General features: G+C 70.0%; 206 protein-coding genes and 1 tRNA gene (2 of these 207 running past the window's edge). 109 read left to right on the top strand and 98 right to left on the bottom strand.

What is annotated here, in order from left to right; translation table 11 throughout:
• Positions 1-1,115, bottom strand: partial view of an A/G-specific adenine glycosylase gene (gene mutY / locus IPK71_21325; GenBank protein MBK8216281.1) — the 5' portion only. Its footprint begins 40 nt before the window's first position; the window shows 1,115 of its 1,155 coding nt (coding positions 1-1,115); it begins with the start codon at positions 1,113-1,115; its stop codon lies beyond the left edge, outside the window.
• Here mutY and IPK71_21320 point away from each other — a divergent pair.
• Positions 1,114-1,332, top strand: coding sequence for a hypothetical protein (locus tag IPK71_21320; protein MBK8216280.1), 219 nt, complete (start codon positions 1,114-1,116; stop codon positions 1,330-1,332). The genes mutY and IPK71_21320 overlap by 2 nt on opposite strands.
• 37 nt (positions 1,333-1,369) lie before the next feature.
• Here IPK71_21320 and IPK71_21315 read toward each other — a convergent pair whose 3' ends face one another.
• From IPK71_21315 to IPK71_21275, 9 genes are all read right to left on the bottom strand, one after another.
• Positions 1,370-3,427 carry a hypothetical protein gene (locus IPK71_21315; protein MBK8216279.1) on the bottom strand — a complete coding sequence of 686 codons (2,058 nt, stop codon included), beginning with the start codon at positions 3,425-3,427 and terminating at the stop codon, positions 1,370-1,372.
• Positions 3,428-4,966, bottom strand: coding sequence for a serine/threonine protein kinase (locus IPK71_21310; GenBank protein MBK8216278.1), 1,539 nt, complete (start codon positions 4,964-4,966; stop codon positions 3,428-3,430).
• Between the two features lie 183 nt (positions 4,967-5,149).
• On the bottom strand, positions 5,150-6,148 hold the full coding sequence (locus IPK71_21305; protein ID MBK8216277.1) for a hypothetical protein: 999 nt from the start codon (positions 6,146-6,148) through the stop codon (positions 5,150-5,152).
• 47 nt (positions 6,149-6,195) lie between these two features.
• Complete coding sequence (locus tag IPK71_21300) at positions 6,196-7,548, bottom strand: 2-oxo acid dehydrogenase subunit E2 (protein MBK8216276.1); 1,353 nt, start codon at positions 7,546-7,548, stop codon at positions 6,196-6,198.
• Positions 7,549-7,561: 13 nt separating this feature from the next.
• Positions 7,562-8,545 (bottom strand): alpha-ketoacid dehydrogenase subunit beta, encoded by a 984-nt coding sequence (locus IPK71_21295; GenBank protein ID MBK8216275.1) that lies wholly within the window; start codon positions 8,543-8,545, stop codon positions 7,562-7,564.
• Between the two features lie 30 nt (positions 8,546-8,575).
• Complete coding sequence (locus IPK71_21290; protein MBK8216274.1) at positions 8,576-9,622, bottom strand: thiamine pyrophosphate-dependent dehydrogenase E1 component subunit alpha; 1,047 nt, start codon at positions 9,620-9,622, stop codon at positions 8,576-8,578.
• Positions 9,623-9,769: 147 nt separating this feature from the next.
• The gene (locus IPK71_21285; GenBank protein MBK8216273.1) at positions 9,770-10,672 is read right to left on the bottom strand and encodes a ferritin-like domain-containing protein; all 903 of its coding nucleotides are present in this window, start codon (positions 10,670-10,672) and stop codon (positions 9,770-9,772) included.
• Positions 10,673-10,718: 46 nt separating this feature from the next.
• A complete protein-coding gene (locus IPK71_21280; protein MBK8216272.1) occupies positions 10,719-11,483 on the bottom strand; it encodes a class I SAM-dependent methyltransferase in 765 nt (254 codons plus the stop codon).
• A complete protein-coding gene (locus IPK71_21275; protein MBK8216271.1) occupies positions 11,480-12,670 on the bottom strand; it encodes a glycosyltransferase in 1,191 nt (396 codons plus the stop codon). The genes IPK71_21280 and IPK71_21275 overlap by 4 nt, the downstream gene beginning before the upstream one ends.
• Positions 12,671-12,780: 110 nt before the next feature.
• Here IPK71_21275 and IPK71_21270 point away from each other — a divergent pair, with 110 nt between their 5' ends.
• From IPK71_21270 to IPK71_21255, 4 genes are all read left to right on the top strand, one after another.
• Entirely contained in the window at positions 12,781-13,353 is a 573-nt protein-coding gene (locus tag IPK71_21270; GenBank protein ID MBK8216270.1) for a hypothetical protein, read from the top strand.
• Complete coding sequence (locus tag IPK71_21265) at positions 13,353-13,808, top strand: hypothetical protein (GenBank protein MBK8216269.1); 456 nt, start codon at positions 13,353-13,355, stop codon at positions 13,806-13,808. Before IPK71_21270 ends, IPK71_21265 begins: the two co-directional genes overlap by 1 nt.
• 58 nt (positions 13,809-13,866) lie before the next feature.
• Positions 13,867-14,292 carry a hypothetical protein gene (locus IPK71_21260; GenBank protein MBK8216268.1) on the top strand — a complete coding sequence of 142 codons (426 nt, stop codon included), beginning with the start codon at positions 13,867-13,869 and terminating at the stop codon, positions 14,290-14,292.
• A gap of 77 nt (positions 14,293-14,369) precedes the next feature.
• Positions 14,370-14,984 (top strand): tetratricopeptide repeat protein, encoded by a 615-nt coding sequence (locus IPK71_21255; GenBank protein MBK8216267.1) that lies wholly within the window; start codon positions 14,370-14,372, stop codon positions 14,982-14,984.
• A gap of 65 nt (positions 14,985-15,049) precedes the next feature.
• Here the strand turns inward: IPK71_21255 and IPK71_21250 are convergent, their stop codons facing one another.
• Together IPK71_21250 and IPK71_21245 are read right to left on the bottom strand one after the other, a co-directional pair.
• Positions 15,050-15,517, bottom strand: a complete 468-nt coding sequence (locus tag IPK71_21250) for a hypothetical protein (protein MBK8216266.1) — start codon at positions 15,515-15,517, stop codon at positions 15,050-15,052.
• Complete coding sequence (locus IPK71_21245; protein MBK8216265.1) at positions 15,514-15,882, bottom strand: polymer-forming cytoskeletal protein; 369 nt, start codon at positions 15,880-15,882, stop codon at positions 15,514-15,516. The genes IPK71_21250 and IPK71_21245 overlap by 4 nt, the downstream gene beginning before the upstream one ends.
• A gap of 166 nt (positions 15,883-16,048) precedes the next feature.
• Here IPK71_21245 and thiS point away from each other — a divergent pair, with 166 nt between their 5' ends.
• Entirely contained in the window at positions 16,049-16,246 is a 198-nt protein-coding gene (gene thiS / locus IPK71_21240; GenBank protein ID MBK8216264.1) for a sulfur carrier protein ThiS, read from the top strand.
• Positions 16,247-16,676: 430 nt separating this feature from the next.
• Here the strand turns inward: thiS and IPK71_21235 are convergent, their stop codons facing one another.
• Positions 16,677-16,976 carry a hypothetical protein gene (locus tag IPK71_21235; protein MBK8216263.1) on the bottom strand — a complete coding sequence of 100 codons (300 nt, stop codon included), beginning with the start codon at positions 16,974-16,976 and terminating at the stop codon, positions 16,677-16,679.
• Here IPK71_21235 and IPK71_21230 point away from each other — a divergent pair.
• The 4 genes from IPK71_21230 (at position 16,975) to IPK71_21215 (ending at position 22,875) form a co-directional block, all read left to right on the top strand.
• On the top strand, positions 16,975-17,619 hold the full coding sequence (locus IPK71_21230; GenBank protein MBK8216262.1) for a hypothetical protein: 645 nt from the start codon (positions 16,975-16,977) through the stop codon (positions 17,617-17,619). The two genes, IPK71_21235 and IPK71_21230, sit on opposite strands and share 2 nt — an antisense overlap.
• Positions 17,620-17,872: 253 nt before the next feature.
• Positions 17,873-20,620 carry a 2-oxoglutarate dehydrogenase E1 component gene (locus IPK71_21225; GenBank protein MBK8216261.1) on the top strand — a complete coding sequence of 916 codons (2,748 nt, stop codon included), beginning with the start codon at positions 17,873-17,875 and terminating at the stop codon, positions 20,618-20,620.
• 16 nt (positions 20,621-20,636) lie between these two features.
• Positions 20,637-22,148, top strand: a complete 1,512-nt coding sequence (locus IPK71_21220) for a mechanosensitive ion channel family protein (protein MBK8216260.1) — start codon at positions 20,637-20,639, stop codon at positions 22,146-22,148.
• Positions 22,149-22,155: 7 nt separating this feature from the next.
• Positions 22,156-22,875 carry a hypothetical protein gene (locus IPK71_21215; GenBank protein ID MBK8216259.1) on the top strand — a complete coding sequence of 240 codons (720 nt, stop codon included), beginning with the start codon at positions 22,156-22,158 and terminating at the stop codon, positions 22,873-22,875.
• A gap of 26 nt (positions 22,876-22,901) precedes the next feature.
• On the opposite strand, the gene IPK71_21210 is transcribed toward IPK71_21215, so the two are convergent.
• The 3 genes from IPK71_21210 to IPK71_21200 form a co-directional block, all read right to left on the bottom strand.
• Positions 22,902-23,387 (bottom strand): GNAT family N-acetyltransferase, encoded by a 486-nt coding sequence (locus tag IPK71_21210; protein MBK8216258.1) that lies wholly within the window; start codon positions 23,385-23,387, stop codon positions 22,902-22,904.
• A 1-nt stretch (position 23,388) separates the two neighbouring features.
• Entirely contained in the window at positions 23,389-23,847 is a 459-nt protein-coding gene (locus IPK71_21205) for a hypothetical protein (protein ID MBK8216257.1), read from the bottom strand.
• 61 nt (positions 23,848-23,908) lie between these two features.
• Positions 23,909-25,648 (bottom strand): protein kinase, encoded by a 1,740-nt coding sequence (locus IPK71_21200; GenBank protein ID MBK8216256.1) that lies wholly within the window; start codon positions 25,646-25,648, stop codon positions 23,909-23,911.
• A 40-nt stretch (positions 25,649-25,688) separates the two neighbouring features.
• Here IPK71_21200 and IPK71_21195 point away from each other — a divergent pair, with 40 nt between their 5' ends.
• The 6 genes from IPK71_21195 to IPK71_21170 all read left to right on the top strand — a co-directional run bounded on the left by IPK71_21195 (position 25,689) and on the right by IPK71_21170 (position 34,086).
• Complete coding sequence (locus IPK71_21195; GenBank protein ID MBK8216255.1) at positions 25,689-27,596, top strand: PrsW family intramembrane metalloprotease; 1,908 nt, start codon at positions 25,689-25,691, stop codon at positions 27,594-27,596.
• Between the two features lie 94 nt (positions 27,597-27,690).
• On the top strand, positions 27,691-29,004 hold the full coding sequence (locus IPK71_21190) for an aspartate aminotransferase family protein (GenBank protein MBK8216254.1): 1,314 nt from the start codon (positions 27,691-27,693) through the stop codon (positions 29,002-29,004).
• 138 nt (positions 29,005-29,142) lie between these two features.
• Positions 29,143-30,420, top strand: coding sequence for an FAD-dependent oxidoreductase (locus tag IPK71_21185; GenBank protein ID MBK8216253.1), 1,278 nt, complete (start codon positions 29,143-29,145; stop codon positions 30,418-30,420).
• Between the two features lie 2 nt (positions 30,421-30,422).
• Positions 30,423-31,778: an NAD-dependent dihydropyrimidine dehydrogenase subunit PreA gene (gene preA, locus IPK71_21180; protein ID MBK8216252.1), complete on the top strand. Its 1,356-nt coding sequence runs from the start codon at positions 30,423-30,425 to the stop codon at positions 31,776-31,778.
• Between the two features lie 101 nt (positions 31,779-31,879).
• A complete protein-coding gene (locus tag IPK71_21175; protein ID MBK8216251.1) occupies positions 31,880-33,514 on the top strand; it encodes an ATP-dependent DNA ligase in 1,635 nt (544 codons plus the stop codon).
• Positions 33,511-34,086, top strand: coding sequence for a GNAT family N-acetyltransferase (locus IPK71_21170; GenBank protein MBK8216250.1), 576 nt, complete (start codon positions 33,511-33,513; stop codon positions 34,084-34,086). Before IPK71_21175 ends, IPK71_21170 begins: the two co-directional genes overlap by 4 nt.
• A 32-nt stretch (positions 34,087-34,118) precedes the next feature.
• Here IPK71_21170 and panB read toward each other — a convergent pair whose 3' ends face one another.
• Positions 34,119-35,036, bottom strand: a complete 918-nt coding sequence (gene panB, locus IPK71_21165) for a 3-methyl-2-oxobutanoate hydroxymethyltransferase (GenBank protein ID MBK8216249.1) — start codon at positions 35,034-35,036, stop codon at positions 34,119-34,121.
• A 172-nt stretch (positions 35,037-35,208) separates the two neighbouring features.
• On the opposite strand from panB, the gene IPK71_21160 reads away from it, so the two are divergent.
• Genes IPK71_21160 through IPK71_21150 form a run of 3 tightly spaced genes read left to right on the top strand, consistent with a single transcriptional unit; the run spans position 35,209 to position 37,501 of the window.
• Complete coding sequence (locus IPK71_21160) at positions 35,209-35,676, top strand: cytochrome c (protein MBK8216248.1); 468 nt, start codon at positions 35,209-35,211, stop codon at positions 35,674-35,676.
• Positions 35,666-36,094 (top strand): hypothetical protein, encoded by a 429-nt coding sequence (locus tag IPK71_21155; GenBank protein MBK8216247.1) that lies wholly within the window; start codon positions 35,666-35,668, stop codon positions 36,092-36,094. Before IPK71_21160 ends, IPK71_21155 begins: the two co-directional genes overlap by 11 nt.
• 24 nt (positions 36,095-36,118) lie before the next feature.
• The gene (locus IPK71_21150) at positions 36,119-37,501 is read left to right on the top strand and encodes a sigma 54-interacting transcriptional regulator (GenBank protein MBK8216246.1); all 1,383 of its coding nucleotides are present in this window, start codon (positions 36,119-36,121) and stop codon (positions 37,499-37,501) included.
• 64 nt (positions 37,502-37,565) lie between these two features.
• Here IPK71_21150 and IPK71_21145 read toward each other — a convergent pair whose 3' ends face one another.
• Positions 37,566-37,991 (bottom strand): VOC family protein, encoded by a 426-nt coding sequence (locus IPK71_21145; GenBank protein ID MBK8216245.1) that lies wholly within the window; start codon positions 37,989-37,991, stop codon positions 37,566-37,568.
• A gap of 78 nt (positions 37,992-38,069) precedes the next feature.
• On the opposite strand from IPK71_21145, the gene IPK71_21140 reads away from it, so the two are divergent.
• The gene (locus tag IPK71_21140; protein MBK8216244.1) at positions 38,070-38,645 is read left to right on the top strand and encodes a 2OG-Fe(II) oxygenase; all 576 of its coding nucleotides are present in this window, start codon (positions 38,070-38,072) and stop codon (positions 38,643-38,645) included.
• A gap of 4 nt (positions 38,646-38,649) precedes the next feature.
• On the opposite strand, the gene IPK71_21135 is transcribed toward IPK71_21140, so the two are convergent.
• From IPK71_21135 to IPK71_21120, 4 genes are read right to left on the bottom strand one after another with little or no spacing between them, the layout of a single operon-like run.
• Positions 38,650-39,897: a DUF3570 domain-containing protein gene (locus IPK71_21135; protein MBK8216243.1), complete on the bottom strand. Its 1,248-nt coding sequence runs from the start codon at positions 39,895-39,897 to the stop codon at positions 38,650-38,652.
• 2 nt (positions 39,898-39,899) lie between these two features.
• A complete protein-coding gene (locus tag IPK71_21130; GenBank protein MBK8216242.1) occupies positions 39,900-40,094 on the bottom strand; it encodes a DUF4266 domain-containing protein in 195 nt (64 codons plus the stop codon).
• A gap of 11 nt (positions 40,095-40,105) precedes the next feature.
• Positions 40,106-40,903, bottom strand: coding sequence for an SH3 domain-containing protein (locus tag IPK71_21125; GenBank protein ID MBK8216241.1), 798 nt, complete (start codon positions 40,901-40,903; stop codon positions 40,106-40,108).
• Positions 40,900-41,283, bottom strand: a complete 384-nt coding sequence (locus IPK71_21120) for a hypothetical protein (GenBank protein MBK8216240.1) — start codon at positions 41,281-41,283, stop codon at positions 40,900-40,902. Before IPK71_21120 ends, IPK71_21125 begins: the two co-directional genes overlap by 4 nt.
• 670 nt (positions 41,284-41,953) lie before the next feature.
• Here IPK71_21120 and IPK71_21115 point away from each other — a divergent pair.
• On the top strand, positions 41,954-42,145 hold the full coding sequence (locus IPK71_21115; GenBank protein ID MBK8216239.1) for a hypothetical protein: 192 nt from the start codon (positions 41,954-41,956) through the stop codon (positions 42,143-42,145).
• Between the two features lie 185 nt (positions 42,146-42,330).
• Entirely contained in the window at positions 42,331-43,395 is a 1,065-nt protein-coding gene (locus IPK71_21110) for a TIGR04552 family protein (protein MBK8216238.1), read from the top strand.
• A gap of 13 nt (positions 43,396-43,408) precedes the next feature.
• Here the strand turns inward: IPK71_21110 and IPK71_21105 are convergent, their stop codons facing one another.
• Positions 43,409-43,927: a hypothetical protein gene (locus IPK71_21105; protein ID MBK8216237.1), complete on the bottom strand. Its 519-nt coding sequence runs from the start codon at positions 43,925-43,927 to the stop codon at positions 43,409-43,411.
• A gap of 104 nt (positions 43,928-44,031) precedes the next feature.
• On the opposite strand from IPK71_21105, the gene IPK71_21100 reads away from it, so the two are divergent.
• From IPK71_21100 to IPK71_21075, 6 genes are all read left to right on the top strand, one after another.
• Entirely contained in the window at positions 44,032-44,541 is a 510-nt protein-coding gene (locus IPK71_21100; GenBank protein MBK8216236.1) for a DUF507 family protein, read from the top strand.
• A 2-nt stretch (positions 44,542-44,543) separates the two neighbouring features.
• Complete coding sequence (gmk, locus tag IPK71_21095; GenBank protein ID MBK8216235.1) at positions 44,544-45,245, top strand: guanylate kinase; 702 nt, start codon at positions 44,544-44,546, stop codon at positions 45,243-45,245.
• Positions 45,246-45,403: 158 nt separating this feature from the next.
• The gene (locus IPK71_21090) at positions 45,404-46,282 is read left to right on the top strand and encodes a sugar kinase (GenBank protein MBK8216234.1); all 879 of its coding nucleotides are present in this window, start codon (positions 45,404-45,406) and stop codon (positions 46,280-46,282) included.
• Positions 46,283-46,285: 3 nt separating this feature from the next.
• Positions 46,286-47,464: a hypothetical protein gene (locus IPK71_21085; protein MBK8216233.1), complete on the top strand. Its 1,179-nt coding sequence runs from the start codon at positions 46,286-46,288 to the stop codon at positions 47,462-47,464.
• Between the two features lie 13 nt (positions 47,465-47,477).
• A complete protein-coding gene (locus IPK71_21080) occupies positions 47,478-47,858 on the top strand; it encodes a hypothetical protein (GenBank protein MBK8216232.1) in 381 nt (126 codons plus the stop codon).
• Positions 47,859-48,062: 204 nt separating this feature from the next.
• Entirely contained in the window at positions 48,063-52,238 is a 4,176-nt protein-coding gene (locus tag IPK71_21075) for a hypothetical protein (protein ID MBK8216231.1), read from the top strand.
• A gap of 79 nt (positions 52,239-52,317) precedes the next feature.
• Here the strand turns inward: IPK71_21075 and IPK71_21070 are convergent, their stop codons facing one another.
• The gene (locus IPK71_21070) at positions 52,318-52,596 is read right to left on the bottom strand and encodes a hypothetical protein (protein ID MBK8216230.1); all 279 of its coding nucleotides are present in this window, start codon (positions 52,594-52,596) and stop codon (positions 52,318-52,320) included.
• Positions 52,597-52,726: 130 nt separating this feature from the next.
• Between IPK71_21070 and IPK71_21065 the strand changes: the two genes are divergently transcribed.
• A complete protein-coding gene (locus IPK71_21065) occupies positions 52,727-53,932 on the top strand; it encodes a hypothetical protein (GenBank protein MBK8216229.1) in 1,206 nt (401 codons plus the stop codon).
• A 37-nt stretch (positions 53,933-53,969) separates the two neighbouring features.
• Here IPK71_21065 and IPK71_21060 read toward each other — a convergent pair whose 3' ends face one another.
• From IPK71_21060 to IPK71_21045, 4 genes are read right to left on the bottom strand one after another with little or no spacing between them, the layout of a single operon-like run.
• On the bottom strand, positions 53,970-55,628 hold the full coding sequence (locus tag IPK71_21060) for a hypothetical protein (protein MBK8216228.1): 1,659 nt from the start codon (positions 55,626-55,628) through the stop codon (positions 53,970-53,972).
• Positions 55,625-56,896: a hypothetical protein gene (locus IPK71_21055; protein ID MBK8216227.1), complete on the bottom strand. Its 1,272-nt coding sequence runs from the start codon at positions 56,894-56,896 to the stop codon at positions 55,625-55,627. Before IPK71_21055 ends, IPK71_21060 begins: the two co-directional genes overlap by 4 nt.
• Positions 56,897-56,938: 42 nt before the next feature.
• A complete protein-coding gene (locus IPK71_21050) occupies positions 56,939-57,289 on the bottom strand; it encodes a hypothetical protein (protein MBK8216226.1) in 351 nt (116 codons plus the stop codon).
• A complete protein-coding gene (locus IPK71_21045) occupies positions 57,286-58,008 on the bottom strand; it encodes a HesA/MoeB/ThiF family protein (GenBank protein ID MBK8216225.1) in 723 nt (240 codons plus the stop codon). The genes IPK71_21050 and IPK71_21045 overlap by 4 nt, the downstream gene beginning before the upstream one ends.
• A gap of 93 nt (positions 58,009-58,101) precedes the next feature.
• On the opposite strand from IPK71_21045, the gene IPK71_21040 reads away from it, so the two are divergent.
• From IPK71_21040 to IPK71_21030, 3 genes are all read left to right on the top strand, one after another.
• Positions 58,102-59,103, top strand: a complete 1,002-nt coding sequence (locus IPK71_21040) for a dipeptidase (protein MBK8216224.1) — start codon at positions 58,102-58,104, stop codon at positions 59,101-59,103.
• A gap of 83 nt (positions 59,104-59,186) precedes the next feature.
• A complete protein-coding gene (locus IPK71_21035) occupies positions 59,187-60,446 on the top strand; it encodes an HlyC/CorC family transporter (GenBank protein MBK8216223.1) in 1,260 nt (419 codons plus the stop codon).
• Positions 60,443-60,829, top strand: a complete 387-nt coding sequence (locus IPK71_21030; protein ID MBK8216222.1) for a hypothetical protein — start codon at positions 60,443-60,445, stop codon at positions 60,827-60,829. Before IPK71_21035 ends, IPK71_21030 begins: the two co-directional genes overlap by 4 nt.
• Before the next feature lie 40 nt (positions 60,830-60,869).
• Here the strand turns inward: IPK71_21030 and IPK71_21025 are convergent, their stop codons facing one another.
• Both IPK71_21025 and IPK71_21020 read right to left on the bottom strand, forming a co-directional pair.
• Entirely contained in the window at positions 60,870-61,646 is a 777-nt protein-coding gene (locus tag IPK71_21025; protein MBK8216221.1) for an SDR family NAD(P)-dependent oxidoreductase, read from the bottom strand.
• Positions 61,647-61,729: 83 nt separating this feature from the next.
• Complete coding sequence (locus tag IPK71_21020) at positions 61,730-62,929, bottom strand: hypothetical protein (GenBank protein MBK8216220.1); 1,200 nt, start codon at positions 62,927-62,929, stop codon at positions 61,730-61,732.
• Positions 62,930-63,147: 218 nt separating this feature from the next.
• Between IPK71_21020 and IPK71_21015 the strand changes: the two genes are divergently transcribed.
• The 5 genes from IPK71_21015 (at position 63,148) to xerD (ending at position 66,980) form a co-directional block, all read left to right on the top strand.
• Entirely contained in the window at positions 63,148-63,576 is a 429-nt protein-coding gene (locus IPK71_21015) for a hypothetical protein (GenBank protein MBK8216219.1), read from the top strand.
• Between the two features lie 13 nt (positions 63,577-63,589).
• Positions 63,590-64,186, top strand: a complete 597-nt coding sequence (locus IPK71_21010) for an aminodeoxychorismate/anthranilate synthase component II (GenBank protein ID MBK8216218.1) — start codon at positions 63,590-63,592, stop codon at positions 64,184-64,186.
• Positions 64,183-65,214, top strand: coding sequence for an anthranilate phosphoribosyltransferase (gene trpD / locus IPK71_21005; protein MBK8216217.1), 1,032 nt, complete (start codon positions 64,183-64,185; stop codon positions 65,212-65,214). The genes IPK71_21010 and trpD overlap by 4 nt, the downstream gene beginning before the upstream one ends.
• Positions 65,211-66,002 (top strand): indole-3-glycerol-phosphate synthase, encoded by a 792-nt coding sequence (locus IPK71_21000; protein ID MBK8216216.1) that lies wholly within the window; start codon positions 65,211-65,213, stop codon positions 66,000-66,002. The genes trpD and IPK71_21000 overlap by 4 nt, the downstream gene beginning before the upstream one ends.
• Positions 66,003-66,065: 63 nt before the next feature.
• Positions 66,066-66,980, top strand: a complete 915-nt coding sequence (gene xerD, locus IPK71_20995) for a site-specific tyrosine recombinase XerD (protein ID MBK8216215.1) — start codon at positions 66,066-66,068, stop codon at positions 66,978-66,980.
• Between the two features lie 13 nt (positions 66,981-66,993).
• Here the strand turns inward: xerD and IPK71_20990 are convergent, their stop codons facing one another.
• Together IPK71_20990 and rpmB are read right to left on the bottom strand one after the other, a co-directional pair.
• Entirely contained in the window at positions 66,994-67,830 is an 837-nt protein-coding gene (locus IPK71_20990) for an N-formylglutamate amidohydrolase (protein ID MBK8216214.1), read from the bottom strand.
• Positions 67,831-67,927: 97 nt separating this feature from the next.
• Positions 67,928-68,152 carry a 50S ribosomal protein L28 gene (gene rpmB / locus IPK71_20985; GenBank protein MBK8216213.1) on the bottom strand — a complete coding sequence of 75 codons (225 nt, stop codon included), beginning with the start codon at positions 68,150-68,152 and terminating at the stop codon, positions 67,928-67,930.
• A 251-nt stretch (positions 68,153-68,403) separates the two neighbouring features.
• On the opposite strand from rpmB, the gene IPK71_20980 reads away from it, so the two are divergent.
• The gene (locus IPK71_20980; protein ID MBK8216212.1) at positions 68,404-69,294 is read left to right on the top strand and encodes a matrixin family metalloprotease; all 891 of its coding nucleotides are present in this window, start codon (positions 68,404-68,406) and stop codon (positions 69,292-69,294) included.
• Positions 69,295-69,432: 138 nt separating this feature from the next.
• On the opposite strand, the gene IPK71_20975 is transcribed toward IPK71_20980, so the two are convergent.
• The 6 genes from IPK71_20975 to IPK71_20950 form a co-directional block, all read right to left on the bottom strand.
• Entirely contained in the window at positions 69,433-70,434 is a 1,002-nt protein-coding gene (locus tag IPK71_20975) for a hypothetical protein (protein MBK8216211.1), read from the bottom strand.
• A 56-nt stretch (positions 70,435-70,490) separates the two neighbouring features.
• Positions 70,491-71,234 carry a DUF72 domain-containing protein gene (locus IPK71_20970; protein MBK8216210.1) on the bottom strand — a complete coding sequence of 248 codons (744 nt, stop codon included), beginning with the start codon at positions 71,232-71,234 and terminating at the stop codon, positions 70,491-70,493.
• A gap of 81 nt (positions 71,235-71,315) precedes the next feature.
• Positions 71,316-75,008: an FAD-dependent oxidoreductase gene (locus IPK71_20965; protein MBK8216209.1), complete on the bottom strand. Its 3,693-nt coding sequence runs from the start codon at positions 75,006-75,008 to the stop codon at positions 71,316-71,318.
• 45 nt (positions 75,009-75,053) lie between these two features.
• Positions 75,054-75,350, bottom strand: a complete 297-nt coding sequence (locus tag IPK71_20960) for an oxidative damage protection protein (GenBank protein ID MBK8216208.1) — start codon at positions 75,348-75,350, stop codon at positions 75,054-75,056.
• 106 nt (positions 75,351-75,456) lie between these two features.
• Complete coding sequence (locus IPK71_20955; protein ID MBK8216207.1) at positions 75,457-76,251, bottom strand: MBL fold metallo-hydrolase; 795 nt, start codon at positions 76,249-76,251, stop codon at positions 75,457-75,459.
• Entirely contained in the window at positions 76,248-76,712 is a 465-nt protein-coding gene (locus IPK71_20950; protein ID MBK8216206.1) for a hemerythrin domain-containing protein, read from the bottom strand. Before IPK71_20950 ends, IPK71_20955 begins: the two co-directional genes overlap by 4 nt.
• A 198-nt stretch (positions 76,713-76,910) precedes the next feature.
• Here IPK71_20950 and IPK71_20945 point away from each other — a divergent pair, with 198 nt between their 5' ends.
• Complete coding sequence (locus tag IPK71_20945; protein MBK8216205.1) at positions 76,911-78,446, top strand: alpha/beta fold hydrolase; 1,536 nt, start codon at positions 76,911-76,913, stop codon at positions 78,444-78,446.
• Between the two features lie 182 nt (positions 78,447-78,628).
• Positions 78,629-79,603, top strand: a complete 975-nt coding sequence (gene nadE, locus IPK71_20940) for an NAD(+) synthase (GenBank protein MBK8216204.1) — start codon at positions 78,629-78,631, stop codon at positions 79,601-79,603.
• 85 nt (positions 79,604-79,688) lie between these two features.
• Here the strand turns inward: nadE and IPK71_20935 are convergent, their stop codons facing one another.
• Genes IPK71_20935 through wecB form a run of 3 tightly spaced genes read right to left on the bottom strand, consistent with a single transcriptional unit; the run spans position 79,689 to position 82,902 of the window.
• Positions 79,689-80,681 (bottom strand): DUF2804 domain-containing protein, encoded by a 993-nt coding sequence (locus tag IPK71_20935; protein ID MBK8216203.1) that lies wholly within the window; start codon positions 80,679-80,681, stop codon positions 79,689-79,691.
• Entirely contained in the window at positions 80,681-81,718 is a 1,038-nt protein-coding gene (locus IPK71_20930) for a hypothetical protein (GenBank protein MBK8216202.1), read from the bottom strand. Before IPK71_20930 ends, IPK71_20935 begins: the two co-directional genes overlap by 1 nt.
• A 53-nt stretch (positions 81,719-81,771) precedes the next feature.
• Positions 81,772-82,902, bottom strand: a complete 1,131-nt coding sequence (gene wecB / locus IPK71_20925) for a UDP-N-acetylglucosamine 2-epimerase (non-hydrolyzing) (protein MBK8216201.1) — start codon at positions 82,900-82,902, stop codon at positions 81,772-81,774.
• Between the two features lie 101 nt (positions 82,903-83,003).
• Here wecB and IPK71_20920 point away from each other — a divergent pair, with 101 nt between their 5' ends.
• The 12 genes from IPK71_20920 (at position 83,004) to IPK71_20865 (ending at position 96,985) form a co-directional block, all read left to right on the top strand.
• Positions 83,004-84,890 (top strand): hypothetical protein, encoded by a 1,887-nt coding sequence (locus IPK71_20920; protein MBK8216200.1) that lies wholly within the window; start codon positions 83,004-83,006, stop codon positions 84,888-84,890.
• Positions 84,891-84,946: 56 nt separating this feature from the next.
• Positions 84,947-85,873, top strand: coding sequence for a hypothetical protein (locus tag IPK71_20915; GenBank protein ID MBK8216199.1), 927 nt, complete (start codon positions 84,947-84,949; stop codon positions 85,871-85,873).
• Positions 85,870-87,216 (top strand): hypothetical protein, encoded by a 1,347-nt coding sequence (locus IPK71_20910; protein MBK8216198.1) that lies wholly within the window; start codon positions 85,870-85,872, stop codon positions 87,214-87,216. The genes IPK71_20915 and IPK71_20910 overlap by 4 nt, the downstream gene beginning before the upstream one ends.
• A complete protein-coding gene (locus IPK71_20905; GenBank protein MBK8216197.1) occupies positions 87,213-88,307 on the top strand; it encodes a glycosyltransferase family 4 protein in 1,095 nt (364 codons plus the stop codon). The genes IPK71_20910 and IPK71_20905 overlap by 4 nt, the downstream gene beginning before the upstream one ends.
• A gap of 35 nt (positions 88,308-88,342) precedes the next feature.
• Entirely contained in the window at positions 88,343-89,716 is a 1,374-nt protein-coding gene (locus IPK71_20900) for an efflux RND transporter periplasmic adaptor subunit (protein ID MBK8216196.1), read from the top strand.
• On the top strand, positions 89,713-90,432 hold the full coding sequence (locus IPK71_20895; GenBank protein MBK8216195.1) for an ABC transporter ATP-binding protein: 720 nt from the start codon (positions 89,713-89,715) through the stop codon (positions 90,430-90,432). The genes IPK71_20900 and IPK71_20895 overlap by 4 nt, the downstream gene beginning before the upstream one ends.
• Positions 90,429-91,607: an FtsX-like permease family protein gene (locus IPK71_20890; protein ID MBK8216194.1), complete on the top strand. Its 1,179-nt coding sequence runs from the start codon at positions 90,429-90,431 to the stop codon at positions 91,605-91,607. Before IPK71_20895 ends, IPK71_20890 begins: the two co-directional genes overlap by 4 nt.
• Before the next feature lie 11 nt (positions 91,608-91,618).
• Positions 91,619-92,785: an ABC transporter permease gene (locus IPK71_20885; protein MBK8216193.1), complete on the top strand. Its 1,167-nt coding sequence runs from the start codon at positions 91,619-91,621 to the stop codon at positions 92,783-92,785.
• An 87-nt stretch (positions 92,786-92,872) separates the two neighbouring features.
• Positions 92,873-94,012, top strand: a complete 1,140-nt coding sequence (locus IPK71_20880; protein ID MBK8216192.1) for a hypothetical protein — start codon at positions 92,873-92,875, stop codon at positions 94,010-94,012.
• 348 nt (positions 94,013-94,360) lie between these two features.
• On the top strand, positions 94,361-95,254 hold the full coding sequence (locus IPK71_20875; protein ID MBK8216191.1) for an SUMF1/EgtB/PvdO family nonheme iron enzyme: 894 nt from the start codon (positions 94,361-94,363) through the stop codon (positions 95,252-95,254).
• Positions 95,255-95,378: 124 nt separating this feature from the next.
• Entirely contained in the window at positions 95,379-96,206 is an 828-nt protein-coding gene (locus IPK71_20870; protein MBK8216190.1) for an SGNH/GDSL hydrolase family protein, read from the top strand.
• A 38-nt stretch (positions 96,207-96,244) separates the two neighbouring features.
• The gene (locus IPK71_20865) at positions 96,245-96,985 is read left to right on the top strand and encodes an SGNH/GDSL hydrolase family protein (protein MBK8216189.1); all 741 of its coding nucleotides are present in this window, start codon (positions 96,245-96,247) and stop codon (positions 96,983-96,985) included.
• 25 nt (positions 96,986-97,010) lie between these two features.
• Here IPK71_20865 and IPK71_20860 read toward each other — a convergent pair whose 3' ends face one another.
• The 3 genes from IPK71_20860 to IPK71_20850 form a co-directional block, all read right to left on the bottom strand.
• Positions 97,011-99,551: a protein kinase gene (locus IPK71_20860; GenBank protein MBK8216188.1), complete on the bottom strand. Its 2,541-nt coding sequence runs from the start codon at positions 99,549-99,551 to the stop codon at positions 97,011-97,013.
• Between the two features lie 161 nt (positions 99,552-99,712).
• Complete coding sequence (locus IPK71_20855; GenBank protein MBK8216187.1) at positions 99,713-103,126, bottom strand: SNF2 helicase associated domain-containing protein; 3,414 nt, start codon at positions 103,124-103,126, stop codon at positions 99,713-99,715.
• 128 nt (positions 103,127-103,254) lie between these two features.
• Positions 103,255-104,289, bottom strand: coding sequence for a metallophosphoesterase (locus tag IPK71_20850; GenBank protein ID MBK8216186.1), 1,035 nt, complete (start codon positions 104,287-104,289; stop codon positions 103,255-103,257).
• Positions 104,290-104,392: 103 nt separating this feature from the next.
• Between IPK71_20850 and IPK71_20845 the strand changes: the two genes are divergently transcribed.
• Complete coding sequence (locus IPK71_20845; protein ID MBK8216185.1) at positions 104,393-105,919, top strand: protein kinase; 1,527 nt, start codon at positions 104,393-104,395, stop codon at positions 105,917-105,919.
• 14 nt (positions 105,920-105,933) lie between these two features.
• On the opposite strand, the gene IPK71_20840 is transcribed toward IPK71_20845, so the two are convergent.
• The 3 genes from IPK71_20840 to IPK71_20830 all read right to left on the bottom strand — a co-directional run bounded on the left by IPK71_20840 (position 105,934) and on the right by IPK71_20830 (position 109,052).
• The gene (locus IPK71_20840; GenBank protein MBK8216184.1) at positions 105,934-106,947 is read right to left on the bottom strand and encodes a hypothetical protein; all 1,014 of its coding nucleotides are present in this window, start codon (positions 106,945-106,947) and stop codon (positions 105,934-105,936) included.
• 10 nt (positions 106,948-106,957) lie between these two features.
• Positions 106,958-108,322, bottom strand: a complete 1,365-nt coding sequence (locus tag IPK71_20835; protein MBK8216183.1) for a hypothetical protein — start codon at positions 108,320-108,322, stop codon at positions 106,958-106,960.
• Between the two features lie 85 nt (positions 108,323-108,407).
• A complete protein-coding gene (locus IPK71_20830; protein ID MBK8216182.1) occupies positions 108,408-109,052 on the bottom strand; it encodes a hypothetical protein in 645 nt (214 codons plus the stop codon).
• A gap of 10 nt (positions 109,053-109,062) precedes the next feature.
• On the opposite strand from IPK71_20830, the gene IPK71_20825 reads away from it, so the two are divergent.
• A complete protein-coding gene (locus tag IPK71_20825) occupies positions 109,063-109,491 on the top strand; it encodes a hypothetical protein (GenBank protein ID MBK8216181.1) in 429 nt (142 codons plus the stop codon).
• Positions 109,492-109,684: 193 nt separating this feature from the next.
• Positions 109,685-110,869 (top strand): class I SAM-dependent rRNA methyltransferase, encoded by a 1,185-nt coding sequence (locus IPK71_20820; protein MBK8216180.1) that lies wholly within the window; start codon positions 109,685-109,687, stop codon positions 110,867-110,869.
• Here IPK71_20820 and IPK71_20815 read toward each other — a convergent pair.
• Both IPK71_20815 and IPK71_20810 read right to left on the bottom strand, forming a co-directional pair.
• Positions 110,859-111,851 (bottom strand): alpha/beta fold hydrolase, encoded by a 993-nt coding sequence (locus IPK71_20815; protein MBK8216179.1) that lies wholly within the window; start codon positions 111,849-111,851, stop codon positions 110,859-110,861. The two genes, IPK71_20820 and IPK71_20815, sit on opposite strands and share 11 nt — an antisense overlap.
• Positions 111,848-112,453, bottom strand: a complete 606-nt coding sequence (locus tag IPK71_20810; protein MBK8216178.1) for a class I SAM-dependent methyltransferase — start codon at positions 112,451-112,453, stop codon at positions 111,848-111,850. Before IPK71_20810 ends, IPK71_20815 begins: the two co-directional genes overlap by 4 nt.
• Positions 112,454-112,630: 177 nt before the next feature.
• On the opposite strand from IPK71_20810, the gene IPK71_20805 reads away from it, so the two are divergent.
• Together IPK71_20805 and IPK71_20800 are read left to right on the top strand one after the other, a co-directional pair.
• Positions 112,631-114,049: a VWA domain-containing protein gene (locus IPK71_20805; GenBank protein MBK8216177.1), complete on the top strand. Its 1,419-nt coding sequence runs from the start codon at positions 112,631-112,633 to the stop codon at positions 114,047-114,049.
• Positions 114,050-114,390: 341 nt separating this feature from the next.
• Entirely contained in the window at positions 114,391-115,245 is an 855-nt protein-coding gene (locus tag IPK71_20800; protein ID MBK8216176.1) for a serine/threonine protein kinase, read from the top strand.
• A 39-nt stretch (positions 115,246-115,284) separates the two neighbouring features.
• Here IPK71_20800 and IPK71_20795 read toward each other — a convergent pair whose 3' ends face one another.
• Positions 115,285-116,040 carry a hypothetical protein gene (locus IPK71_20795; protein MBK8216175.1) on the bottom strand — a complete coding sequence of 252 codons (756 nt, stop codon included), beginning with the start codon at positions 116,038-116,040 and terminating at the stop codon, positions 115,285-115,287.
• Positions 116,041-116,180: 140 nt separating this feature from the next.
• Between IPK71_20795 and IPK71_20790 the strand changes: the two genes are divergently transcribed.
• Positions 116,181-117,434, top strand: a complete 1,254-nt coding sequence (locus IPK71_20790; protein ID MBK8216174.1) for a serine/threonine protein kinase — start codon at positions 116,181-116,183, stop codon at positions 117,432-117,434.
• A 1-nt stretch (position 117,435) separates the two neighbouring features.
• Here IPK71_20790 and IPK71_20785 read toward each other — a convergent pair whose 3' ends face one another.
• Together IPK71_20785 and IPK71_20780 are read right to left on the bottom strand one after the other, a co-directional pair.
• Positions 117,436-117,747, bottom strand: a complete 312-nt coding sequence (locus IPK71_20785) for a copper-binding protein (GenBank protein MBK8216173.1) — start codon at positions 117,745-117,747, stop codon at positions 117,436-117,438.
• A 37-nt stretch (positions 117,748-117,784) separates the two neighbouring features.
• A complete protein-coding gene (locus IPK71_20780; GenBank protein ID MBK8216172.1) occupies positions 117,785-118,273 on the bottom strand; it encodes a hypothetical protein in 489 nt (162 codons plus the stop codon).
• Positions 118,274-118,362: 89 nt separating this feature from the next.
• On the opposite strand from IPK71_20780, the gene IPK71_20775 reads away from it, so the two are divergent.
• Both IPK71_20775 and IPK71_20770 read left to right on the top strand, forming a co-directional pair.
• Complete coding sequence (locus IPK71_20775; GenBank protein ID MBK8216171.1) at positions 118,363-119,838, top strand: hypothetical protein; 1,476 nt, start codon at positions 118,363-118,365, stop codon at positions 119,836-119,838.
• The gene (locus IPK71_20770) at positions 119,835-121,046 is read left to right on the top strand and encodes a hypothetical protein (GenBank protein ID MBK8216170.1); all 1,212 of its coding nucleotides are present in this window, start codon (positions 119,835-119,837) and stop codon (positions 121,044-121,046) included. The genes IPK71_20775 and IPK71_20770 overlap by 4 nt, the downstream gene beginning before the upstream one ends.
• 61 nt (positions 121,047-121,107) lie before the next feature.
• Here the strand turns inward: IPK71_20770 and IPK71_20765 are convergent.
• Positions 121,108-121,179, bottom strand: a tRNA-Val gene (locus tag IPK71_20765).
• Positions 121,180-121,438: 259 nt separating this feature from the next.
• On the opposite strand from IPK71_20765, the gene IPK71_20760 reads away from it, so the two are divergent.
• A complete protein-coding gene (locus IPK71_20760) occupies positions 121,439-122,653 on the top strand; it encodes an RtcB family protein (protein MBK8216169.1) in 1,215 nt (404 codons plus the stop codon).
• Positions 122,654-122,699: 46 nt separating this feature from the next.
• Positions 122,700-123,734 (top strand): RNA 3'-terminal phosphate cyclase, encoded by a 1,035-nt coding sequence (locus tag IPK71_20755; protein MBK8216168.1) that lies wholly within the window; start codon positions 122,700-122,702, stop codon positions 123,732-123,734.
• Between the two features lie 7 nt (positions 123,735-123,741).
• Here the strand turns inward: IPK71_20755 and IPK71_20750 are convergent, their stop codons facing one another.
• The 4 genes from IPK71_20750 to IPK71_20735 all read right to left on the bottom strand — a co-directional run bounded on the left by IPK71_20750 (position 123,742) and on the right by IPK71_20735 (position 125,915).
• A complete protein-coding gene (locus IPK71_20750; protein MBK8216167.1) occupies positions 123,742-123,999 on the bottom strand; it encodes a hypothetical protein in 258 nt (85 codons plus the stop codon).
• Positions 124,000-124,064: 65 nt separating this feature from the next.
• A complete protein-coding gene (gene mazG / locus IPK71_20745) occupies positions 124,065-124,910 on the bottom strand; it encodes a nucleoside triphosphate pyrophosphohydrolase (GenBank protein ID MBK8216166.1) in 846 nt (281 codons plus the stop codon).
• Positions 124,911-124,926: 16 nt separating this feature from the next.
• Positions 124,927-125,754, bottom strand: a complete 828-nt coding sequence (locus IPK71_20740; protein MBK8216165.1) for a hypothetical protein — start codon at positions 125,752-125,754, stop codon at positions 124,927-124,929.
• The gene (locus tag IPK71_20735; GenBank protein MBK8216164.1) at positions 125,748-125,915 is read right to left on the bottom strand and encodes a hypothetical protein; all 168 of its coding nucleotides are present in this window, start codon (positions 125,913-125,915) and stop codon (positions 125,748-125,750) included. The genes IPK71_20740 and IPK71_20735 overlap by 7 nt, the downstream gene beginning before the upstream one ends.
• 95 nt (positions 125,916-126,010) lie before the next feature.
• On the opposite strand from IPK71_20735, the gene IPK71_20730 reads away from it, so the two are divergent.
• A complete protein-coding gene (locus IPK71_20730; protein ID MBK8216163.1) occupies positions 126,011-126,391 on the top strand; it encodes a VOC family protein in 381 nt (126 codons plus the stop codon).
• Positions 126,392-126,407: 16 nt separating this feature from the next.
• Here IPK71_20730 and hutU read toward each other — a convergent pair whose 3' ends face one another.
• Positions 126,408-128,072, bottom strand: a complete 1,665-nt coding sequence (hutU, locus tag IPK71_20725; protein MBK8216162.1) for a urocanate hydratase — start codon at positions 128,070-128,072, stop codon at positions 126,408-126,410.
• A 112-nt stretch (positions 128,073-128,184) separates the two neighbouring features.
• Positions 128,185-128,862: a TetR/AcrR family transcriptional regulator gene (locus IPK71_20720; protein ID MBK8216161.1), complete on the bottom strand. Its 678-nt coding sequence runs from the start codon at positions 128,860-128,862 to the stop codon at positions 128,185-128,187.
• Between the two features lie 125 nt (positions 128,863-128,987).
• Here IPK71_20720 and IPK71_20715 point away from each other — a divergent pair, with 125 nt between their 5' ends.
• Positions 128,988-130,391, top strand: a complete 1,404-nt coding sequence (locus tag IPK71_20715; GenBank protein ID MBK8216160.1) for a cytochrome P450 — start codon at positions 128,988-128,990, stop codon at positions 130,389-130,391.
• A 3-nt stretch (positions 130,392-130,394) separates the two neighbouring features.
• On the opposite strand, the gene IPK71_20710 is transcribed toward IPK71_20715, so the two are convergent.
• The 3 genes from IPK71_20710 to efp all read right to left on the bottom strand — a co-directional run bounded on the left by IPK71_20710 (position 130,395) and on the right by efp (position 134,254).
• Entirely contained in the window at positions 130,395-131,486 is a 1,092-nt protein-coding gene (locus IPK71_20710) for a hypothetical protein (GenBank protein MBK8216159.1), read from the bottom strand.
• A 350-nt stretch (positions 131,487-131,836) separates the two neighbouring features.
• Complete coding sequence (gene hflX, locus IPK71_20705) at positions 131,837-133,678, bottom strand: GTPase HflX (GenBank protein MBK8216158.1); 1,842 nt, start codon at positions 133,676-133,678, stop codon at positions 131,837-131,839.
• A 12-nt stretch (positions 133,679-133,690) separates the two neighbouring features.
• Positions 133,691-134,254 carry an elongation factor P gene (efp, locus tag IPK71_20700; protein ID MBK8216157.1) on the bottom strand — a complete coding sequence of 188 codons (564 nt, stop codon included), beginning with the start codon at positions 134,252-134,254 and terminating at the stop codon, positions 133,691-133,693.
• Positions 134,255-134,356: 102 nt separating this feature from the next.
• Between efp and IPK71_20695 the strand changes: the two genes are divergently transcribed.
• Both IPK71_20695 and IPK71_20690 read left to right on the top strand, forming a co-directional pair.
• Entirely contained in the window at positions 134,357-135,217 is an 861-nt protein-coding gene (locus IPK71_20695) for a tetratricopeptide repeat protein (protein ID MBK8216156.1), read from the top strand.
• 51 nt (positions 135,218-135,268) lie between these two features.
• Positions 135,269-135,982, top strand: coding sequence for a DnaJ domain-containing protein (locus IPK71_20690; protein ID MBK8216155.1), 714 nt, complete (start codon positions 135,269-135,271; stop codon positions 135,980-135,982).
• A 24-nt stretch (positions 135,983-136,006) separates the two neighbouring features.
• On the opposite strand, the gene IPK71_20685 is transcribed toward IPK71_20690, so the two are convergent.
• The 3 genes from IPK71_20685 to IPK71_20675 all read right to left on the bottom strand — a co-directional run bounded on the left by IPK71_20685 (position 136,007) and on the right by IPK71_20675 (position 140,510).
• Entirely contained in the window at positions 136,007-136,831 is an 825-nt protein-coding gene (locus tag IPK71_20685) for a hypothetical protein (GenBank protein ID MBK8216154.1), read from the bottom strand.
• Between the two features lie 94 nt (positions 136,832-136,925).
• Complete coding sequence (locus tag IPK71_20680) at positions 136,926-139,865, bottom strand: DEAD/DEAH box helicase (protein ID MBK8216153.1); 2,940 nt, start codon at positions 139,863-139,865, stop codon at positions 136,926-136,928.
• 3 nt (positions 139,866-139,868) lie between these two features.
• On the bottom strand, positions 139,869-140,510 hold the full coding sequence (locus IPK71_20675) for a hypothetical protein (protein MBK8216152.1): 642 nt from the start codon (positions 140,508-140,510) through the stop codon (positions 139,869-139,871).
• Here IPK71_20675 and IPK71_20670 point away from each other — a divergent pair.
• Positions 140,509-140,970 carry a hypothetical protein gene (locus IPK71_20670; protein ID MBK8216151.1) on the top strand — a complete coding sequence of 154 codons (462 nt, stop codon included), beginning with the start codon at positions 140,509-140,511 and terminating at the stop codon, positions 140,968-140,970. The genes IPK71_20675 and IPK71_20670 overlap by 2 nt on opposite strands.
• A gap of 34 nt (positions 140,971-141,004) precedes the next feature.
• Here the strand turns inward: IPK71_20670 and IPK71_20665 are convergent, their stop codons facing one another.
• Positions 141,005-142,816 (bottom strand): hypothetical protein, encoded by a 1,812-nt coding sequence (locus tag IPK71_20665; GenBank protein ID MBK8216150.1) that lies wholly within the window; start codon positions 142,814-142,816, stop codon positions 141,005-141,007.
• Between the two features lie 49 nt (positions 142,817-142,865).
• Positions 142,866-144,596 (bottom strand): protein kinase, encoded by a 1,731-nt coding sequence (locus tag IPK71_20660; protein ID MBK8216149.1) that lies wholly within the window; start codon positions 144,594-144,596, stop codon positions 142,866-142,868.
• Between the two features lie 137 nt (positions 144,597-144,733).
• Between IPK71_20660 and IPK71_20655 the strand changes: the two genes are divergently transcribed.
• A complete protein-coding gene (locus tag IPK71_20655; GenBank protein MBK8216148.1) occupies positions 144,734-146,026 on the top strand; it encodes a hypothetical protein in 1,293 nt (430 codons plus the stop codon).
• A 9-nt stretch (positions 146,027-146,035) separates the two neighbouring features.
• Here IPK71_20655 and IPK71_20650 read toward each other — a convergent pair whose 3' ends face one another.
• Positions 146,036-147,106 carry a UDP-N-acetylmuramate dehydrogenase gene (locus IPK71_20650; GenBank protein ID MBK8216147.1) on the bottom strand — a complete coding sequence of 357 codons (1,071 nt, stop codon included), beginning with the start codon at positions 147,104-147,106 and terminating at the stop codon, positions 146,036-146,038.
• On the opposite strand from IPK71_20650, the gene hrpB reads away from it, so the two are divergent.
• Positions 147,105-149,648, top strand: a complete 2,544-nt coding sequence (hrpB, locus tag IPK71_20645) for an ATP-dependent helicase HrpB (GenBank protein MBK8216146.1) — start codon at positions 147,105-147,107, stop codon at positions 149,646-149,648. The genes IPK71_20650 and hrpB overlap by 2 nt on opposite strands.
• 72 nt (positions 149,649-149,720) lie before the next feature.
• On the opposite strand, the gene IPK71_20640 is transcribed toward hrpB, so the two are convergent.
• The 3 genes from IPK71_20640 to asnB (IPK71_20630) all read right to left on the bottom strand — a co-directional run bounded on the left by IPK71_20640 (position 149,721) and on the right by asnB (IPK71_20630) (position 153,115).
• A complete protein-coding gene (locus IPK71_20640; protein MBK8216145.1) occupies positions 149,721-150,350 on the bottom strand; it encodes a hypothetical protein in 630 nt (209 codons plus the stop codon).
• Between the two features lie 65 nt (positions 150,351-150,415).
• Complete coding sequence (locus IPK71_20635; GenBank protein MBK8216144.1) at positions 150,416-151,150, bottom strand: hypothetical protein; 735 nt, start codon at positions 151,148-151,150, stop codon at positions 150,416-150,418.
• Between the two features lie 93 nt (positions 151,151-151,243).
• Positions 151,244-153,115 carry an asparagine synthase (glutamine-hydrolyzing) gene (asnB, locus tag IPK71_20630; GenBank protein ID MBK8216143.1) on the bottom strand — a complete coding sequence of 624 codons (1,872 nt, stop codon included), beginning with the start codon at positions 153,113-153,115 and terminating at the stop codon, positions 151,244-151,246.
• 236 nt (positions 153,116-153,351) lie between these two features.
• Here asnB (IPK71_20630) and IPK71_20625 point away from each other — a divergent pair, with 236 nt between their 5' ends.
• The gene (locus tag IPK71_20625) at positions 153,352-153,882 is read left to right on the top strand and encodes a hypothetical protein (GenBank protein ID MBK8216142.1); all 531 of its coding nucleotides are present in this window, start codon (positions 153,352-153,354) and stop codon (positions 153,880-153,882) included.
• Here the strand turns inward: IPK71_20625 and cysK are convergent.
• From cysK to IPK71_20575, 10 genes are all read right to left on the bottom strand, one after another.
• The gene (cysK, locus tag IPK71_20620) at positions 153,879-154,856 is read right to left on the bottom strand and encodes a cysteine synthase A (protein MBK8216141.1); all 978 of its coding nucleotides are present in this window, start codon (positions 154,854-154,856) and stop codon (positions 153,879-153,881) included. The genes IPK71_20625 and cysK overlap by 4 nt on opposite strands.
• Positions 154,857-154,977: 121 nt before the next feature.
• Positions 154,978-155,850, bottom strand: coding sequence for a bifunctional methylenetetrahydrofolate dehydrogenase/methenyltetrahydrofolate cyclohydrolase FolD (folD, locus tag IPK71_20615; protein MBK8216140.1), 873 nt, complete (start codon positions 155,848-155,850; stop codon positions 154,978-154,980).
• Positions 155,851-155,917: 67 nt separating this feature from the next.
• Positions 155,918-156,850 (bottom strand): prolipoprotein diacylglyceryl transferase, encoded by a 933-nt coding sequence (locus IPK71_20610; GenBank protein MBK8216139.1) that lies wholly within the window; start codon positions 156,848-156,850, stop codon positions 155,918-155,920.
• Positions 156,847-157,734, bottom strand: a complete 888-nt coding sequence (gene lspA / locus IPK71_20605) for a signal peptidase II (protein ID MBK8216138.1) — start codon at positions 157,732-157,734, stop codon at positions 156,847-156,849. The genes IPK71_20610 and lspA overlap by 4 nt, the downstream gene beginning before the upstream one ends.
• A 161-nt stretch (positions 157,735-157,895) precedes the next feature.
• A complete protein-coding gene (locus IPK71_20600; GenBank protein MBK8216137.1) occupies positions 157,896-159,002 on the bottom strand; it encodes a hypothetical protein in 1,107 nt (368 codons plus the stop codon).
• On the bottom strand, positions 158,999-160,147 hold the full coding sequence (locus tag IPK71_20595) for a hypothetical protein (protein MBK8216136.1): 1,149 nt from the start codon (positions 160,145-160,147) through the stop codon (positions 158,999-159,001). Before IPK71_20595 ends, IPK71_20600 begins: the two co-directional genes overlap by 4 nt.
• On the bottom strand, positions 160,134-161,528 hold the full coding sequence (locus IPK71_20590; GenBank protein MBK8216135.1) for a serine/threonine protein kinase: 1,395 nt from the start codon (positions 161,526-161,528) through the stop codon (positions 160,134-160,136). Before IPK71_20590 ends, IPK71_20595 begins: the two co-directional genes overlap by 14 nt.
• 121 nt (positions 161,529-161,649) lie before the next feature.
• Positions 161,650-162,831, bottom strand: coding sequence for a hypothetical protein (locus tag IPK71_20585; protein MBK8216134.1), 1,182 nt, complete (start codon positions 162,829-162,831; stop codon positions 161,650-161,652).
• Positions 162,828-163,961, bottom strand: a complete 1,134-nt coding sequence (locus tag IPK71_20580; GenBank protein ID MBK8216133.1) for a hypothetical protein — start codon at positions 163,959-163,961, stop codon at positions 162,828-162,830. Before IPK71_20580 ends, IPK71_20585 begins: the two co-directional genes overlap by 4 nt.
• On the bottom strand, positions 163,958-165,430 hold the full coding sequence (locus IPK71_20575; GenBank protein MBK8216132.1) for a serine/threonine protein kinase: 1,473 nt from the start codon (positions 165,428-165,430) through the stop codon (positions 163,958-163,960). The genes IPK71_20580 and IPK71_20575 overlap by 4 nt, the downstream gene beginning before the upstream one ends.
• 435 nt (positions 165,431-165,865) lie before the next feature.
• Here IPK71_20575 and IPK71_20570 point away from each other — a divergent pair, with 435 nt between their 5' ends.
• Both IPK71_20570 and IPK71_20565 read left to right on the top strand, forming a co-directional pair.
• Positions 165,866-166,654, top strand: coding sequence for a hypothetical protein (locus IPK71_20570; GenBank protein MBK8216131.1), 789 nt, complete (start codon positions 165,866-165,868; stop codon positions 166,652-166,654).
• 5 nt (positions 166,655-166,659) lie between these two features.
• The gene (locus IPK71_20565) at positions 166,660-167,403 is read left to right on the top strand and encodes an ATP-binding cassette domain-containing protein (GenBank protein ID MBK8216130.1); all 744 of its coding nucleotides are present in this window, start codon (positions 166,660-166,662) and stop codon (positions 167,401-167,403) included.
• Between the two features lie 6 nt (positions 167,404-167,409).
• On the opposite strand, the gene IPK71_20560 is transcribed toward IPK71_20565, so the two are convergent.
• Positions 167,410-168,444, bottom strand: a complete 1,035-nt coding sequence (locus IPK71_20560; GenBank protein ID MBK8216129.1) for a hypothetical protein — start codon at positions 168,442-168,444, stop codon at positions 167,410-167,412.
• Between the two features lie 73 nt (positions 168,445-168,517).
• On the opposite strand from IPK71_20560, the gene IPK71_20555 reads away from it, so the two are divergent.
• The 6 genes from IPK71_20555 (at position 168,518) to IPK71_20530 (ending at position 173,342) form a co-directional block, all read left to right on the top strand.
• A complete protein-coding gene (locus tag IPK71_20555; protein ID MBK8216128.1) occupies positions 168,518-168,823 on the top strand; it encodes a hypothetical protein in 306 nt (101 codons plus the stop codon).
• Between the two features lie 78 nt (positions 168,824-168,901).
• Positions 168,902-169,705, top strand: a complete 804-nt coding sequence (locus tag IPK71_20550) for an ABC transporter permease (GenBank protein ID MBK8216127.1) — start codon at positions 168,902-168,904, stop codon at positions 169,703-169,705.
• Between the two features lie 8 nt (positions 169,706-169,713).
• On the top strand, positions 169,714-170,556 hold the full coding sequence (locus tag IPK71_20545; protein MBK8216126.1) for an ABC transporter permease: 843 nt from the start codon (positions 169,714-169,716) through the stop codon (positions 170,554-170,556).
• Positions 170,557-170,618: 62 nt separating this feature from the next.
• Positions 170,619-171,350, top strand: coding sequence for an ATP-binding cassette domain-containing protein (locus IPK71_20540; protein ID MBK8216125.1), 732 nt, complete (start codon positions 170,619-170,621; stop codon positions 171,348-171,350).
• A gap of 137 nt (positions 171,351-171,487) precedes the next feature.
• A complete protein-coding gene (locus IPK71_20535) occupies positions 171,488-172,231 on the top strand; it encodes a hypothetical protein (GenBank protein ID MBK8216124.1) in 744 nt (247 codons plus the stop codon).
• Between the two features lie 88 nt (positions 172,232-172,319).
• Positions 172,320-173,342 (top strand): MCE family protein, encoded by a 1,023-nt coding sequence (locus tag IPK71_20530; GenBank protein ID MBK8216123.1) that lies wholly within the window; start codon positions 172,320-172,322, stop codon positions 173,340-173,342.
• 376 nt (positions 173,343-173,718) lie between these two features.
• On the opposite strand, the gene IPK71_20525 is transcribed toward IPK71_20530, so the two are convergent.
• From IPK71_20525 to nadB, 4 genes are all read right to left on the bottom strand, one after another.
• Entirely contained in the window at positions 173,719-173,958 is a 240-nt protein-coding gene (locus tag IPK71_20525) for a hypothetical protein (protein MBK8216122.1), read from the bottom strand.
• Between the two features lie 285 nt (positions 173,959-174,243).
• The gene (locus IPK71_20520) at positions 174,244-175,341 is read right to left on the bottom strand and encodes a hypothetical protein (protein MBK8216121.1); all 1,098 of its coding nucleotides are present in this window, start codon (positions 175,339-175,341) and stop codon (positions 174,244-174,246) included.
• A 287-nt stretch (positions 175,342-175,628) separates the two neighbouring features.
• Positions 175,629-176,423, bottom strand: a complete 795-nt coding sequence (locus IPK71_20515) for a CPBP family intramembrane metalloprotease (protein MBK8216120.1) — start codon at positions 176,421-176,423, stop codon at positions 175,629-175,631.
• 1 nt (position 176,424) lies between these two features.
• Positions 176,425-178,077 (bottom strand): L-aspartate oxidase, encoded by a 1,653-nt coding sequence (gene nadB / locus IPK71_20510; GenBank protein MBK8216119.1) that lies wholly within the window; start codon positions 178,075-178,077, stop codon positions 176,425-176,427.
• Between the two features lie 205 nt (positions 178,078-178,282).
• Here nadB and IPK71_20505 point away from each other — a divergent pair, with 205 nt between their 5' ends.
• The 6 genes from IPK71_20505 to IPK71_20480 all read left to right on the top strand — a co-directional run bounded on the left by IPK71_20505 (position 178,283) and on the right by IPK71_20480 (position 184,793).
• Positions 178,283-179,107 (top strand): electron transfer flavoprotein subunit beta/FixA family protein, encoded by an 825-nt coding sequence (locus IPK71_20505; protein ID MBK8216118.1) that lies wholly within the window; start codon positions 178,283-178,285, stop codon positions 179,105-179,107.
• 65 nt (positions 179,108-179,172) lie between these two features.
• Complete coding sequence (locus tag IPK71_20500; protein MBK8216117.1) at positions 179,173-180,141, top strand: electron transfer flavoprotein subunit alpha/FixB family protein; 969 nt, start codon at positions 179,173-179,175, stop codon at positions 180,139-180,141.
• A gap of 130 nt (positions 180,142-180,271) precedes the next feature.
• On the top strand, positions 180,272-182,338 hold the full coding sequence (gene dnaX / locus IPK71_20495; GenBank protein ID MBK8216116.1) for a DNA polymerase III subunit gamma/tau: 2,067 nt from the start codon (positions 180,272-180,274) through the stop codon (positions 182,336-182,338).
• Between the two features lie 22 nt (positions 182,339-182,360).
• Positions 182,361-182,681 (top strand): YbaB/EbfC family nucleoid-associated protein, encoded by a 321-nt coding sequence (locus tag IPK71_20490; GenBank protein ID MBK8216115.1) that lies wholly within the window; start codon positions 182,361-182,363, stop codon positions 182,679-182,681.
• A 65-nt stretch (positions 182,682-182,746) separates the two neighbouring features.
• Positions 182,747-183,367, top strand: a complete 621-nt coding sequence (gene recR, locus IPK71_20485) for a recombination protein RecR (GenBank protein MBK8216114.1) — start codon at positions 182,747-182,749, stop codon at positions 183,365-183,367.
• 145 nt (positions 183,368-183,512) lie between these two features.
• The gene (locus IPK71_20480) at positions 183,513-184,793 is read left to right on the top strand and encodes a hypothetical protein (protein ID MBK8216113.1); all 1,281 of its coding nucleotides are present in this window, start codon (positions 183,513-183,515) and stop codon (positions 184,791-184,793) included.
• Between the two features lie 153 nt (positions 184,794-184,946).
• Here the strand turns inward: IPK71_20480 and tsf are convergent, their stop codons facing one another.
• Positions 184,947-185,855 (bottom strand): translation elongation factor Ts, encoded by a 909-nt coding sequence (tsf, locus tag IPK71_20475; protein MBK8216112.1) that lies wholly within the window; start codon positions 185,853-185,855, stop codon positions 184,947-184,949.
• A gap of 139 nt (positions 185,856-185,994) precedes the next feature.
• Positions 185,995-186,828 carry a 30S ribosomal protein S2 gene (rpsB, locus tag IPK71_20470; GenBank protein MBK8216111.1) on the bottom strand — a complete coding sequence of 278 codons (834 nt, stop codon included), beginning with the start codon at positions 186,826-186,828 and terminating at the stop codon, positions 185,995-185,997.
• A gap of 228 nt (positions 186,829-187,056) precedes the next feature.
• Between rpsB and asnB (IPK71_20465) the strand changes: the two genes are divergently transcribed.
• From asnB (IPK71_20465) to IPK71_20420, 10 genes are all read left to right on the top strand, one after another.
• Positions 187,057-188,934: an asparagine synthase (glutamine-hydrolyzing) gene (asnB, locus tag IPK71_20465; GenBank protein MBK8216110.1), complete on the top strand. Its 1,878-nt coding sequence runs from the start codon at positions 187,057-187,059 to the stop codon at positions 188,932-188,934.
• Entirely contained in the window at positions 188,931-190,082 is a 1,152-nt protein-coding gene (locus tag IPK71_20460) for a glycosyltransferase family 4 protein (protein MBK8216109.1), read from the top strand. Before asnB (IPK71_20465) ends, IPK71_20460 begins: the two co-directional genes overlap by 4 nt.
• Before the next feature lie 140 nt (positions 190,083-190,222).
• A complete protein-coding gene (locus tag IPK71_20455; GenBank protein ID MBK8216108.1) occupies positions 190,223-190,876 on the top strand; it encodes an NUDIX hydrolase in 654 nt (217 codons plus the stop codon).
• On the top strand, positions 190,873-191,775 hold the full coding sequence (locus IPK71_20450; protein ID MBK8216107.1) for an NAD(+)/NADH kinase: 903 nt from the start codon (positions 190,873-190,875) through the stop codon (positions 191,773-191,775). Before IPK71_20455 ends, IPK71_20450 begins: the two co-directional genes overlap by 4 nt.
• An 82-nt stretch (positions 191,776-191,857) precedes the next feature.
• Complete coding sequence (locus IPK71_20445) at positions 191,858-192,910, top strand: ketoacyl-ACP synthase III (GenBank protein ID MBK8216106.1); 1,053 nt, start codon at positions 191,858-191,860, stop codon at positions 192,908-192,910.
• Positions 192,911-192,977: 67 nt separating this feature from the next.
• Complete coding sequence (locus IPK71_20440; protein MBK8216105.1) at positions 192,978-193,619, top strand: hypothetical protein; 642 nt, start codon at positions 192,978-192,980, stop codon at positions 193,617-193,619.
• Entirely contained in the window at positions 193,616-194,581 is a 966-nt protein-coding gene (locus IPK71_20435; GenBank protein MBK8216104.1) for a matrixin family metalloprotease, read from the top strand. The genes IPK71_20440 and IPK71_20435 overlap by 4 nt, the downstream gene beginning before the upstream one ends.
• Before the next feature lie 94 nt (positions 194,582-194,675).
• Positions 194,676-195,779, top strand: coding sequence for an HRDC domain-containing protein (locus tag IPK71_20430; protein ID MBK8216103.1), 1,104 nt, complete (start codon positions 194,676-194,678; stop codon positions 195,777-195,779).
• Complete coding sequence (gene lpxB / locus IPK71_20425; protein ID MBK8216102.1) at positions 195,776-196,915, top strand: lipid-A-disaccharide synthase; 1,140 nt, start codon at positions 195,776-195,778, stop codon at positions 196,913-196,915. Before IPK71_20430 ends, lpxB begins: the two co-directional genes overlap by 4 nt.
• Positions 196,915-198,465, top strand: a complete 1,551-nt coding sequence (locus tag IPK71_20420; protein MBK8216101.1) for a glycosyltransferase family 39 protein — start codon at positions 196,915-196,917, stop codon at positions 198,463-198,465. Before lpxB ends, IPK71_20420 begins: the two co-directional genes overlap by 1 nt.
• 136 nt (positions 198,466-198,601) lie before the next feature.
• Here IPK71_20420 and bioB read toward each other — a convergent pair whose 3' ends face one another.
• From bioB to IPK71_20395, 5 genes are all read right to left on the bottom strand, one after another.
• The gene (gene bioB / locus IPK71_20415; protein ID MBK8216100.1) at positions 198,602-199,555 is read right to left on the bottom strand and encodes a biotin synthase BioB; all 954 of its coding nucleotides are present in this window, start codon (positions 199,553-199,555) and stop codon (positions 198,602-198,604) included.
• A gap of 89 nt (positions 199,556-199,644) precedes the next feature.
• On the bottom strand, positions 199,645-201,423 hold the full coding sequence (locus IPK71_20410; protein MBK8216099.1) for a hypothetical protein: 1,779 nt from the start codon (positions 201,421-201,423) through the stop codon (positions 199,645-199,647).
• A 287-nt stretch (positions 201,424-201,710) separates the two neighbouring features.
• Positions 201,711-202,763 (bottom strand): hypothetical protein, encoded by a 1,053-nt coding sequence (locus tag IPK71_20405; protein MBK8216098.1) that lies wholly within the window; start codon positions 202,761-202,763, stop codon positions 201,711-201,713.
• A 159-nt stretch (positions 202,764-202,922) separates the two neighbouring features.
• A complete protein-coding gene (locus IPK71_20400) occupies positions 202,923-206,561 on the bottom strand; it encodes an isoleucine--tRNA ligase (protein ID MBK8216097.1) in 3,639 nt (1,212 codons plus the stop codon).
• Between the two features lie 58 nt (positions 206,562-206,619).
• Positions 206,620-207,660, bottom strand: a complete 1,041-nt coding sequence (locus IPK71_20395; protein MBK8216096.1) for an SMP-30/gluconolactonase/LRE family protein — start codon at positions 207,658-207,660, stop codon at positions 206,620-206,622.
• Between the two features lie 89 nt (positions 207,661-207,749).
• Between IPK71_20395 and IPK71_20390 the strand changes: the two genes are divergently transcribed.
• Positions 207,750-208,262, top strand: a complete 513-nt coding sequence (locus tag IPK71_20390; GenBank protein ID MBK8216095.1) for a DUF1993 domain-containing protein — start codon at positions 207,750-207,752, stop codon at positions 208,260-208,262.
• A gap of 23 nt (positions 208,263-208,285) precedes the next feature.
• Here IPK71_20390 and IPK71_20385 read toward each other — a convergent pair whose 3' ends face one another.
• Genes IPK71_20385 through IPK71_20370 form a run of 4 tightly spaced genes read right to left on the bottom strand, consistent with a single transcriptional unit; the run spans position 208,286 to position 211,029 of the window.
• Complete coding sequence (locus tag IPK71_20385; GenBank protein MBK8216094.1) at positions 208,286-208,732, bottom strand: acyl-CoA thioesterase; 447 nt, start codon at positions 208,730-208,732, stop codon at positions 208,286-208,288.
• The gene (locus IPK71_20380) at positions 208,729-208,986 is read right to left on the bottom strand and encodes an acyl carrier protein (protein MBK8216093.1); all 258 of its coding nucleotides are present in this window, start codon (positions 208,984-208,986) and stop codon (positions 208,729-208,731) included. Before IPK71_20380 ends, IPK71_20385 begins: the two co-directional genes overlap by 4 nt.
• A 26-nt stretch (positions 208,987-209,012) precedes the next feature.
• On the bottom strand, positions 209,013-209,261 hold the full coding sequence (locus tag IPK71_20375) for an acyl carrier protein (protein ID MBK8216092.1): 249 nt from the start codon (positions 209,259-209,261) through the stop codon (positions 209,013-209,015).
• A gap of 55 nt (positions 209,262-209,316) precedes the next feature.
• A complete protein-coding gene (locus tag IPK71_20370) occupies positions 209,317-211,029 on the bottom strand; it encodes a fatty acyl-AMP ligase (GenBank protein MBK8216091.1) in 1,713 nt (570 codons plus the stop codon).
• A gap of 181 nt (positions 211,030-211,210) precedes the next feature.
• On the opposite strand from IPK71_20370, the gene IPK71_20365 reads away from it, so the two are divergent.
• From IPK71_20365 to IPK71_20320, 10 genes are all read left to right on the top strand, one after another.
• Positions 211,211-212,056, top strand: a complete 846-nt coding sequence (locus tag IPK71_20365) for a hypothetical protein (GenBank protein MBK8216090.1) — start codon at positions 211,211-211,213, stop codon at positions 212,054-212,056.
• A 48-nt stretch (positions 212,057-212,104) separates the two neighbouring features.
• The gene (locus tag IPK71_20360) at positions 212,105-213,352 is read left to right on the top strand and encodes a beta-ketoacyl-[acyl-carrier-protein] synthase family protein (protein MBK8216089.1); all 1,248 of its coding nucleotides are present in this window, start codon (positions 212,105-212,107) and stop codon (positions 213,350-213,352) included.
• Positions 213,352-214,539 (top strand): hypothetical protein, encoded by a 1,188-nt coding sequence (locus IPK71_20355; protein MBK8216088.1) that lies wholly within the window; start codon positions 213,352-213,354, stop codon positions 214,537-214,539. Before IPK71_20360 ends, IPK71_20355 begins: the two co-directional genes overlap by 1 nt.
• Before the next feature lie 2 nt (positions 214,540-214,541).
• Positions 214,542-215,435: a DNA-3-methyladenine glycosylase 2 family protein gene (locus IPK71_20350; protein ID MBK8216087.1), complete on the top strand. Its 894-nt coding sequence runs from the start codon at positions 214,542-214,544 to the stop codon at positions 215,433-215,435.
• 85 nt (positions 215,436-215,520) lie between these two features.
• Entirely contained in the window at positions 215,521-217,248 is a 1,728-nt protein-coding gene (locus IPK71_20345; GenBank protein ID MBK8216086.1) for a PAS domain S-box protein, read from the top strand.
• 98 nt (positions 217,249-217,346) lie between these two features.
• The gene (locus IPK71_20340; protein MBK8216085.1) at positions 217,347-218,462 is read left to right on the top strand and encodes a phosphatase PAP2 family protein; all 1,116 of its coding nucleotides are present in this window, start codon (positions 217,347-217,349) and stop codon (positions 218,460-218,462) included.
• Complete coding sequence (locus IPK71_20335; GenBank protein ID MBK8216084.1) at positions 218,459-219,166, top strand: hypothetical protein; 708 nt, start codon at positions 218,459-218,461, stop codon at positions 219,164-219,166. Before IPK71_20340 ends, IPK71_20335 begins: the two co-directional genes overlap by 4 nt.
• A complete protein-coding gene (locus tag IPK71_20330; protein ID MBK8216083.1) occupies positions 219,156-220,481 on the top strand; it encodes a hypothetical protein in 1,326 nt (441 codons plus the stop codon). The genes IPK71_20335 and IPK71_20330 overlap by 11 nt, the downstream gene beginning before the upstream one ends.
• A complete protein-coding gene (locus IPK71_20325) occupies positions 220,478-221,125 on the top strand; it encodes a hypothetical protein (GenBank protein MBK8216082.1) in 648 nt (215 codons plus the stop codon). The genes IPK71_20330 and IPK71_20325 overlap by 4 nt, the downstream gene beginning before the upstream one ends.
• Positions 221,122-221,967, top strand: coding sequence for a metallophosphoesterase (locus IPK71_20320; protein MBK8216081.1), 846 nt, complete (start codon positions 221,122-221,124; stop codon positions 221,965-221,967). The genes IPK71_20325 and IPK71_20320 overlap by 4 nt, the downstream gene beginning before the upstream one ends.
• 8 nt (positions 221,968-221,975) lie before the next feature.
• Here the strand turns inward: IPK71_20320 and IPK71_20315 are convergent, their stop codons facing one another.
• Positions 221,976-223,433, bottom strand: coding sequence for a hypothetical protein (locus IPK71_20315; GenBank protein MBK8216080.1), 1,458 nt, complete (start codon positions 223,431-223,433; stop codon positions 221,976-221,978).
• 122 nt (positions 223,434-223,555) lie between these two features.
• Here IPK71_20315 and IPK71_20310 point away from each other — a divergent pair, with 122 nt between their 5' ends.
• The 4 genes in view from IPK71_20310 to IPK71_20295 are tightly spaced (at most 16 nt apart) and all read left to right on the top strand, a layout consistent with a single transcriptional unit that may run on beyond the window.
• Positions 223,556-226,324, top strand: coding sequence for a virulence factor SrfB (locus IPK71_20310; protein MBK8216079.1), 2,769 nt, complete (start codon positions 223,556-223,558; stop codon positions 226,322-226,324).
• On the top strand, positions 226,321-226,977 hold the full coding sequence (locus tag IPK71_20305; GenBank protein MBK8216078.1) for a hypothetical protein: 657 nt from the start codon (positions 226,321-226,323) through the stop codon (positions 226,975-226,977). Before IPK71_20310 ends, IPK71_20305 begins: the two co-directional genes overlap by 4 nt.
• Positions 226,974-228,218, top strand: coding sequence for a hypothetical protein (locus IPK71_20300; GenBank protein MBK8216077.1), 1,245 nt, complete (start codon positions 226,974-226,976; stop codon positions 228,216-228,218). The genes IPK71_20305 and IPK71_20300 overlap by 4 nt, the downstream gene beginning before the upstream one ends.
• A gap of 16 nt (positions 228,219-228,234) precedes the next feature.
• Positions 228,235-229,187, top strand: partial view of a hypothetical protein gene (locus IPK71_20295; protein MBK8216076.1) — the 5' end (the start) only. The gene runs 1,567 nt beyond the window's last position; the window shows 953 of its 2,520 coding nt (coding positions 1-953); it begins with the start codon at positions 228,235-228,237; its stop codon lies off the right edge, out of view.

The raw sequence follows: 229,187 nt of genomic DNA, 5'->3' as shown, positions 1-229,187 counted from the left end.
CGGCTCATCCCTCGGGAGAACGAGCGCTCGTCGTGCGGGCGCACCCCGAAGCGCGTGTAGTCTCCCGCCGGCGTCGATCCGGCGACGAGCGCCGCGCGAGTACGTGCAAAATACACTTTGACGTCCATCTTCCTGTGCGAGAGCACGTGCACCACGTTGGCCCGATACGATAGCGAAAGGTCCGGCGCCCGCGGGCCGAGGTAGGCACGAAACGCCACGCTGGCCTCGCCCGGCTCGAGGTGGCCCATGACCCGTGGGGGCTCCCACAGGCCGCCGAAGCGCCCCTCGCTTCGCCGCTCCCCGAGGAGCACGCCCCCAGGGCCGACGAGCACGAGCGCGGTGGATGGCTCGTCCTTGGGCGGGGCCTTTTTCCCGACGACCGGCAGCTCGCCGACACGCTCTTCGGCGAACGCTCGGCACGACGGACGAACCGGGCACGCCTCGCACGCGGGGCTCTTCGGGGTGCACACCGTCGCGCCGAGCTCCATGAGCGCCTGGTTCCAGGCCCCGGGATCCTCGCGGCGAAGCTCGCGTTCGGCGACCGCCCACACCGCCTTCATGCCCCGCGTGCTCTTCACGTCGTCCTCGAGGCCGAAAATCCGCGCGAGCACACGCGCCACGTTCCCGTCGACGAGGGGTGCTGCCTCGCCGAAGGCGATGCTCGCGATCGCGCCGGCGGTGTACGGACCGACGCCGGGCACCGTCAGCCACTCGTCGCGCCCGCGTGGGAGCGCGGAGAGGCGCGACACGTGCCGCGCGCCTGCGTGAAGGAACCGCGCACGACGGTAGTAGCCGAGCCCGCTCCACGCCGAGAGCACGGCGCCCTCGTCGGCCTCGGCGAGCGCGTGCACCGTAGGAAAACGCTCGAGGAACCGCGCGTAGTACGGCATGACCGTGTCGACGCGGGTCTGCTGGAGCATGACCTCACTGACCCAAATAGCGTAAGGATCTCGGGTACTTCTCCACGGCAGTTCGCGCCTCTCCCGCGCGTACCATGCGAGCAGGCGAGGGCCGAGATCCGATTCGCCTTGCGCGCGGCCGGGCGCGTGCGCAGCTTCGGTGCGTCGTCGCGCGGAGCCCCCGCGCGGGGCATCTTTTCGAGGAGGTTTGGCCATGGCGTCGCGTAGCTCCCGCTCGAATCCCGGTGTTGCGGCCGTCCTCTCGTTCGTCATTCCGGGCGTTGGGCAGTTCTACAACGGCGCGTTCCTCCGGGGCATCTTTTGGCTGCTCGTCACCCCCGGGCTCTGGATCGGCTCCGGCGGCACGCTCGGCTGGATTTGCCATATCGTCGCGGCCTTCACGGCCTACCGGTACGCCTCGAAGCGAGCCTGAGCGGTCGCGCTCGTCGACGGCGGTCGGCGCGGGCCCGTCAGCGCGCGGCCGTGGCGGTGTACGTGAGCGTGAACGGCCCTTGGTTTCCCGTTTGGTGCCCGTCCACGTGCACGAAGTACGTGCCTGCTTCGAGGGTCGTCTCGAGCTTCGCGTGGTGCTCGTCGTTCGCGTCGTTGTTGCAGCCGACCTCGCTGCCCCGCGGGCCCGTCACGGCATCGAGGCACGTGCGGCGGATGGCGAGCACCCCGTCCCACGTCGGCGTGGCGAGCTCGAGCTTCACGCGGGAGCGCGTGGCGAGCACGATCTTGTACATGCGGTCCGGGCTCCCTTGCCCTTGCACGGGACCGGCGCACGAGATGGTGAACCTGTCGCCGGCGCCGACCGTCGTGCCCGTGGTGGTGACGTTCGGGCGGAGCTCGGGCGGGTTTTTGCAGGCGGCCTCTTGCGGCCCTACCTCTCCGCTCCGCACCTCGAGCTTGAACCGGCCGAAGGAGGACGCGGTCTTGGCGTCCACGAGGAGGTAGTAGGTCCCGGGCACGATCACCTCGTCCACCGTCGTGCCGCAGGCGAGCTGCGCCGTAGCCTCGCCGCAGCCCCGCGCCAGGGCCAGGACGTGGCTCCCCTCGTCTCCCACGAGTCGCGCCCGGAACCGCGAGCGCTTCGCGACCTCGACCCGATAGACCACGTCCGGGCCACCCGGGGCACCGCACTTGGCCACCACGTCGTCGCGCGCAGGGAACGTGTCTCCCTCGACCACGGCGCTCTGGATACTGGAGATCGGCACGGCGTCCGAGCACGACTCGCCCGACGTACCGAGCCCCTGCTCCGGCGCCGTCTCGGCCTTGAGGGTGAACCTGCCCGCGTGCTCGCTCGAGGTCGAGTCGGCGAAGACGGCGTACGAGCCCGCTTCGAGCAGGCCCGTGTAGGCGGCCTCCTCGTCGGCCACGGCGTCCGAGGAGCAGCCGACCTCCGTGGCCTCTTCGGCGCAGCGCTGCCTCACGTGCACGACCGGCGCGAAGTCCCCGTGCTCCACCACACGCACCCTGGATTTTGATGGAATATCGAGACGATAGACCATGTCGGCGCCCTTGGCGTCGTCGCCGCATTTGGCGTGGGCGTGATCGAAGGAGGCGGTCGTCGAGCCCGTCACTTGCGCGCCGGGGACGAGCGGCAGGGCGCGTCGGCACGCCTCGGCGAGCGTCGGCACCTCACGTGCGGAGACCGTGATCTTGAAGGCCCCCTCGGCGTCCTCGTAGCCGTCGACGAACACGTAGTAGGTGCCGGGATCGAGCACCTCGTCGACCTTCGACGGGCGCGTCGGCGACGAGCGAGGAGAGGCGCGACCCTGGACGTCGTCGTTGCATGCGACCTCCGAGCCGGGATCGGTGCAGTCTTTCCGCAGGTAGAGCACGGCGTCGAAGCGCGGCTCGACCTCGATCGCGACACGCTGGCGAACGGGGACGTCGAGCCGGTAAACGACCTCTTTGGCCGAGGACGTCCCGCAGGAGCCTTCGTAGAGCGCCTCGCCGTGTGCCGTCGAGCCCTGCGTGACCCCCGGGCCGAGCGGCGATGGGGCATCACAAGAGCCTCCCTGAGTGCTCGCGGCGACGTTCGACGACGACGCGGACGAGGCCTTCGGTCGAAGGTCGCCGCCCGACCAGGTCGCGGCCAGGAAGGCCCCGGATCCCTTCGCCATCTTCACGGAAACATTGTATTTTCCGGCCTCGTCGACGCACACGCGCACCGCGGCCTCCGCGTCCCGGGTCGTGTCTTTCGCGAGGAGCTTCCCTCCACCATCCTTGAGCTCGAGATCGATGTCGTCGACCCCCGTGCCGCCCATCGTGACCAGGGTCGTGCACCCGATCGGGAGGTCGACCTCGAGCTTCGCGGCGCGCCCCTCTGCGAGGGAGCCTCGCTGGATCGGTCCGGTCTGGACCATGCCCATCGCGGCGAGCGTGTTGTGGACGGCGGCGTACCGCGCCAAGGGATCCGTGGTCGTCGACGCGACGCAAGCGACGAGCGTCGTGAGGACACCGAGCGCGGCCACGCCGAGCGGAGAACGGCGAGCGCGAGGCTCCGGGGGCGACGTCGTCATTCAGCGGTACGGGTTATTGGAGATGTCGTCGGGGACCTGGCCGGGCGTGGGGTGCGCCTGAGGCTTGGTCTTGTCCTGGGGGGGGCGTTTGGTCGACTGCCACTTCGCCCACGGAGGCGCAGACGCGCTCGGCGCGGGAACGGACGACGCCGACCCACTCGGGACGGCGCTCGGCGCGGCGCTCGGGGCGACGACGGGAGCGCTCACGGCGGACGGGGCGGCGGACGGGGCCGCGTTCGTGTTCGACTCGAGCGACTTCCCTGCCGGCGATGCGCCTCCGCCGAAGCGTAGGACGAGCGCGACGACCGCGCCTCCGACGAGGCCTGCGACGAGCATGGAGGGCCACACCGGCCGCCGGCGGCGAGGTGCGTCGGGCTCGGTGATGCCCGAGAGGCTCGCCGCCGACACCGAGGTCGGGGCAGCGATGACTCCCGCTTGCGCAGCGGTGATGAGAGGGAGCGAGGTCGAGCTCGCCGCGGCGTGAGGGACCGAGATCGCGGGACCTACGGCCGAGGGGGACGAGCCCGACTCGTCGGCGCGACGGCCCTCGATGCGGGTGACGACGGAGTCGCTCGGCTTGCGGGTGACGCTCGACTTGCTCGGCTCGCTCTGCGCGAGCCAGGTGCGCACCGCGGCGCGTTGCTCGGTGAGCTCGCCGCCCATCAGGGCATCGAGGCATGCCGCGACGTCCTTCGGGGTGCCGACGGCACGGACCGGGCGGGCCGCCTTCTCGAGGTCGTTCGCGAATTCGGCGGCGGTGGCGTAGCGCTTCTCCGGATCGCGATCGAGCGCCTTCGCGACCACGGCCTCGATGCCGGCGGGGAGCGTCGGTACGAGCGTGCGGAGCTTCGGGATGGGCTCGGACAGCACGCGCGAGAGGGTGTCGGCCTCCCCCTCTCCCTTGAAGAGCCGCTTCATCGCGAGCGCTTCCCAGAGCACGATCCCGAGCGCGAAGAGGTCCGCTCGCCGATCGACGGCCTGACCACGCGCCTGCTCCGGGGCCATGTACGCGAGCTTTCCCTTGAGTTGCCCCGTGCGGGTCGTCGTCAGCCGGGCGGCGGCGCGCGCGACGCCGAAGTCGGTGATCCGGGTGGTTCCGTCGATCCCGACGAGGATGTTCTGTGGGGACACGTCGCGGTGCACGACGCCGAGCGGCTGGTCGTGATCGTCTTTGAGGTCGTGGGCGGCGTCGAGGCCGGCGAGCGTGTCGAGGGCGATGCGCACGGTCACGTCGACCGGGAGCTTCGCCTGCGCCTGCGCCGAGCGCGCCAGGAGACGCGCGAGCGTATCGCCCTCGATGTACTCCATGACGAGGTAGTAGCCCCGCTTGCTCTCGCCGACCTCTAGGATCGAGACCACGTTCGGGTGGTGGATTCGCGCGGCGAGGCGCGCCTCGTCGAGGAACATGTCGACGAACTCGGGCTCGCGCTGGAGGTGCGGGTGGAGCCGCTTGATCGCATAGAGACGCTGGAACCCGGCGACCGACGAGAGGCGCGCGAGGTACACGGTGGCCATGCCTCCGCTCGCGAGCTCGGCCACGAGCTCGAAGCGATCGAGACGCTCACCTTCTCCGTCGCTGGCAAGAAGCTTGGTCAGAGGCCCTCCGGGGGTCGGCGGCCGACCCTCACCTCGCAAGTAAACCACAAAATCGGCCCTCTCGCCGACCCCGGCGGCGGCACGCGCCCGAGAGACGCAAACGTTATGACTTAAAATATGTCACAACTAGAACGTCGCCCGCAAGCGCGGTCCGTCGATGCGGAGGCGAAGGCCCCCGGTTTTCGCCGGCGGGGCGCTCGATCCGCCCCAATCGGTGAGGAAGAGCCCCACGACCGTCGTCACGACCACGAGGCCTCCGGTGAGGCCGAGGCCGATGTTGGTACGGAGCTCACCCGCGAGGCCGCTCTTGTAGAGCTCGCAGGCCTCGCCCTGACCGACACATCCCTCCCGAACGGCGTCTTTTCCTGGCGAAGCGAGGGTATCGGCCCCCGAGATCGCCGTGGCCGCCCCCGCCGCGAGCGTGAGGCCGACCCCCACGAAGAAGACCGCCGGCGGCAGCCCGGTCGAGGCGCGCGGAGGAGCCTCCCGTGGCGGGACGGGCGACGGCGCGGGACCGGCCTGAGGAGGAGGAGGCGACGTCTCGCGCGGGGCGTCGACCGCGAGATCGTCCTCGGCGCCGGCGCGGGCGTCGAAGGCGCGAAGGACCGATTTTCCCCGCGAGAAACCGAACGAGAGCTCGTGTTTCCCCGGGTCGAGGTAGAGGACCGCCGTCGTGCCCTCCTCGAGCGTCCCGATGCGCCCGTCGACCCCGACGCTGCACGGCAACGAGCACGTGATCCGCACCTCGTGGAGCTTCGGACCGGCCTCGCGGAGCACGTCGTCGGCGAGGTCGCGGGTCTGGGCATCGGCCGCGTAGCGGCGCTTCGCGACGGCGGCGAGCGTGGCCGCTCGAGCGAGCTGCTTCGCCTGCTGGCGCGAACGAATGGCGTTGCGAAGCACCTGCGCGCGCGGGGCGTCACGAAACGCGTTCTCGAAGTGGAGCGCGGCGCTCTCGAACTGCTCGGCGAGGTACGCCCTCCGGCCGGCGTCGTACTCCTCCTCGGCCGCCTTCAAGCGATCGGGAGAGAGGGCCGGCTCATCGGCGCGAGCGAGGCCCCCGAAGGCGCCCGACGAGAGGGCGAGCCCACAGACGAAGAGGCCACGGACGACGGCTCTCGCGCGCATGCCACGAGAGTAGCCGGAAGCCGGGGCCTTTCGTCAATTCGCTCGTCTCAGGCCATCTCGAGGAAGAGGCGGTCCGGGTTCTCGAGGTACCCGATGATGTCGTACGCGAAGGCGGCCCCGACGTGACCGTCGACGATGCGATGGTCGAACGAGAGCGAGAGCAACATGACGCTCCCGACGACGATCTGACCGTCGCGCACCACCGGCTTCTCTTTCATCTGGTGGATGCCGAGGATGCCCACCTCGGGGAAGTTGATGATCGGGGTCGCAAAGAGGCCCCCCTGCGCGCCGAGCGAGGTGATCGTGAACGTCGAGCCTTGGAGGTCCTCGGGCTTGGACTTCCCGGCCTTCGCGTCCTTCCCTAGCCTGTCGATTTCTTTGGCAATTTCGAGTATGCTCTTGCGGTCGGCGTTCTTCACGACCGGCACCATGAGCCCCGCGTCCGTCGAGGCGGCGATGCCGATGTTGTAGACCTTGCGGTAGACGAGCTCGTTCGTGGACTCGTCGAGCGCCGAGTTCAAGACGGGGTGCTTCTTGAGGGCGGCCACGACGGCCTTCACGAAGAACGGCAGGAACGTGAGCTTGACCGAGGCCTTCTCGGCATCTCCGCGCAGGCGCTCACGGAGCTTCTTGAGCTCGCCCGCGTCGCACTCCTCGACGAACGTGAAGTGCGCCGCGGTGTGCTTCGACTGCGCCATCTTCGTCGCGATTTTGCGTCGCATACCGGCGAACGGCACGCGCTCTTCGGTCGCCGAGCCAGCGTCACCGAGGGGCGCGATCTTCACCGCGTCGCGGGCCATCGAAGGCGCGGCCGCTGACACGGGGCGAGCTTCTTCGCGCACGGCCTTCTCGGTCGGCGGAGGGGCGCCGCGCTTCGCGAAGGCCTCGACGTCGGCCTTGGTCACGCGGCCCTGAGGCCCCGTGGGGGGAACGTGGCTGAGCTCGATCGACAGCTCGCGCGCGGCTCTGCGGGTGGCGGGTGTCGCGAGCGGCTTCGCGTTGAAGTACGCCCCCGCCGGCGCGAGGGTCTTCGCGACAGGGCCGCCCATGCCCGGGAGAGACTCGCGAATGTCGCCCACGGCGGTCGCGGCCGGGCCTTCGTCTTTCGCGTGGGCGACCCCGTTCGTCGGGGCCTCCGCGGTCGCGCCTCCGTTGGCACCGTCGAGGTCGAACACGACGAGCACCGAGTGCACTTGCACCACCGTGCCGATCGAGCCGTGGGTCTCGAGGATCTTTCCCGCCTTCGGCGACGTGATGGTGACCGTCGCCTTGTCGGTCATGACCTCGACCATCGGGGCGTCTTCTTTGAGGACGTCACCCGGCTTGCAGAGCCAGGCCACGATCTCGCCCTCGGTCACACCCTCGCCGATATCCGGAAGCTTGAATTCCCAGCGCGCCATTGTCAGAGCCTCTTCAGTAGTTCGCCGTCGCCACGACCGCCGGAAGGATGCGGTGCGCGAGCGGGAGGTAGTCCATTTCGAGCGTGTACGGAAAGGGCGTGTCGAAGCCCGTCACACGGCACGGCGGCGCTTCGAGGTGGAGGAAGGCCTTCTCGTTCACGAGCGCGACGAGCTCGGCGCCGAAGCCGCACGTCTTCGGGGCCTCGTGGACGACGACCACCCGGCCCGTCTTCTTGACGCTCTCGACGACGGTGTCGATGTCGACCGGCCAGAGGGTTCGGAGGTCGATGATTTCGCACGAAACGCCTTGTTTTTCGGCCTCTTCGGCCGCGGCGATGGCCTCGTAGAGCATGGCCCCCCAGGCGACGATCGTCACGGCCTTCGGGCCTCGGGCCTCGCGGACCACCGCGGCCTTCGACAGCGGGACGGTGTAATCCCCCTCCGGCACCTCGCCCTTGGCCGCGCGGTAGACGCGCTTCGGCTCGAAGAAGAGCACGGGATCGGGATCGCGGAGCGAGGCGAGCAAAAGGCCCTTCGCGTCGTACGGGTTCGAGGGGCACACGACCTTGAGACCCGCGACGTGGATGAAGAGGGCCTCGGGCGACTGCGAGTGGTAGAGGCCACCGCGAATGCCACCGCCGACCGGCGTTCGGATGACCATCTTGGCGGGATACTCGCCGCCGGAGCGGTACCGCAACTTCGCGAGCTCACTCACGATTTGGTCGTACCCGGGGAAGATGAAGTCGGCGAACTGGATCTCGGGGACGGGCAAGAGGCCGTAGAGGGCCATGCCGATCGCCGTCCCGAGGATGCCGCCCTCGGAGAGCGGAGTGTCGATCACCCGTCCCTCGCCGAACTCTTCGTGGAGGCCTTGGGTGACACGAAAGACTCCGCCGACCTTGCCGACGTCTTCCCCCATCACGACCACGCGGTCGTCGGCGCGCATGGCGAGCCGGAGGGCGTCGTTGATGGCGGACACGAGGTTCATCTGAGGCATCGAGCGTTCCGTTCAGCGAAGGGCTTCGAGCTAAGCCCGAAGGTGAGAGGGGACGTGGGCGAAGACGTCTTCGACGAGAGACGCGAGCGGAGGCGGCCCGGCGCGCTTGGCGTCGTCCACGGCAGCGCGCACCTCGGCGTCGATCGCGCGCTCGGCGGAGGCCCGCAGCTCGGCTACGTTCGCGCCGAGATGCGCGAGGTGCCGCTCGAGGAGCGCCACGGGGCACGAGGTCTCGGAGAGCGTGATGATCCCATCCTCCGTGGCCTCGGGGGACGCGGTCACCACCTCGACGAGGGTCGCCCCCTCGCCGCGCCGCGCACGGGCGATCGCGGCGGAGACTTCGCGGACGACGCAGAGCACGTCGTTTCCGTCCACGCGGACGGACGGGAGGCCGTAGGCCTCGGCCTTCTCGGCGACGGTCGCGGTGGCCGAGAGCCCGCGGAGCCCCTCGACGACGACGACGAAGACCACGTTGGCCTTGGAGACCCCGGCGAAGTTGAGCGCGTTGTGGAAGTCGCCCGTGACGAAGGCCCCGCCGGAGACCATCCCGAGCGCGACCTTCGTGTCGCCTCGCATGCGCGCGGCCCACCCGAAGCCCGTCGCGTGAGGGAGCTGCGCGCCCGCGATCCCGCTCACGGACACGACCCCGTGCGCCCGCCCCGACACTTGGGTCGGCGGAGATTTGCCCTTCGTGACCGACGCGGACGTCCCCATCGCTTGATGCACGAGCGACGCCACGGGCACCCCTCGCGTCGCGGACGCCATGAGCTCGCGCGGGGACGGAAAGAGCGCGTCGCCTTCCTCCATCGCGAAGGCCGCGCCCACGATGCCCCCCTCACGGCCGATGGCGCTCGCGTGGAACGGAATGTCCCCTTTTCGCTGGAGGTCGACGAAGCGGAGATCCAGCGCGCGAGCACGGACGAGGGCGGTGTAGAGCGCCTGCGTGCCCGCGAGGTCGAGCGGGGAGGTGCACGAGGGGGCCAGGGTGCCGTCGTCGGCGAGGACACGTGCGGCGGGCCCGCCACCGAGGGCCGAGCCCCCTTCCCCGCCAACGTCGCCGGAGGTAGCCGGTTGCATGGCGGCGCACCTTACCCTATGGCCTCGCGCCTTCACCTCAAAATCCGAGGGGATCGCGAGACCTCCCGCACGACGCGCCGTGCCGTGCGTCAGCCGCGTGCTCCGGGGGCGCGAGGTGCCGCTGAATTTCGATTTTTGGACGGCCCTTCAGAGCGCCGTCACGGCGACACGCTCACGGTCGACGGCGGCCTCGGCGGCCTCGATGCTGACCACCGATGGGCTCGGGTCGCGGAGGAGCCCGCCCTTCGTGAGACCGAGGGACCAGAGGAGCGGCGACGGCGGAGAGAACCGGAGGTCGGCCTCGTGGAGGAAGAGGCGGCCGAGGTGCTCGCCGTACGCGCGCGCGAGCACCGGGAACGGGATGTTGTCGAACGCGAACGCGCGGCGACGGCTCGCGTAGGCCGAGGCGAGGAGCGCCCCGAAGAGGACGTCGTAGAGCGCCTGCTGGCGCAAAGGGTGGCTACCGAGCCCGAGCTTCTGGCACTCGCGGAGGAAATGAACGTTGAGCGGGACGTGGAACGATTCGTCACGCGTCAGAATCGTGAGCGCGTGCCGGAGCGTCGCGAACGACGCGTCGGTCCTCACGTGACGGAGCGCGAGGCGGTAGGTCGTCGACCCGATCGTCTCGAACATGAGGTTCGTGAGCACGATCGTGTCGACCCGCTTGGCGCGCGCGTAGAGCTTGTAGAACGTGCGCGTCGTGGGACCCATGGGGCGGATCTCCCCTCCGATGCGCTCGATGAGCTCCGTGAGCAGCTCGCGGTGCCAGCCCTCTTCGTCGCCGTAGAGGCGCAGGCACTCGCCCAGGTCGGGGTCGAGCTTGCCGATCTCGTCGGCGAGGGTATGGGCCTGCGTGAGGCCCGACTCTTCGGCCCGGAAGGCCGCGTTGAAGAACGCGATGCACGCGGCCCGCTCGGCTTCGTCGCGGAACTCGATCTTCTGCGAATAGTCGAGCTTTTCCTCGTACATACGCTCACGACGCTTGCGAAGCATCGAGAGCCACCAGGCCGTATCGCGGCGCCCTGCTCGGTTTTCCACGTTCCCCTTCATAACAAACGGCCTCACGGGCGCAAAGCGAGCCCGCACGGACGTGACGTCAAGGCGCGCGGCGGGTCGCCACGAGCAACACGTTGGAGAACGGGGTGCTCCCCCAGCACGGGACGACGCTCGCGTCGAACCCGAGCCGCTCGAGGCGGGGCACGAGCTCGCGCTCGACGTCCCGAAAGAGCACGCGCTCCCCGACGTTCACCCGTGCCCACGTCCCGACGCCCTCTTGGATCCGTGTCGTGAGCGACCGGAGGCCTCGACCACGATCCGCCTCGCGCACGACGATGCGCCCCCCGGGGTTGACGAGCCCGGCCGCGCGATCGAGGAGCGCATCTTGGACCTCGCGGGAGAAGTAGTGCAGGACGTCGACGAGCAGGACGGTGTCGAACGGCCCACCCGCGGCTTCGCGGACGTCCCCCGTCTCGAACGTCGCGCGGAGACCTTCGGCCGCCCGTGACGCGAACGCGACCTTGGCTCCGTCCCAATCGACCCCGTGCACACGCTCGGCCACCTCGGCCTCGAGCAAGAGCAGCGCGAGCTGCCCCCGTCCGCACCCGAGATCCAGGACGCTCCCGAGCGCGCCCAAGCCGGCGATGGCGGCGGTCGCGGGATCGCCTTGGAGCTTGCCCCGCGCGAAGTAGTAGTCGCCCTTCTTCTCCGCGGCGCGCTCGAACCTCCGGGCCGTCCTGTCGATCGCGTGCTCGAGCGGGGAAGACGGGGCCCTCCCGAAGGACCGGGCGATCGTGACGAGCCACACGACACCGAAGAGCGCGAAGACGCCCGTGACGAGGGCCCAAGGACCGAGCGACGTCACTTCCGCATCTTCTGCTCTCGGACGCGGAGGACGTGATCACCGAGCTCGGCGACCTTCACCTCCCAGGTCTCCTTCTTCATCTCGTCCGACCGAGCGCGTCGCGCCTCCGGTGAGTCTTCGCGGAGGGCCCTCTCGCAATGGGCGAAGAGCTCCTCGTGGGTGCGCCCGACGAGCACGGCCCCCTTCATTTCACCATGGGCGGCGTCGGCGTAGAGCGTGACCTCGGGGATGTCGGTCGAGACGACCGCGAGGCCTGCCGAGAGGTACTCGCGAAGCTTGATCGGGTTCACGTTCCGCGTGAGCTCGTTCTGGACGAACGGGATGAGCGACACGTCGAAGCCCTTGCAGAACGACGGGAGAGACTCGTAAGGCTTTCGCCCCAATAGATGGATATTCTTATACTTTTCGAGCCTCGAGAGGTCGACCAGGCTCTTCCCGACGACGACGATGGAGGCGTCTTTACGGCGCTCGGCGAGGTACGCGAAGAACTCGACGTCGACCCAGTCTTGGACGAGCCCGATGAAGCCGAAGATCGGCTTCGGCAGGTTGCGGATCTCCTCCGCGATCTCGGTGCGGGGGTCGAGGGCCTTCGCGAAGTGGGCGTGATCGACGCCGTGCGAGGCGAGGAACGTGTTGGGGTTGTACGCGCCCTTCCGCTCGAGGAGCGTTCGGGCCGTGCAGAACACGAGATCGACGCGCTCGCAGAGGGCGCGCTCCATGGCCACGATCTTGTCCTTGTCGACGTAGGAGAAGTGCGACCACTCGTCGGTGCAGTAGTAGACCGAGAGGCTCTCCCCGAGCTTGCCGACGTACTTCTCGGCGGTCGGCAAGAAGCTCCAGAGCTGGAAATCCCGCATGCCACGCCTCGAGCGCAAGAAGCGGAGGCTCTCGCGCAGGACGTGCTCGTTCACCTTCTGGGCGAGCTGGCTATGGGGAAAAGGCAGCACGATCGGCGTGTAGACGTCGAGCCCACCTTCGATGTGCTTCGGGCCCTTCGCGAAGCTCTTCAGCTTGGTGACGATCTTGCCCATGTCGCGGCCGCTCGTGAGCTTCGGCGTCCGCGTCGCGATCGAGTTCAGCCACAAGACCTTGTTGTCGCGGCCGAGGAGCTTCATCACATGGTTGTTGCTCGTCGGGTCCTCGCTCCAGTCCTTCGCGAAACAGACGATATTTTCCCCGCGCATCATGGCCCGACTATCGCCCAAAGGCGCGGCGGGCGCGACGGAAATGACGCGGGCCCCTCTCCCGCGACGTGTCCCGCTTGCTCGGCCGTCGCGGGATCCGATATCGGTGAGCGGTGAGCCATCGAACCCGCCAAGGTCTCGCGACGTCCACCCTCGCGCTCGCCATCGCGCTCGCCGCGTGCGAGCCGCAAGGCACGAGGGGGCCCGCAGGCACCACCGTCGACGCCAAGCGCCCGGCGCAAATTACGGCGTTTTCGCTGTCCCCGGAGTCTCTCCACGTCGACAAGGTCGGCATGCGCGGCGGCGCGCTCCGCCCCGATGGCTCCCTCGATCTCGTGTTCACGGCCACCGTGGTCGGGCCCGCGAAGGCGCTCTATCTCTCGGTCGCGAACGAAAAGTGCGACCCGGTCGGCGGTTTTCGGGCGACCACCTCGGTCGGTAACGAGCCTGCCCCCGCCGAGCTCGGAGGCGCTCTCGAGCTCGGGAGGATGAGCGGGGGCATCGGCGTCGAGGAGCAGGGGAAATTCGTCAACGCGGACAACGGAGCGGTCTTCCTGTCCCCGGGCCCCCACGCGGTGAAGCTCTACGCGCCGAACCTCGGCACCCTGCGCGAGGGCTCGGTGGTGTGTGCCTACGCGATCGGCACCGACGGCTCGGTCGCCCGCAGCGCGCCCTTCCGGTACTGATGCGGACCCTGTTTTTGCGGCCCGGGGCCCACGCCGAAGCGCCCTCTCTCGGCCTCTCCGGCCCCGGCAGGACGGCCGTTCGCGGGACGACGTACCGAGCGAAGCGCGAGCTCTCGCCGTTCGAGCTCGCGGCGGTCGTCTGCGCGAACGATCCTCCGTCGATTCAAGCGGCCGAGCTCGCCGCGGGGGTGCTCGATTTCCTCGGCCCGGTGGTGGTGCTCGCCGAGATCGGTCCGACGACGCCACCCGAGGTCCTGCTCGGCAAGGTCCTCCCGTTGGGCGAGGTCGTGCTCGTCGTAGCGGACGAGCCTGGGCTCTCGCGCATCGCCGCGGCCCTCGCAGGGCGGCCCTCGTTCCCGACGCTCACGCCGGGCGAGCTGGCCGTGCTCGACGAGAGGCGCCCCTCGTGCACGTTCCGAGAGGGAGCGTCGATGGCGCCGCTCCTCCTCGCCTGAGCCCGCCGAGAAGTTCACGGTTTCTTTCCGCGGGCCTCTTCCATAGACTCGCTCCACGATGACCGTACGCGGATGGAACGACAACTGGCAGCCCATCTTCGACGCGCTCGGGCGCTTGCGGCGCTCTTGGCCCACCCGAGGGTGGACCTGGGACTCGCGGCTCGTGTGCTTGACCTCTTCCTTCACGGTCGAGCAGGAGGTGCAAGCCAAGGCCGCCGTCGCCGAGGCGATGCCTGCACAATACACGCATGCGAGCATCACTCGGGCACCCCAGCCCCTTCAGGACGTCGTCGAGCGGTCCGGAGGCATTCGTGCGAACCAAATCGCGCTGTCGATCGGGCCCTCGGCGGGGCTCCTCGTGTTCGGGCTCTGGTGGCCCTGGGGAGACGGTGAGACCATCTCGTTCCGCCTCGGTCTCGCCGACGTCGACGCGGCAAAGGAGCCGAACCAGCGCTTCCGCGACCTCTTCGGCGTCTCGTTCTAGGACGTAGGACACCAAGCTCGTCCGGGGTGGCGCGATTTCGGGTTTCCGCGCCCCGAGCGCCGTGGCACATTTCCGCCATGCGGAGAGCGTCGATCGTCGCCGCCTGCGTCTTGTCGCTGGGCCTCCCGAGGGTGGCGCGTGCGTCCTCCTCCGACGAGCTCGTCGCGAGCGCGCGCCGGGCCGAGGCCGCCCACGAGGACGAGGTGGCGGTCCGCCGCTACACGGAGGCGCTCGCCCTCGACGGGACCCACGAGGAGGCCTGGCTCGCGCTCGGGTCGCTCCGCACACGGCTCGGCGACGTGGCCGAGGCCGAGCACGTGTATTCCGCATGCATCGCGCGGCTGCCCGGTTCGACGAGAGCGCACCTCGCCAGGGCCGACGCGCTTCATGCGCTCGGGCGCTTGCCCGAGGCCGTCGCCGAGGTCGAGCTCGTGGCTCGCGCCGACCCGAGCGTGCGCCGCAAAGTCGCGGGATACTACATGTCGGATGGTCTCTACCCGGCAGCGCTCGCGGCCTGGCGCTCGCTCCTCGTGAGCGGGACGGCCGACGGAGACGAAGGGCTCGTCAAAGAAGCGCGCGCCATGATCCGAGCGCTCGTACTGTTCGCCAAGCCCCTCGACCCCGCCGCCTACCCGACGTCCACGTCTCGTTCGCGGGTGTGGCTCGGCGTGATCGCGCGGCGCGGGGGCTAAGTCGGCGGTCACGGTTCTCGAGCCGGAGCTGCGGCCATTTTTTTCGCCGGGCCCCCAAGGTCGTCTCAGCGTGGGCGCGGCACGAACACCTTCGCTTCGAGCGGCGTCGTCCCGCGTAGGCGCTCGAGCTCGATGGCCTCGCCAGCGCTCCCGCAGAGCGGCCCCGCCCCGAGCACCTCGCCAGGAACCAGGGTGAGCCGCGCGCGCTCGGTGCCACCGACGAGCACTCGAACCTCCGCATCGTCCCGGCCGCGAACCCCGATCCTCACACACGTCACGGCCGAGAGCGGCAGTCCGAGCAGGGTCCGAGCCTCGGCGCCGGCGAGCGTGAACGTCCCGACCTCGACGAACCCCAGAGTGGCGACGCGGGCCACCTCGGCGCTCCACGGAACAGGCGATCCGGCGTCGACGCCTTCTTGCGGTCCCGCGTCGGCTTTCGTCGGCGAGGGCGCGCGTTGGGGCTCGTTCTTGCCGGCGTTCGCGCACGCGACCCCGAGCGCTACGAAGGCCCCGAGGACGAGCCGCGACCTCACGGGACCTCGATGTCCTCGTCCGGCTCCACCGCGTCCATGCGGCAGGTGCCCTCGAACGCGACGCCACGGTCGATGAAGAGCGACGGCGAGTGGATGTTCCCGACGACCTTCGCCGGAGCGTGCACCTCCACGGCGACCTTGGCGCGAATGTCGCCGATGACGGTGCCCCCGCGCACGATGACGGTCGCGACGGTGACGTTCGCCCGAATCTCCGCCCCTTCTCCCACGATGAGCGTGTCCTCGCTGCGGATTTCGCCGGTGAAGCTGCCATCGATGCGGACGACCCCGTCGAAACGAAGCTTGCCGTCGAAGTGCGTTCCGCGCCCGAGGAGCGCCGTGATCTCGCTGGGTTGTACACCGACCATGGGAGCTCCGCGACATAGCCCAAAACGCCCTTCCGCGGCAGCCGATTCCTGCGACGGTGGCTCTTCGGCCCGACTCGCGACCGGGGCGCGACCTCGGAGCGCTCGTCCACGCCATTGTCGTGGGATCCGCGAACGCGGGTTTGCTAGGACGGTGACCGAGGTCGTCATGCGAATCACCGTCAACGGAGCCCCCCACGACGTGCCCGAGGGCACGACCGTCCGTAGCCTGCTCGACACGCTCGGGCTCGGCGCCCTCGTGGCCGTCGAGCAGAACCGAGACGTCGTGCCCCGGAGCGAGCACACCACACGCCGGGTCGCCGAAGGGGACACCTTCGAGATCGTGCACTTCGTCGGGGGGGGCTGAAGAGCGGTCCGGCTCGCGGCCTGCCCGACTCTTCCGGCGGCCTCGGTCGCCAGGGACCTTCACCGGGGCGTAGCTCGGAGCGGCGTCGGGAACGCCGCGAATTTCTTTCGGGATATCGCGGATAGCGCTTGTCAATTTCGCGCCCACGGTCGACGATAAGGCGTAGCGCGAAGGGCGATTCCGTGGCCGAAAACGACACCGACGAGCCGATTCCTCCTCCGATCGCGACCGATCCGGAGGATGTGTCTTGGGCGCTCTCGACGGCCGAAGCGATGTGGTCACGAGGTGACGTGGCCGAAGCGGTGAAATGGCTTCGGCGAGGCGCCGAGGCCGCCTCCGAGGCGGAGGCCGACGAGCGGGCGCTCACGTTGGCCAAAGCGGCCGCGAACCTCTCGACACGTGTGGGAAGGCGCACGACATCGTCCGCGTCTCACCCCTCGGCCTCGGCGGCCGCGCTGCTCGAGGCTACCCCGCAGGCCGCCGCCGCGGCGCCCTCGAACCCTCCATCCCCTGCCTCCGCGCGACCACCGGGCTCGGCGCGGCCCCCTCTCCCGGCGGTGACGCCCTCCCGCGGGGTGACCTCGAGCTCGGGGCTGATTCCGCGCGTCTCCCCTCCGCTCGCGCCACGCTCCGAGCCACCCCCCTCCGCGCGCCCGGCGAGCGTTCCTTCGCGTGCGCCGTCCGTACCCGCGCCGGTACAGGCCCTCGCTCCGGCGGAAGAGGTGCTCATGCCGAGCTCCGAGGCGAGCCCCGGCGAAGGCGACGCCCACGACGACGCCCGCCGGTCGCAAGGAAGGGTGCGCCTCGCCACGCAACCGGACGCCGAGCCGACCGCCGGCGCCTCTCACGACGAGGACACGGGCACGCTCGCGGGAATCGGTCCAGGAGCCGAAGGCGAGCGCGAGGAGGAGTGGTCGCCCCCGCCCCCGTCGAGCCAGCCGCCGCCGCGCATGCCCATGGACGCCACGGCCCAAATGCCCGCGCTCACGGAGCTGAACGCGATCGAGGTCCTCCGTGGCCGCCGCCCGTTGAAGGCGCTCGGATCGGCGTCCGACTGGGACGCCCAACCGACCAAGACGCTCAGCGGCAAGGACCTCGCCGACCTCGGGCCTCCGAGAGCCCCGGTCTCGATCGAGCACGCCCCTCCGAGCGAGCGGCCGGCGCCGTCGTCGTCGCGCCCCGAGGAGCGGAAGCCCATCGCCACCACCCAGGCGGTGCGCTGCGTGCTCTGGAAGGACGCCAACGGCGTTCATGTCGCGCCCCAAGGCACACGTGTGAGCGCCATCTCGGTGGACGTCATGGTGGTCGCACTCGATCCCTCGGCGGACATCCGCGCCTGGCTCGACCCGACGCACCGCAAGTCGAGCACCTGAGCCGTTCGGCGAGCCCGAGACGCTGCTCGAATTCGCGCAAGAAGTGCGAGACCCTCTCACCTTCGAGCGTAACCACTCGAATGTACGTGTCTTTTCGCCTTTCGTGAGCGCCTCGCAGCTCGGCGCGCCGTCGTGTCGCACTGCAAAAGGACCGCTCGAAATCGATAGGGTTTTTGTCTATCGTGGTCGGCCCGCGCTGTTGCCTGCGGCGACGCTTTTGCCGCGGCAGCGCCATCACCCAAGGGTCGACGAGATGTTCGAGGAGTTCGGTATCAACGCCGGCGTCGTAGAAGAGCTTCACGCCCGCTATCTTCAGAGCCCGCAGTCGGTCGACGAGAAGTGGCGAACGTTCTTCGCCGAGCTCGATCGCCCCTATGCCCGCGCGAACGGCTCGGGCAACGGGACCGTGGTGGTCGAACGCCCCTCGTCCGCGCCCGCGGCCATGCCGCGCCAAGATCTCCTCGACGCCGCCGCGCTTCAAGGCCGGGTCTTCCAACTCGTGAACGCGTACCGCACGAGCGGGCACATGCACGCGCACCTCGATCCGCTCGGCGCGCCCCCCGAGCCGAGCGACGAGTTCGATCTGCACAGGTTCGACTTGTCGGCCGCGCAGCTCGACGAGACGTTCCCCACCGTGGGCATCGCAGGCATGCCGCCCCACGCCCCGCTGCGGGCGATCATCGCCCACCTGCGCGAGACGTACGGGAGCTCCATCGGCGTCGAGTTTCGTCACATCGAGAACGTCGAAGCGCGCGAGTGGCTCCAGAACAAGATGGAGGCGAGCCGCAACCGCCCGACGCTCGCGCACGACGAGGTGCTCCGCATCCTCACGAAGCTGACGGACGCCGAGAACCTCGAGCAGTTCATCCACAAGAACTTCCTCGGCGCGAAGCGCTTCTCGCTCGAAGGCGCCGAGAGCATGATCGCGATGCTCGATCTCCTGGTCGAAGAGGCGGGCAAACACGACGTCGACGAGATCGTGTTCGGCATGGCCCACCGCGGGCGCCTGAACGTGCTCGTCAACATCATGGACAAGCCCGCCCAAGAGCTCTTCGCCGCGTTCCGTGACAAGAACCCGGAGCGCTTCGTGGGCGGCGGCGACGTGAAGTACCACCTCGGGCACTCCACCGATCGCGTCACCGGGGCCGGAAAGAGCATCCACCTCACGCTCGCCTTCAACCCGAGCCACCTCGAGTTCGTGAACCCGGTGGTCGAGGGGCGTGTGCGCGCGAAGCAGGACCGGCGCAAGCGCAAGAGCGTCATGCCGCTCCTCATCCACGGCGACGCGGCCTTCATCGGCCAGGGAGTCGTCCCGGAGACGCTCAACATGGCGGGCCTCGAGGGCTACGCCACGGGCGGCACCGTGCACCTCGTCGTCAACAACCAGATCGGCTTCACGACGATCCCGGAGGACTCGCGGTCGACCCGCTATTGCACCGACATCGCGCGCATGATGCGTGTCCCGGTGTTCCACGTGAACGGCGAGGATCCGGAGGCCGTCATCCACGTCGCGCGCCTCGCGATCGAGTACCGGCAGAAGTTCGCGCAGGACGTCGTCATCGACATGTACTGCTACCGCCGCTACGGCCACAACGAGACCGACGAGCCGCGCTTCACGCAGCCGACGATGTACGCTGCGATCGACAAAAAGCCAACGATCCGGGATGTTTACGTAAGGCGCCTCCTCCAGTCCGGGCACATCGACGAGGCCCGCGCGAACGCCATCCGCGACGACCGCAAGCTCGTGCTCGACCGCGCGCTCGAGGATGCCACGAAGGGCGACTACAACAAGCTCCCGGCCGCGGGTGGTGGCCTCTGGGCCGGCTACAAAGGTGGCCCCGACGCCGAGACGCCCGAGGTCCCCACCGCGGTGTCCAAGGAGCGCCTCGTCGAGCTCTCGCACAAGCTCACGGCCCTCCCGCCAGGCTTCACCCCGAACGCCAAGGTGCACGCCCTCATCGAGGGGCGCGCGAAGAAGGTGGGCTCCGGCGCGACCTTCGACTGGGGCACGGCCGAGCACCTCGCGTTCGCGACCCTCGTGACCGAGGGGCACCGCATCCGCCTCTCGGGGCAAGACGCGCGGCGCGGCACCTTCACGCACCGGCACGCCACGCTCTACGACATGAGCACGGGCGTCCGACACACGCCGCTCCAGCATCTCGGCGCGTCGTTCGACGTGTTCGACAGCCCGCTCTCCGAGGCCGGCGTGCTCGGGTTCGAGTACGGCTACTCGCTCGACTGCCCGGAAGGCCTCGTCCTCTGGGAGGCCCAGTTCGGCGACTTCGCGAACGGCGCGCAGGTCATCATCGACCAGTTCATCGTCTCGGGCGAGGACAAGTGGAACCGCATGTCGGGCCTCGTGCTCCTGCTCCCGCACGGCTACGAGGGCCAGGGCCCCGAGCACTCGAGCGCGCGCATCGAGCGCTTTTTGCAGCTCGCCGCGCAAGACAACATTCAGATCATGAACCTCACGACGCCCGCGCAGATCTTCCATGCGCTGCGCCGGCAGGTGAAGCGCAAGTGGAGAAAGCCCCTCGTCGTCTTCACGCCAAAGAGCCTCCTCCGCCACCCGAAGGCCGTCTCGACGGTGGACGATCTCGCGAACGGCGCCTTCCAGAAGGTGATCGGCGACCCGGTCGTGGAGCCGAAGGCGACGAAGCGTGTCCTCGTGTGCTCGGGGAAGGTCTATTACGACCTCGTCGACGCGCGCGAGAAGAAGGGCCGCGCCGACGTCGCCATCCTGAGGCTCGAGCAGCTCTATCCTCTCGGAAATGCTCTAGAAACAGCGCTCGCCCCCTACCCGACCGACGTCCCCGTGGTGTGGGTGCAAGAGGAGCCTCGCAACGCGGGAGCTTGTTACTTCCTCTCGGCATGTTTCTTCCCGAACCTGAAGCGCCCGTACCAGATCGTGTCCCGCCCCGCCGCGGCGAGCCCGGCCACCGGGAGCAAGGCGAGCCACGATCTCGAGCAGCAGCGCTTGCTCGACGAGGCCTTCGGTTGAAGGGCTGAGGGGGGGCTTGGGCTTCGGCACGGAGCTCGCCGCCGCGGGGGTGCTGCTCGTCGGCATCGTCGTTGTCGCGTCGCTCGTCAACGCGTTCGCCAAGGACCACCGTTGGGTGGTCCGGCGGCTCGTCATTCTCTATGCGCTCTATGCGTTGACCCTCGGCGTGAGCTTCGTGCTCGACCGTACGGGGCTCGGGTGGGCGCGTACGGCGCGGGTCGTCGCGCACGCCTTCGCGACGTTCACGGCCATCAACGTGGTCGCGGCGGTGGTCTTCGATCTCGGGCTCCCGCGGCTCGGGCTCCACCCGGCGAAGATCGTGAGCGACCTCGTGCTCGGCCTCGCGTACGCGCTCGGCACGGGCGCGGTGCTCGCGGCTTCGGGGTTCTCCCTCTCGTCGGTCCTGACGACGGGCGCCGTGTTCTCGGCCGTGCTCGCGCTCTCCCTCCAATCGACGCTCGGGAACGTGCTCGGCGGCGTGACGCTGCAGCTCGACGGCTCGTTCAAGGTCGGCGATTGGGTCCAGCTCGAGAACGGGCGCCAAGGTGTCGTGCGCGAGATCCGCTGGCGCTGCACCATCCTCGAGACGCGCGACTTCGACACCATCGTGTTGCCGAACTCGCAGCTCATGACCAGCACGTTCACAGTGCTCGGCCGGCGGGGCGGAAAATCCGTCCCTCGGCGCATGAAGCACCTCTTCAACGTCGACTTTCGCACCGCGCCGACCCGCGTCGTGTCGGTCGTCACAGACGCGCTCCTCGCCTCCCCTCTCCCAAACGTCGCCGACGACCCTCCGCCGTCGGTCTGGTGCGTCGATCTCGGCCGGGACATGCGCCAGAGCTTCGCCGTCTACGAAGTGCGCTACTTCATCTTGGACCTCGGCCCCGACTCGCGCACGAGCTCGGCCGTCTTGTCGCGTGTCCACGCGTCGCTTCGGCGCGCGGGCATTCCGCTCGCCATGCCCGTCGAGACCCACATTCGGCTCGAGGGAGACGAGGCCGACGCACGACGCGAGGAGCGCCACAAGCTCCGCCGCAGGGACGCGCTGTCGACGGTGACCATTTTTCGCGCCCTCGAGCCCGAAGAGCGCGCGGTGCTCGAGGCCCAGCTCGACTACGTGCCCTTCACCGCGGGCGAGAAGATGACCCGGCAGGGCGCGATGGCGCACTGGCTCTACGTGATGACGTCGGGCGAGGCCGAGGTCCGACGCACCCACGAGGACGGCGAGACCACGAAGCTCGGGACCATCCAAGCACCTGATTTCTTTGGTGAAATGGGGCTCATGACTGGCGAACCGAGGATCGCCGACGTGGTCGCCAAGACCGACGTCGAGTGTTTCCGTCTCCGCAAAGAGGGCTTCGAGAAGGTCCTCCTGAACCGCCCCGAGATCGCGAAAGAGCTGTCGTCGTTGCTCGCGGAGCGGCGGATGTCACTACTCTCGGCGGCTGGCGAGCGCACGAAGTCACGCGGAGAGGAAGAGGAGCGGATCTTCGAGGCCATCGGGCGCTTCTTCGGGCTAAAGACGTGAGGCATCGATGACCCGACTCGTCGCTCTGGACCTCCCTCCCCTGTCCCCCGAAGCTGCCGTCCGTGTCGTGCGGGCGCTCGGCGGAAACCGCTACGTGAAGGAGAGGCACCACCTCGTCCACGCGTTCGTGCTCGCGGCCTGCGATCCGGTCGAGCCGCTCGTCGAGGCGTGTGCGTGGGCCCGCGCGGTGCTGGGCGATCCGACGATCGAGCGCGACTCGAAGGATCCGCGGCTCGTGCGGGAAGTCACCGACAAGGAGCTCTGCGCGGCGCTCGCCGCGTTCTGGGACGAGGACGCGCTCGCAGGGCGAACGAAGGCGCCGGGGAAGCTCGCGGCGCTCTTGGGCAGCATCGGCATCGAGCCGACCGGAGCCCCCCTCTTCGACGAGTCCGCGGAGGACGACATGTACCCCGTGCTGGTCGACGCCGGGTGGTCGCTGCTCCAGATCCGCGAGCTCGACCCCGAGCGCCACAAGGGCCTCGTCGAGTCCTACGAGCGCATCGAGCTCGAGTCGGAGATCTTCGAAGAGAACGCGGCCATCCCGCCGCGTGAGTACGTGATCGAGCTGCCGCTCCTCGGCGCCGAGGAGCTGCTCCGCCCGGTCGACGCGTGGGGAGACTTCCGTGATCCCTGGGTCGTCTGGTCGTCCCTCCCGGGCGCCTACGACGACTATCTCTTCCGCGGCGTGCTCAAGGCGGCCAAGGTCACGGCCGACGGGCTACCGTAGCGGCACGCCAGAAAGCCTAGCCATTTCTATACTTTACCTACTCCGTCCGGCGCGAGCGAAAGGACGTGGATCCCGCGCGTGGTATCGAAAGGGGCGAAGCCCGCCTTGCGGTAGAGCCTCACGGCCGGATTGTCCGCTTCGACGCTGAGCGAGAGTCGCTCGAGACCGCGCCGGCGACCTTCCTCGATCACACGATGGAGCAGCGCTGCGCCGAGCCCTCGCGATCTATGGGCTCGCTCGACGTGGATACCGAGCTCGGGCACGCCGTCCTCCACGAAGCCGTATCCAGGCGCACGCTCGTCGAGGAAGAGGACCCACACGACGCCCACGTCGCCCTCGGCGACGAAGCCGAAGTCGCCCCGCGTGGGGTCGAAGGCGGCATATCGGAGGAGCTCGGGGGACGCCTCGAACGCGGCCCGCGAGACACGCGCCTCGCCCGTCCAGTTGACGTTACCGAACGTCGCCTCTCGAAGGAGCGCCGCGTCACTCGGAGCAAGCGGACGGAACGTCACGTCATGCCTCCTCGGACTCGTCGGCCTTGGCCTCGTCGGCCTTGGCTTCGTCGGCCTTGGCCTCGTCGGCTTTGGCCTCGTCGGCCTTGGCTTCGTCGGCCTTGGCCTCGTCGGCTTTGGCTTCGTCGGCCTTGGCTTCGTCGGCTTTGGCTTCGTCGGCCTTGGCTTCGTCGGCTTTGGCTTCGTCGGCCTTGGCTTCGTCGGCTTTGGCTTCGTCGGCCTTGGCTTCGTCGGCCTTGGCTTCGTCGGCCTTGGCTTCGTCGGCCTTGGCTTCGTCGGCCTTGGCCTTGGCGGGCTTCTTCTTCGTGCCGACCTCGGCGGGCTTTGCCGCGTGTTTTGCGCGCTCCTCGGGGCTCGCGTCCCAGCTCGCTTGCACGTTCTTCCACACGAGACCGACCCACGTGAAGAGGCCCACGATCGAGAGAGCGGCGACGAGGTAGAGGACCGTAGGGCTCGGCATGGGCCCTATATACTCGAAGGACGGCGCGCCGTCGTGCACCGGAGATGTACGAGGGTGTCGTTCAGTGGGGTCGCCCGGCGTCGGACGCGTCGGAGGGCTCGACGGGCGGGGGCGGCGGCGGGCTCAACACGACCAGCACGGGGGGCGAGTGCGGAGGCAACGTCGACGGGTCACTGGTCGACGGCGTTGGACCAGCTCGTGCGGTCGCCGCGGGAGGCGGCGGCGGCGGCGGGCTCGTGCTCCCGCATTGCGCCGCGAGCAAGACCCCGCCGAGGAGGAGCGAGACCGTGATGGCCGTGCCGACGACCCACGTGCCGAAAGGTGGGGCCTCGACGGGCCGCGCGACCGCCGGATCCGTGGGCTCTCCGGGCGCCTCGGACGACACCGGCGCCGCCGGAGACCACGTGGACGGAGACCACCCCCGCATCGGCTCCGCGGGGGCGCGGGGAGCGTCGAGGGCCTTCGGGAACGGGGACGGTCGCCCCTCGGACGAGAGCGACGCCTGCTGCGCTCGCACGACCTCGGGTGTCGGGAAAAGGCGGGGCACGGTCGCCTTCATGTCGTCCGCCACGACACGCGCGCGCGGGGCCGGGGGCGCTCCCCGCGGTGTCTCCGGAGCGGGAGCGACGGCCTCGCCGAGCACCTCGATCTCCGAGGTCGCGTAGGGGGTCTCGGCGTCGGGCTGGGTCTTCCCGTGGGGGGACTCCTCGATGACCAGATCCGCGTCGCCGAGGCTCAGAGCGAGGCTCTCGCCGTGCGCATCACGCGCGCGCGTGAGCGAGAGAGACGAGGACATCGCGCCCGACAAGGAGCGCGTCGTGGCGCCGTCGTCGACGTGGCTCCGCGAGCCGCGCCGTTCGTCGAGATCGACCGACGAGATGCGGGCCCGCGAGCTCCGAGGGTTACCATCCGAGAGGCCGACGACGGAGCGTGCCCCGTCCCCGGAGAGGCGCAGCAGGTCGTCGCGAAGCTCGAGCGCGCTCGGGTAACGGCGCGCCTTGTCCTTCTCGAGGCAGCGCTTCACGACGTCGACGAACCGGGGATCGATCTCGGGAGGGAACGGCGGAGACGTCGACTTGATCTTGACCAAGATCGACGGGAGCGTGGGCGCCTCGAACGGCTGGCTGCCCACGACGAGGCGGTAGAGGATGACGCCGAGCGACCAGATGTCGGCGCGACCGTCGACGCTGCGCGACGCGTAGATTTGCTCCGGCGCCATGTAGAACGGCGAGCCCACCATCGTGTTCACGCCGGTCGTCTCGCTGACCTCGCCCTCGCGTTTGGAGATGCCGAAGTCTATGATTTTAACGGATTTTTCACCGTTCGGCCGATCCGAGAGGAAGATGTTCGCGGGCTTCAGATCCCGATGAACGACCCCTTGCTCGTGGGCCTCGGCGAGCCCCTCGCACACCTGGGCCACGATGCGCGCGGTCACGTCGACCGGGAGCCGCCCGCGCGTCACGAGGACCGACTCGAGGTCCTCGCCCTCGAGCAGCTCCATCACGATGTACACGGTACCGTCGGGCAAGAGCCCGGCGTCGAGGATGCTCGCGATGGTGGGAGCTCGGAGCTGGGCCAGGATCCGAGCCTCTCGGAGGAACCGCTCGCGGAGGGTCCCCTCGCGCATTTCGGCGTCGAGCATCACCTTGATGGCCACGGGCTGACCGAGGACGAGGTGCGTGCCACGCAGCACGGCGCCCATTCCGCCGCGCGCGATCACGGAGTCGACGCGATAGCGGCCGTCGATCTCCTGCCCGATGAGGGCGGTGACGCGCGGCGACTCTCCGTGGCTCCTACTCATTCGAAATGACCTCCCGTATTCTCACCCGTCTCCCCTCCCCGTGTCGACCACAACGCCCCACATCTCGGACGAATTCTCGCGCGGAACATCGTGGGCCCGCGCCCTCGTGGCCCTCGCGCTCGTGCTGCTCGCCGTTCTTTCCGCGGGCTGCGCGCTCCCGGGCCTCTCCGACGTGACCACGACCTACACGCTGCCGGCGAACGCCCCCGCCGACGTCGTCATGAGGGTGCGTCAACGCCTCGCCGTGGTGCACCTCTCGGCCGACGTGAAGCGCGAAGGCACGAGGCTCGTCGTGCGGTCGACGGCGGACCTCGGCCCCGACGTGGAGCGAGAGCTCGGCCGTCCCTCGGGCCTCGAGCTCCACACGTTCGCCTTCCGCTGTGCCCCTGCGTGCGAGGGGCCCGAGACCGCGCCCCCCGAGAAGGCCGAAGGGGACGTCGCGCTCGTTCGGCGGCTCGGGAACGGGTCTCTGTCGCGCGTCGTCGTGGGCCCGCGCGTCGCCGTCCTCGACGCGAGAGATCTGGACATCGTCCGCGACGGCGCCGCGCTGCGGGTCCACGCGCGGGAAGGCACGCCCGCAGCGGAGGCTTTGGGGCGAGTGTCCGGCACGACCGCGGTGCTCGCTTCGAGAGGTTTTGCCGTGTTCGTGGGGCGCCCCGAGGGCACGCTCGGCCTCACCTTCGGCGACGACCTCGTGGCCTACGAGCGCGCCCGCGCCACGGCGGCGTTCCTCTCCCTCCCCGCGCTCCCCGACCTCGGGGCGCCATCGCGGAGCGTCGCTCCTCCGGCTCCGATGCTCGCGGGGTTCGCCGTGATCCTGCCCGTCGTGCTCTCGCTCGTGTACGCCGCGTTCGTTCGGCGGTTCGATCGCGCCCACCCGGAGCCGCTCGGGCTCGTCGGAGTGACGTTCGTCATGGGGGCACTCGCGGCCCCCGCCGCCGGGCTCGTCGAGTGGGGCCTCTCTCGGCTCTCGCCCTACACGACCCCGGAGCTTCTCACGTTCGGTGGCCTCCCCAAGGCCCTCCCGCTCGCGTCGATCGGGTTCGCGCTTTTCGTGGGCTTGCCGGAGGAGGGCGCGAAGCTCCTCGCGACACGCTACGCGACCAAACGCAGGGAGTTCGACGAGCCCGTCGACGGGATCGTCTACGCGGCCATCGCGGCCCTCGGCTTCGCGGCGGCGGAGAACCTCGTCTACTTCGCCAGCGGGCGCGTATCCGCGACGTTGGTCGTCGGGCGGGCGTTCACCGCCCTTCCCGTGCACGTGTTTCTCTCGGGCCTCTGGGGCCACGCGCTCGGAGAGCGCCTCGTCCGGCCGGGAGCCCGCGTCGTGCCTTGGCTCCTCGCGTCGGCCGCGCTTCATGGCCTCTACGACGCGGCGATGAGCACGAGCTCCATGTTCGGAATGGGCCTCCTCGTGGTGATCGCGCTCGCCATCGCGTTCGTCGCCGTGCTGCGAAAGTCCCTCCGCCACGGTCCGGTCTCCGACGCCACGGTGCGGGCCGCCGCAGAAATCCGGCGCGTGCACGCCTTCGGCCGTGGCCTCGTTTTTCCACTCCTCGCCCTCCTGTTGCCCGTCCTCGCCGCGGTGCTGCTCGCGCTCGCGTCGGCGTGGGAGGCCACGGGCTCGTCCGCGACCTCGCCGTACGCCGCCCCTCTCGCGCTCGTCACCACGGTCATCGCCGCCGTCCTTTGGGGCATCACGTCCACCCTCCCGCTCGACGCCGTCGTCGACGGTCACGGTGTCACCTTCGCGGGGGCCGTACGGGCCTTCGACGAGATCGACAGCACCGCCATCGCGGGCGAGTACCTGGAGATCCACTCGCCGCGGGGAGACATCGAGATCGGCCCGGGGCCTCGGCGCGATCTCGAGATGCTCCGCGACGAGATCCGTGACTTCTCGGACCGGCGGGGAGCCCCCTCCCCGACCCCGACTAGTCAAGAAGGTTGACCTTATAGCACTGCGTCATTCAAAAAGAATTTACGGGGCGCCGTTCGGCGTGATTCGGTGGTCACTTCGAGAAAATCGGAGGCGCGAGGGGCACGTGACGAAGAAGACATCGGCCGAGGTCAGGCAGAAGCACAAAGAGTTCCTCTTCCCGAGCGTGGGAAACTACTACGACGAGCCCGTCGTGCTCGACGAGGGCAAGGGCCTTCGTGTGAAGGACCTCGACGGCACCGAGTACCTCGACTTCTTCGGCGGCATTCTGACGGTCAGCCTCGGTCAGGCTCACCCGCGCGTGAACGCGGCCGTGAAGGCACAGATCGACAGGCTCGGGCACGTTTCCACGCTCTACCCGACGGTCGGGATCGTGGAGCTCGCCGAGAAGCTCGTGAAGCTCGCGCCCGGCAAGATCGCGAAGGCGTTCTTCTCGGCGAGCGGCACCGAGGCTGACGAGACCGCCGTGGCGCTCGCGCAGATGGCCACGGGAAATCAAGAGCTCATCGCGCTCCGGCACGGCTACTCCGGGCGCTCGCTGCTCGCCCAGTCGCTCACCGCCAACGGCAAGTACCGGCAGCTCCCGTCGCAGATCGCCGCGATCAAACACGCGCACTCGCCGTACTGCTACCGGTGCCCCTACGGCGCGACGCCGGAGCACTGCGGGCTCCGCTGCGCGACGGACATCGAAGAGCTCATCCAGACCACCACCACGGGCCACATCGCGGGCTTCCTCGCCGAGCCGATCCAGGGCGTCGGCGGGTTCATCGTCCCCCCGGACGGCTACTTCGAGACGGCGGTCGCCATCGTGCGCAAGTACGGCGGCCTCTTCATCGCCGACGAGGTGCAGACCGGCTTCGGGCGCACGGGCAAGCACATGTGGGGCATCCAGCACTCGAACGTCGAGCCCGACATCATGACGATGGCGAAGGGCATCGCGAACGGGCTCCCCCTCGGCGCGACGCTCGCGACCGTCCCCGTGGCCGACTCCTGGCACGTCGGCAACATCTCCACCTACGGCGGCAACCCGCTCTCGACGGCGGCGGCCAACGCCGTGGTCGACACGATCGCCGAAGAAGGGCTCGTCGCCCACGCCGAGGCGATGGGCAAGGTCCTCCACGAGGGCCTACTCGCGCTGAAGGCCCGCTTCCCGAAGGTCATCGGCGACGTACGCGGGCGCGGGCTCATGCAGGCCCTCGAATTCGTGAACGACGAGACCACGAAGGATCGCACGCCGAACGCGGCCTTCGTGACGAAGCTCTTCGAGGAGACGAAGAAGCGTCACCTGCTCATCGGTCGCGGCGGCCTCTACGGGAACGTCACGCGCATCGCCCCCGCCCTCAACGTCACACGCGCCGAGATCGACGAGGCGCTCCGCATCTTGGGCGACTCGCTCGCCCACATCGTCGAAGTCCCCTGATCGCCGAGCGGTCACCGCTCCCCTCGCCCCAGTCGCGCGCGGCTCTCCTCCCGTGCGGGCCCGAGCTTCGAAAGGATCGTAGATGACGTCCCTCCTGAAGAAGGATCGCCTCGAGACGGCGCTCCACGACAAAAGCCCCTGTATTCGTCTGCCGAGGCCAAGGCCGAAGCGGACCGTTGCCTCTATTGCGTCGATGCGCCGTGCATCAAGGCATGCCCGACCGAGATCGACATCCCGACCTTCATCAAGAAGATCGCGTCGGGGAACGTGCGCGGCGCCGCGGCCACCATCTTCGAGCAAAATCTCCTCGGCCACTCGTGCGCGCGCGTCTGCCCGGTCGAGGTGCTCTGCGCCGGCGACTGCGTGTACAACGCATGGGAACGCGAGCCGATCCACATCGGGCGTCTCCAGCGCTACGCCACCGAGACGGCGACGAAGGCCGAAGAGGCGGGCGCGCCCAAGCTCTTCACGCCGAAGCCGAAGAACGGGAAGAGGGTCGCGTGTGTCGGCGCCGGCCCCGCGTCGCTCGCGTTCGCGGGCACCCTCGCGCTCGAGGGCTTCGAGGCCACGGTCTTCGAAAAACGCGCCGTGCCCGGCGGGCTCAACACGACCGGCATCGCCCCCTACAAGCTCCAAGCGGACGACGCCCTCCACGAGGTCGCGTGGGTCGAGTCGTTCGGCGTCACGATCAAAACGGGCGTCGAAATCGGCAAAGATATCAAAGCCGAAGACCTCATCCGAGACTACGACGCGGTGTTCATCGGCGTGGGGCTCGGCGAGGACACGAAGCTCGGTGTCCCCGGCGAGGACGGCCCCGGCGTGATCGGCGCGACGGCGTGGATCGAAGAGATGAAGCTCACGCTCCCGCGCGAGCACGCCAAGTCCCTCGGGCGCGTGCTCGTCGTGGGCGGCGGCAACACGGCCATCGACGTGGCCCGCGAGGCGAAGGGGCTCGGCGCCGACGACGTCGCGATGGTGTACCGCCGCAGCCAAAAGGAGATGAGCGGGTACGCCCATGAGCTCGAGGGCGCGCGCATCGAAGGCGTACGTTTCGTCGAGAACGTGGTCCCGCACTCGTTCGTCCGTGACGCCTCGGGCAAGCTCGTCGCGCTGCGCGTGTCGCGCGCCGAAGGTGGAAAGGCCGTACCGGGGACCGAGCACGACCTCCCGTGCGACCTCGTGGCGCTCGCCATCGGCCAGTCGAAGCTGCGCGCCATCGCCACGCAGTTCCCGGGTGTCACGCTCGACGCGAAGGGGTGCGTCGTGGTGAACGACGCGGCCACGTGCCGGACGGGAAACGAAAAGGTCTACGCCGGGGGCGACTGCATCAACGGCGGAAAAGAAGTGGTCAACGCCGTCGCCGACGGCCGAAACGCGGCCCGCGACGTCCTCGCACGTCTTTCGAAGGGATCCTGAAGATGGCCGATTTGTCGATTGATTTCGCGGGGATAAAGTCTCCCAATCCGTTCTGGCTCGCGTCGGCCCCGCCGGCCAACACGGGCGAGCAGGTGATGCGCGCGTTCGACGCTGGCTGGGGCGGCGCGGTCTGGAAGACGCTCGGAGATCCGATCGTGAACGTGTCGAGCCGCTTCGCCGCCGTCGACTACGACGGGCGCAAGATGATGGGGCTCAACAACATCGAGCTCATCACCGATCGCCCGCTCGAGGTGAACCTCCGGGAGATCCGTGAGGTCAAGAAGCGCTACCCGAAACACGTCGTCATCGCGTCGCTCATGACCGAGACGAAAGAAGACTGGCGCGTGCTCATCCAGAAGTGCGAGGACGCGGGCGTCGACGGCCTCGAGCTCAACTTCGGGTGCCCGCACGGGATGTGCGAGCGCGGCATGGGCTCGTCGGTCGGCCAGGAGCCGAAGCTCCTCCAAGAGATCACGAGCTGGACCAAGGAGTTCGCGAGGACGCCCGTCCTCGTGAAGCTCACGCCCAACACGGGGGACATCCTCGAGCCAGGCCTCGCGGGCGTCGCCGGAGGAGCCGACGGGCTCTCGCTCATCAACACGATCAAGAGCATCATCGGCGTCGACCTCGACCTCATGGTCCCCTACCCGCGCGTCGGCAAGGGCTCTTCGAACGGCGGCTACTGCGGCCCGGCCGTGAAGCCCATCGCGCTCCACATGGTGGCGGCCCTCGCGCGCGATCCCGGGATCCGCGTGCCCATCTCGGGCATCGGCGGGATCTCGACGTGGCGCGACGCGGCCGAGTTCATCGCGCTCGGCTCCACGTCGGTGCAGGTGTGCACGGCCGTGATGCACTACGGCTACCGCATCGTCGAGGACCTCATCGAGGGGCTCTCGAACTACCTCGACTCCCACGGCATGAAGAGCGTCAACGAGCTCCGCGGCCGCGCGGTGCCCGGGTACCGCGAGTGGGGCGATCTCGATCTCAACTACAAGCTCGTCGCCAAGATCGACGCGCAGAAGTGCATCGGCTGCCAGCTCTGCATGACGGCGTGCCACGACGGCGCGCACCAGTGCATCTTCCCCGGCACGGACGCCGAGCGCGAGCGCCCCCCGCACGCCCACGCGCACGGCAAGGCCATTCGCCCCCAGAGCTACGTGAAGGGCGCTCAGGCGGGCGACCGCGTGCCGTGGATCGACGAGCCCGAGTGCGTCGGTTGCAACCTCTGCCAGCTCGTGTGCCCGGTCCCCGATTGCATCGAGATGGTCGAGGTGCCGAACGGAAATGGCGCCGAAGAGACCTGGAACGACCGCATCGCCCAGGGTCGCTCGAAGCAGCCGGGCGGCATCCACGACTGACACGCTCGCGTCGCGCTCCTCCGTGAGCCAAGCGCGCCGCTCGGACCTCCGGGCGGCGCGTTTCGTCTTTCGGGCGTGGGCGGCGTAGTCTCGCCTGGCGCATGACGCCCTTCGAATCGCTCGCGAAGACCTCGCTCCAGCTCCGCGCGACGCGCGCTCGTTCGGAAAAGGCGGAGCTCCTCTCCACGTTCTTGCGCACGCTCGAGCCGGGCGAGATCGGTGCCGCGGTGGGGCTCCTCTCGGGGAGCACGCGCTTCGGCAAGGTGGGGATCGGATACACGACCCTCGGGCGCGTCGAAGCGGGCCCGGCGGAGATCGGCGCACTTCCTCCCTCGATCCAGGACGTCGAGCGCGAGCTCGAGGGGCTCGCGGAGCGCACCCCGAAGGACCGCGACAGCGCCCTCGCGAGTCTCTTCGGGAGGCTCTCGCTCGAAGGTCGCGGCGTGCTCTCCGAGATCGTGACGGACGGGCCGAGGCAAGGCGGCCTCGAGGGGCTCATGATCGCGGCGCTCGCGCGGGCGTTCGGCGCGAGCGAAGGGGACATCCGCCGCGGCGTCATGATGTCGGGCTCGGTGTGGGCCGTCGCCGCGGCCCTCGTGTCGGGCGAGGGCGTGCCCCCGGAGCTCCGCACGCTCGTCCCCGGCCGACCCGTTCGTCCGATGCTCGCCGAGGCGGCGAAGAGCCCCGAAGAGGCCCTCACGAACGTGGGCGGGGAGGCCCTCGCCGACGTCAAGATTGACGGCATAAGAGTCCAGATTCATTGCATAAATGGGCAAATCCGGGTCTTCTCTCGGGCGCTCGCCGATCTGGGCGAGCGGCTCGCGTCCACGGTCCGCGTGTGCCTCTCGGGGCTCGACCGGGACTGCGTGCTCGACGCGGAGATCGCCCTCGTCGACGCGGCGGACCGGCCCTTCGCCTTCCAAGACACCATGTCCGCGCTCGGCGAGGGGTGGGTGCCCGGCCCCGACCAGCGCCTCCGGCTCTTCGTCTTCGACGTGCTGGCCCTCGGGGACGAGGTGCTCGTCGATCGGCCCCTCCGCGTTCGGCGGAGCGCTCTCGTCTCGGTGGTCGGCCAAGGCGCCCGGGTCGCGAGCCGCACGGTCGCCTCGCCCGAAGAGGCCCGCCGCGTCTACGACGATGCCCTCGCCGAGGGACACGAGGGCATCGTGCTCAAGCGCCTCGACTCCCCGTACGTGGCCGGCGCGAGGGACGCGGCGTGGTTCAAGGTGAAAAAAGCGGAGACGGCCGACCTCGTCGTGCTCGCGGCCGAGTGGGGGAGCGGGAGGCGTCGCGGCTACCTGTCGAACCTCCACCTCGGGGCGCGCGCGCGCGAGAGAGGCGAGGACGGCCACGGCTTCGTGATGGTCGGAAAGACGTTCAAGGGCATGACCGACGCGATGCTCGCCCAGCAGACCGAGCGTCTCTTGGACCTCGAGACGGCACGCGAAGGCGGCCCGGATTTCGGCGTCGTCCACGTGCGCCCGGGCCTCGTCGCGGAGGTCGCGTACTCCGACGTGCAGAGGAGCGCGAGGTACCCCGGAGGCGTGGCGCTCCGGCTCGCGAGGGTCGTGCGCTACCGCGACGACAAGGCCCCGGCGGAGGCGACCTCGATCGACGAGCTCCGGCGGGCTCTGCCCCGGGCACCGGAGGCCGTCTCCCGGGAAAAAAAGCGCGGTACCCCTCCGTCCGCGCAGCTCTCGCTCTTCGGCCCACGCGGCGACGAGGCGCCCGAATGACCATCGTTCTCTTCACGGAGAGGCTCCGCCTCGCGCCCTTCACCGACGCCGAGCGAGCGCCGTTCGCGGAGCTGAACGCGGATCCGGAGGTGCGGAGGTACTTCCCGAGCGTCATGACACGCGACGAGAGCGACGCCTTCGTCGATCGCATCGTGGTCGACACGCAGGCCCATGGGTTCGGCCTCTACGCCGTACACCTCCGCGAAGGCCCGTTCGTGGGCATGTGTGGGCTTGGACGTGTCACGTTCGACCCGTCCGTCTTGCCCCCTTCACGCGGGCCCTACGTGGAGCTCGCGTGGCGCTTCTCGCGTGGCGCGTGGGGCCACGGCTACGCGACAGAGGCCGCGACCGCCTGCAAGAGGCACGGCCTCGATGTCCTCGGGCTCGACGAGCTCTTCGCCTTCACCGTGCTCGAGAACACCCGCTCGCGAAGGGTCATGGAGCGCATCGGCATGGTCCACGAGCCCGAGCACGACTTCGATCACCCGAGGCTCCCCGAAGGGCATCCGCTCCGGCGGCACGTGCTCTACAGGTGCCGACGTGACGAACGAAGAAGGGCCGCTCGCGCGTAGGCGAACAGCCCTTCGGCGATGTGCGTGTCCGGTCAGTGCCAGAGATCGAGCGCGAGCGGGGCGTCGAGCGACGCGGCCTCGTCCTCGTGGTGAGCACGAGGCGCGGCGGCGCTCGGGCCGTTCGGCTTGTACGTGTGCGCCGCGGCCGGGAACGTGCCGTCGCGGACCTCGGCCACGTAGGCACCGAAGGCATCGACCGCAGCATCACCCAACTCTGCGAAACGTTTCGCAAATTTCGGCATGTGACCGCGCACCATGCCGAGGAGATCCGTGCACACGAGCACTTGCCCGTCGCATGCCGCCCCGGCGCCGATGCCGATCGTGGGGATGGAGATCTCGTTCGTCACGAGCTCGGCGAGATCCGGCGGGATGGCCTCGAGCACCAGCGCGAACGCGCCGGCCTCTTCGAGCGCGCGTGCGTCGTCGAGGAGCTTCTCGGCGGCGCCCTTGCCTCGCCCCTGGACCTTGAAGCCGCCGAGGGCATGCACGCTTTGCGGCGTGAGGCCGACGTGACCGACGACAGGAATGCCCGCGCGCACGATGCGGCGCACGTGCTCGGCGACCTCGTCGCCTCCTTCGAGCTTCACGCTCTCGGCGAGGCCGTCTTTCATGAGCTTCCCGGCGCTCTCCACGGCCTGCGCGGGGGAGACCTGGTAGCTCATGAAGGGCAAGTCGCCGACGAGGTGAGCGCGCCCGAGCCCTCGCGCGACGGCGCGGCAGTGGTAGGCCATCTCGTCGAGGCTGACGGGGATCGTGTTCGAGAGCCCCTGCACGACCATGCCGAGCGAGTCTCCCACGAGGACCATGTCGACGCCGGCCTCGTCGGCGAGGCGCGCCATGGTGAAGTCGTAGGCGGTCACCATCGCGATCTTCGGGCCGGCGGCCTTGCGCGCGCGGAGCTCGGGTACCGTCACCTTGGCCACGCGGCCAGACGCATCTTTTCCGTACATGTTTACCTCCGGTCGCGGCTCGCAAAAGTCCGCGCCTGTCTCCCAGGCTATAACCTCGGCCGGAAGGCCGAACAAGGCGAAATCCCGGGCGTTCGCGCGAAACTCGTGCGCGCTCGCGGCGCCCGCTCCCGAAGCACCGGAAAGCGGGGTATAGCTCTCCGCGGCACCGACGATGAAGAGCGCCCTCCCCCGCCCGTCCACCCTCGCGTTTCTCTTCGCCCTCGCCGTCGCTTCCGGTGTCACGGGCTGCGACCGCGCCCCCTCGGCCTCCGGCCTCCCCGAGTGGACCCCGAAGGACCACGAGCGCGGCGAAGAGAGCGCCCGCGCCGCGCAAGGCCAGTCCCCCGCGACCGGAAAACCCAAGAAGGCATCACCCGAGGAAGAGGCCGCCGAGGTCGCCGAGCTCACGTGGAGCACCCAATGCTCGACGTGCCACGGGCGCGACGGCAAGGGCGACGGCCCTCAAGGGGCGATGGTAAAGGCACCTGACCTTACGCGCCCGGACTGGCAAGACAAGGTGAAGGACGCCGAAATCGCAGCGACCATCCGCGCCGGCAAGGGACAGATGCCCAAGTTCGACGTGAGCGAGCCCGTGCTCGCGGCGCTCACGAAGCGCATTCGGAAGCGCCGTGCCCCCTGAGCCCACGGACGCCGCGGACGGCCCGGTCGCGCCCCCCAAGGCCGCCGCGACCACGGACGGGCCACGGCTCGGGAAGAGATCGTTCCTCCTCTTCGTCGGGCTCGGGGTCGCGGCGCTCCTCGCGCTCGGCCCGAAGCTCCCGCGAGACCAGCGGCTCCGCGTGAAGCTCCCGGGTCACGCGGCGGTGCGCGAGGCGCGGATCGCGTGGTTTTCGACGGACGGCGAGCCGCTACGTGAGGCGACCTTCACGTACGCGCCCGGAGGGGCTCCGGAAGCACTTATCCATGAGCTTCGATTGCCCGACGGGGACTACGACGTCGAGGTCGAAATCGTCACGCTGGAAGGTCGCACCGTGTCGCGAAAACGGGTAACTGTCAGTGGCGCAACGACGACGCTCGACGTGAGCGTTCGTCCGTAGGCTCGCGCCTTCGAGTCCGCCGCCATGACATCCCCCTCCGACGAACCTCCTCCTTCTTCCGACCCCTCCGACGCCCCCATCGAGACCCGCGCGGCGATGCGCACGCGCGCGCCCGCGCCGGGCCTCGTGGCCTTCGTGCTGAGCGGCACCCACAAGGGCACGCAAAAGTCCTTGGGTGGCCGGCTCACGATCGGCAAGGCCCCCGACAACGACCTCGTGCTCTCGGACGACACGGTCTCGCGTCACCACTGCGAGATCCTGCGCGCCCCCGACGGCATCCACGTTCGCGATCTCGGATCGACGAACGGCACCAAGATCGATGGCACGCGCATCCGCGAGGCCATGATCCAGCCCGGCAGCGTGCTCAAGATCGGCGAGGTCGAGGTGAGCTTCCGGCCCGCCACGCAGCGGGTCGACGTGCTCCCGAGCGAGCGCACCGAGTTCGGCAAGGCGCTCGGAGAGAGCCTCGCCATGCGCACCATCTTCGGGGTGCTCGAGCGCATCGCCCCGACCGACGCCACCGTGCTGCTCGAGGGCGAGACCGGCACCGGCAAGGACGTGCTCGCGCGCGCCGTGTGGCAAGCCTCACCTCGCGCGTCGAAGCCCTTCATCGTGGTCGACTGCGGCGCCGTGAGCTACTCGCTCATCGAGAGCGAGCTCTTCGGCCACGAGCGTGGCGCGTTCACCGGCGCCGTGTCGAGCCGCCAAGGCGCCTTCGAGCTCGCCGACGGCGGCACGGTGTTCCTCGACGAGATCGGAGAGCTCCCCCTCGACGTGCAGCCGAAGCTCCTTCGGGTGCTCGAGACGCGCGAGTTTCGTCGCGTCGGCGGCAACAAAACGCTGCCCACGAACGTCCGCGTGATCGCCGCCACGAAGCGCGATCTCCAACGTGAAGTATCGCTCGGAAAGTTCCGAGAAGACTTGTATTTCCGGCTCGCCGTGGTGCCTGTCACGGTGCCCCCGCTGAGGTCGCGCCGCGAGGACATCCCCGCGCTCGTCACGCACATGCTCAAGGCCGCCACCGGGGGCGACGGGCTCAAGGTCACGGCCGAGACGCTCGCCGCGCTCGAGGCCCACGACTGGCCCGGCAACATCCGCGAGCTCCGCAACGTGCTCGATCGCGCCGTGTACATGGCGCAGGCCACGGGCGCGAACGAGGTCAGCTTCGTGAGCCTGCCCTCGGGCGAGCACCGCGGCAGCGCGGCCTTCCACTTCGAGGCCGAGAAGAGCTACCGCGACACACGCGCGAAGTACGACGCCGAGTTCGAGCGCGCGTACGTGCGCTGGCTTTTGGGCCGCCACCACGGCAACGTGAGCGCCGCGGCCCGCGAGGCCAAGATGGACAGAAAGCACCTCCACGACCTCGCGAAGAAACACGGCCTGCGCGGCAGCGATCCCGACGACTGAGCGCGGCGCGCGAGTGGGGCGAGGGGCGCGAGAGCCTCACCGCGGAGGCTCTCGCGGGCACATGTCACCAGGACCCGGTGTTGGACATCGAGGCCCAGGGCTCGGCGGGCGCGAGCGCGGGGCCACGTTGGAGCAGCTCGATCGAGTGGCCGTCCGGCGACTTGACGAAGGCCATCTTGCCGTCGCGCGGGGGCCTGTGGATGGTGACGCCCTTCGCCTGGAGGTCGGCGCACGTCGCGTAGATGTCGTCGACGGCGTACGCGAGGTGCCCGAAGAAGCGCCCCGTCGGATAGGGCTCGGGCTCGTCCCAGTTGTACGTGAGCTCGACCTGGGCCGTGTCGCCCTCGGCGCCCGACGAGAGGAACACGAGGGTGAACTTGCCGGCCGCGCTCTCGCTGCGCCCGACCTCCACGAGGCCGAGCTTCTTCACGAAGAAATCCAGAGCGACGTCGAGGTCTTTCACGCGGAGCATCGTGTGGAGAAATCGCATGCCGGCACGGTACGCCGATGCGCTCGGGCGCGCGACATGCCGCTTGCACCCAATAAAAAGCACACTACACTCTTTCTTATGTGGTCATACCTCAAGGTGCTGCTCGAGCTCGTCGAGACCCGCGGGCGTTGTTATTGGTCGGTCGGCGGGGTGTTCGACCGGGAGGAGTGCCGCGCGATCCGCGACCACATCGACGCCCTCGGGCCGGCCCTCGCCCCCGTCTCGCTCCCGGGCGGCCCCACGGTGCGCGAGGACATCCGCACGAACGAGCGGGTGATGTTCGAGGACGCGGCGCTCGCGGGGGAGCTCGTGTCGCGGGTCGCCTCGACGCTGCCACCCTCGCTCGTGGGACGGCCGCTCTCCGGGGCCAACCCGCGCCTCCGTGGCTACCGGTACCGCGAAGGCCAGGTGTTTCGTCCACACTACGACGGCTCGTACCGGCCCTCCCCCACCCTCGGCTCCGAGCTCACCCTGCTCCTCTACTTGAACGACGGCTTCGAGGGCGGCGCCACACGCTTCGTCGACGACGGCGTCGACGTGGTGCCCGAGACGGGCAAGGTGCTCGTGTTCGCGCACCACCTCCTCCACGAAGGGGTCGCGGTCACGGCGGGCACCAAGTACGTGCTCCGCACCGATGTGATGTACGGCGCGTGAGCCGTCAGAACGTCGCGCCGCCGCTCAGCCCGAAGAGGAGCGCGCGCGCGTTGCCCACGGGCTGCCCGCCGAGCGTGTACTCGTCGTACGAGAAGAACTGGACGCTCGCGGAGAGCCCGACGCGGAGCCCCTGGATGAAGCCGAGGTACTTCTTCTTGTCGGCGGTCACGCCGTACCCGAGGCGGAGGCCCGTGAGCACGCTGAAGAAGGGAGAGAGCTCACGATCGCCCGTAAAGTACTGGCCTTTGGGCCCGAGAGGCGCGTCGCCTCCGGTGTAGTCGTCGCTGAAGAAGAGCGCGCCCGACTGTTTGTAGAAGCGGCCCACCGCGGTGAGCCTGAGGCTCTCGAAGGCGATCTTCTCGAGCTCGAGCTCGCCCGTGCCGCTCTTCACGCCCCAGCTGTCGGCGTAGAGGCGCGCGCCGAAGCGGACCGCGAGCCGCAGCGACCGCAAGAACACGTTGCCGCGGAAGGCGAGCGCGTGCCTCGCGCGATCGTCGGGGTGGTACTCCTGCGCGCGCTGCCCCTGCCCGATGATGACGCTCCGGTACGGGTTCGACAGAAAGCCGTTCTGGAGCTGCGCCGTGTAGACGAGCTGCGTGACGAAGATCGGCGTCCACGCCTGGCTCCAGCTCCCTTGGTACCCGTCGACCCCGATCGCGCGCGTCGTGCGGAGCGGGTCGTCGGTGAAACACCCGTCGGAGCTCTCGAGGGCGCGGAAGCGCGTCGAGGTGTCGTTCGCGCCCTGGATGCGGTCGCAGACGCTGTCGAAGTTCCGGGCGTAGCCGAGCTCGAGCTGCGTGTTGTGCTCGAAGATCTCGGTCTTGGCGCCGATGTTGAACGCGTGCGATTTGTAGTCGTTCTCGGTCGAATAGTTGTAGTTCGCAAGGAACGTGACGTCGCCCTTTTTGAGCGAGAACCCGCCGCGCGGGGCGTGGCGAAAGTCTTGGACGCTCGCCGCCGTGATCACGTCCGCGCCGGGGTTATTGGCCGCGTAGGCCGAGCCCGCCTTCACCGAGACGCTCGCGCCGCTCACGACGTCGGCCTCGTAGCCGCCGCGCACGGTGAGCCACGAGGTCGGCCGCACGGTGAGATCGACGCCCGGCGTGAGCACCGTCATGTTCGTGCGGGTCGGAGCCTCGTGGTAGACCGTGTACGAGCCCGCGACCTCGGCCACCTGAGCGTGCGCGACCCGCTCCCCGGCCACGAGGGTCAGGGCGAGCACGGACAGTCGCAGTCGAGCGGAGGGCCTCATGATCAGTTGCAGCCGCAGCCCCCTCCGGTGACGCCCGCGCCGCCGTACGAGCCCTCGCGGTTCTCGATCGCGTGGCGGACCTGCGCGGCCTGCGGATCACTCTCGAACTGCATCGACGGATCGGCGAGCACGGCACGCTCCTGAGGCTTGACGGTGACGCACCCCGAGGCGAGGGTCGCGACAAAAACCAGAGCGATTTCGAGATGTTTCAAAAGTACGCTCCTAACCCGAAGGAGAACGTCTGGGCGTTCTTGAGGCCCTCGGTGGTGAAGAGAGAGGCGTTCGTGACCTCGAAGCGCGTGAGGATGCGCCCCCGCAGCGCGAGCATGAAGCCGCCCCCGGCGCGGGCGAGGTAGAAGCGCTCCTTCGCGAGCACGAACGAGTCGGCGTTCGGGAGCACGCGGAGCTCGCCCACGCCGAGCCCGACGAAGGGCGAAATCGGCCACGAGGGCGCGAGGTTCACCTGCGCGCCGCCTCCGTAGAAAATCTGAGCGCCGTCGGCCGTGAGCGCCGCCCCGACGAAGCCGTTCAAGGTGATGGTCTCGTGGAGGACGAGCTGCGGCACGAGCTCCATGTACCCGAAGCCCCGGAACGAGCCGTCCGCGATCGGGATGCGCAGCACGCCGCCGACGATGTTGAAGCCGGCGACGGTGTCTTTGAGAGGAGGGGGCGCGAGCAGACCGGGACGTGACGGGGCGTCGGCCTCGCCGGGCTTCACCGCGAAGGGCTCGACCTGCGCCCCGAGCACGTACGCCGTGCGCCCGTCGGCCGTGACGATGCGGAGCCAGAACCCCTCTCCTTGACGACCGTCGAGGGCGAGCGTCTCCCCGCGTCGGGCCGTGCCGATGACGCGGAAGGTGGCGCCTGGGCCCGACCGGAGCTCGAGCTCGTCGACCACGACCCTCGCGAAGGCCTCGGGGCGGTCCTCGGCGGAGGCCGACGCCGGCGCTCCCACGACGAGCACGAGGCCCAAGAGGACCGCGCAAACCGCCGAAATCCTCTTCATTTTTGCGCCCATGCGCGGAGGACGTCGGCCGCCGGGTCGTTCTTCGGGAAGATGGCGCGCGGGTGGTTCGCGCCGGTGGGGCGCACGAAGATGGGCGCCGCGTTGATGTCCCGGCTCATGACGATGGACGCGGCCTCGAGGTTCGCTTGCGCGGGGCTCCCGGCGCCGACTTGAGAGCGGTTCACGGGGCGCTCCCCGCCGCCGCAGTCGACCGGGGGGTGCTCGACGAGCGCCATGCCGCTCACGGCGGACGGGTTGAAGTGGCAGCCGCCTGCTCGGTCGCCTTGGCCGGGATCTCCCGACCCGCACTTCTTGGCGAAGAGCACCTCGGGCTCGACCTTGCAGAAGAAGAAGTCCGGATCGAAGCGCTCGTCGGCCACGACGAAGCTCGGGCCCGGGTCGATCGTCTCGCACGCCGATGCCGAAACGGTAACTCCGACGAGCAGAACGGCCGCACCGAAGCCGCGAGGCCCGGAGGCTCGTCTCGTCAGGTCGAGGACAGCGTGGCGCAAGGCATGCGCCGCTCGGGAGAAGGTCATCCGCACCGGTTCCACGCGGCCGCGCCGCACACGACGACGATAGGGCCCTCCAGGCCCGGAAGGCTACGGAAAACCGGGCCCCCTCGCGTTTCGCTGACCATGGTCATCCACCACGCGACGCCGAGCTCGTCTCACGGTCCCCGCGTGGCGAGGCCGGGGCGCGCCGCGTGGGGTCTTTCGGCACGGAAGCGGGGTTGTGTGCGGCGCGTCCCCCCGAGGACAGCGCCGTGTCCGCCATGCCTCACCTTTGGATTTCCCGGAAGTCAAGAAAACGACCAACTTCGCGAAACCATGGAAAGAAGTGAAATGTCCGCCACTTGGCCTGGATCATGGAACCTGATGGTCGAGCCGCCCTCGACGTTTTCCGTTGCACCCCTGACAGCGAAGTCAGTACAAGTTTGGCCGCGGCGCCGAAGTGTCGTATCTTATCCTACATGTCGGGTAGCCGCATGGCTCCCGGCGCGACCTAGGCCCCCCCTCCGGAGCCCCCGCTCCGACGGAAGCGAGAAGCATGAAACTGACCCACTGGTACCTCGCCGCCATCGCCCCCATCGCCATCGCCGGCTGCTCCGGCGCGCTGCTCGGGCACATGGCCGTCCTCGCGCTCACCATCGGGATTTTCGTCGGCACGCTCTCTCTCGGCCGCGCTTCGGCGCAAGGCCAGCTCCCCCAAGCTCAAACCCAGCAGGTCGAGAAGGCCTGACCGACTCTACCTCCTGCCTGCGCGTAGCTCCCGAGACGCGTACGCGGGAAAAGCACGGTTCCTTCCCTCGTGGCTCGACGCCCCCCACCCCATGACGCGACGACGCGCGGGGCCAGGGGCGATGCCGGTGGGAAGGGCCGCGGTTCGTCCCCTCGGCCGAGCCTCCGCCTGATACGGTCCTACCGATGAGCGGCCTGAAGCGCCTCGAAGACTTCACCCTCGCCGACCTCGAAGCCGTGCGCCTCGTCCTACGGGGCGACTCGGTCATCGACTGGCACCGGCTAAACTTCCGAGATCGCGCCGAAATCGACGAGTTTCTGCTCTCGCAGGAGCTCCGCCCCGAGGTCGCGTCCGACCGAGCCCGCATTCGCGCCCTGAGGGCCGAGGCGATAGGCTACCTGCGTCGCCACTTCGAGTACCCGATCCCGAAGCCGGTCGAAGAGGCGTCGGTCGAGGAGCTCTTCCACCTGGCGGGTGGCAAGGGACACAGGCAGATGTGCGCCTGCTCGATCCTGAAGTGCATGCACATCATCCATCACCTCGAGGGGCGCGAGCTGCTCTTCCTCCTGCCGATGTCGGACCAGGAGCTCTTCCACCTCGTCGAAGAGAAGGTCTACCGGGTGATAGGCGGCATGCTCGCCGAGGGCTTCCCCATCACCGAGCTGGTCGGCGGCCGCAAAAACAAGGACTCGCTCTACACGAAGCTCCTCTCCAAACAGGAGACGGTCGCCGCCCAAATCTACGACAAGCTCCGCTTCCGTATCGTGGTCCGCGACCAGGAGGACATCTTCCCGGTGCTCCAGTACCTGACGAAGAAGCTCTTCCCGTTCAACTACGTGGTGCCCGGCCAGAGCATCAACTCGATCTTCCACTTCAAGAAGTACTGCGCGCAGAACGCCCACCTCGGCCCGATGCTGCCGGAGATGCAGGCCGGGCGCGACGAGGACTACACCCCGAGCGACAACGTGTTCTCGGCGGCGAGCTACCGCGTCATCCACACCGTGGTCGACATGCCCGTGCGCCTCCCCCCGAGGGTCCTCGAGCTCGCCCCACCCGGCGCGGCCGCCCTCGGCCCGATCGTGTTCGTCATCTGCGAGTTCCAGGTCATCGATCGCCAGACCGAGGCCACCAACGAGCTCGGCGACGCGTCGCACGCCAAGTACAAGGAACGCCAGAAGAAAGCCGTCATGCGGCGCCTCCAGCTCGGCATGCGCGAGATGAAGGTGCCGGGTCGAAAACGGAAGGCGTGAGGCCCGAAGGCCCTCAGTGCACGATCGCTAGGAGGAGCGGCGCGACGAGCCCGAGGAGAAGGAGCACGACGACCGAGCCTGCTACGGCGAGCCCCGTCGCGTAGCCCCGCTCGTCGTAAGCGACGAGGGCCGCATCGTAGAGGGCGACCTCGTGAGGGCGAGAGACGCGCGCCGCCTCGCGCTCGACGCGTAGCTCCCCGAGGCGACGGTAGACCCGTGCGGCGTAGGGCACGGCCTCGAGCGGGTTGCGCGGCGCACGGCCGTAGGCGCCGAGGAGGCTCGCTTCGTCGGCCCCGACGAGCGAGACGGGCGCCGGGGTGGTCTCGCGGAAGACTCCGGCGGCACCGGCCGAAACCTTTGATTTTCCTACATTTTCGGCCAAAGTGGAGGCTCGCGGACCGAGGTCGAGCTCCGGCAGGGGGCGCGCGGACGGCGCCGCGGGGCGGTCGGGGGGCGCGAGGGGCGAGCAGCGGGCGCACGGGGCCCCCTCTTCGGAGGTGACCGAGCCACAAACGGGACACGCCGGAGCCATCGCTCGTGGAGACTACCAGCGGCCCGCGCGACGCGACCAGTCGGGCGACTTTTTTTCCGACGAAGTCCGTGTTTTCGGGCCCCCTCCGGGCTAGGCTCCCGCCCATGCGACTCTTCGCCAGCAAGGCGCTCCCGATTGCTCAAGACGCCGTCCGCGCGTTGCTCAAGTCGGAGAGCATCGAAGCCGAGTCCCCGAACGAGGTCATCGCCGACGTCGAGGCCGTGTTGAAGTCGTACGTCGAGACCGAGCGCGAGGTCTCCGAGAAGACCCGCGATCTCCTCGAGCGGACCGGCCGCGGAAACGCCGAGTTCGGTCGCGTGAAGGCCCAGATCGCGGAGTCGAAGGGCATCAAGGTCGGCGACGACATGCTCGACTACCTGCTCGACCAGGTGGTCGAGGCCTTCCACCACTCGGCCCACGTCGACGAGATTTTTGCGCAAGATCATGAACTTAGGCGCGCCATGGTGCCCCACTTCAAGCGGCACCTCGCGGTCGACGAGGGGCTCGACGCCGAGGTACGCCTCCAACTCCGTCACCTCCAAGAGGGCACACGCACCTGGGACGTCGAATACGCCCGCGTGATGGAAGCCGTCCGAAGGAAGCGCGGGGTGTGAGCATGGATCCGGTCTCGTCTCCCGCCCCTTCGTCCGCGTCGGCGTCACCATCCCGTCGTCTCGTCGGCGCCGACGATTTCCTGCTCTTGATTCTCTGCTCGCCGAGCGGCGCGGGGAAGACCACGCTCACACGCCTGCTCGAGGAGCGCTTCCCGGATCTGCAGTTCTCCGTGTCCCACACGACGCGGGCGCCGCGCGCGAACGAGGTCAATGGGCGCGACTACCACTTCGTCGATCGCGCGCGCTTCGAGGCCCTCGTGGCCGAGGACGCGTTCGTCGAGTGGGCCGAGGTCCACGGGAACCTCTACGGGACCTCCCGGAGCGAGATCACCCGCGCGAAGGCGCTGACGACGCCGGTCCCTTGCCGCGGCATGATCTTCGACATCGACTACCAGGGCGCGCGCCAGATCCGAGCCACCCTCCCCGACGTGACCTCGGTCTTCATCCTCCCGCCCTCGATGGACGAGCTGCTTCGCCGCCTCCGAGGCCGCGCGAGCGAGCCCGAAGAGGTGGTCCAGCGCCGCTTCCGCGTGGCCGAGGGCGAGATCGAGCACTACGGCCTCTTCGACTACCTCGTCGTCAACGACGAGCTCTCGCACGCGTTCGACGAGCTCTCGAGCGTGATCGTCGCCGAGAGGGCCCGGAGGAGCCGCCGCGCGAAGCTCGCCGAGGCGCTCCTCCGCCGAGGCGCCCTCCCCCGCTGAGCCCCACGAGCCCTCCGTCGCGGGTGCGCGAGCGCGCGCCTCGTCCGACTCCGGTCTCCTCTTTCGTATCGCCCGTGTCCGACTCTTTTTTCCGAAGGTAGCCTCACGTGAAAAGCCCTCTCCTCATCGTCGGTTCGCTCGCTTTCGACGATCTCGAAATGCCCACCGGCTCGTTCAAGAACGTGGTCGGCGGAGCCGCCACGTACTGCTCGCTCGCGGCGTCCTTCTATGCGCCCGTCCGCATCGTCGGCGTCGTCGGAGAGGACTTCGGCGACGAGACGCTCGCCGACCTCAGGTCCCGTGGCGTCGACACCGAGGGGGTCGAGCTCGCGAAGGGCAAGACGTTCCGCTGGCACGGCCGCTACGCGCCCGACCTCATGAGCCGCACGACGCTCGACACGCAGCTCAACGTGTTCGCCGACTTCCGCCCCAAGATCCCGGCCGCGTACAAGAGCACCCCGTTCGTGCTCCTCGGCAACATCCACCCCGCCCTCCAGTCGAGCGTGCTCGACCAGGTGGAGAAGCCCAAGCTCGTCGCCGCCGACACCATGAACTTCTGGATCTCGGGAGAGCCGAAGGCCCTCGCCGACCTCCTGCGGCGCATCGATCTCCTCATCATCAACGACGAGGAAGCCCGCGATTTGTCTGGCATTTCCAACATTTTGAAGGCTGCGGCCGACATCCGCAAGCGCGGCCCCGGCAGGCTCATCATCAAGCGCGGCGAGTACGGCGCGCTCCTCTTCGACGACGACGGCGTGTTCTTCGCGCCCGCCTACCCCCTCGAGCAAGTGCTCGATCCGACGGGCGCCGGCGACTCCTTCGCCGGTGGCCTCATGGGCTCGATCGCCGCGCTCGGTGAGGTGACGCCCCTCGGCCTCCGGCGAGCGATGCTCTTCGCGTCGGCGATGGGCTCGTTCTGCGTCGAGGACATCGGGCCGACGCGCCTCCAGAAAATCACGCGGGACGAGCTCGGCGCCCGCCTCGAAGGCTTCCGCCGCATGGTCGACTTCGGCGGCGAGCTCTCTCTGCCAGCCTGACCCATGGTACGCCCCTCCCCTCGCACGAGCGTCCTTCGGCGCGTCCTCGTCGTCGCCGGGCTCGGCGCGTCCCTCGCGGCGGTCCTCGCCGTCGGGTCGCAGCTCGCCTCGTGCGTCGACGACCCGCATCTTCGGAGCGACGGTGCGTCCCTCGGAGGTGGGGCGTGCAAGGCGGGGCCGGGCGAGCTGCCCGCCCCCGACTGCGAGAGCTCCTCGAACGACTGCGTGCCCGAGCCCGGGTGCGCGGTCGACGAGGGCGCGTGCGGGAGCATGGGCACGTGCATGCCGCTCCGCGACCAGAAGGCGTCCAAGCAGAAGGACCTGCGCATCCGCCGGCTCAACATCACCGCGCCGGACGCCCTCTCACAGGAGTTCATCCAGCGCACCGTCGTCACCCTCAACATCGACCTCGACGCCAAGAAATGCGGAGAGGTCGGCAAGGGGCTCTTCTCGTGGCTCTTGCGGGTCGACCGCGAGAAGAACGAGCTCGTCACGGGCGGCGCGCCTCCGCCGAAGGACCCGCTCGGCCAAGGGTTCTGCTTCGCCCGGTACGACGCGAACGGCATCGGCATCGAGCCGGCGACCTTCCCGATCGCCTTCGAAGGGAACACCTTCAAGACGACCGAGAAGAAGAAGCTCAACGTCCCGGTCTTTTTGTCCGACGACCTCGCGAGCAGCATCGTGCTCCCGTTGACCGACGTGGTCGTCTCCGGGGTCACCCTCTCGGATGAGGGTAACTGTGTAGGATCGTTTCAGAAAGCGGGCCTTCGTGCCGACTGCACGGAGGACCCGAGCTCGTGCCCCAAGTGGCGCACGGCCGGCGCGCTCGGCGGCTACATGACGCTCGAAGAGGCCGACGCGGTCATCATCCGCGACCTCGGGCGCTCGCTCTGCGTGGTGCTCTCGAAGGGCTCGCCTGGCCCAGGTGGGAAGTGCAATCGCGGCGCGGACGGGAAGATCGCGTTCAAGGGCGATTACTGCTCGACGACCAAGTCGGCGCAGGGCTGCCAGGACTCGGTGTGGCTCGCGGCCACGTTCGCGGCGAGCGGCGCGAGCATCTTCGACGGCGCGGGCGTCCCGGGTTGCTCGGGAGCCTCCACGCGCGACGGCGGGGCCGACGCCACGGCGGACGCCACGCCCGACTCGGGGGCCGACGGCGCGACCGACGCGGGCACCGACTGACCGACCGGGGCGCATGAGCCACGGCACGACGCTCCTTCTCCACGAGACGTTCGGCGACGGCGATCGCCCCCTCGTCGTCACCCTCACCCGTGAGCCCGAGGGCCTCGTGCTGAGCTACCCCGGCGGGGCCACGGAGCTCGACGCCGAGGTCGTGGTGGCCGTGATGGGCCGCTACGGGAGAGAGCTCGAGCCTTCGATCGACGTTCGCGGACCCTCTCTCGCCCTGGACGACGCGCACACGCTCGTGCGCATCCGACACCTCGCGCGCTACGACGTCATCGCCCGGGACTACGTCGTGCTCGTGCGTCCCCACGGCGTGCCTTTGGTCGAGCTCGCCACGTCCGTCGCCGGTGCGCTCGTGCACCTCGCCGAAGCCGCAGCACGCCAGGCGTGACGCACCGCAGCACGACGGGCCACGAGCTCACGTGATGCCGTGGAGACGAAACCCGCTGTTTCGCTAGCGCAGAACCCTTGTAGTGTCATGATCTCGAAACGTTCGAGAAACAGGCGAGGAACGCCCCGTTCGCTCTTCGTCGCGGAGGCCCTGATGGTTCGTGCATGGTGGCGTAAGGCGTTGGCGGCGACGAGCGTGCTTCTCGTGGCTTCGTGCAGCGGCGGAGGGTGCTCGAGCGGGTGCCAAAGCTGCGGGGTCACGCCGCTCGCAGGCGGCTTCCCGAAAGAGAAGACCATCGAGAACGCGGCGTCGGTGCGCATGACGAAGCCCGCGCTCGACTTCCTCGCGACGAATGGCCCCGACCTCGCGACCACGCTCCTCGGCGCCAAAGACGGGCAAATGTCGATCGGGATCCCCGAGTCGAAGGTGGGGCCTTCCGACCTTGCCCTCGGCTACGACCTCGAGGCGACCATCTGCGTCGGTGGGGCCGATCCGTCGACCGGGCGCTGCACCGCCACCGTCGACATCAAGCAGGCCACCTTCAAGATCGACGCGGTCACGCCCAACGCGGTCCACGTGCAGGGGCAGCTCCCGCTCGTGCTGAAGAACACGCCGACGAACGCGAAGCTCACGCACTCCGTCCTCCCCGATCTGAGCATCACGCTCTACATCGGGTACGGGCGAGGCGGGTGCAGCGGCGGGCGCCCCGCGGTGGGCGACTACCCGCTCCCGGTCGACATCACCCTCCCCATCACGACCGAGACCACCGCCCCTCGCGACGGCTACTCGAAGATCGACGTCGACAACGCGCGCATCAACCTCGACGGGCTCCGCTCGAACGAGGTGCAAATTTGCTCGGACTGCGGCTTCGCGAGCGGCCTGTGCTCGGCGATCACGAACTCGACGCTCATCAAGAACGCCATCGTGGGCCAGCTCAAGAGCGGCCTCGAATCGCAGGTGAAGGGCATCCTCTCGAGCCAGCTCTGCACGGCCCCGAACCCCACGGCGACCCCGGCGTGTCCCACGGGCTCGAAGCCCGACGCGACCAACGCCAAGTGCGTCTACGACTCGAACCCGGCGAAGTGCGTGCCGACGCTCCTCGGCATGGACGGGCGAATGGACCTCTCGAAGGCGCTCTCGAGCCTCTCTCCCGGGGCGACGGGCGGGCTCGATATCGTGCTCGCGGCGGGCGGGGACATGAAGCCGCTCCCCGGCTTGCCTGCCGACAACACGCCATACACGGGCCACACGAAGAACGGCGTGACCTTGGGCATGCTCGGCGGCGCCGAGCCCCAGCCCGTCTCGCAGTGTGTGCCGCGCGCGAACCTCACCCCGCCGACGGGCATCCCCATCCCGGACGAGCTCACCAAAGACGAGGTGGGTGGGTTCCCGCAGGGGACGCCGGCGCACCACATGGGCATCGCGCTCGCGGGCCGCTATCTGAACTACGCCTTCGGCAGCGCCTACAACAGCGGGCTCCTCTGCCTCGGCGTCAGCACCGAGCAGCTCGAGCAGCTGAACAGCGGCCTCCTCAGCTTGCTCATTCCGTCGATCAAGAAGCTCACGGCCGCTCAGAAGGCCGCGTCGCTCGCCATCGCCACGCGTCCCCAGACCCCGCCCGAGGTGAAGATCGGTGGCGGAACGGACGTGAAGACCGATCCGCTGCTCTCGATCGGCCTGAAGAAGTTCGCGGTCGATTTCTACGTGTTCTCGTACGACAGGTACGTCCGCGCGTTCACCTTCGAGGGCGACGTGACCGTGCCCGTGAACCTCCAGACCGGCAAGAGCCCGAAGAACCCGAACGGCGGACTTTTGCCCACGCTCGGTGACCTCAAGATCCAGAACGCCAAGGTCACGAACGCCGACCTCCTCACCGACGACCCGGCCGCCGTGGCGAGCGGGCTCCAGTCGATCCTCACGGGGCTCGTGGGGCAAGCGGTCGGTGGAGGCCTCTCGCCCATCGATCTCTCGACGGCGCTCGCGAGCTTCGGGCTCGGCCTCACCATCCCCGAAGGCGGCATCCGCAAGCTCACGAAGGGCCAAGACGACTTCGTCGGCATCTTCGCGACCCTCTCGAAGGCCGGCTCGACCGCGACGCTCGAGAGCGACACACGCGCGAAGCTCGTGTCGAAGGTGGTGCACCCCGAGGCGATGGGCTTCGCCGGATACGACCGAAAGAAGCTCCCCGAGCTGACCGTGGAGCTCGGCTCTTCGGCCGACGACGGAAAGACGAAGATCGAGTACTCGTACCGCTTCGACCAGGGCCTCCCGAGCCCGTGGACGACCGAAAAAACCCTTAAGATTCAAGAGGATTACCTCTTCCTCCAGGGCAACCACAAACTCTACGTGAGCTCGCGTGTCGTCGGCGCCCCCGAGACCGAGGACACGACGCCCGCCGAGATCCCGTTCCGGATCGACGTGCTCGCCCCCGAGGTCTCGCTCGACGAGGACGCTCGCGGGTACGTGGTCCGGGCCCATGACTTCGTCACGGCGGACGAAAAGCTCGAGGTGCGCACGCGCGTCGTTGGCGCCGGTGCGGGCGAAAAAGAGCCCAGCGCGTGGGCGCCCTTCACGAAGGATCTCGTCGTCCCGTTCGCGAACGGCGACGTCGAGGTCGAGGTGCGCGACGAAGAGGGCAACATCGGCCGCACGAGCTCCGGGCTCATCCGCGGCCGCAACGACGGCTCGATCGGCACTCCGGCCGGATGTGGCGGGTGCGCGACCCCGGGCAGCCGCTCGGCGAACGAGGGAGGCCTCGCGGCCGCCGCGTTGGTGTTGGCGGGCGTGGGCCTCATGATCGCTCGCCGGCGCCGCGCCGAGACGACGACCGAACGCATGTCCGGAAAGGTGCGCACGGCCCTCGGGCTCGGCTCGATCCTCGCGGTCGCGTCGACGAGCCAAGGGTGCTCGTGCGGGGGCGAGGAGCCGCCAGCCGTCTCCGGGTGCGGTTCCGACTGCAACCAAACGTGCGAGCCCGCGCTCGGCCAAGGGCTCGTCGGGGCGTACACCTCGGTCGCCAAAGCACCCGACGGGAGCATCTTCGTGGCCGGCTACAACGACGCCGTGCTCTCGAACGAGGGCGACACGCTGTACGGCGATCTCGTCGTCGGGCGCTACGACCTCGGCAAACAGAGCGTCGCCTGGGAGACGGTCGACGGGATTCCGGCGCGCGAAGAAGGCACGTGCCCCGACCACGACCCCACGGGCTGGCGCCGAGGCGAGACCGAGTCGGGCGACGACGTCGGTCTTTGGACGAGCCTTCAGGTCGGCGCCGACGGGGTCCCGAAGGTCGTCTACTACGACGCCACTCACAAGGCCCTCAAGTACGCGACCAAGGTCGGCGCGACGTGGGCGAGCTACACGCTCAAGGCGCCTCCCACCCCCGTCGGCGACTATGGCCGCTACGCGAAGATGATCCTCGTCGACGACAAACCCGTCGTGGCGTTCCTGGCGATGGAGCCCGGCGAGGGCGGCAAGCTCCTCTCGCGGGTGATCGTCGCGCGCGCGTCGTCCGCGAGCCCTGCGGATCCCGGGGCGTGGGCCTTCGAGGACGCGGCGGTCGACAAGGCCGGCCCGTGCCGCGCGGGGTCGTGCTCCGGCAAGAACGTCTGCGTGAAGGACACGGGCGCGTGCACCGCCCCCGTGACGGGCTGCACTCCCGCGGACTGCGGGTCCGGCAAGGCGTGCGTGACGGTCGACGGGAAGGCGACGTGTGTCTCGACGATCAACGCGAGCACGGTCGAGTCCTACCCAAACGCGTTCGGGGCCTACGTGAGCCTCGCGAAGACGAAGGACGGCCTCGGGATGGTCTTCTACGACCGCATCCACGGCAACGTCGTCGGAGCTTCGCACGCGGGCGGAAAGTGGACGACCTTCCTCATCGACGGAGAGACCGGCTCGCGCGAGCAGAAGACGGCGGTCGACACCGGCGACGTCGGCATCGGCGCGCACCTGACCGTCGGTGACGACGGCACGTGGCACGTCACGTACGTGAACGGCCTCGACGAGTCTCTCCGGTACGTCCCCGTGACGGCCGGCAAACCCGGCAAGGTCGAGGTCGTCGACGACGGCACCCAGGTCGACGGCAAGCCCTTCGCCGACGGAAAACACGTCGTCGGAGACGACTCGACCGCCGTGCCGCAGGGCGCCTCGGTCGTGATCTACTACCAGGACGCGACGAACGGCACGCTCCGCCAGGCCACGGCGCAAGGGGCCGCGGGGCAACGCACCTGGACCCGCAAGACGATCGTTCAACCCGAGAAATTTGCTGGATTTTTCCCGTTCGTGGTGCCCGGCGAGGGCCGCGTGGCGAACTTCTGGCGGAAGACCGACAAGGCCACGCGCGAGATCACGGGGGACGTGACCATCGTGCAGCCCTGACACCCGAGCGCGACGACGGCGCGCGGCTCGAACGGTGCCCCATCGGACCTCGTCCGGTGGGGCCGAGCCTTTTCTGTCGTCAGGCCCGCGGGTGGCCGACGGCGCGCGTGGCGAACGTCGGACCGACGTCTTCGAGCGCGACTTGCCCGGTCGCCGGGCCTTCGGCGCGCGCGCGCTCCTCGGTGACCATGGCGAGCATCTCGGTCTTGTCGAGCACGCCGAGGTCGAGCACGGCCCTCATGTACCCGTCGACGTAGCCGTGAGCGCGGGCGAGGGTCGCGTAGGGTTTTCCGGCGGCCTTGGTGACGAACACGTCGTGGAGAAGCTGCTTGAGATCGGCTTTGACTCGGTCGCGCATCGGGACCTCCTCCCCGGCTCGTACCGGAGCGCGCCGAGACCGGCCAAGTTTCGGCCCGCTCGGGTGGGCGCGGGCGCCGAGAATAGTGGTGCACGGGCGAGCGTTCGGCTAAGGGACCTCGGGAGATCGCATGGCGCGCGCGGACGATTCGGGCTCGAAACAGGTGGGGGGTGCCGAGGCGGCGTTCGAGGCGCTGGCCGCGTCGCCCAAGCTCTCCGAGCTCTCGAGGCTCACGCTCGCCACGGTCGTCGAGGCCGAGAAGGCCCCGTTCGCCGACAAAGCGGCCTACACCGACAAGGTGAGCGAGCTCGGGCTCTCCCACGACGACGGCGAGACGCCCTTCGGAAACGCGCTCTTCGTGCTCGAGCACGGTCCGGAGGACGCCTCGCAGGCGATGCTCGCCGGAGCCCTCGTGGCGCACGCGATGGCCGAGGCGCCCCCCCGCGGGGACGACGAGACGCGGGCGCGCGCGGCCGTCTTGCTCCGCCTCGCGACGAGGCACGGAATCGACGCCCTCCCGTTGCTCGAACGCGCCCTGGGCGACGACGCCGTCCCGACGTTCTACGCCATCGCGGACGCCGTGCGCCGTGCGGACGCCCACGAGGCCGGCGCCATCTCGCGCGCGGAGGCCATCGTCGGGGCAGCCGCGCTCGCCGGGGGTGCCCACGCCGACGTCCTCAAGCTCTCGTCCAAGCTTGCGGGATCCTTGAAGGATCCGCTGCTGGTGCGGGTGCTCTCGAACGCGAGCGACGAGGGCTCCCAGCCCCATGGGGACCGCTCCCGTCGCATCGAGGGAGAGCTCACGACGCCTCCGAGGTCGGTCCTGCGAACGGTCGTGCTCGCGTCGACGGGGGCCCTCTTCGCCCTCACGGCGCTGCGCGCTCTCGGAGCCCTCGCCCTGGTCCTCCGCCGGCCCGCCGAGGTGGTGGTGACGCCGAAGGGCATCCGGCTCCGCGCGAAGACCATCGTGCTCGGTCGCACCATCCGCGAGATCGACACGCAGATCGAACGGAGCGCCCTCGTCCGCGCCACGAGAGAGGTGCGGTACCCGCGGGCCGGGCTCTACGCCGGGCTCTTCGCGCTCGCGCTCGGGAGCTACGTGGGGGTGTCCGCGTTCGTCGACGGGGCCCGCGCCGCGTCCCCCTCGATGTTGCTCACGGGTCTCGTCGTCGTGGCCCTCGGGATCGCGCTCGACTTCGCCCTCGGCGCGATCCGCTCCGGAGCGCGTGGGAAGTGCCTCGTAGCCTTCCAGCCGTCGCGAGGCTCGAAGGTGTGTCTCTCGGGCGTCGACCCGAAGGCGGCCGACAGCGCGCTCGGGCTCTTGCGCGGCGCCTGAGCCGAGCGGCGTAGGGCCGACGACTGGCGTCGGACCGTCAGAGCTTGCGAAGCCCGAGGACGGCTTTGGCGGTCCCCGACGAGGTGCGTGCCTCGAAGCGCACCCGAGCCCCTTTGGGACCGGCACACGCCCTCACGCCGGCCGAGCTCTCTCCGTGAGCACGGTCGAGCTCGTCTTGAGATTTCTCGTCGACCGCGCGGAGGGTGACTCCCGACGCTGCCCCCTCCATCCCAAGGTACGCACCGAGACACGCCCCCGGGGGCACGTCCTCGGTGGACGAGGCGAGCGCGGTGTCGGAGAGCGAGAGCGCGCGCACGGCGACCGCCGTCCCGTCGAAGAGCTCGTTCGGGCCACTGGAGGCCCGTGAGAGCATGCGCGACGCGGCGAGCGGGGCACCCACGAGCTCCGGCGCGCTCCACGGGAGGGGTCGCACCGTGAGGGCGAAGGGACCACCGGCGCCTCGCGCCTCGAGGTCGATGCGCGCTTTGCCGGACGCACACACGTAGGCGACGCCACCGAGCAGCCCGTCTCCTTCGCCGAGGAGCTTGCCCGCGTCGGACCACGCCGTGACGGCGCCCCGGCGAAGCGGCGAGCCCCCGACGAGATCGATGCGGGAGCAGGCGGCCTTCAACACCTCGGTTTTACTGACGATTTTTGCACCGACCAGGGCTCCGCGCGAGGTCGTGGTCGGAGCCGCGAACCCCGCGCGACCGAGGGCGTCGTTGCGAGCCTTCTCGGCGTCGGCGAGGGGAAGAGGTACACCGTGAAGCGCGACCTCGGGGCGGACGGCGGCCTCTTTCGCGTAGCTCGCCGGGGCGCGCGAGAGCACGTACCCACACACACCCTGGCCGAGGTGAGAGCGGAGCCGGAGCGTCCCCGCGAAGGGGTCCTCGGTGCAGACGACGACCCCGCGAGTCTCCCCCGGGCCGCGAGCCCGCGCGACGAGCCTGCCTTCGTCGTCGAGCAGCTCGACCTCGACGAGCCCGACGTCGTCGTTCGGGAGGACGAGGACGTCGAAACAGTCTCCGGCGCCAGCGGTGATCGCGACGAAGGACGGAGCGTGGGTGTCGACGGCGACGCTGCCTCGTTTCGACTCTTCCCAGGTTCCACCGAGCGCGGCGCGGCGCGCCCGGATCGCGTCCTCGAGGCCCGGGAACGCCTCGGCGCGCGCCATGACGCCGAGCGCTCCCCTCGCCCCGAGCGCCACCGCTACGGCGCGCGCGCGCGCCTTGGGCACGCGGTGAGCGACCAAGACCGCCATGCCCTCCCCGGTGGCGGCTTGGAGGGCGAGATAGAACCTGCGAGGCCTGGGCGGACACACCAGGATCGCGGGGCGTGGATCCGGGCTCTCGTCGAGCGCGAGGGGCGAGCCGTCGTCCGTGAGGGCAAAGAGATCGAGGTCCTCGACCGCCGACGCGCCGCGCGCGTACGCGAGGAGGCACGAGTCGTCGGACGCCTCGACGAACGCGCCGAGCCGCTGCCCCTCCCCGACGAGACCGACCGCCACGATCGCGTGCGGGCCGGCGCCGTTCGCCACGGCGCGTTTCGGCGCGTCCCCCACGAGCGAGAGCACGTCGATCGAGCCCGGCTCGACCTTGGGTGGGGCGATCGCGGGAGGTGGCTTCGGCGCAGGTGCGCTGCCGCACCCGAGGAACGCCGCGAGCGCGAGCGCCATCACGACACGAGCCCGCGTCACCTTCGCCCCCCGCCGTCGCGCTCGGACGCCCGGTACACGACGAGGCCGAAGCGCCCACCCGAGCTCCGCGCTTCGACGTCGATCGAGACGCGCTTCGTGCCCCTCGCGCAGAACGCGACGACCCCGGAGTCGTCCGACGCGCGCTCATCCTCGCCGTCGATCGCGGGCCCGCGTACCCGAATGCCGAGGCCTCGAGGAGCGCCCTCGGCCATGGCGGCCACGACGAGGTAACACGCGCGGCTCTCGGTCTCGAACGGCACACGGGCTACGCCGGCGCCGCCCTGGGCGAGCGCGACGGGCTCTCCGGAGGGCACGACGTGACGACGCCGGAGGGCGCGGTCCATCCGGAGGCGTGCGTCGTCTCCGAAGACCGTGGGGAGCCCCGAAGCGACCGGAAATCTCCCGGAGGTCACGACCACCGTGGCGCCCTCGGGCACGCCCGCGTACGCGACGACGACGGTCTTCCGTTCCGTCGTGCAGGGCTCGAGGACCGCGTCCGGTGCGTCGGTTTTGTCGCGAGCGAGGAGGCTCCCGCCCTCGTCCCGAGCTTCGGCGTCGACGTCGACGCGCGCGGGGTCGGCGGCTCCCAAGTCTTTGGCCACGACGACGAGGCGATGGCACCCCGGCTCGAGCTCGAGGGAGACCTGTCCTCCGGCGCGAGGCGCGATGGCCGAGCGCGACGTGACGTCGACCGCGCCCTCCCGGGTGAGGGCCTCGTTCGCGAGGACGATGCGACGCTCGGGTGCGGCGAGGCTCATCGGGAGGGGCAGCTCGGGCGGACGAGCGTCGATTTGGCCGCGGTCGGGGAGGATCGCCCCGAGGGACGGAGGCGGGGTACGAGAGTGTGCGACGATGACCTCGACGGCGCCGCTCCCGGACTCGTTCGTGACGACGATCCGCGACGCTGGCGCTCCGCACCGCGTGAGCTGGAGCGCACCGGCGTGGCTGGTCGAGCGGCCTTCGCGCTCCTCGAACGTGGCGTCGACGAACCTCGCGCGGAGGCTCATTCCGCGCGGGCCGACGAGCGCGACCCTGACACACTCCGCGGGCGTCGCCGGCAAGGCGAGCTGGAACGCGTCGTCGTTGAAGAGGAACCGAGCGCCTGCGAACGACACGGTCGCGCCGGCGCTCGTGAACGCGCGTTGGACCCGTTCTCCGTCGTCGGCCACGTCGGCCCGGGCGCGGGTCACGGAGAGCCCCGCCGCGAGCACGACGAACGCGAAAAGTGCGCTCTGGCTCGGTCGTCGTCGCGTGCCCCGTTTCACCACGCGGGTCACGCTACCACAGGCTCGGCGCGGCTACGGGACGTGTCACGGCTTCGGCGCCGAGACCGCCTCCGAGCTCTCGCGCCCCGTGACCCGCACGGTATCCGTCGTGAGACCGAGCCCAAGGGCATGGCGGAGCGCGACCAGGGACGCGAGCGCACCCCGAGCGACCTCGTCGGCACCCGAGACGAGACCGAGCCCTTGGGCCGTGACAGAGGTCACGTCGCCTCCTTCGCTCGAGAGCCCCGCCCCCGCGCGCTCGAGGTACGTGGTGGCCACGCCGCGCGCGACCTCGCTCTCGAGGCGCACCTCGAAGCGCGCCCGGGCGATCCGCGCCTGGCCCTCCACACGCACCTCGGGCAGGCGCGCCTGCCTCGCATGCTCCCGGGGGATCACGTGCCGACCTCGACGCGGTACCGTGAGGGCTCGAGCGAGGGCACCTCGGCGCGCTCGCCGCAGGTCACGCATCCCCGCCGCGGCCGGAGCCGCCTCTCTCGCAGCTCGAGCGTCTTTCCGTCGAACGAGCGAAACCTGCCGAGCTCGTCCGCGCTCCCCGACGCGAGCCCGATCGCGGCGTCGGCCATGAGCGCACCCACGACTCCACACACCGGCCCCATGACGCCGGCGTCCGCGCAGCTCGGCGCAGGACCCGGAGGGATATCCTCGAAAATGCAGCGGTAGCAGGGGCGACCTTCGGCGCCACACGAGAGGACGGTGCCTTCCCATCGCAGCGCGGCCCCGTGCACGACGGGCTTCTTCGCGCGGGCGCACGCGTCCGACACGAGGAACTTCGTGGCGAAGTTGTCCGCGCCTTCGACGACCACGTCGACGCCCTCGAGGAGCTCCTCGGCGAGATGCGGGAGAAACCGCGTCGCCTTCACGACGATCTCGGTGCCCATTCGCCGGGCGTCGAGCGCGCGCTTGGCGGCCTCGGCCTTCGGGAGGCCGACGTCCCCTCGCTCGAAGAGGATCTGCCGATGGAGGTTCGTGACCTCGACCTCGTCGTCGTCCACGAGGACGAGCCGCCCGATCCCGGCTCCGACGAGAGCCAGCGCCGCGGGGCACCCGAGCCCCCCGACACCCACGACGAGCACCGTGGTTGAACGCGTGACCATGACGCCCGGCTACCCGGAAGGAGGCCGCGAGGCAAGCCCCCGCGCGCGATCCGACGGACCATGGCCGCACGATTCGCGGTAACGTGGACGGCCATGCTGGGCTCCGACGACGCCAAGGCCCTCCACGCCGAGCACCCGGCGATCGATCTGCACGCCGACACGCTCATGTGGTCCCGCTGGCTCGGGTACGACCTGCACAAGGCGCACGAGCCGCCGCTCTACAAGGCCGCGCTGGGCGGTCACGTCGACGTGCCTCGCATGCGCGAAGGGGGGATGGGGGCGCAGTTCTTCGGGCTCGTCTCGCTACCCATCGCCGAGCGTATGCGTGGCCTTGCGCGCGTCATCGAGGAACAGATCGACGTGCTCGAGGTGGCGCTCGCGCGCTCTCCGTCGGCCCTCCGCCTCGTCAAGACGGCCGACGAGGTCGATGCGTGCCGGCGCGACGGAGTGCTCGGCGCGCTCCTCGGGATCGAAGGGGCGCACGCGCTCGAAGGCGACGTGGACCGTGTCGCCGCGTTCGCTCGCCGAGGTGTTCGTTACCTCGGGCTCCTTCATTTCAGCGCGAACGAGGTGGGCTACCCGGCGTACGGGCGAGGGCGCCGCGACGGCGAAGGGCTCACCCCGTTCGGCGTGCGCGTCGTCGAGGCGTGCGAAGAGAACGGGGTCATCGTCGATCTCTCGCACATCAACAAACGAGGTTTCCTCGAGGCCTGCCGCATCGCTCGAAAACCGCCCATCGTGAGCCACACGGGGGTGCTCGGCGCCCACGAGCACTGGCGCAACATCGACGACGAGCAGCTCCGCGCCGTCGCCGACCGCGGCGGGTGTGTCGGGGTCATCTTCTGCCCCGAGTTCCTCGGCGGTGACGGCATCGCGCCCGTCGTGCGCCACATGAAGCACATCCTCGACGTCGTGGGAGAGGAGGGCGTCGCCCTCGGGAGCGACTGGGACGGCTTCATCGTGCCCACGCGCGAGCTCAAGGACCCACGCGGCCTCCCCCTCCTCACCGACGCGCTCCTCGCCGCGGGGTTCTCGCGCACGGCCATCGGCAAGGCCCTGCGTGGCAACGTGATGCGCGTGCTCGCCGAGGCGTGAGCCGGGTGCTTCCGCCGGCGGCCGATGTGCGGTAAGGTACGAACGAGCCGGCATCGAGGTGCCGGACCGGAGTCTCCCTCGCGTTGAATCCCACCGCATCGATAGCGCTCGCCGCGACGACGGCCATCGTCGGCTCGCTCTTCGCCGCCGCCGATGCCGCCGTCACCTCGATCTCCGATCCGCGGCTCGACGTCTTGGCCCAGACCGAGAGGCCCTTCGCCCGCTACGAAAAAGAGCGAACGACAGTGCTCGCGCGTTGGCTCGTCGGGAGGGTCTCGTCGATCGGGCTCTCCGCGGTCGTGTTCGACGACGCCTTCGAGCACCTCTTCGACCTCTCGATGCCCCTCGCGCCGGCGGCAGCCACGGTGCTCGTCTACGCGACCTTCGCGGAGGTGCTCGCGTCGATCGCCCGCCAGCGCCCCGAGGCGACGGCGCGACGCCTCCTCGTGTGGCTCTGGCCGCTCGAGATGGTCGTGGCCGCGATCGCGATGCCGCTCTCGCTCCTCGGCCGTTTCGTCACGTCCCAGGTCGACGAAGAGCGCGTGCACGACCCCGTGAGCGCCGAGGCCGAGCTCGAGAACGCGGTCACGGGGCTCGAGGAATCGGGGACGATCGCCGAAGAGCCCGCGGCCATGATCCGCAACGTGCTCGAGTTCCAGGAGCAGACGGCGAAAGAGGTCATGGTGCCCCGCCGCCTCATGGCGGGCATCGAGCTGAAGACCCCCTTGTCCGAGGTCATCGAGCTCGTCGCGAAGGACGGCCACTCGCGCTACCCCGTGTACCGCGAGACGCTCGACAACGTCGTCGGCCTCCTCTACGTCAAAGACCTCTTCGACGTCGTGCGCACCAAGAAGGTCGAGACGCTCGCCCTCTCGGCGCTCCTCCGCAAGCCCGTGCTCTTCGTGGCGGCGTCGCAGCCCATTCTCACGGTTCTCCGCGAGATGCGGTCGAAGCGCCTCCACCTCGCCGTCGTCGCCGACGAGTACGGGGGCACCGCAGGCATGGTCACCCTCGAGGACATCATCGAAGAGATCGTAGGCGACATCCGCGACGAGTACGACGTCGAAGCCGACGCGCCGATCCAGAGCCTCGGCGAGGGGCGATACCTTGCCAACGCTTCGATTCCATTGGCAGATTTGGCGGACCACATCGGCAACCCGCTGCCCACCGAGGGGACGTACGAGTCGCTCGGCGGCCTCCTCGTCGACCGCGCGGGGCGTGTGCCCGAGGTCGGGGAGGTCGTGCGGATCGGGGATCTCCGCCTCACGGTCCGCGAGGCCGACGAGACCCGCGTCACCAAGGTCGAGATCGCCCTCGAGGCCCCCGAGGAGCCTGCGACGTGAAGGGCCCCTTCGTCGGGGCGCGCCTCGTGGGGATTCCGGCGCCCACCGTGCTCCCCTTCGGACTCGGCCGCCCCCCGCCGTCGTCGGCCGAAACCGACGTGCTGCTCGTCGTTCACCCGACCCACGAAGAAGCCGAAGGCCTGCTCACGCTGATCCAGGCGGTCCCTTCGGCCGACACGCTCGGGCCGGGCACCCACATCGCGATCCTCGAGATGGCGCGCGAGCGTGAGGGGCTCGTCTCTCGCCTCCTCCCCCGAAGGCGCGTCGCAAAAGAGACCGCGTGCGCGGCGCTCCTCGCCCGCGGGTACGTGGACGTACGCGTCTCGGATTGCCCCGTAAGGAGAGCGAGCATCGTCCTCGGGGCCGCGCCAGGCGACAAGTAGCCACCGCCGCCCCGGCCCGACCTCGCGGACAGAACGCGACTTAGCTCTTGAGCCCTGGAGTGAACCTGTCGACGAGCCACCGCGTCGCGTTCGGGAAGTGGCGCGCGAGGCCGTACACATCGGGGTACACGACACGGGGAGATCGGGTGTCCACCGCGCGGAGCACGCGTCTCGCAAGCTCGTCGGGCTCGCCCGTGGGTGTGTGACGCGCGGCAGGCGTCGAGGCGTACTTGTCGCGCGCCGCCGACTCCATGGCGCTCCTCACGGGCCCCGGATACACGGTGACGACGTGGACGCCACGCCCGGCCACCTCGCCTCGCAGCCCCTCCGAGGCAGCCGCGAGCGCCGCCTTCGACGCGTTGTAGAAGAACATGCCGGGCGTCGGCGCGATGGCGGCCATGGACGCGATGTCGACGATCGTGCCGGCGCGACGCGCGAGCATCTCGCCCAAGACCAGCGTGGTGAGCCGAAGCGGGCTGAGCACGTTCACCTCGAAGAGCCTGACTCCGGCCTCGAAGTCGGTCTCTTCGGTCTTGCCGACGATCTGGACGCCGGCGTTGTTGACGAGCACGTCGATCGGGCCGTGCGCGGCGCGCGCCGCCGCGACGAGGCTCTCCGCGTTGTGGTAGCTCGCGAGATCGACCGGGTGCACGTGCACGCGGTCCTCGTGGCCTCTCGCGAGGTCATGGAGCTTGTCGGCGCGACGGGCCGCGAGGGTGAGCCTGTCTCCCCGTGCGAGGAAAGCACGGGCGATGGCCTCGCCTATGCCGCTCGAGGCGCCGGTGACGACGACGTGGGAGCCGGATTCGGTTTTCATGGTGTGCCTTTCGAAACGAGGGCGCCGCCGACGAGGACTTCGTGGGCGGCGCCTCGGAGACGGCGGTCGCGTCGCGTTCTCGGCTACTTTCCGTCGCCGATTTTGTTGAGCGCGGCGGCGAGCTTGTCGGCGCGAGCCACGAGCCCCTCTTTGGTCTCCTGGACCATGTTCGGATCGACCTTGTCGCCCGAGACCTCGTTGGCGCCCTTCGCGAGCTGCGAGACGAGCTGCGCGATCTTGCCGTTCACCTCGCTCGGGAAGTTCTTCGAGATCGAGGCGGGCGCGATGTAGAGGGCCGCAGGCTTCGACAGGTCGCCGCCCGTGTACTTCGCCACCTCGACCTTCGCTCCGCCGCCCGTCACGTCGATCGCCTTGAGCTTGTCGGGCAGGGCGATGGCGTCGGGCTTGATGGGGAGCGGCGCGTCGAGCGGCGCGAGGATGCCGTAGTAGTTCTTCGAGGCGTCCTGGCGGCCGAGCAAGACCACGTGGTTGATGGTCGGGTTCGCGGACGACGCGAAGCTCTCCGTGATCGGCTTCTGGAGCGCGTTCAGGAGGTTGATGAGCGCGAGCTTGCGGTCGTTGAAGCTCTGGACCGACGAGATGAACTCGATGAGGCCGCTCGAGGTCTCGGTGGAGAACCCGGAGAAGCGCACGCCGGCGAGCTTTCCGCCGTCGAAGTCGACGTTCATGCCGCCGAGCTCGCTCGCGAGCTTGTCGGGGAACTTCTTGTCGGTCACGAGGGACTTTTTGCCCTCGTCGAGCTTTTTGCCAATCTTATCGAGGGTTTCCTTGGCCTTGAGCACGTCCCCGGCGAGGCTCTTGGCGTCGCCTTGGGCCTTCTTGCGGCCGGAGTTCGCTTCGCCGCTCATGCCGGCCACGTAGCCGACGATGCCGCAGATCACCGCGAGGAGGCCGCCGATCATGACGCCTTTGCGGAGGGCAGCCTTGCTGGCCTCTTGCACCGCGGCCTCGTCGACCTCGATGCGCTGGGGCTGGGGCGGAGGCGGAGGCTCGGGGGCGCGCGACGGAGAGGCCGCCGCCACGAGCGGATTCGAGGGGTCGAGCGCGGGCTTGGAGCCCGGTGCGACGAAGCCCGGGGGCGGGCCGATCGGAGTGCCAGGGAGCGGCGCGCCGGACGCGGGCGCGCTCGGCGCGGCCACGGGCGCCGCAGCGCTCGGCGCGGGAACGGGAAGCGCCCCGGAGGGGGCAGGTGCGGCTCCGCCCGCGGCGGTTTTGCCGAGTCGAGCCTTGAGGTCGATCTTCGGCTTCTTCTCTTCGGCCATCGGTTCTCCGTGCGCGCCCAAGGTGGCGCGATTGCGCGGCAGACGTTAGTTTCCCGAAGCCTTCCGTGTCAACGAAGCATCCGCAGAGCCCGTCGTTCCTGAGACAAGCCCGATTCGTCGCGCATTTTGGGCGTTCTCGCGCCCAGGGCGCCCTTCGCCGCGCGGCACACGTCGCCGCCGCACTGACCCTCGGCTCGTTTTTTCCCGCGGCTACCCTTTTGGCCTGCCCCGCCCTCCTCGCCTGCTCGCGCGATCCGATCGAGCTCGAGGCCGACGACCGTCAGAAACTCGCCCTCCTCCTCGCGGCCGACGCCAAGGTCGACGGAGCGCTCGCCGAGGCCGAGCGTCTCGATCGCCACGGGAAGGGCGAGGACGCCGCCAAGCTCGTCGAGGGCGAGGCGACCCGCGCGCTCGGGGACGCGACCGCCCTTTTGATCGAGACCAAACCGCTCTCCCCGTGGGGCACGAGCTTGCACGCCGAGCTCGGCAAGCTCTTCTCCGATCGCAAGGCCGCCATGCCGGGGTACGCCTCCGCGCTCCGTTCGAGCGACGCGAAGGTCAAGCTCGAGGCCGCGCTCCTCCAGGCCGGTCTCGAGAAGCGCGCGCTCGCGATCGCCGCGGCCACCAAGGCGACCCGAAAGAACTGAGGCTCGGCCTTCGATGAAACGCGTCCTCCTCGTCGACAACTACGACTCGTTCACCTGGAACCTCGTGCACCTCCTCGGCGAGGTCGGCGTCACGTGCGAGGTCGTGCGGAACGACGCGCTCGAGGTCGACGAGGCCGAGCGCCGCGCCATCGCTCACGGAGGGCTCGTGATCTCACCGGGCCCGAAGACGCCGTCCGACGCGGGCATCGTGCTCGCGCTGCTCGGTCGCGTCGCGTCGCGCGTCCCCGTGCTCGGGGTATGCCTCGGACATCAGGCCATCGGGCAAGCCTTCGGGGGCGAGGTCGTCCGCTCCGAGCAGCGCATGCACGGCCGCACGTCTCCCGTCCATCACGACGGAACGGGCGTGTTCGAAGGTCTCCCGAGCCCGTTCACCGTGACCCGGTACCACTCCCTGGTGGTCGATCGATCGAGCACGGCGCGGAGCGACCTCCGCGTGACGGCCTGGTCCGACGACGGCTGCGTCATGGGCGTGCGTCACGTCACACACGACGTCGAGGGCCTCCAGTTCCACCCCGAGAGCTTCCTCACGGAGCACGGCGCGGCCATGATGGCGGCCTTCGCGAAGCGCCTCCCGGAGCGCTCGGCGTGACGGCGACGTTCGCCGAGTCGTTCGAGTCGCTCGCGCGCGGCGGCGTCGACCCGAACGTCGTCCGACGCGCGTTCGACGCCATCCTCGCCGGGGCGTGGTCGTCGGCCCAGATCGCCGCGTTCTTGGGAGCCCTCCGCATCGCCGGCGAGCCCACCTTGGCGCTCGTCGCCGCCGCCGAGGCGCTCCGCGCGGCGATGACCACGGTCAGTCATTCGCACCCCGGCGCGATCGACACCTGCGGGACGGGCGGCGACGGGAGAGGCACCATCAACGTATCGACGGCCGCCGCGGTGCTCGTGGCCGCCGTCGGAGTCCCCGTCGCGAAGCACGGCAATCGCAGCGTCTCGAGCCGCTCCGGGAGCGCGGACGTGCTCGAAGCGCTCGGGCTCCCCCTCGACGTCCCCCCGGAGCGCCAGGGAGAGGTGCTCGACGAGGTAGGGATCGCCTTCTTGCTGGCCACGGCGCACCACCCAGCCCTCCGGCACGCCGCGCCGGTGCGCCGCGAGCTCGGCGTGCGCACGATGTTCAATGCGCTCGGCCCGCTCGTGAACCCGGCGAGGGTCACGCGTCAAGTGGTCGGCGTCTACGACGACGCCCTCCGCTCGACGATGGCCGAGGCCCTCGCCGCGCTCGGCGCCGAGCACGCCTGGGTCTGCCGCAGCGACGACGGGCTCGACGAGATCTCTCCCGAGGCGCCGACGCGGGTCTCGGTGGTGCGCAACGGAACGGTGAGCGAAATCGTCGTGGTCCCGGGGGATTTCGGGCTCCCCGTGTCCCCGGCGAAGGCCATCGACGGGGGAAGCCCGGAGGAGAACGCGCGCGCGCTCGAGGCGCTCTTCCGCGGCGACGAGACGCCGGCGCTCCCGGCGGTCGTGCTCGCGGCCGCGGCGGCGCTCCACGTGGCACGCGACATACCGCTCGACGAGGCCGCACGAACGGTGCACGACGCCCAACGACGCGGCGCCGGGGCGGAGCTTCTCGCGCGGTGGAAGCGGGCTGCCGCGCGTCTCCGTGAGCCATCGGCATGACCCTGCTCGACGACATCCTCCGCGAGAAACGGCGGAGCCTCGGGGCCCTCGCCGAGTCCCTCGAGAAGAGCCCCGCCTTCTCCGACGCTCCGCGCCCGCTCGCGCCGCACCTGCGCCGGAACGCGGGCGCGCCGCTCGGTCTCTGCCTCGAGCACAAGCGGCGAAGCCCGAGCGCGGGCCCGCTCGACACGACCCTCGACCTCGCGTCGCGCGTCCGTGCGTACGCGGGCTCGGGCGCCAAGCTGGTGAGCGTGCTCACCGACACGCCGTTCTTCGGGGGCACGTACGACGATCTGCTCGGGGCGCGCGTGGCCCTCGAGGGCAAGCCGACGAGGGTGCTCGCGAAGGAGTTCGTCGTCGACGAGGTCCAGGTCCGCGCGGCCAGGCACTTCGGGGCCGACGCCGTGCTCCTCGTCGTGAGGCTGGTCGAGCCCGAGCGGCTCGGCGAGCTCGTCGCCTCGGCCCGGGAGCTCGGCCTCGGCGCGCTGGTCGAGGTCACGACCGAAGAAGAGCTCGAAATCGCCCTTTCTTTCGGGGCCGACGTCGTCGGAGTGAACGCGCGCGACCTCGACACGCTCCGGATGGATCCCGCCCGCGCGCGACGGGTGCTCGACGCTGTCCCGAGCGGGATCGTCAAGGTGCACCTCTCCGGCCTGAAGCTCCCCGAGGACGTGGCCGGGGTCGCCCGGACCTCGGCCGACGCCGCCCTCATCGGCGAGTCGATCATGCGAGAGGCCGACCCGCGTCCCCTCCTCCGCGCGTTCGCCGAGGCCGCCGTCGTTCGATGACCATGGTCATCGAATCGGCGTCACAAACCTGACGCCGACCTGCCCCCCGGCTACGCTTCCCTCGTGGACCTCTACGGCTACATCGACGCCTACTTGGACCATCTCCGGGTGGAGCGGGCGCTCGCCAAGAACACACTCGAGGCCTACGCGCGCGATCTCGGGAAGCTCGCCGCCTCGCTCGGGAAGGACGAGGCGAGCCCGCTGCCCGACGACATCTCGCCCGAGGCGCTCTCCCGGCTCCTCGTCGACAACAGCGAGCGCGGGCTCTCGGCGCGGTCGTCGGCGCGGCAGCTCTCCGCGATTCGCGGGCTCTGCAAATTCCTCGTGCGGGAGCGCGTCCAGAAGGCCGACCCGACCCGGCGCATCTCTCGACCGCGGCTCGATCGAAAGCTCCCCCGCGTGCTCTCGGAGGACGACATGGTGCGCCTCCTCCTCGCGCCGGGGACGGATACGCCGCGCGGCATCCGCGACACGGCGATGCTCCAGCTCATGTACGCCTCCGGCCTCCGCGTGAGCGAGCTCTGCGACCTCAAGCTCGGCGAGCTCGACCTCCAACGAGGCGTGGGCTCTCCGCTCGGAAAAGGTCAAAAACGAAGACTCGTCCCCGTGGGAGAGGTCGCGCTCGCCGCGATCGACCGGTACCTCGCGGACGTGCGCGCGAAGAGCCCTCACGCCGAGACGTCGCCCTACGTGTTCGTCTCCCCAAGGGGCAAGCGCTTCACGCGGCAGGGCTTCTGGAAGCTCGTGAAGCTCTACGCGCGAGTGGCAGGGATCACGGCGGAGCTCTCGCCCCACAAGCTCCGGCACTCGTTCGCGACCCACCTCTTGCGCGGCGGCGCCGATCTCCGCGCGGTCCAGGCGATGCTCGGCCACGCCGACCTCGGCACGACGGAGATCTACACGCGTATCGCCCACGATCACGTGCGCGCCGCGTACGACAAGGCCCACCCACGAGCGCGTACGAGCCGATCCGCGTGAGCCCCGCCGGCCGTCAGGTCGTGACGAGGCTCCGCGCGGCGTGGGTGAGCGCGTTCATCAGCCCCGCGGCGAGCCCACGCGTTCGCGCGAACCCGTCGTGCCGTTCGAGCGTCGTCTCGTCCATGTAGAGGCGACGCGCGAGCTCGATTTGCACCACGTGGACGCCGTCCCGCGGTCGGCCGTAGTGGGCCGTCGTGAAGCCACCGCGGTACGGGTCGTCGTGTGACACGCTGTAGCCCTCGGTGCGCGCGTGGCGATCGACCGCGTCGATGAGCACGTTCGCCGCGCTCGTGCGACCGCGCGTCCCGGGGACGACGTCGGCTCGTGGGGGCCCTTTCCTCCCGGACGGGAGCGTGCCCGTGCTCGGCATCGAGTGGGCGGCGAGCACCACGGCGAAGCCGTGCTTCGCGACCTTCCTACGGACGATGCGGTAGAGCGCCTCGTGGTACGGCCGGTACACCGTCGCGAGCCTGCGCTCGAGCTCGGCCGGCTCGAGGGGCGCTGCGAGCACCGGGAGGCCGTCCCCCGTGAGGCGCCAGACGACGCCCCGCGAGGCCCTCATCGGCCCTACGATCCCTCGCACCGAGCCGCCGTCCACGTCGGTCTCGGCGCGGTTCAGATCGACCACGTACCGCGAATACGTCGCGACGAGGAGCGTGGCCCCGAGCCGGGGGGCGTCCGCGTAGAGCTCGTCCACGTACCTGTCCGCGTCTTTCTCGATCGAACGGGACGGAGCGACGCACGACGCGCGTGTCCCGTCGTCGACGACGAGGCCCGCGTGGGGCACTTCGACGAGCAGCGGCGAGTCCTCCCCGGGAGGCTCGAGCACTCGAAACGGCAGGAGCGGCATCGTCCCACTTGGCTAGAGGAGCGAGCGTCGAAACAACGAGGCCCCGCACCGCGCGCTGCGCATGCGAGGCCTCGAGTCGTCGAACGGCGCCGACCGATCAGAGCTTGACGTGGTGGCGCTTCGCGAACTCGAAGAGCCCGATCTTGTCGATCGTGCGGATGTCGCGCGTCGTCAAGTTGAGCGAGACGAAGCGCCCGAGCTCCGGCACCCACAGGCGACGCTGCTGGACGTTCACGTTTTGCCAGCGCTTCGTCTTGATGTTGGAGTGGGAGACATTCTGCGCCTTCATGCGGCGCTTGCCCGTGATGTCGCTCTTTGCCATGATGACCGGTACCTCGTCGCGCCCTCGCGGCAGGTGCCGGGGGCAAAGCATTTCTCCGGGAGGGACCGCCTCCGGGATGGGAGGCGCACCCTGCGCCTTCGCGCAGGCATTGTCAAGGGTTTCTGCAGTGGCGGAGGGGCAAGCCCCGGCCGGCCGATTCCCCTGCAGGGATAGGGATTTGCGGGCGGGCGCCCTCGCCATTGGCTACTCTGGAGGAGGGCCGCGTTCGGCCGAAGGAGCTTCTCTTTTCCATGCGCGTCCTCGCCGGGGCCCTGCTTGCCGTTGCCACCCTCCTCTCCACGGGGGCGGCTCGCGCGTTCTGCCGCACCACGACGGTCGCGACCGACCCGAGCTTCTCGCCCACCAACGGTCAATGTTGGGACGAGGGCATTTACGTGTACCATTCACGCAAGTGCGTCGGGTACTCGATCGAGTCGCCCGGCTCCAAGAAGCTCGACATGACCCGCTTCAAGGAGCTCACCGAGACCGCGTTCGCCACGTGGGAGACCTCGGTCTGCGCCTCGGGGAAGACACCGTCGATCGACGCGCAGTACGTCGGCGACATGCCGCGGTCGATGCTCGGCTACGACACCAAGGGCGGAAAGAACGCGAGCGTCATCGTCTTCTACGACGACGCGTGGCCGAAGGGCTCGACGAACGAGGTCATCCTGACGACGCTCACCTTCAACAAGGAGAGCGGCGAAATCCTCGACGCCGACATGGAGGTCAACACGGCCGAGATCGACTTCGCCCTGAGCGATCCGGTCCCGAAGGACGGGACCGACATGCAGAGCGCGCTGACGCACGAGGTTGGCCACTTCTTCGGGCTGGCGCACACGTCCGAGCGGACCGCGACCATGTTCGCGCGCTACACGCCAGGCTCGACGTTCTTCCGCGATCTCTCGAACGACGACGTGTCCGGGCTCTGCTCGGTGTACATCGACGGAGACCAGCGCACGACGTCGAAGGGCACGGTCGCGGGAGGCGCGTGCGATCCGTCGGCGCCCCCTGCCCCGGTCGCGTCGAGTGAAGGAGGCTGCAGCTCGGTCGACGGGGCGGCCGACGGTGGCCTCGGGCTCGCCGCTCCGCTCGCGATGGTGCTCGGTGTCGTCGCGAGCCGACGACGAAGGCGCTCGCTCTAGGAAGCAGGCGGCTCCGTCGTCTTGCGCCGGGCCCGAGGAGCACGAGGCGGGGCGGAGGACGGAGACCTCGGGTGACGAGCTCAGGGAAATCGGCGGCCTTGCCCGATGATCATGAGCGTGGAAATTCGGTGAGCGCGCTCAGCCCGCGTCGGGCGCGACCGCGTCGAACGAGCGGGCCACGGGCCCCGACTGCGCGACGGCCAGCATTCGTCCGGCGGAGGGCCGCTCCGGGGACTCTCCCCGCAGGGCTCGCTCGACGAGCGCGCGAGCCTCGGCCTCGCCACGCGCGGCACCCGTGACGACGAGGGCGAGCTCGAAGGCGCCCGCGTTTTCGATGAGCGCCGCTGGAAACGCCGCCGGGATGGGGGTGCCTGGGCGCACCCGCGTTTCCCCACGTCGAACGGGCGTCGCGAGGAGAGGGGCCGCGAGACCGAGCTCCTCGATGCGGAGCGCGTCGAGGTGGACCTCGTAGACGGCGATCGCGAAGAGACCGTTCCGGTCGACGGCGAGCACGGCGCGGCTGGCGCGAGCGTCACGACCGTCCTCGTCGGTCCCGGGGACGACCGCCCCCGTTCCCCACGGGACGGTGACCACACCGCGGGCGCCGTCGCCCTCCCTCGCCACGCCGAGCCGGGTCGCGGTGACGTCCACGTCCTCGAGGTCCTCGCGCGACAGGACGCCGCCGGCGACGCGATTTCCCGCGTGAAATAGCTCTTCCCCGAGCTTGCCCTCGCTCAGGGCACGCGCCCCCACACGGGCGATGTGCGCGAGCACGTCTTTTCGAGGCGTGCCTTTGGCGAGCTCGATCGCCGGTGCGAGCACTTGCGAGAAGCTCGCCTGCCCGGCCGTGGCGACCGCCGCCGCGAGCGCCGCCGGGAGCGCCGGAACGCCCATGCGCGCCGCCTCCGGGATCGGATCCTCCGCCCGAAACCCACGTGGCCGGTCCTGGCCCTTGCCGCCCTGGAGGACGAGGCCGCCGAGCGCCTGCACGCCCGCGCCACCGCCTCCGAAGAGGAGCTGCACCGGACCGAGCAGCACGGATGGCTCGAGGGCCGCCGCGGCGGCCACACCGGCCACCACGGCGTCGACCGCGTTGCCCTTCAGCAAGAGAGCCTCGGCTGCGTCGCGGGCCGCGCTCACCGAGGCGTGCGTCGCACGCGCGCGTTTCTGGGTGACGTCTCGAGGCTCCACTGGGCTTACTCCTGCTCGTCGTCCCGGACCTTGAACGTCGTGATGCCGCGGGGCCGGAGCACGCGCCCTCGACCGCCCTCTTTCGAGGACCGCGACCTCTGGACGAGCGAACGGAGGCTCTTGCACTCGGCGAGCGCGGTGGGAGAGTCGATGAGGACGTAGGCCTCGCGGCGCTCTCCGATGGCCCCGACGACGCGCTCGAGGGTCGACGGACCGAACGAGCGCGACTCCCCCATGGCGCGGAGGCGCGCGTAGGCCACGGGGCCGACGGGGACGCGATCCCGCGTGGGATCGACCACGAGCGAGATGCCCCACTTCTTCGCCCACACGGCCGCGTCCTCGAGCTCCCACACGCCCCGCGGCTCCCAGGCGACCTGGGTCACGTCACGCGGGAGGCGCTCGAGGAGGCGCGCGATGCGGTCGCGCGAGAGCGCCGTGGGCGTGACCTCCGCGGGCGTCGGGAGCAGGATCATGCGCGACTGGAGCGTCGTCACGGCCGCGAGCGCCGCCTCGAGCTCCTTCTCGAGCTCGGGCCCCGGCCGGAGCTTCGAGAGCGCAGGTCCGAGGACCGTGACGAACTCGAAGTGGGGAGGAACGGCCTTCCTCCACTTGCGAAGCGTGGCGGGCGTGGGCCCTTGCGCCTCCCGTCCGGCCGGTGCGAGCCGAACCTCCAGGAGGTCGAACCGCTTCGCGTAGGCTTCGATTGCACCGCGAAGTTCTTTGGCACCGATGTGATAGCGCGTGGCCATGAGGGCGTGCCGTACTCGCACGATGGCGAGCCGCACGGAAGGGGGAAAGTCACCCTGCCCGCGCGGCCCGCCGGTTCCGAACTAAATAATCAACAATTCCGGACGCTTACGAACAAGGCTATCGAGCCACGCGTTCGCGATTTTCTCCTGCACCGAGTTCGCGCGGAGCCGTTCACGCAGATGCGCGAAGTCGACGGCGTCGAGCTCTTGGTCCTGGTTGAAGCACGAGAACACGACCGTCTCTTTGCCGGTCGCAGGATCGCGGTGCTTCTGCAGGCACTGGGCGCAGATCTCTTTCATCATGCACTGCATCGGCGAGTTGATGCTGCCGATGGCGAGGTGCTTCGGATCGAGGAGCGGGCGGAGCACGCCGTGGCGTGCCTCTTGGACGGCGGCCATCATGCGGTCGGAGCCGATGGCGATGATGCGCGACACCTCGGACAGGCGGGCGACGGGGCGGACGAGCTCGCCCTTGCCGAACGCGAGCGCGGCCTGGACGATGTTGCCACGGAAGTGGCAGTCCTGAGGGCGCCGAGGCGTGACCTCCCTGCCCTTGTCGGTGCACCAGACCACCTGATCGGTGTGGGCCTCGATGTCCTCTTGTTTGAAGAGGTCCTCGCCGTCTTTGTAGCCGGCGAAGTAGATCACCTTGGCGCCGAGCGCCTTGAAGGCGCGCGCGATCGAGAAGAGCACGGCGTTGCCGAGGCCGCCCCCGAGGAGCAGCACCGTCTCGCCCGCGCCGATCTCGGTGGGTGCGCCCGTCGGCCCCATGAGGACCACGGGCTCGCCGGGTCGGAGCGCGGCGCAGAGGCGCGACGAGCCGCCCATCTCGAGCACGATGGTGCCCATGAGCCCCTCCTCGGGAGAGGTCCACGCGCCGGTGAGCGCGAGGCCCTCCATGGCGAGGCGGGTGCCGTCGACGACGGGCGCGAGCGACTCGAAGTTCTGCAGCCGATAGAACTGGCCCGGCTTGAACTTGCGGGCCGCGAGCGGCGCCTTGACCACCACCTCGACGATCGTCTTCGTGAGGCGCTTCACCTCGACGACGGTCGCGAGCAGCTCGGCGTCGAGGCGCGCGTTTCGCTCGGCGAGGGCGCGATCACGGGCGGGCTGATCGGCGGACGAGAGCTCTCGCAGCTCGGGGAAGAGCGCGGCGACGTGACGGTAGCCGTCCTTGCCGCTCGCCATCGCGCGGACGACGCTCCCGGCGTAGTGCGGGTGGTTGTCGCCGTAGATGCTGACGACCTTGCCGTCCTTCTCGTAGCTCGTGAAGAACCCCTCGCGCGGCTTCGCCACCGCGAGCTCCGTGCGGCCCTCGCTCCGACGAGCCGTATGCACTTGAAAGTACTGCTTTCTTGCGTCGAGCTGGAACGTCCCTTCGTACTCCTTCTCGTACGTGACGTTCGGGCTCGTGCCCGCCGCGACACACACGGTGCGCGCGGGCAGCTCGATCGTGGAGCCGTCGGGGCGCTTGAAGAGCACGCCGCGGACGTGACCGAAGCCGTCGAGGAGGGCCTCGACGGGCGAGAGGTTCTCGACGTAGCGCACGCCCTCGGCGAGGCTCTCGTGGACCTCCTCGTGGTTCAGGCGGTACGCGGGCGAGTCTTGCACCGACTTGCGGTACACGAGGGAGACGCCTCCCCACTTCGTGACGAGGCCTTGGAGGTCGGGATCGCGCCCCTCGGCCGCGGCGCGTGCGCGCTCGGCCTCGAGCTCCTCGGCGTGCGCGAGGTGCGTCGAGAGCGTCGCCCACTCTTCGTCGTCGAACATGGCCCGGACGGCCGCCTCGCCGCGCTCGGCGGTGAGCCCGCGGATCCGCGTGAGGGTCTTCTCGATCTGGACCGGGTAGTAGGCGATGAGCTCGGTCGCCGTGTCGATCGCGGTGAGACCTCCACCGATGACGATGGCCGGGAGCGACACCTGGAGGTTCGCGATCGTGGACTTTTTGTAGGCCCCCGTGAGCTGGAGGGCCATCAGGAAGTCGCTCGCCTTGCGGATGCCGCGGGCGAGGTTGTTCTTCATGTCGATGATGGTCGGCCGGCCCGCCCCCGCCGCGAGCGCGACGTGATCGAAGCCGAGGTCCCACGCGTCGTCGAGCGTGAGCGTGCCGCCGAAGCGGACCCCGCCGTACATGCGGAGGAGCTTGTTCCGCGCGAGCGTGACGTAGAGCACCGTGAGGAAGTTCTTGTCCCACCGGACGGTGATCCCGTACTCGGACACGCCGCCGAACCCGAGGAGAAGACGCTCGTCGAGCTCGTGGTAGAGCGCCGCGTAGTCACGCACGGGCGCAGGCGGTGCCTCGGCCGTGCCGACGAGCTCCGCGGGGAGCGGCTCGAGCTTGAGCCCGTCGACCGCCGTGACCGAGAACCCCTCGCGAGTGAGGTGATGGGCGAGGGTGTAGCCCGCCGGGCCGAGCCCCACGACGAGCACGTTCTTCCCGTTGTACGGGAGGCTGTAGGGGCGGACGACGTTGAGCGGGTTCCAGCGCGTCAAAAACCCATAGATTTCGAGCCCATACGGGAGCTCGAGCACCTCGGTGAGGACGCGCGTCTCGGCCTGCGGGATGTTGACCGGCTCCTGCTTCTGGAAGACGCAGGCCTTCATGCAGTCGTTGCAGATGCGGTGCCCGGTGCCGGGGCACATGGGGTTGTCGATGCAGATCGTGGCGAGCGCCCCGAGCACGTCGCCCCCACGCCGGAGCAGGTGCATCTCGCTGATGCGCTCCTCGAGGGGGCAGCCCTCGAGCAAGACGCCGAGCGGGTTCTTCTTCACCTCGCCCGTTTTGTTGTCGCGGAGCCCCTTCGAGCACGAGTCTTTGTCGCGCTCGTGGCAGTAGAGGCAGTAGTCGATCTCCTGCTCGACCGCGCGGGCGCCCATGCGCCGGTCGGTGAGGGCGAAGCCATCGCGGTGACGCCGGTGGTCGGCGGGCCCCACGAACGCTTCGGGCAGGGCGGCGTCGGGACGGGCCACGGTGACGAGGGCCGAGAAATCGAGGTTCTTCGGGGCGTGCAGGGAGGGCCATCCGTGGGCCGGATCGGCGTGATCGTGCCGCCGGTGCGCGAGGTGCGCCTCGAAGGCGTCGAGCACGAACGCGGCGAGCGCACCGTCCTCGGCGTCGGTCGCGGCGTCTGCCGCACGAGCCGTCACGTGGGCCGCGAGGTCCTTGGTGGTCGACGCGGAGGCGAGCGCTTGCCGGAGGGACTCGGCGCGCGCGCGGAGCTCCGGGGTGAACGTCGCGCCGCCGGCCTTCGCGCTCTTTCGCGCGGTGTCGTCGATGGCGACGACGGCCACGACGACCTTGGCCGTGCGGAGCTCGTCGTCGTCCGACGGGGCGCCGAGCGCGCGCAGGGAGATCTCCACCACCGCGGAGGCGTCGGCCCCCGAGCCCTTCCACGACTTCCCTGCCCCCTCACGGAGGACACGCTTCTTCGCGAATTGCGCCTTGAAGGCCCACAAGGGCCCACGCTCGCCCGTCGCCTCGGCGATGGACGCGAGCTCGGCCTCGACGCCGAAGAGCTTGCCGACGAACCGAGACACGTAGGGCGCGGCCGCGAGCACGGCGACGCTCGTCTCCTCGGGGGTCATGCCTTTGCCCTGGCAGGCCGCGTAGCGCGCGAACGTCTCGGAGGCGTCTTTCGCCTCGGACGCGAACCAGCGCAAGAAGAGCCCGTGGAGCTCCTCGAGCTTCGCGGGCTCGAACAGGTCCGCGTACGAGAAGCCCGGAACACCGAGGGTGAGCTCGGGCGCGCTGCCCTCGCTGGGGCGGAGGAGCATCGAAGAAGAGCCGAAGGCCCCGGAGGAGATCGTAGCCACGGCGCCTCAGCCCTCCTTCTTCTTCTCTTCGGCCGGGACGAACGCGGTCTGCGCCATCTCGCCGTCCTCGAAGCCGAAGTAGATGGCGCACTGCTTGAACATGAACTTTTGGCCGTCGGCCGACGTGAGGTCCACCCGGTAGGTGTTGATGAACTTCACCGAGTCCTTGAGCCACATGTCCCACGCCTCTTTCGAGACCTCGTCGAAGATGCGCTGCCCGAGCTCGTTTTTGTACGGAGGGCGCGCGAGGCCCGGCAGTTCCTTCTTGAGCTTCACGCACTGGACGGTTCGGACGGTGGTCATGGCGCCCTTCTAGTGTCGTGGGTCCGTCGTTCGCAAGCGGTGCGTGGGCTGGCGAAGCACTCGGCCTCGCGCCGCGTCGACGGCTACGCGCCGCGCGCCACGACGCTCAACCGAGCCCGAGCGCGAGCTGAACCGCGGCGCGGGTCCGGGCGCGTTCCACGTCGACCACGACGGGCTCGCCGTGCGGGAGCACCGTGAGGCGCGCGAGAGGCGCGAGACGGCCGACGTCGCGGAGCGCGAGCTCGGGGGAGTTGTTGACCTGGGACAGGTGACAGAGCGCGACGAGAGGGTCGCCGAGCGCACGCACGTCGCGGACCAAGAGCCCCGCCTCGACGTTCGACAAATGTCCGATATTGCTTGATATTCTCCTACGGAGACGCTCCGTGTACGGGCCCACCGCGAGCGCCTCGTGGCAATGGTTGGCCTCGAGGAGCACGGCGTCGCTCGCCGCGAGGAACGCCGCGAGGCCCGCGGGGGCGTGGCCGAGATCGGTGGCGTAGGCCACGGACCTGTCGCGCGACGAGAGGCGGAGCGCGACGTTCGGCGCGTCGTGGGGCAACGGGAACGCCTCGATGCGGAGCTCGCCGAGGTCGACAGGGCCGCCCCCGAGGCGAACCACGGGGAACCTCCGCCGTGCGACGGGCGCCGCGATCCCGTCGTGGAGCACGAGCGGACAACGGAGCGCCTTCGCGAGAGGGAGCACGTGGCCGGCGTGATCGGCGTGCTCGTGCGTGACGACGAGCGCGTCGACCCCGCGTGGAAAGAGGTCGGCGCCGAGGGCGCGGAGGCGCTTCACGCACGCGACCGGGCCGAGCCCCGCGTCGACGAGGACACGCGTTTCACCCGCCTGCACGAGGACGGCGTTCCCGGTCGACCCGGAGCCGAGGACGTAGAGCCTCAAAGCGACTCGAGGATGCCTCGAAGCTCGGCGAGGTCGTCCCCCGAGAGGGCCTTCGGGAGGGCCGCGATGAGGTCGCGCTCCTCGTGCGAGTGCTCGGCGTACGCGACCTCGAAGCGCTCGAACATCGCCGCGAGGGCCTTCTCGGGCTCGGGCTCGTCGAGCTGCCTGAGCATGCGCCCGAGCGCACCGCAGAGGCCGTCGTGGAGCTGGGTGAGCCCGCGGAGGCGCGCCGAGGACTCGGGCAGGCGGGCCGCGACGAACGGGAAGAGCCCCTCTTCTTCCCGCGCGAAATGGGTCGCGAGATCGTCGAGCAGAGACTCGAGCGCTTCGCCGAGGGCGGCGCGGGACTGTGCGTCCCCCGGGGTCGTTCCCACCGAGTGCACGAGCTCGCGCGCCTCGGCGACGAGGCGCGACATGTGCGCGTGGTCGTGGGTGAGGTCGTCGAGCGGTTCGGCGGTCATGGCTGTTCTCGGGTCGGCCCCCCCGGGCGAAGCGCCCTCGACTCTGATGGATTCCGCGGCGATTTTCCACACTTCCCGCCGGCCCGCCATTTTGCCGGGGGCGGGTGTATGCTCGAGTCCTACGTGGTAGACTTGTCGTTTGGTGCCCGGTCCGTGAAACGGGCCTGCCCAAAGCCCTCTCGCCTCCATCGGAGACCCATGAAGCACCTCGCTTTCGTCGCAGCCCTCTCGTCCACCCTCCTCGCGACCGTCGCGTTCGTCGGTTGCTCCGAGGACAAGCCCATCGAGAACCCGCCCGGCACCTGCGATCCCGCGAAGGAGCAATGCGAGGACGGCGGGAGCGGAGGGCTCACGCTGAAGACCCCGGCCATCCCCTGCGCCGATGCCCCCGCCAGCATCTACGACGCCCCGGGCGCGGCCCTCGCGGCCGACCCGTCGAAGCGCGGCGAGGTGCTGAAATGCGGCGCGGACGCCGAGCTCTCCAAGGAGGCGATCGCCACGAAGCTCGCCGAGGTCGGCTACAAGGGCAAACCGCCGACCACCGGCGCTCGCGTGTTCAAGATCCAGTTCCAGACCGAGCGCGGCGACGAAAAGGGCTCGGCCGGCTACTCGAGCGGCATCGTGTACGTGCCGACGACGCCGAGGGCCGACAAGCTCCCGGTGGTCGTGGCTGCGCGCGGGAGCCGTGGCCAGGCCGCGGCGTGCACCGCCTCGAAATTCGATCCGGCGGCCGAGTCGGTCAACGACGACCTCTACAGCCTCGTGTACCCGCTCGTCGGCGCGGGCTATGCCGTCGTCCTCCCGGACCTCGCGGGGTACGCGGGGTACGGCGCCGCCGGCAACCCGCCGAGCGTCTACGCGGGTGCGGCCGACGTCGGCAAATCGACGCTCGACTCGGCGCGCGCCATCCGCAAGCTATTCCCCGTCCTCGACCCGAAGGTGGTCCTCGTCGGGCACTCGCAGGGCGGGCACTCGGCCCTCTCGGCGCTCGCGCTCGCCGAGAGCTACGGGGCCGGGCTCGACGTGGCCGCGGTCGCCGTGTACGCCCCCCTCTGGCTCTCGCAGCGCTCGTGGGGCGCGGCGCTCTTCAGCGGCGTGAGCAAGGACTACCCCATCGCCACGTCGCCTTCGATCACGGCCGTCTCGGCCTGGTACCACTACACGCACGCCGAGCTGCTCGACGGCCCCGGCGAGGGGAAGAAGCTCTTCGCCCCCGGAAAACAAGACCAGGTGAAGGCGTTCGTCGACAGCACGTGCTGGTCGGGGAAGTACCCCGCCCTCGAGGCCCTCGGGACCTTCCCGGAGGACATCTTCGATCCGGAGTTCGTGAAGAAGGTCGCCCTCGTCTCGGCGGGCATCAACGACTGCGATCCGGCCGACACGGTCTGCGTGAAGTGGCAGAAGCGCTACAAGGACGACCGCCCGCGCCTCACGGGCAAGGCCGCGCAGACGCCCATGCTCCTCCTCTACGGCGGCAAGGACACGACCATCCCGCCGAACCGCATGCAGTGCGCCCTCGATCGCCTGAAGCAAGACGGCACCAAGACGACCGTGTGTTACGAGGCCGACGCCACCCACGGCGGCATCGTCGATGCGCGCGCCGACTACGTGGCCGACTGGGTCGCGAGCGTCACGCTCGGCGCACCCGCCCCTGCGGCGTGCCCCGCCGACGAGAAGGCGCTCACGGACGACGGCGGCGCGATCAAGTGCGCCACGCCTCCCCCGAACGACTGAGAATCGTTCGACTTTTCGCAACCGAAGGGAAATCGTGCGGGGCACGGTTCCTCTTCGATCCCGAGGGCGGAACCGTGTAACCTGAGCCCGAGCGGCTCGGGGGGCTCGGCCCGCCCTTCCGCCTTTTTCGGAACCACGAACCGCGCCTCGGCGAACCACGAGGCGCGGAGGAGACGCGCGACATGGCCTTCAGCAAAGACGTTCTCAACCTCGATTGCGCCCAAGAGACCGAGCGCATCGTCGCCAAGCTTCGTGAGCAGGTCCTCGGCACGCTGAAGCGCAAGGGGCTCATCGTCGCGCTGTCCGGCGGCATCGACTCGAGCGTGGTCGGCGGGCTCGCCGTGCGCGCGTTCGGCAAAGAGAAGGTGTTCGGCCTCCAGCTCCCCGAGAAAGAGAACTCGGACGACACCCGCAACCTCTCGGCGCTCATGTGCAAGCACTACGGGATCGCGTTCGCCGTCGAAGAGATGAGCGCGCTCCTCGAAGGCGCGCGCGCGTACGGGCGCCGCGACGAGGCCATCAAGACGGCCATCCCGGGCTACGGCCCCGGCTGGAAGAGCAAGATCGTGCTCCCGTCCGTCGTCGACACGGACTCGTACCGCGTCTTCTCGGTGGTCGCCCAAGACCCCGAGGGCAAAGAGCACCGGGCCCGTCTCCCGCTCGAGGGCTACCTCGGCATCGTCGCGGCGACGAACTTCAAGCAGCGCTGCCGCAAGATGCTCGAGTACTACCACGCCGACCGCCTCAACTACGCGGTCGCGGGCACCCCGAACCTCGTCGAGTACGACCAGGGCTTCTTCGTGAAGCTCGGCGACGGCGCGGCCGACGTGAAGCCCATCGCGCACCTCTACAAGAGCCAGGTCTACGCGATGGCCGAGTACCTCGGCGTGCCCGAGGAGGTACGTCGTCGCCCTCCGACCACCGACACCTACTCGCTGCCGCAGTCGCAGGAGGAGTTCTACTACTCCCTCCCGTACGACAAGATGGACCTCGCGCTCTACGCGAAGAACCACGGCGTCTCGGCGGCCGAGGCGGGCCCCGTGCTCGGGATCTCGGCGGAGCAGGTCGAGCGCGTGTACCGCGACATCGAGGGAAAACGCGCCTTCGCGAAGTACCTCCACGCCGCCCCCATGCTGGTGGCCGAGCCCAAGGGCTGAAGCGGACGGCCCATACGAAGCGGCGCTCTTCGAGACGAGGGCGCCGCTTCGGCGTTTCGAAACGCGTGTTCCTAGGCGAAGGTCGTCACCACACGACGCTCTGGTCCTCGGTCACGCCGAGCACGTCGGTGAGCCGAAGCTCGCGATCGCCGAGGCGCATCGCTCCCGAGTAGAGGCCCACGGGCTGAACGAAGCTCGCGCGTACGATGCCGAGGTTCGTGCGATCGGCGTGCGCGCCGAGCGGGGCGAAGTCGAGGCGTGTCTCCCCCGTGGTCGTCCCCACGGCCCACGGGGACGTCGCGTCCTTGCCTTCGATGCGCCCCTCTCCGAGCGGGTACACCTTGCCGTCGTAGAAGGCCGCACACTCGGCCTCACGGACGAAGCCCTCGACGAGGTTCAAACCGAGGGGCACCCCGTCCACTTTCCCCATCAAAAACGCCCACTTCCAACGCGTATGGCGCGGCATGAACCCGGCCGAGTAGTCGTACCCTGCCAGCGCGCCGTCGAGCGACACGCGGTCGTCGCCCACGGTCATGTCGCCCCTCACGTCGAGCAGGAGGCGCTTCTCGGTCGTGGTGAAGAGGCCTCCCTCGGTGGGAGCGACGGCCGAGATGGGCGGCGGCGCCTTCTCTCCGTCGAGCTCGGCGTCCAGGCGAAGGCCACGAAAGGCGGCGCTCACGTGGAACGTCTGGCCCGCGGCCCGACGGAACGAGGCGCGCCGCGCACCGAAGGAGAACGTCGCGTGGGCACCGGGCCCGGTGGTGTCGGAGACGTCGACGGAGGTCACGGGGAGGATCGCCGTGTCCCGCTGGACGATGCTGCCGCGCGCCTTGTCGAGCACGAACGAGAAGGCGTTCGCCGCGTACCCGAGCCGCACGATCGCCATGGCGGCGAAGTACCGCTCGGTCGCGAAGGCCAAGTAGACCCACCGCTTCAAGCGGCGAATCCGCACGAGAGCCGAGGCCGCGCTCGCGAAGTCGAGGGCCCCCAGCGAGCCCTCGTACGAGCCCGCGCTGGCGCGACCACGGACGACGACGGGGGAAGGAACCGGACCGAGCACTCGCCCCTGCGCGACCATCAGGCCCTCCTCGCCACGATCGCGGGCACCCACGGGAGCTTCGCCTCGACGCGCTTCAGCGCCTGCTCGGGGAGACGGAGCACCTTGCGCACGAGCGAGCCCTCCGGGACCGCCCGCGGCACGACGATCGGCGCTCTCTCCGTGCCGTCGCGGAGCCTCCGCGCGAGGGCCCCCACGGTGTCGACCTCGAAGTGCTCGGCGTTACGCTCGAGGAACCTGCACAACGACCGAAACCTTAATAGATTCAACGTATTAGGCCTGCCCACTTTCCCCTCGATCGAGTCGATGTGGCAGAGCTCGAACGAGTGGGTCACCACGGTCACCTCGCGGAGGCCGAGCGCACGCGCCTTCCACAAATAGTCGACCGTCTCGAGCCACGAGACCGCCGTCACTTGGAGGTGGCGCATGCCGCCCCCCCGCTCCTCGAACGTGCTCACGGGCAGCTCCCACACGCCGTGCGGCGCGCGAAAGAGCGCCGAGCCCGCGTCGTCGAGCCGCATCTTGCAGTTCTTCTCGAAGTAACACGGGTTGAAATTGGACGAGACCACGAGCCCCGCTGCGGCCATGGCCTCCCAGGTGCGGTTGTCCGCTCCGAAGTTGCCGGCGCGGAATCCCAGGACCTCCGGCACGCCGCACGACTCGAGGATGCCCTTCCCCTCGCGGAGGAGCTCGGTCTGCGTCGGCACGTCGTAGCTCCCGATGTCGTCGTTCGCGGGCGAGAGACCGCGGGTTCGGTAGTCGGCGACGCGCTGGATCGGGTGGGTGTGGAGCTCCACGTCGTGGCCGCGGGTGACCATCGCACGGCAGGCCTCGGCGAGCCCTTCGCGCCCGAACGTGTGGGAGCCGAGCGCCTCGGTGAAGAAGGTTCCTTTGAGCCCCGCCGCCTCGAGCTCGTCCATCAAGAGCTCGATCCCGAGCGCACGGCGCTGGTTCGCGAAGCGCCCGAAGACGCGCAAATCGTAGCCCTGGAGCGGCTGGCTCGCGCCGCGCTCCTCGGCGCACTCGACGTCGACCGTGATGTAGACGCGTGTCCTCATGTCTCGCTCGTCCTCTCGCGCGTGCGTGCGGTTCGGGTGCCTTCGGCGGCGCGTCAGCCGAGGCGGCGCCCGAGGTCTTCGACGATGCGCGCCGCGCTCTTTCCGTCCCAGAAACGCGGGACCTTCCCGGCGCGTTTGACCTCCTCGATGCGCCCGTACGCCTTCAAGATGGCGTCTCGCCCCGTGCCGACGAGCTGGTTCGTGCCCTCCTCGCACGTGACGGGGCGCTCCGTGTTCTCGCGCAGCGTGATGCACGGGACGCCGAGCACCGTGGTCTCTTCCTGCACGCCGCCCGAGTCGGTGAGCACGCACTTCGCGTTCGCCGTGAGCTTCATGAAGTCGAGGTACCCCTGAGGATCCACGAGCGAGAAGAGCTTCGGGTCGAGCGTGATGCCCGCGTCGGCGAGGCGCTTTCGTGTGCGCGGATGCACGGGGAAGACGAGCGGCAGCTCCCGCGCGATCTCGCCGAGCGTGCCGAGCAGCCCGCCGAGCGCGACGGGGTCGTCGACGTTGCTCGGGCGGTGCAAGGTGACGAGCCCGTAGCGCTCGGGGGCGAGGCCTAGCCGCTCGAGCACGTCCGATTTTTCGGCCTCGGCGCGCGCCGAGACGAGCGTGTCGATCATGACGTTCCCCACGAACACGGCGCGATCCTTCGACGCCCCCTCGCGCTCGAGGTTCGTCATGCCGGCCGGATCCGACACGTAGAGGAGGTCGCTCACGGAGTCGGTGAGCTTGCGGTTGATCTCTTCGGGCATGTCGTCGTCGAAGCTACGGAGACCGGCCTCGACGTGGATCATGAGCGGACGCTGCCGCGCCTTGCCCATGTAGGTGTACGGCGCCTTCAAGAAGAACTTCGACGTGACGACCGCGCACGCCACGGTGGAGTTCACGTCGCCGACGACGAGCACCCCCTCGGGTTGCTCGGCCTCGAGCACCGGCTCGAAGCGGCGCATGATCTCCGCCGTCTGTTGGGCGTGCGACCCGGAGCCCACCTCGAGCTCGATGTCCGGTCGCGGGATGGCAAGATCCTCGAAGAAGACCTTCGAGAGCTTCTCGTCGTAGTGCTGCCCCGTGTGGACGAGCTTCGCGCGAAACCGCGAGTCGGCGGCGAACGCACGAAGGATGGGGGCGATTTTCATGAAGTTCGGCCGCGCACCCGCGACACAGAGGATCGTCGACGCCATGGTGGGGTCGAGACTACCCGCGGGGCGTGGAGGCGGGCTCCCAAAAACGCGATTTCAAGGTCCTTCGCGGAAAGTCCCGTCTCGGGGTAGTCTCGGGCGCCATGGCGAGACGAGCTGCCGAACAGGGCCCTGCGAGACCGCCGCCCGAGGGCGCGAAGCCTCCCCCGTCGACGCGACCACGCGACGACGGCCCGCGCGCGCCACAGCTCACCGCGTCGGCACGCGACGAGGGAGTCCCGCTCGCACGTGTCGCCGAGCTGCTCGACCGCCTCGCCGCGGCCGAAGAGGCGCAGTTCGTGCGCACCTGGATCGAGACCCTGTCTCCGGACGGCGATGCCGCCCGCAAGCTCGAGCCGGGCCTCGCCGTGCGCCTCTTGCGCGCCTACCGCGAGACAGGGAGCCTCGACCGGGCCCGCGAGCTTTCGTCCGAATTCCGAACGATTCCGGCACATTGGCCCCCGGCCGACACGGCGCGGCTCGCGCTCGAGCGCGCCATGCTGGCCATCTTGGACGGTCGCGTCGCGGAGGCCGAGGAGGGGCGAGCCCAGGCGGCGCGCGCGCTCGCCCACGCGCCTTCGGGCACGGGCCTGCGCGAACAGCTCGACATCCACCTCGTGGCCGCGGAGCTCGAGCTCCGCCGAAACGACGTCACCGCCGCGGCGCGGTCGCTTCGTCTCGCCGAGCACGTCGCCGAGCGCCTCGGCGAGGGTGCGTTTCGGGTCGCGGTGTCGATGTCCCTCGGGCATTTGGCGATGCGCCTCGCGGACCCGAGGACCGGCGCGAAACACTACCGAGAGGCGCTCGACCGCGCGCCCTCCCGGGGAACGGCCGCCATGCGGGCCCACGCGAACCTCGCCATCGCGCTCGGGTCGACGGGCGCCATCGAGGCCGCGCGCGAGCACGCGGACGCCGCCGTCGCGACGGCCGCGCAGGTGGCCGCGGGTTGGCGTCACGCGGACGCCTACGACGTGCTCGCCATCGTCGCGATCGCGGCCGACCGACCCGACGAGGCGATCGAGGCCGTCGAGGCGGCGTTCGGCATCCTCGGCTCGCAGGAGCAGCCCACGCTTCGTTACCAGCTCGCGAGCCACAAGACGTTCGCGCTCGCGGCGGCGGGCAAGGGAACCCAGGCCAAGACGTGGCTCGCGAAGACCGAACGGCTCAAGGCGGAGCTCGGCCAGGTCGACGCCATCGACGCCCAAGACCTCGTGGCGACGCGCGCCCGGACCTTCGAGGCCTCCGGGGCCTTCGAGGCGGCGATCGAGCTCGGGCTCTCGCACGTGGAGAACCTGCCCCACGCGTTCGTCACCGGCACCTTGAACTTGGTCGTGGGGCGCGCGGCCCTCGCCGTGGGCAAGCTCGACGTGGCGAAGTCCTGCATCGAACGGGTTTGCCTTTCGGGAGAGCGCCACGGTTGGGTGTTCCCCGAACGGCGAGCGAGCCGAGCGCTCTACGAGCTCGGCTGCCGCTCCCACGACAGCCGGGTCGTGAGGTATGCGCAGCGTGTCCTCGGGCAGTCGTCGGCGGTGCGGCTCGCGGACGTCACCCTCGGGCCCGAGGGCGAAGAGACCTGCTACGTCACGACGCGGGAAGGCGTGGCGCGCGCCCCACGGAGACCACTCCCCGAGAGCGTGGGCGCGGCGACCCTCGTCGTGGATACCCTCACCCACGAGCTCCGGGTCGGCGCGAAGAAGAGCTCTCTCGAGCGTAGGCGGGCGCTCGAGCCGCTCGTCGTGGAGCTCCTGCGGCGGGCGAAAGAGGGGCTCTCGGCCGAAGAGATTTTGCGCGCGGCAGGCGGCCCGGGTCCCGACTCGGCCGACGCCGAGCACCGCGTGCGGGTCCTCGTCTCCCGCGTCCGAGACCTCCTCGGCGACCCGGCGCTCGTGACGCGGGTCCGGGACGCAGGAGAGCACGGGAAGACGCGCTACCGCCTCGCGGACGACGTCTCCTTCGCGCTCGTCGAGCCCGCCGCGGCCGGCGGAGGGTAACGCCCCCAAGGCGCCGATCCTCGCCGAAAGACAGGCTTTTGTGGTAGCAAAGCGTCGTGCCACGGGCGTACCTCACCGTCACGATCGACACGGAGTGCGACAAGGCCCCGCGGTGGCTCGTTCGTAAACCGCTCGCCTTCGTGGGCGTGACCACCGGCGTTCGGGAGCGTCTCGAGCCGCTCTTCGCGAGCTTCGGGGCGAAGGGCACCTACCTCGTCTCGGGCGAGGTCCTCCGCGATCCGGCCTCCGTCGAGGTCCTCGCGCGCTCGTCCGGGGATCTCGGGACCCACCTCCACGCCGAGACGGTCGAGCCCGGGGCCTTCGTTCCCGACGTCACGGCGGCGTTCCAGCGCGACCTGCCCGAGCCCGAGGAGCGCGCGAAGCTCGAGACGCTCACCGCCTGGTTCGACGACGCGTTCGGGAGGGCTCCGAGGTCGTTCCGTGCGGGGCGCTTCGGGGTCGGGAAGCACTCGCTCCGCATCCTCGCCGACCTCGGCTACACGGTCGAATCGAGCGTCACCCCCGACATGGACTGGGCCTCCGCGGGCGCTCCGGGCCTCGCCTTCCACGGCGCCCCCACGCAGCCGTACCACCCGGCCTGGGACGCGCCCGGGACCCCCGGCAACTGCCCGCTCTGGGAAGCCCCCATAACCATACGTAAATATTGGGCAAATAGCCTTCCGTGGGTAGGCTCGAGGGTCGACCCGCGTTGGCTCCGCCCCACCCACGCGTCCGGCGACGCCCTCGCCCGGCTCGCGCGCGACGAGATCTCTGCGCACCTCGCGTCGGGCTCCCGCCGGCCGCCCGTGCTCACCTGCATGTTCCACAACGTGGAGATCGTCGAGGGCCTGAGCCCCTACGCGAAGACCCGCGGCGAGGCCCACCGCATCCTCGGCGCGCTCGCCGGGCTGCTCTCGTTCTGCGCGCGCGAGGACATCGCCACGGTCGGCCTCTCGGACCTGCCCGAGATCCTCGGCACGTGAGCGACCCTCCGGCACCGTCGGAGGCCCCCCGAGAGCGGGGCGTCGGGAGGACGGCCCTCGGGCTCTTGCCCGCGCAGATCGTGTTCCGCGGGGGCGAGGCGATCTTCCCTTGGCTCCTCTCGACGTGGTTCGGGCGCTCCCACACGACGGACGTGTACACGTTCGCGTGGGCGGTCTTCACGTTCGCGGGCTCCCTCGTGTTCTCGGCCTACCAAGACTCGGCGCTCGTCCCGCTCCTCGCCGAGGTGAAGCGCGAGTCCCCCGAGGAGCTGCCGCGGTTCCGGGGCGCGCTCCTCGCGCACACCGTGGTCTACGGGAGCGCGCTCGCCCTCGCCGTGTCGTTCGTCGCGGCCGCGTATTTCACCGTGGTGTACTCGGGCCCCGACCGCGCCATGGCGGAGCTCATGGTGCCGGGCTTCTTCGCGTACCTCATGGCGCTCTCGCTGAAGACCTTCTTCGGCGCGCAGGCGAACGCGGAGCATCGGTACTTCGCGCTCCCGATCGCGAGCGCGTTCGGCACGGCGGTCTCGGTGAGCGCCCTCTTCGCGGTCCGGCGCTTCGGCCCCGTGGGGATCCCGTACGCGCAGCTCGCCGGGGAGCTCACGACCCTCGCCGCCCTCGTGCGCATGTCCCGCGGCCTCCGGTTCTCTTTCACTCTCGAGCGGCCCCCTGCCCTCGTGCGCACCGGGAAGCTCATCGTATCGGAGGTCTTCGGCGCCGCGATCACCCGGGTGAACCCCTCGGTCGATCAGCTCTTCGCCGGGCTCGTGGGGGTGGCCGGCGGCGGCACGATCCTCCGGCTCACGGGCGACGTCGGCTCCCTCCCGACGTCCATCCTCCAGGCCGCGATGCTCTCGGTCTTGCTGACGCACCTCTCGGAGGACTCGGCCAAGCGCGACTACCTCGCGTTCCGCGCCAAAACGACGCGGGCGGTGCGGGTCGCGTTCGCCTCGCTCGCGGCCTCTTGCGTCGTCCTGTACGCCATCCGGGCTCCGCTCCTCCGCGTGGTGTTTCTGCACGGGGCCATGGATGGGGAGGGCGTGTCGCGCATGGCCGAGGTGCTCCCCTACTACCTCGTCGGCATTCCGCCGTTCGGTGTGCTGCTCGTGCTCGTGAGGGCCCACGTCGCGGCGCAGAACAGCGGCATCATGGTGCGGATGGGCATCCTCAACGCGGCGCTCAATTTCCTGGGGAACGCCATCCTCGGCAAGCTCTTCGGCCTGCCGGGGATCGCCTTGTCGACGAGCCTCGTGCACGCCCTGCTCGCCATCCTCCTCCATCGGCTCCTCGCGCTGCGCCTCGCGGAGCTCGACGGCACGGGTCGGCCCGAGGGCGCGCGATGAGCCCTCCCAAGATCCTCCACGTGGTGTCCGCGGGCGAGCTCGGCGGGGCCGAGAGGATGCTCTTCGACCTCGTCCGGCACGACACGGAGAGCGCCCACGCGGTCGCCCTCTACTCGCCGAGCGACGCGATCGTGCAGGCCTTCCGCGAGCGGGTGCCGGAGCTCCACGTCCGCCGCGTGCGCTCCGAGGGCCCCGTCGCGATGCTCGCGCGCGCCTACGGGAGCGCCGAAGCCGAATGGCTCGAGCGCGCGTGGAAGAGCACGGCGGCGAACGTCCTTCATCTCCATACCTTCGGGGCGCAGGTGGTCGGCGCTCGTGTGGGGCGCGCCCTACGCGCGCCGATCGTGCGGACGGAGCACTCGACACGCGTCTTCGACGACCCGAGCTGCTGGGCGCTCGTTCGGTCGACGATCGAAGACGCCCGAGTGTCCTGCTCGGTGAGCGAGGCCGTTCGTCGTGTGGCCCTCGCCAAGGCGGGCGCGCGCCTCCGCGACGCGCGTGTCGTGCCGAACGGCGTCGACGTCGACACGTTCTCCCCGCTCCCGAGGCGCTCCGCAGCGAGAAAGCGGGTCGCCATCGTCGGCCGAATCGAGCCGCGAAAAGGCGTCGACATCGCGCTCGAGGCCCTCGCTCCGTTCCAGGACCTCGAGATCGACATCGTCGGCGACGGGCCCGACGCCCCCGCGATCCGCGCGCTCGCCCGCTCGCTCGGGATGCTCGGTCGGACCCGGTTCCGCGGCCACGTGACGGACGTCCACGCCGCGCTCGGCGAGGTCGACCTCGTCGTCTCGGGGGCACGAAAAGAGGGCCTCGGGCTCGCCCTCCTCGAGGCCATGGCCGCACGAAGGCTCGTGGTCGCGACGCCCACCGGTGGTGTGCCCGAGTTCCTCCAGGAAGGACGAACGGGCTTTTTGGCCGCCAACGGGTCGAAAGGCGCGCTCTCCCGCGCCGTCTCCCGCGCCCTCGCCGTCCCGGAAGCCACGACGGAAGCCATCCTGGACCGCGCGGCCACCCTGGTGCTCTCGCGCTTCTCGGTCGGGGCGATGTGCCGCGCCTATGCCGCGATCTACCGCGAGCTGCTTGCACACTGAGCAAAAGATCAGTATCCAGTCCTGGTGAAGGATTCATGGTCACCCGGGCTGCCAGGCAGGCACCGACCGGCTATCCATTCGGGCCAGGCTCGCGGGACGCGAGCCCAGGCCCCGGAGCCCACGTGACGACCGACGAGAACCTCTCCCGCGACCTCCAGTCGCTCCGCATCGATCGATCTTCGCGCGGCGCGAAGACGCGCCCCCCGGCTCCCCTCGCGGATCGCGCAGAGACCGACGCCCCCCGCCCGGGCTCGCCCGCGCTCCGCACCTTCGGAAGGGTAGTCGGGGCGCTCGTTCTCTTGGGAGGCCTCGTGGTCGTAGGAGGGAGCCTCGCCGCGCGCGCGGAGGCGAGCTTCTTCAAGACCGAGGTCGCCTTCACCGAGGTCGGCCAGCTCTCCCCCTCGCAGGCTCAGGTCGAGGTGACCTCGACGGGTTACGTCGTCCCCCAGGTCGTGGCGAAGGTCGGCACCAAGGTGATGGGCAGGATCGTGAAGGTCTCCGTGCGCGAAGGCCAGAAGGTCAAAGCGGGAGACGTCCTCTTCGAGCTCGACCCGAGCGATCAGAAGTCGGCCGTGGCGGCCTCGAACGCGCGTGTGCTCGCGGCCGGCGCCAAGGTCGAGGCGGCGCGCGCGCAGCTCCGCGAGGTCGAGATCCAGCTCGCGCGGCAGAACGAGCTCGTCAAGGTGGGGGCGGCGCCGAAGGCCTCGGCCGACGATCTCGCGGCCCGCGCGGCCACGCTGAAGGAGCAGGTTCGGTCGACCGAGGCCGACGCCGTCGCCGCCCGGGCGGACGTGGCGCAGGTCTCGGTGGGCCTCTCGCAGACCACCGTGCGCGCCCCGATCGACGGCGTCGCGGCGACCAAGCCCGCCGAGCTCGGAGACGTCGTGGGCCCCCAGCAGACGCTCGTCGAGCTGGTCGACTTCGCCTCCCTCCTCGTCGAGACCGACGTGCCCGAGGCGCGGCTCGGAAAGATCCGCCCCGAGGGGCCCTGCGAGATCGTCCTCGAGGCCATCGACGGGCAGCGTTTCCCCGGCAAAGTCGTCGCCGTAGGTCCGCGCCTCAACCGCTCGAAAGCGACGGCGCAGGTCAAGGTGCGCTTCGACGCCCTCCCTCCCGAGATCCGGCCGGAAATGTCGGCCCGCGTGGGGTTCCTCGCGCGCCCTCTCCGCGAGGACGAGCGCCGCGCCACCGTCCGTACCGTGGTCCCGCTCGCGGCGGTCACGGGCGCCGAGGGGGCGAAGGTCGTCTTCGTGGTCGAGCGCGACAAGGCGAAGCGCACCCCCGTGACGCTGGGCGAGACGCTCGGCACGGACGCCGTCCTCGTCGCCGGGCCTCCCCCTGGCACGAAGCTCGTCCGCGATCCGAACGGCCTCGTCGACGGACAGCCCATCAAGGAGAAGGCCAAATGAGCGACGCCTCCACACCTGCCCCCATCCTCATTTCGGTCAAAGGAGTCGGGAAGAGCTACACCCGTGGAGGCGAGACGCTCCACGTGCTCGACGGGCTCGATCTCGAGATCCCCGAGGGCTCCTTCCAGGCCCTCATGGGCCCGTCCGGGTCGGGCAAATCCACGCTCCTCCACCTGCTCGCCGGCCTCGACAAACCCACGAAGGGCACGATCGAGGTCGGGGGCCAACGCATCGACCGTATGAGCGAGGGTGAGCTCGCGCGCTTTCGTGCGGAGAACGTCGGGTTCGTGTTCCAGTCGTTCAACCTCATCCCGGTCCTCACGGCGCTCGAGAACGTCGAGCTGCCCCTCCTCCTCACGAATCTCCCCGCCGTCGAGCGGAAGCGGCGCGCTCAAACGGCGCTGCGGGTCGTCGGGCTCGAGGACCGCATGGGGCACCTGCCGAAGCAGCTCTCGGGCGGCCAGGAGCAGCGCGTGGCGATCGCGCGCGCCATCGTGCACGACCCTCGCGTGATCGTCGCCGACGAGCCCACCGGCGATCTCGACCGCAAGAGCGCGGACGAGGTCCTCCGCCTCCTCGAGACCCTCTCGCGCGAGCTCGACAAAACGATCCTGATGGTGACCCACGATCCCATGGCGGCCGAGCGCGCGACGGTGCGACTCCACCTCGACAAGGGGCGTCTCCGCGAGGGCCCGGCGACGCACGAGGGGCCATGAACCTCGCGACGCTCGCGGCCAAGAACCTCTGGCGGAACCGCGTCCGCACGGGGCTCACGATCGCCGCCTCGGCCATCGCGGTGCTTACGTTCATCACCTTGAGAACACTCGTCTTTTCGTGGACGAGCGCCTCCGAGGTGGCCGCCAAGGACCGCGTCGTCACGCGCCACAAGGTCACCTTCGTGATGCCCCTCCCCAAGAAGTACGTGGACGACGTGCGCGCCCAGAAGGGCATCCGGGTCGCCACCTTCGCGAGCTGGTTCGGCGGCAAAGACCCGAGCCACGCCGACGAGTTCTTCGGCACGTTCGGCGTCGACCGCGACAAGTACTTCGACGTCTACGACGAGATGCTCGTCGGGCAGGCCGAGCTTACCCGCTTCAAAGAGGAGAAGCGCGGCGCCATCGTCGGCGACCTCCTCGCGAAGAAGCTCGGCTGGAAGGTCGGAGACAAGGTCACCCTCGAGAGCGGCATCTACCCGGCCGACCCGGATAGCCCATGGACCTTCACCATCGTCGGCATCTACACCGCGACCAAGAAGTCCATCGACCGCATGAGCTTCATCTTCCGGTGGGACACGCTCAACGACGCCCTCCCTGCGAGCGGGCGCGACCAGATCGGCTGGATCGTGAGCCGCGTCGACGATCCGTCCCACGCGGCCGACGTCGGGCTCACGCTCGACAAGGCGTTCGACGTGCAAGACACCCAGACCTTGAGCCAAGACGAGGCCTCGTTCAACGCGTCCTTCCTCGCGGGCATCTCCGCCGTGCTCCGAGCGGTCGACATCATCTCGGCGGTCATCCTGGTCATCATGACCCTCGTCCTCGGCAACACGATCGCCATGGGCGTGCGCGAGCGCACCTTCGAGTACGGCACGCTGCGCGCGATGGGCTTCCGGCCGGGGCACGTCGTCTTCTTCGTCCTCGCCGAGGCGGCGTTCGTCGGCGCGCTCGGGGGCATCGTGGGCGCGCTCCTCTCCTACCCGCTCGTCGAGCGCGGGCTCGGTCGCTACCTCGAGGAGAACCTCGGCAACCTCTTCGTCTACGTGGGCGTCCCGCGCCATGTGCTCGTTTTGGCCCTCGGGCTCTCCGTCGGCCTCTCGGTGCTCGCGGCGATCCTGCCCGCGCGCGCTGCCGGCAACCTCCGCGTGACCGAGGCGCTCCGGCGTATCGCCTGAGGAATTTCGCAATGGTTCCGATACGATACAACTTTCGCAGCTTGGCCGTCCGCAAGGCCACCACGCTCGCCACCGCGCTCGGCATCGGGCTCGTCGTGTTCGTGCTCGCCGTCGCGATGATGCTCTCCAACGGCATCCGGAAGACGCTCGGCGCCTCGGGCCATGCGGACGTGGCCATCGTCCTGCGCAAAGGCTCCGACAACGAGCTCGGGAGCACCCTCGAGGACGCGCAGGTCGGCGTGCTCACGTCGCTCCCCCAGGTGAAGCGTGGCCCGGACGGCGCTCCGCTCTCCGCGGCCGAGGTCGTCGTGGTGACGGCCTCCGAGAAGATCGGCGCGGTCGGGGTGACGAACCTCCAAATCCGGGGCGTGACCGACGACGTCCTCACCTTCCGACCGAGCGTGCACGTGGTCGAGGGCCGCGCCCCGAGGCCCGGCGCGGACGAGGCCATCGTGGGCCAGCGGGTCCGCGGGCGCTTCCGGGGGATGGACCTCGGGCAGACGTTCGACATCAAGAAGAACCGCCCGGTCACGGTGGTCGGCATCTTCGAGGACGGGGGCTCGTCGCACGAGTCGGAGGTCTGGGTCGCCCTCGACACGGTGCGGAGCTCCTTCGGCCGCCAGGGCATCCGCTCGGCCGTGCGCGTGCGGCTCACGTCACCCGAGGCCTTCGCCGACTACCAGCGCGCCGTCGAGCAAGACAAGCGCATCGGTCTCCAGGCCATGCGCGAGACGGACTTCTACGAGAAACAAAGCGAAGGAACGGGCCTCTTCATCTCCATCCTCGGCACGCTCGTGTCCGTCTTCTTTTCGTTCGGCGCCGTCATCGGCGCGGCCATCACGATGTACGCCGCCGTGGCCAACCGGAGCCGCGAGGTGGGCATCTTGCGCGCCCTCGGGTTCTCCCGCGGGGCCATTCTGTTCTCGTTCGTCTCCGAGTCCGTCATGCTCTCCCTGTTCGGGGGGCTCCTCGGGACCGTCTCTTCCCTCGCGCTCGGGGGCCAGAAGATCTCGATGATGAACTTCGCCTCGTGGTCGGAGATCGTGTTCTCGTTCGAGCCGACGCCCGGCATCCTCGTGACGGGCCTCCTGTTCTCGCTCGCCATGGGGGTCGTCGGCGGCTTCCTCCCCGCGCTGAGGGCCGCGCGCGTCCCGCCGGTGGCGGCCATGAAGGGCTGACATCCTACCGATATCACTGACATTTCTATCGTCGGGCGCGCTCACCGCGCTTGACCGCTCGCGCGGCGCGATGGTGCAGTAGGGCCCATGCATCGGGTGTACCTCTCTCCCGGGATGTTCGGGTTCGCCGAGCTCGGCGCCTTCGGGTACTTCGCGCACCTGCGGTCCGCCCTCCTCGACGAGCTCAAGTACCTCGGCCTCGACGCCGAGGTGCACGTGGTCGACGTGCCGCCGACCGCGTCCATCCGCAGGCGCGCCGCACGGCTCGCCGAGGCCGTGGCCGAGACGTCCGGCCCCCACGACGACATTCACCTCGTCGGGCACTCGACCGGCGGCCTCGACGCCCGCCTCGTGGCCTCCCCGTCGGCTCGGCTCCCCACGGGACCGCACACCCGCGACTGGATCCCGCGCCTCCGCTCGGTGACGACCATGAACACGCCGCACTACGGCACGCCGCTCGCGAGCTTCTTCGCCACGAAGGCCGGCCAGCAGATGCTCTACGCCGTGAGCGCCTTCACCTTCGTCGCCCTCACGCTGTCGGCCCCCCCGCTCACCGTGGCGAGCGCGCTCGTCCTCGGGGTCGGCCGCATGGACAAGGCGTTCGGGCTCGAGGTCGACATGCTCGGCCGCCTCACCGAGTCCCTCCTCGGGGTGCTCGAGCCCGCGAAGAGCCGCGAGGTCCGCGCGTACCTCGACGCGATCAAGGGCGACCAGGGCGCCGTGATCCAGCTCACGCCGGAGGCCATGGACCTCTTCCAGGCCGGCGTGGAGGACCGCGCGGGCGTCCGGTACCAGTGCGTGGTCGGCGCTGCGCCCCCTCCGACCGCGCTCGGCCTGGCCAAACACGCGCTCTCCCCGTGGCGCATGCTCTCCCACGCCCTCTTCACGACGCTCTACGGCATCACGGCCCGCTACGACGACACCTACCCGTGCGCGGCCGCCGTGCTCGCCCCGTCCACCGAGCGCCTCCTCGACGAGGGCATCGGACGGCTCCCTGGCGCCCGTTCGAACGACGGCGTCGTGCCGGTGCTCTCGCAGGTCTGGGGAGACGTCGTTTGGGCCGGGCACGCCGACCACCTCGACGTGCTCGGCCACTTCCATGGCCCGCTCGCCGGATCCTCGATCGAGGAGATCGCGCACTCGGATTGGCTCACGAGCGGCGCCCAATTCGACCGCGCCGACTTCGCCGCCATGACGCAGTCCGTCGTTCGAGGAATGCTGCTCTGACGCGGCCTTGGTGTCTACGTGATTTCAAGCACTTAGACATCAACCTTAAATGGCACTTCGAGCGCCAGATCCGCTGGAGGACAGTGAAAGTCCATGTGCCGCGGGGTCGCACCTTATTGAAGGGCCTGGGCCGTTTTTGATTTCCCTGCCGGAAACCGACCGGTACACCCGAGGGCGTCGCGAAGATTGTTTCGCGGCCCTAGGGCTGCCGGGTCATACCCGTCGGCCGTATCCCGGAGGTAGCGGTTGAGACTTTCCCGGAACGCCCTGCCTGGGCACGACGATTCCCTCTCCACGAACGCCCCCCTCGCCAGGGCGCTCTGGATCGTGCCCGCTCTGGTTTCTGCCTTGGCAGTTTCGGCGAGTCTCTCGGGCTGCACCAAGCCCGCCCCCGGTTCGAGCGGCGAAGGGCCGGCTCTCCCCACCCAGAATGCGCTGCACCGGGCGTTCACCTCGAGCCCGTCCGCGAAGAACGCCCACGTCGCGTCCTTCGGAGACGGCCTCAAGCTCGTAGCCGAGCCGCGTAACGCGGAGGGCGTCCGTTCGGGCTCCTTGCTCGAGCCGCAAGCCTCCCCGCTCGCGTCGTCCCGGGGCCCGTGCCCGGCCGGCATGGCCAGCATCGATGGCAAGTACTGCATCGACCGCTACGAGGCTTCCCTGGTCGAGGTGCTCCCCTCCGGCGAGCAGAAGGCCTACCCGTACTTCCTCGGCATGGAGGGGCACGAGGTGCGCGCCGTGAGCCTGCCCGGCGTGAAGCCGCAGGCGCACATCAGCGAGAAACAGGCTCAAGCCGCCTGCAAGGCCTCCGGAAAGCGCCTCTGCAAACCTCAAGAGTGGCGAAAGGCCTGCATGGGCCCCGAGCAGACCACCTGGGGCTACGGCGAAAAGAAGGAAGAGGGCCGCTGCAACGACCACGGCCGAAGCCCCATCGGCGTCATCTTCCCCCTCGCGGCCAAGACCTGGGGCTGGGATCAGCTGAACGACGAGAAGCTCAACCAGGTCGAAGGCACCCTCGCCGAGACCGGCTCCCACGCCGGCTGCACCAACGGCTACGGCGTCTACGACATGGTCGGCAACATCCACGAGTGGGTCGACGATCCGGCCGGCACCTTCCAGGGCGGGTACTACCAAGACACCCACCTCAACGGAGACGGCTGCGGCTACCGCACGACCGCCCACAACGCGGTCTACCACGACTACTCCACGGGGTTCCGCTGCTGCGCCGACGCCGAGTCCCCCTGAACGTCCGATGACTGCGGCCGAAGGCACGCCCCACGGGGTGTGCCTTTCGCCATTTCGGCACGCGCCGCTTTTTCGTCCCGCGTCTCTCTCGACAGGACGGGCGAAGCTCGCCGACAATGCGGGGGTGAAGGCCGGGCTCTCTCCTCGTGGCACGGCGGCGCTCGCCGCGACGTGTCTCCTCCTCGCGCTCACGGGCTCGGCGTGCGTCGACAAACCTGCCGAAGAGCCGCCGGCCCCGCCCCGCCGTCCCGCACCGACGAAGCTCCCCGCGAAGGTAGCGCCCGCTGCCGCCCCCGAGGCCTCGGCCCCACCGGTCGAGAGCAAGAAGCCCGAGGCGGCTCTGCCCCTCCCGCGGGACCTCAAGGGAAAGACCGTGCTCCACGCCGGCGACTCGATGGTCGGAGGGAACGGGGGCCTCGCGAAGGCGCTCGGGCACTACTTCACGGCCGAAGGGGCTCGCTTCGTGAGGGACGCCGAGGTGGCCGTCTCGATCCGTAAGTACTCGCAAGCCCCCAGGTTTCGGCGCCTGCTCGACCACTACAAACCCGACATCGTCATCCTCACGCTCGGCGCGAACGACGTCTTCCTGCCGTACCCGGAGTACTTCGGCGGGTACGTCGAGAGCATCGTGAAGACCGTGGGAGCCCGCGAGTGTTACTGGGTCGGGCCGCCCACGTGGAAGCCGGACACCGGCATCGTCGCCGTGATTCGCGCACACGCCGGGGCATGCAAGTTCTTCGACTCGAGCTCGCTCGACATCGCCCGCGCGAAGGACCGCATCCACCCGAACGACGAGGGCGGCGCGACCTGGGCCGAGCACTTCCTCGCGTTCTTCGAGGGCAAAGCCGCCCCCGCTCCCCACCCCACGGTCTCCCCCGCGGACGAGCCCGACGATCGCACGCTCCGACGCGGCGGCACGGTCCGCATCGGGGCGAGCGCCAGCGAACGCTGATCGCCCGAGGCCCGGCTGTGGTAAGCGCTTCGCCTCGCATGGCACCCGCTGGCTCTCGTGCGCGCACGGTCGCGACGCTGCTCTCCCTCGCGCTCGCGTCGTTCGCGTGCTCGCACAAGGACACTCCGAAGCCCGCCTCCGAGGGCGACGCGGCCGCTCCTCTCGCCCCCGAGGCGGCGGACGCGCAGGCCGATGTCCCCCACGACGCGAGCGCCGCCCTCCCTCCCCCGCGCGATCTCACGGGCAAGGTCGTGCTTCACGCGGGCGACTCGATGGTCGGCGGTGACGGCGGGCTCACGAAGGCCCTCGGGGCGAAATTCAAGGCCGAGGGCGCCAAGTTCGTGCGCGACTACGAGGTGAGCGTGTCGATCGGCACCTACGCGCGGAGCCCGCGCCTCAAGAACCTGCTCGACAAACACAAGCCCGACATCGTCATCCTGACGCTCGGCGCGAACGACGTCTTCATCCCGTTCCCGCAGAACCACATCGCCGCGGTCGAGGCCATCGTGAAGAAGATCGGCGACCGCGAGTGCTACTGGATGAGCCCTCCCACGTGGAAGCCGGACAGCGGCATCGTGGACGTCATCAAAGAGCACTCGGCGCCCTGCAAATTCTTCGACTCGCGGAACCTCACGTTGAAGCGCGCCGGCGACCACATCCACCCGACCGAGAAGGGCGGGGCCGACTGGGCCGAGCTCTTTTGGGCCTATTTCCAGGGCCGCGGGCCCCAGGCGCCGGGCCTGCTCGACGCCGGAGCCCCCCTCGACGCGGGACCTTGAGCGGGTCGGAGCGAGCGGCGGGCCGTCACCTGTCGCCGACCACGAGCTCCTGACCGCAAGGCAGCTCGAGCGTCCGTGAGGTGCCCGCGCTCCCGAGCTGCACGGTGTGTTTTCCGCAAGGGACCTCGACCGACGCCGGCGTCTCCCCGACGACGCGCCCGTCGAAGAAAATGCGGTGGTTCGGCGACGCCGAGCGGGTCGAGAGGATCGTCGTGCTCGCCTTCGCGACGAGGGCGCTCGCCGACGAGGCCGAGGGCGCCGGGGCGGGAGATTCGGCGTCTTTCGTGACCTCCACCGAGGCGTCCTTCGGGAGCGCTGCGGCGTCACGCGCCGACGCGTCGGACGCCGGTCCCGCTTCCGGTGCGGACGCGACGGGCGGCGCCGACGAACCGAACGCGATGGGAGGCTCGACGGGCGGCGGGACCGACGCGCTCGCCGGCGGGGAAGAGGCGGTGCTTTGGGGCTCGGGGGCCACGCCTATCCCGAGCGCCGGCAGCCACCGTGCGCGCTTCACGTAGGCGACCCCTCCGCCTGCCGACAAAAGCGCGACGAAGACGAGGGCGACGACCCGACCGACGATGCTGGGCCGCGGCGGAGGGACCGGCGGTACGAGGCGAGGGTCGAGCGCGACGAGCGGGGCCGCCGGCGCCATGAGCGGAGAGACCATCGGAGGAGGCGGAGGAGGCGGAGGAGCCCCACCGGACAGGCCCACGGGCGCCGCGGGAGGCATCGGCGGGGCAGGAGGCGCTTGCGGGGCGAGCTGCGGAGGCCGCTCCGCCATGATCGCGGTCGTGACCTTCGCCCCGTCGACGAGCCCGGTCTTCTCGTCTTGGGGGACGAGCGGCGCCGCTTCGGGGCTCCCCATCATCAGGGTCGCTTTGGCCGAAGGGAGCGGGACCACGTCGGCTCGAGCCGAGCCGCGCGCCACCGTCGTGTCGTCGAACGAGGCCTCGGAGCTCTCCGCCCGCGCCTTCTCCGTGGCGAGCTCGGCGGCCGTCACGGGCTTCGGCGCCCCAGCGGGGCCCGGGAGCGCCCCTTGGGCAGCCTTGGGCACGGGAGGGGGCGACGCAGCGGTCTTGGCCAGCGTCGTCGTGGCCTTCGCCGGCGCGATGGGCTGCCCGGGGGTAGGTGGACGTGGCAGAAGTGGGGCAGTCCCCGACCCCGACCGTGGGCTCTCTTTGGCGGGCATCGGGCCCGTCTTGCCTTGGGTCGGCTCGGACGCGAGCGTGGCCGCGAGGGGCTGGGTCGTCGGGGCCTTCGCGGCCGCAGGGAGCGGCGGCGGGGGTTTGGTCGAGGCGGCTTTGGGCGGCGGCGACGTGGGCGCCGTGGATTTCTCGTCCGGCACCGTCGACGGGCCGCTCTCGAGGATCTCGAGCAGCGGAGAGCTCTCGTCGGGGAGCGCCAGGCCGTCGAAGAGCTTGTCCACGTCGAGCTCGTTCGTCGCGTCGGCGTCGGTGTCCCCTTCGGTCGGCTTCGGCGGGGGCTCGGTGCGGAGCATCGCGGGCACGTGGTCGAGCGCCTTCGCGCGCACCTCGGGTGCCTTCGGGGGCACGCTCGGCGCTTTGGCGGCGGGAGGCGCCGGCGAGGCCACGGGCTCGGCGACGGGCTCGTGCCCCGAGGGCTTCTTTTTCGCCTTCTCGCGCTCTTTGGCGACCTTCAAGAGCTCGTGGAGCTCGCCTCGCCCGGCCCCCGGCTGAACGACGTCGCGCAGGGTACGGCACACCTCCTCGGCCGTGATCGTCCGCTTCTCGGGGGCGGGCTCGATCATCGCCGCTACGGCCGCGCGGAGCCGCGGGTCGAGGTCGGGGCGCAAGATGTCGAGCGAGACGATCTTCGGCTCGGCCATCGCGCGGAGGATCTCGATCTCGGGGAGCGCGCCCCGCTGGATCGCCTTGCGGTGCGCGAGCATTTCCCAGAGCAGCACGCCCGCCGCGTAGACGTCCGTGTGGGGGCCGATGTCGCCCCCGGCGACCTGCTCGGGCGCCATGTAGCCGAAGGTGCCCTTGATGAGGCCGGCCTGCGTGTCCGAGCGCACCCCGGTGACACGCGCGATGCCGAAGTCCGCGAGCTTCACCTCGCTGTTCCACCCCACGAGCACGTTCGACGGGTTCACGTCGCGGTGGATGACCGGCGATTTCTGCCCCTGAGCGTCGACGTAGCCGTGCGCCGAAGCGAGGGCGTCGAAGACCCGATCGGCCACGTACAAGGATGCAAGATCACTTAGTTTTTTGCCCGCGTCCTTGAGCGTCGCGCGGAGCCGGTTGAGGGGCATCCCGTCGACGAACTCGAGCACCATGACGAGCTGCTCGTTCTGCGAGAAGAAGTCGAAGAGGCGCACGATCGCCGGGTGCGAGAGCCTCGCGTAGGCGGCCGCCTCCCGCGCGAACATACGCGCGAACTGCGGGTCGTCCCGGTACTGCGACAGGAGCAGCTTGAGCACGACCTGGCGCTCGAACCCGAGCGGGCCCTCGGCCTTCGCGAGGAGGACGTCGCTCGTCCCTCCCGTCGCGATGCGGCGGAGCACACGGTAGCCACCCAGCCGGTCGAGAGGTTCCTTCGGATCCATCCTGCGCGCTTCGGAAATCAGCGTACCGGGTGACCGTTCCGTGCCCAAGTTTGTTTTGGGCCACGCAGGGGCTCACGAAGCGCTTCGATAAGCGAATCCCGTGAGCCCTGGCGTAGACGCGCGCGCCGGGCTCCTGCCGAGGGCGCGCGTCGCCGTCTCGATCAGCCGTCGCGGAAGAGATCCTCGAGATCGCCCTTCGTGAGCTTCTTGGCGCCACCCGCGTCCTCGGTGAGCACCGCGCCGACGAGCTCCCGCTTCTTGCCGCCGAGCTCGAGGATCTTCTCCTCGATGGTGCCCTTCGCGATGAGGCGGTACGTCGTGACGACGCGGGTCTGACCGATGCGGTGGGCGCGATCGGTCGCCTGATCCTCGACGGCCGGGTTCCACCACGGGTCGAAGTGGATGACCGTGTCGGCCGCCGTGAGGTTCAGGCCCGAGCCTCCCGCCTTGAGCGAGATGAGGAACACCGGCGGCCCGTCGTCGCGCTGGAACGACTCGACGCGCGCGAGGCGGTCCTTCGTCGAGCCGTCGAGGTACTCGTAGGCCACGCGGTCCTCGTCGAGGGCCTTGCGGATCAGCGTGAGCATGGAGACGAACTGGCTGAAGACGAGCACACGGTGGCCACCGTCGACGCACGTCTGGACGAGCTCGCGGAGCGCTTGGAGCTTGCCCGAGTCCTCGTTCGAGAACTCGCGCGGGAGCCCGAGCAGCCGAGGATCGCACGCCGCCTGGCGGAGCCTCGTGAGCCCCGCGAGGATCTGGATGTGGGACTTCGCCACACCTTGGCGCTCGACCTCGCCCATGACCTGGGCGCGGACCTCTTTGAGCACCGCGCCGTAGAGCGCGCCCTGCTCGCCCGTGAGCTCGCAGAACTGGTCGCTCTCGATCTTCTCGGGCAGATCCTTCGCGACCTCGCCCTTCGTGCGGCGGAGAATGAACGGGTGGATCGTGGCCCGGAGGCGCTGCGCGGCCTTCTGATCCCCGGAGTCGATCGGGCGCGAGTAGCGCTCCTCGAACTTGTCGAGCGGGCCGAGCAAGCCGGGGCTCACGAAGTCGAAGATCGACCAGATCTCCGAGAGGCGGTTTTCGATCGGGGTGCCGGAGAGGGCGAGCCTGCGATCGGCGCGGAGGCGCTTGGCGGCGCGAGCCGTGGCCGAGAGCGGGTTCTTGATGTTCTGCGCCTCGTCGAGGATGGCGTACCGGAGCTTCTGCTTCGACAGGAGCTCCTCGTCGCGACGGAGGAGCGCGTAGCTCGTGATGACCACGTCGGCGTCGTCGAGCTCGTCGGTGCGCTCTTTTCGGTCTCCGCCGTGCCAGACGACGTGTTTGAGCGATGGCGCGAACTTGTCGATCTCGCGCATCCAGTTGGTCACCACGCTCGTCGGCGCGACGATGAGGGCCTTGAACGGCGGAGCCCCCTCGGTCTTGGCGTCGGCGGCCTTCACGGCCAAGAGCAGCGAGATCGTCTGGATCGTCTTGCCGAGGCCCATGTCGTCGGCGAGCACGCCGCCCGAGCCGATCTCGTGCAAGAACCAGAGCCACTGGAAGCCGGCCTCTTGGTAGGGGCGGAGCTGCGCCTTCAGGTTGCGTGGCTTCTTCGCGCCCTTGATCTCGTCGATGTCGCGGAGCTTGCCGAAGAGGGCCTTCGCGCTATCGGCGACGTGGGCCCGGCCGACCTGCTCGAGGAGCTCTTGGATGCGCCCGGCCTGGGAGAGAGGGAGCTTGCCCCCCTGCCCGCCGCCCGTCGCCAGAATCTCGGCCTGGCGCAACAGCACGGCGCGCACCTTGTCGGCGTCGAGGCGCGCGAACGAGCCGTCGGCGAGCCTCACGTACCTTCGCCCCTCGGCGAGGCAGCGCGCGAGCTCTTCTTGGGTGACCGCCACGCCACCCGCCTCGAACGAGAGCCGGAGGGAGAGCCAATCGACGCCGCTCGAGACCCGCGCGCTCGCCGCGAGGCTCTCGCCGCGCACCTGCACGTCGACGAGGTCGTCCGGGACGAAGAGGTCCCACTCCTCGGGCAGCGCGCCGATGCCCTCGGTCCAGAACTGGATGGCGTCGTCCCCGCGGGCGACGAAGCTCTGGCCGTCCTCGTCCGGAGAGAGGCCGGCGTCGCGCAGCTTGCCCGCCGCTTCCTGCTGTGCGGCGATGTCGCAACGGATGCACTTGACGCGCTTCGAGCCCGGATTCGCCTTGAGGAGGACCGGCGGGGTCATGCCGTCGGCGCGCACGTCGATCTCGAGATCCTCGTAGGCCGCGCGTAGGGAAACGTGGGCCTCGGTGAGACCACCGCCGGCCCGCATGCGGAACGTGGGGACCAGGTCGACCACGTCGGCGACCTGAGAGAGCTCGGGCAGCTCGGCCCCGACCTCGAGGGCCACGCGCGGGAGGCCTTGGGCGACGAGGCGCGCGAGATCCTCGGCGGGCTCGTGGATGAAGGGCGCGCGGGTGAGACGGCGGAGCGCGGCCGGTGAGACGCGGCGATCGATGGGCCTCGCGAACCCCTCTTGCGGGTCGACGTGCCAGCCCGGGCTGCCCTCGAGCCAAGCGCCCTGCGCGGTCGTGAAACGGCGCGGATCGCCGGGGCGCTGGAAGCTCGACTTCACGAGCACCTGCGAGCCGTCCTGGGTGAGCTCGAGATCGAAGCGGGGGCGGAGCGGCTCGTCGCCGAACCGGAGCTCCATCATCTGCGGCTCGAGGATGACCCGACGCCCCTTGAGGAGCGGGAGGAGATCGGCCGCGTCCTCGCCGCGGACCTCGATCCCGACGCGCCGCGGGCCGTCGTTCTCGAGGCGCGCGAGCATCCGCAGGGCGTCACGGTCGCCGGTGGGCGTCTGGGCCTGGGAGGCCATGAGCTGGCTCGGGAGGAGCGGGGTGCGTGTGTCGGGATCGAGCACGGACACGGAGAGCGAGGTCGGCCGCACCTGGACGCGGTACTCGACGCGCTTCGGGGCTTGGGGCATCGCGTCGGGGAGCCACGCGTCGACGCCGGTCGGGACGCGCCCGTCGCCCGAGGCATAGTGAGGACGACCGGGCATCGGGCGCGGGGCCGTGTGCGGGGCGATGGGCTGCCCCTGCTGCGCGAGCTTGAGGGCACGCCCAGCCCGACGCTTGGCCCGGCGGCTCTGCCCTTGACCTGGGAGTGGCTCGGCCGAGGGACCATCCGACGACGAAGGACCGCCGCCCTGAGGGACCGACGTCGAGAACCCTGGCTGAGCCGGCGCGGCCCCTTCCTCACGGCGCTGGCGGGGCCTCACGTTGTCCCGGAGAGCGATGAGGAGCGCGGCGACATGCTTGCAGTGTCCATGTATTTTCGAGAACGCAGGGCAAGAGCACTCGGAATCGAATCCGTCGGGGATCAGGCGGAGCCGTACCCGGTACGGCTCGGGCTCGGACCCGCGAACGACGCCGCGCGCGGAGGCCTCTTCGACCTCCGTGTCCGAGACCGCCCCCCGGCGTACGTAGTCGTACCCGCGAAGGAAGGCCCTGGCGCCGAGGAGGCGACGGAGGGCACGGTCGTTGAGTGTGGCGAGCGCTTCCGTGAATGGGGTGGACACGCGGGGCGAAGTCGCGCGCATACGAGGCGCGCCCTTTCTCGAAGCGGCCCTGCGGAGGCCGAACCGGACGTCAGGCACGGCCACTACGGCTCGAGACCTGGTCGATGCGGCCATACCACACGCAGGACCTCGGATCAATGGCTACGCGATCACGGGACCGGCTGCCCCGAAGGGTCGATGCTCCAGGTGTCGACGAGGGAGCCGTCGACCGCGAAGTACCGGAACGTGGCCACCGTGGGGGTAACCGTGACGAGCTGCGCCCCGTCGAGCGTGTTGAAGCGGACCTGGCTCGCCGGGTGGGTCGCACCGAACGCGTGCGTGCTGTGGCCCCCCTGCCCGTTCACGAAGTACGTGAGCCCCACGTCCGTGAGGCGCTCGTAGTTGTGGACGTGGCCCGTGAGGACCGCGTCGGCGCCCCAGTCCTTGAACGGCCAGAGCATGGCAGGCTCGCGGTTGGACGAGGTGTACGCCGGGTGATGGAATACGACGAACACGAACGGCTCGCGCGCCGCGGCCATCGCCTGCTGCGCCCACGTGCCCTGGACCGAGGACGGGGTCCGGCCGTCGGGCTCGCGTGCGTCGCTGTCGAGGAAGACGAGGCGAAGAGGCCCGCGCGCGACCTCGTAGTAGCGCTCGTTGCCGGGCAGGGTGAAGAACGCGAAGTAGGGCGCACCTCCGCCGATGTCCCAGTCGTGGTTGCCGATCGCCGGAAAAAAGGCGTTCTCGACCGCACCCGCGCCGTACGCGCCCGTGTAGGGAGCGATGAACGGGGCATAGAACTGACCGACGTTCGGGTCGTACGAGGTGAGGTCCGCCGCGCCGGCGTAGTTGTTGTCTCCGGTCGTCACGACGAAGTCGGGCGCCCAACCACGCACCATCGCCGCCACGGCCGCCTCGCGCGGAGAGCCGCTGCCGAAGTCTCCGATGACGGCGAACGTGATCGTCCGAACGGCGGCGTCGGCGGCATCTCCGGGCGCGGCGTCGGGGGCCGCGTCGGCGCCGCCTTCGGCCTCCGCGTCCACGAGGGACGAGGCTTCGGGGTCCACGCGGCGGGCGTCGGGCTCTCTGGCCGCGGCGTCGCCCTCCGGGGGGCCGGCGTCGGGCTCCGTGGTGAGCAGGGCGCCACACGCGGTCACCACGAGGCAAGCGAGGACCGTCGTGAGCGGACGAAGCGGCGAGACCATGGGCCTTCGAGCATCGCGCGCGAACGCCCGTTCGGCAACGCCCCCGCGCAGAACCGCGTAAGGTCGGTTGAAATGGGGCGAGGGTCGGTGCGACGATGAGACGGTGGTGTCGCGCTCGATCCCAGCTCCGGCGACCGTGCTCTTCGAGCCGGGGTTCCGCTTCGACGGCTACGAGCTGCTCGTCAAGATAGGCCAGGGCGGCATGGCGAGCGTGTGGCTCGCGCGCACGAGGAACTCGCGGGACGAGGAGGTGCTCGTCGCGATCAAGACCGTCCTGCCCGAGCTCGCGGTGGTCGACGAGCTTCGCACCATGATGCTCGACGAGGCCCGCGTCGCCACGGCGATCGAGAGCCCCAACGTAGCCCGGGTGCTGAAAGTGGGCGAAGTGTGGGACATCCCCTACCTCGTCCTCGAGTACGTCGCGGGCGAGTCGGTCGATCAGCTCTGCGACGCGGTGGCGAAGCAGGGAGGTGTCGTGCCGCCCGCGATCGCGGTGCGCGTGCTCGTCGAGACGTGCAAGGGGCTCGCGGCAGCCCACGACCTCCGCTCTCCGAGCGGCGAGCTGCTCGAGATCGTCCACCGCGACCTCTCGCCTCAAAACGTGCTCCTCGACGAACGCGGGCACGCGAAGCTCATCGATTTCGGCATCGCCAAGGCCCGCGAGCGCATCACCCCCGAGACGGCCGAAGGGGTCATGAAGGGGAAAATCCCCTACATGGCGCCCGAGCACGCCATGGGCGGCGACGTGGATCGGCGGAGCGATCTCTGGTCTCTCGGCGCGGTCGCGTACCGCATGTTGACGGGGACCGAGCCCTACGACGCCTCGAACGACGCCGCGCGCCTCATCCGCAAGCTCTCGAAGGAGCCGCTCCCTCCGTGGCCGGCCTCGGTGCCCAGCCCGCTCGCCGAGGTCGTCACGAAGGTGCTCTCGCACTCGCCCGACGATCGGTACCCCGACGCGCCCACCCTCGCCGCGGCCCTCGAGGCGGCCGTGCCCCCCGCCACGTTCGAGGAGGTCGCGGCGTTCGTGCGCGAGGCGCTCGGCGAGACGATCCACATGAGGCACGTGCTCGTCGAGCGCGCGGTGTCGGCGGCGAACGCACGCGCACGTGCCCGCGACATGCTCTCGAACCCCGACATGGCGCCGTACGTCGAGGCGAAGATCCCTTCGATCGTCCCCCTCGCCGATCCGAGCCCGTCGCCTCGGATCGCGCCGAGCCTGCCCCCGGGCGCCGGGGACGCGGCCCCCGCGAGCCCGCTCCGGGTCTATGGCGGCGCGGCGGTCGTCGCGCTGGCCGTGGTGGTCGCGTACGCGCTCGGGGCACGGACGGGCGGCCCCGTACAGGTCGAGGCGGACGTGGCGACGCTCGCAGCCCCGAGCGCGTCCACCTCGGCGCCCGGCACCGCCACGGGGCCCGCCGCCACCGCCGTGACCGCGACGACCGCGGACACGAAGCCCGCGGACACGAAGCCCGCGCCGACCGAGGACGCCTCGCCCACGCGCCCGACGGCCGACACCGACGCGGGCGCAAAGCCCCGACCTCCGGAAGGGCCGCTCCTTCGCCCCACCGCCACCCCGCAAGGGAGACCGGACGGGTCCACGGCGGCCCCCGAAGAGACCATTTTCTAATTCATATCCTATAGTTAGAACACGAACCCGAGCCCACCCCCGGCGCGACCGACCTGGGCCGTGGTAGCCGCGCGGGCCGGCTTCCAGAGCACGTACGTCGCCGCGAACGCGACGAGGCCGACGGCCGCGAGACCGAACGAGACGGTCGAGACCGTACCGGTCGTGGAGGCCGCGTCGAGATCGTTCGACGCCGAGGCCGGGCAACGACCGTCGGGGGTGCATGCGTCCTTGAGAGTGCCGGCGCTCCCGAGGGTGAGCGCACCGGTCAACGTGCCCACGACGGTCCCGACCGCCGCGAGGCCGAGGCTCGAGACGAGCACCACGTCGCGCGCCTTCGAGCGAGGAGCGTCGTGACGAGGCTCGGCGACGGCGGTCGCGGGAGGAGGCGCGACGACCTTCGGGGGCGGAGCCTCCACCGCGGGCGCACGAGGGGCTTCGGGAGGAGGCGGGGGCGGCGCGAGCTCCACGTCTTTCGCTTCGCCTTCGCCGACGCGCACCTCGACGCGGGCGAGCTCTTCGCCGCGCGTGAGGGCGACGACGTGCACCCCGGGGTTCACGAGGCGCGGGCCCACGAGGGCGACGCGCGGCACGCTCTGCCCGTCCATGACGACCATCACGTCCGCCGCGAGGTCGGCCGGGAGCTTCAGCGAGATCGCCCCGAGCCGAGGCCTCAGCTCGGCCGCGAGGCGGTCGGCCTCTTTGCGGGCCTCGCTCGCCTTCTGCGACTCGTTCTTGCGCACGGGGAGCCGAGAGACGCCGAGCAGCACCTCGCGCGCTTCGATGAGCTGGCCGCCCGCGGCATAGGCGCGACCGAGCTCGAGCGCCGTGATGGGCGTGGCCACCAGGGCGTGCGCGGCGCGGAGCTTCTCGAGCCCGGCCGCCTGATCTCCACGCTCGCGGAGGGCCTTGCCTTCTTTGAAGAGCTGGAGGGCGTTCTCGGAGTCGACCGGCGAGGGCTCGTCGGCCCGGGCCACGGCAGGACCTCCGAGGAGCACGACGATCGGAAGTACAAAGATGAGCTTTTTCATAGACTTCCACTCACTTCGGGCAGGTGAGGATCCGGAACCGAGCCGAGTACGCGTGGCACGTGGCGACGAGCTCTTGGGGCGTGAGCACGCGGTCGTAGGTACGGACGACGGCGACGTCGCCCTTGAATCGACCGGACGCCATGCCATTCGAGCGGTTCGCGCCGCCGACCACGAGCAGCGAGGCGGTGCCCGGCGAGGGCCCCGCGGTCGGGGCGAGCTGGACGTCTTGCGTGGCGTTCACGGCGTTCGCGCGGACCGAGGCTTGCGCGTCGAGGGTCGACGAGAGCATGACCCACGTCCCGTCGGTCACCTTGGCCGTCCCCGTGAGCGGCGCGTTGGTGCTCGTCGTGACGTGCTCGTAGTCGGTCGCGAGGTGCCCGAGCTCGTCGAGCCCGAGGTAGTAGTTGATGTCGACCATGGCGTTCTCGGCCTCGCCGGTGCCTTTGGTAAGGATCGGGAACACCGCGGCGAGCCCGCCATTTCCGCTGCTCCCGAGCGTGCCGGCGCCGGTCTGACGCACCCACGCGACGAGCGTGTGCTTCGTGAGCGAGGCCGTCGCGCCGAACGACACATGGTCGTCGGTCCCGTCGAGCGTGAGCCGGTACGGATCGTCGGGCGTGCCCTGCCCGGCCCACCCGGAGCCTGCCCCGCACGGCGTCGTGAACCCCGCGAGGGTGCCGGTCACGGCGTTCGCCGAGAGGTCCTTCCAGCTCGCGCGGCCGGCGGCGGGGCAGCCTTTTCCGCCGAAATTGCCCGCGCCGTCGGCGTTCTCGGCGTCGACATGGAACGCGAGCCCGGACGTGGGCGCGTTCGCGACGCGGAGCGACGGCTTCGGCGACCGGAGCGGCGTGCCGTCGAGCACGGCCGACACCTCGAGCGGCGTGCCCTCCTGGACGCCCGTCACGACGCTCGTGTACCGCCCGTCACCGAGATCCGTCACTGTGCCGAACGAGACGACGCTCGTGCCCCCCGTCGCGGTGAACGAGACCTGCGCGCCGGTGCGGCGGACCGGATTTCCCGCGTCGTCGCGCGTGGTGAGGGTCGCGATGATCCTTCCCCCGGTGGGTACCCCGGTCCCTGGCAGCGTCACGTCGGAGAGGCCGGTCGGGACGGGCACCGACGTGTCGGGCACCGACGTATCCGGCACCGCGCTATCGGGCACCGACGTGTCCGGGACGGACGTGTCGGGCTGGGAGACGTCAGGGCGCGAGGTGTCGGGAGCGGGAGCCCCGTCCGCAGGGGGGCCCGCGTCGGCCTGTTCGTCGACACGGAAGCCGTCGATCCCGGCGATCGCGAGACACCCCGAAGCGTGGACGAGCCCGACCGCGAGCGCGACGACACGGACCCGTGGACCAAGGTAGCGAGATGTACGCACAGGGCGAATATTCGAGCCCTCGGGGGCCTCGCGCAAGCCGCGTCGGCGAAATACGTCGGACGCGCTCCTGCCGGAGGGGCACGCGCTACTGCCGAAGGAGCGCCGCGCACTCCCCGGTCGGGCCGCGTTTGCCCTTCTGCACGCACGACTGGTAGGCCGCACGCGCGTCGGCCTTGCGCCCGAGCTGGTCGTACGAGGCGCCAAGGAGGAGCCAGGCTTCGCCGTCGGTCGGGTCGGCCGCGGTCGAGGCCTCGCACTGGGTGATGGCGTCTTTCGTCTTGCCGCCGTCGAGCGCGCGTTGGCAGGCCTTTTTTAGGGCCTTGGCGTCCGCGGCGCCCCCGTCGAGCTCGGCGCCCGGAGCCACGGCGAGGCTCGCATCCCCTCCGGCGACCGCGTCGCTCCCGAGGCTCGCGTCCGATCCGCCGTCGCCGCCGGCTCCGACCGCGGCGTCCGCCGAGACGGTGGTCACGCTCGAGGGGGAGGCGCTCGGGACAGGCTCGGCGCTCGGGGCCGACGACGGCGCGGGCTCCCCCGCCGCGTGCACGAACACCGGATCCTTCGGCTTGGACGGCGGAGGCTCGAGCGCCTTCATCACGGCCCCGAGCGCGAGCAGCGCCCCGAAGCCCGCGAGCGCGATCTTGACCCATTTCATCCCTTGCGCGCGCCGCGCGAGGACGTCGGGGTCCTCGTGGAGCCGCACGAGCCTGTCGTCGGCCGGATCGGCTTCCATGGCCGGCGGAATGGACGACTTTCGGACCCCTTGGGTGAAGAACGCTTCGTCGTCGACGTCGCCCGCGTCGCTCTTCGAAGCCTCGACCTCGCCCTTCGCGCTCGCGTCCTTCGGAGCCTTGCTGTCCCTCTTGGAGGTCTTTCCGTCGCTCTTCGGAGGCTCGCTCTTCGGCGACTCGCTCTTCGGAGGCTCGCTCTTCGGCGACTCGCTCTTCGGTGACTCGCTCTCGCCCTTCGAGGCTCGTTCTTCGGCCGGCCTCGTTCTTCGGGGCCTCGGCCTCGTTCTTCGGGGCCTCGGCCTCGTTCTTCGGAGGCTCGCTCTTCGAGGCCTCGGCGGCGTTCGCCACGGGGGCCGAGGCCGTTTTCTCCTTCGAGGCCGACTCGGGCGCCGAGGCCTTCGGCGCCTCGACGTCGGCGACGGCACGAACGGACGGGCGTGAGCTCGGGGCGCCGGAGGTGCGTTTCGCTCGACCTTTCTTGCTCATGCCTCGGTTCGTCCTGACTCGGGTAGGTGCGCGATGCCTCACCTCTTTTCGCCGCTATCGGGCGTCGCGTCAACGCACGATGTCGGCCTTCGGCGCGCCCACGAACACGTGGTGCAAAGGGCGGGAGGGCACGATAGGGTGCCGCGCGATGCAGCCCGTGGTCACGGTCCACCGTCGCGTCCTCGACCCCATCCGGCGCGGCCACCCTTGGATTTTCAAGGAAGCCATCCTCAAAGTCCGCGGCGCCGCCGCCGCCGGTGACGCCGTGGCCCTGGTCGACGAGTCCGGCGCGGCCCTCGGCTTCGGCGTCTACGACCCGAGCTCTCCGATCGCCGTGCGCGTGTGGGGGGCGAGCCCGCTCGACGGGTCCCTCGCCACGGCCCGCCTCGAGGCGGCCTTTCGTCTCCGTCGGGAGCTCTTCGCCGACGGCACGACGACCGCCTATCGCCTGCTCAACGGCGAAGGCGACCGCACCCCGGGCTGGGTCATCGACAGGTACGACAACGTAGGCGTGCTCCGCACCGACGGGGACGCCGCGGCCATCTTGGCCACGCGGTTCGGCGCGACCCTCGAGGGAGCGCTCCGCGCCGAAGGCATCACCACGGCCGTGCTCCGCGGCGCGCAAAAGGGCGAGAAGCGCTCGTCCGAAGTGCTCTTCGGCCCTCCCCCGCCCGACGTGATCCAGGTGCGAGAGCACGGGGTCCCCTTCGAGGTCGATCTCGCCGGAGGTCAGAAGACGGGCGCCTTCCTCGATCAACGCGAAAACCGCGCACGTGTCGGCGCGCTCGTCCGCGGCCTCGTCGGGCGGCGCGGCGAGATCTCGGTGCTGAACCTCTTCTCGTACGCCGGCGGCTTCTCGCTGCACGCCGCGCTCGCAGGCGCCAAGACCACGAGCGTCGACGTCGCACCGCTCGCACACAAGACGGCCCAAGCGAGCTTCCGCGCGGCGGGCCTGTCGCTCTCGGGCCACGCGTTCGTCACTTCGGACGTGTACGCGTTCTTGGCCGACGCGAAGAAGAAGGGCCGCACGTTCGACGTCGTCATCTGCGATCCGCCGAGCTTCGCGCCGAACGAGCGCTCCGTGCCTCGCGCGCTCCAGGCCTACCGGAGCCTCCACGCTGCCGCGGCGGCCGTGCTCGCCGACGGGGGCACGCTGCTCGCCGCGTCGTGCTCGAGCCACGTGGGCATGGAAGCGTTCCTCGGCACGCTCGACGACGCCGCGCTCGGGCGCGCCGACCTCCGCGTCACCGACGTGCACGGGCCGCCCGCCGATCACCCGTCGGTCGCCACGTTCCCCGAAGGCCGCTACTTGAAGGCCGTCTTCATGGCGTGAGGCTCGGCTCCTCGCGGCCCGCCTCCTCGAGCAAGAACTCGGCGACCTTCGCGAAGATGCGATCTTCGGCGTGCTCCGCGACGAAGAGATCGGCGTGACCGATGGGCCACTCCGGGGTGCCGACCTCGAGCAGCGTGCGGCGCTCGGAGCCGACGTCCTCGTAGATGGCGCGCGAGGTCTCGGCGGGCACGACGCCATCCTGGCGGCCGAGCACGCACATGACCGGGAGCGTGAGCCGGCTCATGGCGCGCGAGACGTTCACGCCACGCACGACGAGCTCGCGCCTCCCGACCCACTCCGCGATCTCGCGGTTCAGCGACGCGACGGGGTCCTCGACGGTCTTCACGAGCTCGGAAGCCTTTGAAATGTCAGTAGATTTCGGGTTGATGTAGATCGACAAGAGGCCGGGGGCGAGCCGCGCCATGGCCGGCAGCGCGAGCCGCGCCATGGCCCGTGTGCCCGCGAGCTTCACCTTCCCCGCGAGCCACGGCGACGCGAACGCGACCTCGACGAGTGGGTGCACCTTTCGCCAGGTGACGAGGCCCCCCATGCTGACGATGGCCGACACCTTGGGGCGCTCGACGAGGGCCACGTGCGTGAACGCGAGCGTCGCCCCGAGGCTGCACCCGACGAGGTCGACGGTGCGGGCGCCCTCGACCTGGGTCTCTTCGAGGACGTGGTCGATGGCCGGGCCGAGATCGTCGATCGCGAGATCGCCGAGCGACACCTGCTCCTTCGGCCCTCGCGAGCTCTCTCCCTGGCCGCGCATGTCGACGGTCCAGACCTCGAGCCCACGCAGCGCGAGCGCCTCTTCGAGAGAGCGCCCCGTCGGGTGAAATCCGATCACGAACGAGTTCATCCCGTACCCCGGCACGACGAGCACGGGGCGAGCCTTAGGCCTCCCCTCCTTCGCCGAGACGCGACGAAGCGAGAGCCTCACCCCGTGGCGCGTCTCGAGCGTGAAGGCGCGTCGCGTCGTCACGAGCCACCTCGTTCGAGCTCGTAGAAGAGCAGATCTCCCGAGCGCGCGTAGTAGAGGCCGCAGCCGACGAAGTGAAAGTGCTTGCGGAGGAGCGGTTTGTAGAACGAGCCCTTGCGGACGTGGACGTCGGCGTCGGTGCGGTCCGGATCGCACACCGTGCGAAGGTCCTTCTCGGTGATCGCCTCGAGGTAGAGGAAGCCCGACGCGAGCTCTCCGAGCCTGTCGATCGCGCGCTCGCACCGGGCGTCGTCGAGGTACTGGAGGACGCCCTGGCATACGACGAGATCGAACGTGTCGCTCGTGCGGAACGACGCGATGTCGGCGAGCTCGTGGCCGTAGCGCTTCGCGGCGAACGGGCTCACCTCGAGGCTGCGGTAGTGGACCTTCGGGTAGTGCGCCCGGAAGTGGTCGCGCATGATGCCCGTGCCGGCGCCGACGTCGAGCACCGACTCGATCGTGCCCCCGAGCCACGCGACGTAGCTCATGATCATCGTCGCGAGGTTTTCGATCTCCTTCGGTCCGTGCACCCGGCTCGCCTCGCGCCCGTAGTGCCGCTCGTAGTACGCCTCGTCGAACTCGGCCCCCGACCCCGTCGATTTCATTCCCTTTTTCGCGCTGTTTCTCACGGAGCGAAACTCTACAGAACTTTTCGCGCTCTCGGGCGTTTACGGCCGGGCCCGCCGCTTCGCCCCTCCCGAGGGCCGTCGAGGCGCGCGGCGAGACTTTACCCTCCGGAGGCTTCGATGCGGACGACGAGCATGCTCCTTTTGGCGACGACGATGGCGGTCACGGGCTGCGCGACCTCGCCCACGACCCCAGGCTCCCTCGCGCCGAACGCGAAGGCCGCCCCGGCCGAGGTCGGCGGATCCCCCATCGTCGCCGAGAGCCCGAAGGAGCCCGCCGACCTTCAAAAAGTCGGTCCCGACGCGATCCGCATCTTCGCCGCCGCGGAGGGCGGTTTGCTCCGAACGGGCACCCACGAGGCCTTCCTGGGCGTCGGCGTGGACGTGCCCAAGGGGCGCGCGGCGTTCCGCCCGAAGGTCGCCGTGGGGCTCGCGATCGACACGTCCGGCTCGATGCAAGGCGCCAAAATCGAGAGCGCGCGCGCCGCGGCCCGCACCTTCGTGCAAAACCTCGTCGACGGGGACGTCGTCGGGGTCGACGTGTTCGACGACTCGGCGCGGACCCTGGTGGTCCCCACGGTGCTCGACGCCGAGACGCGTCCCCGCATCCTCGCCGCGATCGCGAAGCTCGGCACCGGCGGCTCCACGAACATGTTCGACGGGCTCTCGCTCGCCGAATCGCACCTCGCGCAGGCCCCCGTGTCGCACGCGGTGAGGCGGGTGGTCGTCATCTCCGACGGGCGGGCCAACGTGGGGCCTCAGAGCCCCGAGGCGCTCGGCGCCATCGCCGAACGTGGGCTCGGCGCTCGTGTCCAGGTGACGTCGCTCGGTGTCGGGCTCGACTACGACGAGAGCACGCTCAACGCCCTCTCGGTCCGCTCGAGTGGGAGGCTCTACCACATTGGAGATCCCCGCGAGATGGTCGCCACGCTCGAGCGCGAGGTGTCGCTCATCGGAGACACGGTCGCGAGCGACGCGAGCCTCGAGATCGTGCCGGCGCCCGGCGTGCGCGTGATCGGGGCCGAGGGCGTGCACTCGACGTGGAACGGCCGCACCTTCCGCATCCCCTTGGGAGCGCTCTTCGCCGGGCAGCACAGAGAGGCCCTCGTGCGCGTCGCGCTCGACGACGCCGAGACCCCGAACGAGCGCCCCCTCGCGAGCGTTCGGCTCGTCTTCCGCGACCCTCGCGACGGCGATCTCGAGCGGGTCAAAGAGACCGTCGCGCGGGTCGGGTTCTCGTCGGACCCGGCCGCCGTCGCGCGCTCGGCCGACGACCGCGTCAAGGCGATGGCGTCCGTGTTCGAGGCCGGCAAGATCCAGATCGCCGCGGCCCAGCGCGTGAACAGCGGAGACTTCGCGGCCGCCGACCGCGCCCTCGGCGAAGCGCAGCGAAAGCTCGAGGCCCGCGCCGGCGAGACCCGGGACCAGGCCGAGAAGAAAAAGCTCGACGCGCAGGTCGCGCAGATCTCGGCGTCGCGCTCGTCGGTCGCGAAGGCCGCGGCCGCCCCCGCCCCCGTGCAGCGCAGCGAGGCCCTCAAGCTCAACAAGGACGGCATGGGCGCGATGGGCTTCTGAGCGATTCGTGGGCGCATCGGGGGTGACTCGCGTACTCTCGAGCCATCGTGGACAGCCCGAAGGCACCCCCGCCGAACGCCCCCCCGCCCGCCCTGGGCGAGACCGTGAAGATCGCACCGGCCGAGCCGGCGCTGCCGGTGCCGGTGTCTCCGATCCCACCGCACCTCACCACGGGGCAATTCCCAGCCATTCCAGCAGGTTACACGGGGTCGCCCTTACCGGCCGGCGGCCCGGGCCCGGTCCCTGCGCCCGTGTTCGGAGCGAGCGGGCCGCCCTCGCTCGGGCCGATGTCGGCGCCCTCCCCGGCCGGGTATCCGCCTCCCTCTCAGCCCCCGAGGCTCATGGTGCAGATGCCCGAGCCGGGCTCCGTGCTCACGTCGACGCGCGGCCAGTACCTCGTGACGAAGGTGCTCGGCACGGGAGAGTTCGGCGCGGTCTTCGACTGCACGGGCCCGTTCGACCAGAGCTACGCCGTGAAGGTCATTCGCCCGGCGAACCGCCCCTACGCCGAGGTGCAAGCCGAGTGGGCGCGCGAGGTCTCGCGGCTCATGTCGCTCCGGCACCCGAACGTCGTCTACATCTACGACGCGTTCGAGCAAGGATCGCTCTTCTTCCTCGCGCTCGAGAAGTGCGATCACGCGCTCAAGTCGATGCTCGGCGCGCCGCTCCAGGAGGGCCTCGTCCTCGAGCTCACCCGGCAGCTCCTCGCCGCGGTGCAGTTCCTCCACGACAACGACGTGGTCCACGACGACCTCCACGCGGGCAACGTGCTCGTCACGCACGCCACGGACCGACCGGTCGTAAAAATCAGCGATTTCGGCATCAGCCACGAGCTCCGAGGCCTCCCCGCGATTCGGCCGAACGTGGTGCACCACGCGATCATGGCGCCCGAGATCCTAGCGACCGGCTACACGAGCAAGCAGAGCGACCTCTACCAGGTGGGCCTCTTGCTCTTCTGGATGATCACGGGCGAGTCGGCGATCCCGAAGGGCCTGCCCTACGCGGACCTCATGCGCTTCGTGTCGGAGGGCGAGCCACGGAGGCGCGCCGAAGCCCTCGGCACCCCCCTCGGCGCCCTCGTCGCGAAGATGCTCCGCAGGCGGGAGGCGTACCGCTACTCGTCGGCGCGCGAGGTGTGGGCCGAGCTGCGCGAGCTCCGCGCGTGGAAGGAACGGGAGCTCTTTCCGCAGCGTTGAGGCCGCATCTCACGGCCGACGCTCACGCCTTCGTTCGCCTCAGCGGCGACGGCGACGGGCCGCGAGGACGAGGCCGAGCGTCGCGAGCGCGACCCCAGAGGCGGCCCCGAGACCGACACGCGGATCCCCGGGCGTCGTGACCGCGCAGCTCTCGCTCTCGGCGTTCGACGGATCGAGCCCCGCGACACGAACGACCCCACCATCGCCCGAGGAGGGCGGAGGGAGCGGGACGAACCCCGAGTCGACCCCCGGGGTGGAGGCGTCGACCTCGGGGGGAAGAGCCGCGTCTCCACCGGCGTCGAGATCGGGCTGCGCTACACGGAAGTCCGCGCAAGAATAGCGATTTCCGAGCGCGCCAGTCCCGAGCCCGGTCGCCGGAGGGCACGCGCCCGCGTCGGCCACGAGGAGCTGACGCATGTGGATCGTGCACCGCCGCCCATCGCGACACGAGGCGGGGATCGGGACGTCGGAGAACGTCACCTCGCGCGCGGTGCCGACGTTGTCGACTTGCTGCATGACGTCGCCGACGCGCGTCCCTTGATCGAACACCGCGATCTGGATGCATCCGACGCTGTCGTTGTCCATGATCTTGACGGTGGTCGCCACGGCGCCGAGCGGGAGGCGCGTTCCTGCGGTCGCGCCTGCACCCGTGCAGTCCGTCTGGTTGTCGTCGTTCGTGCTGCGAGGCGCCGGGTCGGAAATCCTGGCCTTGCCGAACGCGGGCGCGGAGAGCACGCCGACGCCGAACAGCACCAAGATGGCGGAGGTTCCGAGAAGCGCGCGACCTTTGCTCATGCCGAAACCGTAGCACGGGAACGCGAGGGCGTGCGCCGACGGAGGCCTGGGAGGCGCGGGTACAGGAACGGCGGAAACCTGCACTCTCTCGGGCCCGGGACGCTGGAATTTCCTGTCTTTCTCGTGTAGACGACAGAGCCTTGTCTCGCGACGCGAACGCGCCCCCGAAAGAAACGCCGGCCCCCGTGCTGCTCGGGCGGTACGCCATCCAGGCAAAAATCGCCGACGGCGGCATGGCGACGCTCTACCTCGGCGCCGGAAAAGACGCCGCCGGTCGCAGCGAGATCGTCGCGCTCAAGGTCATCAAAGAGGGCCTCCAGGGCGACGAGGTCTACGAGGCCATGTTCCTCGACGAGGCCCGGATCCTTTCGATGCTCGGGCACCCGAACGTCATCCATACGCACGAGTACGGCATCACCAAGGGCGGCCACCCGTTCATCGCGATGGAGCTGCTCCTCGGGCGAACCTTGGCCGACGCATGGGATCACCACGCCGCCGAGGGAGGGGTGATGCCGCTCGCGCTCGGGGTGTGGATCTGCGCGCGTGTCGCCGAAGGTCTCCACTCGGCGCACGCGCTCCGCGACGAAGAGGGCGCCCTCCTTCAAGTGATCCACCGCGACGTGAACCCGTCGAACGTCTTCCTCACGTACGACGGGCGCGTGAAGCTCATCGACTTCGGCCTGTCGCGCGCGCGAAAACGCTCGGCCAAGACCGGCGACGGCATCGTGAAGGGAAAGATCCCTTACCTTGCTCCCGAGCAGGCGCAGAGCGGCCCCATCGATCGGCGGATCGACGTGTTCGCGCTCGGCGCGACGCTCTGGGAAGTGTGCACCGGCAAGCGCCTCTTCAAGCGCGACACCGATCACGAGACCCTTCAAGCCGTGCGCGACGCCGTGATTCCGGAGGTGCGCACGCTACGCCCCGACGTGCCCGAGGCCCTCGCGCGCATCGTCCACCGCGCGCTCGCGATCGACCCGGACGAACGCTACGGGACGGCCGCCGAGCTCCAACGCGACCTCGACGCCTTCGTCGCCTCGCTCGCCTCCTTTCGGGACGCGAAGCCCGAGGCCGAGCTCGCCAACTACCTCGAGGAGCGGTTCCCAGGAGAGAGGGAGCGCCAGCTCGCGTGGGTCAAGGTGGCGAGCGCGCCGCGGCGCCCGATGGCGACGATCGCGCCCCCGGTCCCCATCGGCCTCGACACGGACGACACCTCGCCCATGTCCTCTCGCTCCAGGCTCCCCGAGTCGGCGATCACCGGTGCGTTCCCCGCGAGCCGACCGACGGTCGACCTCGAGCCCGAGCCCTCGTTCAAGCCTTCGCTCACGAAGCGTGGGCTCGTCGCCGCCGCGCTCGTGCTCGTCGCCATCGCGGCCATCGCCGTCGCGCTCCGCTGAGTTAGACCCGCGCGATTTTCTCGAGCACGCGGCGCTCACCGTCGTCGACGAAGGTGAAGACCACCTGGTCGCCTTCCGAGAGACCGTCGAGCTGGCCGGGCGCGCCGGGCTCGAACGACATGGTCATCGCGTTCATGTATCCCGGGATGTCCTCGTGGTGGATGTTCACGTACCTCCGCGCCTTGCCGAAGGAACGCACCACCCCGCGCGACGTGTAGCGCGCCGACGCACGCGCCCCCCCTGCCCTCGAGACCACGGCGAGCGCCACGAACGACGGCACGAAGCGGGAGAGAAAGAGGCGACGGCCCAGCATCGGAGCCTTGAGCCTAGCAGACGGCGGCCTCCGCCGCTCACGAGAGGGTGATGACGCCCGATATCCTAAAGGTTTCGAGTATTTGAACAACTTCCCAGGAGGGCATTCCGCTCACGTCGACGATGGTCTCGACGTCGAGCTGACCGTCGATCAAGGAGAGCACGAAGCCCTCGCGATGGTCGAAGGTCGACGCCTCGAGCCGCGCGCCCGAGAGGGTACGGAACGGGATCCGACGCTGGGCCTCGGGGTCGTCGAGGAGGCCCTCGGGCGTGCCCCCGGGCCGCCGAACGGTGGCCGGCGCCGCGTCGACCTCGGCCTCGACGAACCCCGAGATGGATCGCGTGACCGGCACGGGAGGCAGCGCCGACGCCGCGCGCGCGTAGCTCTCGACGTCGTACGGGGGGACGACCGTGTCCTTCTCGTGAGGGTCGTCGTCTACTCCGACCTGCGCGGCCACGCGACCGGACGCGGTGCGTGCCTCCCGCGGGAACGGGTGGCGCTCGTCGTCGGTCTTCGGAGCGCTCATCGCGGACAAGGATAGCAGAGCGGCGAGCGAGCGAAACACGAGCGACCGTAGCGACGACGTAGGAGACCTTGCTACTCTGTCGGGAACGGATGTCGTCCCGCCTCTTCCTGGGCCTCGTGTGGGCCGCTGGGTTTTCCGCCTTCGTCGGCCTCGAGGCGAGCGCACGCGCCCAAGGCAACTACCGCTCGGCGCCGCTCGGCGGACGCTCGGCCTTGATGGGGGGGACGGGCATCGCCGCGGGACGGGACGGGGCGGCCCCGTTCCTGAACCCGGCCACCATCGCGAACGTCGACGATCCAGGGTTCGCCTTCTCGGCGAACTTTCTCCAGGTCCGCTCGCTCAACATCCCCGACTTCCACAGCCCGGGCACCGTGGGTGAGCAGTTCGGCGCGCTCGAGCTCGACCGGACCTCCCTCACGACGACCGACGTCGACCTCTTGCCGTCGACCTTGTGCTTCTTCGTGAACTTGAGCGGAAAACCGACCCAAGGTCAGTCTTCGCACAGGCTCTCGTTTTGTTTCGGCACCCTCGAGAGGGACGCGCAGTCGAAGCTCGCGATCGGCTACCGGGGAGGCTCGAGCGCGGCCCGCGTCGACCAAGGGCAGTCGTTTCTGCGCAAGTGGAGCCGCTTCTCGATAGGGCCGGCCTACAGCGTGCACCTCACCGACGAGCTCGCCGTCGGCGCGTCGATCTCCGCGCTCATCACGAACTTCGATCAGCTCTCGTCGGGCAACACGAGCATTTATTCGTCGTCCGGACGGTTCCTCGCGACCGCGATCGACAGCGTCACGAGCGCGACGAGCGTCGACGTGGGCGCGGCCATCGGCGTCACGTACAAAATCGACAAAAATTACCAGATTGGAGTGTCGGCGCACGTGCCGTCGCTCCACCTCCTCGGCAACTACTCGTCGCTCTACCAGACGCAGTACTCCGGCGCCGAGGACTCGGCCTATGCGAAGCGCGGCCAAGGTGGGTTCCGCGCGTCGACCCCCGCGAAGATCGGCGTCGGCCTCGCCGGGAACCTCCCGAGCGCGCGGTTCGAGCTCGACGCCGGGTTCCACTTTCCTCGAAGCCGCGCGACCGAAGCCGAGCTCACGGTCGACGAGCTCGTCGCGGTCTCGGGGCGCCCCGCCATCGAACGCAGCGCCGAGCTCTCGTACTTCGGAAACGCCCGCCCGGTGCTCAATACGGGCGTCGGGCTCGAGTGGTTCTTTCGACCGAAGCTCGGCCTCCTCATGGGGATGTCGACCGACTTCTCGTCCACGCCACCGCTCAACGAAGAGCCCACGATCGGCACCGTCACGTTCGCGCGCGCGAACCGCGCCGCCGGGTCGATCGGGCTCGGTTCGTACGGGCAAGGGACCGAGCTCGTGGTCGGCCTCGAGGTCTCCCACATGTGGGGAAAGTCCTTCGTTTTGAACCCGTTTCAGCTCCCGAACCGCCTCGTTCCGGTCGAGCAGTACGGCTGGGGCTTCGTCCTCGTGGTGGCCGGCGCCACCAGCCTGAACGCGCTCAAAGCGACGGTCGAGAACGTCGAGAGCATCGTGAAGAAGGGCCCGAAATGAGCCGTCGCTCGTCGGTCTTGGGCGTTCTCGGGCTCGCGCTCGCGGCGGCGTTCGTCGCGTGCGGTCGGGCCTTCGAAGTGCATCGTCCCCAGCCCTCCGCCAAGGTGGACGCGACGACGGTGGAGCTCGTCGAGTCGTTTCCGCTCGAGACCGCGCTCGGTCACCCCGACGTGCCGGACGCCAAGGACGTGTGGGTGACCATGATCGACGGCGCGCGCGCGACGCTCGACATCGCGGAGTTCTACTTGAGCGACGATCCCCGCGCCTCCGCGGAGTCCCCTTCGGCCCTCGGCCGTGTCGTCGCGGCGATCGAGCGCGCCGCGGCGCGCGGGGTGCGGGTACGTGTCCTCGTCGACGCGAGCTTCTTGCCGAAGTACCCGGAGGTGCCCGAGCGACTTCGCGCCATGCGCGGCGTGGAGGTGCGAGCGATCGACGGGGCCAAGGCGTTCGGGGGTGGGATCCTCCACGCCAAGTACTTCGTCGTGGACGGCACGAGCGCCTACCTCGGCAGCCAAAACTTCGACTACCGGTCGCTCGAGCACATCCACGAGCTCGGCGTGCGCACGACCGACAGCGGCGTCGTCACGGGACTTGGGCGCACGTTCGCGCGGGACTACGCATTCGCCGGCGGAGAGCCCACCGCAGCGCCAGCCGAGCCGCCGCTCGCAGCGCCGAGCCCGAGGACGACGTTCGCCGCGAGCCCTCGCGACGCCCTCCCCGAAGGGATCGCGTGGGACCTGCCCTTGCTCGTCGCCGAGCTTCGCCGGGCCCGCCGCGAGATCTGCGTCGCGATGCTCACGTACAAGGCGAAGATGCGAGACGGCTCGGACTTCACCGACCTCGACACCGAGCTCCGCGCCGCGACGAAGCGCGGAGTACGGGTGCGGCTCGTCGTGGGGGCCTGGCGCGCAACCGAGCCGAGCCTGCTCGCCCTCCGGGACGCCGGCGTCGAGGTGCACGCGGTCGAGGTGCCGAGGTGGTCGGGCGGGGATATCCCCTTCGCCCGTGTCGTCCACGCGAAGTACCTCGTCGTCGACCGCGAGCGCGCGTGGCTCGGGACGAGCAACTGGGAGGGGGACTACTTCTTGAAGAGCCGGAACGTGGGTCTCTTCGTGGACGACAGCGCCTTCGCGGGCCGCCTCCACGGCATCTTCGAGGACACGGTCACGCACCTTCGTGAGGCGCGCCCGGACGGAGGCGCCCCCTGACCGAGACGGCGCCCGCCGAAATGCAAGAAGCGCGCGGCCTCGGGGCTCGCGCGCTTTTTCGTGGGCGCAGCAGGATTCGAACCTGCGACTTCCACCGTGTGAAGGTGGCACTCTACCGCTGAGTTATGCGCCCGTCGGGCCCGAAGGGAGATAGTCGAACCCCCTCCCGCATGCAAGCGCCTTCGACGCGCATTTCGATCGTGCCCCGCAGCAGCAGCCACGCGTGGCGTTCGCGAACCTGATCCGATCCCTATCCCATTCGATAAATGCTCGCTGATTCTATAAAACCACGCGCGCCCAAGAAAGACTTAACCGTTGAAAATCATTCGCTTATCGGGGCGCGACACCGCGTGGCATGGCCCGTGCGATAGGGCTCCGCGAGGAGAACAGCCATGAGTCACATCACTCTCACCACCAAGGGTGTCCCCATCCACGCGTGGGTCTCGGGGGTCGCCTTCGACGCCGCGGCCGAGCAGCAGCTGCGACGCCTCGCCGAGGTGCCCGTGGTCGGGCCGTTCGTCGCGGTCATGCCCGACGTGCACGTCGGAAAGGGCGCGACGGTCGGGAGCGTCGTCCCCACGCGGAGCGCGATCCTCCCGGCCGCGGTCGGCGTGGACATCGGGTGCGGGATGATCGCCCAGCGCACGACCCTCCGCGCGGAGCACCTGCCCGACTCGCTCGGGGAGCTGCGCGCGGCGATCGAGGCCAAGATCCCCCACGGCCGTACGCCTGGCGCGCGCGACAAGGGCTCGTGGCACGACCTCCCGAAGGTCGTCGAGCGGGCGTGGCGCGCGGAGCTCCGCGACGAGCTGTCCGAGCTCTGCGAGAAGCACCCGAAGCTCGCGAAGGGCAACTCGTTCGCCCACCTCGGGACGCTCGGGACGGGGAACCACTTCATCGAGGTGTGCCTCGATGAAGAGGACCGCGTGTGGGTCATGCTGCACTCGGGCTCGCGCGGGATCGGGAACCTCATCGGCCAGTACTTCATCGAGAAGGCACGGGAGACCGCCCTCCGGCTCGACCGCCGCCTCCCCGATCGCGACCTCGCGTGGCTCGACGCCGGGACGGCCGACTTCGACGACTACGTCCGCGCGCTCTCGTGGGCGCAGCGCTTCGCTCGCACGAGCCGAGCGTTGATGCTCGACGCGGCCATCGGCGCGATGCGCGCTTGGCCGAAGCTCCCCCCCTTCGAGACGTGCGACGTCGCGGTGAACTGCCACCACAACTATGTGTCCGAGGAGACCCACTTCGGCGAGCGCCTGCTCGTGACCCGCAAGGGCGCGGTGCGCGCGGGAGCGGGGGATCTCGGCATCATCCCCGGGAGCATGGGGGCGCGCTCGTACATCGTGCGTGGAAAGGGGAACGCTCACGCCTTCTCGTCGTGCAGCCACGGCGCGGGGCGTGTCCATAGCCGCACCAAGGCGCGCGAGCTCTTCTCCCTGGAGGACCACGCCGAGGCCACGAAGGGCATCGAGTGCCGCAAGGACCTCGACGTGCTCGACGAGACCCCGGCGGCCTACAAACCCATCGACGCCGTGATGAAGGCGCAGGACGATCTCGTGGACGTCGTCCACGAGCTCCGCCAGGTCGTCTGCGTGAAGGGATGACGCGCCCCGCGAGGGTGCGCCTACGAAGGAACGAAGGACCACCACCATGATCACCATCGACGGCACCACGGGAGAGGGCGGCGGGCAGGTCCTGCGCTCGTCGCTCACGCTCTCGCTCGCCACCCAGAAGCCCTTCACGATCACCAACATCCGAAAGAAGCGCGGGCGACCGGGCCTCCTCCGCCAGCACCTCGCCTCGACCCTCGCCGCCGAGGCCATCTCGAACGCGGACGTCACCGGCGCCCGCATGGGCTCGACCGAGCTCGTCTTCAGGCCGGGGAGGGTCACGGCGGGCGAGCACACCTTCAAGGTGGGAACCGCGGGCTCGTGTTTGCTCGTGCTCGCGACCGTGCTCCTCCCGCTCTCCATCGCCGAAGGCCCTTCGCGCCTCGTGCTCGAAGGGGGCACGCACAACCCGGCGGCGCCTCCTTTTCCGTTCGTGGCCGAGGCGCTCCTCCCTACCCTCGCGAAGATCGGGTACCACGCCGAAGCGACCCTCGTTCGGCCCGGTTTTTTCCCTGCCGGCGGAGGCCGGGTCGAGGTCGCCATCGCCGGGGGCGCATGCCCGTCGCGTATCGAGCTGCTCGAGACGGGCAAGCGCCTCGCCGAGCGGGGGCGCGCCATCGTGTCGGCCCTCCCGTCGAACATCGCGCTCCGCGAGCTCGAGACGCTTGCGAGCGTCGCAGGGCTCTCGAAGCGCGCCGACCTCCGGCCCGAGGTGGTGCGGGATCCCGTCGGCCCCGGGAACGCGCTCGTCGTGACCCTCGTCTACGAGCAAGCGACCCACGTGGTCACGGGCTTCGGAGAGAAGGGCGCGCCGGCCGAGCGGATCGGTGGGTCGGTGGGGGCGCTCGTGGCCGCCCTCGCCGCAGCGGACGTGCCCGTCTGCGAGCACCTCGCCGACCAGCTCGTGTTGCCGCTGGCGCTCGGCCGCGGCGGCACCTTCCGCACCGTGCGCCCGACGCCGCACTTCGACGCCCAGCGCGCCGTGGTCCGGGCCTTCCTCGGCCTCGACGTCGAGGTCTCCGAGGAGCCGCGCGGCTCGTTCGTGGTCGAGGTCCCCGGTCGCTTCGGCGCGTAGGGAGCCTTCAGCCGAGGGCGCGCGAGATGACGCGACCGAGGGCCTCGCAGCACGACTCGTACTTGAGATCGCCGTTGCCAGCCGCGTCGAAGTGGAGCCTCACGTCCGTGGCCGTCTTCCCGTGGGTCGCGCAGCGCAGCGTGGCGAGCTGGGTCCCGACCGAGCGCGCCGCATCCTCCAAGCCTCGCTTGATGCGGACGTCACGCACCTCGTCCAGCGACACGATCTTCTTTCCTACGGCTACGGTGACCTTCACGGGCAGCATGCCCCGATCCTACACGAGCACCGCCGGCTGTGCTTCCGGGCACCGCCGGCGGTGCTCGGAGGGACTTAGCGCTCGGCCCGCTTCGCCTCTTCCCAGTACCCGTCCAACGTGGCGAGGGGCAGCGTGCCCTTGCCCGGCTCGCCGAAGCCCCCGTGGACCTCGTTCACCCGCGCCTCGACGTGCCCGAACCGGCGGGTAAACTTGTCGATCGTCCGCCGGAGGGCGCCCTCGGCGTCGACCTTCGCGTGACGCGAGAGGTTCACGAGCGCGAAGAGCGCGTCCCCCAGCTCCTCTTCGACGGCGTGCGCGTCACCCGCCAGGAGGGCCGCCTCGAGCTCACCGACCTCCTCTCGAACCTTGGCGAAGCTGCCCTTCTCGTCGGCCCAATCGAACCCGACACGGGCGACCTTCTCGCCGATGCGCTGCGCCCGCGTGAGGGCCGGGAGGCTCTTCGGGACCCCACCGAGGATACCGCGGCCCGCCTTCTCCTTCGCCTTCAGCATCTCCCAGTTCCGGAGCACCTCGTCGGCGTCGTTCGCCTCGAGATCGCCGAACACGTGCGGGTGCCGAGTGACGAGCTTCTCGACGATGCCCGAGACGACGTCGTCGATGGCGAACGAGCCCTCGCGCCTGCCCAGCTCCGCCTGGAAGACCACCTGGAGCAAGAGGTCGCCGAGCTCCTCGCGGAGGGCCGCGCGGTCCTTCGACTCGATGGCGTCGATCACCTCGCAAGCCTCTTCGAGCACGTACTTTCGTAGCGACTCGAACGACTGCTCGCGATCCCACGGGCAGCCGTCCTCGGCGAGCAAACGCCGCATCACCCCGACGAGGCGCACGAGGGTCGCGCCGTCCTGTTCGGGGAGCTTCGGTACGGGCCTCGGGGCGTCTTCGTCGAACCTCTCTAGTGCCATGACACGGTCCTCCTTCTCACGTCTTGGGCGTCGCGAGCTCGAGGGCGATGTCGGACGCGAGCCCGCGCGCCTTGGCCGTCGAGGTCTCGTCGGATGGCAGGGAAATCGCCCCGACGACCGGGTGCCCTCCCCCGCCGTGGCGCTCGCAGATGCGGGCGATGTCGTGGGTGCGCGGCACCCCGCACCAGGGGTTATAGCCGATCGAGAGCTTGCACTTCTTCTTCGAGCGGGTGACGACCACCGAGTAGAGGCTCTTCGGGAAGAGCGCGTAGGTGACGAACTTGGGGGCCGTGTCGAGCTCGGTCTCGGTGAGGTCGACGAGAACGGTGTCTCCCACGATCTTGGCGCGCTCTTCGACGAGCGCGACGAACTTGTGCTGCTCGGCCTCGAAAGGAGCATAGGCGCCGCGTACGAGGGGCAGCTCCGCGAGCGCTTCGATGCCGTGCTCGAGCAAGACGGGCACGGAGCGCTCGAGGAACGACGCGTCGCCGAGGTGCTCGACCACGGTCATGAGCTTCAGGACGGGCTCCTTCTTCTCGACGGCCATCTTCGCGCTCGGGAAGGCCGCGCGATCGATCATGTCCGCCCAATCGACGAGGGCCTTCACCGGGGCCGGATCGAGGTCGAAGTGCTTCGCGCCGACGTCGGAGATGAGCTTCGTACACGAGCCGTAGGCCCCGTCGTGGAAGAAGCGAGGGACAGAGCCCGCGCGCACCCGCTCGGCGAAGGCCACACGCTCGGCCTCCGTCGCGAACGCGCTCACGTGGTGATCGAAGTACCAAGTGAGCTTTTCGCTCGCCGAGAAGCGGTAGTCCAGGATGACGTTCTCGTCCCCGTTCAGCACGTGCTCGGGGACGCCGTTCTCCCCGGTCCGTAGCCCATCGCGAAGTAGCGGATCGACAGCTCGCGCGGGTCGACGTGGCGGAGGAGGCGCGTGAAGAGGGCGGCGGACGCGAGCCCGTCGAGGCAGTGACCGTGGGTGGCGACGACGACCTGTCGAGACATGGCACGCCCTCCTACCACGACGGCGCCACGCGATCGAAAGACCTGCCTCTTCCGGCCGGGCGGCGCGCCGGAAAGGAGACAGACGGGCGACCGGCGTGGGATCCTCGGGTGTGCACGTCCACCACATCGCCTTTCGAACGCGCGATCTGCCTCGCCTCCTCGCGTTCTACCAGGACCTCCTCGGCTTCTCGATCATGCGCACGTCCCCGCGAGGCGAGTGGCTCGCCGCCGGGCAGGCCATCCTGATGCTGGAGCACGCGGAGCCCGGCGAGCCCACGGTCCCCGAAGGGTGCATGGAAGCCGTGATTTTCGCGATCGACGAGGCCGACCGGCCGGCGCTCCTCCGAAAGCTCGCGTCGCACGGCGTGAGCCTCGAGGGCTCGACGCCGTACTCGCTCTACTTTCGGGATCCCGACGGGCGCCGTGTCGGCGTCTCGCACTACCCGACGTCGTCCCTGCCGCCCATCGGCGAGTAGCCCGAGGGCCGCCGCGTCACGTCCCGGGGATGTGGGGGATGTGGACGCCGCGCTCCTTGGCGCACACGATCGCCTCTTCGTACCCGGCGTCGGCGTGCCGGACGACCCCCATGCCCGGATCGCTCGTGAGCACTCGCTCGAGGCGGGCCTCCGCCTCCGGGGTACCGTCGGCGACGACGACCATGCCGGCGTGGAGGCTCATGCCCATGCCCACCCCACCGCCGTGGTGGAACGACACCCAGCTCGCCCCCGCGGCCGTGTTCACGAGCGCGTTCAGGATGGCGAAGTCGGCGATGGCGTCGGAGCCGTCTTTCATGGCCTCGGTCTCGCGGTTGGGCGACGCCACGCTTCCGCAGTCGAGGTGGTCCCTACCGATGACGATGGGAGCCTTCACCTTGCCCTCGCGCACGAGCGCGTTGAACGCGAGCCCGATGCGCTTGCGGTCGCCGTACCCGAGCCAGCAGATGCGCGACGGGAGCCCCTGGAACTTCACCCGCTCCTCGGCCATCGTGAGCCAGCTCTGGAGGTCGGCGTCGTCCTTCATGAGCTCGCGGACGCACGCGTCGGTGACACGAATGTCCTCGGGGTCACCGGACAGCGCGGCCCAGCGAAACGGGCCCTTTCCTTCGCAGAAGAGTGGCCGGATGTACTTCGGCACGAAGCCCTCGACGTCGAAGGCGCGCTCGCAGCCGGCCTCCTTCGCGCACGCGCGGATGTTGTTGCCGTAGTCGAAGACCTCGGCGCCGCTCTTCTGGAACGCAAGCATCGCGGTGACCTCTTCGGCCATGCTGGCCTTGGCGCGCTCGACGTACCCCTCCGGGTCCTCGGCGCGGAGCTGTGCGGCTTCGTCGAGGGTGAACCCGAGCGGGATGTAGCCGTTCAGGGGGTCGTGTGCGCTCGTCTGCTCGGTGACGAAGTCGGGGATGATGCCGCGCTTCACGAGCTCGGGGTAAATCTCGGCTGCGTTGCCCAAGAGCGCGACCGACACGGGTTTGTCCTCGCCCACGGCGCGATCGATGCGTTCGAGCGCGCGATCGAGATCGTCGATGCGAACGTCGACGTAGCGGGTGTCGACGCGCTTCTGGATACGCTCGGGGGCGACCTCGACCGCGAGGCACGAGATCCCCGCCATGGTGGCCGCGAGGGGCTGCGCGCCGCCCATTCCGCCGAGGCCCGCCGTGAGCGCCCAGAGGCCCTCCTTTTTGCCTGTGCGAGCCGAGTACGCGCGCCGCGCGGCGACGAACGTCTCGTACGTACCCTGGAGGATGCCTTGGGTGCCGATGTAGATCCACGAGCCGGCCGTCATCTGGCCGTACATGGTGAGGCCGAGCGCCTCGAGCTTGCGGAAGTCGTCCCAGTTCGCCCACTTGCCTACGAGGTTCGAGTTCGCGATGAGGACACGCGGGGCGTCCTTGTGCGTGCGAAACTTGCCGACGGCCTTGCCGGACTGGACGAGCAACGTCTCGTCGTTCTCGAGGTCCCGGAGCTCGCGCACGATGACGTCGAACGCGTCCCACGAGCGCGCGGCTTTGCCGGTCCCGCCGTAGACGACGAGGTCCTCGGGGCGCTCGGCGACCTCGGGGTCGAGGTTGTTGTGCAGCATGCGCAGAGCGGCCTCTTGCACCCAGCCTTTGCACGAAATCTCAGGACCGCGGGGCGAGCGAACGACACGAGACGACACGGGGGCCTCCTACTCTTTTCGACACGGGCCGCGGCACGCCGGCCTCGACGCGTTTGTTAGTCGCCCGTGCCGGCTTCGGGAAGGGGCCTTCGCCGAAAGTGAGCGAGCGCCGCTACCTCGACCGCGCGACGCGCGCGCGCGCCTTCGAGGGCTTGCGCGGTGCGGCAGAGTCCGGCGCGTACGGCGCGAGGTAGCGTACGACGAGGTCCTGGCACTCGGTGACGATGGCCTCGCGCTCGGCGCCCTCGCGCTGCGCCGCGACGAGCGTCATGGCGCTCACGATCTCGACGAGCAGCGTGGTGACCGGCAGCCGCCGCGCGTCGGGGAGCTTCGGGAAGACCTGGCCGAGCAGGGGCGCGATCGACTGCGCGATCGCCCGATTCTCCGCCTGACCCTCGACGACCATGGCGCCCGTGAAGCTCATGCTCGCCCACACCGCGCGGAACGCCGGATCGGCGAGCGTGAACGAGAAGATGGCCCCGAGCACACGACGCACGAGCGTGTCCCAGGGTGCCGACAAGTCCTCGGCGGTGACGACCTCCGTGAGGAACGCGCGCGCCTTCTGGAAGTGCTCCTCGTGGAGGGTCTGGAAGATGGCCTCTTTGTCGCGGAAGAAGCGGTAGAGCGAGCCTATCGACGTGCCGGCCTCGTGGGCGATGGCCTCCATCGTCGCGAAGCCGAGCCCCTTCTCGGCGAAGACCTGCGCGGCGGCCTCGAGGATGCGCTCGCGGCGCTCGCGGCTCCTCTTTTGCGCGGGAACGGATCGTTCGGTCGGCTTCTCGTGGGTCACGCGGACGCCGCTCTACCACGCCCGCGCCTTCGGCGGCGAACCGGCGCGCTTGACACAACGTGAGGATTGCCTCACGTTCCATCCACAACGTGAGGATATCCTCACATTCATTCCGGAGGGACCCCATGGCGACCACACCCGCGTCCACCGCTCGAGCGACCCGCCCCCGCGCCCCGAGGGCCGAGGCCACCCCCACCGCCGAGGTGCCCGAGTACACGAGCCGCGTGCCCTATTTCGGTCACCTCCTCCGCGCGTGGCACGATCCCATCGCGCTCTTCGGTGAAGCCAAGGCCGCGCACCCCGGCGCCGTTCGGCTCGTGTTCGGGCCGCACCACTACGTCTTGGTGAGCTCTCCGGCCTCCATCAAGCACGTGCTCGTCGACAACGCCCAAGGGTACGTGAAGAGCCGAAACTACGACGGTCTCAAGGTCGTGTTCGGCCAGGGGCTGCTCACGAGCGAAGGCGATTTCTGGAAGAGGCAGCGAAGGCTCGTGCAGCCCGCCTTCCACCGGCAGAAGCTCGCGAAGCTCGCGCGCACGATGACCGAGTCGACGCGCCGCATGCTCGATCGGGCGCGCACTCACGGAGCCCCCGAGCACGTCCACGAGGCGATGATGCGCCTCACGTTCGCCATCGTCGGCCGCGCGCTCTTCTCGGTCGATCTCGAGGGCGAGGCGAGCGCCATCGGGGAGGCCCTCACGACCGGCCTCGAGTGGACGAACGACTACGCCGAGGCCCTCGTCCGGGTGCCCCCGTGGCTGCCGACGCCGAAGAACCTCGCCTTCAAGCGCGCGCTCAGGACGCTCGACGACCTCGTGCTGCGCATCGTCGACGAGCGACGAAGGCAGCCCGATCCGGGAGACGACCTGCTCGGGATGCTGCTCTCGGCCACGGACGAGACCGGCAAGGAGCGCATGTCCGACCGACAGATCCGCGACGAGTCCCTCACCCTGGTGGTCGCGGGCCACGAGACCACGGCGAGCCTGCTCGCGTTCGCGCTCTACGGCCTCGCCGAGCACCCCGCGTGGCAGGCGCGCGTGCTCGACGAGGTGCGCGAGGTCCTGGGGGATCGCGACCCGACGTTCGACGACGTGCCGAAGCTCGCCCTGACCCGCGCGGTCGTCGACGAGACGATGCGGCTCTATCCGCCCGCATGGGCGTTCGAGCGGCAGGCCTTGGAGGACGACACGATCGCCGAGGGGCGCATTCGAAAGGGCGCCATCGTCGGGGTGAGCACCTTCCTCCTCCACCGGGACCCCGAGCTCTTCCCCGAGCCCGAGGTCTTCGATCCGAACAGGTTTCTGCCTGGAGCGCCCGAGCGGCACAAGCTCGCGTACATCCCGTTCGGAGGTGGTCCGCGCACCTGCATCGGCAACACGTTCGCCATCACGGAGGCCGTGCTCGTGCTGGCCATGCTCGTGCGCGAGCTCCGCGCGGAGCGCATCCCGGGGAAGCCGCTCGTCCTCGACCCGAAGGTGACGCTCCGGCCGAAGGGCGACGTGCCCGTAAGGCTCGTCCGCCGCGCGTAGCCGTCAGAAGCGCCACTCCCCGGCGACGGCGAGCGCCGGCCCCGAGTACGAGGCCGTGAAACACGACGTGTAGCTCCCGCCGACCGTGGTCCGCGTCTCGCAGCGCGGATCCCCTTCGAGGTACGCGTAGCCTCCACCGCCCTGGACGAACGCGGCGCCGGCCCCGCGCGTCTCGGTGATGCGGTAGCGCATCGAGGCGGTGCCGCTCGCGCTGCCCATGTTGCCCCCCTCCCCGCGGACGACGAGGGCCCAACGCTCGGCCACCGGGATCTGCCCGACGACGTCCACCGAGCCGAAGGCGAACTCCTCCCGACGGACGATGATGCTCGTGCGCACCGAGAAGTAGAGCCCGTCGCGCGCGCCGATGCGCACGAAGGTGGGGGCCACGACCGAGCCGCCGCCATCGCTCTGGACGGCGGTGCCCGTGCCCGAATAGTCGTAGCTGCCGCCCTTCGGGATCTTGCCCGCGCCGAGGCCGAGGCCGATCTCGAAGAAGGTCGTGTCGATCGACGCGAGCCCGATGCCCGTGAAGGCGCCCACGGCCCCTTGTTTTCCCGTGCCGATCGCGATCGGATGGGCCTCGGCGCGCAAGGCGAACGGGGCCTCGAACCTGTGTCCGATCCCTGCGCCCGCGAGCATCCCGACGCCGAGATCGCCGACCGTGAGGAAGGCCGCGCCGCCGAGGGAGAGCTCGGTCACGTCGCCGACCCGAGGGGGCGCGATGAGCTTCGGACGCTCGGCGGGCTCGGGGGTCCGCGCGGCTTGCCCCCCGCTGGGAGCTTGCACCGACGGAGGCAACGGCCCCAGGGCGCGAAGGGCACCGAGGGGGCGCGCCTCGGTCCGCGTGAGCTCGACCCAGGGTTTGCCCGCGCGCGCGAAGAGGCCCGCGGCCTCGCCGTCGGTCGGGATGCGCCCGAGGAGGACGGGCTCCGGCTCGAGCCCGACCACGGCCACCCCGTCGTCTCCGCACGCCACGTACACGCGCGACTCGACGACGAGCACCGCGCGGCCCTCGCAGCCGAGGGCGACCTCGCGCACCTCGGCGCCTCGAGGGATCCTCAGCACCGGCCCCTTGGCCACGATCGCCTCACTCACGCCTTTGGAATCGGCGGCGGGCGCAGAGGCACGGGGCGGCTCGGCCGTGCCCGCTCTCACGGGCGCTCCCGGGGGCGCCGGCGCGGCAGGAGCAGCACCCGCGGGCGGAGCCTCGTCGGCGCGCGCCGACGACGCGGCAAAGAGGAGCCCCAACGCAACAATCGATGAAGTGGTTGAACGAGCAAACATGTTTACCAGCATGCACCCTCCCGACGACGAAGCAACCCAACGAATCGAAATCCTTCACGAATTTCGGCGTTTGTGTTCACACCCCCGGTGTGGCTTGGGGTTCACGTCGCCCCTCCGGCCTGGGGCGACGGGGGCCCGTGGACCTCGAGACTACCTTCGGCTCAGCTCGGGCGGGGAGCTTTGCGCACGCGTCGGTTCGCGGCGCGGAGCATGTCCTCGACGGTCGACAGGTCGCCGCCTTCGTCCACCGCTCCCTCGTCGCCCACGTCCGGCAGCTCGCGCGCCGAGCGGACCTCCTCGGGCACCAGCGCGGGCCCCTTGGCGGCCTCGTCCCAACGCGACGCGAGGGCCTCGGCGACGCGGACCAGCAGCTCGCGCGTCGACTCGCGCTGGGTGGCCGAGAGCAGCACGTCGCCGGGGTGGGTCTTCGCGAGGATAGCCCGCTCGAACGGCTCGAGCAGGTCGACCTTGTTCCACACGACGAGGCGCGGAAGATCCTGGAGGCCGAGCTCCTCGAGCAGCTCGCACGTGGTACGGACGTGATCGTCACGCCCGGGATCGCTCGCGTCGACCACGTGGAGCAAAAGATCGGCGTCGGCCGCCTCCTCGAAGGTGGCGCGGAAGGCGGCGAAGAGGTCCTTGGGCAGATCGCGGATGAAGCCCACCGTGTCGGTGACGACCACCTCGCGTTCGCCCCACCCCGCCCAGCCGACGCGCAGCACACGCGACCGTGTGTCGAGGGTCGCGAAGAGCTTGTCCTCGGCGAGCACGCTCGCGCCCGTGAGCGTGTTGAGGAGCGTGCTCTTCCCCGCGTTCGTGTAGCCCACCACGGCGACCGTGGGGATCGGGATCCGCGTGCGCTTCTTGCGGCGCTCCTCGCGACGCCTCTCGAGCTTCGCGAGCTCGGACTCGAGGTGGGAGACCCGCTCCTTGGCGCGACGACGCCCGATCTCGAGGGTGGTCTCGCCGGGGCCACGACCGCCGATACCGCCCGTGAGGCGCGAGAGGGCGTCGTCTTTCTGGGCGAGGCGCGGGAGGCTGTATTTGAGCTGCGCGAGCTCGACCTGGAGCTTGCCGTCACGCCCCTCGGCCCGCTGGGCGAAGATGTCCAAGATGAGCTGCGTGCGATCGATGACCTTGAGGTCGCTCACCCTCGCCACGGCCGCGGCCTGCGCGGGCGACAGGTTTTGATCGAAGACGATGACCTCGGCGTCCTTGTCGATCGCGCGGAGGATCACGTCGTCGAGCTTGCCCTTCCCCATGACGTACTTCGGGTCGAAGGCGTCGCGGATCTGGACGATCGCGTCGGTCACCTCGACCCCGGCCGTTCGTGAGAGCTCGCGGAGCTCACGCATGCTCGCCTCGGCCTCGCGGACGAGATCGCTCTTTTTGAGCTCGCCCGCGCGTGTGCTCGCGACGTGGACGAGGATGGCGCGGCCGTCTTTGGCGCGCACCTCGCGGCTCCGGGAGCGCTTCGCGAACTCGGCCTCGAGCGAGGCCATGAGCTCGCCCACGTCGACCTTCTGCTGCGAGAGCGGCAGCATCGGGACCTCGCGGTACGGGAGCTCGTCGTCACCGCCGTACGTGGGGACGTTGTAGGCGTAGGACACACCCCGAGGCTCGCCGCTCGGGGCCATGTGGATGGCGCAGACGAGGTCCAAGCGGAGGCGCACGAGGTCGACGAAATCGTCCTTCGTGAGGGGCTCCCCGCGCACGTGGGTGTGCACGAGCCGCACACCGCGGAAGCGCCCTTGGGCCGCGCGGAGGCGCCCGATGTCGGGGAGCATGAGGCGACCCGCGTCACCCACCACCACCGTGTCGATCGTGCCCGAGCGATGCACGAGGGCCCCCACCTGGCGCCCCGTCTCGAACGAGACGTCCGTCATGGCCCGAACGAGCTCGGGCGTCGCCAGCGTATCTGCGGGTACGCGACGACGCCCGATGCGCTCGAGAGCGCGGACGTGGGCCGGCGAGAGGCCGGTCTTGTTGCCGAAGATCTCGATGGGAGGCGCCTACTACTTGTTGACGCGCTCGAGGTACTGTCCGGTCGACGTGTCGACCTTGATCCACTCGCCCTCTTTGATGAAGAGCGGGACGTTGACCGTGGTGCCCGTCGCGAGCGTGGCGGGCTTGGTCGCGCCGCTGGCCGTGTCGCCCTTGACGCCCGGCTCCGAGCTCACGACCTGCATGACCACGTTCGGGGGCATGTCGATGCCGATGGGGTTGCCGTTGAAGAGCGTCACCTCGACCTCGAGGCCCTCCGAGAGGAAGCGCTGCTCGTCGCCGACCTTGTTCTTCTCGAGGTAGATCTGGTCGCCGGTGTTCGGGTCCATGAAGACGAAGCTCTCGCCCTCGGACCACGAGTACGTCATCGTGCGGTCCTCGACGTCGGCGAGCTCCACCGAATCACCGCTCTTCCAGGTACGCTCGACCACGTTGCCGTTCGTGAGGTTTCGGACGCGGCAGCGCGTGAAGGACTGGCCCTTGCCCGGCTTGACGAACTGGTGATCGACGATGTGGTAAGGCACTCCGTCGATCTGAATCTTGAGGCCTTTGCGGATATCGGTGGTGGATGCCATGCGGGGGCGGGACGTAGCACTTTGCGCGAGCGCCCGCAAACGCGAAAAAGCCCCGGCGCGAGGATCTGCGCCCCGCCCTGTGCTATGGGGCCCTCGCCGATGTTGCACGAGACCGACGAGGAGCTGCGCGAGATCAAGCGCGAGATCATCGAGTCGCGGGGGCTCGTCATCAAGACGAACAACCTCACGAACGCCCTCTCGGCCGACATCAAGTCGATCGCCAAGCGCCAACAGAGCTACGAGCGGAAGCTCTCGTGGAACAGCGCGACGGCGTACGTCGTGTTCGTCTTCGTGGTTTTCGCCGCGCTGAAGCTCGCGTGGGACGCCCGCGTCGACCAGGTGCGCGCCGAGACCGACACCCGAGGCCAGGAGAACGACCGCCTCCGCAAGGAGGTCCGCGACGCCCAGAAGCGCGAGGAGGATCGCCTGCGCGCCGAGGCCAAGGCGGCCCAGTATTACGAGCTCGTGCGGCAGAACAAGCGCTCCGAGCTCGTCGAGGCGTTCGAGTCCATCAAGAAGGAGCCCCTGAGCCGCGCCGAGCTCGCCATGTTCACGGATGCGGCCGATCGCGCGAAGAACGAGCTCTCGGCCCAGGTGTACGGCCAGGCGATGGAGAAGCTGCGGGCCAAGCGCTGGCAAGAGGCCGCGAGCCTCTTCGAGGAGTCGCTCCGCCTCAAGGACGACTCGTCCATCACGCCGTCGGTGAAGCTCGGGCTCGCGCAGTCGTACCGTGGCCTCGGGCGCCACAAGGACGCCATCCCGATCCTCACGCAGCTCGCCGACAACACGGTCGACCGCGAGGTGTGCGACGACGCGCTCTACTTCCTCGCGATGTCCCAGACGGACCTCGAGGCCTGGAACGACGCCAAGAACACCTGGCGCACCATGCTCCGCCGCTTCCCCGACTCGCGGTACGCCGCGGAGGGGCGTATCTACCTAAAATCACTAGAGATTCTTCACTAGGCCGGGGTCGCGAACTTGGCCCGGTGCGCCGCCTTCGGGTACCGCTCGGGCATGCAGCTTCCCGGTCGGCTCTCCGCGACGACGCTCGGTGACGTGCTTGGGGCGCTCCATCGTGAGCGTGCGAGCGGCGCCCTCGAAATCGTAGAACGTACGGGCCGCATCCACCGGGTGCACGTGGCCGCAGGGCTCGTGTCGGCCGTCGAGCTCGACCGGTCGTCCCCTTCCCTCGCGGACGTGCTGCGGCAAGAGGACTCGCTCGACGAGGCGACCCTGCGAAGGTCCCTGCTCCGCGCGCTCGCGCAGAACCGACTGCACGGCGAGGTGCTGGTGACCGAGTTTCGCCTGTCGCCGGAGGTCGTCGGTCGAGCCGTGCGCACCCAGCTCCGCCACAGGCTGACCGCGCTCGAGAACGTGCCGGACGCCGAGCTACGGTTCCGCGTGGCCATTCGCACGCCCCGCGAGGCGCTCCGCCCCGCCCTCCTCCCGGAGGTCTTCCTGCACGGCCGACGGAGGCTGCGTGACAGGCTCGAGAAGAGCCCCATCGCGCCGGCCGCTCGGGCGACCGAGAGCGCCGAGCAGAGGGCCGCCCGTAGGACGCTCGGGCTGTCGTCCTACGCGACGAAGGACGAGGTCAAGCGCGCCTACCGCGACCTCGTCCGGACGACCCATCCCGACCTCCACCCACGAGCGAGCGCCGAGGAGCGCCGCGAGCTCTCGCGCAGGCTCCACGAGATCACGTCAGCGTACCAGACGCTCGTCGCCTGAGGCTCGGGTGTTCGGGTTTCCGGCTTAGAACCCCGCGCAGGCCGCGGGGACGTTCCGGCCCGCGAGGAGGCCCCGGATGAGCCCGGCCTCGGGCGCGGTACCGCTCGGACCGACCTGCTTCGCGAGCGCCGAGCACTGCGCGGCGGCGTTTCGGAGGAGGCCGGCCTCGGGAGAGAGCCCGAGCCGCGTCGCCTCGGAGTTGAGGACGTTGCAGCACTGGAGGAGCCGGGCGACGTTGCCCGACACGCCCGTCCCCGAGGTCGCGCCCTTCACGCCGGGGTCGTCGATCGTCGCGTAGAGGCGCGTCTCCTCGTAGTCGGGGCAGCCGTTCGCGAGCGTGCGGCACGAGGCCTCGGCGCACGAGAGCGCGCCGTTCGTGTCGCGGCACACCTTGTGCGCAGCGCAGGCGCCGGGCGTCACGTCGACCGCGGCCTCGTTCGCGCGCACGCACACTTTCCCGGCGAGCCGATACCGCTGCGCCGAGGCGGGAGCCTCCGCGAGGGTCGCCGTGACGGTCTCGTTCGCCTTACGTTTCCCGACCTCGTCGACGTACGTGAGCGACGCCGACCCGAACGCGGGGACCTGGGCGCACGCCGTGATCGTGATCTGCGCGAGCGGCGACGTGCACGCCGGGTCGGAGTACACGCCCTCGAACGACCAGCTCGGCGTGGGCGACAGGGCGCACCCGGCACACGAGGCGAGATCGACCGGCTTCGGCGTGGACGGCGCAGGCGCCGACGCCTCTTCGACGACCACCGGAGCGGGAGGTGGCGGGTTCTTGCAGGCAAGGAGCCCGGAGGCGACGACGAGCCCGAGGAGCGTGGGGACGGAACCGAAGCTTCTGCTCATGGCCGTCACCCTAGTGCACCCCCGCGGGAGGGCGAAGGGCTACGGTCATCGTCCCGCGAGCTTTGCCTCCCGGCGAGCTCCTGCGCGCGGCCGCTCACGCGAGGAGCGCGAGCAGGTCGTCGCGTGTGAGGCCCACGGCGGCACCCCCGTCGCCGACCGCGGCCTCCGCGAGCGCGCGCTTCTTCTCTTTGAGCTCGAGCATGCGCTCTTCGACGGTGTCTCGGACGACGAGCCTGTGCACGAAGACGGGTTTGTCTTGGCCGATGCGGTGCGCGCGATCGGCCGCCTGCTCCTCGACCGCAGGGTTCCACCACGGGTCGACGAGGAACACGTGATCGGCCGCCGTGAGGTTCAACCCCACGCCTCCGGCCTTGAGGGACAGGAGCAGGACGTCGGGCCCGTCCTCGGCCTGGAAGGCGCGCACGACCGCCTCACGGTCCTTCGTTCCGCCGTCGAGGCGCGTGAAGGAGATGCCCTCCTCGCGGAGACGAGGCTCGACGAGATCGAGCAGGCTCGTCCACTGCGAGAACACGAGGGCGCGGTTGCGCGACGCGGCGAGCGTCCCGAGCTCGGCCACCAAGCGATCGACCTTGGACGACGAGGCCGCGGTCCGCCCGGGGAGGAGCGCCGCATGGCACGCGGCCTGACGCAGCCGAAGGAGCGCCTCGAGGGCCTCCATCACGCTGAGGCCCGCGCCCATCCGCTCGACCAGGTCCTTGCGTGTGGCCGCGCGCACGGCGTCGTAGGTCGCACGCTCGGTCTCGTCGAGCTCGACGTAGTGCACGTCGTCGGTCCGGGGCGGAAGGTCGCGGGCGACGTCCGACTTCTTGCGCCGAAGGAAGAACGGGCGAATGCGCTCTCGAAGCTTCGCGGTCGCCGTAGCGTCCCCGGTGGCGACGGGCTCCGCGAAGCGTGTGCGGAAGTCGGCGAGGCCGCCGAGCAGACCAGGGTTCGCGAAGTGGGAGAGGCTGTAGAGCTCCTCCAGGCGATTTTCGACCGGGGTGCCCGAGAGCGCGAGACGAAAGGCCGACGGCACCGCATAGGCCGCCCTCGCCGTCTGGCTGTCGGGGTTCTTGATGGCCTGCGCCTCGTCGAGCACGACGGCGTCCCAGGCGACCTCGGAGAGCGCCGCGAGGTCGGAGCGGAGCGTCCCGTACGAGGTGAGCGTGACGTCGGCGCGCGGGTCGAGCGCGCGCTTCGGGCCGTGGTAGGTCCCCACCCGGAGACCGGGCCGAAACTTCCCGATTTCTGCCGACCAATTAAAGAGAACGCTCGTTGGGCATACAACAAGCGTTCTTCCTCGGACCGCGGCCAGCGTCTGGAGCGTCTTGCCGAGGCCCATGTCGTCGGCGAGGATCCCGCCGAGCCCCGCCTTTTGAAGGAAGCCGAGCCACGCGACCCCTTCGAGTTGGTAGGGCCGAAGCTCGGCGGTGAGGTCGTCGGGCAGGTCGGGGGGCGGCAGCGACGAGAACCCCTCGACGAGTGGCCGCAGGGCCTCGAGCCCCGGAGGCGGCGGATAGTCGAGGCTCTCGCAGAGCCTCGCGAGCGCCGGGACCCCGATCTTGGCGACGGTGCCGTCGTCCCTGCGAGCGGCGAGGATATCGGCGAGGAGGCTGCCATGTTTGGAGAGCCACCCCGACGGGAGCTCGGCGAACCCACCGCCCACGAGCGGGACCATGGAGAAGCCGTCCGCGTGGGCCCGCAGCACCGCGCCGACGTCGGCCTCGCGATGCCCGGACTCGCCGCCCTCGCGCTCGTCGTCGGTCTCGAACGCGACGTGCACCTTGTCTCCCGAGACGACGACCTTGGGCACGAGCACCGACTTGCCGAGGAGCCCCTCGGGATCGTCCACGCCGCTCGAGAAGGCCTTGAGGCGCGCGGCGAACGCGAGCGACTCGCGCCCCTCGAAGTCGACGCGACGTCCGACGACGAGTGAGAGCTTCTCGCGGAGGTCCGCCGCGAGCTTCTTTTCACGAGCGACGTCTCGCACGGGCACGTCCCCTCCCAAGTGCACGAGGGTCTCGCCATCGACACGCGCGACGGGGGGATCCCCGTAGACGATGGTGGGGAGCACGGAGAGCGAGAAGAACCCTTGCGAGAGCTCGAACGCGAGCCGTGGACGCGTCCGGGACGCGCTCCTCCCCGGGACGCGCTTCGTGCGCACGACGACGTCGATCCGCCCTTCCAGCGCGGGGAGCACCTCGGCGGCAAGCGTCCCGAGCTCGTGGGCCGAGAAGGCGCGAACGCTCGGGAGCTTCTCGAGTCGCTCGCCGGACAGCTCGCGCTCGCCGATCGGCCGGAGCCGGTCACCCGTGCGCACGACACCGAAGGCTACGACCTCGTCGACGCCCCTCGGGCGCTCGACACGAACCGTGACGCCTCCGTCCTTGCCGTCCGTGACGACGACGCGAGGCAGCACGGGCTCGCCGCTCGTACGCACGGGGGACGCGTCGAGGCGGACGTCGCTCGACGATTCGAGGAGCTCGAGCAGCTTGTCGAGCTTCGCGAGCGGCACGATCCCGCGCGGAAAGCCCTGCGCCATCCGATCGATGGCCATGTCGTCGTGGGTGGCGAGGAGCGACCTATCCGTGAGGACGCGCGACGCCAAGGTCCCCTCGAGCCGGCTCTCGCCACCGCCGCTCCCGACGAGGACGCGGCCGAACAGGAGCGTCGCGTCGCGTCGCGCGAACCTGTACCCGACGTGGGTGGTCGACGCCTTCGGCGGTGCTGCGGCGACGTCTTCGGGCACCTGCGCGACCGCCTCGACCGCGCCCCCTTGCTCGAGGGCGATCGCGGCCGCCGCGACGTGTGCACACGGATCGACCTTCGCGTCGCAGTCGCAGGACCACTCGTTCTCCTCGAGGTAGAGCGTCACCGTGGGTGCGACCGGCCGCTCCTTGGCGCGCACACGCGCCGTAGCCTCGGTGGGCGAGCGCGCGCCGAAGGTCACCGCCCCCTCGCGCACGAGGCGCACGCCGGTCGACCAGGTGCCCGGGAGGCTCGCCGCCCGTACCGCCGCGAGGAAACCTGCCATGGCCTACTTGTGGCGGGGGGCGGTCGTGCAGAGCACGTCGCTCGGGTCACGTGTACTCTGCAAACACTGAGCGTGGCTGTCGTTGCAGCGCACGACCAAGACCCCGTGCGACAGGAGCTGCGCGTGGGCGACACCGGCGCGCTGCACGACGGCGCGGGTCGGCGTCTCGGCGGAGCACCCTGCAGACATCAGGAGATCGATCTGGCGGCCCGCGCCGACGAGCTCGACGCGGTTCAAGCGGCCCTTCTCCGGTCCCGAGTCCATCGAGAGCACGATGGGTCCGAGCTTTCGCTGGAGATCTTTCACGAAGGGGTCGTCGACCGGCGCGTCGTCGGGGTGGGGTGCGCGCATGGCGGCCATGTAGGCGATCGCCTTCATTTGGACCTCTTGCGGCATGCCTGCGCCCACGGTCGGGCTCGTCTTGGGGACCGGGCGCTCGGGCATGGGAGCGGCTTGGGCGTCGGCCTTGGGGGGCGAAGCGTCGACGATCGCCGATGCGGGCGACGACGGCGACGACGCCGCGCTCACGGGCGCCGATGCGGCAGCCGAGCTCGACGGGGCCGGTTGTTTTTTTTGGTCGTCGCAGCCCGCGAGCGGAGGGACGAAGAGGACAAGGAGCCCGAGGGCGCATAGGATCCGACCCATGGCACTCCGACTAGCACGAACCACGGCGGCGCGGTGGGCCGTCGCCTCGGGCGTCGGTGCGGGGCTCGCGTTCGTCTTCGCGGTGCGCGAACGGCCAGCGTGGGCGTCGAGCCCCGAAGCGCCGTCCGTGGTCGCTCAGGTCCAGTGCGACAAGGCCACGGAGCCCGGACGCGTACGCTGCGGCGTCGACGTGAGGCCCACCGATCGCCAGAAGCTCGTATGGGCCGACGTCTCGGTGGTGCGCGCGCCCTCGTTCTCGTCGGCCCTCCGAGGACGGGTGGGCCCAGGGGAGGCGACCGCCCGTGACGCCACGGGGTACCGCTTCGCGCTCGCGCTCGTGGCTCGGATCAACGGCAAGGGCCCCCTCGTCCTGCGCGTTCGCGCGGTCACGTGCTCCGACGGGGACGGGTGTCGTGCCTCGTCCGTGGAGGTGTCGACCGAGCTCTCCGTAGGGCCGTGACGCGAGGTCGGAGGCGGTGCGAAAGGGACCCGCGCTACGGGAGCGTGGCGACCACGGCCTTCCCTCCGACCAAACACGCGACGCGAGCGCCGTCGGGGCTCGGCGTGCAACCCCAGACGTCCCCCGTGAGCGACGGGCTCGACAAAAGCTTAACCTTTCCGGACACTTGAAGAGCCACACCGAACGGCGTCCCCAGGGCGACGACGCTGCCGGTAGCCCCGCCCGCGCCGCCGAGGGCGCCACCCGAGCCGCCCGGGCGCGGGAGCAGCTCGGCCGACGTGAGGTCGGCGCGAACGAGGATCGGAACACCGGCGACGAAGAGCTCCACGCCGGCTGGACCGACGGCGATGGGTGTGGCCGCGACCGGCTGTCCGCGAGAGGTCGTACAGGTCGGCCCGAGGTCGGGCGCGACCGGGAGGACGACGTCGTGTGCGTCTCCTGCGGGGTCGTTGGGAGCGGGGGCGAAGGTCGCGCGGAGCGGACCGCCTCGGCACGCGTCGTACACCTCGACCAGGCGCGCGCCCCCCTTCGCGACCACCGCGGAGGGCCATGGAGGATCGGGGCTGCGGGTCTCTTCGCGTGTGGAGAGATCGACCTCGACGATGCCCTCGCCCGTCACGATCGACAGGGCATCGGCGCGACGAAACGAGAGCGGGGAGAACGCGGGAACGTGCCGCTTCGGTGCGAGCGGCGATGGGCCGAGGACCTTCACGTCGCGGGGAGCGACGAGCTCCACCACGGACTCGACGGCCTTGCGGGCCTCGACGTCTCGCTCGTTCGTGCGGCGGACGAAGGGGCCGCCGAGTCGGCCGCGTGCGCGGAGCGCGTGGAAGGCGCGGCCCGCCGAGGCCTGCGCGAGGGTCTCGGCCACGGCGAGATCTCCGAGGGCGTCGTCGGCGGCGCAGCGTGGCCCCGCGACGGGGCGAAAATCAGCGACCCGCGCGCCGGGCAGATCGGGGCAAATCGCGCGGACGAGAGCCGTGACCGCCTCGACCTCGACGAGCACGTCGTCGGCCGGCTCTCGGCGACGCGCGCGGGCGAGCGCTCGGGACGCGAGCGCGCCGAGCGACTTCCTCGGCTCCTCGGGATCACGCGCGAGCCCCGCGGGGCGGTCGAGGAAGGTGAAGCGTGCGGCTGCGCGTTCCCCCTGCTCGAACGCCACGGCGACATCGGCGACTCCATCGCCGTCGACGTCGGGTACGGAGAGCCCGACACCGAGCGGTGGGCGCTCGGGCGGATCGGCGACGTCGAGCTCGAGCCTCACCTTGGGGCTCGCCCCTCCCTTCCCGTCGACGAGCTCGACGAGCGCGACGTGACGCGCCCCTTGCGTCGCGTCCGCCGCGCGGAGCCCGAGGGTCACGGCGAACGAGGCTTTGCCGAGCCTGCGGAGATCGTGCGCAGCCTCCGCGCGTGGGCTCGCCTTCAACGTGGACGTCACGAGCTCGACGGGCCCTGGACGTGCCGTGCCGTAGAGGTACGCGGACAGCTTCGCGGGCTCGGCGAAGCTCCTCACCACGACGAGCGCGTCCTCGGCGGAGTCACCGTCGACGTCGCCGAACAGCCCCTGCTCGAAGTACGTCCCGTCCGGCGCACGAAGAGCGCGACCTCCGTGCTCCCAGGTCGTGGCCATTTTCGGAGGAGCGTCTCCGGGCGACGCGTCGGCGAAAACCGAGGGTACCGCCGAAGGCGACACGCTCGCCGTCGCGGCATCGGGCTCGCCCCCGTCGATGCCGTAGGGCACGTACGGGCGATCCCCTCGGCACCGACCGCATCCGGCGACGAGCGCCACGAGCGCCACGAGCCCATGGAAACGGTGGAGTCGAGCCTTCGAAGCGCGGAGGGTCACGCCGCGACCTTCGCGGATTCGAGCCAAGGTCGCAAGAGGTGCGACATGGTCATACCGAGGCCGCTTCGAGAAGAGCCGAAAGCTCGGTCGCGAGCCCCGAGAGCGTGGGGACCTTTCCCTCGATGGTGCGCCGGACGAGATCGTCGAGCGCGCTGCGCCCCGTGGGATCGGGCGCGGAGAGGGTCGTGTGCGCTGGGGGGCGGGCCTTGACGGCCGACGCACCGAACGGGACCTTCCCGACCGCGGTCAGGTACAGGGCCGAGACGATCTGGACGACGTCGGAGCGAGGGTCGCGCTTCGGGGGCTGGCGGGTCGGCGCGCGGAGGGCGGCGCCGATTCGCGCCCCGATCCCGAGCTCGTGGAGGACGAGGATCTCTCGCCTGCCCGATGACCTGAAGTGGAAGCTGTCGGGCGCGAGGAAGCCGTGGACGACCCCCACCTCGTGCAGCATGCGGAGCCCTCGGACGAGGCCGACGAAGGCGGTCACCGCGGCGCCGAAGGGCAGCGTCCCACGCTCGGAGACGAGCCCCCGCAAGGTCGGCAAGACCGGTGGCTCGGTCACGACGAACGCGTCCGCGCCTTCGATGCCGGAGTCGAGGAGCGCGACGATGCTCTCGCTGAGGACGGAGCCGAACGCGTCGACCTCGGCACGAAACCGCGCTTCTCCGTCCGGGGACGTGGCGACGGCTCCGAGGCGCTCGACACGCACGGGCCTGCCGTCCTCGTCGCGCCCATCGAAGATCCCTTCGGCGACCTCGGCGTGAAGGGTGTAGCTCGCACGCCCGAGGCGGAGAGGTGGCCGCACCTCGGGCCCCGGGTCGGGCGGCGCCGAGACGGCGGCACCGCGCGCCACGACCGAGAGCCGAGGCAGCGGCCTGCCGGCACCGAGCACGGCTCCGAGTGGGAGGGTGCGCGGCGCCGGAATCGATACCGAGGAGCCCTCGGACGCCGCGAGATCCCTGCGGAGCTCGGCCATCGTCGAGCGCTCGTCGGGCTCGGTCGAGAGCGCCCGGCGTAGGGCCTCGGCGAGCGACCGCGCGACGGTGCGGGGCGCCATCAGCTCCTCGAGCCGCGGGATGGGGCGCGTGCACAGCGCCATCATGAGCTCCGTCGTCGATCGGCACTCCTCGAGGGGGTTCTTGGCGGAGAGCGCCGTGACGAGGGTCATCGCGAGGGAGAAGACGTCGGAGCGCTCGTCGGCCTTCCTGGCGTCGAGGAACTGCTCGGGCGCCATGAAGGTGGGAGTGCCCAGGAAGGCACCGGTCCGCGTGAGAGACGAGACCTCGTCGACCCGGCGCGCGAGCCCGAAGTCGCAGAGAACGGCGCGACCCGAGCCGCGCAAAATCAAAATATTTCGCGGCTTTACGTCACGATGAACGACACCGCGCTCGTGCGCGTGGAGGAGCGCTTCGGCCACGTCGAGCCCGAGCGAGAGCGCGGCGGCCTCGGCGAGTGGCCCGGACCTCGAGACCCAAGCCGCGAGGTCCTCTCCGTCGAGCAGGTCCATGGCGAAGTACGGCACGCCGGTGCGCGCGCACGTCCCGCGGTCGAGGATCCTCACGATCCCGGGGTGGTCGAGGGTGCGAAGGGCGTCGATCTCGCGCGCGAAGCGCTCACGCTCGGCCAGGGTCGCACCGTACGAAGCGACGAGCTTGAGAGCGACACGGCCACCGGGGCCGTCGGCCGCGAAGACCGCGCCCATCCCACCCCGGCCGAGCGGGGAGCCGAGCCGGTAGGGGCCTACCAAGGTTCCAGGGACGAAGAGGTCGGGCGCGGGCATTCGTTGCGGCTTCGTGGGCCCTCGAAGGAAAGGCCTCTACGATACACGCGGAGCCCTCGCCCGTCGCGGAGCAAAGGCTCCCCTCACGCGACCCACGCGGGCGACGAAGGTTCGTGTACACTCCCCGAAAGGGATTCATGCGCTACCTCTACGGGGACTCCACTCCGTTCCCCCTCTCGTACGACTTTCTCGGCACCCTCGAGATCTTCATGGCCTCGGCCACGCGCGCCGTGAAGCTCCATGACGAGGCCGTGAGCCTGGAGGCCAAGGCCGCCGAGCAGAGCCAAGCCCGAATCGCGGGCATCGGCGCGCTCGAGAAGTTCCACCAGGTCGTCATGAAGGCCATCGCCGACACGGCGAACCGCGTGAGCCACCCGAGCGCCCTCGACTACGCGAGGGAGGTCGGCGACCTCGCGCAGCGCTTCGTCGGAGAGCAACAGCGGCAGGTGAGCCACGCGAACGAGCGCGACGCCCAGAGCACCGCGCGCGAGGTGGGGCAGCGCCGCATCGAGGCGCACGCCGCGATCGAAGACCTCTTCCTCCGGGCCGAGCTCTCGCTGGAACGCGCCACGACGCGCGCAGTCCTCCAGGGAGCGCAGTACCAGACGAGCGCGACCTTCGTGACCGCGGGAAATATGACGTGCGGCTACCAGCTTCGCCCGAGCGCCCCGTGGGATGCCGCGCGCAAGGTGGGAGATCTCGCCAAGGGCACGAGCCTCAAGGTCGCCGTGAAGAAGAGCTTCTTCAAAGGCGTCGTCACGGCCGAGCCGCTCGCCATCGACGACTACGTGATCTCGCAGGTGGAGCTCGCGCCCGGCCGCGCGACCGTGTGCCTTCGAAAGAAGCTCACCGAGCCCGACGTGCTCGTGCTCACCCTGGTCGACGCGGGCCCCTCGAAGCTCGCGACCGTGGAGCACCCGGGCAACGTCGACGCCGAGGCCCTCTCGCCCGAGCTCGACGCCCAGGACACCGAGCGGCTCGCTCGGCTCGTCGGCGCGGTCGGGGACTCCCTCCGCGGGCTCCACGGCCAGAAGGAGCGGCTCGTCGAGCTCCGCCTCGACGACAAAGACGCGATGGGCGGGGCGCTCGTCATCGAGCTCGTCGAGCGCTTCGTGACGCTCTTCGCCCCGACCGTGGCCGAGATCGCCAGGCGGAGCCCGAACGACGCCGAGCTTTCGCTCAAACGAGAGCACGACGGCGGACGCCGGGAGGAGGTCTATCTCCGAAAGGCCGACCTCGTGGACAAGCTTCAGCCGCTCTGGGCCCACGGTCGGCAGGTGTTCGCGCCGCTCGGCCTCGACGGGTGGGTGCCCAACATGACCATGGCCCCTCCCCCGGTCGTCGTGACGTCCCCCGCGTCGATCCCGCCACCGCCGATCTCGGCGCCGCTCCCGCCGGCCCCGCCCTCCGGGAAGCTCCCCGAGGGCTGAGCGTGGCTGTCACAAGGGGTTCGTAACCCCTTGAAATCCGACAAAAATCGGCTCGGGTTCGAGGTGTACTCCGAACCGCTCGGCGACCCCGTTCCGAATCTGGCGCGCGAACGCGACCAGCTCCTCCGTGGAGGCCCCGCCGCGGTTGACGAGGGCGAGCGTGTGTTTGGTCGAGAGGCCCACGCGACCGTCGCCGTACCCTCGGCGGAACCCTGCCCGCTCGATGAGCCACGCCGCGGACGACTTCGTGAGACCGCTCGCCCGATCGGGGAAGAGCGGCGGCTCCTCGTCGCCGACGACGGTCCGCACACGCGCGCGCAGGCGGACGACGTCGGCGTCGGAGAGGAGCGGGTTCGTGAAGAACGAGCCGGCGCTGACCGAGTCGGGATCGTCGGGATCGAGCACCATGCCCTTCGCGCGGCGGAGCCTGAGGATCGTGTCGCGGAGGGTCGCGAGGGGGACCCGATCGCCCGGGTCGACACCGAGAGCGCGGCGAACCTCGGCGTAGTCGGGCACGTGTGCCTCGAGCTCTTCGGTGAGGGCGAACGTGACCGCGAGCACCGCGTGCGTGTCCGTGCCTCGGAAGCGGCTCGTTCGGTAGCCGAAGGCGCACGACGCACCGGGGACGTCGTCGACGGCGCCGGTCGCGCGCTCGCAGACCTTCACGGAGACGATCGTGTCGGAGACCTCGCTCCCATAGGCGCCGACGTTCTGGAGCGGCGTCGCGCCCACGGAGCCCGGGATTCCGGAGAGGCAGGACAGCCCCGAGAGGCCGCGCTCCACGCACACCGCGACGAGGTCGTCCCAGACTTCGCCCGCGGCCACGGTCACGTGGACGCGCCCGCCGACGCGCTCGAAGCCGATCCCCTTCGTGACGACCTGCACGACGAGCCCGTCGTACCCGTCGTCGGACACGACCACGTTGGAGCCCCCGCCGAGCAAGAAGACCGCCTCGCCGCTCGAGCCTCGAAGGGCGTCGACGAGCTCGGCGTCGGTCGTCGCCGAGACGAGCCGACGAGGTGGCCCCCCGAGCCGCAGCGTGGTCATGGTGGAGAGCGGAGGATGGGGCGAGGGGGTCATGACACGTGGTGGCCCGTGGTATAGCAGGGCCCACGTCGTGCGCGCGCTCCCCATCGATACAGAGCTCCCGGCCATCGTGGCGACCCTCCGCGACTCGCGAAGGCTCGTCCTCGAGGCGCCGCCCGGCGCAGGGAAGACGACACGCGTGCCTCGCGCCCTCCTCGACGCGGGATTCGAAGGCGAGATCGTGGTGCTCGAGCCTCGGCGGCTCGCGGCACGCCTCGCCGCGGCTCGTGTGGCCGAAGAGCTCGGCGAGAAGGTGGGCGAGCGGGTGGGCTACTCCGTGCGCTTCGAGGAGTCGCGGAGCGAGCGTACGAGGATCCGGTTCGTGACGGAGGGAGTCCTCACGCGACGGCTCGTCACCGATCCGAAGCTCGCGGGAGTCGGCGTGGTGATCTTGGACGAGTTCCACGAGCGAAACCTGCAGGGCGACGTCGCCCTCGCCCTGCTCGAGCACGCCCTCCGGACCGAGCGCGACGACCTCCACGTGATCGTGATGTCGGCCACGCTCGACGCGGCACCGGTCGCCGAGTACCTCGGTGCGGCGAGGATCCGCTCCGAGGGCCGCGCGTACCCCGTCGTCACCGAGCACGAGCCACCGGGGGACGACAGGCCGCTCGAGCTCCGCGTCGTCTCGGCCACACGAAGCGCCCTCGTGGCCTCCCCCGACGGCGACACCCTCGTGTTCCTCCCGGGCGCTCGAGAGATTCGCAAGTGTTCGGAAGCACTACAGAAACTCGCGTCCGAGCACGGGGTCGACGTGGTGGCTCTGCACGGCGAGCTGCCCCTCGAGGAGCAGAGCCGCGCGATACGGCGTGGGCCGCGCCGAAAGGTCGTGCTCGCGACCAACGTGGCCGAGTCGAGCATCACGGTGGAGGGCGTGGTCACGGTGATCGACTCTGGCCTGGCGCGCGCGATACGGCACTCGCCGTGGAGCGGCCTGGGCTCGCTCGAGACGGTCAAGGTGAGCCGCGCCTCGGCCACCCAGCGTGAGGGCCGCGCGGGCCGTGTGCGCCCGGGCCGCTGCATTCGCCTCTACGCCAAGGCCGACTTCGACGCGCGCCCCGAGAGCGATCCCCCGGAGATCGCGCGCGTCGATCTCGCCGACATGGTCCTCTCGCTCTCGGTGGCCGGCCGCTCCGACGTCCGCTTCCTCGACCCCCCGAGGGAGAGCGCGGTGGCCGGCGCCAAGAGGCTCCTCACGCGGCTCGGTGCGCTCGACGCGCGAGGAGAGCCGACCGAGCTCGGTCGAAAGATGGTGAGGTTTCCGCTCTCCCCTCGCCTCGCGAGGCTCTGCCTCGCCGGGGAGGCTCTCGGGATCGTCGACGACGCGTGTGGGGCGGCAGCCCTGCTCGCCGAACGGGACATCCGGGACGCAAGGGGCCCCTTCACGGAGCGAAAGTCGGACGAGCCCACGCAGGACTCGGACGTCGGGCTCTTGCTCGACAAGCTGCGGGAGGCCGAGGGCGCGGGGCAGCGGCCGCACGCGCTCCGGGCGATGGGGCTCGACCTTCGCGCCGTCACGACGGTCCTCGCGGTGAAGCGCGATCTCGTGCGGCGCTGCAGGGCGTCGGTCGCACCTCCGAGCGGGCCCGAGGCCCACGACCGCGCGCTCGTCTCGGCGTTGCTCTCCGCGTTCCCCGACAGGTTCGCCAAGCGCCAAAAGCCGAAGGCGCCCCGCCTGGCGATCGCGGGAGGGATCTCGGGCACGCTCTCCGAAGAGAGCGTCGTGCGGGACGCCCCGTTCCTCCTCGCGCTCGACGCCGACGAGAGCCGCGGGGTGCTCGTCCGCATCGCGGCCGCGGTCGATCCTGGGGCCATCCTGGACAGGTTCGTCGACGAGGTGACCGAAGAGCGGGTCCTCACGTTCAACGCGGAGCTCGGCCGGGTCGAAGCGAAGAGCCGTCTCCTCTACGACGGGATCGCGTTCGACGAGACCCTCGACACGAAACCCACGGGCGACGACGTGGCGGTCTGTCTCGCCGACGCGCTGCTCGCGCGGGGCCTTGCGTCCCTCGACGCTTCGGGCGCGCTCGAGGCGTTCCTCGCGCGCGCCAGGTACGCCGCCTCTCGCGGGATGCTCGCTTCGGCGCTCGACGAGGCTGCCGTCACGGAGATCGTCCGCGCGGCGTGCGCGGGGAAGCGAACCTTGGACGAGGTCCTCGAGGGCGGCCTGCTCGGGTATTTTTACGCGGCAGTCCCAGGTGCCGAGAAGCTCGCGAGCCTCTGCCCGGACACCATCACGCTGCCGAGCGGCCGCAAACCCACGGTTCACTACGAGGTCGGGAAGCCCCCATGGGTCGAGTCGTACCTGCAGGACTTCTTCGGGCTCCGCGCGACCCCGGCCATCGGAGGGGAGCCGGTGGTCTTGCACCTGCTCGCGCCGAACAAGCGATGCGTGCAAATTACACGTGATCTCGAGAGCTTCTTCCGGACGCACTACCCTCCCCTCCGGAAGGAGCTCGGGCGTCGCTACCCCAAGCACGCGTGGCCCGAGGACACGTCCGTCCCCGTACCGATGCGCGCGCCGAGGCGCGGCTGACGGCTCGGAGGGTGAACACGGAGCGTCGTCCCCCTCCTTCCTACCCAAGGCGCTCGCGGCAGCCGCTCGCGCTCAGCGGCAGAGCGGGTCGGCGAAGTACCGGCGCCCTTGGAGGACGGCCTCGCAGGCGCTGCCGCACGTCACCGACCCGCAGAAGCGGTAGGCCTTGGGGAGCGAGGCCGGACACGACTGGGGCATGCGCCAGCACGTCCCCTTGCCTTCGTTGCATGCGAGCGCGCCGGAGACGGGTACGTTGCATTTCGCGTTGCCGGAGCAGGAGCCGTTGCAGGCGATGGCGTCGTCCCCCGCACACGCGCCCGCACCGCGAACGCCCACATTGCGTACGAGGTCCGCCGTCGCGTAGGTGAGCTTGTCGCAGCCGCAGACCGGGTCGTTTCCGAAGGTCGACGCGTCGACGCAGGCGCCGCTCCCGCTGCACCCTTTGATCGCGCAGACCTGCCCCTGAGGGCAGGTCGGGCGGTCGGACGAGCAGGCGCCCGTCGGCGGAGGGAGAGCCGCATCCGGCTCGGCCGTGGGGTCCGTCGTGGTCGTCCCGGTCGGGGACGACGTGACCGTGCCGGACGGGTCGGGCCCGGCGTCGGTCGAGGCGGGTTTTTCGCCGAAGAACTCGACGGAAGCGGCCCCGCCGCACGCGCCGACGAAGACCAAGAGACCGAGACCCGACCAAAGACGTAAGCTCACCCGCACAGCGTACTCGGTAACGCCACACCGTGCCACTCGGCGCGCCACGCCGAGACCGCCGAGGCTCAAGGGGCGTGTTTTTTCGGTGGCTTTTTGGCACCCGCGTCCATCAGCGCGGGCGCCGCCACGACGACGACTGGCGGTGACACCGGCTGCGCCTCGGGGGCCTTCGCGGACACCATCGGAGCCACCGTGGGGGCCTCCGCGGTCGCGACGGCCCCTGGCTCAGGGGCGGGAGGCGCTGCCTCGGAACGCCCGCGGAGACCCGAAAAAAGGAGGAAGATCGTGCCGAGCAAGACCACGATCACGAGCATCACAACGAAGGCGAGCACCTTCTCTTTGGAGGAGGGCCCCGCTTTTTTTCCGGGCATCGTGATGAGCACGGTGTCCGAGCGCGAGCGGGGGCGCATGCGCGGCGGTGGGCTCACGAACTGGGGAATGGCCGACTGAGGCGCTGCGACCGCCGGGGGCGGCGCCATGTAGAGGCCCCCTTGCCCGGACGACGGTGGCGGGTCGAGCGGCGCGTACGTGTGCGCCTGCGCCCCTTCGACGATGACGGCCGGCGCCGGATCGCTGCCGAGGTTCTGACGGCTCGGCGGGATGTTCTTCGGGCCTGTGGCGTAGGCCGCCTGCGACTCACCCGAGGACTGCCCGCTCGCGAGCTGCACGGGCTCGGACGGTCGTGGTGCCGGCACCTCGGCGTTGAGCCGACGACGCGACGAGAGCGCCCCGGCCGAGGGCATTTCCTCGGTCGCTGAAAGGTCGGGCGAGCCTTGCTCGCGGTCTCCTTTTTGGCTCATCGTCTCATGGGGAGCGTACCCGATTTCGTGCGCCGTGAGTCAAACTCGTCGCCTCGCCCGGCCAAGGCTCGGACATTTGCCTACATCGGAACCTCAGGGGCGATCGAAGCGACCGGGGCCACGCTCGAGCCAGACCTCGAGCGTCAGGAGGAGCCAGAGCCCGAGGCCGTGATCGGCGCGGCCTGCCATGTGATCGTCGAGGAGGGTGCGGAGCACGTCGGCGCGCACGAAGCGCGTCACCGCAGGTGCTCCCCCCAGGCGGTCCATGACGTACGAGCGGAGGGACGTGCGGAACCAGGCGCCGAGCGGGAGGCCGAAGCCCATCTTCTTTCGTGTGAAGACCCAGTCGGGCACGAGATCGGCGAAGGCCCGGCGCAAGATCCACTTTCGCTCGCCGAGGCGGCGCTTCATGCGATCGGGGAGCCTCGCCACGTACTCGACGAGCTCGGTGTCGAGGAAAGGAGAGCGCAGCTCGAGCGAGTGCATCATCGAGGAGCGGTCGGCCTTCACGAGCAGGTCGTCGACCAGGTAGGTTTCCCAGTTGAGCCCGAGCACGCGACCGAGTGGCGTCCCGCGCGCGAAGCGGGCCGCGAGCGCGCGGTTCTCGACGAGCGCGGCGTTCGGATCGACCTCGGCGAGGAGCTCGTCGGACAGAATGGCGCGGAGATCGGTGCCGAAATAGCTCGTCCACGAGAGCAGGCGGTCGGGGAGCGGGAGCTCGGCGCGTCCGAGGGCCCTCCCGAGCCTGCCGCGAAGCGAGCTCCCCTCGCGACCGAGGACCGAGCCGACCCCGCCTGCGACCTTCCGGGCGACCCCGGGCACACGCTCGCTCGCTTCCACGGCGAGGAAGCGCGAGTAGCCGCAGAAGAGCTCGTCGCCGCCGTCCCCGGTGAGCGCGACGGTCGCGTGCTCGCGCGTGAGGCCGGAGACGATGCTCGTCGGGATCGCGGACGAGTCTCCGAACGGGCCGTCGTGCGCCCAGACGAGGCGCTCGACGAGGTCGAACGAGGCCGGCGCGACGCGGAACTCGGTGTGCTCGGTGCCGAACGTCTCGGCCACGCGGCGCGCGTAGGCCGTCTCGTCGAAGCCGTGATCTCCTTCGAACCCGATCGAGAACGTGCGCACCTTGGCGCCGAAGCGCTTCGCCATCACACCGACGACGATGCTCGAATCGACTCCCCCCGAGAGGAACGCTCCAAGCGGGACGTCGGCCTCGAGGCGACGGGCCACGGCGCGCTCCACGAGGCGGCGCACCTGCGCGATGGCCTCGCCGTCGGAGACCTCGACGGTCTCGTCGAACGGGGGCGCCCAGTAGCGGCGCACCACGGGCTCGGCTCCCCGGCGAAGGACCAGGGTAGAGGCCGCCGGCAGCTCCTTCACGTGACGGTTCATCGTGCGGGGCGCGTGCGCCTTGCCGAACGCGAAGAGCGGGACGAGCGCGTCGAGATCGATCTCGTGTGGCACGCCGGCCGCGAGCAGGGCCTTGGGCTCGGACGCGAACGAAAAACCACGCGGGCCATTCGCGTAAAAGAGAGGCTTTTTCCCCGGTCGATCCCGCGCGAGGAGGAGCTTCTCGTCGTGCGCGTCCCAGATGGCGATGGCGAACATGCCGTCGAGCCGCGCGATGACGGCGTCGCCCCACGCGGCGTAGCCGTGCACCACGACCTCCGTGTCGCTCCGGGAGCGGAAGACGTACCCTTTGGCGCGGAGCTCGGCCCGGAGCTCGTGGTGGTTGTAGATCTCGCCGTTGAAGACGATCGTGACGGCCCCGTCGGGGCTCTGCATCGGCTGGCGCCCGGCGAGGGTGAGGTCGAGGATCTGGAGCCGCGCGAAGCCGAGGACGGCCGAGCCGACGCGCACGACCGACGTGTCGTCGGGCCCGCGGTGAGAGATCGCGCCGAGGCCCGCGTCGACGTCGAACGACGCCCCCTCGGGCAAGAACGCTGCACCTACGAATCCACACATACGAACCCTCCCGAAGCCGACGAGGCGTGCCGGCTCGCCGGGACGAGCCTCACCCTCGCGCGGTGACCCACAAACCCACGAAAAAGCGAGCGAGAGCCATAGGTTGGCCGAGGGCCGACCGCTTGGCGGGGCCCGTTACACCCCGAACCCGGAGCGATGTCAAAGGGGTCGCACGGCGCGGCGCCGTCGATCGCGACCTTGATGCCCTCGGGGCGGCGCTGCACTAGACCTCGGTCGTGGATCTGTTCGCTCACGTGCTCGCCGGAGGTCTCGTTGCGGAGGGGCTCCGCCGCATTCGATGGCCCAGGCGAGCCACGGCCTCCAAGGTGGCGGTCGGGCTAGGGCTCACGGGGGCATTTTTCGCGGGCGCGCTCTCTCATCTCGCCCTCGACCGCCTCCCGCACTTCGGCTTCTTGCCGCACGTGCTCGTGTGGTCGGCCCTCCCCCACGCGTGGCTCGTTCGGCCGGTCGTCGGCGGGACCCTGGCCCTCGCCTTCGTGATGCACGAGGCGCGCACCCGACCATGGCTCCCCGCCGCGGCGAGCCTCGGCGCGATCTACCCCGACGTGGAGAAGATCGCGCACACCGAGCTCGGGGTCCCTTGGGTCCTCTTTCGAGCGCACGCCGAGGTGACCGCCACGTACACCGGGGGCTACCCGCCGAAGGTGCTCGCCGCCTTCGAGATCGCCGCGGCGATCGCCATGGCGGTCGCGTACGCGCGGCTCGCGCGGGCTCCCGTTCGATCTCGCGGAAAAACTGCGCTCTAGGCGGTGGCCTTATCGAGACCGTCGAAGAGGCCTTCGAAGAGCGCGCCCGACAGGTAGCGCTCGCCCGCGTCCGGCAAGACGACGACGATGGTCTTGCCGGCGAACGCAGGCTCGTGGGCGAGTCGAAGAGCCGCCGCAGCCGCGGCTCCGCACGAGATGCCGCTGAGGAGGCCCTCTTCGCGCGCGAGGCGCCGCGACGCCGCGATGGCCTCGTCGTTCGAGACCTGCTCGACGCGATCGACGAGCGACAGGTCGAGGTTCTTCGGGACGAAACCCGCCCCGATCCCTTGGATTTTGTGCGGGCCCGGCGCAAGCTCGCGCCCCTCGCGCGTCTGCGTGATGACCGGCGAGTGCGACGGCTCCACGGCCACCGACACGATGGGCTTCTGTTTCGTGCCCTTGATGAACCGGGAGATGCCCGTGATGGTGCCGCCCGTGCCGACCCCCGCGACGAGGACGTCGATCTCCCCGTCCGTGTCGTCCCAGATCTCGGGGCCCGTCGTGGTCTCGTGGATTTTGGGGTTGGCGGGGTTCTCGAACTGCCGCATCAGGTGCAGCGTCGGATCGTTCTTGGCGAGCTCCTCCGCCTTCGCGATCGCGCCCTTCATGCCGAGAGAGCCGGGCGTGAGCACGAGCTCGGCTCCGAACGCGACCAGCACCTTGCGGCGCTCGAGGCTCATCGTCTCGGGCATGGCGAGCACACAACGGTACCCTCGCGACGCCGCGGCGAACGCGAGCGCGATCCCGGTGTTGCCGCTCGTCGCCTCGACGATGCCCGAGCCCGGCTTGAGGAGGCCGCGCTCCTCGGCGTCCCACACCATGGAGGCGCCGATGCGGCACTTGACCGAGTAGGCCGGGTTCCGCCCCTCGATCTTGGCGAGGACCCGCGCCGGGGCGCCCTTCGCGAAACGCGAGAGCGCGACGAGGGGGGTCCGACCGATGCTGCGCGAGTTGTCCTCGAAAACCTTTGCCATGGGAAGCCTCCATATGCCGCGAAAGCGGACACATGTCTTATATGTCGGACATGCACACCTTGCAATACTTCCAATAGGATCCGCACGCGTCCGTGAAAACGGATCGTTCGAGCGCTGAGCGCTATCCGAGGCGGAGCTCGGCCGCGCGGAGCGTGTTCTCGAGGAGGCACGCGATCGTCATCGGCCCAAGCCCACCAGGGACCGGCGTCACCGCCCGCGCCACCTTCTCCGCTTCGGCGTACGCCACGTCACCGACGAGGCGCGTCTTTCCGGGCCCGAGGTCCGGAGCCGGCACACGGTTGATGCCCACGTCGAGCACCACCGCACCAGGCTTCACGAAGTCCCCGCGGATCATCTCGGGCTTGCCGACGGCGGCCACGAGGATGTCGGCCTCACGGCACACGGCGGCGAGATCGCTCGTGCGCGAGTGAGCGATGGTGACGGTCGCGTTGGCGGCGAGGAGGAGCTGGGCGACAGGCTTTCCGACGATGTTTGAACGACCGACGACGACGGCCCGGAGCCCCGAAGGGTCGACCCCCGCCACCGCGAGGAGCTTCATGCACCCGGACGGAGTGCACGGGACGAGGCGCGGGCGCCCGGTGGCGAGCAGGCCTGCGTTCTCCGGATGGAACCCGTCGACGTCCTTCCAAGGAGATATGGCGTCGAGCACACGCGTCTCGGAGATGTGCTTCGGGAGCGGGAGCTGCACGAGGATGCCGTCGACCGTGTCGTCCGCGTTCAGCGCGGCGATGGTCGCGAGGAGCGAGGCCTCGGTCGTTTCGGCGGGGAGACGGTGCACGTTCCCGCGCATGCCGACCTCGATGGAGGCCTTCTCCTTGGCGCGGACGTAGACCTGGCTCGCCGGGTCCTCGCCGACGATGACGACGTCGAGCCCCGGGGCGCGACCGCAGGCCTGCGTGAACGTGCGAACGCGCGCCGCAAGCTCGGCGCGCAGCGACTCGGCGACCTTCTTCCCGTCGAGGACGTATGCCATGGGCGAGACCCTATTCGCGTTGGGGCCCGGAATCGAACCGAAACGTCCGAGGACGCCCGCGGGCGGCTCAGGGAGCGACGGGGCCGACGGGCCGCGGGCGACGGACCGCGTGGATCACGGCAGCCGCGAGCACGAACGCGAGCCCGATGAGCTGCGATGTCGAGAGGCCGAGCGCTCCCCCGCGCGCGTCGCGGCGCAGGATTTCGACGAGGAATCGCGCGACCGGGTAGAGCACCATGAACGCGGCGAAGACCTGACCGTCGTAGCGCTTGCGAGGGAGCACCACGTAGAGGCAGAACGCGGCGATGGCGAGGGAGAAGGCGCTCTCGTAGACCTGCGTCGGGTGCACGGGCAGGCTGAAGGCGTGAGGCGACGGCAGATCCCCGAGCTTGGCCTGGGCCTCGCTCGCGGGGCTCTTCGGCGGGAACGAGAGCGCGAAGGGCAGATCGCACCGCGACCCGAAGCAGCAGCCGGCGAGCAGGCAGCCCATTCGCCCGAACGCGAGGCCCATCGGGATCGCGAAGCCTGCCATGTCGGCGGCCTTCCAGAACGGGAACTTGTCACGACGGAGGAGGAACACGGCCGCGACGGTGGCCCCGAGGAAGCCCCCGTAGTACGTGAGGCCGCCGGCCCAGAACTTCGCCCACGCGAAGCAGTCGCTCTGCGACGGGTGGCACACGCGGGCCGCCTCGTCCCAGACGCCTTGGTAGCGCGCGGACACACATTCGGCCCGCTCGAGGGGCCACGCGACCTTGGACGGATCGGTGCATAAGTGCACGTAATCCATAAAGTATCCGTCCGCGACGACGTGGAGCAGGCGCGAGCCTACGACCCCGGCGAGCAGCATCGCGAGCGAGAGGTCGACGATGACGTCGGGGTTCTGACCGATGCGCCGCGCCCACAGCACGCCGAGGGCCGTGGCGAACACGAAGCCCGAGAGCAACAAGACGAAATACGAGGGGAAGCCGATGTCGAAGAGCCGAAAGAGCTCGGGCCTCAAGCGCTCTCCTTCGACTCCTCATCGGCCGCGGCGGGCGCCTCGGACGTCTCGGGATCGGCCTTCGAGGCCTCCTCCGAGGGCGCTTCTTCGGCCTTCGGGGCCTCCTCCGAAGGTGCTTCTTCGGCCTTCACGTCGGCGGGCGGCGGAGCGACCGGCGCGGCGACGGTGTGGACGGTGTCGGAGAGGCCGCGTCGCGACGTGAACATGTCGACGGCCATGAGCCCGACCCCCACGCAGATGGCGACGTCGGCGATGTTGAACGTGGGCCAGTGGTCGGTGACGTAGTGCCCCTGCACGTACTTGGCGACGAACGCGTTCATCGAGCGCACCCACTCGGCGCGGTAGTCGATGAAGTCGATCACGTGCCCGTACCGAACGCGGTCGAACACGTTCCCGAGGGCCCCGCCGAGGACGAGCGGGAGGCCCCAGCGGAGCGCGTGCTGCCGCGGCGTGAGGCGGCGATAGAGCGTCATGATGAACGCGATGGCCGCGACCGAGACGAGCAAGAAGAACGGACGACGCACGTTCTCGTTTTGGCCCTGGAGTAGGCCCCACGCGCCGCCCTTGTTCTTCGCGAGGATGAACATGAGGTGGTCGTCCACGACCGACACGAACCCCGGGTAGCCGTCGAGCGCCTTCTCGGCCCAGAGCTTCGACGCGACGTCGGCGACGAGCGACACCGTGGCGACGACGAGCAGGAACGCGCGTGACGGGCGCGTCGACTCGACGGTCGCGATGCGTTTCGCCGTGAACGCGGGCGCGACGAGGCGCGCCTCTGTGGGAGCGACGGGCCCCGTGGGCTCCGGCGCGGGCGCTTCGTCCCGAGGGGTGGGTTCCGGGGTGGCGCCCGTTGCTTCGGTCGTGTCGGAGGCGGCTTCGGTCATGGTCGAGAGAACGGAAGGTCGTGCATCTGCGCCACTCGGCCGAGGGAGGACGACACGAAGGGCAACGGGCCATTCGTCTACGCCACTTCGGAGGGTGTGGCTACTGTTCGTCGACCCCGCGGATCGAAGTCGAGGAGATGGTCAATAGGGTTTACGGTTTGTCACTCGCAGGACGGGATCGGGAGGGCGCAGGGCGCGGGCGCTTGCGGCGGAGGGACGGCGGCGCCGAGGCGCGCTTGGACGGAGGAGAACGCGAGGCCGACCGACACGTGGGTGCAAGCGCGGAGCGGGTCGTCCGAGAGGCTTCCGGGCATGTCGCGGTAGGCGCACACGGCGCGCTTGTAGGCCTCGAGCTCGGGGGCCGTGCAGAGCGCAGGTTGGCGCGCGAACGCCGAGAGCAGCGCCGAGACCGACACGCGCCCGGCGATGGTGCCCGTGAGCGTGCGCAGCGTCGCCCCTTGGGGGCCGGCTTTCTCGGAGATGCGCGCCTCGAGGACGGCGCCCGAGAGCGGCAGCGGAAACGTGCCCCGCGCGACCTCCACCTCGAGCTCGAGCGCGGCCTTGGTGCCGAGAACGAGGCGCCCCTCCGACACGTACCCCTCGTGGAGGATCGCCGGAGTGGCGCCCCCGTCGAACGGCGTGAGGGTGCCCTGGGGGAAGCCCCACGTGTCGCACCCCTCGAGCAGCGCGCCGCCGTCCCCGGGAGGGGCGCCGCCGTCGCAGGAGGTCGATTGGAGCCCTTCGGACGCGACGAGCCGCGCGACCACCGACGGGTCGTTCGGCTGGCCGTTGTACCGCGCGAGGTAGACGAGGAGCGTTCGTGTGGCCCGCGCTTGCGTGCGAAAGCCGTCGAAGAGCGCCTTGCCGTACCCACCGGGCAGCGCACCGAAGAGGCGCGCGGCGGCGTTGTCGACCCCTCCGGTATCGTCGACGAACGACGAGGCGCAGAGGGCCCCCCCATCGAACGCGGTGGGGGCCGGAAAGCCCGTGCAGCGTTGGTCGAGGTCGAAGCCGACGGGGCGCCCGTCGGGGCGCGGAAGGCCCTCGAGCGTGGTCAACGCGAACCACACGGGCGCTTGGTCGGGGCCGTCTTGAGCGCCCGCGGGGGGCGGCGGAGGCGCCGTGTGCGGACAGAGATCGGCGGCAGGGGTGGTGCCGGTCCCGGTGGGGCGAGGTGCGCCCTCTTCGTCGGACACGCCGACGAGCACCTGGCATGCCGCGAGCGCGCCCACGAGCCCGACGAGCAAAAGAGCGACGTGACGCTTCACTGGAACTCTCCGGCGAGGGTCACTCCGAAGGGCGTCGGGACGAGGCGCGCCGCACGCGCGGTCTTGGGCTCGGCGCGATCGGTGCGGGTCGTGAGGATCATGTAGACCCCCGCGACGACTCCCGCGATGCCCACCGGGACCATGATGGTCGCGATCGTGCCGTAACCACGGGCGTTTTGGGTGAGGCGCTGCGAGTCCTCGTAGTAGGGGTTCGGGCGATCGGGCGTCGACGTGTAGCAGCGCCCCGAGGCGTCGAACATGAGCCGAGGGTCGTCGGTCGGGCCCTTGTTGCTGAGCGTGAGCCCCTCGGTCGAGTCGCGGCAGGCCGCACGCGCCGCGGCGGCCGTCGTCGCCGTGAGCACGCCGAAGACCCCGCCCACGACGAGGCTCACCGCCCCTACCCCGCCCACGACGAGCCCCGCCGTGCGTACGGCGGCGCGGGAGGACTCGGCGTCGTCGGGCGAGGCGGGGGCGCCCGAGGCCTTTGCCTGACCGGCCGCCACGCGAGGGAGCTCGACGGTCTCGATTTGACCTTCGCGCTGGAGGGTCACGCTCGCCTCGAGGGGCGCGCGCCCCGGCACCATGACCTTGACGACGTGGGCGCCGACGTCGACCGGGACGCCGGCCTCGATCGCCTTCTCGCCGTACGTGTCGCCGTCGACCGTGACGAGGGTCTCGGGCGACCGGAGCTCGGCGGCGAGCCGAACGCGCACCCGCGGGACGCGCGCCTCGAGCTTGGCCATGCGCTCCTCGGCGAGCTTCACGCGGGCGGCTCGGCCGGCGGGGAGCGAGACCCGCTTGAGCTCGGCGAACGCGTGGTAGGCGGCCGCGAGCTTTCCCAAATCTTCCAAACATGTCGCGAGGTTCTGAGCTGTGCCACCGCCGCCTGCGAGGTGGTACGCCTCTTCGAAGAGCGGGCACGCGGCGGCGAAGTCGCGCTTCGCGACGCGCTCGTTGGCGCGCTGGAAGAGGGCGTCGGCCTTGGCCTCGTCGGAGGCGCTCGGACCTTCGGCGTGGGCGACGCCAGGGGCGACGGCGAGCCCCGCCGCGAGGACGAGGGCCCACACGGCGCGCGAGGTCCTCGGGCCCGAGCGTGCCCCTCGGCCGTGCTCGCCGCCCGTGAGGGCCGACTCAGCGGCGTCCATGGCTGTACCCGTGCGCCGGCTTGACGACGACCTTGGGGCGCGACGACGACGACGCGGACGGCGATGGCGGAACGTCCGTGTCGACGACCGCGGGAGGTTCGGTGGGCGCCGTGGACGCTTGGACCGAGGGGACCGGTGGGGCCAACGCGGCCGCGCTCTTCCCCTCGTTTGGCCCCGGCGGCACCACCGCGCTCGCGGCCGACGGGCCTGCCCCCGACGACGCCTTCGGCCCCGACGATCCGAGGCGCATCCCGAGCAGCACGAGCGCCACCATGAACAACGCGATCGAAGCGCCGATGCCGATCGCGAGGGCCGGCGACGTCGCGCGCCCCGGCGTGGCCCCACCGCGCGCCGTGAAGGCGGTCTCGGTCGGACGTGGATCGTACGGGAGGCGACCGCTCGACACGGCGCCGAGCGGGACGAGGTTCGCGTGCGGCTGCCCGATGCGCGAGAGGCGATCGGCGGAGAGCTTCCCGATGGGGCTCGCGAACGGCGCGAGCAGCGTCCCGAGCTCACCGAGCGACTGGCACCTTCGGTTCACGTCCTTCGCGAGGCAATGGAAGATCGCGGCCTCGAGCTCTTGCGGCACCTCGGGCCTGTACCCCCGTAGCGGGCGCGGCGGATCGGCCGTGATGCTCGCGAGCGCGCTCGCGGCGGTGTCGGCCTCGAACGGGAGCTCGCCCGTGAGGAGCTCGTACAGCACGACGCCGATGGCCCACACGTCGGTGCGGTGATCGACCCGCTTCGCCGAGCGGATCTGCTCGGGCGACATGTACATGGGAGAGCCGAAGATCGACTGGGTCTCGGTGAGCTTCGGATCGGCGAGCTCGGACTCGGCCGCGAGCTTCGAGATGCCGAAGTCGAGCACCTTCACGAGGGGCGTGCCGTCGGAGCGCTGCGAGAGCCAAAGGTTCGACGGCTTGAGATCGCGGTGCACGATCCCGAGCGCGTGGGCCTCGGCGAGGGCCTCGCAGGCCTGGAGCACGTAGTCGACGGCCGACGTCACGTGGAGCGGGCCCGACTCGAGCACACGGCCGAGATCCGCGCCGCGGAGGAGCTCCATCACGATGTACGGGAGGCCCACCTCGCTCTGCCCCACGTCGAGGACACGGACGACGTGCTCGCTGCGGATCCGCGCGGTCGCGCGTGCTTCGCGGAAGAAGCGCTCGGTGCCCTCGGCGTCGCTCGCGAGCTTCGGGTGCAGGATCTTGATCGCGACGTGCTCGCCGAGCACCGTCTGTCGCGCGGCGACGACCGCCGCCATGCCGCCCTTTCCGATGAGGCGCTCGACCGCGTACTTGCCCGAGATCACCGTGCCCGCGCGCGGAAGCCACGCGTCGTCCGCGGGCGCTGCGTTGGGCCTAGTGACGGGGGGAGCCACGATGATGGAAGCTTATCCGATCCGGCGCGCGCAACGCGTGGGAATCACGAGTGGCTCACGCGGCATGGTCCGTAAGCTGACCAGCGCGACCCAGGTGGGCGGGCGCGATCGGGTCGCGACGCTACTTGTCGCACCGCAACGCACACGACGGATCGATGCCCGCCTCGACCTGGCACAGCGCGCCGTCACCGATGGCCGCTTCCTCGGCTTCGACGCCGATCGCGAGGGCAACGGCGTCGCAGGGCTTGGTAGGGTCGTCGCTCGACTCGAGGAGATCGCGAGCCCGGCAGACGAAATCGGCAACTGCGACCCCGGCCCCGCCCTCGCAGAGGAGCCCCCCGTTGACCGGGAGCTGACCTATCACCTCGAGGAGCTTCGCCGCCGACACGAGCCCGACGATGTTCCCGCGGAGCGTCCACCGACCGTTCGCGCCACGCCGGATATTGGCGACGAAGATCGAGTTCGTCTGGCGCAACGAGAACCCGCCGAACGGGATCTCGTAGGCGGTCTTCGCGCCATTGACGATCACCTGACCGTCGGTGACGTAGCCCACGCTCCCCGTCGCTTCGCCCGAGCCCGAGCTGTACCACCGGTCGAGCGCCGCATCCGGCCCGGCATCGAGCGTGGACGACCAGCGAGGACGGCCGCTCGGGTCGGGCTCGAGCGTCGCGCAGGCCGTCTCGACCGACCGAATCGGCCCTCCGTTCGCGGGCTCTTGGATCCCACGCGAAGGCAGCACGGTCACGACGACGCGTCGATCGTTCGGTGTCTCGTTGTAACCCTCGATGCGGAGGAGAGCACCGGCGCGCCCGAGCTCGAAGTACGGGTTGACGGTGGTCTGCTCGAGCTGCCCGAGCACGAAAGACGCCCCTCGGAACGCATTGACGGCCCCGAGATCGCGGCCCTGGGGATCGTCGGTGGGGTTTCCGGGGGCGCAGGGGTCGCCTTCTTGTTTGCAGCTCGTCTGCGGCTGGTTCGGGAGCCGCTGGTCTCGGTTCTCGCAGCTGCACGTCTTGTCGAAGTCGAACGCCTGAGGCAGGTCGGGGAAGCCGCCGAGGCGAACCTTTCGAACCGCGAGGACGACCTTGGACTCAGGGCTCGATGCGCCCGAGTCGGGCTCTCCAGGTGGACCCGCGTGAGGGCACGGATCGACGTCCGGCGACGCGTCGACCGTGGCGGCCTCGGGCTGCGGAGGGAACCTCTCGACGCCGGGATCGTCCTCGATGCCCACCAACACTTGGCAGGCGAGCAGACCGCCGGCGATCCCCGCGGCCACGACGCCGAAGCGCAGACCCCACCTCATTGGAACTCTCCCTGGAGCTGGAGGCCACCGAACGACGGCGTGAGGCTCGCGCGAACGGGCGCACCGCGAGGCACGCTCGCGCGCTCCGGCTTCTTCGGCGGCTCGGCCGTCTGGCTGCCGCGGATGACCAAGTACGCCCCGACGCCGAGCGCCACGACGCCCACCGGGACGAGCACGTTGGCCACGTTCGCGAAGGTGCGCGCGTCGTCACGGAGGCCGTTCGCCTTGACGAGGTCGGGGTTGGTGGAGCTCTGCTTCGGCGCGAAACATCCTCCGCCGGCGCGGATGGTTTTCGTGTCGTCGTCGAACGGCCCCGCGTTCACCTTCGCGGGGTCGCCCGTGTCGGCGCAAACGTCCGCCGCGGCTTGGTTTTTCGTGATGGCGAGCACGCCGAAGACGCCCCCGGCGATGCCCGTCGCGATGCCGAGGCCTCCGATGACGAACCCGGTCGTGCGTAGCGCACGCTGACCCGCGACGCGGTCGAGCTCCTCGAGGGAGGGCCCCGCGGCGGGCCCGGGCGGAGGGGCCTTCGCGACCGGCAGGTCCTCGAGCTTCGGCACCTCGAGCCGATCGGTCTTGCCCTCGTCCTCGATTCTCTTCTTCAGCTCGAGGGGCTTCTTGCCGGGCGCCTCGATGCGCACGGTCCGCGTCCCGGTGTTCACGAGGACCCCGGCCGAGAGGCTCGTCTCGCCGTAGGCGTCACCGTCGATGTACACGAGGGTGCCCGGGGCCTTGCCCCCGACGAAGTGGATCTCCAGTCGCGACAGGCGGTCTTTCAGCTTCGCGAGGTGCTCTTCGGCGAGCTTGACGCGGTCTTGCCGGTTCGCCTTGAGGGACAACGCGCGGAGCTCGACGAAGCGGTTGTACGCGAAGGCCACCTTGCCCTCTTCTTCGTGGCACACGGCGAGGTTCTGCAAGGTGCCACCGCCCCCGGCGAGCCTGTAGCTCTCCGCGAGGAGCGGGCACGCCTCGCGGTAGCGCGACTGGGCCATGAGCGCCTTGGCGCGCTGGAAGAGGTCTTCGGCTTGGGCGTCCTGGGCGGCCGACGGGCCGTCGGCGCGAGCCTGCGACGAGACGGCGGAGACCGCGAGCGAGGCGGCGAGCACGAGGGAGAGGCGCGAGGGAGTCAACGGCGATCCGTAGCGATCGTGGAGGCAGGCGTCGGGGTCACCGGCGGCACCGGCGCGGAGGGCGGCGGGGCCGGCGGGGCCGTGGCCTGAGATGGGGCGGGCGCGGTGGGGGGCGTCTGCGGGGTCGGGCGCACTTTGCCGAGCTTAGCCGTTGCGGAGGGCGGGGCGGAAGCCACGGTTCCGGTCGGGGCCGGCGCGGTCGGGGCCACGACGAGGGCCACGGAGGTAGACGGGGCGGCGACCGTCCCCTGCGGCACGGCCGCCCCGAAAGGCGCCGAAGCCGACGGAGAGCCCGTGGGCGACCCCGCGACGGGCCCCGACGGGTGGACGAGCAGCGACCGAGCTCCGAAGAAGAGCGCGACGAGGACGAGCGCCAAGCCCATGCCGAGCGCGACCCCGAAGAGCGGAGACTTGCGGGCCGCCGGCCGGGGTGCGGCGGTCGAGAACGTGCCTTGTGTCACTCCGCCGACCGAGAAGCTCCCGCTCGAGGCCGCGGGCGGGAGGAGGCTCAGGCTCGGCCCCCCGATGCGCGAGATGCGATCGGCCGATATCTTCCCGTGCTGGGACGCGAACGGCGCGAGCAGCGCCGCGAGCTCGGCGACCGAGCCGCATCGGCGCGACAGGTCTTTCTGGAGGCACGCGAGGATGGCGGCCTCCACCTCCGGCGGTGCGTCCGGGCGAAGCGCGCGCAGCGGGACGGGAGGGTCCGCCGAGACCGCCGCCAAGACCCCCGAGACCGTGTCGGCCTCGAACGGGAGCTTGCCGGTGAGGAGCTCGTGCAGCACGACGCCGAGGGCCCACACGTCGGTGCGGTGATCGACCTTCTTGGCGCTGCGGATCTGCTCGGGCGACATGTACGTCGGTGAGCCGAACGTCGACTGCGTCTCGGTGAGCTTCGGATCTCCCGGCGCGTGCGCCGAGAGCTTCGAGATGCCGAAGTCGAGCACCTTCACGAGCGGGCTCCCGTCGGGGCGCGCCGAGAGCCAGAGGTTCGAGGGCTTGAGGTCCCTGTGCACGATCCCGGCCGCGTGCGCCTCGGCGAGCGCCTCGCCGGCTTGAAGCAGGAAGTCGATCGCGTCGGTCACACCGAGCGGCCCGCGCCCGAGCACCTGGCCGAGGTCGGCGCCGCGCAAAAGCTCCATCACGATGAACGGGATCCCCGCCTCGGTCTGCCCCACGTCGAGCACGCGCACGACGTGCTCGCTCTTGATGCGCGTCGCCGCCTTCGCCTCGCGCAAGAAGCGCTCGACGCTGGCCGAGTCGCGGGCGAGCTTCGGGTGGAGGAACTTGATGGCGATCGCTTCGCCGAGGGTGACGTGCTCGGCCGCGACCACCGCGCCCATGCCACCGCGCCCGATCACGCGCATCACGCGGTACCGCCCCCCGACGACCTCCCCCTCCCTGGGAGCCCAAGGGTCGGACGACGACGACGGAGCGTTCGCGTCCATCTGGGTGGCAGCGTCACTCACACGTGGAGGATAGCTGAAAAGCGTGCTCGGCGAGCAACCTCTGCACGCTCGGGGCCGAACACCACGAAACCGGGCGAAGCTCGCACCGCCCCGGCCCAAAGCCGGTAAGGGCCGCCTCCTCGGCCCGTCCACGGGCCCGAGACCCGGTCCCGACCGCCTCTTTCGCCCGTCAACGGGCCCCGAACCCGGTCCCGACCGCCTCCGCGGGGAGATTTTTGCCCCGAGACCCGGTCGCGACCGGGTCGTCACGCAGATTTTTCGGCACCGACCCGGTCGCGACCGGCTTCCGGGCGAGATTTTTGGGTCGGCACCCGGTCGCGACCGGGTTTTTCGCTGAAATTTTGCCTCGAGGGGCGGCGCGGACCGGGCCTCGGGCGCTCCGGGACGAGAAAACCCACGCGCGGCCGGGGGCATGACTCGGATAGGATGCCCGCCGTGCCCGCCCACCGAGTGCCCCACGCGCCCCGCCCGGGTCTCCGCGCCTCCTGGGCCACGGCCGCGCTCGCGCTCGTGGCCACGGCGCTCGTCGCGTGCACGCAGGAGGTCGCGGCGGGGTTGGACGAGCCGGACGCGAACCGTGCCGTGGCGACCCTCGCTCGCGCGGGCGTCGACGCGAAGCGCGAGGCCGAGGGCGGGGGCACCTTCCGCGTGGTCGTGCCCTCCGGGGAGGCGAGCCGCGCCCTCGTCGCGATGGCCGACGAGGGCCTCCCCCACCCGAAGACGGTGGGCGTGCTCGAGGCCGTGGGCAAAAACCAGCTCGTGCCGACGATCGAGTCCGAGCGCGCGGGCCTCGCCGTCGGCCTCGCCGGGGAGCTCGATCGCACGTTCATGCGGCTCGACGGGGTCGTCGTCGCGCGAACGCACCTCGTCCTGCCCGGCGACGCGCCGCTCCGCGAGAAAAAGGAGCGCGGCTCCGCCAGCGTGCTCCTCTCCTACTCGACCGCGGCGCCCCCCGTCGCCGAGGCCGACGTGAAGAGGGTCGTCGCCGCGGCGGTCTCGGGGCTCGCGCCCGAGGACGTCACCGTGGTGCTAGTGCCTCGCGCCGCGCGCGCCCCGGCCCAAGCCGCAGGCCTCGCGCACGTCGGCCCGTTCGGCGTCGCGGCGGGCTCGGCGGGCACCTTGCGCCTCGTGCTCGCGGTGCTGGCGTCGCTCGTCGGGCTCCTCTCCGTGGCGACGATCGCCTTGACTCTTCGGCTCGCCAAGGCGAGGGAGGCCCGCTCGTGATCTCGATCCGGAACGTCAACAAGACCTTTCGCACGGCGACCGGCGCGCACGCCCACGTCGTGCGCAACTTGAGCCTGGAGGTCCCCGAGGGGTGCCTCTACGGGCTCATCGGCCCGGGCGCGGCCGGCAAGAGCGTGCTGCTCAAGCTCATCACGGGGCTCGTGAAGCCCGAGTCGGGGAGCATCGTCGTCGACGGAAAAGACGTGACCACGTTGCCCGACCTGGAGCTCCAGGCCCTCCGCCTCAAGTTCGGGATGCTCTTCCAGAACAACGCCCTCTTCGACCACCTCACGGTGAACGAGAACATCGCGTTCCCGCTGCGCCGGCTCTACGCCCTCCCCGAAGAAGAGGTCCGCTCGCGCGTCGAGGAGCGGCTCTCGTGCGTGGCGCTCGCGGGGTTCGGGACGCGCATGCCCGGGGGCCTCTCGGGCGGCCAAAAGAAGCGCGTCGGCGTCGCGCGGGCCACCATCACGAACGCGCCCATCGTGCTCTACGACGAGCCCGCCGCGGGCCTCGATCCGGTCACGTCGCAGAAGATCTTCGAGCTTTTGCGCGAGGAGCAGCGCGCGCGCAACGCGACGGTGATCATGGTCTCGTCGGACCTCGACCGCCTGCTCACGGTCACCGACCGCGTGGGCATGATGTACAAGGGCGACCTCATCTTCGACGGCACGACGAAGGAGGCGCAGGAGAGCCAAGAGCCCCGCGTGAAGCAGTTCGTCCACGGCCTCACCGAAGGCCCGCTCTGAGGGAGCTCACCCGTCCACGCGCGCGGCCTCGCCCATTTCCCTTCCTTCGCAGGCGTAGAGCGCGAGCACGACGAGCTCGACGTACCCGTGGAAGAGGGCCGAGCGCAGGTACGCGAGGCGCGCCGACACCACGTCGACGAAGCCCCACACGACGAAGACCAGCGCCCCCACGGCGAACGCCGCGAGCACCCACGGGCCGAGGTCGCGGAAGAGCGCGCGGCCCGACTGCCGGAAGCTCCGTGGGCGAGGCACGTCGCGATCGACCTCGGGCACGAGGCGGAGCCACACGACGTAGTGGAACGACTGCGCGAACGCGAAGAACGGCACGAGCCCGAGGCCCACGCCATAGAGCTCGGGGGGCGCGAGCTGCATCACGAGATCGCCGAACGGGAGGGCCGCGGGCGCGCGCGCGATGCCCCCCGCCGAGACGACGAGCCACGTCGCGGAAGGCAGGATCAAAAGCGCCGAGAGCCCGAGGTAGAGCGCGAGGAGCGCCATGCCCTCGCGGCCCCTGCCCTGCCCCCGCGCGAGCAGCGCGAGCACGACGAGCCCCACGACGTTGTGCCCGTGCAGGTACACGTAGTCGACGCGCGACCGCGTGACGTACGCGACCGCGACGAGCGCGGCCCCCACGCCGAGGACGCCGAGGCGCCTCCCGAGGCTCGCCCGCGCGAAGGGGACCGCGAGCAGCGCACCGGCGAGCGCGCCGCGGAGCCCGTACCCGAGGGCCGTGGCCAACGTGGCCGCCGCGACCGCGACGTAGACCGAGGCGCGCCGCGCGAGCCCGCGCCGCACGACGAGGTACCGCACGTCGGAGATCACGTGGAGCACGCCGAGCCCGAGCGTGCCCACCGCGATGGACCACGCCGGCGCGACCACGGCGAGCACGAACGACGTCACGAGGCCCATCAGCGCAAACGTCACGAGGCGGGCACGCGACGTCGCGTAGATCGGGGCGGCGGCCCGACCGAGCACGCGGAGGCCGAAGGTCCGCACGACGTCGAGCGCCGAGAGGCCGAGGCGCGCCCCCGCGCCGATCATGGCCCCTTCGTCCCGATGTGCGAGCCCACACCCACGTTCGCCTCGCTTTCCCGACTCATGCTACACCAGGACGGTGCCCGAGGTGCTGGAGCTCGTCCTGTCGTTCGCGTTCACGACGTGGGCCGTCTTCTTCATCGTCCTCCGCGACGAGAAGCGCCTCACGCCGGAGCAGCTCGCCCGGGCGTGGCCGCCGACGACACGCACGATCGCCCTGGTTTTTCTGAGCATCTTCGCCCTCGTGATGCACTTCGTCCTGACGCGTCGCTCGCTGAAGGGGCTCGGTCTCGGTCTCGGCGCCGCGTTGGCGGTCGTCGTCACCCACGGGCTCCTCTTCGGGACGCTCGAGTTTTTCCTCGCCCCGGACGGCGGGGCCCCCTGACGCCGAACGGGTGACGGCGGGCCCGCGCCCCAAGATTCCCCCGTTTCGCCGCGCCTGGGCCGTGGTAGCGTCGCACGCATGGCGCAAGGAGCCGACGCGAACGAGCCGAACGAGGGCGCCCTCCACGCGATGGGGACGGCCTTCTTCTCGATCGCGTCCACGGTCGGGGGCATGGGCATCCTCCTCGCGAAGGTCGGCTCGCGTGTGCTCACGGGCCGCGTGGACGGCTCCGAGCTCTGGAAGAACCTCTACAAGATGGCCGTCAAGTCGCTGCCCATCGTGGTGGTGACGGCGCTCTTCACGGGCGCCATCATGGTCGTCCAGGCGGCCCCCATCGTGAAGCGCTACGGCGCCGAGGGGCTCGTCGGGTGGGGCGCGGGCTTCGGCACGCTGCGCGAGATCGCCCCGCTGCTCACGGCGCTCATGATCTCGGGCCGCGTCGGGGCGAACAACACCGCCGAGCTCGGCACCATGGTCGTCACCGAGCAGTTCGACGCCCTCCGCGTGCTCGCGATCGATCCCATCGCGTTCCTCATCGCGCCGCGCTTCGTCTCGATCGTGCTGACGCTCTTCATGATGACCCTCTTCGCCGACTCGCTCGCCCTCTTCGGCGCGGCGTACACGGGCAAGGGCCTCCTCGCGGTCGAGCCGCGCACCTTCTACAACGGGCTCACCGCGGGCCTCCTCGGCTTCGGCGACGTGGCGAACGGCCTCTTCAAGAGCGTCGTCTTCGGCTTCGTCATCGGCCTCTCGAGCTGCCACTTCGGCGTCGCCACCACGGGCGGGGCGCCGGGCGTCGGCCGCAGCGTCAACGCCACGGTGGTCGCGAGCGCCGCGGGCATCTTCCTCCTCGACTACGTCGTGAGCTTCCTCCTCGGCTGAAGGCGATCATGGCGGCAGGAACGAGCGACAGGCACGAGGAGGAGACGACCCCCGAGGACGAGCGTCCGCCGGAGGGCTTCTTGGCGACGCTCGGCGCGGCCGGCATCGACCTCTACCTCGGCGCCCGCGACATGTACTCGGTGTTCGTACGCACGCTCTACTACACGGCACGCGGCAAAAAAGAGCCGGGCGTGACCGCGCAGCAGATGTACGAAATCGGCAACAAATCCGTGTTCTTCCTGACGTGCACGATGGGCTTCATCGGCATGATCCTCGTGTACCAGTCGGGGCTCCAGGCGCGGCGCGTAGTGCCCGATTTCACCCTGCTGGGCGCCACCTACCTCGAGCTGCTGGTGCGTGATCTCGCGGCCTCGATCGGCGCCCTCATGCTCGCGACGCGCGTCGGCGCGGGCATCGCGGCCGAGATCGGGAGCATGGTCGTCACCGAGCAGATCGACGCGCTCCGCATGTGCGCGGCCGATCCCATCGACTTTCTCATCGTGCCCCGCTTCAAGGCGAGCATGGTCATGACGATCACGCTCATCGTGTGGTCGGGCACGGTGGCGTTCTGCTCGGGCGCGGTCACCGCGTTCGTCGCCTTCGACGTCCCCTTCCGGACCTTCTTCAACGCGAGCCTGGTCGACTTCGGAGATCTTTCGATCGGCATCGCCAAGTGCATCGCGTACGGCGCGGCGATCCCGGTCGTGAGCGGCTACTGCGGCCTCTCGACCTTCGGCGGCTCCGAGGGCGTCGGCTGGGCCACGACCCGCGCGGTCGTGAACACGTCGCTCGCGATCATCATGCTGAACTTCTTCATCTCCGCCGCGGGCTTCATCATCTTCCCGGGGTGACCATGCAGCAGCCCGTACGAACGTTCCCGCCCGTCGTGCCGCAGAAGAGCGGCATCCAGTTCATGAACATCAAGAAGTCGTTCGGCCCGAAGACGGTCTTGAACGGCGTCTCGTTCGACGTGCGGGAGGGCGAGGTCTTCTTCATCATCGGCGCCTCGGGCGTCGGCAAGAGCGTGCTCATCAAGCACCTCGTGGGCCTCCTCTACCCGGACTCGGGCGAGATCTGGCTCGACGGCGAAGAGATCTCCAAGTTCGACGAAGAGAAGATGGGCCCCGTTCGCAAGAAGTGCGCGATGGTGTTCCAGCACTCGACGCTGTTCGACAGCATGACGTGCGTCGAGAACCTCGCCCTGCCGCTGCGGAAGCACAAGAACATGAACCAGAAGGAGGCCCTCTCCGAGGGCAAGCGGCTCCTTCATCAGGTTCACATGCAAGACTTCGCCGACAAGTACCCGTCGGAGCTCGGCGACGGCATGCGCAAGCGCGTCGCGATCGCCCGCGCCCTCACGCTCGACCCGCGCTACGTGCTCTTCGACGAGCCCACGACGTCGCTCGACCCGGTGAGCGCGCGCCGCGTCGACAAGCTCATTTACGAGCTGTCCGACACTCTCGGAGTGACGAGCATCGTCGTCAGCCACGACCTCGTCTCCATCTTCTCGATCGCGAACCGGATCGTGATGCTCTACAAAGGCCACGTCCGCATGCTCGGCTCTCAGGCCGACTTTCAGGCCTGCGAGGACGGCGTCGTGCACCAGTTCATCCGAGGGCACGCCGAAGGCCCGATGGAGATGTGAGCGGCCCGATTTTCTCGTAGTTTCGAGGACTTGAGGCTGTCTTCAAAAAAGAGTGTGGCCGGTGTGCATCCAAGGCCGAGCTTGGCGCGGAGTGTCTTGGGCAAGCGCGGGCCGTGGGCTCGGCTTTCCCTTCGCCGATGAACCTACGCGCCCCTTCCCTCCCCTTCGCGATGTTTGCCTCGTCGTCCGACGGCCCTCGACCTGCGCGCTCTCCTCGACGCGCCCCCGACGCTCGCTCGGCCGCGCTCGCCAAAACGGACCTTCTGTCACTGGCCGCGCGGTTCGGCGGCCGAGACGATCCGGGAGCCATCCACCAGACCGAGCTCTCCGTGGTGCTCGCGCGCTTGCTCGAGGCCTCGCCCGAGATGCCGCTCGGCGCACGAAAGGAGCTCCTCGTGGGGGCCTGGCGGCAGGTGTTCGGCCCGATGGACTACCACGGCGGCGAGCGCGGCTTCGACCCGGCGCTGCGGGCCAACGAGATCTACCAGGTCGTGCTCGAAGGCGGCGTGCTCTACAACGTCACCCCGCTCGTCGATGGCCGGAGTGGCGCGATCGCGCGGATCGCCCTCCTCCGCGGCGAGTACGCCCCCGAGCCAGGGGCGGACGACGTGCTCCGCGTCCGCTTCACGAGCTTCCGAGGTCTGCGCGGCGGCCTCCCTGAAGGGCGCACCTTCGCCGACCTGCCTGCGCTCGCCGAGCGGGGCGACCTCGGGGACGTGCCGAGCATCACGCCCGCGTGGGTCGTGAGGGCCTTTTTCCGTGGCGGCGTGCTCCACGAGGTCTACACCGACCACGACATGCGCGTGCTCTACGGCGCGAGCGCACGCGACGCCGAGGACCGGTACCTCTACGTGATGCGGCGGGTGCCGTCGCTCCTCTGACGAAGGTAGCGCAGCGCGTCATGCCTGCATTTTCCCGCGAAGACCAGGCCCACGGGCCGCGGCGCTTGCTCTATAACCTTAGGCGCCCATGGCAAAAGAGCGCTCCATCGAGGTCAAGGTCGGCATCCTCATCCTGGTGTCGTTGGCCATCTTGTCGGCCTTCGTCCTCATCATGGGCGGGCTGTCGTTCGAGAAGACCTACACGATCTACGTCGACTTCGATAACCCCGGCGGAATGCAGGCCGGCGCGCCGGTGCGCGTCGCTGGCGTGAAGGTCGGGAAGGTCGAAGAGCTCAAGTTCATGGGCGGCCAGGTCGATCCGAAGACGAACCGCCGCACGCTGGTCCGCGCGAAGGTCGCCATCGAGAAGCGCGTGCAAGAGGCCATCCACGAGGACGCCGACTTCTACGTGACGACCCAGGGTGTGCTCGGCGAGCAGTTCATGGCCGTCGAGCCTGGCAGCCCGCAGAAGCCGGTCATTCAAGAGAACGCGATCGTGAAGGGCATCGACCCGCCGCGTCTCGACCTCTTCCTCGCCAAGGCCTACGAGCTGCTCGACACGACGATGAACGGCATCCGGAACAACCGGGAGCTCATCAGCGACATCGCGACCAACACGGCCGGCCTCCTCAAGAACCTGAACGGCGTGCTCACGGACAACCGCGAGCGCATCAACCGTACCGTCGCGAACCTCGAGGCCCTCTCGGCCGAGGCGAACCAGCTCACCCACGACGTGAAGGTGCGCTACGTCGACAACCCGAAGATCATGCGCACGATCGACAACATCGATCGCATCTCGCAGGACCTCCAGCGCGACTCGGGCCCCCTCCTCAAGGACGCGAAAGAGGCGATGGCCAACATCAACCGCGTGTCGGCCACGGTCGGCAGCCCCGAGGAGCAGGCGAAGCTCAAGAAGACCCTCGACGAGGTCGCTCAGCTCGCGACGCGCGCGAACGCGACGGCCGCCGACGCGCAGGCGATCGTCACGCACATCAAGAAGGGCGAGGGCACCGTGGGCTCGCTGGTCATGGACGAGGCCATTTACGACGACGTGCAGGAGATGGTCCGCGATCTCAAGCACAACCCCTGGAAATTCTTCTGGAAAGAGTAGTCGGTTAGGGCGGAGGCGCGTCGGGTTCGACCCTCGCGCCGAGGCGAGATCCGACCGACGTTCGCCTCGTGCGAGCGTGGCACCGTGACCGCGATCTCCCCGAGGGGGTGCGATCTCCCCGAGGGGTGAGATCCGCGGGGTGAGATCCGACCGACGTTGGCGCTAAGTCGTTGAAAACACATCGACGCCGACCTCGCGGGCTTGTCGCCACGTCCCCAGCGGTGGGGAGATATGCGGGGAGATCCGACCGACGTTGGCGCTAAGTCGTTGTGTGCGGGGAGATCCGACCGACGTTGGCGCTAAGTCGTTGTGCGGGGAGATCCGACCGACGTTGGCGCCAAGTCGTTGAAAACACATCGACGCCGACCTCGCGAGCTTATCGCCACGTCCCCAGCGGAAAGAACACGTCCCGCACACCGCTCCGTAGCGCGCGAAGCGCCTCGCGACACGCCCCCAAGAACGCGGCCCGCACCTTCGCCGTCATCGTCGCCATCTCCACGTTGCCGCCCGCGGCGAACGACGGGTTCCGCGCCCCGTCCTTCTCGAACGACGCGCACCCCGAAGGACCGCGACAGCGCGCACGCGTCGTGTGCGGCACCGCGAAAATCCACTCCATCGAGCGCACGAACTTCCCGCCCTGCGCGCGATGCGCCGCGCCTCGTCGACCGCCGATTCCATCGCCGCTACGATTCGTGCGCGCGCGCCCTCGTGCCCCGCGTTCGCTTCGAGCGAGCGCGGCGGGAGCTCCGACGGCGGGAGATCCCACCGACGATACGGCGGCGGAACGGGAGATCTAACCAACGACGGGAGATCCAACCGACGTCGGGAGATCCAACCGACGTCGGGAGATCCAACCGACGTCGGGAGATCCCGTCGTCGGGAGATCCAACCGACGTTGGCGCTAAGTCGTTGAAAATACATTGACCCCGACCTCTTGAGCCAAGCGCCACGTCCCCAACGGAAAGAACACGTCTCGCACACCGCTCCGTAGCGCGCGAAACGCCTCGCGATACGCCCCCAAGAACGCGGCCCGCACCTTCGCCGCCATGGTCGCCATTTCCACGTTTCCGCCCGCCGCGAACGACGGGTTCCGCGCCCCGTCTTTCTCGAACGACGATGCGCGCGTCGTGTGCGGCACCGCGAAAATCCACTCCAGCGAGCGCACGAACTTTCCCGCCTTGCGTGCGATGCGCCGCGCCTCGTCGACCGCCGCTTCCACCGCCGCTACGATTCGTGCACGCGCGCCCTCGTGCCCCGCGTTCGCTTCGAGCGAGCGCGGCACCGTGATCGCGATCTCCGCCGACGCCGGCCACCGCTTGTTTTCCGCGTCGAAGTACACCGCGGGCCGCTCGACGCGGATGGTCCGCGTGCCGATGTCGGTCGCGGCGAGCGTCACACCGGGCCAATCCTCCGGCCGCGCGACAAGGCCCGCGGCCACCGCGTTCGAGAGGGTGTAGCCGATCTTCTGCAGCACGGCGTCGTCGCCGTAGAGCGCTACGACGCTGGCACCTTCGCGCGAGAAGACCTCCTCCGGCCATCCGCGCAGCACCTTGATCGCGTTCGCCATGAGGCGATTTCGCTGAGACAGAAATTTTGGGAGCTCGCCGCGGGTGTCGGTGAGCACCTCGTGCATGTGATTCGAGAGGACCTGAACCGCGTGGATCTCGATGCCAAATCGGCCGCGAGCAGGGCGGTGGCGTACCAGTAGACTGCGAGCAAGACGCGCCGCTTGTCGGGGTTCATGAGGAAGTGGCGGCGCGTGGTCCTGCGCGTGACGAGGTAGGTGGTGCCGGGGGCGATGCGTCGAGGGGTAGACATGGCGTCCCCCCTTGCAGTCCTCGCGCCAATGCGAAGCAGTTGAAATCATTGATAGAGAACGCCGTTGGACCTGGCCCGGGCCACTTTTCGGGGTGGCCTGGCCACGTATGCGTCGCACCGCCGAATCGACTTTCGCGGACTTGGGGCCAACGTCGGACAGTTCTCCCTGTCGCCTGGCCACGTGCGCGTCGCGCCGTTGAACCAGCTTTCGCGGACTTGGCGCCAACGTCGGACGGTTCTCCCCGCCACCGTTCCAACGTCGGACGGTTCTCCCCGCCACCGTTGAACCAACTTTCGCGGACTTGGCGTCAACGTCGGACGGTTCTCCAACTTTCGCGGACTTGGCGTCAACGTCGGACGGTTCTCCGCCAGGACGGTTCTCCGCCAACGTCGGACGGTTCTCCGCCGGACGGTTCTCCGCCAGGACGGTTCTCCCTGGGACTCTTCGGCGTGTGCCCCGAGGCGACGTCAGCGGAGCCGGCTGCGCGTGATGCCACGCGAGACGACCACGAAGACAGCGAGGCACACGACAGCGGCCAGCGCCGCGAGGCCCTGGGTGAGCCGCGGCACCTTGAGGTCTTCGTGCCCGGTGAGCGTGGCCCACACGAGCACGCCCGCGAAGCCCAGGCGAAGGCCGAGGGCCGGCCAGAGCGATCGTGACAGACCGCGGAGGTGCCCCGCGATCGCGGCGAGCAAGAAGCCCGACACGAGCTGGTGCGAGCTCGGCGGAAACACGGCGAGCACGGTCGTGACGAAGACCACCATGCTTCGGGGCTTGTCGCGCTCGAGCAGGCCGAAGAGGGCGCCGCGAAAGAACACCTCTTGCGACACGGCGACGGCGATCGCCAGCGCCGAGAGCCTCACCTTCTGGGAGAGCGTGTCCGTCGCGAAGAACGCACGTGTCTCCTCGTCGAGTGGGAGCTTGTCCGCGATGGTCGCGTCGATCTCGCTCACCGCGAAGACGATCGACACCCCACAAATCACCGAAAGGACGAGGAGAATCGGCGCCGTGGGCTTGGCCCCGAAGAGGTCCGAGAGGGGGTCGTCGGGCGCGTGCACGCGCGCCATCCCGAGGACGACCCCGAGGGTGGCGGCCGTGATCGCGAAGGCGATCGTGCCCGTGTCGATGCCACCGCCGGGGCGTAGCGCCGACCCCACGAGGGCCACGAGCTCGGTCAGCCCCGAGAGGGCGAACGTCCACCCGAGAGCGCCGAGGTAGGAGAGCCCCCGGCTCGACTTGTCGTCGTCGTCGTCGTCGGACATGTCACGTGCCCGCCGCGAGGGGGACCGGATGGGCCGGGACCCCACGCTTGACGACCGTGCGCACGAGCTTCGTGTCGAGCTCGGGGTAGTCGGTCGTGAAGTGGAGGCCGCGGCTCTCTTTGCGGGCCTGGGCGCACGCGACGACGAGCTCGGCGACCGTGGCGATGTTCCGGAGCTCGAGCAAGTCGCGCGTGACGAAGTGCTCCCAGTAGTACTCGGCGATCTCTTCTTGGAGCAGGGCGATGCGGCGCGCGGCGCGGCGGAGGCGCTTGTCGTTGCGCACGATACCGACGTAGTTCCACATGAGCCGTCGGAGCTCGTCCCAGCTCTGGCTGACGATGACGGCCTCGTCGCTCGGGGCGGCGCGGCCCACGTCCCAGTCGGGCACGGTCGGGAACGGCTTCTTGTCGCGCGTCGCCTCGTCGCGGAGGGCGCGCGCGGCCCTGTGCGCGAACACGACCCCCTCGAGCAGCGAGTTCGACGCGAGGCGGTTCGCCCCGTGGAGCCCGGTGTGCGCGCACTCGCCGATGGCCCAGAGCCCCGGGATGGTCGTGCGGCCCTCGAGGTCCGTCGAGACACCACCGCACATGTAGTGCGCCGCGGGGACGACCGGGATTTTGTCCTTCGTGATGTCGATGCCGAACCGCAGGCACTCGGCGTGGATGCCCGGGAAGCGCTCGCGCACCACCTCGGCCTCGAGGTGCGTGATGTCGAGCCACACGTGGTCGGCGCCCGAGCGCTTCATCTCGTGGTCGATCGCGCGGGCGACGATGTCGCGCGGGGCGAGCTCCTTGCGGGCGTCGTACTCCGCCATGAAGGGCGTGCCGTCGAGCCGGCGCAAGATGGCGCCCTCCCCGCGCAGCGCCTCGCTGATGAGGAAGCTCTTGGCGGCCGGGTTGTAGAGCGCGGTCGGGTGGAACTGGTAAAATTCCATGTTGGCGACCTCGGCGCCGGCCCGGTACGCCATGGCCACACCATCGCCGGTCGCGACGTCGGGGTTCGTCGTATAGAGGTACACCTTGCCGGCCCCGCCCGACGCGAGCACCGTCGCGCGCCCGAGCACGGTGCTCACCTTGCCGGCCGCGACGTCGAGCACGTAGGCGCCGGCGCACACCTCGGGCCCGCCGAATTTGGCGAGCGTGATGAGGTCGACGGCCATGTGCTCCTCGAGGATGCGGACGTTCGGCTTCGCCCGCACCGCCTCGAGGAGAGCCCGCTCGATCTCGCGCCCGGTCATGTCGCCGGCGTGCGCGATGCGGCGGGCCGAGTGGCCTCCTTCGAGGTGGAGATCGTAGTCGGCGTGCCCCTCGCCCGCCTTCGCGTCGTCCTTGTCGGTCGCGTCGTGCGCGTGGTCGAAGCGCGCGCCCACGGCGTCGAGCATGCGGATGCGGTCGGGGCCCTCTTTGACGCAGATCTCGACCACACGCTCGTGCGAGAGGCCCGCGCCGGCGACCAGCGTGTCGCGGATGTGCGCCTCGAAGGTGTCGCCCTCCCCGAGCACGGCCGCGATGCCGCCTTGAGCCCACTGCGTGTTCGAGTCGGAGGCCGCGCGCTTGGTCACGAGCACGACGTCACCCACCTCGGAGGCCTCGAGGGCGAACGAGAGGCCGGCGATGCCGCTGCCGATCACCAAAAAATCGCACGTTTCTGCCATGGCGGGCGGAGCTTAGCTCGGAACCTCCCGAAGTTGGACGCACGCCTCGCGAAAATTCGAGCGCCCCGCGGGCGACCGGTGCGCACCCATTTCACCGGGTGGCCCGTTGACACGAGGCCTCGGTTCCCTTACTGACTGAATCGCCATTCATTCGCACGCACGCCTCGAGGCGGTGCCCGCGAGCCACACGAAAAAGGAGCCGACCGTGAAGATTCTCGTCCCGCTGAAGCGCGTCGCCGACCCGGACAACGCGAACAAAGTGAAGGTCAACGCCGGCAAGCTCGTGACGACGGGCCTCGAGTGGAAGCCGAACCCGTTCGACGAGTACGCGGTCGAGACGGCCCTCCGCTTGACCGAGAACGGCACGAACCCGAAGGCCCGCATGGGCGAGGTCGTGGTCGTCACGTTCGGCCCGAAGGACTGCGAGACCACCCTCCGCGCCATGCTCGGCACCGGCGCCGACCGCGCCATCCGCGTCGACACCGGCGACGAGACCATCGACGGCGACGTCGTCGCGCGGGCCCTCAAGGCCCTCGTCGAGAAAGAGAAGCCCGACCTCGTCCTCTGCGGCAAGCAGGCCGTCGACGGCGACTCCGGTCAGGTCGCCCAGCAGCTCGCCGAGTACCTCGGCTGGCCCCAGGCCACGTTCGCCGGCACGATCGAGTCCGAAGGCGACAAGGCCCTCATCGTGGGCCGCGAGGTCGACGGCGGCACCATCAAGCTCAAGGTCGAGCTCCCCGCGGTCGTCTCGGTCGACCTCCGCATCGTCGCGCCGAAGAGCGTGAAGGGTGTGCACACGCCCGCGACCCACGCGTACCCCGAGGGTGTCCGCTTCGCCGCGCTCATGGCCATCATGGCCGCGAAGAAGAAGCCGCTCGCCGAGGTGAAGCTCGCCGACCTCACGGGCGACGCCGCCCTCAAGATCCAGTACCTCGACTACGAGCCCCCGCCCGCCCGCAAGGCCGGCGTGAAGGTGAAGGACGTCGCCGAGCTCGTCACGCGCCTCAAGACCGAAGCGAAGGTCGTCTGAGCGCCGCCGCGCCCTAGCGCCGTGGCTAACCACAAGATTTCACCCAAGTTTTCGAGGTCTACCCCATGAGCAACATTCTCGTCGTCGCGGAGATGTCCGACGGCAAGGTCCGCAAGTCCACCCACTCCGCCATCACCTTCGCGCGCGAAGCGACGAAGGCGGGCGGCTCGTTTTCCATCCTCGTCATCGGCGCGGGCGCCAAGGCCGCCGCCGCCGAGGTCACCACCTTCGGCGCCGCGAAGGTCCTCGTGTGCGACGACGCGTCGCTCAAGGACCCGGTCTGCGAGCGCCTCGCCCCCACGGTCGCGGCCGTCGGTCAGGGCTTCGACATCGTGTCGATCACCGCGAGCTCGTTCGGCAAGGACCTCGCCCCGCGCGTCGCGGCGAAGCTCTCGGCCGGCTACGCGCCCGACATCTCGGGCGTCAAGGTCGACGGCGGCAAGGCCACCTACCGCCGCCCGGTCTACGCCGGCAACGCGTACGTCAACGTGCAGCTCACGACGGCCAAGGGCGTCGTCAGCGTGCGCCAGAGCGAGTTTTCGGCGGCCGAGCCCTCGGGAGGCGCGAGCCCCATCGAGGACGTCGCCATGACCGCGCACGACGCGGCGGCCTCGAAGGTGACCTTCCTCGGCATCGAGGCGGCCAAGAGCGAGCGCCCCGACCTCGGCGAGGCCAAGGTCATCGTGGCGGGCGGCCGCGCCCTCAAGGAGAAGTTCGCGGAGGTGCTCGATCCGCTCGCGAACGAGCTCGGCGCGGCGATCGGCGCGAGCCGCGCGGCGTGCGACGCGGGTTATGCCCCGGCCGAGCTCCAGGTCGGCCAGACCGGCCGCGTCGTCGCTCCGGCGCTCTACGTGGCGATCGGCATCTCGGGCGCCATCCAGCACCTCGCCGGCATGAAGGGCTCGAAGACCATCGTCGCCATCAACAAAGACGCCGAGGCCCCCATCTTCCAGGTGGCCGACTACGGCCTCGTGCAAGACCTCTTCGGCGCCGTTCCGGCCCTCGTCAGCGAGATCAAGAAGGCCAACGCCTGACACCCGACCGCGTTCGGTCGTGAGCCGCGAGGCGCCTCTCCCCGGGGCGCCTCGTGCGCGTTTCGGGGCTCGTGGGAGCCGGCCGGGGATCCGAGCTGTGCCCGCGTACGAGGCATGGTAAAAGGTCGGCGTGAGCTACCTCGTCCTCGCGCGCAAGTACCGTCCGCAGTCGTTCGAGGACCTCGTCGGGCAAGGTCACGTCGCGCGCACGTTGGCGAACGCGATCGCCCAAGACCGGGTCGCCCACGCGTTCCTCTTCACCGGGGTCCGCGGCGTCGGCAAGACCACGAGCGCCCGCCTCCTCGCGAAGTGCCTGAACTGCCTCGGCGCCGACGGGCAAGCGAAGGGCCCCACGGCCACGCCCTGCCAAGTCTGCTCCGCCTGCCAAGAGATCGCGAAGGGCGTCGACATGGACGTCCAGGAGATCGACGCCGCGAGCTACAACGGCGTCGACGAGGTCCGCCGCCTGCAGGAGGGCCTCGCCTTCCGCCCCGCGCGCGACCGCTTCAAGATCTACATCGTGGACGAGGTCCACATGCTCTCGAACGCGGCGTGGAACGCGTTCCTGAAGACCTTGGAGGAGCCGCCGCCGCACGTGAAGTTCATCTTCGCGACGACCGAGGTCCATAAAGTTCCGGTAACGATTCTCTCGCGCTGCCAGCGGTACGATTTCAAGCTCATTCCCACGCAGATCGTGCACGCGCGCCTCACCGACGTGCTCTCGCGCGAAGGCCTCCAAGCGGAGCCGAAGGCGCTCTCGATCCTCGCGCGCGAGGCCGCCGGCTCGATGCGCGACGCGATGAGCCTGCTCGACCAGGTGCTCGCCTACGGCGACGCGGTGCTCACCGAAGAGACGGTGACGCGCGTGCTCGGGGTCGCGTCGCACGCGGTCCTTTACGAGCTCTCCCGCGCGGTCGTGTCGGGAGACGCGCCTCACGCGCTCGACGTGCTGCTCCGCGTGGCCGAACAAGGCTTCGATCTCGTGCATTTCGCGCGGGACTTCCTGCATCACCTTCGGGACCTCGTGGTAGCCCGCACGAACGACGGTGCCGACGACACCTCGTGGACGCGCCTGCTCGACCTGTCCGACGAGGAGCGCGAGGACGTGTGCACGATCGCGCGCGGGGCGAGCCTCGACGACCTCGTCCGGCTCTACCAGGGCTTTTCGCGGAGCTTCGACGAGATCGCCAAGAGCGCGTACCCGAGGGCCGCGTTCGAGGTCACGCTCGTGCGCCTCACCCGCCGCGCCGCGCTCCTGCCGATCGACGAGCTGCTCGTGCGCCTCGGCGAGCTCGAGCGCCGTCTCTCGGGTGGAGCGCCGCCCCCTTCGCCGGGAGGTGGTGGCGGTGGTGGTGGTGGCGCGCCCAAGCCACGTCGCGAGGCGCCGAGGTTCGATCCGGCCTCGTCGCTCGACACCGAGTCCCCTGCCCCGCGTGGCCCGCGCGCCGTGCTCGACGAGCCTCGCCCCGCCGCCGCCGAAGCCATGCGCGAAGGCAACGTCGTGCCTCACCCGACCGCCCTCCGCGCCGAGCCCCGCGCCGAGGCCGCGCCCCCGGAGTTTCCATGGCCCGGTGAGGCCCCGAGAGAAGAGCCCGAGCCGCGCGCCACGCGACCTCCGGCGCGCGTGCTCCGTATGCCGCAGGCGGCGGCCCGCCGCACCGAGGCCGTCGACTTCTCGTCGTTCATGCCGGCCGACTTCGCCGAGGAGCCCACCGAGGCCCAGGGGCTCGAGCTGGTCCCGCAGCCGCAGACGCCGATCGTGGCGCGCCACGTCCGGGCCGACGCGGCCCTCGTCGCGACGGTGCGCGGGTTCGTCTCGGTCATTCGTGAAGAGAACGCGGCCCTCGCGGCGTACCTCGAGCACGGCGGGCCCCTCGAGGCCACGTCCGAGCGCATCGTGCTCGCCTACGAGACCGACTCGTTCGCCGTGGTGCAGCTCGGGCTCGAAGAGCACGCGCCGGTGCTCGCGCGCGCGGCCGTCAAGGTGCTCGGAGAGGCCTGCACGTTCGTGCTCGACACCGAGACACCGCCCGAGCAGATTCCGATGTCGATCGCCGCGCTCGACGCCGAAGCCCGGCGCATCGCGCTCGAGAAGGCCCGCGAGGCCGTGCGCGAGCACCCGCTCGTCAAGAAGGCGATCGCCCTGTTCGACGCCGAGCTCCGCGACGTGAGGCTCCCCCAAGCCGCAGACAACTGACTCTCAAGAATCGAGGATCGTTATGAATTTTCGTGGTGGAATGACCGAGCTCATGCGTCAGGCGGCGCGCATCCAGCGCAAGATCGACCAGACCAAAGAGGAGCTCAAAGACAAAGAGGTCGTGTTCGGCTCGGCCGGCGACAAGGTCAAAGCGACCGCGACCTACGGCGGCAAGGTCGCCCGCATCGAGGTCGATCCCGAGTTCCTGAAGAGCGAGGGCCTCGAGCTCACGCTCGACGCCGTGGTCGCCGCGGTGAACGGCGCGACCGACGCCGCCGACAAGGCCATGGCGGCCGAGCTCGAGAAGGTCACCGGCGGCGTGAAGATCCCGGGCCTCACCTGATCTGACCTCGCGGCCGCTCGTGCTCCGCGCGCCGTCGCGGGGTCCGAGCCGGCCGAAGAGCCCCGATGCTCCCTCCCCGCGTACGCCGCATCGCCCAGCTCCTCACGCGCCTCCCTGGCGTCGGCGAGAAGACCGCCAATCGTTACGTCCTCCATCTCCTCGGCCAAGATCCCGAGGTCCTCCACGAGCTCGGGCGCGAGCTCGGCGCGCTCCCCGACGTGGTCGGCCCGTGCGCCCGCTGCGGCAACCTCGCCGAGTCTCCCGAGGGCGCGCCGCTCGGACAGGAGCGCACGTGCGCCGTGTGCGCGGACACGCGCCGCGACGGGACCCTCCTCTGCGTCGTGGGGCGGGTGCACGATCTCTTCGCGATCGAGCGCACCGGCACGATGCGGGGCCGCTACTTCGTGCTCGGCAAGCTCCTCTCGCCGCTCGAAGGCATCGGGCCGGACGACCTCCCCGTGCCCAAGCTGCTCCGGCGCGTGCGCGACGAAGGCATCACCGAGGTGATCGTGGCGACCCCCCCTTCGGTCGACGGCGAGGCCACCGCGCTCTTCTTGAAGCGCGAGCTCGGCCCACTCGGCGTCACCCTCTCGCGCATCGCGAGCGGTGTGCCGCACGGCGGTGATCTCGAGTACGCCGACCCCATCACCATGGGCCGCGCCCTCGCAGGACGGCAGAAGCTCTAGTCGACCGCGCCTCGGCGATGAGCCATCGTCGATCCAGAGAGCGCCGCGCCCGATCCACACGGACACCAAGCCCCGCCGTATTTCCAGGCCCTTTCGATGCGCCTACATGTAGGACTCGTGGAACGGGACTTGCTGGAGGGGGGCCATGAAGCTCTCTCGCACGTTCGGTTTCCTCGCGGCCGCGCACCTCTGTCTCTTCGCCGCGGGCTGCTCCGCAGAGACGTCGGAGCCCACCGAGGACACGACCGACGTGGCGATCACCTCGAACGACGGCAAGCTCTTCGACTTCACCTTCGACGCCGAGGTGGTCGCGTCGTCGTCGGCCGAGGCGCGCGACGCGATCGTGGCCCAGCTCGCGTACGTGCAGGGCGCCCTCACGACGCACGTCGGTGGCAACGGCCAGGTCGGCCTCGTCGAGGTGGGGGGCCTCACCGAGGCGGCGGCGGATGCGGGCAAGAAGCGCATCGCGTACAAGGCGAAGCTGCCGGTGATCTGGCCGAAGAGCGTCGCCACGCCGCGCACGTACGAGCTCGTGCTCCCGCGCGACGTGACGGCCCTCGACCGCTTCAACCGCACCTACGACGGGACGTGTGGCAAAAACGAGTACGGGGTCGACACCTTCTGGCACGACTTCAACCCGAAGGCCTCGGGGTGCACGCCGGCGGCCGCCGACGTGGTTCGTGCGCCCGTCACGGTAACCCGCAGCGCCAACGCCACGACGAACAAGTACCCCGAGTACGACAAGATGCTCGAGGACGGCGCGATCGACGTCGTGGGGGTCTTCGGCATCATCTCGAGCGACACGCCGCAAGACGAAGGCGCACGCGAGATGGAGAACGTCATCGAAAAGACGATGGGCACGCTCACCGGGGCGACCCGCAAGGACGCGGGGCGCTCGGCCACGGTCGTCAAATCGAGCGAGGTGACGGGCAAGGCGACCGTCGGCGGGCGCGAGATCACGGTGAGCTTCCGCGCGGTGCTCGTGAACGAAGTCGCCGCCGCGGGCGCGGATTTCGACGCGATCTACGGCCCCGCGAGCGAGAAGGCCGACCTCATCGTTTACAGCGGGCACTCCGGCCTCGGGAAGAACGTCAACTCGCTCGCCGAGCGCACGAAGGTCGCGAAGGGCAAGTACCAGGTGCTCTACCTGAACGGCTGCCAGACCTTCGGCTACCTCGGGCGCGCGCTCCACGACAAGAAGATCGCCGTCAACGGCGCGACCGATCCCAAGGGCACGAAGTTCCTCGACGTGGTCGCGAACGCCCTCCCCGCCTACGGCGACGACGGCGCGACCGGCCTCGACCTCTACCGCGCCATCTTGGACCAGGCGCGCCCCCGCTCGTACAACGACCTCCTCCGCGGCTTCTCGCGCATCCACCTCGTGGCGGTCTTCGGCGAGGACGACAACACCTTCGCGCCTCGCTGACGCTCCGATCGCCGAAGTCCTACGCCCCGTGGACGGGCTCGTGCACGCCGACGCTCCGGCGCGCGGAAAAGCCCGCTGGGCGAAGCGCAAAAAAACGAACGGCGCGCCCCCGAGGAGGGAGGCGCGCCGCCGTGCTTCGAGGTGAGCGGAGGCTCAGCCGCCGGTCATCTTCGCGACCTCGGCCGCGAGGTCGTCGACCTTCTTCTCGATGCCGTCGCCGAGACCGTAGCGGAAGAACGAGTGGAGCTTCACCTCACCGCCGAGCTTCTTGCCGAGGTCCTGGCGGAGCTTGTCGATGGTGCCCTCGGCGCCCCAGACGTTGTCCTGGCCGAGGAGCGTGATCTCGGTGAACCACTTCGTGACCTTGCCCTCGATGATCTTGGGCCAGGCAGCCTCGGGCTTGCCCTCGTCCTTGAGCTGCGCCGCGAAGATCTCTTTCTGCTTCGCGATCTCGGCCTCGGCGACCTCCGACTTGTCGACCACGGTGGGGGACATGGCGGCGATCTGCATCGCGCAGTTGTCGAGGAACTCGATGAAGGCGGGCTCCTTCGCGGCGGCGGCCGTGGGGGCCTCGCCCGAGAGGAGGACGCCGATCTTGCCGCCCATGTGGACGTAGCTGACGATCGCGCCGCCGTCGCCCTTGGCGGTCATGTTCTCCCAGCGGCGCATGACGACGTTCTCGCCGGTCGAGCCGGAGATGTCCTTGCGCTTCTGCTCGAGGGCCTCGGGGAGGGCCGCGCCCACCGCGAGATCGGCCGCGGCCTTCACGGCCTCGCCGAGGAAGCCCTGGAAGTCGTCGCCGCGGGCGACGAAGTCGGTCTGGCAGTTGACCTCGACGATCGTGCCGCGCTTCCGATCGGCCGAGACGAGCGTGCGGACCTCGCCCTCGGTCGCGATCTTGCCGGCCACGCTGGCGCTCTTGATCTCGCGCTTCTTCTGGAGGATCTCGATCGCCTTGTCGATGTCGCCCGCGGCCTCCACGAGCGCCTCTTTGCAGGTGCTCATTCCAGCCTGGGTGCGGTCGCGGAGCTCTTTCACAAGCTTGGCAGTGATCTCGGCCATGACGTGTTCCTTCTCGATCGTAACTGTTTGAATTTAGTAACTTATTTCATGAGAAGGGGCGCGAGAGTGACCTCGCGCCCCGGTCTCGTCGGCCCGCGGAGGGCCGTGTGTCCGGGGAGCTCGAGCGAGCCCCCGGAGGTCAGCTCGAGGGCTGCTCGGCCGAAGCGTCGGCCTGGGGCCCACGACGACCGCGGAAGACCTCGGCCTGGGGACCGCCGCGGCCTTCGTCACGCGACGGCTGCTCCTTGCGGCGCTGCGTGCCCTCGACGACGGCGTCAGCGATGCGCTGCGTGATGAGCTTGATCGAGCGGATGGCGTCGTCGTTGCCCGGGATCACGTAGTCGATCGTGTCGGGATCGCAGTTCGTGTCGGTGATGGCGATGATCGGCAGGCCGAGCTTCTTCGCCTCTTGGACGGCGATCGTCTCCATGGCCGGGTCGATGATGAACACGGCCGCCGGGAGCGAGCCCATGTTCTTGAGGCCGCCGAGGTACTTCTCGAGGCGATCGCGCTCCTTCTCGAGGCGCGAGACCTCTTTCTTCGGGAGCTGGAGGTAGGTGCCGTCCTCCTTCATGCGCTCGAGCTGGCGCATACGCTCGAGGCCGCCCTTGATGGTGCGGAAGTTCGTGAGCGTGCCGCCGAGCCAGCGGTTGACGACGAAGAACGAGCCAGAGCGGAGGGCCTCCTCCTGCACGATCTCCTGGGCCTGGCGCTTCGTGCCGATGAAGAGGAGGTGACCGCCGCGGGCGACCGTCTCTTGGACGAAGTGGAAGGCGCGCGCGAAGAGGCGGGCGGTCTGGTCGAGGTCGACGATGTGGATCCCGTTGCGGGCGCCGTAGATGTACGGGCGCATCTTGGGGTTCCAGCGCTTCGTCTGGTGACCGAAGTGCACGCCGGCGTCGAGGAGGGACTTGAGGGGAAGCGGGAGGTCGCCGCGCAGCTGCGGCAGGCCTTGGGAATTGAGCTCGGTCATGGTGCGATTTTTCCTTTCGGTTTTGTCCTCCGCCCCTCCTCCCGCAAGCACCGCCGGACGATTCCGGGGGGTGCACCGAACGGGTGGTTTCGCGTGGGGCGTGTGGAGTGGGAGCGGCACCCTAGTCGTGCCGCAGCCCGTGTCAAGGGAGGAGGGACCATGGTACACCCCTCTCGCACCTCTCCCCCGGAGCCTCCCGGGGCCGGTGCGTCGCGGAGGAACCTCTCCATGTGTGGAATCTTCGGGGCCATCGGCACCTCGCGCCCCGTGAACGCCGATCGCGCCCTCGAGGTCATGGCCCACCGCGGTCCCGATCAACGCGCCGTGCTGCGCCTCCCCGGCGAAGGGGATCGCCCCGAGGCCACCTTCGGGTTCGTCCGCCTCGCCATCTTGGACCTCACCGAGAACGGCGCCCAGCCCATGCAAAAGGGCGATCTCGTCATCGTGTTCAACGGCGAGATCTACGACCATCACCTCCTGCGCGCGGAGCTCGAGGAGCGCGGGGTCTCGTTCCGATCGCGGTCCGACACCGAGGTGCTGCTCGAGGGCTACCGTGCGTTCGGCGAGGCCGTGCTCGACCGCATCACCGGGATGTTCGCGTTCGCCATCTGGGACACCAAGCGCGGAGAGCTGTTCGCCGCCCGAGATCCGGCCGGAAAGAAGCCATTTTTCTTCACCCAGGTGCCCGACGGGCTCGTGTTCGCGTCCGAGATCAAGGCGATCCGCGCGTCCGGCCTCAGGACGACGGTCGACGAGGACGAGCTCTCGGTCTTCCTCGCGCTCGGACACGGCCACGGAGACCGTACGGCCCACGCCGAGGTGCGCGAGCTCCGCCCGGGGCACTGCCTGTCCCTCGCGAAGGGCGCAGGCGCCCCGCGGATCCGGCGCTACTACCGCGCGCCGTTCGCCGATCCGCCCCTCGAGATCTCGGCCGACGAGGCGGCCTCCGAGGTGCGTCGCCTCCTCGACGCCGCGGTCAAGAGGCGGCTCGTCGCCGACGTGCCCGTGGGCGCCTTTTTGTCGGGCGGGATCGACTCCACCGTCGTCGTGGGCCTCATGGCGAAGCACACCCGGGGGAAGGTGCGCACGTTCTCGATCGGCTTCGAGGGCGACCCCGCCTACGACGAGACGCGCTTCGCCCGCATGGCCGCGCAGAGCTTCGACACGGACCACACCGAGCTCCGGGTCACCCCTCGCGCGACCGACCTCGTCGACCCTCTCGTGCGCATGCACGACGGCCCCTTCGGCGACTCGTCGGCGCTCCCGACGAGCATCGTGTCGGGCCTCACGCGCGAGCACGTCACGGTCGCCCTCACGGGCGACGGCGGGGACGAAATCTTTTGTGGTTACGAGCGTTTCCTGGCGGCCGAGGTCGCGGAGCGCATCCCCGCGCCGCTCCGCCACGTGGCCGCGCGCGCGGCGAGCCTCGTGCCTCCCGGGCCCACCGAGAAGGGCCTCCGCGCGAAGGCGAGGCGCTTCTTCGTCACCTCGGCCGCGAGCCTCGAAGACCGTCTCTTCTCCTACTCGCCCTACTTCCTTCCGCGGCTCGACGCGCTCGTGGGAGAGGCCCGCGCGCGAACGGGGCGAGAGCGCGTCACGTCCTTCGCCCACGACGTGCTCGCGCCCACGTCGGGGGCCTCGGCGCTCTCGCGCATCCTCGCGTTCAACTACGAGACCTACCTCCCCTACGATCTCCTCGTGAAGGCCGACCGCTCGAGCATGATGCACTCGCTCGAGCTGAGGTCGCCGTTCCTCGATCGCGCCCTCACCGACTTCGCCGCACGCCTCCCCGACGGCATGAGGCGGCGCGGGCTCTCGAAGAAGTGGATCTTGAAGAAGGCCTTCCCCGACATGCTCCCGGACGCGCTCGTGAACCGCCCGAAGATGGGGTTCGGCGTGCCGCTCGCGGCGTGGTTCCGGACGTCCCTGAAGGGCATGCTTGACGACGCGTTCGCGCCCGGGGCGCGGCTCTACCGCTACGTCGACGAGGCGGAGGTGCGCCGCCTCTTGGCCGAGCAAGACGCGGGCAAGGCCGACCACGGCCAGCGCGTGTGGCTCTTGCTCACCCTCGAGACGTGGCTTCGTCAGATGGAGGAGGCGCCGTGACGCTTCCGCGCAGAAACGGGAAAAAGCTACTCTTTCTCGGGGCTTGGGACTGGTACTTCGTCTGCCACAGGCTGAGCCTCGCGGTCGCGGCGAAGAACGCCAGCTTCGACGTGACGGTCGCGACCCCCACGGGCCCGTACGTGACGAAGCTCGCCGAGGCGGGCATCCGACACGTCCCCATCCGCATGGTGAGGCAGGGCAAGAACCCCGCGGTCGACGCCGCCACGCTCGCCGAGATCGTGGCCCTCTACACGCGCGAGCGGCCCGACGTCGTGCACCACATCGCGATCAAGCCCATGCTCTACGGCACGCTCGCCGCGAAGGTCACGGGCGTGCGCGCGATCGTGAACGCCATGGGCGGGCTCGGCTACGTCTTCTCGACCGACGCGCCGCTCGCGCGCTCGATCCGCGCGGGGCTCACGATCGCGTACCGCGGGCTGCTCTCGGGGTCGAGCACGCGCGTCATCCTGCAGAACGAGGACGACCGCGCGGCGTGGCTCAAGTGGCGCCTCGTGCCCGAGCGCAACGTGGTCATCGTGCGCGGCGCGGGCGTCGACACCGAAAGGTTCCACCCGACCGAAGAGCCCGAGGGCGACAAGGTCGTCCTCTTGCCCGCGCGCCTCCTGAAGGACAAGGGGCTGCTCGAGCTCGTCGAGGCCTCGCGCATCTTGAAGCGCGGCGGAGTGCGCGCCCGAATCGTGCTGGCAGGCGAGCCCGACCCGGGAAATCCAGCGTCGGCGACGCGCGAAGAGGTCGCCACGTGGGTCCGCGAAGGGCTCGTCGAGCACCTCGGCTGGCGCGACGACATGGACGCCGTCCTGCGAAGCGCGCACGTCGTCTGCCTCCCGTCGTACCGGGAGGGGCTCCCGAAGGCCCTGCTCGAGGCGGCGGCTTCGGGGCGCGCGATCGTCGCGACCGACGTGCCCGGGTGCCGCGAGATCGCCCGCCACGACGAGAACGCGCTCCTCGTGCCTCCGAGGTCCGGGGAGGCGCTCGCGGACGCGATCCGAAGGCTCGTCGAGGACGACTCCCTCCGCGCACGCCTCGGAGCGCGAGGTCGAGCCATCGCCGTCGAGGAGTTCGGAGACCGGAGGGTCGCCGAACGCACGCTCGCCATCTACGACGAGCTCTTGGCGCAACGCCCATAGTTTCGCAATTGTTTCCATAGGTTATGGCCCAAGCTCGCGCCACGCCGTGGGGCTACCCGCTCGACGCCGGCGGCGAACGCGAGGCGTCTCTCCCTTTTCGAGGCTCCCGCCCGCGCGCTTGGTCTAGGCTACGCGAGCCTTTGGAACGCACGACGAAGCTCCCCGCGCCGCCCGCGATCACGTGCGCCGACGTACGCCCCCGGCCACCCGGCGGGCGCACGTTCCTCGATCTCCTCCGCGTCACGGCCTCGTGCGAGTACCCGGGCGGAGAGCGGAGCGAGCCCTTCCTCTACGACATCGTCGAACGAAAGGCGCCCGACGCCGTGGTGATCGTGCCGACCTTCCGCGCCGACGGAACGACGTGGGTCGTGCTCCGCTCGGCCGTGAGGATCCCTTTCTCGCTCCGAGATCCGGGCCTCGGAAACGTCTGGGAGCTCCCCGCCGGGCTCGTCGAGAGCGGCGAGTCGATCGAAGAGGCCGGCGCGCGTGAGCTCTTCGAAGAGGCCGGCGCGAGCCTCGCGCCCAGCGCCCTTCGGAGGCTCGGACCGCCGGTCGTCCCCGCCCCCGGGATCATCGCCGAGATTCAACACTTCGTCGTGGCCGACGTCGATCCGGAGGCGCTCGTCCCGCCCGAAGAAGACGGCTCTCCGCTCGAGCGCCACGCCCACGTGGTCGCGGTCCCGCTCGAGGTGGCCCTCCGTGATCTCGGCGCACACGGCCTCGTGGACGCCAAAACCGAGCTCGGCCTCCGCCGCCTCGCGGACGCCCTCGCCCTCGAGCCGAGGGCACCATGACCCCGATCCGGCGCGTGCTCGTGGTGGCCAAGAAGACGACCTACCGAAGGTTCGTGGTCGAGTCGAAGGACGCGCGCATCGCCGACTTGCTCGAGCGCGGCGACGTGTCCGTGAGGAAGCTGCGGAAGTCTCACGTCGACCACGAGGCCGCGATCACGGAGGTGATGGGCGCCTTGGAGGCGCTCGGCGTGCCCCACGAGCGCGTCGAGACGCGCGCGCTCGCGCGGGCAGGTCGCGGCGATCTCGTGGTGACGGTCGGCGGCGACGGGACGCTCCTCCGGGCTTCGCACGAGCTCGGCGAGGGTGTGCCGCTCCTCGGCATCAACAGCGCGCCTCGGCATTCGGTCGGCTTCTTTTGTTACGGAAAGAAGGGCACGGCGAAGAGGGCCATCGGCGACGCCCTCGAAGGCCGCCTCCCCCGCGCCGACCTCACGCGCATGAGCGTCGAGGTGAACGACCGCACCATCTCGTCCCGCGTCTTGAACGAGGCGCTCTTCTGCCACGCGTCGCCCGCCGCGACGTCACGCTACATCCTCCGGGTCGAAGATCCCGATGACGGCGTGGTCGAGGAGGAGCAGCGCTCGAGCGGACTCTGGGTCGGCCCCGCGGCGGGCTCGACGGCGGCCCAAAAGAGCGCAGGAGGGCGCGTGCTCCCCCTCCTCTCGCGCAAGGTGCAGGTCGTCGTGCGCGAGCCGTACACGGCGATCGGGAAGACCATCCGCTACCGGCGTGGGCTCGTCGGAAAAGACGGACGGGTCACCCTCATCAGCAAGATGCGCGAGGCGAAGCTCTTCCTCGACGGACACGATCGTGTGTTCGACGTGACCATCGGAGACGTCGTCGTCATGCGACGCGCGGCGGAGCGCCTCACCGTCCTCGGCCTCCGGTCGACCCGCTGACTCGCCCGAGCCTCGCCCCCGCGGGCGGCACGTGCCGAAAGAGCTTCCCTCGGGCGGCAAGTTCACTGACAGTGGCGCTGCCATGGGCGTCGAAATCATCGGTACGGGGCATTTCGTCCCCGGAAAACCCATTAAAAACGACGACTTGTCTCGTGTCATGGACACGTCGGACGAGTGGATCGCGCAGCGCTCCGGCATTCGGCAGCGGCATTTCGTGGCCGAAGGCCAAGGGGCGAGCGACCTCGCGTACGAGGCCTCGAAGCGCGCGATCGAGGCGGCCGGCATCTCCGCGAGCGACATCGACTACGTCGTCTTCGCGACGATGACCCCCGAGTACATCTTCCCCGGCTCGGGCGCCCTCCTCGCGGCGAAGCTCGGCCTCGATGGGGTGCCCGCGCTCGACATCCGCCAGCAATGCGCGGCGATGCTCTTCGGGTTCCAGCTCGTCGATGGGCTCGTCGCGTCCGGAGCGGCGCGCACGGTCCTCTTCGTCGGCGCCGAGGCGCACGCGGGCTTCATGCCGTGGAACGACTGGGACATCTTGACCGGCGAGCGCGAGGGCGAGGTCACCCCCGAGGCGCGCGAGCGCGCGAACGCGCACAGGGCCCTCGCCGTGCTCTTCGGAGACGGCGCCGGCGCCCTCGTCTTCCGCAAGACCGACCGTGAAGCCGGCCTCGTGGCCATGAAGCTCCACACCGACGGAAAGAGCGCCGAGACGCTCTACGTGCCCGGCGGAGGCTTCCGGACGCGCCCGTACTGGAAGCCATCGATGTACGACGAGCAGGCGTACGTCCCCCGTATGGAGGGGCGCGATCTGTTCAAATTCGCGGTCACCCGCCTCCCCCGAACGGCCCGCGCGCTGCTCGCCGAGACGGGCAAGACCGCCGAGGACATCGACTGGTTCCTGGCGCACCAGGCGAACGCCCGCATCAACGAGTACATCCGCGAGCAGCTCGGCGTCCCCGCCGAGAAGATGCCCGTGAACATCGCGAAGTACGGGAACACGAGCGCTGGCACGCTCCCCATCCTCATCGACGAGAACACGCGAAACGGCAACCTCAAGAAGGGCGAGCTCAACATGCTGCTCGCGTTGGGCGCCGGAATCCACTGGGGCGCGGCGCTCGTTCGCTGGTAATTTCCGCCTCGGCGGGCGAGGTCGCGGCGCCCTCGCGCAGGCCGGATTTCCCTGCTATCTTCGGGGCATGCGGTCCGTTCGGCCTCGCCTCGTATCCCTTGCCCTCGCCCTCTCGTTCGTCGGTCCGGTCGCCTGGCTCTCGCCCAAGGCCGCCGAGGCCTCCGTGTCGTTCGCCGTCACCTACGACGACATGGTGACCGACGCCGACCTCGTGGTCGTCGCGACGCCGATGGACCAAAAGAGCGTGTGGGAGGAAAACCGCATCGTCACCTACACCCACCTCAAGATCGAAGAGGGCGTGGCAGGTCAAGGCCAAGCGGGCTCCGAGATGTGGGTCCGCACGCTCGGGGGCTCGATCGGCAAGATCGGCCAGCTCGTCGACGGCGAGCCCGTGTTCATCCAGGGCAAGTCGTCCTTGCTCTTCGCGCGCTCGATCAAGCCCGGGACGTTCTCGGTGGTGGCGCGCGCGCAGGGGCAGTTCCCCGTCCTCGTCGACGCCGCTTCCAAGCGAAAGAGCGTGGTCCGCAACGCGAACTGCGGCCTCCTTCTCCCGAGGAATCAGGCGGTCGAGTCGCGGGTCGGTCCCGTGGCCCCGCAGGCCCGCGCGGCAGCCCCCGGGCCCGTCGCGGCGGTCGACGCCCTCCACGGGCGCGCCCTCGAGGACGTGACCCGGGACGTCGTCGTGCAATGGAAGCGCCTCCACAAGTGAGCCGGCGGCTCGTGCGGACCGCGCACGTCACGGCGGCGCTCGTCGCCCTCGGGGTCGTGGGCCTCGCGCCGCGAGACGCCCTCGCTTTTTGTCGATCGCGGACCGTGTCGATCGACCCGTCGTTCAACCCGAGCGACTCGGGCCGGTGCAACGAAGAGGGGCTGCCGCTCTTCTGGCGGAACGCGTGCGTCGGCTACAGCATCGACAACCGCGTCTCACGCAAGCTCGCCTTCGAGGACGTCGCCAACGTGGTGGCGCGCAGCTTCACCCGGTGGACGGGCGCGAGCTGCACGACCGAGGGCGCGGCCACGTCACGAACCAGCATCGACGTGCGCGACGTCGGGCCAGCGCTCTGCCAGAAGGTCGAGACGGCCCTCGACAGGCCGAACGTCAACGTCATCCTCTTTCGCGACAACGAATGGAAGACGGCCGACGGCGCCGCACGCTCGCCCGAGACGATCGGGCTCACGACCGTGAAGTTCAACACGGAGACCGGCGAGATCTTCGGCGCCGACATGGAGCTCAACACGTTCCACCACAACATGACGGCGGGCGAGCCGGGTGGGAACGACTACGACCTCACGAGCGTCGTGACCCACGAGGCGGGGCATTTCCTCGGCATGGCGCACTCGGAGCAGACCCAGGCGGTCATGTTCGCGACGTACGACAAGGGTCGCTCGAGCGCGCGGGAGCTCCACGCCGACGACGTGCGCGGCATCTGCTCGGTGTACCGCCCCGACGGGACCCGCCCCGTGCTCGGAGGGAAGGTCACGAGCGGCGGGGCCTGCGACCCCACGCCCTACGCCGGGCTCCAGCGCGACTGCGAATCGGAGGCCGACACGGGTGGCTGCGGCGTCGTCGCCACGTCGGCATCGGCCCCGAGCCCCGGCGTGCCCCTCTTCGCGACCTTCGCGTGCCTCGGCGCGGCGCTCGTGATGCGCCACCGCCGAAGGCAGCCCTGACGAGCTCGGATCGCGCGCCCCACCGCGGCACGCCCAGCGAAACATACTGGATTAAATTTTGACACAAACGACTTACATTGACGAGCCGGGCGCGTTGGCCTCGCTCTGCACGGACCTCCTTCGTGAGCCCATCGTGGCGGTCGACGTCGAGTCGAACGGCCTCTTCGCGTACACGCCGCGCCTGTGCGTGGTCCAGATCGCGACGCCCGTCGCGGTGTTCGTCATCGACAGCCTGAAGCTCGACGTCGCGGGCCTCGCCGAGGTGTTCCGCGACGGGCCGGCGACCATCGTCCACGACCTCGGGTTCGACGCGCGCATGTTGCATCGGGCCGGGGCACCGCTCTGCAGCGTCCACGACACGGCGCTCGCGGCTTCCCTCCTCGGTCGGCCGGCCACGGGGCTCGGGTCGGTGCTGAAGAGCGAGCTCGGCCTGACCGTCGACAAGTCCCTCCAGCACGCCGACTGGGCCAAGCGCCCCCTCGGGGAGCGGGAGCTTGCGTACCTCGCGACGGACGTCGTCCACCTCTTTCGCCTGTGGGAGGTGCTCTCGGCCGAAGCCGAGGCGAAGGGCATCACCGCGGAGCTCACCGAAGAGACCCGCTACCGCCTCGCCGAGGCTGCGCGTCCGGGGGAGGACGACCGCCCCGCGCTCGCTCGACTGAAGGGCGTCGACCGCGCGAAGACCGCGGACCTGCCGCTCCTCCGCGCGCTCACCGAGGCTCGCGAAGAGCTCGCGCGCTCGCTCGACGTACCGGCCTACAAGGTCGTGAACGCGGACGTGCTCTTCGCCGTCGCGGCCGAACGACCTACCTCGCTCGCGCGCCTCGAGCGAATCCCCGGCGCGCATCGGGGGCGGGGCCGCGCGCTGTCGCGGACGTTCCTCGAGCTCGTCCAGAAGACGCACCCTCCGCTCACCGCCGAAGAGCTCGCCGCCATCCACCCGCCGAAGCTCCCCGAGCCGGAGCGGAGGGAGCGACGCGCGCGCGAGGACCGCCTCACGGGCTGGCGGAAAGCCGAGGCCGAGCGCCGCGAGGTGAGCCCGCAGGTCGTGCTCCCCGGCCACGTGCTCCGCCGGCTCTCGTCGCGGGCGCCGAAGACCGTCCACGAGCTCGCGGACGTCGACGGGCTCGGGGCGTTCCGGATCGAGCGCTACGGCGATGCGCTGCTCTCTGCGCTCGCGGGGCCCGAGACGCCGTGAGCGACGCGGCGAAGCTGCTCGTCGTCGCGGGCGAGGCCTCGGGGGATCGGGCCGGAGCGGCCGTCGTGCGGGCGCTGCGCGAGGATCCGCGGGTCTCGTCGCTCGGCTTCGGGGGGACCGCGCTCGCCCACGAGGGGACGAGGCTCGTCGGCCACCTCCGGGAGACCACGGCCGTCGGTCTCACCGCCCCCCTCCGGTCGGCCCGCGAGCTCGCCCGGGTCTTTCGAGCGCTCGTCGCGGCGGCTCGAGACGAACGACCGAACGTGGCGCTGCTCGTGAACTACACCGAGCTCAACATGCGCCTCGCGCGTGAGCTGCGGCCGCTCGGCGTGCGCATCGTGTGGTACATCGCCCCACAAATCTGGGCGTGGCGCGAGGGGCGCGCGAAGACGCTGCGCGGGCTCGTCGATCGCCTCTGCGTGATCCTCCCGTTCGAGGAAGACCTCTGGCGCGCCAAAGGCGTCGACGCGAGCTACGTGGGCCACCCGGCGCTCGAGACCCGCGGCCTCCCGCGGGACGAGGCCCGTACGGTGCTCTCGCTCACGAGCCGCGCGAAGACCGTCGCCATCCTGCCCGGCAGCCGCCCGCACGAGGTTCGTGCGCTCTTGCCCGCGATGCTCGAGGCGTACGAGCACGTCCGCCACGATCGAGCGAGCGTGGACGGGAGGCTCCTGCTCGCCCCGAGCCTCGACGACACGACGCGCGCGTTCGCCCTCGACGCGGCCAAGCGCATCGCGCTCGAACCGCTCGAGGTCGACGCGACCGCCGGCATCGGGCGCATCTTGCCGGCCTTCGACGCGGCGCTGGTCGCGTCGGGGACGGCCTCCCTCGAGTGCGCGATCGCCGGGGTCGTGCCGGTCGTCGCCTACAAGGTCGATCTCGTGACCGAGGCGTTCGCGAGGCTCCTGCTTCGCACGCCGCACGTCGCTTTGCCGAACGTGCTCCTCGGTCGCCGCGCCTTCGACGAGCTCGTCCAGCGGGACGTCGGCCCGACATCCCTCGCCCACGCGCTCGCGCGCGCCCTCGACGACGACGCCCGAAAAGAGGCCTGCGCCGAGGTCGTGCGGATGCTCGGTGACAGGCGCTCCCCTTCGGCCGAGGTCGCCCGGATCGTGCGGCCCTACCTCTTCGGCTGATGGCGGCGAAGAAGGGCGCGCGCCCGCGCAAGACACGAGGTCCCTCGCCCGCCTCTCCCGCCGAGGCTCGCGCGACCGCCGAGGCGGCCCCGATCCCGCGCGAGGTCATCGGGCTCGGGCTCGTCTCGGCCCTCGGCCTCGCCATCCACACGTACGCCGCGGGCGTGGTCGGCTTCGGAGACAGCGAGGCCCTCTACGCCACGTACGCGCAGCATCCTCAGCTCGGGTACCTCGATCACCCGGGCCTCGTCGGTGCGGTGGCGGGCCTCATCGGGCATGGCACCTCGCCGCGCCCGGCCGACGCGCACATCCTTACGTCGCTCGTGGGCGCCCTCGTGCCGCCGCTCGTGGCGGCCACGGCGTCGATCGCCGGCGCGAGCCTCCGTCGTGCGGCCATCGCCGGGCTCGTCGTCGCGGTCACCCCGATGATCGCGATCGGGCTCTTCGCCCTCACCCCCGACCTCCTGCTCGCGCCGCTCTGGCTGCTCGCGCTCGCCCTCGGGGCGTTCGCCGCGCGCGAAGAGGGCACCCCACGAGCGGCGCGTGCGCTCGCCGCCCTGGGCCTCGTCGCGGGCGCGGCGACATGGGCCAAGGCATCGGGATCATTAATCTTTCTCGTCATGTTCGTGTCGGCGTTCCGCGAGCGTTCGGGCCGGCGGGCCACGCTCTTCGGCGCAGCGCTCGGGCTCCTCGTCGTCGCGCCGCTCGTCACCCACGAGGTCTCGGCGGGGTTCCCCATGCTCCGGCACCGCCTCATCGAGACCCAAGAGGGCCTGCCTCCGCTCGTGAAGGGCGCGGGGTCGCTCACGCTGGGGCAGCTCCTCTACATTTCGCCCGGGTTCGTCGTGCTCGCGGCGCTCCGCGGGAAGAAGCTCTCCGCGTCCCTCCGGGCCTCACGTCCCGAGGTCCGCTTCCTCGCGCTCGCGACCGCGCTCCCTGCGGCTGGGCTCGCCCTGATTTCGCTCGCGAGCCGCCAGGCCGAGCCTCACTGGATGGGCCCCGCGTGGCTCTCGTTCGTGGTGCTCGTCGCCGCGTGCCCGGACGAGGTGCCCTCGCCTTCCCGGCGCGCGCTCGTGGCATCGACCCTCGGCGCCGCCGTGATCTCGGCTGCCGTGCACGCGTGGATCCTCGTCCCGAGCGCGGCAAGTCTCGCCCCACGGTCGTACGATCCCCGCTACGACATCGCGAACGAGCTCTTCGGTTGGCCCGACGCGACGAGCGCGCTCCGCGAGGAGCTCTCCGAGGGGGACGTCATCGTCGGCCCCCATTGGGTCGTGTGCGCTCAGGTCGCCGCCGCGATCCCCGGGGCGCGCGTCGGATGCGACACCCCCATCCGCGACGACTTCGACGGCTGGCTTCCCCGCGACGTGTGGCGAAGCGCGCCGAGGGTGCACTACGTGAAAGATACACGTTTCGATGCGCGCCCCGAAGCGGCCCTCCCGGCACATACGAAGATCGCAGAGCGCCGGGTCACGGTGTACCGAGGCGGGCGACCGACCCGTACGTTCACCCTGACGACCTTCGCGCGAGAGGCACGAAAAGCCCCCTGATCGCGAGCCGCTGCCGGGCGGCCTTCGGGGAGGAAAGAGGCCGGCGAACGCCGTCGTCAGCCTCATTTCTCCGAGAAAGGGGCTTCTTCCCGGAAGCGCACCCTTCTCGCGCCCGTGGCCGCCGAGGGGGCGTGCGTCAGACGCTCGGGGCCATCATCCCGAGGCCGGCGTCGCGGAGGAGCGCGAGGTCGTCGGACTCGGCCGGGTTCGCGGTCGTGAGGAGCTTCTCTCCGAAGAAGATCGAGTTCGCCCCGGCCAGCATGCAGAGCATCTGTGCTTCGCGCGTCATCGACTCGCGGCCCGCCGAGAGGCGCACACGCGACTTCGGCATGAGGATACGCGCCACGGCGATCATGCGAACGAGATCCAGGGGATCGACCGGCGGGCGATCGGCGAGGGGCGTCCCTTCGACCGGGACGAGCGCGTTGATCGGCACGCTCTCGGGCTGAGGCTCGAGGTTCGCCAGGGTTCGCAGCATCTCGCAACGATCGTCGTCGCTCTCGCCCATGCCGATGATCCCACCCGAGCACACGGTGATGCCGGCCTTCCGCACGTTCTCGAGCGTCTTGATACGGTCGTCGAAGGTGCGGGTGCGAATGATCGACTTGTAGTTCTCGCGGCTCGTGTCGAGGTTGTGGTTGTAGGCGTCGAGCCCGGCCTCGTGGAGGCGCTTCGCCTGGCTCTCGTCGAGCATGCCGAGCGTGACACACGCCTCGAGGCCGAGGCCCTTCACCCCGCGCACCATCTCGAGCACCCGATCGAACGCCGGCCCCTCTTTCACCTCGCGCCACGCGGCGCCCATGCAGAAGCGTGTCGAGCCGAGCTCCTTCGCGCGGCGAGCGCTCGCGATCACGCTCTCCACGTCGAGCATCTTCTCCGGCTCGACGTTCGTCTCGTATTTCGACGACTGCGGGCAGTACGAGCAGTCCTCCGGGCAACCTCCCGTCTTCACGCTGAGGAGCGTGCAGAGCTGGACCTCGTTGTCGGGGTGGTGCTCCCGGTGGACCTTGCGCGCCTCGTCGATGAGGGGCAGAAGCGGTCGATCGTAGAGGGCGCGGACGGTGGCCTTGTCGAAGCGGGGAGACGACATGGCGCGGAAGCTAGCAAAAGTTCGGCGGTTCCGCGCGCCGCCTTTGGACGATTCCACGACACCTCCCGCGTAGGGAGATTCGCGGGGCCTCAGGGGAGCTTGAGCGCGGGCACGGGGCCCCGCGGGAGGACCTCGAGGATGGGCGCTTTCGACCGTGGCCCCGACTCCCGCACGATCCGGGCGCACTCGTCGTTCGTGAGCCTCCGTGGGCCGTAGGCCGAAGCGTCGGACGCGTCGGAGTCCATGAGGAGGTGCGGGGTGTCCTTGCCGAAATCGTCGGGGTGCCCGGGCATGTCGAGCAGCACGTGGCCGAGCTCGTGCGCGACGGCGTGGCTGCTCTGCCTGGCGCGAGCGCCCGACCGGTCGACGATGACCACGTTCCGAACGCTCGAGCCGTCTCCGTAGATGAACGACTCGCCGATGCGCCCCCCGCCCGAAAAATACGGGACGTAGACGACGTGCGCGCCACGCGTGACGGGCTCGAGCGACTTCACGAGCGACCGCTCCTCGAGCGTGCCCGAGGGCGAATCCATGTCGCCGAAGTGGGTGAGGCCATCGGAGAGCTCGACCACACCGAGCGCGACGGCCAGCGTGCGATCCGTGGTCATGGGGCCCTCGGTCGAGACCCGCGCGGGCCCCCCGCCCCGCCGAAGCACCCGCACGTCGACGCTCCCCGTAGCCCCGGGAGCGATACGCGCGTTCCGCGTTACCTCGGCGACAAAACCGTTAAGTTCCAAATACTTAGCAAACATCATCGCCGCCTCGAGCGGCGTCGCCCCCGGCGCGATCGGGGCTGCGACGTGTTTGCCGTCGACGAGCGCGCGCACCTCGCCGCCGGAGGCCGGGAGACCCAGGTCGTTTCCGAACGAGACGAGCGACGGTGGCGGTGGGCTCGCGACACGCACGTCCGCGTCGGCCACGTCGACGGCCACTCCACACTGGGAAAAGAGGGCCGCGGCGTCGCTGAGGTCGGCGCGCGCCTCCGCGACGGCGTCGACCTCGTTCCCGAAGAGCGCGGGTTTTCCGGTCTTCTCGGCGCGGAGCACGGTGCCCTTCACCCGAAGGCGGTAGGCCTCGGTCACGACCCCGCGCGGGCCGACGACACGCACGCTCGCGACCTTGCGCCGGCCGCGAAGCACGACGACGAACCCACCGACGCGGCCCACGAGGCTCCGCCCGAGCGACGAGGGATGCGAGCCATCGACGCCGTCGACCACGACCCGGAGGAGCCGCGACGCGTGGCAGCCGGGGCGCGCCTTGCCACACTCCGCGTCGAGCGGGACGCCGTCGATGCGCCCGAGGAGCGCCCCCTTCGCGTCGACCGAGAGCACGTCGACGGGGCCCGGCTCGGGGCCGAGGGCGGTGATCCGAAAGGCGTCGGGATCCTCCGACGGGGGCACGTCCGGGAGCGCTCGAGAGAAGCCGAGGAAGGACGTGGCCGGAGCCGTAGCAACCTCCGCACGATCCTCGAACCCGTACGCACGCACGACGACCGGCACCCGGGTCTTCCCGTCGACCACGAGGGACGCCGAGTCGCGCGGGGACGCCACGGCCTGGATCGCCGTTCCCCGAGGCGCGACGAGCGGTGTGGTGACGGGTCGCCCGTCCGGGAGGACCGCGCGCAGTCCGCCGCCCACGAGCTCGACGGTACGGCCGATCGCATAGGTGGGGAGAGGTACGAGGTCGCGCGCGGCAACGCCTGCGACACGTGGCGCGGCGCCATCGGCCACCCCGTCACCATCGTCGTCGTCAGCGTCGACGTCGACCTCGAGGGGATCTTTCGGGAGCTCGGCTGCCATCGCAGGCATCGGCGCACCCGCGAGCGCCAAGACAGCCCACGTGATCCCGAGGCCGAGCGCGGCCTTCACTCGGCGATGTCCCGCTGGAGCAAGCGGACACGCGCCTCGGTGGTCACGTCTCCCTTGGCCGCGAGCACACACGCGGACCACACGGCGGTCGCGAGGGACCGGCTGCCCGCGTGCACGACCGCGAGCTCCCGCGCGAGGGTGACGTCACCGGCGTCGTGGAGCGCGGCGATCGCGAGGCCACGGAGCTCGTCCGTAACCGCGTCGACGGCCTCCCGAAGCTTGGGGACGAGGTCGCGGCGGTCGAAATGCTTCGCGAGGGCCGACGCTGCGCGCAGGCTCGCTTCGTCCTAGAGCGAGGCGCGCACGACCGACTCGAGCATCGGGCGCGACGAAGGCGCTCCCCGGGCCGCCATGCGGAACAAAAATGACAGGTCGCGCTCGGCGCTCGGACGATCGGAGAGGCGCGCGACGAGCTCGACCGTGGGGCGGGTGTCCGGCATCGGCGGCGTCTCGGTGCCGTTCCGCTCCGCGACGGCGCGCGAGAGCGCCCACACGACGAGCGACCACCCCGCCCGCGAGGATGCAGGGCCGTCCACGAGATTTCTGCGCGCCTCGTCGATGGGGCGCGTGTCTCCTCCCGCCACCACGGCCTCGGCCAGCACGAGCCACCGGCCGAGGTGCCGTTCGGCCCCACGCAGCACGGCGAACCCCGCCTCGAGCGCGGCCCCATAGGCGCGTGCCGGGCCCGTCGCCCGCACGAGGGGGAGCACCGTGGTGGTCGCCAACGCGACGCGATGAGCCTCCTTGATCACGGGCGCGAGCTGGAGCAGCCGCGCGCCGTTCGACTCGCCACGCACGACGCGCGCGACCTCCGCCGAGAAGGCGACGAGAGACCTGCCCCCGACGGCCACCTTCGCGAGCTTCGGCCCGATGTCGCCGCGAGACGTGAAACACGCCGCGGACAGCGTCGTGACACCTCCGGCGTCCTCGGTCGCGAGCGCCGCGTCGACCACCTCGTCGAGGCGTGGCGAGGCGCTCTCGACGAGCGCTCGAATCGTAGCCGGCCAGAGCTCGCGATCGAGCGTGCCACGCCGCACGAGCACGTCGGCCGCCCGCTCGACCTCGGCTCGAACCATGGGGCTCTCGGGAGCGAGCACACGCAGCGCGGCCGCGAGCCGCGCCTCGGACGAAGGCCGCCGTTTCAGCGCGCCGTCGAGCTCTTCGAGCACGCGGTCCCTCACGCGACGGTCGAGACGATCGCTCGTGCGAGATACCTTCTCGACGGGCAGCCGGCCGACCTTCTTCGCCCGGGGCGCAGGCGCCGTTCGCGCGAGCCCCTTCGGCGCCTTCGGCCCCGCGAAGAGAGAAAGGGGTGCGGCTTTGTTGGCTGGCTTGGTCATCGCCCCTTCCGAACGTCGACTCTACCAGAACGCCCCTCCGGCCCTCCCCGATTCGACGGCGGGAAGCGAATTGGGCGGACGGTATGCGACGCGGTCATCGTAGCGGAGGAAAGGTACGACCCCGCCGGGCCGGACCTTCCCTCGCGCCGAACCGAGGGATCACGGGGCTTTGCGGAGCGCGACGATCACGGCGTGCCCTTCGACGTCCGACGCGTCGCGGTGCTCGCCGGGGTCGGCCTCGGGCGGGAGCTCCGACACCACCTCGAGAGACACCGCGAGCACGTCGTCCGAGAGCCTCGCGCCGTGCGCGGCGAGCGCGGCACGTACGGGCTCGGGCCCCGCGACGCGGAGGACGATCCGATCGGCGAGCTCGAGCTTCGCGTCTTTTCGTGCATTCTGCACACGATTCGTGAGCTCGCGGACGAGGCCGAGCTCTCGGAGCTCGTCGTCGAGGCGCGTGTCGAGCGCGACCACCCCGAGGCGCCCGCCCGCCGCCGAGAAGCCCTCGCGCGTGTCGAACGCCACCTCGAGGTCCTCGATGGAGAGCGTGACGCCGTCGAACGTCGACGACCCGGTCGCGCGCACCTCGGCGAGGAGCTTCGCGGCCTCGCCCGAGGGCAAATCTCCCAACGATTTCTTGAGCTTCTGCGCCTCTTTGCCGAGCCCGCGCTGCCCGAGCGTGCGGAAGTTCGGCTTGAGGCGGTAGGTGACGAACGTGTCGACGTCGGCCCCCGCGACGAACGCGAGCCCGAGCACGTTGAGCTCGTCTTTGATCATGCCCTCGGCGGCCGCGAGCCCCTCGCGGAGCACGTCGTCCGAGAGGACCACGTGGGCCGTGCGGAGCGGTTGGCGCACCTTCGCCTTGGCCTGCGTGCGCACCTGGAGCCCGAGGCTCACGAGCTCGCGCACGGCGTCCATCTTCCGCACGAGGGCTGCGTCGACGAGGGACGTGTCCGCCGTCGGCCAGTCGACGAGGTGCACGCTCTCGGCGGCCCCTGGCGCGCGGCAGCCCACGACCAGGTTTTGGTAGATCGACTCGGCCATGAACGGCACGAACGGCGCGAGCATCTTCGCGAGGCCGACGAGCACCTCGTAGAGCGTGGCGTAGGCCGCGCGTTTGTCGTCGTCCCAGGTGGAGCGCCAGAAGCGCTCGCGCGACCTCCGGACGTACCAGTTCGAGAGGCCGTCCACGAGCTCCGTGACGTGGCCCGTGGCGCCGTGGACGTCGTACCCGTCGAGGCACGCCGTGACCTTCGCGAGCGTGTCGTGGAAGAGGCTCGAGATCCAGCGATCCAGCTCCGGCCGGTCCTTCGGGAGGGGCGCCGCGATCGTGGGATCGAACCCGTCGATGTTCGCGTAGAGCACGAAGAACGAGACCACGTTGCGGAGGCGGACGAGCGTCTCCTTTTGGGTCGCGCGGACGTTCGAGAGCGAGTGGCGCGTGGCGTTCCACGGCGGGTTCGACGCATAGAAGAACCACCGGAAGGCGTCCGCACCCGGGGCCGAGGCGCTCGGATCTTGCACGGTGACACGCTCGTTCGTGGGCAAGGTCGGGACGTCGATGACCTTGATGGCCTGCTCCTTCGCGGGCACGACCCCGAGCGCCGTGGCGTCGCTCGGTGAGAGCACGATGGCGCGCCGCCGTAGCTTTTTGTGCACGCGGAGCTCCAAGGTGAGCGTGGCGCTCCCCTCGCGCGACACCGAGACCTTGGCGCCCTCTTGGAGATCGAGGCCCTCGAGGTCCTCGCGGCAGACGAGCGCCGTCCCCGGCTTCGGGGCCTCCTCGGCCTTCCCGTCGGCCACCAAGAAGTCCATCTTCACGTCGTCGAAGATGACCTCGGGCGGGGTGTAGTTCCCCTTCGATTTGGACTCCTTCTTCCCCTCCTTGTCGGTCACGTGCCCGAGCACGATGCACGTTTTGTAGGGGTGAGGCAGCGTCTCTTCGGGGAGACCGAGCGACCTGCGGGTCTCGGCGTCGAAGACGAGCGTCGAGATCATGAGCAGCGAGTAGAACCACCCGCGGGTCTGATCGATCGCCTCCGAGATGAAGTCCGCGGGGAAGCTCTTCTTGAAAGCCTCCGCGCCCTGGTGCGGGAAGCCCCACTGCGCGAAGGGCATGCAGCCCGAGTCGAACCAGCAGTCGATGACCTCGGGGACGCGGCGGTAGGTGCCCTCTTCGCCCGGGTTCTGCCAGGTCACGTCGTCGATCCACGGCTTGTGCACGACGAGGTCGTCCGAGAGCGTCGGATCGGCGCGCTTCGCGTCTTCGAACATCTTGAAAGCGTTCGGATTTTTGGCCTTGATGGCGGCGACGCTCGAGGGCGCTTCCATCTTGCCCGTCACGTCGTTCACCCAGACGTTGAGCGGCGTGCCCCAGTAGCGCTCGCGCGAGAGGGCCCAGTCGACGTTGTTGTCGAGGAAGTCGCCGAAGCGTCCGTCTTTGATGTGGGGAGGGAACCAGGTGATGGCCTGGTTGTTCTCCTTCGCCTTCTCGATGAGGCTCGTCGTGCGGATGTACCAGGCGGGGCGCGCGAACTGGATGAGCGGATCGGTGTCGGCGCGCCAGCAGAACGGGTAGTCGTGCCGGTAGGTCTCCGCGTGGACGAGCCGCCCGCGCCCCTTGAGCTCGGCGAGGATGTCCTTGTCGCAGTCTTTGACCCAACGGCCGGCGTAGGCCGAGAGCTCCGGACCGAAAGTGCCGTCGGGGCGGACGGCGCAGAAGAGCGGGAGGTCCTTGTACTCTGCAAGGAGCTTCCGGTGCGCCATGTGGTCGTCCTCGCCGAACGCGGGCGCGACGTGGACGATGCCGGTGCCGGTGTCGAGCGTGACGAAGTCGGCCGTGAGGATCTTCCACACGGGCGCATGCCCCTTCGCGTCGTTCGCGTAGAGGTCGAACGGCGGCACGTACGCGGTCCCCGCGAGCTCTTTCCCGAGGAGCTTCGCGAGCGGCGCGGGCGCATCGACCTTGAGCTTCTTCGCGAGCGGCTCGACGAGCGCCTCGGCCATGACGAGCTTCTTGCCCGCGAGCTCGACGACCACGTACAGGCTCTCCGCGCTCACGGCCGCGTACATGTTCGACGGGAGCGTCCACGGGGTCGTCGTCCACACGAGGAGCTCGGCGCCCTCGAGCTCGGCGCGCTGGCCGGGGGCGATCGGAAACGTCACGTAAACGCTCGGATCGTCTACGGATTTGTACCCCTGCCCCACCTCTCCCGAGGAGAGCGCCGTGCCGCCCTGAGCCCACCACCACACGACCTTGTGGCCCTGGTAGAGGAGCCCCTTTTCGAACAGGTTCGAGAGCGCCCACCACACGCTCTCCACGTAGCTCTTGTGGAAGGTGACGTAGGCCTTGTCGAGGTCGACCCAGAAGCCGACGCGCTCGGTGAGCTCCTCCCACTCCTTCGTGTAGCGGAACACGGAGGCGATGCACTTCTTCACGAAGGGCTCCACGCCGTAGGCCTCGATGGCGGCCTTGCCGTGCATGTGGAGCTCTTTTTCGACCTCGACCTCGACGGGGAGCCCGTGCGTGTCCCAGCCGGCCTTGCGCGGCACGTGGTAGCCGCGCATCGACTTGTACCGAGGGAAGAGATCCTTCACGACGCGCGTGAGCACGTGGCCGTTGTGGGGCAGGCCGTTCGCCGTGGGCGGGCCCTCGTAGAAGACCCAAGGCTTGCCGTCGCGCGTGCGCTCGAGCGATTTCTCGAACACGCCGATCTTCCGCCAGAGCGCGAGAATCTCACGCTCTTCCCGGGGGAAGTCGAGCTCGGCGGGGACCTTGGCGAAGAGCGGCTGTGTCATCGTAGCCGCGTCATAGCGCTTTTTCGGCCCGTTCCGGGCCCGAAAGTGCGCGCCAGGCTCAGGGCGGGCCGGGCACGTTCACGCGCGTCGAGTAGAGCCCCGTGCGCGCCGTGACGTAGAGCGTGCGACGGTCGGCCCCCCCGAAGGCGATGTTTGCAGGCTGCATGGGAACCGTGATCGCCCCGACGCGGGTCCCGTCCGGTTTGAAGACCTCGACGCCGACCGACGTGGCCGCGTAGAGGTTGCCCGCGTCGTCGACCGCAATGCCGTCGGGGCTCGTGCCCGTGGTCGTCACGAACGTCGCGCCGGCCCCGGTGCTCCCGTCCGCGGAGACCGCGTATTTGCGCACCGTCTTGGCGCTGGCGACCGCCACGTAGAGGGACTTCTCGTCCGGCGACAATGCGATGCCGTTGGGCTTCTCGAGCGTGTCGTCGACCACGGCGAGCGCTCCCCCGGGCGGCAGGCGGAAGACGTTCTGCTTCGGCTGGGTGTTGCCGGCGTAGTTCGGGTCGGTGAAGTACACGGTGCCGTCCGAGCGCACGATCACGTCGTTCGGAGAGTTGAGCTGGGCGCCGCCGAACATGCCCGCCGCGGTCTCCACCGTGCCGTTCGCGAGCCTCCGCGCGACGCGCTTGCCCGTGTGCTCGCACGTGTAAAGAAGCCCGTTTTTGTCGATCGCGTTGCCGTTCGCGCCCGCGCTCGGGTTGCGAAAATCGGTGGGCTCGGTCGACGGGGGCGTAAGCTGGAGGATGCGGTTGCCCTGCACGTCGCTGAAGACGAGCTTGTTCTCGGCGGGGAGCCACTGCGGACCCTCGAGGAACTGGTATCCGCCCTTCACGAGAGTCGCCGGGGCGACGCCCTGGATCGGGTCCGGGAACGAGGCCGCGTCGGGGACCGAGGTATCCGGAACGCTCCCGTCCGGCGGTGCGCTCCCATCCGGTGGCGTCGAGGTCGACGTCGAGGTCGACGTGGCGGTGGTCGTCGTGGTCGGGAGCGGGCCCGCGTCCGAGCTCTCGGCGTCGTCGGAGCAACCTTGTGCCGCGAGGGCGAACGGCACGACGAACGGGGCGAGGGCGAGGAGGGCTGCGGCGCGCGTCATGGTCGCATGGTGACACACCTCGTGCGAGGCGGCGACCTCGCAAAACAGAGGCGTTTACGGGCGTGAGGGCGCCCTGTAGGGTGCCCGCCATGAACCTCCACGACGTGACCGTGACCTCGTTCCTCAAGATGCTCGCCAACGTCGACGCGTGGCTCGACAAGGCCGAAGCCCACGCCAAGGAGCGCGGCTTCGAGGTCGACGTCCTCCTCGCCTCGCGCCTCGCCCCCGACCAGTACCCGCTCCTCCGCCAGATCCAGTCCATGTGCGACGCCGCCAAGGGCCCGGTCGCGCGCCTCGTGGGCCGCGAGCCCCCCGTGCACGCCGACAACGAGAAGACCTGGGCCGAGACCCGGGCCCGCATCAAGACGTGCGAGGAGTACCTGAAGAGCGTCACGCGCCACGACTTCCAGGGCGCCGAGGCCCGCGTCATCCCCCTGCCCTTCATGCCGGGCAAGGGCTCGCCGTCGAAGCCGTACGTGGAGGAGCTCGCCCTGCCGAACTTCTACTTCCACGCCTCGATGACGTACGCGATCCTGCGCCACAACGGCGTGCCGCTCGGCAAGGCCGACTTCATCGGCCACATGACGCTCGTCGACCTCTGAAAGCTCCCTCGAGGGGCTGCGAGTCAGATCTCGTAGCCCTCTTCGAGCAGCGCATCGAAGAAGGCGCGTGGCATGCGGAGGGGCGCCTCGGTCGCCATGCCGACACACGCGAGCTTCACGGAAGACTCGACGAGGACGACCCCGTCACGCTCGATAACCCCTCGGATCCACACGGAAAACCGGGACACGTCGGACACGTGGGACGTGACCTTGAGCAGGTCGTCGAAGCGCGCCGGGGCGCGGTAGCGTACCCTCAGATCGATCACCGGGAGGCCCGTGCCGGTCTCGCGCTCGAAGGCCGCGTAGTCGAACCCGTGCTCACGAAAGAGCTCGATCCGCCCCGCCTCGAGGAACGACAAATAGGCCGCGTGGTGGACCACGGCGGCCTTGTCGGTGTCGGCGTACCGCACCCGCATCTCGAGCGAGCCCGTGCGCGGAACGAAGCGGGCCGCGTGGGCCTTCGTGCTCACTCCGCCGACTGGGCGACGGAGGGCGCGAGCTTGCCGAGCACGAGGTCGTACGACTTGTTGAGGGTCGACACCTCCTTGAGCTCCGAGTCCTCGATCTTCACGTGGTACTGGCGCTCGATCGCGGCCACGATCTCCACGCCCATCATCGAGTCGATGCCGAGGTCCTTGAAGTGCGTGTCGTCGGGGAGCGCGTCGATCTCCGCGATCTCGCAGATGAGCGCCCGGAGCTCGTCTTTCAGGTTCTCATGGGACATGGACGTCTTCCTCTCTCGGTGGCGGTTCAGGCCGAAGCGGAGATGCGCTTCTCGACGGCCTCGAGAAGGTCTTTCACGGTCTGGAGCCCGGCGAGCGACTCGTCCGGGATCTGGATCTTGAGCTTGCGCTCCATCGCGCCGACGATCTCGAGCATGCCGAGCGAGTCGATGCCGAGCTCGCTGATGACCGTGCCCTCCGAGATGTTCTTGAACGGTTTCTCGACGACCTCGGTCGCGGTGCTCTCGAAGAGGGCCAAAAGCTCGGTGCGGTTCATCGCCATTTCTCTCTCTCGTGTCTCGTGAATCGTTGCGGGCGGAAGGTCTTTCGGGTCACACGCTGGGGGCCGGCTCGGCAGGGCCGTCTTGCACACGCTGCGCCTGGGCGAGTTGCCCCGACAGGAACATTTGTTTCGTCTTGCGACGCTGGGCTTTGCCGCTCGACGTGCGCGGCAGCGTGCCCTGCGGGACGATGACGACCTTGTACACGTTGAGCGCGAAATGACCAAGAATCGCCTGCGTTATGGCCTCGGTGAGGCCCTTCGCCTCGCTCTGGAACGCCTCGGCGCATACGACGAGCTCCTCGCCCGTGTCGCCGTCGACGCTGAACGCGACCACGTTGCCTCGGCGCACGCCGGGGAGCTCGCTCACCACCCACTCGAGATCGTTGGGGTAGAAGTTGCGACCGCGGATGATGATGAGGTCCTTCAGGCGCCCGCACACGAACACCTCGCCGTCCACCGTGTAGCCGAGGTCGCCGGTGTGGAGCCATCCGTCCTTGAAGGCCGCCGCCGTGAGCTCGGGCTCTTGGTAGTACCCTTGGCAGATGCTCGGCCCCCGCGTGACGATCTCGCCGACCTTGCGATCGGGCAGGCGATTTCCGGCCTCGTCGACGATGGCAACCTCGTGCTCGGGGAACGGCCGGCCGCAGTTCGCGAGCTCGTGCGCGTCGTCGGCGGTCGACGGGACGGCGTTCGCGTCCTCACGCTCTTTCGGGTCGATACGATCGGAGCGGAGCCCCTTCCCGAGCGGCGTGAAGGTGATGGCGAGCGTGGCCTCGGCCATGCCGTACGACGGGATGAAGCTCTTCGGATCGAACTTGGCGGGGGCGAGCTTGTCGGCGAACTCGCGGAGCGTGCGCGCTTGGATCGGCTCGGCGCCGCACCCGGTTCGGCGCATGCACGAGAGGTCCCACGCCTCCACGTCCTTCTCTTTGAGTCGCTTCGAGACGAGCTGGTAGGCGAAGTTCGGGGCGTAGGTGATCGTGCCGCGGTGTTTGTGGATCGTATCGAGCCAAATCCTCGGATTCCTTACGAAAGAAGCCGTCGGAAGGAACACGACCGGGATGTTCGTGAAGAGCGGGCCGATGACGAAGCCGATGAGGCCCATGTCGTGGAAGAGCGGGAGCCAGCTCACGCCCTTGTCGAAGGACGAGTCCTTCTCGAGGCCGTTCACCATGAAGCTCTGCGAGTTCCACGCGAGGTTCCTGTGCGTCACGACGACGCCCTTCGGCTTCGAGGTCGACCCCGAGGTGAACTGGAGGAAACAGAGGTCGTCGCCCGTGACCTTCGCATCGACCTCACCCGCCATGGGGCCTGCGAGGTCGCTCGTCGTCAGGATCCCGCCGAGCGAGTCGACCCTCTGGGCGGCAGGCTCGACGTAGGGGCGCGTCGACTCCGTCGTGAGGAGGAGCTTCGCGCCGGACGCCTTCGCGATGTGCGCGACCGTGTCGTGGTAGGTCTCGACGTTCTTGAACGAGAGCTGAGGGACCATGGGCACGGGAACGACGCCCGCGAAGATGGCTCCGAGGAAGGACAGCACGAACTCGTCCGGGTCGGGCACGACGATGGCGAGCCTGTCGCCCTTCGAAAGACCACGGGCGGCGAAGTGCGCGGCGCGGCGGCGGGCCTCTTCGCGGAGCTCCGGGAACGGGACGTGACGCTCGCTGCCATCGGACCGCACGAAGGTGAACCCGAGCGAGCTCGTGCGTGCGAGCTCGTTCACGGCATCGACCAACGTGGGCGGGACGAGGTTCGGATCCTTCATGGGCGCCGTGGGCAATACTTTGGCGCGGCCTTAGGCGCAAGGCGTCGAAACACCCTTTTTTCTGCGTAATTTGCCGCCCGGTGCGAAGCGCCATTCGCATACCGCGCGCCGCGCGCGAGCACGGACCGCCGTGCACCTCGGCCCGATATCGCGTAGCGTGGGACGCTGGAGGTCTCGGGGCATGGGTCGTACGTCGCGGGCGGTCGTGGGCTTGGGGTCGTGGGTTGCCGTCGTCGCATGCGCGGCGTGCTCGGCCGAGGCACCCGACACGTCCTTCGACGAGACCGGCGAAGAGGCGCTCGGGAGCGAGCAGGCCCCGAACATTCTCTTCCCCGGGGACCCGGCGTGCGGAGGCGGGTGCGAGAAATCGCTCGCGGGCGACGAGGTGTTCATCCCCGCGACGAACGGGAAACCGTGGGGCCAGACGTACCTCAAGGGCACCTCGACCCCGAAGACCCTCGGAGGCTACAGCTCCGGTCGGATCGCGCTGCTCCGCAGGCTCGCGCTCAAGAACGACGGAGACTGGGCGGTCATGCTCGACCCCTCGTGGGACGACGGCACGCGCGATTTCCTCGACGACGACAACCCCGCCACGCGACCGAGCGTGAAGCCGACGACGGGACCTGCGATCGTGAAGGCGTGGCTCTCGGCGCGCGCGGATCGTCGCTTCCTGCTCGTGTACTCGACGACCTCCGCCGGCTCGAAGGGCTACGCGGCGCTCACGAGCGATCCCGAGGTCGGGAGCCGCGTCCGCGCCTGCGCCGTCACGGTCGGGCACCTCGACGTCCCGAAGACCGTGGGGGCGAAGGTGATGACCCAGCCCGCCGAGTGGATCACGACCTCGTGCAAGGAGCCCGCGTGGGACTGCGCGCGCTCGGCGTTCCAGGGCAAGCAGTACCTCACGTGCGACGGGAGCACGCTGCGCAAGTGCGAGGGCGGCGTCCCGATCCCGGTGAAGCCCGAGCATCGGTGCGCGAAGGGCTGCGTCTCGGCGCCGGCCGGCACCGACGACACCTGCGCGCCCTGACGGCCCCTTCGAGAGACGCGAGCCCAAAAGCTTGCTAGGACCCGGGCCGTGAACCCGACACGTGTCTACATCACCGGGCTCGGCGTGGTGAGCTCCATCGGCCTCGGTCGCAAGGCGTTCTTCGAAGCGCTCGCCGAAGGGCGCAGCGGCGTCTCGCGCGTCGAGTCGTTCGACACCTCCAAGATCGGCCGCGAATACGGCGCCGAGGTGAAGATCTTCCACGCGCGCGATCACCTCACGGCCGCCGAGACGCGGCGCATGGGGCGCTGCTCGGCGATGGCCCTCGCCGCCGCCCGCATGGCCGTCGAGGACGCGCGCATTCGCCCGAGCCACCTCGGGGGCCCCCGAACGTCGGTCGTGCTCGGCACCACGATGGGCGAGGCCGACGTCCTCGGGGACATCGACCGCACGTGGATCGCGCGAGGCCTCTCGGCGGTGCGGAGGGCCCACCTGCCGAAGTACGGCTCGACGCTGCTCCCCATCCACCTCGCGCGCGCGTTCGGCACCGAGGGCTCCGTCGTCACCCTGCCCGCCGCCTGCGCCGCCGGAAACTACGCCATCGGCTACGGCGCCGATCTCATCCGCCAAGGGCGCGCCGACGTCGTGCTCGCCGGCGCGACCGAGATCCTCCAAGAGCTCCAATACTCCGGTTTTGCGCGGCTCGCGGCGATGGCCACGGAGCGCTGCCAGCCTTTCGACCTGAACCGGCAGGGGCTCATCGTGGGCGAGGGGGCCGCCGTGCTCGTGCTCGAGAGCGAGGCCCACGCCACCCGGCGCGGAGCGACCGCCTTCGCCGAGGTGGGTGGGTATGGTCTCACCTGCGACGGGTACCACATCACCCGTCCGCACCCCGAGGCCGTCGGGAGCATCGAGGCCATGAGGCAAGCCATCGAGCGCTCCGGCATCACGTCGGACGACATCGACTTCGTGAACGCGCACGGCACCGGGACCAAAGCGAACGACGCCGCCGAGGCGAAGGTCATGCGCGACATCTTCGGCGACCGACGCGTCCCCATCAGCAGCATGAAGAGCCTCATCGGGCACTGCATGGGCGCGGCGAGCGCGATCGAGGCCGTGGGCTGCGTCTTCACGCTCGAGACCGGGATCTACCCCCCGACGGCCGGGTACGAGACGCCGGACCCCGAGTGCGACCTCGACGTCGTCGCCAACGTGGCGCGCAAGGGCAAGGCCGACATCGTGCTCAACAACTCGCTCGCGTTCGGTGGGTACAACGCCGTCGCTTGTTTCGCTCGGCCCGGCGTGCTGCCCGCGCCGCCCGCCATGGAGGCCCTCTGATGCTCCCGCGCGCCATCACCGGCTACGGTGTCACCTCCACGTTGGGCATCGGGCGCGAGGCGTTCGTCGAGGCCCTCGGGGCGCCGAAGGCCCTCGAGCCCGAGCAGGGTCGCAAGCTCACCACGGTCGATCTCGCTAAGTACCCGAACGCGCGCGCGTTCGAGGTGCCCGGCTTCGAGCCGCAGAAATACCTCGGCGACAAGGGACTCCGAACGCTCGACAGGCTCACGAAGCTCGCCGTCGTGGCCGCGAGGCTCGCCCTCCTCGACGCGGGTCTGAAGAAGGACGGCAAGCTCGTCGTGCACCCCGAGGAGCGCGTCGGCATCGTGTGCGCGAACGCCTACGGCAGCCTCGAGGCCATCACCGAGCTGAACCGGGTCGCCAAGCTCGAAGACCCTCGCTACATCAACCCGGCCGTCTTCCCGAACACCGTGGCGAACTCCACGGCCGGGTACGTGAGCATCTGGGAGGGCCTGCGGGCGCTCAACGTCGCCATCTCCGACGGCAACTGCGGCGCGCTCGACGCGGTGGCGTGCGCCGACATCCACCTCGCGCAGAACCGCGCGGACGCCATGCTCGTCGGCGGCGTCGAGGCGATGCACGAGGCGCTCTTCCTCGCCTTCTCGCTGCTCGGGACGCTCGATCACCCCGACCACGTCCGCCGCGTCGGGCACCTCTCCCTGGCCGAAGGCGGTGCGTTCCTCGTGGTCGAGCGCGCTCGCGCAGCCCGGGAGCGTGGCGCGAAGGTGCTCGGTGAGCTCGTCGGTTACGGCACCTCGTTCGAGTCCCCCGAGGACGGCTCCACCCTGATCGGCCCCTCGGGCGACGCCCTGGGTAGGGCGGTCCTGAACGCGCTCGCCGACGCGAAGCTCGACCCGTCCGACGTGGACGTCGTCGCGTCGAGCCTCTCCGGGCTCCACCGGGCCGACGACGCAGAGCGTGTCGCGCTCGACCGCGTCTTCGGAGAGAGCATGCCGATCGCGGCGCCGAAGCTCGTGCTCGGAGAGACGCTCGGCGCGGGCGGCGCCTTCGGGCTCGCCTCGGCGCTCGCGTGGATCGGCGGGGCTCCCCCGTCGCTGATGATCTCGGGGTCGGCCCCCGAGACCGTGCGCACCGTGCTCGTCACGTCGCTCGGATTCTACGGGAACGCCTCGGCGGTCGTGGTCCGCGCCCCCGAAGCCCACTGAGCGTGCACCCGCCCGCGGACGCGGAGACCGAGCTTCCGTCGAGAGGGGTCTCCCTGTCGCGCTCGGCGACCTTCCTCCACATGGGCATGCACGACCCGACCGGCTTCACGGACGGGCGCGGCCTCGCGAAGGCGTACGTCGGCCCGGAGGGGCCCGTGACGCTGCACGTCTTCCGCGGCGAAGGGGGCGTCGTGCGGGCGCGCGCGTGGGGCCCGGGGGCGCACGCGGCCATCTCGCATGTGCCTGGGATCATTGGCCATTTCGACAACCACGAGGCGTTCGAGCCTCGCACGACGGCCATCGCTCGCCGGCTCGCGGCGGCGTCGGGGCTCAGACTCGTGCGGGTCCCGTGGGTGCTCGACGCCCTCGTGCGGACGATCCTCCAGCAGCGCGTGCGGTTCGTCGAAGCGACGCGCGCCTACCGCGGGCTCGTCGAGCGTTTCGCCCCTCTTGCCCCCGGGCCGCTCGGGCTCCGTACCGCCCCGACGGCCGAGACGTGGGCAAGCATTCCTCCGCACGAGGCAGGGAGGCTCGGGGTCGATCGCAGGCGGTTCGACACCATCCGACGCGTGGCCTCGCTCGAGCGCCATGTCGCGAAGCTCCTCCCCCTCGCCCACGAGGCCCGCTTCGACGAGGCGCGCCGCGTGCTCGAGTCGCTCCCCGGCGTGGGGCCGTGGACACGCGAGAAGCTGCTCGACGAGGCGCTCGGCGACTCCGACGCCGTGTCCACGGGCGACGTGCACCTCCCCCGGCTCGTGTGCTCGGCCCTCGAGCCCGACCGCGCCGCCCGCTACGACGACGCGCGCATGCTCGAGCTGCTCGAGCCGTGGCGCGGCCAGCGCGCGCGTGTCGTGCGGCTCGTCGTGCTCGGGCTCGGCGCCCCACGTTCGCCCTGAGGGCCCGCCGCGTGCTCTACGGCGTGGCGCGCACCGAAAGGGGCGTCGCTCGGGCCCCACATGGCCTATCCTTGCCGGAAATCCGATGCGCCTCTCCTGCCGCGTTTGCCTTCAGCTCTTCGACGCCGCCGAGTACGTCGGCGTCTCTCGGGCGACGCTCGTCGAGGGGCTGCGTGGGGACCCGAAGCGCTTCGAGGACGCCCACTCCCAGGTGACGTGGGACGAGCTCGTCGTCATGTTCGAGAACCTCTCCGCCGCCTGCAACGGCGAGCCGGAGCGCCTCCGGGAGGTCGGGCGCAGCCTCGTGCACGCGCCCACGTGGAACGCCATGCGCACGCTCACGCGAGCCATGCTCCCGCTCCGCGTCATTTACCGCGTCGGCGGCGAGTGGATCGCGCCGGCCCAGTTTCCGCACCTTCGCCTCGAGCAGCGCTTCGAGAGCGAGCACGAGATCGTGCTCGTGGGCGAGGTCCCCGAGCCCTACACCCCGTGCGTCCCGTTCTTTTACTTCTTCGAAGGCGTACTCCAAGAGATCCCCCGCCTGCTCGGGCTCCCGCGCGCGATCGTGCTCGAGTCGGAGATCCTCACGCGAAAGGTGAAGCTCAGGCTGCTCCTCCCGGAGGCTCTCCCGCTCCCGGAGCGTTTCGCCCTTCGCCTGCGGGCCCTCCTCCGCCCCGAGGATCTCGTCGCCGCGTTCGAGCAGCAGCGCCGCGAGCTCACCGACGGGCTCGTGGCGGCGCAGGCCGCGTCGCTCGAGGTGCGTCGCATCTTCGACGGGCTGCCCGACCTCGTCGTGATCCACCGCGACGGAATCCTCTTGTGGACCAACGCGATGTGCCAAAGCTCTCTCGGCTACGCGTCGCCTCGCGAGCTCATCGGTCGCCCGCTGCTCGATCTCGTCCCCGCCGAGTACCACGACCTCGTGAAGAGCCGCATGGCGAGCCCGGTCGACGGCCCGCCGTCCGAGCTCGTCGAGGTGCCGCTCTTGACCAAGTCGGGAGACGTCATCCAAGTGGAGGTCGCTCCGTCTCGGCAGGTCGTCTACGGCGGAGCCCCCGCGAGGCTCGTCGTCGGCCGCGACGTGACGGAGCGCATGCGCATGCAACGGAGCCTCGCCCTCGCCGACCGGATGGCCTCGATCGGCCTCCTCGCCGCGGGGGTCGCGCACGAGATCAACAACCCCCTCGCCTACGTCCTGAACAACGTCGAGGTCGCGCACCGCGAGCTTGGCGCCCTCGGAGAGCCCGCGCGCCGCAGCCGCGAGGCGCTCGGTGTCGCCCTCGAAGGGGTCGGTCGCATCCGCGACATCGTCGGGCAGCTCGTGAGCCTCTCGCGAACCGACGCCCCCTCGATCGGGCTCGTCGACGTGGGCGAGGTCGTGCGATCCACGGTGGCGCTCGCCTCACGCGACATCGAGAAGCGCGCGCGCATCGTCTGCGAAATCGAGCCCGTGCCCCCGGTGCTCGGCTCGTCGTCCCGCCTCGGGCAGGTGGTTTTGAACCTGCTCGTGAACGCGAGCCAAGCCATGCCCGAAGCGCAGCGCGCCGACAACGAGCTCCGTGTCGCGGTCCGGCGAACGCCCCGCGGCGGCGCCGTGGTCGAGGTGTCCGACAACGGCGTCGGCATTCCGCGGGAGCACGCGTCTCGCATCTTCGAGCCGTTCTTCACGACCAAGGGTCAGGGCGAGGGAACCGGGCTGGGCCTGGCCATAAGCCAAATGCTTGTTCACGAAGCCGGTGGAGAGATTTCTTTCTTGCCGCGGGCCCCCCGCGGGAGCACCTTCCTGGTCGAGCTGCCCCCGCTCCCCTCCTGACCCGGCCTGACCGAGGCAAAAAATCGTCGTCGAGCGTGATCGGTTCTGGGCCCACGAACCCACGGAGGTCTTGCCGTGCTCTTACGGCTAGGTAACCCATGAACGTCGCCGTCGAAGCCTCTGCTGCCCTCGCCATCGGGTTCGCGCTCCTCGTCGCGCGGGTCTCACGAAGGAGCGCCGAGCCCTCGCCCCGCCGCCCTTCGCCGACCCTCGTCGCGCAGCTCGCGCTCCAAGATTGGCTCGTCCTCGGCTACCTGGTGTCGCTCTGGCTCTTCGTCGTGCTCGGGCAGGGGCCGCGCCGCGACCTCGCCGTCCGTTGGGTCACGACCGATCTCGTGGCGTTCGTCCTGCTCGTGGTGATCGCGCGTACCCCGCGTGTGCCTCGTCTCGTCGCCGGCGTCGCGTACCGGCTCGCGTTGCCCTCGGCGGTGATGGTCACGTTCGCGCAGCTCCACTACATCCTGCCGAGCGCCCGCGACGTGTCCTACGACGCCGATATCTACGCGCTCGACAAGCGCCTCTTCGGCTTCGAGCCTGCCGAGGCGTGGGACGCCTTCGTCACGCCGGCGACGACCGAGTGGTTCTCGTTCTTCTACTATCTCTACTTCGGGATCCTGACCGTGCACGTCCTGCCGATGGCCGTCCTCGAGCGGCGCGTGCCGGTCCTCCGCGAGTTCTCGTGGGGCATTTTCTGGGTCTTCTGCATCGGCCAGATCACCTACATGGTCGTCCCCGGCTTCGGCCCTTACCGCCTCCTCGGCCCGTCGTTCGCGCACCCGCTCGAGGGCCCCACGTTCTGGCCGCTCGTGCAGAAGACCGTCGCGTCGCTCGAGGGCTCGGCGCGGACCGACATCTTCCCGAGCCTCCACACCGCGGTCCCCTCGTTTTTCACGCTCTTCGCGATTCGCCACCGCGACAAGCTGCCGTTCCGGTACACCTGGCCGCTCATGGCGTTCGTCACGGCCAACATCATCGTCGCGACGATGTTCCTCCGCTGGCACTACCTCCTCGACGTCCTCGCGGGCCTCACGCTGGCCACGAGCGCTTTCCTCACGGCGCGGTGCCTCCCGGCCAAAGAAGATGCCTATCGCGCGCGCACGGGTCGGGCGCCCGTGTGGCGACCTCTCTTCGGCCCCGAGCCCGTCGACGACACGGGCGAGGTGCCTCCGTGCCTCGGGGTCTTCGGCAAACCTAGGGCGTCCTCCGGCACATGACGGGGCGCGACACCATCGGCGTCATCGTGCTCGTGGCGGCGCTCGCCTCAGCGCGCTCGGCGCGTGCCGAGCGAGGGCCGCTCGTGCACCCTGAAGGGCCCGGCCCGGGGAACTTTCGTGTCGGCGTCGGGGCCCAGCTCGACGTGCTCCCCAAACGAGTGGCCGAGTCCGAGCAGCGTCTTTTTCCTCAGCTTTTCGCACACTTACGATTCGGCCTACCCGTCGGCTTCTCGCTCTCCGTGAGGGCCGCCGCCGTCGTCGTCAAAAACGAAGCCGAGGCGGGCGTGGTGTGGGGGAAGCGCTTCGGTCGTTTCTCGTTCGCGCTCGCCGACCACGTGGGTTTCTCGTACGGCCTGCTCACGGTGGCGGGGTTCGACGCGAGCAGCTGGTCGTTTTCCCACAAGCCCGGCGTATCGGTAGGCGCGGCCTTCGGTCCGCATCGGCTCTCCGCGGCGTTCGAGCTCCTCACGACGTTCGGGCAACGCACGCGCCTCGGGGACGCCGAGGTCGTGAGCCGGCGTGAGTTCGTCGTGTCGGGTCAGTCCATGGTCGTCACGTTCGAGACGTTGCTCGACCACGGGGGAGAGGTGCTCGTCGCGATGGGTGCGTTCTACACGCAACCCGACTACCAGGCGTGGATCGCCTTCGCCGACGAACGAAGCCGCCTCCTCTACCCGCGGTTCATGGTGGGGTATGTCTTCTGAGCTCGGCGCACCTCGAAGAACGCGCACGAGGCGCGGGCGGCTCGCGAACGTGGCGCTCGCGCTCGTCGGGCTCGTGTCGTGCTCGGGTCGCGTCCACGTCACTCACCCCGAGTTCGAGGGGGGTGGGCTGCTCGCCGGCGCTCGGCCGCTCGAACCTGCGAGCATCGCGGCGCTCTCGGGCTTCTTCTCCGCGGGCCCCTTGCCATCGCGGCTCGGACCCGAGGTCGCTCTTCGCGCGACGTCGTCGACCGTCAGCCTCTTCGGCGACCGCTCGGCGGGGTACGCGATCACACGACCGGGGTGCACGAGCGACGGGCGTCTCGTGCTCGAAGGGCACTGGCGTTACCCGCTCTCGTCGGAGACGGGCCTCGTGCGCCTCTTCGTCGGCCCGGACCGTACGGCGGCCGCTCTCTGCCGCGGTGAGCCGCCCCCGAACGACGAGCGGCTCGTGCTCCGAGGCACGACCGGTGACGAGGACCTCGCGCCCACGGAGGAGCTCGACCTCACGTTCGAGCGCCCGCTCGCGGACCTCCGCGGGAAGTTCTTCGTCGTGGGCCACCGCGGCGCGTGCCGCACCATCGACGACTGCGGCGTCTCGGAGAACAGCGTCGAGAGCATCCGCTTCGCCCCATCCATGGCCGCCGACGTGGTCGAGCTCGACGTCCAGGTCTCGGCCGACGGCGTGCCCTTCCTCTACCATGACGATGCCTTCGGGCCGAGGCTCAGCCGGGGCGCGTTCTGTCACGGCGACGTGAGCGCCTTCACGATGGCCCACGTGCGTGAGCTCTGCACGCTTCGGTACGGCGAGGCGGTCCCCACGCTCGACGAGGCGCTCGACGCGGCCCTCGCGACGCCCGAGCTCCGCGCGGTCTGGCTCGACGTGAAGCGCCCCGAGGCGATCCTCCCCGCCGCGCGAGCCGTCCGGCGAATCGAAGAAAATCGTCCCGAGTCACGCAAGGGATTTCGCGTCGTCCTCGGCCTCGGGGACGAGGCCTTGATGGACCGCTACGCCGTCGACGTCCCCGCGCGAGACGTGCCGTGCCTCGCGGAGCTCGACCCCGCCGACGTGCGCCGCTTGGGATGCATGGTGTGGGGCCCGAGGTGGACGCGAGGCCCCATGCGCCCCGACGTGGCGGCCCTTCAAGCCGAAGGGAAACAGGTGGCGTTCTGGACGATCGACGAGCCGGAGTACATCGGCGTCTTCCTCGACAAAGCGCTCCCGAACGCGATCGTCACGAACCGTCACGGGCTCGTGTTCCTATTGGCCCAACGCCGCGCCGCATCCCTCGCGACGCTCGAGCCCCTTCGCCCATGAGGGGAGCCTTCGTCTCGTCGCTCGTCGTCGCGCTGCTCGCGTCCCCCTCGGTGGCAGCGGCCGAGAGCCCGCGGCACGCCGTCACGCTCGGCGCCGAGCTCTCCCTCGCGCGCATGGTGTCGCCCGAGGGCCCGATGGGCGAGCTCGACAGGACCAACGGTGGCCTCGGGTACGCGTTCACCGCGGCCTACCGCTCCCCCTACCCCCTCTCTCCGTTCTTCGAGCTCACGTACCTGCCGCTCTTCGCCGCGGAGGCCTCGACGCGAACGGGGAGCATCGTCCGGAGCCGCAGCCGGCTCTTCGGCGGCGCGCTCGGCCTCGGCCTCGCGATCGTCGACGGGGTGGAGGTGCGCGGGGGGCTCGGCCTGTTCGACTTCGCCGTCACGTCGGTCCTCGGCTCCGCCACGGCAGACGCCCACGAGCTCGACATGGGCTATCTCCTCGGGCTCTCGGCGACGTTTTTCGATCGAGGGCGAATCCGCATGGGGTTCGACTTCCGGGCGGGCCTCGTCACGGACGCGGAGACGGCCTTTTTGTCGCTCGGAATCGTCACCACGTTCGACGCCCTGACGTGGGGAGCCCGCCTACCCTCACCTACCCCACCGTCGGCTCGCTTCGATGGATCAGCGGCTCGGCCCCGATGACCGAACGAAGAGCGATCGTCGTAGGCGACACCCAGGCGACCCTGCTCGTCGAGCGGCTCGTGGGGCGAGAGCACTGCCCCCACGTGCGCCGTCGCCTCTTCCGAGAGCTCGCGCACGAAGACGGAGAGCTCGCCCTCTTCCTCGGCGACGTCGTCGCGTACGACGCGCCCCATCATTGGCAGCGCATCGACCCGCTGCTCGACCGCCTGCGAGCTCGGGGCGTCGCGCTCGCCGCGGCGGTCGGCAACCACGACGTCTTCCCCGTGCCACGCCGAGGCATAGCCTCTCTCGCCCGGCGGGGGCTCGTCCCGCCGCATCGAACGTACCAAGAGCGCGACGTCGGCAACGTCCGCTTCGTCGTGCTCGACTCGAACCGGAGGGTGCTCGGGGAACGGGCGTGGGCTCAACAGGTCGCGTGGCTCCGCGAGCGCGTCGCGGCCTCCGAGGCGAGCGCCGACGTGCGCGCGCTCGTCTTCGTGACGCACCATCCGCCGTGGACGAACAGCCTCCGCGCGACCGACTCCGAAGGCACCTTGCTCCCCTTCGTGGAGGCCTTCGAACGGTCGACGAAGGCCTCGGTGTGGCTCTCCGGTCACGTCCACGCCTACGAGCGATTCGCCTTCGGAACCAAGACCCTCGTCGTCTCGGGGAGCACGGGCTCTCCGCGCATGCGCCTCCTCGAAGGCGCCGAGGCGCGCCACGCGGACCGAGCGGGGCTCGGCTCCCCGGGCCCGTTCGCTTGGCTGCGCGTGCACGTGGCGGAGGACCACGCGAACGCCGCGCTCGTGGGGTTCTTCGACGAACGAGAAGAGGCCCGCGTGCTCGACACGTTCGCGATTTGAGACCGATCCTACTTGGCGACGAGCCGGAACGTCACTTGGAGCTCGACGCCGCTCGGGGTGGCCGCACAGCGCGCCGTGCGCAGCGATCCATCGAACATCGCGGCCTCGAGACGAACGGCACAGCCACCGATGACGTCGTCGGAGTCGTAGTCGTCGTCCCAGAGCTCCAGCGAGAACGAGTTCAAGAGCTCGCGCGCCGGCACGTCGCGGAGGAGGGTCTCCGCCCACTGGGGCGCCGCCGTGTCCGTGAGGAGGCGCGTCGTCCCGGAGTGAGACGCCGCGCCAAGCGACGAGAACGCCTTCCCATACGGGTCCGGGAGCCCTCCGAAGGGGTCCCACGCGGCGCCTTGTTTGTTGAGCACCGGCACCACGGCAGACTGAAGCACGACGTCGAAGAGGGCGTTCGTGTCGAGCGCACAGCCCGTCGCGGAGCACGTGCGCCCCTTGCCACAGTCGACACACGCGTTCCCCGCCTTGCCACACGCCGAGCCCGACGTGCCCCCGAGGCAGGTCGACCCCGCGCAGCAGCCCGCGCACGTGGCCTTGCACGACGTGTCGACGCACGAGCCCTCGCTGCAGACGAACGAGCTCCCACACGCCGTGCACGCGAGGCCTCCTTTGCCACACGCCCCCTTCTCGTTGCCCTCGACGCACGTGTTCCCGGCGCAGCACCCGGCGCACGTGTCCGGCCCGCAAGGGACCTTGCAGGCCGAGGCCTCGCAGGTCGCGGTGCCGGTGCAGGTCTCGCACGTTCCCCCACCTTTCCCGCACGCGTCCTTTCCGGTGCCGGCCAAGCAGAGGTCGTCGCGGCAGCAGCCCGCGCAGTTCCCGGGTGTGCACGTCACCACGATCGCGCCACCGTCGGGCGCCCGCTTCGTCTCGCCCTCTTCGAAGAGGCCGCGCACGAGGCACTCGGCCGACTCGCTCGCGAGCCCCTGCATTCCGCGCTTCGTCGCGTCGAGCGCGCACGCCGAGAACCCGAGCTGACAGCCCTCGAGCGACGCGCAGTCCGCGACCACGCGCGCCGAGGCGGTGTCGGCGTACGGGAGGAGCGGAGCGCCCGGCCCCCCTTGGCTCGACGGGGTCTGCGGGGAGAAGAACGAGGCCTGGCAGTCGCTCTGCCCCTTCGCGCACGTGCCGCAGTACGCGTCGCGGATCGCGTCCTTCGCAGAGCTCCTCGGGAGATCGACGAGGGCCTTCGAGAGGCACACGTCGGCGCAGCGCCCCGAGAGAAAACAGTCGGTCGCCCGCTGCATCGCCGCCTGCGTGAGATTCTCCGCGACTCCGCCGCAGTCCCGTCGGAGCGTGTCCTCGCACCCGCCTTGGCACTTCGCGGCGACGCCCCCCATCGCCTCGCAGAACGCGTCGACCGGGGTCTTCTCGACGATCTCCTCGGCGCTGCACGCCGCCGCCACCAGGGCGACGAGACCTACGGACAGGGTGGCGGCGAGACCTTGGCGAGCCATGACGGCACTGTAGCCGACCTCCGCACACCGTGCCGGTTTCGCGTGGTTTTCGGGCTGCACCCGAAGGGCCCGAATCCACGAGGCACGCCGGGCTCTCGTGGTAGCCTTTCGAGCCGAACACGATGGTAAGGCGCAAGGTCTCCCTCGACGGAGAGAGTGAAGGTCGTGCATCGGGTGGGGCGGCGGTGGACGCCGCGCCGAGCACCGAGGTGGTCGAGCTCTTTTTCAACGGAGGCATCGTCTTCCACGAGGTCGCGTTCCCGGCTGGGCTGCCCGACGTGGTCGCCGGGTTCGTGCGTATGCAGGCCCCGCAGACCACACCGGGGACCGAGGCGTGGTCCATTCGAAGGGCCCAGCCCGGCGAGGACCCGGACGTCGAGGTGTCGTCGCACGACGCACTCTCCGATCTCCAGGCGCGATGGCTCCCCGTCCCTACGCAGCTCTCCTGTCCGTTCGCGGTCCAGATCTTCCTCTCCCAGGAGGGCTCCTCCGTGCGCGGTATCTTGGCCGTCGACACGCTCGAACGCCAAGGCTCGCGAGGGCGCGCGCTCGACGCCACCCTCGACGAGGGGCGACCGTTCCGCCCCCTCGATCGCACCGAAATCGCTGGATTTCTGGACCTCCCCGAGGCCCGCGATTTCGTCCGCCGCCTCGAACGAACCGGCATCGACAAACCGCTCTTCAAGCTCGCTGCCCTGCTCGACGTGCTCGCGCCGCGCCTGCCGAAGCTCCACTTCACGAGCGTCTCGAACCGCGTGCCCCTCCCGGTCTCGCTCGTGCTCGACTTCGGCAACTCGCGGTCGTCGGCGCTGCTCGTAGAGGCGCGCGACCGCGGCATGTTCGCGCTGCCCCTCGTGATGCGGAACCTCGGGAGCCCCTTCTCGGTCGACGAAGAGTGCTTCGACTCCCGCGTGACCTTCCTCCCGAGCCCGTTCGATCGGGCGGTCTCCACGGTCGCGACGGGCGACGGCTTCGGGTGGCCCTCGATCGCGCGCCTCGGCCGCGAGGCCCTCGACCGCGCCCTCGAGACGCCCCACAGGTACGCCTGCTCGATCTCGGGCCCCAAGCGTTACCTCTGGGATCACCGCCCGACGGAAGATCTCTGGTTTTTCGCCGATCGAAAGGGGGACGAGTACCGGACGATCTTCGGCAAGCTCCTGAAGTACATCCCGGAAGAGTCGGGGGGACTTTATCTCCGCGAGGACGGTCCTCAGACCCCCGTCGACCCCCGGTACGCGCCGCGCACCATGATGCTCTTCGCGATCGTCGAGATCCTGTGCCAGGCCTACGCGCAGGTCGGCTCGCCCGGGTACCGGAAGTTCCAGGGCAAAGAGGCGAACCCGCGGGTCCTCCGCTCGCTCGTGCTCACCTACCCGTCGGCGATGCGGAAGGAAGAGCGCTCCGTCTACGACACGCTCGTGAGGAACGCGGTCATCCTGGCCTGCCACCTCCTCGGCATCCCACCCGAGCACCGTCCGAACGTGACCGCCGAGGGCGCGTTCGAGCCGTTCCTCTTCACCGACGAGGCCCTCGCGGCGCAGATGGTCTACGTCTACCAAGAGGCGACGCAGACCTTCTCGGGGAGCATGGAGGAGCTCGTCCAGATCTACGGGCGAAAGGCCGGCCACCTCCGCATCGCCTCGATCGACATCGGCGGCGGGACGAGCGACGTCATGGTGGCCGAGTACGAGGACAAGCTCCCCGGCGCCGGCACGGCCCTCCGGATCACGAAGCTCTTCCAAGACGGGATAAACGTCGCAGGCGACGAGATTTGCCGAGCGATCGTAGCCGACGTGATCTTCGACCAGGTGCTCGCGCAGCTCCCCTCTCACGACGCTCGGGCGAAGATGGTCCACCTCTTCGGCGAGGGCGACGCGGGCCATGGCTCGTCGTGGAAGACACTGCGAGGCAAGCTCGTGCCCTACCTGTGGATGCCACTCGCGCGGTGCCTCTGGGCGCTCGCCGAGGGGCGGACCCCCGAGGGCTTCTCGGCCGAACGCGCGTACTTCGTGCCGGAGGTGCTCGAGGCCTTCGGGATGCCGGCGCCATCGCCCTTCGTGCTCGCCGAGGCCGACGCGTTCCTCGGCAAGACGGTGCCGGGCTTCCCGGGGCTCACGAACCTCTTTCTGCGCCTCGACCGCGACGTCGTCGAAAAGACCATCGTGCGTGTGCTTCGGGAGCCGATGCGGCGTTACGCGGACATCCTCGCCCAGTTCGACGTCGACCTCGTGGTGCTCGCGGGTCGCTCGGCGCGCCTCGCGTGCGTGCGCGACCTCTTCGTCGCCGAGATGCCCGTCTCCCCCCCTCGCATCAAGACGATGGCGAGCTTCCGCGTCGGCGAGTGGTACCCGTCGAAATGGAAAGATCAGGGCACCATCAAGGACCCGAAGTCGACCGTCGCGGCCGGCGCCGCGATCCTCCACCTCGCGAGCCGGAACATGCTCCCGGGGTTCCTCATCGACACCATCGAGGACGCCAAAGAGACCCCGATCTTCGGCCTCTACCAAGACAACGAGCCCCACATCGCAAAAGAGAACGAGCTCTTCCCCGAAGGGTCCCAAACGGGTCAAAAGGCGCGCAGCAAGGCCTTCGCGTACACGAACGGGATGCGCATCGGCTTCCGCAACGTGGCCTCCCAGGAGATGGACGGTATCCCGATCTTCGAGGTGCGCCCCCAGAGCCCCGAGGTCGAGGCCGCCCTCCTCGAGGACCGCGTGCTGCTCGAGTTTTCGCGCGGGGACGCCGGGCAAATCACCATCGCGAAGGTCACGTCCCAGCGGGGCGCCTACGCGTTCGAGCCGACCGACTTCTACCTCGCCCTGAAGACCATCGCCCAAGACCGCTACTGGACCGACACGGGCGTCTTCGCCGACCGCGCGAGGTACACGTGAGCGATCCGATCGTTCGGACGATCCTCGGGCACCTCGAGGCGGCCCTCGTGTCGCGCGAGCGAGAGCTCCGCCGCGACCTCGCAGGGCTCACCACGCCGACACCGAGCCCGAGCGCTCCCGCCGCCCCGGCTCCGGGCGGCGCCGAGGCCGACGTGCTCTCCCGTGTGACGCTCTCCGACATCCTCGACGAGGGCATCCTCGGGGCCCGACCGACGGACAAATCCTTCCCGCTGCGCCTCTTGCTCGGCGCCATGGCCGAGCACGTGACGTCCCAGAAGAACCCGCGCGCGAGAGAGGCCGCGTTCGTCCTCTCGAACGCGCTAAACCTGTATTTTCGTGCGGATCTCGACGAAGAGGCGAAAATCCGAGTCGGCTACGAGACGAGCCGCACGTACTACGCGTTCGCCGCGGCGGCCGGCCTCGAGAGAGATCTCGTGGCCCGAGCATCTCCCCTCCTCGCGGCCTTGCTCGGTACCGAGCTCGAACGCGTGAAGCTCGAGGCGACCGACCACGTCTCCGTGTTCGACTCGCAGCTCCACGAAAGGGAGCGAGGCAGCGATCCCCATGGCTCGCGCATCGTCTCTCGCGGGAGCTTCCTCGTGAGGGTCTCGGCAACAGGAATGGTTCGTATGAAGGCGCAGGTGCGTACGTGAGCGACAAAGACACGACCTGGCTCCCGAACCTCGTCGGGGGCGTCTCGATCTGGAAGCTCGCGCCCGACCTCAACGAAGAGAAGTTCTTCGGGGGCCGCCTGCTCGTGCCCGAGACCGAAGGCTCGGAGAGCCTCCCCTCGACCGTCCGCTGGAACCTCGCGGGCCTCGTGCCCCTCTCGGAGGCGCGCGCGAAGCACCCGGCCGAGTGCGAGGCCGCCGTGGGAGAGCTCCGAGCCTGCCTGGAACGGGCCGCCAAGGCCTTCGCGAAAGAGGACAGCGGGTACTACCGGTACCGCGAAGCGCTCACGGTCCCGTCGCTCGAGGCCGAGGGCGTCGAGAACTACTTCTACTCGCCGACGGACCGCAGGCTGTACGTGATCAACTGGGGCGCGACGCCCCGCACGCTCGCCGGACAGAAGGAATTTCTTTTTGGGTACGCGGATTTCGGCAAGGTCTTTGGCGCGGCGGCCGCGGGTGCGAGCGCACCGACCGCCGCCGGAGCGGGCGCCGAGAAAGCGGGCGACAAGCCGACCGAGGACACGAAGAAGGCCGACGAGCCGAAGCGCGACGAGGGCGAAAAGCGCCCAGCGTGGGTGTACGTGCTCGCCGCGCTCGGATTCTTGCTCGTGCTGCTCGCCCTGCTCGCGCTCCTCAAGACCTGCAACGACGAAAAGAACGCCGACGCCGGCGCCGACGCGAACGCCCTCGAGGCCAGCACCGACGCGAACGCCCTCGAGGCCAGCACCGACGCGAACACCCTCGAGGCCAGCACCGACGCCATGGCCGACGCGGCGAAGGACGCGGGGGACGCCTCCGCCGACGCGAGCGATGCGGGAGACGCCTCCGCCGACGCCTCGGACGGCGGAAAGGACGGCGGAAAGGACGCGGGCCCCGACGGCGGCAAGAAACCCAAAGGAAAGACCGGGTTCGACGACGACGCCTCCTTCAAGGGCGGAAAGGTCACCGTGAAGGGCGGCGGCGGTGGCGGCGGTGGCGGTGGCGGCGGCGGTACGGTGAAGATCACCGTGTCGCCGGGACCGAGCGGCGGCTCGCAGACAGGTCCGCACAGGCGGCACGACCACCCACAGGCCGTGGCGTGGCGCATCGTCCACGGCGAGGACCGTGTTTCGCGAACGGAAGAGGCCGGCAAGCGCTTCGACGTCTATCTCCACAAGGGAGAGTCGTTCGACGGCGTCGAGGTCGAGTACCAAAGCGACGACGGGGAGTGGCACCCGCATTGACTTCCGGAGCAGTCAAGTGAACGGCATCGAGACCCTCGACACGTGCATCCGCGACGCGCTCTCCCACGTGAGCGGCCGCGAATCGTCCACCGAAGCCACCGTGCTGCGCGATCTCTCGCTCCGCATGCGCCGGCTAAGGCGCGCTTGGGGTCGCCCTCAGGCCGTCGGGCTCTTCGGCCCGTCGCAGGCGGGCAAGTCGTTCCTCGTGGGGGCCCTTCTGTCTCACGAGCTCGGCAGCTTGAAGGTGCTCTCGCGCGACCGCGAGCTCGATTTTTTGAGGGAGATCAACCCGGCCAAAGGCGTCGAGTCGACGGGCGTCGTCACGCGCTTCTCGACCGGGCGCGCCCCCGACCTCGCGCGCGGGGACTTCCACTGCAGGCTCCTCACGCTGGACGTGATGGTCGAGTCCTTGGCGACCGGCTTCCTCGTCGAGTGCACGGCGCCACCGATCGATCTCGAGCGCATCGATCGCACGCTGCTCGCGGCGCGGCAGCAAGGGGGAACGCCGGTCGGACCGCATTTCGCGGACGCATGGGACACGGCGTTTCACGGCCTCACGAAGAAGTACCAAGACAAGCACCCCTACTTGAACGAGCTCCGTCGGCACGTCGCGCTCCGCGACGGGGCCTGGAAGAAGGACGTGCGCACCCTCGGAGGGTGGCTCTTCGTCTACTCGCTCCTCTGGGGAGGCCCGGGGTACGCAAAGGACATGGACGCGCTGGCGGCCCGCCTCCTCGCCGGCCTCGAGGCCCTGTCCCACTCCGAGAACGTCGAGCTCCAGATCGCGCACGTGCGCGCCGCGAGCGACGCCTCGAGCCTGCTCGACGCCTCGTGCTTGAACGCGATCGGACAACCGTCGTCGGGCCAAATCTCGGTCTACGCGCAGGAGGCGCGGCGCGAGGTCACCATCGAGGCGGCCGTGCTGGCGGCGCTCGTCGCCGAGGTGCGCCTCGGCCTGCGCCCGGTGCC

Source organism: Myxococcales bacterium (assembly GCA_016712525.1).
Classification (GTDB): Bacteria; Myxococcota_A; Polyangia; order Polyangiales; family Polyangiaceae; genus JAAFHV01.
This window is presented reverse-complemented; position numbering and strand designations above follow the sequence as displayed.

What these genes read in the sequence shown, in the direction of transcription:
- IPK71_21265 (MBK8216269.1), top strand. Translation starts at nt 13,353, where the DNA reads ATGCGGACCCTGTTTTTGCGGCCCGGGGCCCACGCCGAAGCGCCCTCT.
- IPK71_21000 (MBK8216216.1), top strand. Translation starts at nt 65,211, where the DNA reads ATGACCCTGCTCGACGACATCCTCCGCGAGAAACGGCGGAGCCTCGGG.
- IPK71_20650 (MBK8216147.1), bottom strand. Translation starts at nt 147,106, where the DNA reads ATGACCCCCTCGCCCCATCCTCCGCTCTCCACCATGACCACGCTGCGG.
- IPK71_20945 (MBK8216205.1), top strand. Translation starts at nt 76,911, where the DNA reads ATGAAGCACCTCGCTTTCGTCGCAGCCCTCTCGTCCACCCTCCTCGCG.
- IPK71_20675 (MBK8216152.1), bottom strand. Translation starts at nt 140,510, where the DNA reads ATGGGTCGGATCCTATGCGCCCTCGGGCTCCTTGTCCTCTTCGTCCCT.
- IPK71_20780 (MBK8216172.1), bottom strand. Translation starts at nt 118,273, where the DNA reads ATGAGCGCTCCGAAGACCGACGACGAGCGCCACCCGTTCCCGCGGGAG.
- IPK71_20660 (MBK8216149.1), bottom strand. Translation starts at nt 144,596, where the DNA reads ATGCCCGCGCCCGACCTCTTCGTCCCTGGAACCTTGGTAGGCCCCTAC.
- thiS (MBK8216264.1), top strand. Translation starts at nt 16,049, where the DNA reads ATGCGAATCACCGTCAACGGAGCCCCCCACGACGTGCCCGAGGGCACG.
- IPK71_20825 (MBK8216181.1), top strand. Translation starts at nt 109,063, where the DNA reads ATGGACGACTTTCGGACCCCTTGGGTGAAGAACGCTTCGTCGTCGACG.
- IPK71_21170 (MBK8216250.1), top strand. Translation starts at nt 33,511, where the DNA reads ATGACCATCGTTCTCTTCACGGAGAGGCTCCGCCTCGCGCCCTTCACC.
- asnB (MBK8216110.1), top strand. Translation starts at nt 187,057, where the DNA reads ATGTGTGGAATCTTCGGGGCCATCGGCACCTCGCGCCCCGTGAACGCC.
- IPK71_20810 (MBK8216178.1), bottom strand. Translation starts at nt 112,453, where the DNA reads ATGAAATCGACGGGGTCGGGGGCCGAGTTCGACGAGGCGTACTACGAG.
- IPK71_21295 (MBK8216275.1), bottom strand. Translation starts at nt 8,545, where the DNA reads ATGCCTCAGATGAACCTCGTGTCCGCCATCAACGACGCCCTCCGGCTC.
- IPK71_21290 (MBK8216274.1), bottom strand. Translation starts at nt 9,622, where the DNA reads ATGCAACCGGCTACCTCCGGCGACGTTGGCGGGGAAGGGGGCTCGGCC.
- nadB (MBK8216119.1), bottom strand. Translation starts at nt 178,077, where the DNA reads ATGGCAGAAACGTGCGATTTTTTGGTGATCGGCAGCGGCATCGCCGGC.
- IPK71_20735 (MBK8216164.1), bottom strand. Translation starts at nt 125,915, where the DNA reads ATGTCTCGACAGGTCGTCGTCGCCACCCACGGTCACTGCCTCGACGGG.
- wecB (MBK8216201.1), bottom strand. Translation starts at nt 82,902, where the DNA reads ATGGCGTCGACGATCCTCTGTGTCGCGGGTGCGCGGCCGAACTTCATG.
- IPK71_20330 (MBK8216083.1), top strand. Translation starts at nt 219,156, where the DNA reads ATGTCTTCTGAGCTCGGCGCACCTCGAAGAACGCGCACGAGGCGCGGG.
- IPK71_20530 (MBK8216123.1), top strand. Translation starts at nt 172,320, where the DNA reads ATGGCAAAAGAGCGCTCCATCGAGGTCAAGGTCGGCATCCTCATCCTG.
- IPK71_20935 (MBK8216203.1), bottom strand. Translation starts at nt 80,681, where the DNA reads ATGGTCGCGCAGGGGCGAGTGCTCGGTCCGGTTCCTTCCCCCGTCGTC.
- lspA (MBK8216138.1), bottom strand. Translation starts at nt 157,734, where the DNA reads ATGACCGAAGCCGCCTCCGACACGACCGAAGCAACGGGCGCCACCCCG.
- IPK71_20440 (MBK8216105.1), top strand. Translation starts at nt 192,978, where the DNA reads ATGCGGTCCGTTCGGCCTCGCCTCGTATCCCTTGCCCTCGCCCTCTCG.
- IPK71_20635 (MBK8216144.1), bottom strand. Translation starts at nt 151,150, where the DNA reads ATGAGCCAAAAAGGAGACCGCGAGCAAGGCTCGCCCGACCTTTCAGCG.
- IPK71_20405 (MBK8216098.1), bottom strand. Translation starts at nt 202,763, where the DNA reads ATGACCAAGCCAGCCAACAAAGCCGCACCCCTTTCTCTCTTCGCGGGG.
- IPK71_20905 (MBK8216197.1), top strand. Translation starts at nt 87,213, where the DNA reads ATGAGCCCTCCCAAGATCCTCCACGTGGTGTCCGCGGGCGAGCTCGGC.
- nadE (MBK8216204.1), top strand. Translation starts at nt 78,629, where the DNA reads ATGGCCTTCAGCAAAGACGTTCTCAACCTCGATTGCGCCCAAGAGACC.
- IPK71_20320 (MBK8216081.1), top strand. Translation starts at nt 221,122, where the DNA reads ATGACCGAACGAAGAGCGATCGTCGTAGGCGACACCCAGGCGACCCTG.
- IPK71_20545 (MBK8216126.1), top strand. Translation starts at nt 169,714, where the DNA reads ATGGCGGCAGGAACGAGCGACAGGCACGAGGAGGAGACGACCCCCGAG.
- IPK71_20715 (MBK8216160.1), top strand. Translation starts at nt 128,988, where the DNA reads ATGGCGACCACACCCGCGTCCACCGCTCGAGCGACCCGCCCCCGCGCC.
- IPK71_21285 (MBK8216273.1), bottom strand. Translation starts at nt 10,672, where the DNA reads ATGAAGGGGAACGTGGAAAACCGAGCAGGGCGCCGCGATACGGCCTGG.
- IPK71_20750 (MBK8216167.1), bottom strand. Translation starts at nt 123,999, where the DNA reads ATGCTGCCCGTGAAGGTCACCGTAGCCGTAGGAAAGAAGATCGTGTCG.
- IPK71_20690 (MBK8216155.1), top strand. Translation starts at nt 135,269, where the DNA reads ATGCAGCTTCCCGGTCGGCTCTCCGCGACGACGCTCGGTGACGTGCTT.
- IPK71_21140 (MBK8216244.1), top strand. Translation starts at nt 38,070, where the DNA reads ATGTGGTCATACCTCAAGGTGCTGCTCGAGCTCGTCGAGACCCGCGGG.
- folD (MBK8216140.1), bottom strand. Translation starts at nt 155,850, where the DNA reads ATGGCATACGTCCTCGACGGGAAGAAGGTCGCCGAGTCGCTGCGCGCC.
- IPK71_20820 (MBK8216180.1), top strand. Translation starts at nt 109,685, where the DNA reads ATGCAGCCCGTGGTCACGGTCCACCGTCGCGTCCTCGACCCCATCCGG.
- IPK71_20585 (MBK8216134.1), bottom strand. Translation starts at nt 162,831, where the DNA reads ATGAGGTGGGGTCTGCGCTTCGGCGTCGTGGCCGCGGGGATCGCCGGC.
- IPK71_21020 (MBK8216220.1), bottom strand. Translation starts at nt 62,929, where the DNA reads ATGGCCGAAGAGAAGAAGCCGAAGATCGACCTCAAGGCTCGACTCGGC.
- IPK71_21100 (MBK8216236.1), top strand. Translation starts at nt 44,032, where the DNA reads ATGCGACTCTTCGCCAGCAAGGCGCTCCCGATTGCTCAAGACGCCGTC.
- IPK71_21115 (MBK8216239.1), top strand. Translation starts at nt 41,954, where the DNA reads ATGAAACTGACCCACTGGTACCTCGCCGCCATCGCCCCCATCGCCATC.
- IPK71_20795 (MBK8216175.1), bottom strand. Translation starts at nt 116,040, where the DNA reads ATGAGCAAAGGTCGCGCGCTTCTCGGAACCTCCGCCATCTTGGTGCTG.
- preA (MBK8216252.1), top strand. Translation starts at nt 30,423, where the DNA reads ATGGCCGATTTGTCGATTGATTTCGCGGGGATAAAGTCTCCCAATCCG.
- IPK71_21160 (MBK8216248.1), top strand. Translation starts at nt 35,209, where the DNA reads ATGAAGAGCGCCCTCCCCCGCCCGTCCACCCTCGCGTTTCTCTTCGCC.
- IPK71_20865 (MBK8216189.1), top strand. Translation starts at nt 96,245, where the DNA reads ATGGCACCCGCTGGCTCTCGTGCGCGCACGGTCGCGACGCTGCTCTCC.
- IPK71_20860 (MBK8216188.1), bottom strand. Translation starts at nt 99,551, where the DNA reads ATGGATCCGAAGGAACCTCTCGACCGGCTGGGTGGCTACCGTGTGCTC.
- IPK71_20355 (MBK8216088.1), top strand. Translation starts at nt 213,352, where the DNA reads ATGCTCCCGCGCGCCATCACCGGCTACGGTGTCACCTCCACGTTGGGC.
- IPK71_20890 (MBK8216194.1), top strand. Translation starts at nt 90,429, where the DNA reads ATGAACCTCGCGACGCTCGCGGCCAAGAACCTCTGGCGGAACCGCGTC.
- cysK (MBK8216141.1), bottom strand. Translation starts at nt 154,856, where the DNA reads ATGGCAAAGGTTTTCGAGGACAACTCGCGCAGCATCGGTCGGACCCCC.
- IPK71_21275 (MBK8216271.1), bottom strand. Translation starts at nt 12,670, where the DNA reads ATGATGCGCGGGGAAAATATCGTCTGTTTCGCGAAGGACTGGAGCGAG.
- rpsB (MBK8216111.1), bottom strand. Translation starts at nt 186,828, where the DNA reads ATGACCGAGCTCAATTCCCAAGGCCTGCCGCAGCTGCGCGGCGACCTC.
- IPK71_21245 (MBK8216265.1), bottom strand. Translation starts at nt 15,882, where the DNA reads ATGGTCGGTGTACAACCCAGCGAGATCACGGCGCTCCTCGGGCGCGGA.
- IPK71_20850 (MBK8216186.1), bottom strand. Translation starts at nt 104,289, where the DNA reads ATGGTCTCGCCGCTTCGTCCGCTCACGACGGTCCTCGCTTGCCTCGTG.
- IPK71_21200 (MBK8216256.1), bottom strand. Translation starts at nt 25,648, where the DNA reads ATGAGTAGGAGCCACGGAGAGTCGCCGCGCGTCACCGCCCTCATCGGG.
- IPK71_20380 (MBK8216093.1), bottom strand. Translation starts at nt 208,986, where the DNA reads ATGTCCCATGAGAACCTGAAAGACGAGCTCCGGGCGCTCATCTGCGAG.
- bioB (MBK8216100.1), bottom strand. Translation starts at nt 199,555, where the DNA reads ATGTCGTCTCCCCGCTTCGACAAGGCCACCGTCCGCGCCCTCTACGAT.
- efp (MBK8216157.1), bottom strand. Translation starts at nt 134,254, where the DNA reads ATGGCATCCACCACCGATATCCGCAAAGGCCTCAAGATTCAGATCGAC.
- IPK71_20990 (MBK8216214.1), bottom strand. Translation starts at nt 67,830, where the DNA reads ATGCCGCTCCTGCCGTTTCGAGTGCTCGAGCCTCCCGGGGAGGACTCG.
- IPK71_21205 (MBK8216257.1), bottom strand. Translation starts at nt 23,847, where the DNA reads ATGCCGAGCCCTACGGTCCTCTACCTCGTCGCCGCTCTCTCGATCGTG.
- IPK71_21010 (MBK8216218.1), top strand. Translation starts at nt 63,590, where the DNA reads ATGAAACGCGTCCTCCTCGTCGACAACTACGACTCGTTCACCTGGAAC.
- IPK71_20685 (MBK8216154.1), bottom strand. Translation starts at nt 136,831, where the DNA reads ATGAGCAGAAGCTTCGGTTCCGTCCCCACGCTCCTCGGGCTCGTCGTC.
- IPK71_20480 (MBK8216113.1), top strand. Translation starts at nt 183,513, where the DNA reads ATGAAGCTCTCTCGCACGTTCGGTTTCCTCGCGGCCGCGCACCTCTGT.
- IPK71_21125 (MBK8216241.1), bottom strand. Translation starts at nt 40,903, where the DNA reads ATGAAGAGGATTTCGGCGGTTTGCGCGGTCCTCTTGGGCCTCGTGCTC.
- IPK71_21150 (MBK8216246.1), top strand. Translation starts at nt 36,119, where the DNA reads ATGACATCCCCCTCCGACGAACCTCCTCCTTCTTCCGACCCCTCCGAC.
- IPK71_21260 (MBK8216268.1), top strand. Translation starts at nt 13,867, where the DNA reads ATGACCGTACGCGGATGGAACGACAACTGGCAGCCCATCTTCGACGCG.
- IPK71_20760 (MBK8216169.1), top strand. Translation starts at nt 121,439, where the DNA reads ATGAGTCACATCACTCTCACCACCAAGGGTGTCCCCATCCACGCGTGG.
- IPK71_21085 (MBK8216233.1), top strand. Translation starts at nt 46,286, where the DNA reads ATGGTACGCCCCTCCCCTCGCACGAGCGTCCTTCGGCGCGTCCTCGTC.
- IPK71_20830 (MBK8216182.1), bottom strand. Translation starts at nt 109,052, where the DNA reads ATGGAAGCCGATCCGGCCGACGACAGGCTCGTGCGGCTCCACGAGGAC.
- IPK71_21065 (MBK8216229.1), top strand. Translation starts at nt 52,727, where the DNA reads ATGGCGCGCGCGGACGATTCGGGCTCGAAACAGGTGGGGGGTGCCGAG.
- IPK71_20325 (MBK8216082.1), top strand. Translation starts at nt 220,478, where the DNA reads ATGAGGGGAGCCTTCGTCTCGTCGCTCGTCGTCGCGCTGCTCGCGTCC.
- IPK71_20960 (MBK8216208.1), bottom strand. Translation starts at nt 75,350, where the DNA reads ATGACCACCGTCCGAACCGTCCAGTGCGTGAAGCTCAAGAAGGAACTG.
- IPK71_21255 (MBK8216267.1), top strand. Translation starts at nt 14,370, where the DNA reads ATGCGGAGAGCGTCGATCGTCGCCGCCTGCGTCTTGTCGCTGGGCCTC.
- IPK71_20680 (MBK8216153.1), bottom strand. Translation starts at nt 139,865, where the DNA reads ATGGCAGGTTTCCTCGCGGCGGTACGGGCGGCGAGCCTCCCGGGCACC.
- IPK71_20895 (MBK8216195.1), top strand. Translation starts at nt 89,713, where the DNA reads ATGAGCGACGCCTCCACACCTGCCCCCATCCTCATTTCGGTCAAAGGA.
- IPK71_20315 (MBK8216080.1), bottom strand. Translation starts at nt 223,433, where the DNA reads ATGGCTCGCCAAGGTCTCGCCGCCACCCTGTCCGTAGGTCTCGTCGCC.
- IPK71_20805 (MBK8216177.1), top strand. Translation starts at nt 112,631, where the DNA reads ATGGCGGTCACGGGCTGCGCGACCTCGCCCACGACCCCAGGCTCCCTC.
- panB (MBK8216249.1), bottom strand. Translation starts at nt 35,036, where the DNA reads ATGTACGGAAAAGATGCGTCTGGCCGCGTGGCCAAGGTGACGGTACCC.
- IPK71_20595 (MBK8216136.1), bottom strand. Translation starts at nt 160,147, where the DNA reads ATGGACGCCGCTGAGTCGGCCCTCACGGGCGGCGAGCACGGCCGAGGG.
- IPK71_21320 (MBK8216280.1), top strand. Translation starts at nt 1,114, where the DNA reads ATGGCGTCGCGTAGCTCCCGCTCGAATCCCGGTGTTGCGGCCGTCCTC.
- IPK71_20550 (MBK8216127.1), top strand. Translation starts at nt 168,902, where the DNA reads ATGGCGCAAGGAGCCGACGCGAACGAGCCGAACGAGGGCGCCCTCCAC.
- IPK71_20775 (MBK8216171.1), top strand. Translation starts at nt 118,363, where the DNA reads ATGTCGTCCCGCCTCTTCCTGGGCCTCGTGTGGGCCGCTGGGTTTTCC.
- IPK71_20535 (MBK8216124.1), top strand. Translation starts at nt 171,488, where the DNA reads ATGAACCTACGCGCCCCTTCCCTCCCCTTCGCGATGTTTGCCTCGTCG.
- IPK71_20420 (MBK8216101.1), top strand. Translation starts at nt 196,915, where the DNA reads ATGGCGGCGAAGAAGGGCGCGCGCCCGCGCAAGACACGAGGTCCCTCG.
- IPK71_20490 (MBK8216115.1), top strand. Translation starts at nt 182,361, where the DNA reads ATGAATTTTCGTGGTGGAATGACCGAGCTCATGCGTCAGGCGGCGCGC.
- IPK71_20375 (MBK8216092.1), bottom strand. Translation starts at nt 209,261, where the DNA reads ATGAACCGCACCGAGCTTTTGGCCCTCTTCGAGAGCACCGCGACCGAG.
- IPK71_21235 (MBK8216263.1), bottom strand. Translation starts at nt 16,976, where the DNA reads ATGAGCACCTCTTCCGCCGGAGCGAGGGCCTGTACCGGCGCGGGTACG.
- IPK71_20390 (MBK8216095.1), top strand. Translation starts at nt 207,750, where the DNA reads ATGAACCTCCACGACGTGACCGTGACCTCGTTCCTCAAGATGCTCGCC.
- mazG (MBK8216166.1), bottom strand. Translation starts at nt 124,910, where the DNA reads ATGGCACTAGAGAGGTTCGACGAAGACGCCCCGAGGCCCGTACCGAAG.
- IPK71_21225 (MBK8216261.1), top strand. Translation starts at nt 17,873, where the DNA reads ATGTTCGAGGAGTTCGGTATCAACGCCGGCGTCGTAGAAGAGCTTCAC.
- IPK71_20930 (MBK8216202.1), bottom strand. Translation starts at nt 81,718, where the DNA reads ATGAGGACACGCGTCTACATCACGGTCGACGTCGAGTGCGCCGAGGAG.
- IPK71_20560 (MBK8216129.1), bottom strand. Translation starts at nt 168,444, where the DNA reads ATGATCGGCGCGGGGGCGCGCCTCGGCCTCTCGGCGCTCGACGTCGTG.
- IPK71_20370 (MBK8216091.1), bottom strand. Translation starts at nt 211,029, where the DNA reads ATGAAGGATCCGAACCTCGTCCCGCCCACGTTGGTCGATGCCGTGAAC.
- rpmB (MBK8216213.1), bottom strand. Translation starts at nt 68,152, where the DNA reads ATGGCAAAGAGCGACATCACGGGCAAGCGCCGCATGAAGGCGCAGAAT.
- IPK71_20345 (MBK8216086.1), top strand. Translation starts at nt 215,521, where the DNA reads ATGCGCCTCTCCTGCCGCGTTTGCCTTCAGCTCTTCGACGCCGCCGAG.
- IPK71_21305 (MBK8216277.1), bottom strand. Translation starts at nt 6,148, where the DNA reads ATGCGCGCGAGAGCCGTCGTCCGTGGCCTCTTCGTCTGTGGGCTCGCC.
- IPK71_20880 (MBK8216192.1), top strand. Translation starts at nt 92,873, where the DNA reads ATGCATCGGGTGTACCTCTCTCCCGGGATGTTCGGGTTCGCCGAGCTC.
- IPK71_21230 (MBK8216262.1), top strand. Translation starts at nt 16,975, where the DNA reads ATGCCGAGCTCCGAGGCGAGCCCCGGCGAAGGCGACGCCCACGACGAC.
- IPK71_21110 (MBK8216238.1), top strand. Translation starts at nt 42,331, where the DNA reads ATGAGCGGCCTGAAGCGCCTCGAAGACTTCACCCTCGCCGACCTCGAA.
- IPK71_21040 (MBK8216224.1), top strand. Translation starts at nt 58,102, where the DNA reads ATGCTGGGCTCCGACGACGCCAAGGCCCTCCACGCCGAGCACCCGGCG.
- recR (MBK8216114.1), top strand. Translation starts at nt 182,747, where the DNA reads ATGCTCCCTCCCCGCGTACGCCGCATCGCCCAGCTCCTCACGCGCCTC.
- IPK71_21090 (MBK8216234.1), top strand. Translation starts at nt 45,404, where the DNA reads ATGCCCACCGGCTCGTTCAAGAACGTGGTCGGCGGAGCCGCCACGTAC.
- IPK71_21025 (MBK8216221.1), bottom strand. Translation starts at nt 61,646, where the DNA reads ATGAAAACCGAATCCGGCTCCCACGTCGTCGTCACCGGCGCCTCGAGC.
- IPK71_20395 (MBK8216096.1), bottom strand. Translation starts at nt 207,660, where the DNA reads ATGACGCGCGCCGCAGCCCTCCTCGCCCTCGCCCCGTTCGTCGTGCCG.
- gmk (MBK8216235.1), top strand. Translation starts at nt 44,544, where the DNA reads ATGGATCCGGTCTCGTCTCCCGCCCCTTCGTCCGCGTCGGCGTCACCA.
- IPK71_21135 (MBK8216243.1), bottom strand. Translation starts at nt 39,897, where the DNA reads ATGAGGCCCTCCGCTCGACTGCGACTGTCCGTGCTCGCCCTGACCCTC.
- IPK71_20365 (MBK8216090.1), top strand. Translation starts at nt 211,211, where the DNA reads ATGGGTCGTACGTCGCGGGCGGTCGTGGGCTTGGGGTCGTGGGTTGCC.
- IPK71_20840 (MBK8216184.1), bottom strand. Translation starts at nt 106,947, where the DNA reads ATGAAAAAGCTCATCTTTGTACTTCCGATCGTCGTGCTCCTCGGAGGT.
- IPK71_20335 (MBK8216084.1), top strand. Translation starts at nt 218,459, where the DNA reads ATGACGGGGCGCGACACCATCGGCGTCATCGTGCTCGTGGCGGCGCTC.
- IPK71_20340 (MBK8216085.1), top strand. Translation starts at nt 217,347, where the DNA reads ATGAACGTCGCCGTCGAAGCCTCTGCTGCCCTCGCCATCGGGTTCGCG.
- IPK71_20755 (MBK8216168.1), top strand. Translation starts at nt 122,700, where the DNA reads ATGATCACCATCGACGGCACCACGGGAGAGGGCGGCGGGCAGGTCCTG.
- hrpB (MBK8216146.1), top strand. Translation starts at nt 147,105, where the DNA reads ATGACACGTGGTGGCCCGTGGTATAGCAGGGCCCACGTCGTGCGCGCG.
- IPK71_20310 (MBK8216079.1), top strand. Translation starts at nt 223,556, where the DNA reads ATGGTAAGGCGCAAGGTCTCCCTCGACGGAGAGAGTGAAGGTCGTGCA.
- IPK71_20670 (MBK8216151.1), top strand. Translation starts at nt 140,509, where the DNA reads ATGGCACTCCGACTAGCACGAACCACGGCGGCGCGGTGGGCCGTCGCC.
- IPK71_20450 (MBK8216107.1), top strand. Translation starts at nt 190,873, where the DNA reads ATGACCCCGATCCGGCGCGTGCTCGTGGTGGCCAAGAAGACGACCTAC.
- IPK71_20970 (MBK8216210.1), bottom strand. Translation starts at nt 71,234, where the DNA reads ATGGCCACGCGCTATCACATCGGTGCCAAAGAACTTCGCGGTGCAATC.
- IPK71_20885 (MBK8216193.1), top strand. Translation starts at nt 91,619, where the DNA reads ATGGTTCCGATACGATACAACTTTCGCAGCTTGGCCGTCCGCAAGGCC.
- asnB (MBK8216143.1), bottom strand. Translation starts at nt 153,115, where the DNA reads ATGTGTGGATTCGTAGGTGCAGCGTTCTTGCCCGAGGGGGCGTCGTTC.
- IPK71_20800 (MBK8216176.1), top strand. Translation starts at nt 114,391, where the DNA reads ATGGTGCAGATGCCCGAGCCGGGCTCCGTGCTCACGTCGACGCGCGGC.
- IPK71_20540 (MBK8216125.1), top strand. Translation starts at nt 170,619, where the DNA reads ATGAACATCAAGAAGTCGTTCGGCCCGAAGACGGTCTTGAACGGCGTC.
- IPK71_20950 (MBK8216206.1), bottom strand. Translation starts at nt 76,712, where the DNA reads ATGACCGCCGAACCGCTCGACGACCTCACCCACGACCACGCGCACATG.
- IPK71_20965 (MBK8216209.1), bottom strand. Translation starts at nt 75,008, where the DNA reads ATGCTCCTCCGCCCCAGCGAGGGCAGCGCGCCCGAGCTCACCCTCGGT.
- IPK71_20785 (MBK8216173.1), bottom strand. Translation starts at nt 117,747, where the DNA reads ATGCTGGGCCGTCGCCTCTTTCTCTCCCGCTTCGTGCCGTCGTTCGTG.
- IPK71_20770 (MBK8216170.1), top strand. Translation starts at nt 119,835, where the DNA reads ATGAGCCGTCGCTCGTCGGTCTTGGGCGTTCTCGGGCTCGCGCTCGCG.
- IPK71_20920 (MBK8216200.1), top strand. Translation starts at nt 83,004, where the DNA reads ATGGCGAGACGAGCTGCCGAACAGGGCCCTGCGAGACCGCCGCCCGAG.
- IPK71_21145 (MBK8216245.1), bottom strand. Translation starts at nt 37,991, where the DNA reads ATGCGATTTCTCCACACGATGCTCCGCGTGAAAGACCTCGACGTCGCT.
- IPK71_21315 (MBK8216279.1), bottom strand. Translation starts at nt 3,427, where the DNA reads ATGACGACGTCGCCCCCGGAGCCTCGCGCTCGCCGTTCTCCGCTCGGC.
- IPK71_21070 (MBK8216230.1), bottom strand. Translation starts at nt 52,596, where the DNA reads ATGCGCGACCGAGTCAAAGCCGATCTCAAGCAGCTTCTCCACGACGTG.
- IPK71_21175 (MBK8216251.1), top strand. Translation starts at nt 31,880, where the DNA reads ATGACGCCCTTCGAATCGCTCGCGAAGACCTCGCTCCAGCTCCGCGCG.
- IPK71_20500 (MBK8216117.1), top strand. Translation starts at nt 179,173, where the DNA reads ATGAGCAACATTCTCGTCGTCGCGGAGATGTCCGACGGCAAGGTCCGC.
- IPK71_21105 (MBK8216237.1), bottom strand. Translation starts at nt 43,927, where the DNA reads ATGGCTCCGGCGTGTCCCGTTTGTGGCTCGGTCACCTCCGAAGAGGGG.
- IPK71_20980 (MBK8216212.1), top strand. Translation starts at nt 68,404, where the DNA reads ATGCGCGTCCTCGCCGGGGCCCTGCTTGCCGTTGCCACCCTCCTCTCC.
- IPK71_21215 (MBK8216259.1), top strand. Translation starts at nt 22,156, where the DNA reads ATGACCCGACTCGTCGCTCTGGACCTCCCTCCCCTGTCCCCCGAAGCT.
- IPK71_21300 (MBK8216276.1), bottom strand. Translation starts at nt 7,548, where the DNA reads ATGGCGCGCTGGGAATTCAAGCTTCCGGATATCGGCGAGGGTGTGACC.
- IPK71_20400 (MBK8216097.1), bottom strand. Translation starts at nt 206,561, where the DNA reads ATGACACAGCCGCTCTTCGCCAAGGTCCCCGCCGAGCTCGACTTCCCC.
- IPK71_20525 (MBK8216122.1), bottom strand. Translation starts at nt 173,958, where the DNA reads ATGGAGTGGATTTTCGCGGTGCCGCACACGACGCGTGCGCGCTGTCGC.
- IPK71_20900 (MBK8216196.1), top strand. Translation starts at nt 88,343, where the DNA reads ATGGTCACCCGGGCTGCCAGGCAGGCACCGACCGGCTATCCATTCGGG.
- IPK71_21080 (MBK8216232.1), top strand. Translation starts at nt 47,478, where the DNA reads ATGAGCCACGGCACGACGCTCCTTCTCCACGAGACGTTCGGCGACGGC.
- IPK71_20655 (MBK8216148.1), top strand. Translation starts at nt 144,734, where the DNA reads ATGCGCTACCTCTACGGGGACTCCACTCCGTTCCCCCTCTCGTACGAC.
- tsf (MBK8216112.1), bottom strand. Translation starts at nt 185,855, where the DNA reads ATGGCCGAGATCACTGCCAAGCTTGTGAAAGAGCTCCGCGACCGCACC.
- IPK71_20445 (MBK8216106.1), top strand. Translation starts at nt 191,858, where the DNA reads ATGGGCGTCGAAATCATCGGTACGGGGCATTTCGTCCCCGGAAAACCC.
- IPK71_20515 (MBK8216120.1), bottom strand. Translation starts at nt 176,423, where the DNA reads ATGTCCGACGACGACGACGACGACAAGTCGAGCCGGGGGCTCTCCTAC.
- IPK71_21045 (MBK8216225.1), bottom strand. Translation starts at nt 58,008, where the DNA reads ATGGTCACGCGTTCAACCACGGTGCTCGTCGTGGGTGTCGGGGGGCTC.
- IPK71_20855 (MBK8216187.1), bottom strand. Translation starts at nt 103,126, where the DNA reads ATGCGCGCGACTTCGCCCCGCGTGTCCACCCCATTCACGGAAGCGCTC.